Source organism: Shinella sp., from assembly GCF_049651085.1.
Lineage (GTDB): Bacteria > Pseudomonadota > Alphaproteobacteria > Rhizobiales > Rhizobiaceae > Shinella.
This window is the reverse complement of the sequence record NZ_JBASBL010000027.1, coordinates 287428-518113: the sequence shown is the minus strand read 5'-3', so window position 1 is coordinate 518113 and position 230686 is coordinate 287428. Positions and strand designations below refer to the sequence as shown.

The 230686-nt window shown below is 62.0% G+C and carries 212 protein-coding genes and 2 pseudogenes (2 of these 214 running past the window's edge); 109 read left to right on the top strand and 105 right to left on the bottom strand.

The genetic code is table 11. The features are described 5' to 3' along the window. From WA950_RS19750 to WA950_RS19705, 10 genes are all read left to right on the top strand, one after another. Positions 1-596: the 3' portion of a LysR substrate-binding domain-containing protein gene (locus WA950_RS19750; RefSeq protein ID WP_424553426.1), read on the top strand. Its footprint begins 316 nt before the window's first position; 596 of the gene's 912 nt are visible here — the last part of the coding sequence; its start codon lies off the left edge, out of view; the stop codon is at positions 594-596. A 132-nt stretch (positions 597-728) separates the two neighbouring features. Further along, complete coding sequence (locus tag WA950_RS19745; RefSeq protein WP_424553425.1) at positions 729-1673, top strand: LysR substrate-binding domain-containing protein; 945 nt, start codon at positions 729-731, stop codon at positions 1671-1673. Between the two features lie 97 nt (positions 1674-1770). Continuing rightward, positions 1771-2709, top strand: a complete 939-nt coding sequence (locus WA950_RS19740; RefSeq protein WP_424553424.1) for a dihydrodipicolinate synthase family protein — start codon at positions 1771-1773, stop codon at positions 2707-2709. A gap of 53 nt (positions 2710-2762) precedes the next feature. Beyond that, positions 2763-3542, top strand: a complete 780-nt coding sequence (locus WA950_RS19735) for an SDR family oxidoreductase (RefSeq protein ID WP_424553423.1) — start codon at positions 2763-2765, stop codon at positions 3540-3542. A gap of 156 nt (positions 3543-3698) precedes the next feature. Then, positions 3699-5189: an ABC transporter substrate-binding protein gene (locus WA950_RS19730; RefSeq protein WP_424553422.1), complete on the top strand. Its 1491-nt coding sequence runs from the start codon at positions 3699-3701 to the stop codon at positions 5187-5189. A gap of 68 nt (positions 5190-5257) precedes the next feature. Next, positions 5258-6178: an ABC transporter permease gene (locus WA950_RS19725; RefSeq protein ID WP_424553421.1), complete on the top strand. Its 921-nt coding sequence runs from the start codon at positions 5258-5260 to the stop codon at positions 6176-6178. Beyond that, positions 6178-7077 (top strand): ABC transporter permease, encoded by a 900-nt coding sequence (locus WA950_RS19720; protein WP_424553420.1) that lies wholly within the window; start codon positions 6178-6180, stop codon positions 7075-7077. The genes WA950_RS19725 and WA950_RS19720 overlap by 1 nt, the downstream gene beginning before the upstream one ends. Next, positions 7074-8063: an ABC transporter ATP-binding protein gene (locus WA950_RS19715; RefSeq protein WP_424553419.1), complete on the top strand. Its 990-nt coding sequence runs from the start codon at positions 7074-7076 to the stop codon at positions 8061-8063. Before WA950_RS19720 ends, WA950_RS19715 begins: the two co-directional genes overlap by 4 nt. After that, positions 8060-9040, top strand: coding sequence for an ABC transporter ATP-binding protein (locus tag WA950_RS19710; RefSeq protein ID WP_424553418.1), 981 nt, complete (start codon positions 8060-8062; stop codon positions 9038-9040). Before WA950_RS19715 ends, WA950_RS19710 begins: the two co-directional genes overlap by 4 nt. After that, positions 9037-9765, top strand: coding sequence for a TSUP family transporter (locus WA950_RS19705; RefSeq protein ID WP_424553417.1), 729 nt, complete (start codon positions 9037-9039; stop codon positions 9763-9765). The genes WA950_RS19710 and WA950_RS19705 overlap by 4 nt, the downstream gene beginning before the upstream one ends. 23 nt (positions 9766-9788) lie before the next feature. On the opposite strand, the gene WA950_RS19700 is transcribed toward WA950_RS19705, so the two are convergent. The 6 genes and pseudogenes from WA950_RS19700 to WA950_RS19675 form a co-directional block, all read right to left on the bottom strand. Continuing rightward, positions 9789-10745, bottom strand: a complete 957-nt coding sequence (locus tag WA950_RS19700; RefSeq protein ID WP_424553416.1) for a LysR family transcriptional regulator — start codon at positions 10743-10745, stop codon at positions 9789-9791. Positions 10746-10788: 43 nt separating this feature from the next. Next, positions 10789-11568, bottom strand: coding sequence for a sulfite exporter TauE/SafE family protein (locus tag WA950_RS19695; RefSeq protein WP_424553415.1), 780 nt, complete (start codon positions 11566-11568; stop codon positions 10789-10791). A 78-nt stretch (positions 11569-11646) separates the two neighbouring features. Next, positions 11647-12513 (bottom strand): annotated as a pseudogene (locus WA950_RS19690) (MBL fold metallo-hydrolase); the annotation flags it as partial. Between the two features lie 116 nt (positions 12514-12629). Continuing rightward, positions 12630-13844 (bottom strand): MalY/PatB family protein, encoded by a 1215-nt coding sequence (locus WA950_RS19685; RefSeq protein ID WP_424553414.1) that lies wholly within the window; start codon positions 13842-13844, stop codon positions 12630-12632. Positions 13845-13974: 130 nt separating this feature from the next. Beyond that, on the bottom strand, positions 13975-14973 hold the full coding sequence (locus WA950_RS19680; RefSeq protein WP_424553413.1) for an aldo/keto reductase: 999 nt from the start codon (positions 14971-14973) through the stop codon (positions 13975-13977). Positions 14974-15155: 182 nt separating this feature from the next. After that, positions 15156-16595 (bottom strand): PLP-dependent aminotransferase family protein, encoded by a 1440-nt coding sequence (locus tag WA950_RS19675; protein WP_424553412.1) that lies wholly within the window; start codon positions 16593-16595, stop codon positions 15156-15158. Between the two features lie 40 nt (positions 16596-16635). Between WA950_RS19675 and WA950_RS19670 the strand changes: the two genes are divergently transcribed. Together WA950_RS19670 and WA950_RS19665 are read left to right on the top strand one after the other, a co-directional pair. Further along, entirely contained in the window at positions 16636-17358 is a 723-nt protein-coding gene (locus tag WA950_RS19670; protein WP_424553411.1) for a pyridoxamine 5'-phosphate oxidase family protein, read from the top strand. A 314-nt stretch (positions 17359-17672) separates the two neighbouring features. Next, on the top strand, positions 17673-18419 hold the full coding sequence (locus tag WA950_RS19665; protein ID WP_424553410.1) for a F0F1 ATP synthase subunit A: 747 nt from the start codon (positions 17673-17675) through the stop codon (positions 18417-18419). 69 nt (positions 18420-18488) lie between these two features. Here the strand turns inward: WA950_RS19665 and WA950_RS19660 are convergent, their stop codons facing one another. Then, entirely contained in the window at positions 18489-19475 is a 987-nt protein-coding gene (locus tag WA950_RS19660) for a Gfo/Idh/MocA family protein (protein WP_424553409.1), read from the bottom strand. 155 nt (positions 19476-19630) lie between these two features. On the opposite strand from WA950_RS19660, the gene WA950_RS19655 reads away from it, so the two are divergent. The 3 genes from WA950_RS19655 (at position 19631) to WA950_RS19645 (ending at position 21707) form a co-directional block, all read left to right on the top strand. Then, positions 19631-20587, top strand: a complete 957-nt coding sequence (locus tag WA950_RS19655) for an aldo/keto reductase (protein WP_424553408.1) — start codon at positions 19631-19633, stop codon at positions 20585-20587. Continuing rightward, positions 20584-21027: an N-acetyltransferase family protein gene (locus WA950_RS19650; RefSeq protein ID WP_424553407.1), complete on the top strand. Its 444-nt coding sequence runs from the start codon at positions 20584-20586 to the stop codon at positions 21025-21027. Before WA950_RS19655 ends, WA950_RS19650 begins: the two co-directional genes overlap by 4 nt. 89 nt (positions 21028-21116) lie before the next feature. Beyond that, positions 21117-21707 (top strand): 3'-5' exonuclease, encoded by a 591-nt coding sequence (locus WA950_RS19645; protein WP_424553406.1) that lies wholly within the window; start codon positions 21117-21119, stop codon positions 21705-21707. 68 nt (positions 21708-21775) lie between these two features. Here the strand turns inward: WA950_RS19645 and WA950_RS19640 are convergent, their stop codons facing one another. The 4 genes from WA950_RS19640 to WA950_RS19625 form a co-directional block, all read right to left on the bottom strand. Further along, positions 21776-22426 carry a hypothetical protein gene (locus WA950_RS19640; protein WP_424553405.1) on the bottom strand — a complete coding sequence of 217 codons (651 nt, stop codon included), beginning with the start codon at positions 22424-22426 and terminating at the stop codon, positions 21776-21778. Next, entirely contained in the window at positions 22419-23477 is a 1059-nt protein-coding gene (locus WA950_RS19635; protein ID WP_424553404.1) for a hypothetical protein, read from the bottom strand. The genes WA950_RS19640 and WA950_RS19635 overlap by 8 nt, the downstream gene beginning before the upstream one ends. 110 nt (positions 23478-23587) lie before the next feature. Next, the gene (locus WA950_RS19630) at positions 23588-24364 is read right to left on the bottom strand and encodes a class I SAM-dependent methyltransferase (RefSeq protein ID WP_424553403.1); all 777 of its coding nucleotides are present in this window, start codon (positions 24362-24364) and stop codon (positions 23588-23590) included. Further along, positions 24361-27027 (bottom strand): glycosyltransferase, encoded by a 2667-nt coding sequence (locus tag WA950_RS19625; RefSeq protein ID WP_424553402.1) that lies wholly within the window; start codon positions 27025-27027, stop codon positions 24361-24363. Before WA950_RS19625 ends, WA950_RS19630 begins: the two co-directional genes overlap by 4 nt. 296 nt (positions 27028-27323) lie before the next feature. Here WA950_RS19625 and WA950_RS19620 point away from each other — a divergent pair, with 296 nt between their 5' ends. From WA950_RS19620 to WA950_RS19610, 3 genes are all read left to right on the top strand, one after another. Beyond that, the gene (locus WA950_RS19620) at positions 27324-28691 is read left to right on the top strand and encodes a hypothetical protein (RefSeq protein ID WP_424553401.1); all 1368 of its coding nucleotides are present in this window, start codon (positions 27324-27326) and stop codon (positions 28689-28691) included. Then, complete coding sequence (locus WA950_RS19615) at positions 28688-29446, top strand: glycosyltransferase family 2 protein (protein WP_424553400.1); 759 nt, start codon at positions 28688-28690, stop codon at positions 29444-29446. The genes WA950_RS19620 and WA950_RS19615 overlap by 4 nt, the downstream gene beginning before the upstream one ends. A 320-nt stretch (positions 29447-29766) precedes the next feature. Next, a complete protein-coding gene (locus WA950_RS19610; RefSeq protein ID WP_424553399.1) occupies positions 29767-30783 on the top strand; it encodes a substrate-binding domain-containing protein in 1017 nt (338 codons plus the stop codon). A 6-nt stretch (positions 30784-30789) separates the two neighbouring features. Here WA950_RS19610 and WA950_RS19605 read toward each other — a convergent pair whose 3' ends face one another. The 6 genes from WA950_RS19605 to WA950_RS19580 all read right to left on the bottom strand — a co-directional run bounded on the left by WA950_RS19605 (position 30790) and on the right by WA950_RS19580 (position 38280). Then, positions 30790-32379, bottom strand: coding sequence for a metallophosphoesterase family protein (locus tag WA950_RS19605; RefSeq protein ID WP_424553398.1), 1590 nt, complete (start codon positions 32377-32379; stop codon positions 30790-30792). Further along, on the bottom strand, positions 32376-33017 hold the full coding sequence (locus tag WA950_RS19600) for a dual specificity protein phosphatase family protein (RefSeq protein WP_424553397.1): 642 nt from the start codon (positions 33015-33017) through the stop codon (positions 32376-32378). Before WA950_RS19600 ends, WA950_RS19605 begins: the two co-directional genes overlap by 4 nt. Then, entirely contained in the window at positions 33014-33862 is an 849-nt protein-coding gene (locus WA950_RS19595) for an inositol monophosphatase family protein (protein ID WP_424553396.1), read from the bottom strand. The genes WA950_RS19600 and WA950_RS19595 overlap by 4 nt, the downstream gene beginning before the upstream one ends. Before the next feature lie 149 nt (positions 33863-34011). Further along, the gene (locus WA950_RS19590) at positions 34012-35139 is read right to left on the bottom strand and encodes an ABC transporter substrate-binding protein (protein ID WP_424553395.1); all 1128 of its coding nucleotides are present in this window, start codon (positions 35137-35139) and stop codon (positions 34012-34014) included. 193 nt (positions 35140-35332) lie between these two features. After that, entirely contained in the window at positions 35333-36454 is a 1122-nt protein-coding gene (locus tag WA950_RS19585) for an ABC transporter ATP-binding protein (RefSeq protein WP_424553394.1), read from the bottom strand. Further along, positions 36454-38280: an ABC transporter permease gene (locus WA950_RS19580; RefSeq protein WP_424553393.1), complete on the bottom strand. Its 1827-nt coding sequence runs from the start codon at positions 38278-38280 to the stop codon at positions 36454-36456. The genes WA950_RS19585 and WA950_RS19580 overlap by 1 nt, the downstream gene beginning before the upstream one ends. Positions 38281-38779: 499 nt before the next feature. Between WA950_RS19580 and WA950_RS19575 the strand changes: the two genes are divergently transcribed. From WA950_RS19575 to WA950_RS19555, 5 genes and pseudogenes are all read left to right on the top strand, one after another. Next, a complete protein-coding gene (locus WA950_RS19575; protein ID WP_424553392.1) occupies positions 38780-39526 on the top strand; it encodes a GntR family transcriptional regulator in 747 nt (248 codons plus the stop codon). 139 nt (positions 39527-39665) lie between these two features. Further along, positions 39666-41143: pseudogene (locus WA950_RS19570) on the top strand (putative N-acetylmannosamine-6-phosphate 2-epimerase). Positions 41144-41159: 16 nt separating this feature from the next. Beyond that, positions 41160-42488, top strand: coding sequence for an extracellular solute-binding protein (locus tag WA950_RS19565; RefSeq protein ID WP_424553391.1), 1329 nt, complete (start codon positions 41160-41162; stop codon positions 42486-42488). 66 nt (positions 42489-42554) lie between these two features. Further along, on the top strand, positions 42555-43442 hold the full coding sequence (locus WA950_RS19560) for a carbohydrate ABC transporter permease (RefSeq protein ID WP_424553390.1): 888 nt from the start codon (positions 42555-42557) through the stop codon (positions 43440-43442). Then, positions 43439-44260 (top strand): carbohydrate ABC transporter permease, encoded by an 822-nt coding sequence (locus WA950_RS19555; RefSeq protein WP_424553389.1) that lies wholly within the window; start codon positions 43439-43441, stop codon positions 44258-44260. Before WA950_RS19560 ends, WA950_RS19555 begins: the two co-directional genes overlap by 4 nt. Positions 44261-44595: 335 nt before the next feature. On the opposite strand, the gene WA950_RS19550 is transcribed toward WA950_RS19555, so the two are convergent. Beyond that, entirely contained in the window at positions 44596-45981 is a 1386-nt protein-coding gene (locus tag WA950_RS19550) for a S8 family serine peptidase (protein WP_424553388.1), read from the bottom strand. 108 nt (positions 45982-46089) lie between these two features. Here WA950_RS19550 and WA950_RS19545 point away from each other — a divergent pair, with 108 nt between their 5' ends. From WA950_RS19545 to WA950_RS19535, 3 genes are all read left to right on the top strand, one after another. Then, positions 46090-46632: an RNA polymerase sigma factor gene (locus tag WA950_RS19545; protein WP_424553387.1), complete on the top strand. Its 543-nt coding sequence runs from the start codon at positions 46090-46092 to the stop codon at positions 46630-46632. Beyond that, entirely contained in the window at positions 46629-47372 is a 744-nt protein-coding gene (locus tag WA950_RS19540; protein WP_424553386.1) for an anti-sigma factor family protein, read from the top strand. Before WA950_RS19545 ends, WA950_RS19540 begins: the two co-directional genes overlap by 4 nt. A gap of 177 nt (positions 47373-47549) precedes the next feature. Further along, complete coding sequence (locus WA950_RS19535) at positions 47550-48266, top strand: DUF6065 family protein (RefSeq protein WP_424553385.1); 717 nt, start codon at positions 47550-47552, stop codon at positions 48264-48266. Between the two features lie 311 nt (positions 48267-48577). Here WA950_RS19535 and WA950_RS19530 read toward each other — a convergent pair whose 3' ends face one another. Continuing rightward, a complete protein-coding gene (locus tag WA950_RS19530) occupies positions 48578-48757 on the bottom strand; it encodes a hypothetical protein (RefSeq protein WP_424553384.1) in 180 nt (59 codons plus the stop codon). A 78-nt stretch (positions 48758-48835) separates the two neighbouring features. On the opposite strand from WA950_RS19530, the gene WA950_RS19525 reads away from it, so the two are divergent. Together WA950_RS19525 and WA950_RS19520 are read left to right on the top strand one after the other, a co-directional pair. Further along, on the top strand, positions 48836-50314 hold the full coding sequence (locus tag WA950_RS19525; RefSeq protein WP_424553383.1) for an SLC13 family permease: 1479 nt from the start codon (positions 48836-48838) through the stop codon (positions 50312-50314). A 147-nt stretch (positions 50315-50461) separates the two neighbouring features. Continuing rightward, positions 50462-51637 (top strand): glycerate kinase, encoded by a 1176-nt coding sequence (locus WA950_RS19520; protein ID WP_424553382.1) that lies wholly within the window; start codon positions 50462-50464, stop codon positions 51635-51637. Positions 51638-51741: 104 nt separating this feature from the next. Here WA950_RS19520 and WA950_RS19515 read toward each other — a convergent pair whose 3' ends face one another. Next, positions 51742-53703 (bottom strand): BTAD domain-containing putative transcriptional regulator, encoded by a 1962-nt coding sequence (locus WA950_RS19515; protein WP_424553606.1) that lies wholly within the window; start codon positions 53701-53703, stop codon positions 51742-51744. A gap of 137 nt (positions 53704-53840) precedes the next feature. On the opposite strand from WA950_RS19515, the gene WA950_RS19510 reads away from it, so the two are divergent. Both WA950_RS19510 and WA950_RS19505 read left to right on the top strand, forming a co-directional pair. Further along, on the top strand, positions 53841-54932 hold the full coding sequence (locus WA950_RS19510) for a PLP-dependent cysteine synthase family protein (protein WP_424553381.1): 1092 nt from the start codon (positions 53841-53843) through the stop codon (positions 54930-54932). Between the two features lie 10 nt (positions 54933-54942). Next, positions 54943-56415 carry a pyridoxal phosphate-dependent decarboxylase family protein gene (locus tag WA950_RS19505; protein WP_424553380.1) on the top strand — a complete coding sequence of 491 codons (1473 nt, stop codon included), beginning with the start codon at positions 54943-54945 and terminating at the stop codon, positions 56413-56415. Between the two features lie 18 nt (positions 56416-56433). On the opposite strand, the gene WA950_RS19500 is transcribed toward WA950_RS19505, so the two are convergent. The 7 genes from WA950_RS19500 to WA950_RS19470 form a co-directional block, all read right to left on the bottom strand. Continuing rightward, positions 56434-56763 (bottom strand): cupin domain-containing protein, encoded by a 330-nt coding sequence (locus WA950_RS19500; RefSeq protein ID WP_424553379.1) that lies wholly within the window; start codon positions 56761-56763, stop codon positions 56434-56436. An 8-nt stretch (positions 56764-56771) separates the two neighbouring features. After that, positions 56772-57527, bottom strand: coding sequence for a 2-dehydro-3-deoxy-D-gluconate 5-dehydrogenase KduD (gene kduD / locus WA950_RS19495; RefSeq protein ID WP_424553378.1), 756 nt, complete (start codon positions 57525-57527; stop codon positions 56772-56774). Continuing rightward, positions 57524-58366: a 5-dehydro-4-deoxy-D-glucuronate isomerase gene (gene kduI / locus WA950_RS19490; protein WP_424553377.1), complete on the bottom strand. Its 843-nt coding sequence runs from the start codon at positions 58364-58366 to the stop codon at positions 57524-57526. Before kduI ends, kduD begins: the two co-directional genes overlap by 4 nt. A gap of 31 nt (positions 58367-58397) precedes the next feature. Further along, the gene (locus WA950_RS19485) at positions 58398-59135 is read right to left on the bottom strand and encodes an ATP-binding cassette domain-containing protein (protein ID WP_424553376.1); all 738 of its coding nucleotides are present in this window, start codon (positions 59133-59135) and stop codon (positions 58398-58400) included. After that, positions 59135-60154, bottom strand: a complete 1020-nt coding sequence (locus WA950_RS19480) for an ABC transporter permease (RefSeq protein ID WP_424553605.1) — start codon at positions 60152-60154, stop codon at positions 59135-59137. The genes WA950_RS19485 and WA950_RS19480 overlap by 1 nt, the downstream gene beginning before the upstream one ends. Before the next feature lie 70 nt (positions 60155-60224). Beyond that, a complete protein-coding gene (locus WA950_RS19475) occupies positions 60225-61175 on the bottom strand; it encodes a substrate-binding domain-containing protein (RefSeq protein ID WP_424553375.1) in 951 nt (316 codons plus the stop codon). A gap of 121 nt (positions 61176-61296) precedes the next feature. Continuing rightward, positions 61297-62811 (bottom strand): aldehyde dehydrogenase family protein, encoded by a 1515-nt coding sequence (locus tag WA950_RS19470; RefSeq protein WP_424553374.1) that lies wholly within the window; start codon positions 62809-62811, stop codon positions 61297-61299. A gap of 124 nt (positions 62812-62935) precedes the next feature. On the opposite strand from WA950_RS19470, the gene WA950_RS19465 reads away from it, so the two are divergent. Further along, positions 62936-63637, top strand: a complete 702-nt coding sequence (locus WA950_RS19465) for a GntR family transcriptional regulator (protein WP_424553373.1) — start codon at positions 62936-62938, stop codon at positions 63635-63637. A 32-nt stretch (positions 63638-63669) separates the two neighbouring features. Here WA950_RS19465 and WA950_RS19460 read toward each other — a convergent pair whose 3' ends face one another. Then, positions 63670-64593 (bottom strand): LysR family transcriptional regulator, encoded by a 924-nt coding sequence (locus WA950_RS19460; protein ID WP_424553604.1) that lies wholly within the window; start codon positions 64591-64593, stop codon positions 63670-63672. Positions 64594-64725: 132 nt separating this feature from the next. Here WA950_RS19460 and WA950_RS19455 point away from each other — a divergent pair, with 132 nt between their 5' ends. Beyond that, positions 64726-65592 (top strand): pirin family protein, encoded by an 867-nt coding sequence (locus WA950_RS19455; protein ID WP_424553372.1) that lies wholly within the window; start codon positions 64726-64728, stop codon positions 65590-65592. A 101-nt stretch (positions 65593-65693) separates the two neighbouring features. Continuing rightward, positions 65694-66374: a hydrolase gene (locus WA950_RS19450; protein ID WP_424553371.1), complete on the top strand. Its 681-nt coding sequence runs from the start codon at positions 65694-65696 to the stop codon at positions 66372-66374. 140 nt (positions 66375-66514) lie between these two features. Here the strand turns inward: WA950_RS19450 and WA950_RS19445 are convergent, their stop codons facing one another. After that, positions 66515-67840 (bottom strand): class-II fumarase/aspartase family protein, encoded by a 1326-nt coding sequence (locus tag WA950_RS19445; protein ID WP_424553370.1) that lies wholly within the window; start codon positions 67838-67840, stop codon positions 66515-66517. A gap of 68 nt (positions 67841-67908) precedes the next feature. Beyond that, a complete protein-coding gene (locus WA950_RS19440) occupies positions 67909-68880 on the bottom strand; it encodes a Bug family tripartite tricarboxylate transporter substrate binding protein (protein ID WP_424553369.1) in 972 nt (323 codons plus the stop codon). Positions 68881-69025: 145 nt separating this feature from the next. On the opposite strand from WA950_RS19440, the gene WA950_RS19435 reads away from it, so the two are divergent. Genes WA950_RS19435 through WA950_RS19425 form a run of 3 tightly spaced genes read left to right on the top strand, consistent with a single transcriptional unit; the run spans position 69026 to position 72138 of the window. Further along, positions 69026-70141, top strand: a complete 1116-nt coding sequence (locus WA950_RS19435; protein ID WP_424553368.1) for a GntR family transcriptional regulator — start codon at positions 69026-69028, stop codon at positions 70139-70141. 24 nt (positions 70142-70165) lie between these two features. Further along, the gene (locus tag WA950_RS19430; protein WP_424553367.1) at positions 70166-70624 is read left to right on the top strand and encodes a tripartite tricarboxylate transporter TctB family protein; all 459 of its coding nucleotides are present in this window, start codon (positions 70166-70168) and stop codon (positions 70622-70624) included. 11 nt (positions 70625-70635) lie between these two features. Further along, positions 70636-72138: a tripartite tricarboxylate transporter permease gene (locus WA950_RS19425; protein ID WP_424553366.1), complete on the top strand. Its 1503-nt coding sequence runs from the start codon at positions 70636-70638 to the stop codon at positions 72136-72138. A 254-nt stretch (positions 72139-72392) separates the two neighbouring features. On the opposite strand, the gene WA950_RS19420 is transcribed toward WA950_RS19425, so the two are convergent. Continuing rightward, positions 72393-74477: a TonB-dependent receptor gene (locus tag WA950_RS19420; RefSeq protein WP_424553365.1), complete on the bottom strand. Its 2085-nt coding sequence runs from the start codon at positions 74475-74477 to the stop codon at positions 72393-72395. Positions 74478-74667: 190 nt separating this feature from the next. Here WA950_RS19420 and WA950_RS19415 point away from each other — a divergent pair, with 190 nt between their 5' ends. Next, positions 74668-75459 (top strand): IclR family transcriptional regulator, encoded by a 792-nt coding sequence (locus WA950_RS19415; RefSeq protein WP_424553364.1) that lies wholly within the window; start codon positions 74668-74670, stop codon positions 75457-75459. Positions 75460-75471: 12 nt separating this feature from the next. Here WA950_RS19415 and WA950_RS19410 read toward each other — a convergent pair whose 3' ends face one another. Both WA950_RS19410 and WA950_RS19405 read right to left on the bottom strand, forming a co-directional pair. After that, the gene (locus WA950_RS19410) at positions 75472-76755 is read right to left on the bottom strand and encodes an NtaA/DmoA family FMN-dependent monooxygenase (protein ID WP_424553363.1); all 1284 of its coding nucleotides are present in this window, start codon (positions 76753-76755) and stop codon (positions 75472-75474) included. Then, the gene (locus tag WA950_RS19405; RefSeq protein WP_424553362.1) at positions 76752-77579 is read right to left on the bottom strand and encodes an ABC transporter ATP-binding protein; all 828 of its coding nucleotides are present in this window, start codon (positions 77577-77579) and stop codon (positions 76752-76754) included. The genes WA950_RS19410 and WA950_RS19405 overlap by 4 nt, the downstream gene beginning before the upstream one ends. Positions 77580-77756: 177 nt before the next feature. Here WA950_RS19405 and WA950_RS19400 point away from each other — a divergent pair, with 177 nt between their 5' ends. From WA950_RS19400 to WA950_RS19380, 5 genes are all read left to right on the top strand, one after another. Continuing rightward, positions 77757-78623 carry a siderophore-interacting protein gene (locus WA950_RS19400; RefSeq protein ID WP_424553361.1) on the top strand — a complete coding sequence of 289 codons (867 nt, stop codon included), beginning with the start codon at positions 77757-77759 and terminating at the stop codon, positions 78621-78623. Positions 78624-78650: 27 nt separating this feature from the next. Continuing rightward, complete coding sequence (gene fepB, locus WA950_RS19395; RefSeq protein ID WP_424553360.1) at positions 78651-79616, top strand: Fe2+-enterobactin ABC transporter substrate-binding protein; 966 nt, start codon at positions 78651-78653, stop codon at positions 79614-79616. Continuing rightward, entirely contained in the window at positions 79613-80653 is a 1041-nt protein-coding gene (locus WA950_RS19390) for a FecCD family ABC transporter permease (protein ID WP_424553359.1), read from the top strand. Before fepB ends, WA950_RS19390 begins: the two co-directional genes overlap by 4 nt. Beyond that, the gene (locus WA950_RS19385; RefSeq protein WP_424553358.1) at positions 80650-81687 is read left to right on the top strand and encodes a FecCD family ABC transporter permease; all 1038 of its coding nucleotides are present in this window, start codon (positions 80650-80652) and stop codon (positions 81685-81687) included. The genes WA950_RS19390 and WA950_RS19385 overlap by 4 nt, the downstream gene beginning before the upstream one ends. A gap of 168 nt (positions 81688-81855) precedes the next feature. After that, the gene (locus WA950_RS19380; RefSeq protein WP_424553603.1) at positions 81856-83361 is read left to right on the top strand and encodes an acetyl-CoA hydrolase/transferase family protein; all 1506 of its coding nucleotides are present in this window, start codon (positions 81856-81858) and stop codon (positions 83359-83361) included. A gap of 72 nt (positions 83362-83433) precedes the next feature. On the opposite strand, the gene WA950_RS19375 is transcribed toward WA950_RS19380, so the two are convergent. Continuing rightward, positions 83434-84459, bottom strand: coding sequence for a LacI family DNA-binding transcriptional regulator (locus WA950_RS19375; RefSeq protein ID WP_424553357.1), 1026 nt, complete (start codon positions 84457-84459; stop codon positions 83434-83436). A gap of 195 nt (positions 84460-84654) precedes the next feature. On the opposite strand from WA950_RS19375, the gene WA950_RS19370 reads away from it, so the two are divergent. From WA950_RS19370 to WA950_RS19350, 5 genes are read left to right on the top strand one after another with little or no spacing between them, the layout of a single operon-like run. Beyond that, on the top strand, positions 84655-85677 hold the full coding sequence (locus tag WA950_RS19370) for an ABC transporter ATP-binding protein (protein ID WP_424553356.1): 1023 nt from the start codon (positions 84655-84657) through the stop codon (positions 85675-85677). Between the two features lie 50 nt (positions 85678-85727). Then, the gene (locus WA950_RS19365; protein ID WP_424553355.1) at positions 85728-86690 is read left to right on the top strand and encodes an ABC transporter substrate-binding protein; all 963 of its coding nucleotides are present in this window, start codon (positions 85728-85730) and stop codon (positions 86688-86690) included. Between the two features lie 3 nt (positions 86691-86693). Beyond that, on the top strand, positions 86694-88427 hold the full coding sequence (locus WA950_RS19360; protein WP_424553354.1) for an ABC transporter permease: 1734 nt from the start codon (positions 86694-86696) through the stop codon (positions 88425-88427). Further along, positions 88415-89533: an MBL fold metallo-hydrolase gene (locus WA950_RS19355; protein WP_424553353.1), complete on the top strand. Its 1119-nt coding sequence runs from the start codon at positions 88415-88417 to the stop codon at positions 89531-89533. Before WA950_RS19360 ends, WA950_RS19355 begins: the two co-directional genes overlap by 13 nt. Then, positions 89530-90099, top strand: a complete 570-nt coding sequence (locus WA950_RS19350) for a dual specificity protein phosphatase family protein (RefSeq protein WP_424553352.1) — start codon at positions 89530-89532, stop codon at positions 90097-90099. Before WA950_RS19355 ends, WA950_RS19350 begins: the two co-directional genes overlap by 4 nt. 20 nt (positions 90100-90119) lie before the next feature. On the opposite strand, the gene WA950_RS19345 is transcribed toward WA950_RS19350, so the two are convergent. The 7 genes from WA950_RS19345 to WA950_RS19315 form a co-directional block, all read right to left on the bottom strand. Beyond that, positions 90120-90464 (bottom strand): cytochrome C oxidase subunit IV family protein, encoded by a 345-nt coding sequence (locus WA950_RS19345; RefSeq protein ID WP_424553351.1) that lies wholly within the window; start codon positions 90462-90464, stop codon positions 90120-90122. 11 nt (positions 90465-90475) lie between these two features. After that, entirely contained in the window at positions 90476-91195 is a 720-nt protein-coding gene (locus tag WA950_RS19340; RefSeq protein ID WP_424553350.1) for a heme-copper oxidase subunit III family protein, read from the bottom strand. A gap of 11 nt (positions 91196-91206) precedes the next feature. Further along, a complete protein-coding gene (locus WA950_RS19335; protein ID WP_424553349.1) occupies positions 91207-91914 on the bottom strand; it encodes a cytochrome c oxidase subunit 3 in 708 nt (235 codons plus the stop codon). Beyond that, entirely contained in the window at positions 91911-93689 is a 1779-nt protein-coding gene (locus WA950_RS19330) for a cbb3-type cytochrome c oxidase subunit I (protein ID WP_424553348.1), read from the bottom strand. The genes WA950_RS19335 and WA950_RS19330 overlap by 4 nt, the downstream gene beginning before the upstream one ends. Positions 93690-93729: 40 nt before the next feature. Beyond that, complete coding sequence (locus WA950_RS19325; protein WP_424553347.1) at positions 93730-94545, bottom strand: cytochrome c oxidase subunit II; 816 nt, start codon at positions 94543-94545, stop codon at positions 93730-93732. 135 nt (positions 94546-94680) lie between these two features. After that, positions 94681-95070: a c-type cytochrome gene (locus WA950_RS19320; protein WP_424553346.1), complete on the bottom strand. Its 390-nt coding sequence runs from the start codon at positions 95068-95070 to the stop codon at positions 94681-94683. A 265-nt stretch (positions 95071-95335) separates the two neighbouring features. Beyond that, entirely contained in the window at positions 95336-96223 is an 888-nt protein-coding gene (locus WA950_RS19315; RefSeq protein ID WP_424553345.1) for a LysR family transcriptional regulator, read from the bottom strand. Positions 96224-96320: 97 nt separating this feature from the next. Between WA950_RS19315 and WA950_RS19310 the strand changes: the two genes are divergently transcribed. Further along, the gene (locus tag WA950_RS19310) at positions 96321-97070 is read left to right on the top strand and encodes a sulfite exporter TauE/SafE family protein (protein ID WP_424553344.1); all 750 of its coding nucleotides are present in this window, start codon (positions 96321-96323) and stop codon (positions 97068-97070) included. Positions 97071-97136: 66 nt separating this feature from the next. On the opposite strand, the gene WA950_RS19305 is transcribed toward WA950_RS19310, so the two are convergent. The 6 genes from WA950_RS19305 to WA950_RS19280 form a co-directional block, all read right to left on the bottom strand. Then, on the bottom strand, positions 97137-97793 hold the full coding sequence (locus WA950_RS19305; protein WP_424553343.1) for an invasion associated locus B family protein: 657 nt from the start codon (positions 97791-97793) through the stop codon (positions 97137-97139). After that, the gene (locus WA950_RS19300; RefSeq protein WP_424553342.1) at positions 97790-98578 is read right to left on the bottom strand and encodes a SapC family protein; all 789 of its coding nucleotides are present in this window, start codon (positions 98576-98578) and stop codon (positions 97790-97792) included. Before WA950_RS19300 ends, WA950_RS19305 begins: the two co-directional genes overlap by 4 nt. Before the next feature lie 106 nt (positions 98579-98684). Further along, complete coding sequence (locus WA950_RS19295; RefSeq protein ID WP_424553341.1) at positions 98685-99086, bottom strand: hypothetical protein; 402 nt, start codon at positions 99084-99086, stop codon at positions 98685-98687. Positions 99087-99093: 7 nt separating this feature from the next. Beyond that, a complete protein-coding gene (locus WA950_RS19290; protein WP_424553340.1) occupies positions 99094-103482 on the bottom strand; it encodes an autotransporter domain-containing protein in 4389 nt (1462 codons plus the stop codon). Positions 103483-103949: 467 nt separating this feature from the next. Next, positions 103950-104462, bottom strand: a complete 513-nt coding sequence (locus tag WA950_RS19285) for a hypothetical protein (protein WP_424553339.1) — start codon at positions 104460-104462, stop codon at positions 103950-103952. 17 nt (positions 104463-104479) lie between these two features. Beyond that, complete coding sequence (locus tag WA950_RS19280) at positions 104480-104824, bottom strand: hypothetical protein (protein WP_424553338.1); 345 nt, start codon at positions 104822-104824, stop codon at positions 104480-104482. A 200-nt stretch (positions 104825-105024) separates the two neighbouring features. Here WA950_RS19280 and WA950_RS19275 point away from each other — a divergent pair, with 200 nt between their 5' ends. From WA950_RS19275 to WA950_RS19260, 4 genes are all read left to right on the top strand, one after another. Next, positions 105025-105558, top strand: a complete 534-nt coding sequence (locus WA950_RS19275) for a molybdopterin-dependent oxidoreductase (RefSeq protein WP_424553337.1) — start codon at positions 105025-105027, stop codon at positions 105556-105558. A gap of 68 nt (positions 105559-105626) precedes the next feature. Then, a complete protein-coding gene (locus tag WA950_RS19270; RefSeq protein ID WP_424553336.1) occupies positions 105627-106751 on the top strand; it encodes a PAS domain-containing protein in 1125 nt (374 codons plus the stop codon). Next, positions 106752-107342, top strand: coding sequence for a sensor histidine kinase (locus tag WA950_RS19265; RefSeq protein ID WP_424553335.1), 591 nt, complete (start codon positions 106752-106754; stop codon positions 107340-107342). After that, the gene (locus tag WA950_RS19260; protein ID WP_424553334.1) at positions 107332-108411 is read left to right on the top strand and encodes a response regulator; all 1080 of its coding nucleotides are present in this window, start codon (positions 107332-107334) and stop codon (positions 108409-108411) included. Before WA950_RS19265 ends, WA950_RS19260 begins: the two co-directional genes overlap by 11 nt. 111 nt (positions 108412-108522) lie before the next feature. Here the strand turns inward: WA950_RS19260 and WA950_RS19255 are convergent, their stop codons facing one another. The 6 genes from WA950_RS19255 to WA950_RS19230 form a co-directional block, all read right to left on the bottom strand. Next, on the bottom strand, positions 108523-109557 hold the full coding sequence (locus tag WA950_RS19255) for an ABC transporter ATP-binding protein (protein ID WP_424553333.1): 1035 nt from the start codon (positions 109555-109557) through the stop codon (positions 108523-108525). Positions 109558-109568: 11 nt separating this feature from the next. Continuing rightward, positions 109569-110399 carry a carbohydrate ABC transporter permease gene (locus tag WA950_RS19250; protein ID WP_424553332.1) on the bottom strand — a complete coding sequence of 277 codons (831 nt, stop codon included), beginning with the start codon at positions 110397-110399 and terminating at the stop codon, positions 109569-109571. 10 nt (positions 110400-110409) lie between these two features. Then, positions 110410-111267, bottom strand: coding sequence for a carbohydrate ABC transporter permease (locus WA950_RS19245; RefSeq protein WP_424553331.1), 858 nt, complete (start codon positions 111265-111267; stop codon positions 110410-110412). A gap of 188 nt (positions 111268-111455) precedes the next feature. Beyond that, positions 111456-112778 carry an ABC transporter substrate-binding protein gene (locus WA950_RS19240; RefSeq protein ID WP_424553330.1) on the bottom strand — a complete coding sequence of 441 codons (1323 nt, stop codon included), beginning with the start codon at positions 112776-112778 and terminating at the stop codon, positions 111456-111458. Positions 112779-112895: 117 nt separating this feature from the next. Continuing rightward, entirely contained in the window at positions 112896-114326 is a 1431-nt protein-coding gene (locus tag WA950_RS19235) for an amidase (RefSeq protein ID WP_424553329.1), read from the bottom strand. Positions 114327-114360: 34 nt separating this feature from the next. Next, positions 114361-114906: a gluconokinase gene (locus WA950_RS19230; protein ID WP_424553328.1), complete on the bottom strand. Its 546-nt coding sequence runs from the start codon at positions 114904-114906 to the stop codon at positions 114361-114363. A 121-nt stretch (positions 114907-115027) separates the two neighbouring features. On the opposite strand from WA950_RS19230, the gene WA950_RS19225 reads away from it, so the two are divergent. Next, positions 115028-116050 carry a LacI family DNA-binding transcriptional regulator gene (locus tag WA950_RS19225; RefSeq protein WP_424553327.1) on the top strand — a complete coding sequence of 341 codons (1023 nt, stop codon included), beginning with the start codon at positions 115028-115030 and terminating at the stop codon, positions 116048-116050. A gap of 71 nt (positions 116051-116121) precedes the next feature. Here the strand turns inward: WA950_RS19225 and WA950_RS19220 are convergent, their stop codons facing one another. Together WA950_RS19220 and WA950_RS19215 are read right to left on the bottom strand one after the other, a co-directional pair. Then, complete coding sequence (locus WA950_RS19220; protein WP_424553326.1) at positions 116122-117435, bottom strand: glutamine synthetase; 1314 nt, start codon at positions 117433-117435, stop codon at positions 116122-116124. Continuing rightward, a complete protein-coding gene (locus WA950_RS19215) occupies positions 117425-118327 on the bottom strand; it encodes a MurR/RpiR family transcriptional regulator (protein WP_424553325.1) in 903 nt (300 codons plus the stop codon). Before WA950_RS19215 ends, WA950_RS19220 begins: the two co-directional genes overlap by 11 nt. A gap of 147 nt (positions 118328-118474) precedes the next feature. Between WA950_RS19215 and WA950_RS19210 the strand changes: the two genes are divergently transcribed. From WA950_RS19210 to WA950_RS19170, 9 genes are all read left to right on the top strand, one after another. After that, positions 118475-119281: an N-formylglutamate amidohydrolase gene (locus WA950_RS19210; protein ID WP_424553324.1), complete on the top strand. Its 807-nt coding sequence runs from the start codon at positions 118475-118477 to the stop codon at positions 119279-119281. Next, positions 119281-119931, top strand: a complete 651-nt coding sequence (locus WA950_RS19205; protein ID WP_424553323.1) for an isochorismatase family cysteine hydrolase — start codon at positions 119281-119283, stop codon at positions 119929-119931. The genes WA950_RS19210 and WA950_RS19205 overlap by 1 nt, the downstream gene beginning before the upstream one ends. 117 nt (positions 119932-120048) lie before the next feature. After that, the gene (locus tag WA950_RS19200) at positions 120049-121221 is read left to right on the top strand and encodes an ABC transporter substrate-binding protein (RefSeq protein ID WP_424553322.1); all 1173 of its coding nucleotides are present in this window, start codon (positions 120049-120051) and stop codon (positions 121219-121221) included. Between the two features lie 131 nt (positions 121222-121352). Next, entirely contained in the window at positions 121353-122087 is a 735-nt protein-coding gene (locus WA950_RS19195) for an ABC transporter ATP-binding protein (protein WP_424553321.1), read from the top strand. After that, a complete protein-coding gene (locus tag WA950_RS19190) occupies positions 122080-122787 on the top strand; it encodes an ABC transporter ATP-binding protein (protein ID WP_424553320.1) in 708 nt (235 codons plus the stop codon). Before WA950_RS19195 ends, WA950_RS19190 begins: the two co-directional genes overlap by 8 nt. Before the next feature lie 2 nt (positions 122788-122789). Further along, on the top strand, positions 122790-123680 hold the full coding sequence (locus WA950_RS19185; protein ID WP_424553319.1) for a branched-chain amino acid ABC transporter permease: 891 nt from the start codon (positions 122790-122792) through the stop codon (positions 123678-123680). A gap of 13 nt (positions 123681-123693) precedes the next feature. Next, the gene (locus WA950_RS19180; protein ID WP_424553318.1) at positions 123694-124722 is read left to right on the top strand and encodes a branched-chain amino acid ABC transporter permease; all 1029 of its coding nucleotides are present in this window, start codon (positions 123694-123696) and stop codon (positions 124720-124722) included. Further along, on the top strand, positions 124719-125387 hold the full coding sequence (locus WA950_RS19175) for a cysteine hydrolase family protein (RefSeq protein ID WP_424553317.1): 669 nt from the start codon (positions 124719-124721) through the stop codon (positions 125385-125387). Before WA950_RS19180 ends, WA950_RS19175 begins: the two co-directional genes overlap by 4 nt. A 16-nt stretch (positions 125388-125403) precedes the next feature. After that, the gene (locus WA950_RS19170; protein WP_424553316.1) at positions 125404-126717 is read left to right on the top strand and encodes an aspartate aminotransferase family protein; all 1314 of its coding nucleotides are present in this window, start codon (positions 125404-125406) and stop codon (positions 126715-126717) included. A 199-nt stretch (positions 126718-126916) separates the two neighbouring features. On the opposite strand, the gene WA950_RS19165 is transcribed toward WA950_RS19170, so the two are convergent. The 5 genes from WA950_RS19165 to WA950_RS19145 all read right to left on the bottom strand — a co-directional run bounded on the left by WA950_RS19165 (position 126917) and on the right by WA950_RS19145 (position 133123). Then, positions 126917-127981: an ABC transporter ATP-binding protein gene (locus tag WA950_RS19165; RefSeq protein ID WP_424553602.1), complete on the bottom strand. Its 1065-nt coding sequence runs from the start codon at positions 127979-127981 to the stop codon at positions 126917-126919. 31 nt (positions 127982-128012) lie between these two features. After that, positions 128013-130049 (bottom strand): aldo/keto reductase, encoded by a 2037-nt coding sequence (locus WA950_RS19160; RefSeq protein ID WP_424553315.1) that lies wholly within the window; start codon positions 130047-130049, stop codon positions 128013-128015. Between the two features lie 21 nt (positions 130050-130070). Beyond that, positions 130071-130919, bottom strand: coding sequence for a carbohydrate ABC transporter permease (locus tag WA950_RS19155; protein WP_424553601.1), 849 nt, complete (start codon positions 130917-130919; stop codon positions 130071-130073). A 1-nt stretch (position 130920) separates the two neighbouring features. Beyond that, on the bottom strand, positions 130921-131727 hold the full coding sequence (locus tag WA950_RS19150; RefSeq protein ID WP_424553314.1) for a carbohydrate ABC transporter permease: 807 nt from the start codon (positions 131725-131727) through the stop codon (positions 130921-130923). 166 nt (positions 131728-131893) lie between these two features. Continuing rightward, positions 131894-133123 carry an ABC transporter substrate-binding protein gene (locus WA950_RS19145; RefSeq protein WP_424553313.1) on the bottom strand — a complete coding sequence of 410 codons (1230 nt, stop codon included), beginning with the start codon at positions 133121-133123 and terminating at the stop codon, positions 131894-131896. A 134-nt stretch (positions 133124-133257) separates the two neighbouring features. Between WA950_RS19145 and WA950_RS19140 the strand changes: the two genes are divergently transcribed. Then, the gene (locus WA950_RS19140; protein ID WP_424553600.1) at positions 133258-134178 is read left to right on the top strand and encodes a helix-turn-helix domain-containing protein; all 921 of its coding nucleotides are present in this window, start codon (positions 133258-133260) and stop codon (positions 134176-134178) included. A 140-nt stretch (positions 134179-134318) separates the two neighbouring features. After that, complete coding sequence (locus tag WA950_RS19135; protein ID WP_424553312.1) at positions 134319-134567, top strand: hypothetical protein; 249 nt, start codon at positions 134319-134321, stop codon at positions 134565-134567. 46 nt (positions 134568-134613) lie between these two features. Here the strand turns inward: WA950_RS19135 and WA950_RS19130 are convergent, their stop codons facing one another. The 4 genes from WA950_RS19130 to WA950_RS19115 are packed head-to-tail and all read right to left on the bottom strand — an operon-like array spanning position 134614 to position 138203. Further along, complete coding sequence (locus tag WA950_RS19130; RefSeq protein ID WP_424553311.1) at positions 134614-135726, bottom strand: ABC transporter permease; 1113 nt, start codon at positions 135724-135726, stop codon at positions 134614-134616. Further along, a complete protein-coding gene (locus tag WA950_RS19125) occupies positions 135723-136637 on the bottom strand; it encodes an ATP-binding cassette domain-containing protein (RefSeq protein WP_424553310.1) in 915 nt (304 codons plus the stop codon). Before WA950_RS19125 ends, WA950_RS19130 begins: the two co-directional genes overlap by 4 nt. Then, complete coding sequence (locus tag WA950_RS19120) at positions 136634-137575, bottom strand: HlyD family secretion protein (RefSeq protein ID WP_424553309.1); 942 nt, start codon at positions 137573-137575, stop codon at positions 136634-136636. Before WA950_RS19120 ends, WA950_RS19125 begins: the two co-directional genes overlap by 4 nt. Next, complete coding sequence (locus WA950_RS19115) at positions 137568-138203, bottom strand: CerR family C-terminal domain-containing protein (RefSeq protein WP_424553308.1); 636 nt, start codon at positions 138201-138203, stop codon at positions 137568-137570. Before WA950_RS19115 ends, WA950_RS19120 begins: the two co-directional genes overlap by 8 nt. 303 nt (positions 138204-138506) lie before the next feature. Here WA950_RS19115 and WA950_RS19110 point away from each other — a divergent pair, with 303 nt between their 5' ends. The 11 genes from WA950_RS19110 to arsH all read left to right on the top strand — a co-directional run bounded on the left by WA950_RS19110 (position 138507) and on the right by arsH (position 148053). Next, on the top strand, positions 138507-139571 hold the full coding sequence (locus WA950_RS19110) for a LacI family DNA-binding transcriptional regulator (protein ID WP_424553307.1): 1065 nt from the start codon (positions 138507-138509) through the stop codon (positions 139569-139571). Then, the gene (locus WA950_RS19105) at positions 139568-140380 is read left to right on the top strand and encodes an inositol monophosphatase family protein (protein WP_424553306.1); all 813 of its coding nucleotides are present in this window, start codon (positions 139568-139570) and stop codon (positions 140378-140380) included. The genes WA950_RS19110 and WA950_RS19105 overlap by 4 nt, the downstream gene beginning before the upstream one ends. Before the next feature lie 64 nt (positions 140381-140444). Further along, positions 140445-141689, top strand: coding sequence for an extracellular solute-binding protein (locus tag WA950_RS19100; protein WP_424553305.1), 1245 nt, complete (start codon positions 140445-140447; stop codon positions 141687-141689). A 64-nt stretch (positions 141690-141753) separates the two neighbouring features. Then, positions 141754-142812 (top strand): ABC transporter ATP-binding protein, encoded by a 1059-nt coding sequence (locus WA950_RS19095; protein WP_424553304.1) that lies wholly within the window; start codon positions 141754-141756, stop codon positions 142810-142812. Continuing rightward, the gene (locus WA950_RS19090; RefSeq protein ID WP_424553303.1) at positions 142809-143675 is read left to right on the top strand and encodes an ABC transporter permease; all 867 of its coding nucleotides are present in this window, start codon (positions 142809-142811) and stop codon (positions 143673-143675) included. Before WA950_RS19095 ends, WA950_RS19090 begins: the two co-directional genes overlap by 4 nt. Before the next feature lie 7 nt (positions 143676-143682). Beyond that, positions 143683-144522, top strand: a complete 840-nt coding sequence (locus WA950_RS19085) for an ABC transporter permease (protein WP_424553302.1) — start codon at positions 143683-143685, stop codon at positions 144520-144522. Positions 144523-144548: 26 nt separating this feature from the next. Next, positions 144549-145349, top strand: a complete 801-nt coding sequence (locus tag WA950_RS19080; RefSeq protein WP_424553301.1) for a glycerophosphodiester phosphodiesterase — start codon at positions 144549-144551, stop codon at positions 145347-145349. A gap of 128 nt (positions 145350-145477) precedes the next feature. After that, the gene (locus WA950_RS19075) at positions 145478-145867 is read left to right on the top strand and encodes an ArsR/SmtB family transcription factor (RefSeq protein ID WP_424553300.1); all 390 of its coding nucleotides are present in this window, start codon (positions 145478-145480) and stop codon (positions 145865-145867) included. Continuing rightward, complete coding sequence (gene arsB, locus WA950_RS19070) at positions 145867-146925, top strand: ACR3 family arsenite efflux transporter (RefSeq protein WP_424553299.1); 1059 nt, start codon at positions 145867-145869, stop codon at positions 146923-146925. Before WA950_RS19075 ends, arsB begins: the two co-directional genes overlap by 1 nt. Before the next feature lie 2 nt (positions 146926-146927). Then, entirely contained in the window at positions 146928-147350 is a 423-nt protein-coding gene (gene arsC / locus WA950_RS19065; RefSeq protein ID WP_424553298.1) for an arsenate reductase (glutaredoxin), read from the top strand. Next, complete coding sequence (arsH, locus tag WA950_RS19060) at positions 147307-148053, top strand: arsenical resistance protein ArsH (RefSeq protein WP_424553297.1); 747 nt, start codon at positions 147307-147309, stop codon at positions 148051-148053. The genes arsC and arsH overlap by 44 nt, the downstream gene beginning before the upstream one ends. Here arsH and arsK read toward each other — a convergent pair. After that, positions 148045-149286: an arsenite efflux MFS transporter ArsK gene (arsK, locus tag WA950_RS19055; RefSeq protein WP_424553296.1), complete on the bottom strand. Its 1242-nt coding sequence runs from the start codon at positions 149284-149286 to the stop codon at positions 148045-148047. The two genes, arsH and arsK, sit on opposite strands and share 9 nt — an antisense overlap. Continuing rightward, on the bottom strand, positions 149255-149623 hold the full coding sequence (locus WA950_RS19050; protein WP_424553295.1) for an ArsR/SmtB family transcription factor: 369 nt from the start codon (positions 149621-149623) through the stop codon (positions 149255-149257). Before WA950_RS19050 ends, arsK begins: the two co-directional genes overlap by 32 nt. Positions 149624-149979: 356 nt before the next feature. Here WA950_RS19050 and napE point away from each other — a divergent pair, with 356 nt between their 5' ends. The 6 genes from napE to WA950_RS19020 are packed head-to-tail and all read left to right on the top strand — an operon-like array spanning position 149980 to position 154600. After that, on the top strand, positions 149980-150165 hold the full coding sequence (gene napE / locus WA950_RS19045; protein WP_424553294.1) for a periplasmic nitrate reductase, NapE protein: 186 nt from the start codon (positions 149980-149982) through the stop codon (positions 150163-150165). Between the two features lie 10 nt (positions 150166-150175). Then, the gene (napF, locus tag WA950_RS19040; RefSeq protein ID WP_424553293.1) at positions 150176-150676 is read left to right on the top strand and encodes a ferredoxin-type protein NapF; all 501 of its coding nucleotides are present in this window, start codon (positions 150176-150178) and stop codon (positions 150674-150676) included. Beyond that, positions 150669-150953, top strand: coding sequence for a chaperone NapD (locus WA950_RS19035; RefSeq protein ID WP_424553292.1), 285 nt, complete (start codon positions 150669-150671; stop codon positions 150951-150953). The genes napF and WA950_RS19035 overlap by 8 nt, the downstream gene beginning before the upstream one ends. Beyond that, positions 150928-153432: a periplasmic nitrate reductase subunit alpha gene (napA, locus tag WA950_RS19030; RefSeq protein ID WP_424553291.1), complete on the top strand. Its 2505-nt coding sequence runs from the start codon at positions 150928-150930 to the stop codon at positions 153430-153432. The genes WA950_RS19035 and napA overlap by 26 nt, the downstream gene beginning before the upstream one ends. Beyond that, positions 153402-153893 carry a nitrate reductase cytochrome c-type subunit gene (locus tag WA950_RS19025; protein WP_424553290.1) on the top strand — a complete coding sequence of 164 codons (492 nt, stop codon included), beginning with the start codon at positions 153402-153404 and terminating at the stop codon, positions 153891-153893. The genes napA and WA950_RS19025 overlap by 31 nt, the downstream gene beginning before the upstream one ends. Before the next feature lie 2 nt (positions 153894-153895). Beyond that, a complete protein-coding gene (locus WA950_RS19020) occupies positions 153896-154600 on the top strand; it encodes a cytochrome c3 family protein (RefSeq protein WP_424553599.1) in 705 nt (234 codons plus the stop codon). A 30-nt stretch (positions 154601-154630) separates the two neighbouring features. Here WA950_RS19020 and WA950_RS19015 read toward each other — a convergent pair whose 3' ends face one another. The 7 genes from WA950_RS19015 to WA950_RS18985 all read right to left on the bottom strand — a co-directional run bounded on the left by WA950_RS19015 (position 154631) and on the right by WA950_RS18985 (position 160071). Then, entirely contained in the window at positions 154631-155512 is an 882-nt protein-coding gene (locus WA950_RS19015) for a LysR substrate-binding domain-containing protein (RefSeq protein WP_424553289.1), read from the bottom strand. A 9-nt stretch (positions 155513-155521) separates the two neighbouring features. Beyond that, positions 155522-156391 (bottom strand): alpha/beta fold hydrolase, encoded by an 870-nt coding sequence (locus WA950_RS19010; protein WP_424553288.1) that lies wholly within the window; start codon positions 156389-156391, stop codon positions 155522-155524. Next, positions 156388-156741: a hypothetical protein gene (locus WA950_RS19005; protein WP_424553287.1), complete on the bottom strand. Its 354-nt coding sequence runs from the start codon at positions 156739-156741 to the stop codon at positions 156388-156390. The genes WA950_RS19010 and WA950_RS19005 overlap by 4 nt, the downstream gene beginning before the upstream one ends. A 51-nt stretch (positions 156742-156792) precedes the next feature. Continuing rightward, positions 156793-157971, bottom strand: coding sequence for a muconate/chloromuconate family cycloisomerase (locus WA950_RS19000; protein ID WP_424553286.1), 1179 nt, complete (start codon positions 157969-157971; stop codon positions 156793-156795). A 71-nt stretch (positions 157972-158042) separates the two neighbouring features. Then, complete coding sequence (locus tag WA950_RS18995) at positions 158043-158912, bottom strand: dioxygenase (RefSeq protein ID WP_424553285.1); 870 nt, start codon at positions 158910-158912, stop codon at positions 158043-158045. A 42-nt stretch (positions 158913-158954) separates the two neighbouring features. Further along, complete coding sequence (locus tag WA950_RS18990) at positions 158955-159479, bottom strand: flavin reductase family protein (protein ID WP_424553284.1); 525 nt, start codon at positions 159477-159479, stop codon at positions 158955-158957. Further along, entirely contained in the window at positions 159466-160071 is a 606-nt protein-coding gene (locus tag WA950_RS18985) for an FAD synthetase (protein WP_424553283.1), read from the bottom strand. The genes WA950_RS18990 and WA950_RS18985 overlap by 14 nt, the downstream gene beginning before the upstream one ends. Before the next feature lie 230 nt (positions 160072-160301). Between WA950_RS18985 and WA950_RS18980 the strand changes: the two genes are divergently transcribed. From WA950_RS18980 to WA950_RS18965, 4 genes are all read left to right on the top strand, one after another. Further along, the gene (locus WA950_RS18980) at positions 160302-161888 is read left to right on the top strand and encodes a 4-hydroxyphenylacetate 3-hydroxylase N-terminal domain-containing protein (RefSeq protein ID WP_424553282.1); all 1587 of its coding nucleotides are present in this window, start codon (positions 160302-160304) and stop codon (positions 161886-161888) included. Between the two features lie 221 nt (positions 161889-162109). Further along, positions 162110-162757 (top strand): MarR family winged helix-turn-helix transcriptional regulator, encoded by a 648-nt coding sequence (locus tag WA950_RS18975; RefSeq protein ID WP_424553281.1) that lies wholly within the window; start codon positions 162110-162112, stop codon positions 162755-162757. A 108-nt stretch (positions 162758-162865) separates the two neighbouring features. Further along, a complete protein-coding gene (locus WA950_RS18970; protein WP_424553280.1) occupies positions 162866-163423 on the top strand; it encodes a redoxin family protein in 558 nt (185 codons plus the stop codon). Next, positions 163420-164109, top strand: a complete 690-nt coding sequence (locus WA950_RS18965) for an MOSC domain-containing protein (protein ID WP_424553279.1) — start codon at positions 163420-163422, stop codon at positions 164107-164109. Before WA950_RS18970 ends, WA950_RS18965 begins: the two co-directional genes overlap by 4 nt. A 105-nt stretch (positions 164110-164214) precedes the next feature. Here the strand turns inward: WA950_RS18965 and WA950_RS18960 are convergent, their stop codons facing one another. The 12 genes from WA950_RS18960 to WA950_RS18905 form a co-directional block, all read right to left on the bottom strand. Beyond that, entirely contained in the window at positions 164215-165231 is a 1017-nt protein-coding gene (locus WA950_RS18960) for a LacI family DNA-binding transcriptional regulator (RefSeq protein WP_424553278.1), read from the bottom strand. 61 nt (positions 165232-165292) lie between these two features. Then, the gene (locus tag WA950_RS18955) at positions 165293-166909 is read right to left on the bottom strand and encodes a GMC family oxidoreductase (RefSeq protein WP_424553277.1); all 1617 of its coding nucleotides are present in this window, start codon (positions 166907-166909) and stop codon (positions 165293-165295) included. Between the two features lie 12 nt (positions 166910-166921). Beyond that, positions 166922-168343 carry an aldehyde dehydrogenase family protein gene (locus tag WA950_RS18950; protein WP_424553276.1) on the bottom strand — a complete coding sequence of 474 codons (1422 nt, stop codon included), beginning with the start codon at positions 168341-168343 and terminating at the stop codon, positions 166922-166924. After that, complete coding sequence (locus WA950_RS18945; RefSeq protein WP_424553275.1) at positions 168340-169572, bottom strand: mandelate racemase/muconate lactonizing enzyme family protein; 1233 nt, start codon at positions 169570-169572, stop codon at positions 168340-168342. Before WA950_RS18945 ends, WA950_RS18950 begins: the two co-directional genes overlap by 4 nt. A gap of 4 nt (positions 169573-169576) precedes the next feature. Further along, complete coding sequence (locus tag WA950_RS18940; protein ID WP_424553274.1) at positions 169577-170689, bottom strand: glycerol dehydrogenase; 1113 nt, start codon at positions 170687-170689, stop codon at positions 169577-169579. A gap of 2 nt (positions 170690-170691) precedes the next feature. Beyond that, on the bottom strand, positions 170692-171396 hold the full coding sequence (locus WA950_RS18935; protein ID WP_424553273.1) for an ABC transporter ATP-binding protein: 705 nt from the start codon (positions 171394-171396) through the stop codon (positions 170692-170694). Next, complete coding sequence (locus tag WA950_RS18930; protein ID WP_424553272.1) at positions 171371-172135, bottom strand: ABC transporter ATP-binding protein; 765 nt, start codon at positions 172133-172135, stop codon at positions 171371-171373. The genes WA950_RS18935 and WA950_RS18930 overlap by 26 nt, the downstream gene beginning before the upstream one ends. Further along, positions 172128-173108 (bottom strand): branched-chain amino acid ABC transporter permease, encoded by a 981-nt coding sequence (locus WA950_RS18925; protein ID WP_424553271.1) that lies wholly within the window; start codon positions 173106-173108, stop codon positions 172128-172130. Before WA950_RS18925 ends, WA950_RS18930 begins: the two co-directional genes overlap by 8 nt. A gap of 10 nt (positions 173109-173118) precedes the next feature. Further along, entirely contained in the window at positions 173119-174000 is an 882-nt protein-coding gene (locus WA950_RS18920) for a branched-chain amino acid ABC transporter permease (protein WP_424553270.1), read from the bottom strand. A 47-nt stretch (positions 174001-174047) separates the two neighbouring features. Then, the gene (locus tag WA950_RS18915; RefSeq protein ID WP_424553269.1) at positions 174048-175256 is read right to left on the bottom strand and encodes an ABC transporter substrate-binding protein; all 1209 of its coding nucleotides are present in this window, start codon (positions 175254-175256) and stop codon (positions 174048-174050) included. A gap of 48 nt (positions 175257-175304) precedes the next feature. Next, positions 175305-176786: a xylulokinase gene (locus WA950_RS18910; protein ID WP_424553268.1), complete on the bottom strand. Its 1482-nt coding sequence runs from the start codon at positions 176784-176786 to the stop codon at positions 175305-175307. 475 nt (positions 176787-177261) lie between these two features. Further along, positions 177262-178158, bottom strand: coding sequence for a LysR family transcriptional regulator (locus WA950_RS18905; protein WP_424553267.1), 897 nt, complete (start codon positions 178156-178158; stop codon positions 177262-177264). Between the two features lie 208 nt (positions 178159-178366). Here WA950_RS18905 and WA950_RS18900 point away from each other — a divergent pair, with 208 nt between their 5' ends. From WA950_RS18900 to WA950_RS18880, 5 genes are all read left to right on the top strand, one after another. Continuing rightward, a complete protein-coding gene (locus tag WA950_RS18900; protein WP_424553266.1) occupies positions 178367-179233 on the top strand; it encodes a transporter substrate-binding domain-containing protein in 867 nt (288 codons plus the stop codon). Between the two features lie 98 nt (positions 179234-179331). Further along, positions 179332-179991: an amino acid ABC transporter permease gene (locus tag WA950_RS18895; RefSeq protein WP_424553265.1), complete on the top strand. Its 660-nt coding sequence runs from the start codon at positions 179332-179334 to the stop codon at positions 179989-179991. Continuing rightward, positions 179988-180641 carry an amino acid ABC transporter permease gene (locus tag WA950_RS18890; RefSeq protein WP_424553264.1) on the top strand — a complete coding sequence of 218 codons (654 nt, stop codon included), beginning with the start codon at positions 179988-179990 and terminating at the stop codon, positions 180639-180641. Before WA950_RS18895 ends, WA950_RS18890 begins: the two co-directional genes overlap by 4 nt. Then, positions 180631-181452: an amino acid ABC transporter ATP-binding protein gene (locus WA950_RS18885; protein ID WP_424553263.1), complete on the top strand. Its 822-nt coding sequence runs from the start codon at positions 180631-180633 to the stop codon at positions 181450-181452. The genes WA950_RS18890 and WA950_RS18885 overlap by 11 nt, the downstream gene beginning before the upstream one ends. 140 nt (positions 181453-181592) lie before the next feature. Next, positions 181593-182594, top strand: a complete 1002-nt coding sequence (locus tag WA950_RS18880; protein WP_424553262.1) for an agmatinase family protein — start codon at positions 181593-181595, stop codon at positions 182592-182594. 221 nt (positions 182595-182815) lie between these two features. Here WA950_RS18880 and WA950_RS18875 read toward each other — a convergent pair whose 3' ends face one another. The 6 genes from WA950_RS18875 to WA950_RS18850 form a co-directional block, all read right to left on the bottom strand. After that, positions 182816-183628, bottom strand: coding sequence for an NAD-dependent epimerase/dehydratase family protein (locus WA950_RS18875; RefSeq protein ID WP_424553261.1), 813 nt, complete (start codon positions 183626-183628; stop codon positions 182816-182818). A 97-nt stretch (positions 183629-183725) separates the two neighbouring features. Further along, positions 183726-184661 carry a branched-chain amino acid transaminase gene (locus tag WA950_RS18870; RefSeq protein ID WP_424553260.1) on the bottom strand — a complete coding sequence of 312 codons (936 nt, stop codon included), beginning with the start codon at positions 184659-184661 and terminating at the stop codon, positions 183726-183728. A 45-nt stretch (positions 184662-184706) separates the two neighbouring features. Next, complete coding sequence (locus WA950_RS18865) at positions 184707-185510, bottom strand: ABC transporter permease (RefSeq protein WP_424553259.1); 804 nt, start codon at positions 185508-185510, stop codon at positions 184707-184709. A gap of 16 nt (positions 185511-185526) precedes the next feature. Continuing rightward, positions 185527-186393, bottom strand: coding sequence for an ABC transporter permease (locus WA950_RS18860; protein WP_424553258.1), 867 nt, complete (start codon positions 186391-186393; stop codon positions 185527-185529). After that, positions 186390-187589: an ABC transporter ATP-binding protein gene (locus tag WA950_RS18855; RefSeq protein ID WP_424553257.1), complete on the bottom strand. Its 1200-nt coding sequence runs from the start codon at positions 187587-187589 to the stop codon at positions 186390-186392. The genes WA950_RS18860 and WA950_RS18855 overlap by 4 nt, the downstream gene beginning before the upstream one ends. Beyond that, positions 187534-188628 (bottom strand): ABC transporter substrate-binding protein, encoded by a 1095-nt coding sequence (locus WA950_RS18850; protein ID WP_424553256.1) that lies wholly within the window; start codon positions 188626-188628, stop codon positions 187534-187536. Before WA950_RS18850 ends, WA950_RS18855 begins: the two co-directional genes overlap by 56 nt. Before the next feature lie 369 nt (positions 188629-188997). On the opposite strand from WA950_RS18850, the gene WA950_RS18845 reads away from it, so the two are divergent. Beyond that, complete coding sequence (locus WA950_RS18845; protein WP_424553255.1) at positions 188998-189894, top strand: LysR substrate-binding domain-containing protein; 897 nt, start codon at positions 188998-189000, stop codon at positions 189892-189894. A 92-nt stretch (positions 189895-189986) separates the two neighbouring features. On the opposite strand, the gene WA950_RS18840 is transcribed toward WA950_RS18845, so the two are convergent. Genes WA950_RS18840 through WA950_RS18830 form a run of 3 tightly spaced genes read right to left on the bottom strand, consistent with a single transcriptional unit; the run spans position 189987 to position 193394 of the window. After that, a complete protein-coding gene (locus tag WA950_RS18840; protein WP_424553254.1) occupies positions 189987-190592 on the bottom strand; it encodes a glutathione S-transferase family protein in 606 nt (201 codons plus the stop codon). Between the two features lie 14 nt (positions 190593-190606). Continuing rightward, positions 190607-191905 carry an NAD(P)/FAD-dependent oxidoreductase gene (locus WA950_RS18835; protein ID WP_424553253.1) on the bottom strand — a complete coding sequence of 433 codons (1299 nt, stop codon included), beginning with the start codon at positions 191903-191905 and terminating at the stop codon, positions 190607-190609. Positions 191906-191957: 52 nt separating this feature from the next. Then, positions 191958-193394, bottom strand: a complete 1437-nt coding sequence (locus WA950_RS18830) for an NAD-dependent succinate-semialdehyde dehydrogenase (protein WP_424553252.1) — start codon at positions 193392-193394, stop codon at positions 191958-191960. A gap of 283 nt (positions 193395-193677) precedes the next feature. On the opposite strand from WA950_RS18830, the gene WA950_RS18825 reads away from it, so the two are divergent. From WA950_RS18825 to WA950_RS18770, 12 genes are all read left to right on the top strand, one after another. Next, complete coding sequence (locus WA950_RS18825; RefSeq protein ID WP_424553251.1) at positions 193678-195792, top strand: hydantoinase/oxoprolinase family protein; 2115 nt, start codon at positions 193678-193680, stop codon at positions 195790-195792. After that, the gene (locus WA950_RS18820) at positions 195789-197354 is read left to right on the top strand and encodes a hydantoinase B/oxoprolinase family protein (RefSeq protein ID WP_424553250.1); all 1566 of its coding nucleotides are present in this window, start codon (positions 195789-195791) and stop codon (positions 197352-197354) included. The genes WA950_RS18825 and WA950_RS18820 overlap by 4 nt, the downstream gene beginning before the upstream one ends. 128 nt (positions 197355-197482) lie before the next feature. Continuing rightward, positions 197483-198430: an ornithine cyclodeaminase family protein gene (locus WA950_RS18815; RefSeq protein ID WP_424553249.1), complete on the top strand. Its 948-nt coding sequence runs from the start codon at positions 197483-197485 to the stop codon at positions 198428-198430. A 306-nt stretch (positions 198431-198736) separates the two neighbouring features. Further along, positions 198737-199891: an acyl-CoA dehydrogenase family protein gene (locus WA950_RS18810; protein ID WP_424553248.1), complete on the top strand. Its 1155-nt coding sequence runs from the start codon at positions 198737-198739 to the stop codon at positions 199889-199891. Further along, a complete protein-coding gene (locus WA950_RS18805; protein WP_424553247.1) occupies positions 199891-202014 on the top strand; it encodes an acetate--CoA ligase family protein in 2124 nt (707 codons plus the stop codon). Before WA950_RS18810 ends, WA950_RS18805 begins: the two co-directional genes overlap by 1 nt. A 90-nt stretch (positions 202015-202104) precedes the next feature. Beyond that, positions 202105-203745, top strand: a complete 1641-nt coding sequence (locus WA950_RS18800; RefSeq protein ID WP_424553598.1) for a thiamine pyrophosphate-binding protein — start codon at positions 202105-202107, stop codon at positions 203743-203745. 38 nt (positions 203746-203783) lie between these two features. After that, entirely contained in the window at positions 203784-205046 is a 1263-nt protein-coding gene (locus tag WA950_RS18795) for an NAD(P)/FAD-dependent oxidoreductase (RefSeq protein ID WP_424553246.1), read from the top strand. Further along, positions 205043-206092, top strand: a complete 1050-nt coding sequence (locus WA950_RS18790) for an Ldh family oxidoreductase (protein WP_424553245.1) — start codon at positions 205043-205045, stop codon at positions 206090-206092. The genes WA950_RS18795 and WA950_RS18790 overlap by 4 nt, the downstream gene beginning before the upstream one ends. Before the next feature lie 28 nt (positions 206093-206120). Then, positions 206121-206903 carry an enoyl-CoA hydratase/isomerase family protein gene (locus tag WA950_RS18785; RefSeq protein ID WP_424553244.1) on the top strand — a complete coding sequence of 261 codons (783 nt, stop codon included), beginning with the start codon at positions 206121-206123 and terminating at the stop codon, positions 206901-206903. 110 nt (positions 206904-207013) lie between these two features. Continuing rightward, positions 207014-208219 (top strand): 3-oxoadipyl-CoA thiolase, encoded by a 1206-nt coding sequence (pcaF, locus tag WA950_RS18780; protein WP_424553243.1) that lies wholly within the window; start codon positions 207014-207016, stop codon positions 208217-208219. Positions 208220-208271: 52 nt separating this feature from the next. Next, complete coding sequence (locus WA950_RS18775; protein WP_424553242.1) at positions 208272-210305, top strand: 3-hydroxyacyl-CoA dehydrogenase NAD-binding domain-containing protein; 2034 nt, start codon at positions 208272-208274, stop codon at positions 210303-210305. Between the two features lie 358 nt (positions 210306-210663). Then, entirely contained in the window at positions 210664-211347 is a 684-nt protein-coding gene (locus WA950_RS18770) for an alpha/beta hydrolase (protein ID WP_424553241.1), read from the top strand. A gap of 169 nt (positions 211348-211516) precedes the next feature. Here the strand turns inward: WA950_RS18770 and ccoG are convergent, their stop codons facing one another. The 7 genes from ccoG to WA950_RS18735 form a co-directional block, all read right to left on the bottom strand. Then, positions 211517-213115, bottom strand: a complete 1599-nt coding sequence (ccoG, locus tag WA950_RS18765) for a cytochrome c oxidase accessory protein CcoG (protein WP_424553240.1) — start codon at positions 213113-213115, stop codon at positions 211517-211519. 86 nt (positions 213116-213201) lie between these two features. Beyond that, a complete protein-coding gene (ccoP, locus tag WA950_RS18760) occupies positions 213202-214071 on the bottom strand; it encodes a cytochrome-c oxidase, cbb3-type subunit III (protein WP_424553239.1) in 870 nt (289 codons plus the stop codon). Between the two features lies 1 nt (position 214072). After that, positions 214073-214225 (bottom strand): cbb3-type cytochrome c oxidase subunit 3, encoded by a 153-nt coding sequence (locus WA950_RS18755; protein ID WP_424553238.1) that lies wholly within the window; start codon positions 214223-214225, stop codon positions 214073-214075. Between the two features lie 12 nt (positions 214226-214237). Next, on the bottom strand, positions 214238-214969 hold the full coding sequence (ccoO, locus tag WA950_RS18750; RefSeq protein ID WP_424553237.1) for a cytochrome-c oxidase, cbb3-type subunit II: 732 nt from the start codon (positions 214967-214969) through the stop codon (positions 214238-214240). 12 nt (positions 214970-214981) lie between these two features. Further along, the gene (ccoN, locus tag WA950_RS18745; protein ID WP_424553236.1) at positions 214982-216601 is read right to left on the bottom strand and encodes a cytochrome-c oxidase, cbb3-type subunit I; all 1620 of its coding nucleotides are present in this window, start codon (positions 216599-216601) and stop codon (positions 214982-214984) included. Between the two features lie 521 nt (positions 216602-217122). After that, positions 217123-218484 (bottom strand): PLP-dependent aminotransferase family protein, encoded by a 1362-nt coding sequence (locus WA950_RS18740; RefSeq protein ID WP_424553235.1) that lies wholly within the window; start codon positions 218482-218484, stop codon positions 217123-217125. A gap of 102 nt (positions 218485-218586) precedes the next feature. Then, entirely contained in the window at positions 218587-219585 is a 999-nt protein-coding gene (locus WA950_RS18735) for a methylenetetrahydrofolate reductase (RefSeq protein ID WP_424553234.1), read from the bottom strand. 103 nt (positions 219586-219688) lie between these two features. Here WA950_RS18735 and WA950_RS18730 point away from each other — a divergent pair, with 103 nt between their 5' ends. From WA950_RS18730 to hemA, 4 genes are all read left to right on the top strand, one after another. Further along, positions 219689-220456: a 2-dehydro-3-deoxy-6-phosphogalactonate aldolase gene (locus tag WA950_RS18730; RefSeq protein WP_424553233.1), complete on the top strand. Its 768-nt coding sequence runs from the start codon at positions 219689-219691 to the stop codon at positions 220454-220456. Next, positions 220453-221286, top strand: coding sequence for a serine O-acetyltransferase (gene cysE / locus WA950_RS18725; RefSeq protein ID WP_424553232.1), 834 nt, complete (start codon positions 220453-220455; stop codon positions 221284-221286). The genes WA950_RS18730 and cysE overlap by 4 nt, the downstream gene beginning before the upstream one ends. Before the next feature lie 78 nt (positions 221287-221364). After that, the gene (locus WA950_RS18720; protein ID WP_424553231.1) at positions 221365-222801 is read left to right on the top strand and encodes an MFS transporter; all 1437 of its coding nucleotides are present in this window, start codon (positions 221365-221367) and stop codon (positions 222799-222801) included. Positions 222802-222934: 133 nt separating this feature from the next. Next, on the top strand, positions 222935-224179 hold the full coding sequence (gene hemA, locus WA950_RS18715; protein ID WP_424553597.1) for a 5-aminolevulinate synthase: 1245 nt from the start codon (positions 222935-222937) through the stop codon (positions 224177-224179). 252 nt (positions 224180-224431) lie between these two features. Here the strand turns inward: hemA and WA950_RS18710 are convergent, their stop codons facing one another. Continuing rightward, positions 224432-227605: an efflux RND transporter permease subunit gene (locus WA950_RS18710; RefSeq protein WP_424553230.1), complete on the bottom strand. Its 3174-nt coding sequence runs from the start codon at positions 227603-227605 to the stop codon at positions 224432-224434. Continuing rightward, positions 227602-228846: an efflux RND transporter periplasmic adaptor subunit gene (locus tag WA950_RS18705; protein WP_424553229.1), complete on the bottom strand. Its 1245-nt coding sequence runs from the start codon at positions 228844-228846 to the stop codon at positions 227602-227604. Before WA950_RS18705 ends, WA950_RS18710 begins: the two co-directional genes overlap by 4 nt. Before the next feature lie 358 nt (positions 228847-229204). On the opposite strand from WA950_RS18705, the gene WA950_RS18700 reads away from it, so the two are divergent. Then, on the top strand, positions 229205-229471 hold the full coding sequence (locus WA950_RS18700; RefSeq protein WP_424553228.1) for a glutaredoxin family protein: 267 nt from the start codon (positions 229205-229207) through the stop codon (positions 229469-229471). Positions 229472-229768: 297 nt separating this feature from the next. Here WA950_RS18700 and WA950_RS18695 read toward each other — a convergent pair whose 3' ends face one another. Beyond that, on the bottom strand, positions 229769-229960 hold the full coding sequence (locus WA950_RS18695; protein ID WP_424553227.1) for a hypothetical protein: 192 nt from the start codon (positions 229958-229960) through the stop codon (positions 229769-229771). 14 nt (positions 229961-229974) lie between these two features. Then, the gene (locus tag WA950_RS18690) at positions 229975-230169 is read right to left on the bottom strand and encodes a heavy-metal-associated domain-containing protein (RefSeq protein WP_424553226.1); all 195 of its coding nucleotides are present in this window, start codon (positions 230167-230169) and stop codon (positions 229975-229977) included. 161 nt (positions 230170-230330) lie between these two features. On the opposite strand from WA950_RS18690, the gene WA950_RS18685 reads away from it, so the two are divergent. Beyond that, positions 230331-230686 carry the 5' portion of a heavy metal translocating P-type ATPase gene (locus WA950_RS18685; RefSeq protein WP_424553225.1) on the top strand. 2149 nt of this gene lie beyond the right edge of the window, so only the first 356 of its 2505 coding nucleotides appear in the window; it begins with the start codon at positions 230331-230333; its stop codon lies beyond the right edge, outside the window.

Below are 230686 nucleotides of genomic sequence, written 5' to 3'. Positions count from 1 at the left end.
CCTCGCGCTGGTTGCCGGGGCAACTGGGCTCCTTCATAGGCCGGCACCCCTCCATTCCCCTTGAGATACAGGATGTCGTCGGCGACATCGACTTCGAAACGACGCGCCTCGACGTGGCCATCCTCCGGGGTGCCGGTTCATGGCTCCATGCGCGCTCCTTCGAACTGTTCAAGGAGGAACTGGTCGTTGTCGCCTCGCCGCAGCTGATCGCGCCCGGAAGTCGGGTGGAGCCGATCCGGTTTGCCGATTATCCCCTGCTTCAGAATGCGAGCCAGCCGAGCCTGTGGCTGAACTGGCTGCGCCTTTGCGGCATCCCGTATAGCGGTCGTATCCAAGGGACGCGCCTTGCTTATTACGACATGACGATCAATGCCGCCGTCAATGGCCTCGGCATCGCCGTGACGCCGTCCTTCTACGTTGAGCGGGAGATCGCAAGCGGGGTGCTACACACGCCCTTTGGCGATCCGATTGCGTCCGGCGACGCATATTTCCTTGTATATCCGGAGCGGAAGTCCCAAAAAGCCGGGGTCGCCGTCTTCCGGGACTGGCTTGTGAAGCAGGCCCGGCAAGCAGTCAGAAAGCCACAAGGAACGTGACGCCACGACCAAGCGGACCGTGGCGGGAATCGACCCGGCGCCCTGCCTCTTCGGTCGCTGGCAATATGTCGGGATAGTGCGCTAGATAGCCCCACCTGTCGGTCAAACTCGCATCGGAGAGGTCAATCGTCCATGAATGAAAGCATCAAGGCCGGCAGCGTGAAGCCACGCCAATTGATGGCGTTTCGCGCCGCCATGCTGCAGGGCTCGATCACCGCCGCCGCCAAGCAACTCAACGTTTCCCAGCCTGCTGTCAGCCGGCTTATTGCCGATCTCGAATTCAGTCTCGGATTTACCCTTTTTGCGCGTCAGGCCAACGGCATCGTGCCGACGCGCGAAGCGCAGGAGTTTTTCCGCGAAGTCGACATGATGTTCTACGGCCTCGACCGCCTGACGATGGTGGGTGAGGAAATCCGCACCCTGTCGCGCGCCACCGTGCGCTTCGCATCCCTTCCCATGCTGAGTTTCCGCGTGGTGCCGGAAGCCATGTTCCGTTTTCACGAGATCTATCCGCAGGCCCGCGTCCTGCAGGATGTTCACCCTTCCGCCCGCGTGTTGGAACTCGTGGCCTCCCGGCAAGTGGACTTCGGAGCAGCGCAGACGCATAGCCGCCGGGACGACATCGAGATCCTGCACACCTACCACACGCGATGCGTCTGCGTGATGGCGAAAGACCATCCGCTTGCCGGCGCTCGTGTCCTGACCCCGGAAGCGCTGCGTGATCAGCCGCTCATTGCACTTGCCCGTCATACGGTCACGGCCAGCTATATCGCCAATGCCTTTCACGATGCGGGCATTTCGCCAAACATCATCGCGGAGAGCCAGCCTTCCTACGCGGCCGGTTCACTTGCGGCTGTCGGGCGCGGCATTGCCTTCATCGACCAGCTGACGGCTCTGGCCCTCGATGACAGGGTGGCGGTGATCCCCTTTGAACCGATGATCCCTTTCGACATCAGCATCCTCAAGCCGCGGGAAACACCCCTTTCTCGTGCCGCAGAAGGGTTGCTCAAGGAGATCAAGACCGCAATGGAGGCCTCTCTCGAGCGGGCCGCACGACATCATAACATTTTCACATAGCCAACCCCGTTAATTGTATTTGCGTGGCATCCCAAAGGTTCCGATAGTCTGCGTAACATCGCCGAAGCCCGGCACAACAAAGGATGTACGGCCAGATATGACCCATAAGAAACCCGAAGGCTCTTTCGTTGCCCTTGTTACGCCTATGAACCTGGACGGCAGCATCGACTACGAAGGCTTCCGTACTTTGCTGAACTGGCACCACGCACAGGGAACCAGCGCAGTCCTCATAATGGGATCTACTGGCGAGGTTTCGATGCTTTCGCCGCAAGAGCGCCGCGAGATCGTCGAGAAGACGGCTGCGATGCGCCCCGGCAACATGCTGATGTACTACGGCTGCACCGGCAACAACACCGACACGACGATTGACTATGTACGCCACGCCAAGGGCGCAGGCGCAGATGGCGCCATCATTGCCGCCCCCTCCTATATCGGCGCGGACAACGAAGCGATCACAGACTTCATGTTCGAGGTGCTGGACAGCACCGATCTCGCCATGGGCTTTTACAACAACCCGCCGCGCGTGAAGACGGACCTCCACTGGAACGACCTGCTCAAGCTGGCCAAGCACGACAACATGGTCGTGCTCAAGGAATCGACGACCCGCGTCGGCCAGGTTGCGCAGATCTGCGCAGCAAAGCCTGATCTGTCGATCATGTGCTGCTGCTCGCCCAATCTGGGCCTGGTCGTGCCCACCATGGCGCTCGGCGGCCACGGCACGGCAAACATGACCGGCAACATCATCCCCGCGGAAATGGTGACCATCTCCACGCCGTGGCGCAATGACGGCGATGCATTTGCCTTCCGTGAAGCCTATTCGCGCAACCTGCCGATCCTGCATTTCGTCTATTCCGCCATCAATCCCGTGGCGACGAAGACCCTCATGCGCGCCCTCGGCCTGCCTTCCGGACCGCTGCGCAAGCCGCTGAAGCCGTTGGCGCCGGCTGCCCTCGAAGCAGGACTGAATGCCTGCCGCGCACTGGAACTGGACAAGAAATACGGGTTCACCATCCGTCCTCTCATGGCCGCAGAATAAGGGAGCCTTGCTCCCGGCCATTTTCTCGAATTTCGACTAGCAGGAACAAAAGCATGGAACTTGGGATACGCGGTCGCAAAGCGCTCCTGACCGGAGCAAGTAAGGGCATGGGGAAAGCCTGTGCACTCGCGGTGGCACGCGAGGGTGCCGAGATCACCCTCGTCGCGCGCAACGAGGCCACGCTCCATGCTGCTGCCGAGGAAATCCGCGCCGAGTGCGGGGCCAGGGTGACGACGGTCGTTGCGGACATCACCACTGAAGAGGGGCGTGCAGCAGCGCTTACGGCATGTCCGGAACCTGACATTCTCCTCAACAACGCCGGCGGCATGCCGCCGGGCGACTTCCGTGACTGGACCAGGGAAGACTGGATCAGGGCAATCGACCTGATGATGCTCCCGCCGATATTCATGATGAAAGCCACCGTCGACGGCATGATGGCGAGAGGCTTCGGCCGCATCGTCAACATCGCCTCGCGGAGCGTGAAGAGCCCCCATGCGGAACTCGGCCTGTCAAACGGCGCCCGCACGGGTCTGGTCGGATTTGCCTCTGGCCTCGCCCGCCAGACGGTCGGGAAAAACGTGACGATCAACACGCTGCTTCCGGGCATTTTCGACAGCGACGGGCAGCGTGAGCATGTCGCGAAGCTCGCCGAAACGAGCGGTCGCGCCTATGCCGACATCTGGAACAAGCGCGCAGCCAACAATCCGGCCGGTCGCTATGGCCAGCCGAGCGAGATCGGCGCGTATTTTGCTTTCCTCGTCAGTGAACATGCCGGTTTCATTACCGGCCAAAGTCTGCTTATTGACGGTGGAGAGACACTGGGGACCTTCTAAGACACGGAGCCAAGGTCCGGGACAAGGGAAGTTCCGGGCCGTTCGTTGCCGCGCGATCACGTTCGGCCGGACGTTTCGAAAGGCAGCAGATCTTCACGGGGAAACTCCTGAAGAGAAAAACGAAGCGACAAAAGTTGCACCAAGAGGGAACGAAAAATGAGCACTAAGATTTTCAGAAATGCAGCTGTAATTCTGGCAACCTTGCTGGCCACCAGCAGCCTCGGCGGCGCAGCACTTGCGCAATCCATTACGATTGCGATCGGCTCCGAACCATCGACCCTTGACCCCCAGTTGCGTGACGACGGCGGTGAACGGCAGGTCAACGACAATATCTATGAAGCGCTGATGACGCGCGAAGCCGCGGGCAAGCTTGTTCCCGGCCTTGCCGCCGCCGAACCGACGCAGATCAATGACACGACCTGGCAGTTCAAGCTGCGGGAAGGCGTGAAATTCCACAACGGCGCGGCTTTCAACGCTGATTCCGTGGTCGCGACGGTCACGCGGATCATCGATCCGGCAAACAACTCCGAGCAGATGGCCTATTTCAACACCATCGTCGGGGCCGAGAAAGTCGATGAGCTGACGGTCAACATCCTCACCAGCGGCACCGATCCGATCCTTCCCTCGCGCATGTACTGGATGCGGATCATCGACCCGGAATACAGCCGCACCGGCGACCTAGCGAGCGCGCCCGTCGGCACCGGGCCTTACAAGTTCGACTCGTGGAACCGGGGTAGCGACCTCAAGCTCGTGGCCAACTCCGACTACTGGGGCGGCGCGCCGAAAATCAAGGAAGCCACGTACCGTTTCGTCGCCGAGCCGGGCACGCGCCTTTCCGGTTTGATGGCGGGAGAATTCGATCTCATCACCAACCTGCTGCCCGAATTCACGACATCGGTGCCGAAATTTGCGGCCGTACCGGGTCTGGAGACTTCGGTCTTCGCGCTTGGAACCGACAATGAAGTCGTCAAGGACCCGAAGGTCCGCGAAGCCCTCAATCTGGCAATCGATCGTCAGTCGATGATCGACGGCCTCTTCATGGGCTATGCGACCATCGCCAACGGAACGAGCATCAACCACGCTGCCTTCGGCCACAACAAGGAGCTCAAGAGCTATCCGTTCGACCTGGCCCGGGCGCAGCAGCTGATCAAGGATGCCGGCGCGGTCGGCAAGCCCCTTCACGTCATCGGTGAATCCGGCCGTTGGCTGAAGGACCGCGAACAGATTGAAGCCGTTGCCGCTTTCTGGTCGCAGACCGGTTTGACGGTTACCGTCGAGATCCAGGAATTCTCGCAATATCTGGACAGCCTGATGGGGGATGGCCCGCGCCCGGACGCCATCTTCCTTCACAATTCCAATGAACTGCTGGATGCCGATCGCGAGTCTTCCTACCTGTATCACAAGGACGGGCAGGCCTCCTCGAACTCCGATGAAGAGATGGCGACGAAGATCGACGCCGCACGCGTCGAGCCGGACCAGGCGAAGCGCAAGGCGCTCTACGACGAGATCCAGCAGCGGATTCACGACCAGAACTACGCCATTCCGCTCTTCAACCTGCAGGACATCTACGGCCTGTCCGAGCGCATGGTCTGGCAGCCGCGCGTCGATGCGAAGCTCAAGATTATCGAGATGGATCTGACTGAATAGGTCAGGCACAGGGGCGCTTAAGGCGCCCCTGCCGCTTCTCACGTAACGAGATAGCAGGACGCTATGCCATGACCAGCTTCATCCTCCGCCGCCTCATGCAGGGGCTTCTCGTCATCTTCAGCGTGACGACCATCGTCTTTCTGGTCACGCGCCTGGCGGGAGATCCCGTTGCGCTGATGCTGCCCTTGAGCGCGACGGCGGAACAGCGCGCGAGCTTCTCTGCACAGATCGGGCTCGATCAGCCGCTTTGGGTACAATTCGCCCGCTTCGTTTCCGATGTCGGGACGCTCGATTTCGGTCAGAGCCTGTGGCAGAGGCGCCCTGCGATCGAAGTCGTCTTCGAACGGCTGCCCAACACAGCGCTTCTCGTTCTCGTCGGTATCGGCGGAGCGGCGTTGCTTGCCGTTCCCCTCGGCATGATCGCGGCCTTGCGCCCCGGCGGCCTTGTCGATCGCCTGACCATTTCAACGGGGCTGCTCGCAATGGCGATGCCGCAGTTCTGGCTTGGCCTGATGGCGATCGTGATCTTCGGCGTGACCCTGAGATGGCTGCCGACGTCGGGTTTTGGAACGGTGGCGCACATCGTCCTGCCGGCGTTGACCCTCGGCCTGATGCCGCTGACCCGCTTCATGATGATGGTCCGTGCCGTCATGATCGACGAGTTGAACAAACCCTATGTGCGCACGGCGCGGGCAAAGGGCCTCGGCCTTCACCGGATCCTGCGCAAGCACACGCTGCGCAACGTACTCGTGCCCTTCTTCTCGATCTCCGGCTGGGAGATCATCACCGCGCTCTCCGGCTATACGGTCGTGGTGGAGACCGTGTTCGGATGGCCTGGACTGGGCATGACGGCCGTGCAGGCAATCCAGCGCGGCGACCTGTTCCTCATGCAGGCCATCGTTTTCGTGATCGCTTTCCTCATCGTGCTGATCTCGATGATGATCGACATTCTCAGCCGTTTCGTAGACCCCCGGATAGAATTGAACTGATGCGCAGTTTCTTTGTTGAACTTTGGCATGACAAAGCGGCGGCGATCGGCCTGATCGTCATCGCGCTGATCGTCCTGGCGGCAATTTTCGCTCCCTGGCTCGCGCCCCACGACCCGGCGGCGCAAGCGCTGACCGCCCGCATGCGGCCGCCGGTCTGGCTGCCACGGGGCACATGGGACCACATCCTCGGCACCGACAATCTCGGCCGCGATGTCTTGTCCCGGGTGATCTGGGGCGGTCGCGTCACCCTGATCATCGGCGTGCTGACCTGTCTGATCGCCGCCACCATCGGAACGGTCGTCGGTCTGTGGGCAGGCTATGCCGGCGGACGGACGGATTCGATCCTCATGCGGCTGGTCGACATCCAGGTATCGTTTCCCGGTATTCTGCTGATCCTGCTGGTCGTCGGCATGATCGGATCGGGCGTCGGGACATTGGTGCTGGTGTTGTCGGTGACCAACTGGATGGTCTATGCGCGACTGGTGCGCGGGATTGTCTCCACGACGCGCCAATCGCAATATGTCGATGCCGCCGAGATCGTGGGCTGTCGGCCGGCGCGCGTCATCTTCCGGCACATATTGCCCAATCTCGTATCGCCGCTTCTGACGATCCTGATCCTGGAATTCACCAATATCGTGCTCGCCGAGGCTGCCGTGTCCTTCCTTGGCTTCGGCGTGCAGCCGCCAGCGACATCCTGGGGCCTCGATGTCGCGTCGGGGCGTGACTATCTCATCATCGCATGGTGGCTCGTGACCTTTCCGGGTCTGGCCATCGCGGCGACGGTCCTGTCCATCAATCTCTTTGCAAACTGGGTAAGGGTCACCACCGATCCCGAGGAGCGTGAGAAACGGTTTGCCCGCGCCGTGGCGGCAAAGCGATCCAGAAGGAGCCCGGCATGAGCGCTCCCATTCTGGAAGTGAAGGACCTGCATGTCGCCTTCGATACGAGGCGCGGCACCGTGCAGGCGCTCCGCGGCGTTTCCCTCTCGCTCGCACCGGGCGAGGCGCTGGCCATCGTCGGCGAATCCGGATCGGGAAAAAGCGTCACCGCGCAAAGCGTGATGGGGCTGATCGACGTGCCCGGCCGGATTTCCGGCGGATCGGTGCACTGGTGTGGCGAACCGCTCATCGGAGAAAAGCCCGTCCGCCGGGCGCGAGGCATATGGGGCAAGGAGATCGCGATGATCTTCCAGGACCCGATGACATCGCTCAATCCTCTGATGACCATCGGCGCCCAATTGTCCGAAGTCATGGAACTTCACCTGGGGCTCTCCCATTCGGCCGCACTCGCCCGGGCAGCCGAACTGCTCGACGCCGTGGGCATTTCCGGAGCAAGGCGCAGGCTCGAGCAATATCCGCACGAATTGTCCGGCGGCATGCGCCAGCGAGTGATGATCGCCATGGGCATCGCCTGCAACCCCCGCCTCCTCATTGCCGACGAGCCGACGACCGCGCTCGACGTCACGGTACAGGCGCAGATCCTGGAATTGCTCGCGCAGTTGCAGAAGGATCTCGGCCTTGCCATCATTCTCATAACGCACGATCTCGGGATCGTGGCGGGGCTGTGCCAGCGGGTCGCAGTCATGTATGCGGGCCAGATCATCGAGACTGGCGCCGTCGACGACATCTTCGAGCGACCCGCCCATCCTTACACGCAAGGGCTTTTGCGTTCGACCCCGGATCTCGACGGCGGTTCGAAGCGGCTGGTCTCGATCGAAGGTACGCCGCCCGGCCTCGTGCAGCCGCCGCCCGGCTGCGGTTTCTTCGACCGGTGCATCGTGAGGGAGGAAGCCTGTCGGGTTCCGCAAACCCTGCGTGAATACCAAGGAGGCTCCGTCGCCTGTCGCAAGGCCGGGATCGACGCATGGAAAGACGTTGTTGCATGACCCACACACTTTCAGTCCGAGATCTGGCCGTCGACTACAAGCTCTCCTCAGGCGGATTGTTCCGCAAGGCGCGCTCGCTCAACATCGTGAGCGACGTCGGCTTTGACATCAAGCCCGGCGAAACCCTCGGCCTCGTCGGTGAATCCGGATCGGGAAAGACGACGGTCGGGCGCGCCATACTGCGCCGACTGCATGCGGCCAACGGCAAGATCGTCTTCGAAGGCAAGGACATCACCAACCTGTCGGGCGAATCGTTGCGTAAGCTGCGCGCGCGCATGCAGATCGTTCTTCAGGATCCATATACGTCCCTCAACGCCCGTATGCGGGTGGTCGACATCGTGGCCGAACCGTTGGTCGTGCACGGTCTTGCCGCCTCCACCGAAGCGGCCCGGGCCGAAGTGATCTCCCTGCTCGAACGCGTCGGCCTGCCCGCGGATGCCGCGGATCGCTATCCGCACAGCTTTTCGGGCGGCCAGCGCCAGCGAATCGGCATCGCGAGGGCACTGGCGCTGAAGCCGGCGCTGATCATCGCGGATGAACCCGTATCCGCGCTCGACGTTTCAGTGCGCGCGCAGGTGGTCAATCTGCTGCAGGATCTCCAGCGCGACCTCGGGATAGCCATGCTCTTCATCGCGCATGACCTTGCGATCGTCCGGCATATCTCGCATCGCGTCGCCATCATGTATTCAGGTCGCATCGTTGAAATCGGCGATCGCGACGAGATCTACGAAAACCCGATCCATCCCTATACGGAAGCGCTTCTGTCTGCGGTTCCGGTCGCCAATCCCAAGCTGCAGCGCGCGCGCCGGCGCATCGTCTATCCGGGAGAGATGGTCGATCCGCTTCACCCGCCTGCGGGATGCCGTTTCAGTCCTCGCTGCCCGCTCGCGACCGACCAGTGCCGCACCGAGGCCCCGTCTCTGGAGAAGAAATCCGGCAATCATTTCGCCGCCTGCTGGAATCGGCCATCCGCATGAGCGAGATGATCTTCAGCCTGCCTGGCCTGGCAGTGGCCATCGCCCTGATCGCAGCGGGCGCCATCCAGGGATCCACGGGCTTCGGCTTCAACATGCTCGCAGCTCCGTTGCTGGCGATTATCGATCCGTCTTTCGTGCCGGGACCAATGCTGGCTCTGGCCACGATCGTGTGCATCGGCGGCGCGCTGCGCGAATATGCCGACGTGCATCGCCGCGATCTTGCCTTCTCGCTCTTCGGGCGGGTGATTGCGGCGAGCCTTGCCGCCCTGTGCCTCGGGCTCCTGAGCCCGCAAATCTTCTCGGCGCTGTTCGGCCTGTCGGTGCTGGCAGCGGTGGTGCTGAGCCTTGTGGGTCTCCAGATCCAGGCCACGCCGAAGACGCTCTTCGCTGCCGGTGCAATTTCCGGGTTCATGGGAACACTGACGTCGATCGGGTCGGCGCCGATGGCACTAGTCTATCAGAATACGACCGGCGCGAGGATGCGCGCCACCCTGAACGCATTCTTCGTTCTGGGTGGCCTGCTTTCCATTATCGCGCTCGCGCTCGTTGGCCAGTTCGGACGCAGCGACATCGTCCTTGCCGCATTCATGACACCGCCGGCCTTCATCGGTTTTCTTCTTTCCGGCTATACGCGCAACCTTGTCGATCGGGGGCATGTGAAGACCGTCGTGCTGGTCGTTTCGACCCTCTCAGGCCTGACACTATTGTGGAAGGCGTTCGGATAACCTGATCACCTTCCTGACCGGGGTCAGGCGCTACCCGTGCGCAAGTTTTCCAGATCGGCATCCCAGGAGGGCTCCGGGCCAATTTCATCGGCGAGGAAATCGATGAAGGTGCGGATGCAGGGATTGGAATGCCGGCCGTGAAAATACATCGCGTAGAGCGTATGGCTCATGCCTGACCTGTATCCGGGCAATACGGGCTGCAATTGTCCCGAGAGGATGCTGTCGGCCACCAGATAGGTCGGCAGGCAGGCAATGCCCTGCCCCTGCTTGGCCGCTTCGAATATGAGGGAGCTGCTGTTGCTCAAGATCGCCCCCTTTACCTGTACATCGCGAATTTCGTTCGTCTTGCGGAAGCTCCACGCACCGTTCATCGTCATGGCGCGGTAGACGAGGCAACGGTGATCGGCAAGCTCTCCCGGATCGCCCGGGGTTCCGAACCGCTGCAAATATTGCGGCGATGCGCAGTAGATCCAGTGAATGGACGCCAATTTCCTGGCCGGGTAGGACCAATCGGTCAAAGCCGTGATCCGCAAGGCGATGTCCGCCGTGTCCTCCGCCAGCTTCACATGGCGGTCTTCCAGCGAGATCATCGGCACGACTTCCGGGTATAGCTCGCAATACCGGGTGACGAGCGGTGCGAGCCTCGTGACGCCGAACGCGATCGAACAGGAAATCGTCAATTGCCCGGCGGGCTTGGCGTGAAGTTTCCTTGCACCTTCCACCACGTCGCCGATGTCGTTGAGCAGCTTCGCCGTCCCCTCGAAGAAGGACTTGCCATGTTCCGTGAGCGCCACGCTTCGCGTCGTGCGCCGGACCAGCATCGTCCCGACGCGCTCTTCCAGCTGGGCCAGGCTTTTGCTGACCGCCGATGGCGTTATGCCCAGCTTGCTGGCAGCCTTCGTCAGGCTCTGGGTCTCAACGATCTTGGAGAAGATCATCAGTTGAGAAATTGAAGCCAGGTCCTTCACGATACGTTCCATCTCTCTCGGTCTGAATGCCGATATCAGATTTCCTGCTTGGCCATCATGGCAGGAACGCACCGGCGCTGCGGTATAGCACATAAGCAGCGACGACGAAGATCACACTCGCAAAGATGCGACTGAGCGTGTTGCGCCCCGCAGAAAGGCGATTGGCCACCATCGTACCGGAAATGCCGCCGGCGACGCCTCCTGCGATGAACTGGGCGGCGACCTGCCAGTCGACCAGACCGGATGCGGCATAATTCATTGCCGTAGCGAGGCCGAAGCTGCCGACCGCCAGGAGAGAAGAGCCGATCGCATTGATCATCGGCATTCCCGTGGCCAGGACGAGCGCAGGAACGATGAGGAAGCCGCCGCCAATCCCGAAGAAGCCCGAGGCCATCCCGGTTGCGAAGGCGATCGCCCCCGTCGCCAGCGACGTGCGAAGGTCGACGGGGCGCTCGGGACACGAAACCTTCGCGCGAGGCCGAAGCATCAGGACGCCCACCGCTATCATCACCAGTCCGAAAAGGAAGAGCAGCCGGTCGCCGTCGACGAGCTTGCCGAGGCTCGAGCCGACGAGTGCACCCAGCGTCCCGAAGCCAACGAATATCAGCGCGAACCGCCAGCGCACATTGCCGCAACGGGCATGGCCGATCAGATTCGCGAAGGCATTCACCGATACGGCAAGCGCACTCGTTCCGATGGCGATATGCGGCTGGGAAACGCCAACGACATAGAGCAGCAGCGGCGTTGCGAGTATCGAGCCGCCACCGCCGATCAGGCCGAGAAAGAACCCGACCAGCGCCCCGGAAAGCAGCGTCGCAGCAAGGGTGGGCAGCATGCCGTCAGCCCTGCTTCCGGATCGAGGCGTTCTGCGCGCCTGTCGCGCCGATGCGGCCGCTCAAGGACGTGGGGCCGATCACCACGGATTGTCTCCGAGCGCGTCGAGCGGAATCTTCAGGTATCGCCTGCCGTTGTTTTCCGGTTCGGGAATCCGGCCGCCGGCAATGTTGACCTGTAGCGCATGCAGGATGAGCTTCGGCATCGGCAGCGTCGCATCGCGCGCCTGACGCAAGGCGACGAAGCTTTCCTCCGTCTGGCCTGCAATATGCGGATTGCCCTGCCTCTGCTCGGCCACCGTGCTCTCCCAGCGCGGTTCACGGCCGCCCGGCTGGTAGTCGTGTCCGGTGAAGATGCGGGTGTCGTCTGCAAGCGCAAGGATGGCCTGGATGGAGTTCCACAGCGCCCGCGCGCTGCCGCCGGGGAAATCCGCGCGCGCGGTCCCGGAATCCGGCATGAACAGGGTGTCGTGGACAAAGGCTGCGTCGCCGATCACATAGGTAATCGAGGCGAGCGTGTGGCCCGGCGAGAACATGACCCTCGCGTCGAGTGCGCCAATCTTGAAACGATCGCCATCGGCAAACAGACGATCCCACTGACGCCCGTCGGCCGGAAATTCCGGCCAATTGTACAGGCCCTTCCAGAGGTTCTGCACATCAATGATATGGGCGCCGATGGCCGTCTGGGCGCCGGTCTTTTCCTTGAGGTAAGCGCCCGCCGAAAAATGATCGGCGTGGGGATGCGTGTCGAGAATCCATTCGACCGTCAGCCCCTGCTCGCTCACATAGGCAAGAATCTCGTCGGCATGGTCCGTCCGGGTGGCTCCCGACTTTTCGTCATAGTCGAGGACGGGATCGATGATCGCGCATTTTCCGGTGGCCGGATCGCTGACGACGTACTGGATGCTCCAGGTGCGCGGATCGAAGAATCCCTTCACATCGGGCCTGGCGCTGCCGTCTCCGAAAGGCCGGAGCCGTTCCGGATCGGCCGGCTGAGCCACGAAGGAGGCGTTCTCAGGAATGGGGTCTGGATTCATCTGGCCGTGCTCCTCTCCGAGGTGGATTACGAGAAGGCGGCTTCAAGCCGGTTGACGGCTTCGCGAACAGTCGCACGCGGACATCCAAGATTGACCCGCATGAAAGCCCCGCCTTCGACGCCGAACTTCGTACCACGATCCAGCCACAGCCGGGCCTTCGTGAGCATGAAGTCGTTCAGCTCGGCAGGCGCAAGTCCGAGCCCGCTGCAATCCACCCATGCAAGGTAGAGCGATTCCGCCGGAAGAACCCGGACCTTGTTGGTGATTCTGGCCATTTCCCCAGAAAAATAGGCATGATTCCCGCGGATGTAGGTCAGAAGTTCCTCAAGCCAGGGTTCACCATGGGTATAAGCTGCCTCAGCCGCGATGAGCCCCATCGTCGAATTGGTCCCGGCACTGTTGCGCACCAGATGACGCTTCAGTTCTTCCCGCAGGCGCTTGTTGGCAATGATCGCATTGGCGTTGCGCAGGCCGGCCAGATTGAAGGTCTTGCTCGGCGCCGTGCAGGTGATGCTGTTTTGCGCAAAGTCTTCGCCGAGGCTTGCAAACGGTATGTGCTTCCTGGCGGGATCCATGATGAAATCCTGGTGGACTTCGTCCGAGATCACAAGCACTCCACGCCGCGCGCAGATCTCTCCCATCGTCCGCAACTCGTCCTCGGACCAGACGTTGCCCGTCGGATTGTGCGGATTGCACAGGATGAAGATCTTCGTGTTGTCTTTGATGGCACCTTCGAAGACCGCCTTGTCGAAGGTGTAGCGGCCGTTCTCATAGGTGAGAGGTGCCTGTGCAAGGAACCGGCCATTGACGAGGGGATCGCTGTGGAAATGGCCATAGACGGGCGGCTGAATGAGGACGCTGTCGCCGGGCGAGGAAAACGCCTGGATGATGTTCTTGATCGCTATGATCGTGCCCGGCAGCGGAACGATCCAGTCATGCGCGACCTCCCAGCCGAAGCGTCTGGCCTGCCACGCGCTCACGGCCTCGCGATAGGAGCTGGTGGCGCCGGCCGAATAGCCGAAAACGCCGAAGTCGATGAAATCGCGCAGCGCATCGACAACCGCCGGCGGCGCGCGGAAGTCCATGTCGGCGACCCACATGGGCAGGGGATCGCCAGCACATTGCTCCAGCGTCAGATAGGCTTCAGGAATGGACCACTTTTCGCAGTTCGAGGTGCGTCGATCCAGATGCTCGTCAAAGATCGAAACGCATTCCTGAGAATTGTCTACCTGCTTTAGCATTTCGCACCCACCCATCATTGCTATCCTGCCATGGTTTAAGGCCATGACAGCCGCAAGTGAAACGTCTTCCGCTCAACTCACTCATGAGCAAAATTCACAAATCGGGACATGCGGGCCACCGGATCGTGGGTTACCGGTTCGCCATGGAGGCCATGCGCTGCGAGTAGCGCCCGCCCGCCACCTTGGCCGGCGAAAGGAGATCGCCGAGACGGGCGGCCTCCTCGGCCGTCAGCGCCACGTCGGCAGCGGCGACGTTCTGTTCCAGATGCGGCACCTTGCTGGCACCGGGGATCGGCACGATGAAATCGCCCTGCGCCAGCACCCAGGCGAGCGCAAGCTGGGCGGCGGCCACGCCCTTTTCCTTCGCCATCTCCTCCAGCAGCGCAACCAGCGCCAGATTGGCATCGAAATTTTCCGCATCGAAGCGCGGCAGCGAGCGGCGGAAATCGTCGGCGGACAGACCGTCGAGCTTCTTCAGCGCACCGGTAAGCACGCCGCGGCCGAGCGGACTGAACGGCACGAAGCCGATGCCGAGCGAACGGCAGGTTTCGAGCACGCCGTTCTCTTCCACGTCGCGGGTCCACAGCGAATATTCGCTTTGGACGGCGGCGATCGGGTGCACGGCATGCGCCTTGCGGATCGTGTCCGCGCCTGCTTCTGAAAGGCCGAGAGCCTTCACCTTGCCTTCGCGCACCAGCTCCGCCATGGCGCCCACCGTCTCCTCGATCGGCACTGCGGGATCGACGCGGTGCTGGTAAAATAGATCGATGACGTCGACACCGAGCCGCTTCAGCGAGGCCTCGGCGACGGCTTTCACATTTTCCGGCCGGCTGTCCGTGCCGGTGATCATTTCCGCAGACGGCCGGGTCGGGTCGATGCGGAAGCCGAACTTGGTGGCGATCACCACATCGTCGCGCACCGGCTTCAGCGCCTTGCCGACGAGGATTTCGTTTCTGTAGGGCCCGTAGACCTCGGCCGTATCGAACAGGGTGACGCCGAGATCGACCGCGCGGTGCAGGGTGGCGATGGCCGCTGTCTCGTCGCTCGAGGGGCCATAGGCATGGCTCATCCCCATGCAGCCAAGACCGAGGGCCGAAACGTCGAGGGTGCCGAGTTTTCTCTGTTTCATGGCAAAATCCTTCCATTGGGCCAGCAAGGGCCGCAAACAGCGGCGGGCATCCGCCGTCATCCGTTCAAGATCATTCTGGAGCGCAGCGCTTGATCTGAAAATCGCTGCAAGCCAATGGCTTGTTCTACCCGATAGAGCGATCAACCGCACCCGGCTTTCGCAGCCTGCCGCGCCTTCGTCGACTACGTGCGCGACAAGAGCTGGATCGCCGCAGCAAAGCGCCTCGCCGCTTCGTGCAGCACCTCGGGCGCAAAGCCTGAAAAGCCGATGACGAGGCCTTGCCGGGGCGGGTTGGTGACCGCCATGGCCGATAGCGCCCGCACGCCGAGCCCCGCTTGGCGGGCGATTTCCACCACCGCCGTATCGGACGGCGTCTCCGGCAGGCCGGCGACGAGGTGCAGCCCCTGGTCCGGCACATCGACCGAAAGGCACCTCGCCAGCGAAAGGCCCGCCACGAGGGCATCGCGCGCCGCCTGCGCCTGCCGACGGGCGCGGCGCAGATGTGCGGCGAAATGGCCTTCGCGCAGGAGATCGCCCAGCGCGCCTTCCGCCAGCGTCGGCGGACTGCGGTCGCTGCGGCTGCGCAGCGCCACAAGCGTCTCCAGCAGCGGATCGGGAATGACCGCATAGCCAAGACGCAGCCCCGGAAAGAGCACCTTGGAGAAAGTGCCGAGGTAGATCACCCGGCCGCTGTCGTCCATGCCCTGCATGGCGGCGAGCGGCGGACCGGCAAAACGGAACTCGCTGTCGTAGTCGTCCTCGATGATCCAGCCGCCGGTGTCCCGCGCCCAGTCGATCAACGCGAGCCGGCGGCGCATGCTCATCGTCACGCCGAGCGGAAACTGGTGCGACGGTGTCACATAGACCGCACGGGCGCCCGCCACGGCAAAGCCGATGTCCGCGCCCTCCGCATCCACCGCAAGCCCGGACAGGACAAGGCCGTTGCCGGCAAAGGCGGCGCGGGCGCTGGGATAGCACGGGTCCTCGATCATCACGCGGTCGCCCGGCGCAAGCGCGCTGCGGATGATGAGATCGATACCCTGCTGCGTGCCGGTGGTGATGACGATGGAGCGCGTATCGCAGCGCACGCCGCGCGCCTGCCGCAGATAGGCAGCGACCGCCTCGCGCAGCGCCTCGCCACCGCGCGGATCGCCATAGTGGAAATGCTCGGGGCCCGGCCGGGCAAGGTGGCGCGAAAGCAGCGTGCGGAAGATACCCATGGTGCGCGCATCGGCCATGGCGACGCCGAGCGTTCCGGGCAGCGGCATTTTCAGCGCGGCGTCCGCCGTTTTCACCGGCGCTGCCGGTTTCATGGTCGGCACCCGGTCCGCAACGAAGGTGCCGGCGCCGGCGCGCGCCACGGCGTAGCCTTCGGCGATCAACATTTCAAAGGCCGCGACCACGCTGCCGCGCGACGTCTTCAGCCGCTGGGCGAGATCGCGCGAGGGAGGCAGCTTGCTTCCTGGCGGAATCGCGCCTGCCTCGATCAAGCGGCGCAGTTCCCGGTAAAGTGCCGGTGTGCGTTTTCCGGCGGCAGGCAGCACGGGAACGAGCAGGGACCAATCCGGCTGATTGGTCCGTATTTTTTCGTCTGAATTGGTGCTTTTTCGATCCAATGGCATGGCGCACCATGGCGGCTCATTCTTCGAAAGGCAAGACAGCATGACCGCCGAAACCAGTACCCACGCCTATCCCGTCACTGCGCGCAACCGCGTCAAGCGCCTGCACGAGCGGGGCAGCTATGACCGCGACAGCGTGTACGCCATTCTCGATGCGGCCATGCTCTGTCACGTCGCCTATGTCATCGATGGCCAGCCCTATGCGACGCCGACGCTGTTCTGGCGCAAGGGCGACACCCTCTACTGGCACGGCTCGTCCGCCAGCCGCATGCTGCGGCACCTGAAGGCCGGCACGCCCGCCTGCCTCACCGTCGCCCATCTCGACGGGCTGGTGCTCGCCCGCTCCGGCTTCAACCACTCGGCCAACTACCGCTCCGCCATGTGCTTCGGCACCGCGCGGCTCGTCGAGGACCCGGAGGAAAAGATCGAGGCTATGCGCGACGTCATCGACCGATTCTATCCCGGCCGCAGCGCGCTGCTGCGCCCGATCACGACGCAGGAGGCCAAGGCCACCACGATCATTGCCATGCAGATCGAGGAGGCTGCCGCAAAAGTGCGCGCCAAGGGCGTCGGCGACGACGAGGAGGATTTCGCCCTGCCCATCTGGGCTGGGGTGATTCCCGTCACCACGATGCTCGGCACCGCCGAGACCTGCCACCGGCTGGTGGAGGGCGTCGAAAAGCCCGAAACCCTGTCGATCTTCCCCGTGGGCGGCAAGCTGGATACGGCGCTCCTGACGGGGCAGCGGATCTACGAAGGCGGCTGACGCGAGGATTGTGGACGCAAGGTCAGAGGGCGGAGAATTGCAGGGGCGTTTTCCGGCAAAACGTCCCCGCATACTAGGTGACAGGCCCCTTGCCATCGGCCGGTACAGCGGCTAAACAGCCTTCGCGCAGGACGACCTGCGCCTTGTACGTTCCGGGGACGGCCCCTCTTCTCGCAGACGAGATCAGGATAGCCCCGTTGAACCCTTCACGCCCTTCCCTTCCGAATTCAGCAGCACCTTTTGCCGCGCTGCGCATCGCCGTCTGGCGATCACAGCCGAATTTCCGCAAGCTGATGCCCTTCCAAGGATAGACCATGGCCGGACCCATTGAACAATTCGAGATCAAGCCGCTGATCCCCTTTGAAATCGGCGGGCTCGACCTGAGCTTCACCAATTCCTCCGCCTATATGGCCCTGACAGCGATCGTCGCCACCGGCTTCCTTCTCCTGGCCACGCGCCGCGGGGCGATGGTGCCGGGCCGCTGGCAGTCGAGCGCGGAACTGGTCTACGAGTTCATTGCCAAGACGCTGCGCGCCAATGCGGGCGAGCAGGGCATGCGCTTCTTCCCGCTGGTCTTCTCGCTGTTCATGTTCATCCTCGTGGCGAACCTTGTCGGCATGTTCCCCTATGCCTTCACGGTGACGAGCCACCTCATCGTTACCTTCGCGCTGGCCATGTTGGTCTTTTCGACCGTTACGCTCTACGGCCTGTTCAAGCACGGCGCTGGCTTCCTGCGGCTTTTCGTGCCGGCGGGCGTACCGATGATCCTGACGCCGATCATCGTGCCGATCGAAGTGATTTCCTATCTCTCGCGCCCGGTCAGCCACTCGGTACGTCTCTTCGCCGTCATGCTGGCCGGCCACATCACACTGAAGGTCTTCGCCGGCTTCGTCGTGTCGATGGGCGGGCTCGGCACGCTCGGCATACTGGGCGCCGTGCTGCCTTTCGCCATGACCGTGGCGCTGACGGCGCTGGAACTGCTGATGGCGGTCATCCAGGCCTATGTCTTCACCATGCTGACCTGCATGTACCTCAACGACGCGCTGCATCCCGGCCACTAGGGGCACGATGTCAGGATACTGCGGAAGGGCGGCGCCAGGATCGCCCTTCCTGCGTGACGGCGGGGCGCGTCAAACCGCCTCCCAGCCGTCCTTTTCGCTGGCCCGGTAGATCGCATCGATGAGCTTCTGATTGTTGACCGAGCTTTCGAGCGACACCACTTCCTCGTTTTCGCCAAGCGCCGCGCGGGAAAACGCTTCGGCCTGGCGTTTGTACTGGCGGGCATCCTGGAAGCGGAAAACCTGGCTTTCGGCGTGGTTCTGGTTGGTCAACTCGACTTCCTCCGCGCCGTAGCGGTCGGCGTTGAACGGCGACTTCACCTCGATGAAACCCTTGTCGCCATGGAATACCATGACCTGACGCTGGGCGAGCTGGGTGGAGATGTAGAAGGACAATTCGAAATCGCCGAAATCGGCGCGCACGCTCGAATAGATGTCGGTGCCGAATTCCGGGTCGCGGTCGGTGCTCGCCTGCACGCGCACCGGCTCCTTGCCGGTGGCAAAGCGCGTGGTGATCGTCGGATAGACGCCGATATCCGGCAGGCCGCCGCCGCCGAGCGCCGGCACGTTGCGCATGTTGCCGGGGTCGCGATTGTAGTAGGTGAAGGCGCCCTGCACATGGCGCAGCCGGCCGATCGCGCCATCGGCCAGCAGCGAGCGGACCTTGCGCCAGACGGGGCTGTAGGTGACCATATAGGCTTCGCAGATCAGCACCCTGTTGCGCTCGCGCGCATCGATCAGCGAGGCGATCTCACCGGCATGGAGCGCGATCGGCTTTTCGCAGAGCACATGCTTTCCCGCATCCGCCGCCTTGATCGACCATTCCACATGCTGGGCGGTCGGCAGCGGGATATAGACGGCGTCGATCGTGTCGGAGGCCAGCATCTCCTCATAGGAGCCGAAGGCATGCGGCACGGAGAAGCGGTCCGCCATGGCGCGGGCCTTGGCAAGATCGCGGCTGGCGACAGCGGTGACGACGCAGTTTTCCGCGTCCTGGATGGCCGGCACGACGAGGTCACGGCCGATCTTGGCCGTCGACAGGATTCCGAAACGCAGCATGATGATGTCTCCCTGATTGCGGCGGCAGAGTAGTCGGCGGACACCACCCTCGCAAGCGAACATGGCAGCAATAAATCCGGGCAAAGGCGTGCAAAGGGCCGCTCCACACCCTATGTTGCCGGGAGATTTCAGCACGAACCCCATTGGAGGCCTCCATGCAGTTTCGTTCCCTCGGCAAGACCGGCCTGTCGATTGCGCCCCTCGTCTTCGGCGGCAATGTCTTCGGCTGGACGGCCGACGAGAAGATCTCCTTCGACCTTCTGGACGCCTTCACCGGAGCCGGCTTCAACGCGATCGACACGGCGGATGTCTATTCCCGCTGGGCGCCGGGCAATCAGGGAGGAGAATCCGAGGCGATCATCGGCAAATGGTTCAAGCGCTCCGGCATTGCGCGCGACAAGGTGGTGATCATCACCAAGGTCGGCGCAGACATGGGACAGGGCCGGCGGGACCTGCGCAAATCCTGGATCGTCGAAGAGGTCGAGGCCTCGCTGAAGCGCCTCCAGAGCGACCATATCGACCTCTACCTCTCACACTGGCCGGACGCCGAAACGCCCTATGAGGAAACGCTGGAAGCCCATGCGCGCCTCGTCAAGGACGGCAAGGTGCGCGCCTTCGGCGCCTCCAACCTCGATGCCAGCCAGTTGCAGGCCTCCTTCGCCGCCGCCGACGGAGCCGGCCTGCCGCGTTACGCCGTGCTCCAGCCGGAATACAATCTCTACGACCGCGACGGTTTCGAGGGCGCGCTGGCCGACCTCTGCCAGAAGGAAGGCATCGGCGTCATCACCTACTACAGCCTCGCCTCCGGCTTCCTGACGGGCAAATACCGCACGAAGGCGGATACCGAGGGCAAGGCGCGCGGCGATGGCGTCGTGCACTATCTCGACGACAAGGGGCAGCGCATTCTTGCGACGCTCGACCGGGTCGCGGCCGAGACCGGCGCAAAGCCGGCGGAAATCGCGCTCGCCTGGCTGATGGCCAAACCCGCCGTCACCGCGCCGATTGCAAGCGCCACCAGCCTTGAACAGCTCGCCAGCCTGACGAAGGCGGCCGCGCTATCGCTTTCCGCCGGGCAGATGGCCGCGCTCGATCAGGCGGGAGCGGGGTCATGACCCTCATCATCCGCGACGCGGTCGAAAGCGACGAGACGGCCTGGAGAAAGCTCTGGGCCGGCTATCTTGCCTTCTACAAGACCGACGTGCCGGAGGAGGCGACCGCCTTCACCTGGGCCCGTATCCTCGACGCCGGTTCGCGTGTCTCGATGCGCGTCGCCGAGGAGGACGGCAAAGTGCTCGGCTTTGCCATCCACCACTACCACGATTCCACCTGGGACATCGCGCCGGAAGGCTATCTCGAAGACCTCTTCGTCGACGAGACGGCGCGCGGCAAGGGTGTCGGCCGGGCGCTGGTCGACGATCTCATCGCCATTTCGAAGCGCCACGGCTGGCGCGGCATCTACTGGCACACCAGCCACGACAATGCGCCGGCCAGAAAACTCTACGACAGTTATGTCGAGACGGACGGACACATCCGCTACCGTTTGCAAACATAGAACGGGCCCGCAGAGCTTCCGCAGCCATCCGCTTTTGCCAAATGGCGCGCGCGCCGGTAGAAGCGTGAAAAAAATTGCCGGAGCATTGCTTGAAAACCATCGCGATAGATTTCGAAACAGCCAATGAGCAGCGGGGGAGTGCCTGTTCCGTCGGACTGGCATGGATCGAGGATGGCCGTGTCGTGCGCGTCGAGGAGCGGCTGATCCGGCCGAAATCCATGCGCTTCTCCTCCTTCAACATCGCGATTCACGGCATCCGGCCAGAGCATGTGGAGGATGCCGGAGAGTTCCCGGAAGTGATGGACGAGTTCGCCGACGACTTTCGCGACGCGACCATGATTGCCCATAATGCAGCGTTCGATTTCAGCGTCTGGCGAGCATGTCTCGACCAGTACCGGCAAAGTTATCCCGAGCTACGCTATCTCTGCTCGGTGAAAATGGCGCAGAAGGTCTGGCCGGATCTCGGCTCCCACAAGCTGAACGTCCTGGCCTCGTATCTCGGCCTCTCCTTCGTGCATCACAATGCGGCCGAAGACGCCGCGATCTGCGCCGAAGCCGCAATCTCGATCGCCCGCTCCCTGCGGGTCTCGAGCGTTCACGACGTTCCCGCAAAGATTGGCATGAAAGCCGGCCGATTGTTCGCCGGAGGCTACGAAGCCTGCACCTGCCGCAAGAGCTGAATGCTCTAGCTTTTTGTTTTTTATGCATTACCCGGCGCCGAAGCGATGCCGTTCCGGCTGAAAATGCGTTAGCCGTCGCCTGGGCCGTCGGGCTGGTCGATAGCCTCGTCTGTGCGGCGCCGGATACGTGCGGGATTTCCCCCAGCGAAGTGGTGCGCCGGGACAGGGCGACGAACCAGGCTACCCGGGCCGACCCACACTCCCTCGCCTAGCGTTGCATCCGCCAGAACGTGGGCAGCCGTGGCAAGGACGACATCCTCTCCGGTATTGGCACCCCGTACGGACGCGAAATTCATCAGCGTCGAGTAGTTCCCGACACTGGCATTGTTTCCTACGGCAGCATAGGCGGATAGGGTCGTGAATTCTCCCAACGCACCGTCGATCAAGAGGGATGCGAACGGAAATATGATCGATCCCCTACCGATCTTGCAGCTCTTCCCGACCGCGGCGAAACGATCGACATAGGAAGCAAAGGTGAGGCCGATCGCCTCGCCGCGGGCCTGATACAACCGTTTGTCGGCCGGTTTGCTCAGGGCGAGGAAGGCAAGGCGGCATGGCAGGTCATATGTTTCAAAGGTTCGAACAGGAATCCCGTGGAGGTGTTCCTGCTGCAAACCGTCGTCGATGATGCAAACGATATTCCAGGCCGGATCGCCATCGATACGGTCGATAAGCATCTGCCCGACGGCACGCCCTCCCACCAGAACAACGTCAGCCAAGGTCCACTCCCGATTTGCCGGCCGCGTGTACGTCCATGAACCCCACGGGCAGAAAATGGCGAACCCAGATCTCACGGGCTTCGAGCCAGTCGCGTCGCCCCTGCTCGCTGCGCAGCATCTGGCGCAGACGAGCAAAGAACGTCGTGTTCGCCATCGAGTAAGCGCGACAACCGGCACAATCGATATTCGGGCTGCAACATTTTCCGTCGGTCGAATGATCTATGCTGTGATGGACCTGGCCGGTTTGCAGGACGCCGCAATTCGTGGCGACGCCTGTCTCGGGATTGATCTCGTAGAGTTCGTCCTGTGTCACCCAGGCATCGTATGCGAGCGAGTACTCGATGGTTCCGGGGAAAAGCTGCATGGCTTCGAGGATCTTTTCCCGCGCCATGGCATAGTCTTCCCGCGTCAGCACCGGCGTCTGATCGCTGTTGCCCATGCGGAAATATTCAGAAGTGACCGTCGCGCCGGAAGCGCTCTTCGCATTGTACAATGTCGTGGGACTAAAATAGCTGAAGGTCAACGGGACGCCGTGATCGCGTGCCAGCCGGGTCATCGGCACGATGTCGTCCATGTTCAGCGCGGTTATCGTAAACACGAAGACGGCACGGGGATCCTCGCTGTAGTTTTTCAGCGCCTTGCGCAAGACGTCGGCAACACGCAGCGCCTTGGTCGTCTTGCCGATCCCCCAGGTCGAGATGTGAATGCGGTACTGAATGTCATCAGGAATGCGATGCGTTCCGTTCGTAAACACGATGCCACGCGGGATATGGCGCTGGGACATGCGAATGCGGTCCGGCACCAACGACGGCTCGGCACCCGACATGTAAGCCAGATTGATACCGCGCACGGCTTCACTGGCAAAAAGGCGGTTCCACTGGTCGGCGGACCGATCGTCGGAATGCTGCGCGAAGGTTTCGCCCTCGAAAAAAAGACAGCCCTCGCATTTCAGATTGCATATGCCGGCCACATCATAACTTCCGGCTCGGACGAGGCCCACCGCGTGCTGGATTTCGCGAATGCGGCTCAAAGAATCTGCAGTCTGCGACATGAAAATCCCTGCTATAAAATCAAAACTATGAAACGGTTCCGGTACATGCGAGCGCCGAAATAGACCCAATCACCTGCAAAGCCGCGCAGCATCTCAGACGGCTCGTGCTTTTATGAAATCAGCACGGCGTGGCCGCAAAAAAATTGCTCGATATGGTGGCGGCCATGCTTGATCTGTTCGCGAAAATTCACGCTCTCGGGATCGTCGGCCTTCATGATCATCTCCTCGATCGCACGGCGATACTCATCAGCCCTTGAGCGGTGGGCGAGAAACAGCTTGTTGGCAATGTAGGCAACAGGAACAACTACCCTTGGCGTGTACAGGAATTGGTTTATGGCCTGGTTTACGCCGAGCGTGAGGGGGTTCAGAAAGTCATCTGCAGCAATGATCCCGTCCGCAGAGAGAACCGTTTCTGCAAGCTGCATGTCGTGATAGACGCTCGCGAAATCATGTGCGCCATCGATGCTGATGAATCGCGGCCGGCCTATCCGGGCCAGTATTTCGCCCGCGCTTATCCTTGACGAATCGCCCTGCCACAACTCGTACGAACTGGCTGCGTCCTCGCCCAGCGCCTTGCGCATCTCCTCTGCAACGCGCTCCACAGGGGCGAACTGGAACGTGTCCACTCCCAATACGGTATTGCCCCTGGCTTGAGCGCTATCGAGCAGAATGGAAAAGTAGCGCCCGCAATAGACGCCGATCTCCATCAAATTCCCCTCGATGCCGACATCACCCTGCCAAGCGAGAATATCGATCGTGCGGCGGGCCGTGACGGTATGGAGCCAGCCGGGGATTGTCTCGACTTTTGTGCAAATTTCGTAGTCCGTAGTTCTTTTTATCATTTTTATCATATACTTAATTTGGTTTTTTAGGCGATACCGCATCATGCGGTCCGGTTCTGCCAAAACTCCTGGACATTCAAATTCAATATCTCGTTCGACAAGTCGATCGCATTGGACATCAAGCCAACCGGCATCCGGGCACCCCAGTTAATCTTGGATACTCTTTCCGCCTGCGCGCCCAGATCGAAAACGATCGGGGGGATTTTCATTTTCAGGGCGAGGGAAAGCGCATAGCAGTAGGTTTCCGGCCAGATGCTCGGGATCAGGACGAAATCGGGCTGGTGCTTCACCAATTGCCGGACGGCTTCCTGTTCCGAGCGATATAGCCCGCTGATCCTCACACCCGCCTTGAGAAGAGCGTCGTCCTTGTTGCTGTAGCCGACCAATAAATATTCGATATCCAGGTTTCGATTTTTCGAATCCGCAGCGAGCGCCGCGACGATGTCGCTCCCCTTGTGCGGCCCTATCGCGCCGACAATGGCGATCCTGAGTTTTCCATCACGCTTTCTTCGCTGTGCCACCGGCACGTCGGGCAGGTGATCGGCGTGGGGAGAAACCCGGAAATCCACGCCGGGAAACTCATCCGCCAGGATCGTCCGGGCAGCCTCGCTAGGCACCTCGACACACGAGGCCTGCTCAAGGAAGTCCTTGTAGGCCAGAATGCGCTCACCGGGATCACACACATCAGCGCTGCCCGATCGATCGCTCATATTGGCCCATTGACAGCGCTGCTCGAACGTCGGAACACCTGCATAGGCATTGTCCGGCCGCAGCAACTGATAGTGGTGGCTGATTGCAGAATAGTCGTGACAGATATAGCTGTAAGGGGCATCTGCCGCGCGAAAAAGTTCCAGTAATTTCCGGTGCCAGTGCCAATCGAGACCGGCAAAGCTGTTGACGTGAAAGAGCGACGGCTCCAGCTGTTCCAGCAAGCTGGTGACGAAAACCCACTCTGTTCTCAAGTCGAGGCTAGAAAGATTGGGAAGGTAGAGCTCATCCTCGTCCGAAACCTCGATGCTCAGCCGATGAAGATCATGAACCCTGACCGTCAGGCATCGTGCGCCCTCGCGTCTCAGCTCCGCTCTCTTCTGGTCCAGATAGGTTTCGATCCCGCCCGCCCAGCTGTGGGTCACCATCACCACGCATCCCTTGAGCTTTTGTACAAGCCTTGCGCCATCCAGCCTTCGGCGCGCAAAAAGGGTCGAATCTGCCGCCATATGACCACGGACGAGATCGAGATAGTTTGGGTGCTTTATGGTGAGCGCTGCCTGTCCTTTTTTGTAGTTTTCATCCTTTATGCCGGAGAACGACACCGAACCGACGTGAAAAACAAACACGTCGCAGGCAAGCAGGTTCTTGTATCCATTATTCAATGCGCGCATGCAGAAATCGTTTTCCTCCCCGTAGCCGACCTTGAAGGCACGTGCATCCAGAAGACCGATCTGCGAAATGATCGAACGCCTCATAAAAAAGCAGAAGCCGACGCCGGTCGGTGCTTCCACAGCAATGCCACGATTGATCGAAGCAGCAATCCTGTCCAGCTCAGACGGGCTGCATTCAAGAGAAAGAAAGTTGTTCCGATCGAGTAACGGGTAGCTGCAAAGCGTGGCGTTGTTCGACAACGGCGTTATCGTTGCGACGGCCGGATCGTTGTCGGCATGTGCAATCAGCCGGCCGAACCAGCCAGGGAAAACGTAGGCATCGGAATTCAGCAAGACGACGTCAAGATCGGCAGAGAGTTCGCGGATCGCGTGATTTACGGTCTGGACAAAGCCCCTGTTGCTCCGGCTGTGGTGGTAGTCGAAAAGACCCATTTTTGACAGGTCCGCAAGAGCCGCGCTCAGTTTTCCATCCGGACTGCCATCGTTCACGACGAGAAGACTGTAGTCCTCACCTTGTCGGGCGCGGAGGGCATGATAGATCGAAGAGAGCGTTTCCTCGTAGCCTTTGAAGACGGGAAGTATGACGACGGCGCGTGTGGACGCGTCCCGCATCGCTGGGGAAACGTCACCCCACGCCTCGGTTTCCGGCGCCGTCGGGATAAACCAGTATTTTCCACTGACAGGATTGGCGCGCGCCGCTCCGCCCTGGCGGTTGCAGAAGTGATGCGCAAGCGGAAATTCGGCGTTGGTTAGATCCCTATGTCTATTTTGATAGAATGGGGCATCGAAAAAGGGGGACGGATTCCGGTTTTCCTTCCAGCCGTAGAGAAGATAGTGGACATCCGGACGTACGCCCGCCTGGCGTACGTCCGGATTTTGCGCAAGATAGAATTCGCCGTCGAACTCCGCATCCATTGAAACCAACACGTCCTGGAAAGACGAAGTGGTTCCGATCAGTGCCGCCAAGATTTCTGCTGTTTCCTCCAAATGATGAAAATCATATGACGCTTTTGTCGCAATAAAAATACTCCACGGATCTCCCTGCACCCGGATCAACCGACCGAGTTCAAGGCCATCAACATCGCCAGACGTATGACCGAGTATATCCTTGTAGACCAATCTTGATTCAGCGATATTTCCCGACCGGGCCAAGCACGATGCGAGATTCAATTTTGCAGGGATCAGGGAGGGGTTAATTCGAAGCGCCTGCCGATACTTTTCCGCAGCAGAATTCCATCGGCCCTGCTCTCTCAAGCGGTCGCCTGCGCAGAGAATCCGATGGAGATTATTTTGAGCGTTTCGCCTGAACCAATGTGAAATGAACACTCTAAATTTCCTGAACACGCACCGTTTCGTCAACAGCGAAGCGCGCTATTACAGACGGCCGCACATCGAACAACTAATTGTTAAAAAATACTTTTATCGTAAATTCACCTGCCTAACCCTCGCGAAACAAACGCAAACGGGCGCCTGACAGGCGTGCTCTTCTTGGCATGGGTTAGGCTTACAGGGCAATCGATTGCAAGTGGATTTCATACGAAAATGCGCGTCGGCAACAGGAGCCGAGACGCAGTTCCCTCAGTTGAAAGCTTCGCCAAAAAAGTCCGACACGGCGTTGTCCATTGCATCACGCCAAGGTGTCGAATATCACCGCCCACAGCCTATCAACGGGCTGCACCATTCCACGGTTTTTGCCGGCGAAAACCAGTAAACGAGAAGCTGAACCCGCTTTGCCAGTAATTCCCGAACCTCTCGAAGCCACATTCGAAATAGCCGCGCGGCGCGCCCGAAATTGTACCTTATTCTCTCCGGAAAAATATTTGCTATCCAACCCGGACGTCGCTGCCGCAGGGATGGATCCTCATGAACATCTGGTAAAATACGGGTGCTTCGAAGGCCGCGAAATCTTTACTCAGCTCCAAGCCACCAGGTTTGTAGGACAGGTCGCCTGCGAGGCGCACGACTATCAGCCACCGCAGCCGATCGCTAGTTCGTCGAAGGGGCAACTGAAGATCATTGTGCTTCATTCCACACTCGGCAATTTCTTCATGCACAACGGCGCCGCACAACTGGCTGCCGGCCTCCGGCGCGCTGGCGCCGACGCCGTTCTGCGTGACGAGACAAGTGATCCTGGCGAGGTTTGCGATCACCGGATCATTTTCGCACCGCATGAATTCTTCCACGCTGGTCGTGGAGCAAAATGGCGCGTGGACGAAATACTGACCACCTCCTTTTTCCTGTCCACCGAGCAGATCCAGACGCCGTGGTATGCAGTCTCATTCCCGTACCTGCTGGCAGGCAAGGGCGTGATCGACGGGCATTTTCATTCGATGCGCCTTCTGGAGCGCAGCGGCGTACCGTGCGTGCACTACACTCCGACACCGGCACTGGAGGTGGTGAACTTCGACGGATCTTTCGTCAACCATCCGCTCTTCGCCGGACTGCCGGCCGCTGCGAAGAGGAAACCCGACGTGGCGGACGCGCTCGAAGACAGGCCATTGGATGTATGTTTTGTCGGCACGGACAGCCCCCACCGAGAGAAGACACTGGCTCGCTGTGCCCCGACGCTCGCAAACTATCGCTGCTATCTCTACTATCGGCGGCTGCAACGGGGGCCTATTGCCGGCTCCGACCAATCACTGGTCTCACTGGCAGCCCATGTTTCGGGGCATTCGAAGATCACGCTGAATCTGCATCGCGACTATTTTGGCGCTTTCGAGTGGTTCCGCATCGTCCAGCTCGGAATGTGCTCGGGAAGCCTGGTGCTAAGCGAGCGAGGCCTTCCTGCACCCGGGTTCAAATCGGGCGTCCATTACCTGGAATGCGACGCGCGCCATATGGCGGAAGTCATCGACTGGTTGCTCAAAGACCCTGACGGCATGCGGGAAGCCGAAAAGGTCCGCCGCCAGGCTTCGGCTGCCATCGAGGAGCAGCATCTAGCAAACCGACAGGCGGAAGGCTTGATCGCATTTCTTGAGGCCAACCGATGATCGCTCTTCCGGTAAACAAGATTGACGTTCTGTTCAGCCATGACTCGAACAAAAAGCCGGACGACGCGATTGCGGTTGCGATCAGTCTATACAATTACGGGTTGTTCATCCGGGAGTGCCTGGATTCTGTGGCCGCCCAGAGCCACGAGAATATCGAGCTTGTCGTCGTTGACGATTGTTCGTCCGATGGCGGGGCAGCAACGGTTGCCGACTGGATGAAGTCCAACACGGATCGCTTCGTCCGGTCTTCACTTCTGAGACATTCCCGAAACCGAGGCCCGGCCTTCAGCAGAAACACGGCCTGCGCACACGCCAATTCAGATTGTATTTTCATTCTCGATGCCGACAACGCCCTGTATCCGCGCGCGCTTGCCCGACTGAAGGAAGCCCTCGACGAAACGGGAGCCGGCGCCACCTATTGCCAGCTGGAATTTTTCGGCGACATCAATCGGATTGGCGACAGCGACATCTGGCGGAAGGAAACGTTCCTCAAGGGCAACTATGTCGACACGATGGCCCTGATCCGCAAAGATACCCTCCAGCAGGTGGGTGGATACTCGCACATCGAAGGCGGCCTGGAAGATTATGATTTCTGGTGCAAATTGATCGATCAGGATATCGACGCTGTTTTCGTTCCGGAGATACTTTGCAGATATCGGGTTCACGCCAACTCGATGTCGCAAACCGTGGCGAACAGGAACGAGAATTCGGTATTGCAGCAACTTCTGATACGCCATCCGTGGCTGGATTTTTAACCGGCGAAAGGGAGCCCTCGGCTGAGGCAAAGGCTGCCAATTCCCCGCGTATCGCGAACACCGACATGCTCGGCTCCCTATTTGACGGCGAAGAAGGTACGCATCAGGGCGCGGAGCGTTTTGCGGCGGAGCGCCCTGCTTTGCACAGGGGTGCAACAATCTGTGCAGAACCGGTACGAGATTGAGCCTCAATGCAGTCTCCTTCCATGGGCACCCTTGCGGAACCCGCTCTTTCGGCGGAAGAAATGGTCGAGCTGTGCTTTGCACATACCGGCAAGGGTCAGTGAGGCATGCAACCAATTCCATCAGGGTGAGCCAACGTGTCGACCTTCCGGAGCAACCCGAAAAAACCCTCGGTCAGCGCGATCCGCGTGGCAGAGCTTGCCGGCGTATCGCGTTCGGCCGTCTCTCGCACCTTCACCGATGGCGCCAGCGTTTCGCCGGCAACCCGAGCCAAGGTTCTCGCGGCGGCAGAGAAACTCGGCTACCACGTCAACCATCTGGCGCGGGGGCTTATCCATCACCGGTCGGGCATCGTCTGCCTCATCGTCGCGGAATTGCAGGCGCCCTTCCAGGCCAATGTCGTGGAGATCACGACGCGCAAGCTGCAAGCGACCGGCAAGGTCGTGATGGTGCTGAATACGGCCGGACAACCGGAAAATGTCGAAGCGGCGCTGCGCCAGACGCTGAACTATCGCGCCGATGCCACCGTCGTCGTCTCAGGCGCACCGCCTGTTTCGCTGATCGAGACATGCATCGAGAACGGACAGCGCGTCATCCTCATCAACCGCAACGATCCGATTGACGGGCCGGAATTCGTGCTCGTCGAGAACGAAGAAGCCGCGCGCGAAGCCTGCCTTATGCTGCACCGGGCCGGATGCCGGCGTCTTGCGGTGATCAGCTCTACCGCCGGAACGCCCAGCATCATGGCCCGCGAACAGTCCTTTGTCGCGGCGGCGGCCAAACTCGGCCTCGAAACGCTGGTCAGCCGCGCCGGCCCGACAGGGTATGCGACGGGGGCCGAGGGGGCGCGACAACTGCTCGGCGCAACGGACCGCCCGGATGGCGTGTTCTGCGTGACGGACCTGCTTGCGCTGGGCTTCATGGATGTGGCGCGACTGGAATTCCGCCTCAGCGTCCCGGACGACCTTTGCGTCATCGGTTTCGACGACATTCCCGAGGCCGGCTGGCTCGGCTACAACCTCACCACCTTCCGCCAGCCGATCGGCGAGATCGCAGACCATATCGTCGACATCATAGCGAAGGACGAGCCGTCCTCCACGCAGACCAAGCGCCTTCCTGCTCGGGTCGCCTGGCGCAAGAGCGTCAGGCCATGACACGCATCACAGCGGTGTGACGACAAGGCCGGGCAGGCTAAGCGCGAAATCGCGGTTCGCCGGACGGTCGAGATAGGCCTGCATCATGCCGAGCAGGATGGCAAAGCGCGCCGCAAGGCTGCTCCCCTCGATCCTCGGTGCTGCGGCGCAAAGACGCCGGTAGAAGGCAAGCCGTTCTGGTGCGATGTCCTCGTGGCTGAGTTCACCGGCCTTGCGCAGGCGATACCAGTCCTCGACGAATTCGCTCAGCGGAAAGACCGGTGCGCCCGCAGACGGCAACCCGAGACTTTCAAGCAAGTCCACGACCGTGCGCGACCGGACGAACGCCACCATGTCCTCGGGCCATTCACGCAGCAGATACCGCCCATGCACCAGATTGACCAGATGGTGACTGAGAAACGCGCCGTGATCGGGCGCCCTGCTTTCCGGTAGCTCGGATCTTCCCTGCTGCTTCGCTTCCGCCCGATAGGCAGCGAAGGCGGCATCGTGACCCGGCACGTGCCGCAGGGGCTGCGTGCGAATTTCCACCCGGTCGTCGCACAGGTCGACGATCTTCAGGCTCGTCCCGTAACCGACAGGCGAGGAAACCGCGACATTGGCGAAGCGCCCGGCCCGACCGTCATAGCGGGCGGTGTCGTTCACATGGAGGTGCCCGGAAAAATGCAGCGGGACACCGGTGGCGGCAAAGGCCTCGGCTACAGCTGCCGTCGGCGCCCGGCGGGCAAGGCCCGTAGCACCGAAGAGCGCGACCTCATCGGCCGAAACGCCGCCGAGCGGATCGAGCGCCGGATAGTGCGAGAAGGCAACGAGGTGCTTGCCCTTGGCTGCGGCCCGCGCGGCCACGTCCTTCATCCACGGCAGCAGGTGCGCGCGATGCTGCAGGACCGCCTGCCAACCGCCATCGGTCGGATCGCGGAACTGCGCGGGATCGCCAAGATCATCCGCCCCGTCGCGCGGCACGCAGACATTGGCGTCGATGGCGAGCACCCAGAGCCCCTCGATCGGCTCCACGAGGTAGGAAGCATCGATCATCCGGCAGGCCGTACCGCCATCCGGGCTCAGGACCGTATAGGTCCGGGCCGACCAGTCGGGATCGCTGCCGAAGGGGCTCTCCCATAGAAGGTCGCCCGGTTCCGGCTCAAAACCGAGGCTCGCAAGCATGGCCAGCGCCTCGCCTGTGCCAAGCGTCGCGGCTTCGGGGCAGTCGGCGCTTTTCACCAGGACGGGCGTGCCATCGGCGGCCAGGAAACTCTTGTCTTGCGGACGACCGACGAGGGCATAGAAATCGTGGTTGCCGGGGGTCATCAGCACGCGGATGCCGTGATGCTCCCGGTATTCGTCGATGATCGCCAGGGCCGCCAGAATGTTCGGCCGTTGGCCGTCATCGGTGAGGTCACCGACAAGGAGCACGACCTGCGCTCCCGCCTCCACCGTCCGGTCGAGCGCGGCGCGGAAGGCCGGGATACTTTCGTTGAAGATGCGGGTCGAGGCGGCCGTTTCGGCAAAACTGCGCACCGCCCCCGTAAGGCCCGTGCCCTCGGGAATCCAGCTGCAATCGTGGACATGCGGATCGGCAATGACAGCGATGCGGATCATGCCGGAAGCTTGGCCCGCGCTGCGGCCCGCGCCCGTTCGGCTTCGACCACCCGAACCCAGCCGGCGGTGTTTTCCGCCGCGGCGATCAGCATCGGCTTCGGCGTCTCGTGCCATTCGTCCGGCCGCAACTCGCGCTTGACCCGGATATGGCCGATGGCGGCGTCGAGCGTCGGGAACTCCTCGGGAATCTGCAGGTGCAGCAACAGCGCCGCAAGTACGACCGAACGCGAGCGTCCGGCGCGGCAGTTGACCAGCACATTGCCGCGCTCACGCATGGGGTAGCTCGGCTTTTCCGGCAGCACCTGCTGCAATGCACCAAGCAACTGGTAGTAGCCGGCGAGAAGCATGGTGTCGGGATTGCCAGGGCCATCGACGATGCCGAGCTTGTAGTAGCGGATGGGCGCCGGACCGTAGCCGACACGGCTGTCATACGAAATCTCGTCAGGCGCCGCGACATAGTTGAAGTCGAGATTTACGGCGCAGTTCAGCACCGTGGAAATACCGTTCTCGCGCAGCAGCGGAACATCCGACGCGCCTTCGCGCCCGCCGACATAGAGGTCCACGCCAAACCCGGGCAGGTTTTCATAGACGAGGCTGATCGGCGGGCGGTCGTAGCGGGGCGTGTTCCTGTCGCTCATGCGATTCTCCTTTGGTCGTCTTCTTTTGCATCTGCCACGAGATCCGGCCCGGCGAGTAGCGGAATAGCCGTCGCCTTGGAAAGGACCGCAGCAACCCCGGGCGCGGCCGCCAGAACCGGCGCGCCGGCAAGCAGCCCACCGAGCGACAGGAACGGCCCTGTCACGCCACCCGCCTCGCGTACGAGCAGGAGCCCGGCAAGGCAATCCCAGGAATTCATGTGCAGCTCGGCGTAACCATCGCTGCGTCCGTCGGCAACATAGGCGAGCCCGAGCGCGCCGCAGGCACCGCGGCGTACATTGCTCCCCGCCTCGAAGAGCTCGTTGAGAGCACCGATATAGCGGGCGAGCGGCCGGCGGTTCGACCAGCCCATCTCGAAGGACGTTGCGGCGATATCCGTGGTTCCCGACACGCGGATCGGCTGGCCGTTGAGGCTGGCCCCGCGGCCGAGGCGTGCGAGATAGACTTCGTCCAGAACCGGATTGACGATGGCGCCGAGCTGTACTTCACCGCCCGCGATGAAGGCGATGGAGATGCAGAAATGCGGGATGGAGCGGGCAAAATTCGCGGTGCCATCGATGGGATCGACGACCCAGGCCTGGGCGCCGGGCTCCCCGCCCCCCTCTTCCCCCAGAAAGCCATCTTCGGGGAAAACTGCCGCGATCCGGGCCTTCAGATGGCTTTCCACCTGACCGTCGGTCTCGGTCAGATAATCCTGTGGCCCCTTCATGCTGACCGTTTCACCCGCCTGGCGGGCAAAACCGGCGCGGGCAATATCCCCCGCCTCGCCTAGCAGCTCCCGCAGGAAGGCTTCCCGGAGATCGATCGCCCGATCGTCAATGCTCATGCGACAAGTCCTTCTTTATGCGTGCTCGTATTCATGTCTGTGTTGCGCCCTGCAAAGACTTCAGCGGCGATGGCGATGCCCCGGATAGTACAATCACGCCTGAGAGCGGCGTGGAGAGGCGGGCCGAAAACCGGCCCGCCCGTTTTCGCTCAGCGCTTGTAGTGGACGCGCCAGAAATCCTGCCAATCCTGGCGGCTGTCCCAGTCGTCCAGGCCCGTGGCGGGGCTGTAGGTCAGCACCGAGTCGAGATGAGCGCCGATGCCGGATGGCTCGTCCGCGGGCAGGCCGACCTTGCCGTTGCTCGAAAGCTTGCCGTCTTCCGCCTGCGGCGCAATGCCTTCGGCCGTCATGGCATAGCGGATGAAAAGCCGCGCCGCGTTCGGGCTGTCGGAGCCTTTCACGATCACGCCAACCGTCGGGTTGGAGAAACCGATGATGGGATCTGCGCCAGTGCAAAGGCCAAGCGTAAAGCCCTTGCCCTCATTGTCACGGAACTTGGCGGAGGCCACGAGACCGATGAAGGGTTCACTCTGGCCCGGTGCAGCGACCGCTTCGGCGGCGGACGAATCGGAATCCGTCAGCAGGGGACCGTTGGCCGCGAGTGCCGCGACAAAGGCCTGCGTCGCACTGCCGAGATCGGTTTCCAGCTTCTTGCCGTATTGCTTTTCGTAGGCTGCGGCGACCTTGTCATCGATGCGGCTACGCATCTGGTTGAACCAGTCGGTGTAGGACGGCTTGCCGAGCGGGTCCTGCATCGCGAACCTGCCCTTCCACTCCGCCTCGGTCAGCTGCCAGATGTTGGTGATCGGGCACTTGTCGTAGAGCTTGGTGTTGTAGGCGAGGATGTTGGGGCTGGAGACGATCAGCAGCGGATTCTGTGCCTCGGACGCAATGTCGGCGGCAAGGTCCGGCGGCACCCAGGTCTCCACGAAGCCCGCCGGTATCAACTGGCCGATGACCGCAGACGGATCGGAGATGAAGGACACGTCGGTCTGGATATTGCCGGACTGGGATTCGCGGATGATCGTTTCGAGCTGCGCTGTCGCCTTGGACTTGGCACCCTCCGCCTTCAGGCCGTATTTGGCGTTGAAGCCCTCCACCATGTCGACGATCTTGCCGGTGCTGTCATAGACGGACAGTGGCGGCTCTTTCCTGGCTGCTTCGATCAGGGCGTCGAGGTCGAAATCCTCGGCCAGCGCCGGCGCCGCAAAAACCACCGTCGCGGCGAAGGCGACGCCTGTCATCAAGCCTTTCATGCTTCTTCCCATTCGCTGCATTTCTGTTCTCCTCCTTTTGATTGGCAGACCGCGAAGACTCCCCTTCCCGGCCCGCTGCCTGTTATTTCCTGTAGGTGATCCGCGAGAGGCCCAGCCAATTCTGGCGCTTCTCGAAATCTTCGCCACTTCCGCATGTCCGTATTCCGGCCCGTCTCCCCCATCAGATGGGCGGGGCAGGTTTGTTCATTTCCGTTCAGGCGGCGCGCGCCAGCGCGTCGTCCGCGTCGGAGAGGCGGTTTCCGGCCTTGTCGAAGACATGGAGAGCGGTCGGTCGGACATGTACGAACACGCGCTCGCCGACCTTCAGCACGGGGCATTCCGTGGTGGTGGCAAAGAGCGTGCGGCCATCGACATCCAGTTCGATGATCCAGCTGCCGCCGGTCGGCAGGATGCCATTGACCTCGGCCGCATGGCGGAAGCTGCCACCGGGAACGGCAGCCTCCGAGCGCGCGATCTGCAGGGCTTCCGGACGGATGCCCAAGGAGCCGATCCCGACGCTCTCGCCGAGCCGACCGGCGAGCCAATGCGATGCGGTGCGGTCCAGCGCATGGCTGGTCGCGGTTTCAAGAATATTGATCGGCGGGCTGCCGACGAATTCTGCGACGAAGCGGTTTGCCGGCCGGTCGTAGATGTCGTTCGGCGTGCCGAGCTGCTGGAGACGGCCCTCGCTCATGACGGCAATCGAGGTAGCGAGCGTCATCGCTTCCCATTGGTCATGCGTGACGAAGACGATGGTCGTGCGGAAGTCCGCGTGCAGGCGCTTCAATTCCGCGCGCATTTCAAGGCGCAGGCGCGCATCGAGGTTGGAAAGCGGCTCGTCGAGCAGCAGCACGCCCGGATTGATCGCAAGCATGCGGGCAAGCGCAACGCGCTGCTGCTGGCCACCCGAAAGCTGCGAGGGATAGCGGTCGCGGTACTTCTCGATGTCCAGCGCCTTCATGATTTTCGTCACGCGCTCCTCGCGCTCGGCCTTCGCCACCTTGCGCAGCCGGAGGCCGAAGTCCGTATTGCGCTCGATGGTGAGGTGCGGCCACAGCGCATAGGATTGGAAGACGAGGCCCATGCCGCGCTTTTCCGGGCCGATGAAGGCGCCGCGCGCGGGGCTATCGACAATCTTGTCACCGACACGGATTTCGCCGTCGGTAAGGTTTTCAAGGCCCGCGATCATGCGCAAGGTCGTTGTCTTGCCGCAGCCGGAAGGGCCAAGCAGGCACATGAATTCGCCGTCGCCAATTTCGAGGTCGAGATCGCTCACCGCATTCGGCGAACCGGCGCCATAGGATTTCTGTACATTGCTGAGAATGATATCGGGCATCAGTTTCCGAGTCCTTCGGCGAGGTTCGTGCGGGTGAGCTTCTGAGCGAGTACCGTGCCGCCATAGGCAATGCCGGCGATGATCAGCACCACCGCATTGGCAGCCTGGGTATAGTTGTAGTCGACAAGGCGCAGCGAGAAGGTCGTCAGCACATCGGTTGCCGGTACGGCGAGGATCACGAAGAGGCTGAGCCCCTTGATGCCGGATATGAACGGCAGCAGCACGCCCGTCACGAGGGATCCCTTCTGGATCGGGATGACGATGGTCATCATGCGGCGGAACCATCCAGCGCCGACGATCTGCGCAGCTTCTTCCGGATCCTTGCCGAGCTGCGTCATGGCCGAGATGCCGGCGCGGGACGCATAGGGCATCTGGTCGGCCATGAGCGCAAGAATGAGGATCAGCGTCGTGCCGTAGAGGCCGGGGATCGGCCCGCGCTGCACGGCGAAGAGCGAGAGATAGGCGGCGGCGAAGGCAATGCCGGGCACCAGATAGGGCATGAACGTGACCTGCCGGAGGAAGAACGCCAGCGGCCGGTTGTTGGTGCGCACCACGACATAGCCAGTAAGGAGGCCGAGGATACCGGAACAGACCGAAGCAATGCCGACGATCCAGATCGTGTTGAGCGCCGCCTGCCAGAGATCGGGGCTCAGGAGGATACCTGTGCGCATCGCGACCGTCGGCAGGTCCTCGCCGATCCAGTAGTCGAGCGTGAAGTTCGACAAGGCGAAGCTGCCGGGCTGGTGCATGATGGTCGAGAGCAGCAGCGTGAGCAGCGGCATGCCGACAGAGAACACGAAGACGGCCGCAGCAAAGCCCGTTGCGGGCCAGCGCCAGCTTTTCAGCCGCGACAGCCGGTTCATCGAGCCTTTGGAGCCGACGGTGACGAAGCGGCGCGCCTCCCGGGCCAGATAGGCGTCTATCATGATGGCAAGCACGCCGATCAGCATGATCGCGCCGGCAAGCACACCCGCCACGCCGCTCTGGCGCGAACCGATCGAGCGATAGAGCGAGGTCGCCAGCACATCGAATTTCACGGGCAGGCCGAGGACATAGGGGACGCCGAACTCGCCGAGGCACTTGGCGAAGATGAGCAGCACGGCCGAGAGCAGCGCCGGGCGCATCAGGGGCATGATGACCTGCGTGGCGACCACCCAGCCTCCCGCGCCGAGAATGCGCGCGGAATCCTCCAGCTGGCTATCGAACCGGCGCAAGGCGGAGCCGAAGAGCAGGATGACGAAGGGCGTATAGTGCAGCGCGAGGATGATGGTGATCGGAAACTGGCCATAGGCAAGCCAGTCCGGCGGCGACAGCCCTATCGCCTCGAACCAGCCCGGCTGGCCGCCGACGGTGCGGTTCTTGAACAGGGTCGTCCAGGCAAGGGCAAAGGTCCAGGCCGGCAGCATATAGGGTACGATCAGCGCGGTTGCGAACCAGCGTCGACCGAAGACATCCGTGCGCGCGATCAGCCAGGCCAGCACACCGCCGACCGATAGCGAGATCGCAATGGCGCCGAAGGCGACCTTCAGCGTGTTGTACAGCGGTTCCCAGAACAGATCGTAGGCAACCGGCGAGCCGAAGGCGCGATAGAGATAGTAGGATGTGAGGCTGCCCGTCGCGCCCGCGGTGCGCCGTTCATCGCCGAACTGCACCGTCGCCGCATCGGCAAGGATGGACAGGATCGGAACCACGATGAGATAGGCGAACAAGGCGGCCATCACGATCGCGATCATCGTCGTGGGCTCGCGCATCGCCAGCCGCAGCTTGTAGCGCCAGCGCGCACCGCCGGCGGGCGCGCCCGCCAGAACAATATCAGGCAAAGCCATGGGGCCTGCCTCGGCGCATGTTTTCATTAGAATTCGCAAAGCCGTGCAATTGTTCCTCCCCGTCGGCTGTCACCAGCCAAACCAACAAGCACGACCAAACCGGGAGAAATCCCCCCATCCCGGCTGGTCACTGCCTGCAATCAACCATCGAAGGTCATTGGCTGTCAATAAAAATTTGCACAGCTGTGCAAAAGGCGTTTTATCCACAAAAGCAACAGGGGAGCAAAGCCGCATGGCTGCTCTTTTTCTGGTTTGGGGGCAAGCTTCGGAGACGGCATCGGCAACCGGCCTTGAAGGACTGGAACGCCCACTGGCGCGCCAGCAAGCAGGCTTGCCCGTGTCGCTGCCTGAGGCATCGGTGGGCGCGTCGCGCAGGCCCCTGCCCTTCCAATCCGCTCAGAAAAGCGCGCCCTTCGCTGAAACCCTTTGCGCGGAATCAATACCAGTTTAACATCAGAAAAGTTTTTTCCGGGATTTCGCCGCAGGGAGCGCGCTGTCCATGACCGATCGACCGATCCTCGACTTCCTCGCCGAAGAGCTTTCCGCCCGCAGTGACGAACCCCTCTACAGGCAACTGGAAAATGCCCTGAAGCAGGCGGTCGCCGCTGCCCACATCAAGCGCGGCGCCGTCATCCCGAGCGAGCGCGTGCTGAGCCAGGTGCTCGGCCTGTCGCGCGTCACCGTGCGCAAAGCCATCGACGGCCTCGTCTCGGACGGCTTCCTTGACCGCCGCCAGGGCGCCAAGACCGTGATTTCCTCGCGGCTGGAAAAGTCGCTGGCCACGATGACCAGCTTTTCCGAGGACATGCGCTCGCGCGGGCTCGTTCCCGGCTGCGTCTGGATTTCCCGCGAGATTTCAAGGCCTTCTCCGGCCGAAATGATGGCTCTCGGCACTTCGGCCAGCGAAAAGGTCGTGCGCCTGCGCCGCCTGCGCACCGCCGACGGCGTGCCGATCGCCATCGAGATGGCCACGTTGCCCGCCCGCTTCGTGCCCGAACCGCAGGCCATCGCAGACTCGCTCTACGAGTATCTCGAAGCCTCCAACGCGCTGCCGGTGCGTGCCCTGCAACGCATGCAGGCCAAGCCCGGCACCGAGGAGGAACGCCGGCTCCTCGCCGCGCCCGACGACGCCTCGCTGCTCATCATGGAACGGCGCTGCTTCCTGGCCGACGGGCAGATCGTCGAGTTCACCCAGACCAAGTATCGCGGCGACGTCTACGATTTCGTCATCGAGCTGATGCGATAATACCAGTTCAAAGCCTGTTGCCATCTGGTCTTGTTTTGCTACCATCCTGCCATTGACAGGAGATCGCCGCGTGCCGCTTGAATTCAAAACCCTCGACAAGGGCCTGATCGTATCCTGCCAGCCCGTAAAGGGCGGCGCCATGGACAGGGCCGACATGGTCGTCGGCTTCGCGATGGCGGCGCTCGACGGCGGCGCTGCGGCGCTACGCATCGAATCGGCCGACTATGTCGCCGCCGTGCGTGCGGCAACCGACCGGCCGATCATCGGCCTCGTCAAGCGCGACCTCGACGACAGTCCCGTGCGCATCACGCCGTGGATCGAGGATGTCGACGCGCTCGCCGAAGCCGGCGCAGACATCATCGCCTACGACGCCACGCAGCGCCTGCGCCCTGTAGCAACCCGCACGCTCATTGAGCGCATCCATGCCCACGGCCGCATCGCCATGGCCGACTGCTCCATCCTTGCGGATGCCGAGCAGGCGCTTTTGGAAGGTGCCGATGTCGTCGGCTCCACCCTTGCCGGCTATACCGGCCCCGTCGAGCCGACCGAACCCGACCTCGACCTCGTCGCCGCCATGCGCCGCCTGACGCCCCATGTAGTAGCGGAAGGCAATGTCCGCACCCCCGCACAGGCCCGGCAGGCGCTGGTCGCCGGCGCATCCATGGTCGTGGTCGGTTCCGCCATCACGCGGCCGGAATATGTCACCGCATGGTTCCGTTCGGCGCTCGACGAGGCCATCGCCGGCATGGGAGCCTGACCGGCATGGCGCGCGACGGCACCGTCCTTGCCCTCGACATTGGCGGCACCAAGATGCTGGCGGCCCTGGTGCGTGGGGATACCGTCATCGAGGCGCATACCATGCCTACCCCGCGCAGCGGCGATCCCGAAGAATGGCTCGCCGCCCTCTTTGCCGCGATTGCCGGCTGGAAGGGGCGCTACGACACGGCCGGCGTCGCCGTCACCGGCATCATCGATGAAGGCTGCTGGTCGCCGCTCAACCGCCGGACGCTCGATATCCCGGATCGCTTCCCGCTCGTAGCGACGGTCGCAAGGCTTTCCGGCATCGACCGGGTGCTGGCCGCCAACGACGCGCAGGCCGCTGCCTGGGGCGAATATGCCCATGGCGCCGGCCAGGGGCACGATCTGGTCTTCCTCACCGTCTCGACGGGTATCGGCGGCGGCATCGTCGTGAATGGCCGCCTGCTCGGCGGCCTTGCCGGCCATTTCGGCCAGTTCCGCAGCCTTGGCGAGGAGGGCCGCACGCTCGAGGACAAGGTTTCCGGTCATTGGATCGCCGCGCAAGCCGAAGCGCACCGGCCGGACGCCACCGCGCGCGATGTCTTTGCGGCGGCGGCGGACGGTCACGGCTGGGCATGCGCCATCCTCGCGGCTTCCGCGCGCCAGATCGCGCTTCTTTGCGGCAATATCCAGCTCGCGCTCGATCCGGCCCGCATCGTCATCGGTGGAGGCATCGGCCTTGCACCGGGTTATCTCGAATCCGTCCGGCAGGCCCTGGGAGTTCTGCCGCCACGGCTCACCCCGCAGCTCCACGCCGCCGCGCTCGCCGAAAGAGCCGGCGTGGTGGGGATCGCGGATCTCGCACGACGCCAGAACTAAACCGAGGGAGAACAACATGACTTTTGCCAGAATGAAGAAGGGCGGCCTCATCGCCGCAGCGATCGCCAGCCTGCTGGCCGGCCCCGCCTTTGCCAAGGTTACCGTGCTCGGCTGGCCGGGCGGTCCCGAAGAGGCCGCGCTACGCGCCGCCGCCGATGCCTACAACGCAAAGGCGGACGTGGCCGACGACAACAAGGTCGAGCTGCTGTTCTTCAACCGCGACGGTTTCTGGGACAAGCTGCAGGCCGACCTCGCCGCCGGCTCGACAGCCTTCGACGCCAACCTGCTGGCCACCTATTCCATCGGCCGCTATGCGCCCTTCATGGAGCCGGTCGAGCTGTCCGACGAGGCCAAGTCCGTCTATGGCGAGCAGGTACTCACCACCATGCAGTACGAAGGCAAGCAGTACGGCGTGCCGACCGACCTCTCGCTGCACTTCATGTACTATCGCACGGACCTGATCGAGGCCCTGCTGAAGGACGACGCGGCCAAGGCCAGGTTCGCAGAAATCTCGGAAAAGCACCTCGGCAAGAAGCTGGAGCCGAAGACCCCCGACGAGTGGACGTGGGACGACTACGCCGCAACCGCGCTCTACTTCACGCAAGCCGTGAACCCTGACAGCCCGACCCGCTACGGCACCGTGCTGCAGCTGAAGAACCTGCTGTTCAACATGATGGTGTTCCAATCGCTGCCGCGCGCCTATGGCGGCAACTGGATGGACGACGCCGGCAAGGTCACGGTGGATTCGGAGGCCTATCGCAAGGGTCTGGAAACCTACAAGCTGCTCTATGACGCCGGCGCGACGCCGCGCGACTCGCTGTCCTACGAGTTCGCGGAGGCCAATGCCGCCTACGCTTCGGGCCAGATCGCCGCGATGGTGCAGTGGAATGGCGCCGCATCCGAACTGATGTCCAAGGAGAAGTCGCCTTCCGTCGGTGACATTACGGAAGCCGTAGCCCCGCCGACAGGTCCCGAGGGGCGCTTTACCCATATCCACGGCCTCGGCTTCGGCCTCAACAAGAACGCCGAGAACAAGGATGGCGCGATAGCCTTCATCAAATGGCTGTCCTCGAAGGAAGCCGCGCTCGTCTACGCCAGAAACAGCGGTGCGCCGGCGCTGACACCAGACGTCGTCAAGGACGTCGCCGCGGAACGCCCCGACCTCGTCAAGCTCGGCGAATTTGCCGGCAAGTACGGCTATGTCATGAACGGCGGCACCACGGCCAAGGCGCTTTCGGTCTACGAACTGCAGGCCAAGGAGTTCACCGGCTACTGGTCCGGCCAGCAGTCGCTGGATGAAGCGCTGAAGAACACCGAAGCGGGCATGACCGAACTGCTCAAGTAAAGCGTTGCCGGTGGCGGCCTTCCCGCCACCGGCCTCTCTCCAGGAATGCCGAACCAGGATCGATCGATGACAACGAAGACGCATCGCAGCCCCGTGTCAGAGTTCCGCCTGCTAACGGTGCCGCTGGTGGCGTTCCTCCTCATCTTCCTTGGCTTTCCGGCCCTCGTCAATCTCGTCTATTCGGTCTCGCAGGTCAGTTTCGAGACCCTGCGCACCCCCGAAATTACCGGCTTTGGAAATTTCGTCGCGGTGTGGAACGACGCCGCATTCTGGCAGGCGAGCTGGTTTTCCCTGCGTTTTGGCCTGTTGACGGCTGTGCTGGAATGCGCGCTCGGCCTGTTCCTCGCCATTTTTCTCGCACCGCTCATCGAACGGCGAAGCTGGCTGATGGCGATCATGATGCTGCCGCTGATGGTGGCGCCGGCGCTGGTCGGCCTGATGTACCGCCTCGTTCTGCACGAATTCGCCGGCCCCGTACCCTATTACCTCTGGGCCTGGTTCGGCGCGAGCCTCTCCTTCCTCGGGCCCGATTCCGCCTTCTGGACGCTGATCGTCGTCGAGACCTTGCAATGGACGCCCTTCGCCTTCCTGCTCTTCTACATGGCCTATCAGGCAATCCCCCGCGAGGTCATCGAGGCTTGCGCCATGGACGGCGCGCGCTATCACCACCGGCTCTGGTATATCGAGCTGCCGCTGATGGCGCCGACGATCGTGGTCGCCCTGCTCATCCGCTTCATCGACGGCTTCCGCGTCTTCGACAATGTCTATGTGCTGACCGGTAGCGGCCCCGGCGGGTCCACCGCCTCGCTGTCCATCTATATATACGAGGCCTTCTTCAAGCAGGGCGCCATCGGCAAGGCGGTCGCCGCCTCCGTCATCCTGTTCCTCGCCTCGTTCGCCGTTCTCTACGGCCTCAACGCCATCGCCGCCCGGCGCAAGGGAGCCGCCCGATGATCAATATCCTGCGCTGGATCGTCTTTTGCCTCGCTGCCTTCGCGATGAATTTCCCCATCCTCGTGACACTCTCGACATCCTTGAAAAGCCCGCGCGAGCTGACCGCCAATCCCGGTCTCTGGGTCGAGGCGCCGACCCTTGAAAACTACGCGACGGTCTTCACCGTCTCCGACAGGCTGAACATCTTCCTCTATCTCGCCAACAGCTTCGCGGTGGCCGCGCTCGGCACGCTGCTGGCGGTCGCGCTCGCATTGCCCGCCGCCTATGCCATCGCGCGCGGCAAGGTCGGTGAGCGCACGCTGCTGCCGCTCATCGTCAATCTGCGCGCCGTGCCGCTCATCATCTTCGCCATCCCGCTCTACATGATGTTCCAATGGTTCTCGCTGCTCGACACGCGGCTCGGCCTCGGCCTCATCCTGACCATCGTCAACCTGCCGCTGGCCCTCGTCATCCTCGTCAACGCCATCCGCGACCTGCCGCCCGAACTCGACGAGGCCGCGCTGATCGACGGGGCGACGCGCCGGCAGATCCTCGTGCGGGTGATCGCCCCGCTCTGCCGCCCGGCGATCGTAACCAGTGTGATCTTCGGCTTCATCACCGCCTGGAACGAGTTCCTCTTCGGCCTGATGCTGACGACGTCCAAGGCGGTGCCGATCACCGTCGGGGCCTCGTTCTTCTTCGCCGCCAGCGGCGGCGGCGTGCAATGGGGCGTCGCCTCGGCCGTGATGATCGTGGGAGCGTTGCCGCCCATGCTGCTCGGTCTTCTGATGTATCGCCAGATCAGCGGTTCGATGACGGCCGGCGCGGTGAAGGGCTGATACGGGTTTTCCCGCAGTTCAATCGCGCGCCGAAGCAGCGCCGGACGAAAACGTCAGCAGAGCGATGACAGCCACCAGAACACGCAATGTGGCGCGAATGACCCCTCGTCGGGATGTGTCCTCAGGGCCGTTGTCCTCAGACGGCTCCATGGCCTCAAACTCGCCCGGCACGCGTGCGCCTTGGCCGGACGGCCGGCAGGATAGAGGCGATGGGGCAGGTTCCATGATGGGTCTCCGGAGAATCCTTCCGAAAACCTAGCCATTTGCTCCTCGCCACACCCCCGCCGTTTACAGGGGGCGCATCGACTTTCTCAGACTTGAACGGGCGAACTGCTTCAACCGCCCGATCTGCCCCCACAAAGTGCCCGCGCATTGAGAAGACCCCAGCCATATGTGGCATCCTTGCCGGGTTTTCCGATGTCTTCGGCGGATTTCATCAGCTCCGCTTCGGCCTCGCGCGGCGTAAGGTCGGGATTGGCGGCAAGCAGGGCGGATATCGCCGCCGTCACGAAGGGGGCGGCAAACGAGGTACCGCTCTTCTGCCGCGCCCCCGAGATCGAGGCCGCTGTCCAGACACCGACGCCGGGTGCGGCGATATCGATATAGGCGCCGCGCACCGCCCTGCGATACGGATTGCGCGCCGCATCGACGGCTGTCACAGCGATCACGTTTTCATAGGCCGCCGGATAGACCGGCTTGGCGTTCGGGCCGTCATTGCCGGCTGCCGCGACCAGGATCGTTCCGCCTTCGACCGTCGCTTCCACAGCATGTTTCAGCACAAGGTTGGACGGTCCCGTGAGGCTGAGATTGACAACCCTGACATCCCGCTGGACCAGCAGGTCGAGTGCGCGGACAAGATCGTAGACATTGGCGATATCGGCCGTTTTCCGGAAGCGCTGGAAGGCATCCACGGCGACGAGTTCGGAGCCTGGCAGCAGACCCGGTACCCGACTTCCTGGTGCACCGACCAAAAGCGCCGCCACGGCCGTGCCATGCTGTTCGCCCGATTTCACTCCCTCCCCATTGCCGAGGTCGATAACCTCCAGCCGGGTATTCGCCAGAACGGCGTGTTCTTCGTTGATCGCCGTATCGATGAGCCCGATACGCTGGGGCTTCAGGCAGCTGGTGTCCGTGCCGTCCGGTTCGCTCGGCCAGCCGACCATATGACGCATCAGCGCGCATCCCTCCCGCGCACAGGCAGCACTTTTCTCTGCCTGAGGCTGATAGAAATGATTGTAGTCGACCGTGGCCGATGCGCTTCTGGCCCGAACAGCCTGTCGCGCCGCATCGAGCGTCATGCCTTGCGGAACAATCAGCCGGACCATTTCGCGACCGATCAGCGCGATATGAATACGATCGTCGATCACGAAACCGTCCTGCACCAGCCCGGCGATCGCGCTGTCGTCGAGGCCGGCGGCGACGATCTCGCGTGCCGCCTGTTCGGGAACCGCCACAGCGCGGCGGACCGGCGCCCGCCGCGTCTCGCGGAAGGGCCATCGAAACAGCGGACGAAGGCTGCGTTGCGTGCCGCGATCGTATGCGCCGCCGCCACCGCCGCTGCCGCCGCCACTACCCCCGTCATCGTCATCATCTGCGTAGGCGATGGCAATGCCCGTTCCAAAGCGAACGTCCTGCGCAGCGGGCAACCCGACAACCCCGGCGACCACCCCGGCGGCAAGAAGCGACAGGCGTCGGAATTTTCGGGTTGAGACACTCAACATGGCATTTCTCCGATCGGGTCTGCTTCTTCGGCAGCCCCCTTCCTGACATCGTATCCTCGACATACGTCAGACTCGACAGGTTATTCCATCTCATGCCAAAGAAATCGCATGACGAATGACATGCCGACCGTTCCGGAAAGGCTGGTAGCTTTCCTGCCGAACCTAAGACGCTTCGCGATCTCGCTCTGCCGGTCGCGGGAGTTGGCCGACGATCTGGTGCAGGCGGCGTGCGAGCGCGCCATTCTCGCGGCCGACAGTTTTGCGCCGGACAGCCGGTTTGACGCCTGGATGTTCCGCATCCTGCGCAATCTGTGGATCGACCACCTGCGCCGGCTGAAGACGGCGGGCCCGCATGACGATATCGACGAGGCGCAAGATGTGTCCGTTCCCTCCGGCGAAGCGGCCAGCCATGCCCGGATGGAGCTTGCCAAGGTGACAGCCGCCCTCCAGAAGCTGCCGGTCGAGCAGCGCGAAGTGCTGGTACTGGTCTGCGTCGAGGAATTCAGCTATCGCGACGCGGCTGAAGTGCTCGGCATCCCGATCGGAACCGTGATGAGCCGTCTTGCCCGGGCGCGAAAAAATCTCATGGAGCTGACGGGAATAAGTTTCGGCGAGACGCGTTCGTCCGATACGAAAGGCGGCGTTCTATGAGCAAAGACGATTTCGACGACGAAACTTTGATGGCCTTTGCCGATGGCGAACTGGACGAGGCCCGCAGCCTTGCGCTGGAACAGGCGCTTGAAACCGATGATATGCTGGCCGAACGGCTCGCCATCTTCCTGGACAGCCGGCAGCTGGTAGGGGATGCGCTGAAACCGCTGATCCACGAGCCGGTTCCGGCAGCGTTGCTTGCCTCTGTCGAGAAAATGGTGGACGAAGCGAAGCATCAGGGGGAGCGCGAGGACAATATCGTGTCCTTCCGCGCAAAACAGCCGCCGCCCGCAGCGCCTGCGGCAACGCGGCGCTGGTTCATGCCGCTGGCGGCGAGCCTCCTGGTCGTTGCCACGGGCGTTGCCGGCTTCACGCTGGGTCGCCTGGGCCCGTCCGCAATGGGTTCCGATGCGGATATCGCTGCCGCCCTCGACCGTGAGGCTTCCGGCCAGGATGTGCAGCTTGCCGCCTCAGGTACCGTGCTGCATGTCGTCGCGTCGTTCCGGGATGAACGTGGCGACCTCTGCCGCGAATACGAACTGAAGCACCCGGAAAGCAGCACCTTGACAGTTGCCTGCCGCCAGAACGGCGCCTGGGCAACGCGGCTGGCGCTGACGACGCCGCGAGCCGAAGGCTATGTGCCCGCCTCTTCGCAAGACACGATCGACACCTATCTCGCGTCGATCCAGGCGAGCACACCGCTTTCGCCCGAGGAAGAACGCAAGGCACTCGCACCCTGACGCTTCAGGGCCTGCGTCCGGCGGCCCCATCGCACTACCTTTCGAGAGCTGGAGGCTGCTGGACGTCCTGCGTTCAAGGATAGCTGGCGGCACACGCACTGCATTTTTCTTTTCAAACGCCGGGAATAGATCCTCTCAATCCCCGTTCTTCTCGCATCGAACATGAGGAGAACTGCGATGGCACTCGCCCTTCTGAAAAAACCGCAGCCGCGTCTGACCTTTCTCTGCCGCAAGGAAGACGAGGGCGTGATCCCCGCCCCCGTGCGCGCCAAAACAGCCTTGCCCGACTGGTTTCGCCAACTGCCGGCCGTAAGCGAGGCCCACGTCTCGCCCACCAACAGCGGACTGACGGTGAAAAGGTGCATGCCCTTTCTCGACGCGATGGCAACAGGCTGGGTCATCGGGCTTGCGGCGAGCGTGCGCATGGAAATCTCCGACGGCGGCCGGACGGTCGATTGCGGCTGGGATTTCGACCGCACGCTCGTCAGCACCCATGCCAGCCACCAGGTCGCCGGCAATCCGCGCGAGCCGCTGCCGCCCTGCAAGTTTCACAACTACTGGACCATCCGCACGCCACCCGGCTGGAGCTGCCTCTTCGTGCCGCCGCTCAACCGACCGAACGGCGTCTTCGAGGTCGTTGCCGGCGTCGTCGATACCGACACCTACCAGTCGGAAATCCACTTTCCCTTTTTCGCCATCGGCCAAGATGGCCTGCATATGCTGGAGCGCGGCACGCCGATCGTTCAGGTCATACCTTTCCGCCGTGAGTCATCCGACCTCGACGCCGACATTCGCAGTGAGACCCAGCCAGAGGGCGACATTCGCAAGACGATCCTGCGCAAGACGCTTGCATCGGACGGCTGGTACCGCCGGTTCGCTCGCGCCCAGCGATAGGGCTCAAGCCGGATCAACTGCCTTGACCGTCGCTGCGCACCGCAGCGGCGGCGATACCGCTTGAACCAAAAATCCAGCATATACCATTGAAAATATTCAAATTTATTTGGAATAAACTTCGTGCGTCACCGTTCCTCCCTCGCAGCCAATGAGGCTGACACTCAAAGGAGAAACGTCATGAAGAAGGTCATCGCAATCCTGAGCGCGCTCCTGGTGGCAGGCGCCGCGGCACCCGCCCCCGCCGTCGCGGACGACCCGGTTCACCGCTTCCTTCAGAAGATTACGCGCAGCAACAAGGCGACCCACACGCGCTACAGCCGCGACAGGGATGACGACCGGCGGAGCGGTTGGAGCTCGAACCGCAATTCCAACAGTTCGTCGAATTCCTCACGGAACTCCAACTCGAATTCCAGTTCCAACAGCAGTTCCAATTCTTCGAGCAATTCCAGCTCGAACAGCTCGTCGAATTCCTCGAGCAATTCGAGCTCCAACTCCTCCTCCAATTCCTCGTCGAACTCGTCTTCCGACGACGATTGAGACCAGCCTGAAAGACAGAAAGGAGGGCGATCGTGGCCCTTTATGCAATTGCCCCTCCCGATCCCCACGCCGACCGGCGTGGGGAGCCGTCTCAGATCTCGGTTCCCGCCATGCCGCTTGCTCGCGTCAAGCAGCTGGTTGCGGCAATCGTGCTCGCCTTCAGCGCCATGCTGATCTTTCTGGCGATTGACGGCCTCACCATGGACATGCGGTTGACGCTCGCCGTCTTCGTCGCAGCGATTACTGCCTGGACCATTCTCGACCTGCCGGATACGCCCGTGGCACTCGCCGGGGCAGCCCTCCTGCCAGTCCTCGGCGTGATAGACGAGGACGTGCTTTACCGTTCGCTCGGCAATGACATTGTCTGGCTGATGCTGGCGGCCTTCATCGTTGCCGGCGTGTTGCGCCAGGTCGGTGTGATCGAACAGATCATCGGTCGGCTGCTCGCCCGGGTCGCCACCGTTCAGGGGCTGTTCTGGGTGCTGACGCTGCTGATTTTCGCCACGGCCTTCATCATTCCCTCGACCTCGGCGCGCGCCGCCATGCTGGCGCCCGTCTATCTCGGCCTCGCGGCGGCGATCGGCAATGCACGGGTCAATCGCGCGCTCGCGCTGCTCTTCCCCTCGGTCATCCTGCTTTCCGCCGGCGCATCGCTGATCGGCGCCGGCGCCCATCTCGTCGCGGCCGGCATGCTGGAGCGCCTGCAGGGCCAAAGCCCGGGCTTTCTGGACTGGATGGCGCTTGCCGCCCCCTTCTCTCTCATCCTGTCGCTGCTGGCATGCGCTGTGCTGCTCCGCTTCTTCCTCACTTCGGAGGAACGCGCGACGGCAATAGCGCAGCGCAGCACCGATAGAGCCCCAACCCGGCTGAGCCGCCAGCAATGGACTGCACTCGCCATAACCACCCTGATGATCCTGTTTTTCGCGGCGCAACCCGTGCACGGCATCGGCATGCCAATCATCGGTATCGCAGCCGCCCTGCTGCTTACGAACGAACGGATCTCCGGCCTCTCGTTAAAAACGGCCCTCAAGGGCGTGGAATGGAACCTCCTGCTCTTCCTCGCCGGCACGCTTGTCATTGGCGAAGCGCTGCTTCTGACTGGCACGGCGCAAGTGATGGCCAAGCGGATCGTCGACCTTGCAGGCGGCAGTATCGCCGGCTGGCCGGTCCTCATCATCGGCTTTGCCGCCATCGTGGCGACACTCTCCCATCTTGTCATCACGTCGCGCACGGCGCGCGCGACCGTCCTCATTCCGGCTCTCGCCTTGCCTCTTGCCGGCCTCGGCGTCGCCCCCCTCAATCTCGTGATGGTCGTCACGCTGGCGAGCGGCTTCTGCCAGACGCTGATGGTCTCCGCCAAGCCGGTGGCGCTGTTCGGTGCGATGGACCCGCCGCCCTTCGGGCAGGCCGACCTGTTTCGCCTCGCCGGCGCGCTGGTCGTCCCCTTCATTGTGCTGCTCGTCATCTTCGCCACGCTCGTGTGGCCGTTGCAGGGTGTTCCCCTGCGCTGACCGGTGGTCTGCAGATACGGAAAAGGCCGCCCTGTGGCGGCCTTTTTTATTAGCCGGCTAAATTTATTTTCGTTCTGCCGGAATAGAAGCCGGGCCACCTCGTTCCTCCCCTGTCACATCGTTGTCATGATTGAAAAGGAACGTCCCATGTCCTTCACGGTTCTCATCGCCCCCTCCGGTTTCAAGGAAAGCCTGTCGGCCGACCAGGCTGCCGACTGCATCAAAAACGGTGTCAAACGCGCTTTTCCGGGCGCAACGCTCATCAAGGCCCCGATGGTCGATGGCGGAGAGGGTTTCACCATGGCCCTTGTCAACGCAACCGGAGGCACGCTGCACCGCTTGTCGGTGACCGGTCCCGTCAACGACAGGATCGAAGCGCATTTCGGCTTTCTCGGCGGTTGCAGCGAGCCGACCGCCATCATCGAGATGGCCGCCGCGGCAGGCCTCAGCCTCGTGCCGCGCGACCGGCGCAATCCGTGCCTGACGACGAGTTACGGCGTCGGGGAACTGGTGCGAGCCGCACTTGACAAGGGAGCCCGGCGTATCCTGCTGGGCTGCGGCGACAGTGGTATCAACGACGGCGGCGCCGGCATGGCCGAAGCGCTGGGTATCAGGCTTCTCGATGAGAATGGCCGGCTTCTGCCCAGGGGCGGCGCGGCGCTCGCCAGGCTTGCGACTATCGACATGTCCGGCCGCGATCCCCGTCTTGACGAAGTGCGTATCGATGCCGCCGTCAACTGGCACAATGTGCTCATCGGCGAGCGCGGCGTGGCGCGCATCTTCGGGCCACAGAAAGGAGCCAGCCCGGCACAGGTCGAATTGCTTGCAACAGCGATGGACACCTATGCCGAGGTGATCCAGCGCACGACGGGGCTTGATGTCGGCATGGCGCCCGGCTCCGGCGCATCGGGCGGGCTCGGCGCGGCAGTGCTCGGGCTCCTGAGCGGTCGGCTCCATCCGCGCTATGATATCGTCATGCAATATCTCGAGCTCGACCGGTTCATCGCGCAGGCCGACCTAGTCATTACCGCCGAAGGCAGTCTCGACGGCCAGACCCCCTTTGGCAAGGTGCCCGCGGAAGTGGCCCAGCGGGCAAAGCGCGCCGGTGTGCCCGTCATTGCGCTCGCCGGCACCATCGGCAAGGGGGTAAGGCTCAATTTCGAGCATGGCATCGACGCCTTCGCGTCGATCCTGACCCGGCCCTGCTCGCTGGAGGACGCCATTTCCTGCGCACCGAAGCTGCTTTCCCGTGCGGCGGAGGATGCGACACGGATGGTCATGGTGGGCATGAGCCTGCGGCACCGGCTGGACGACGCAGCATGACAGTTACACGATCGTCGCGATGGTGGAGAACCTCTATGAAAGCGAGGGGGCCGGCCTCCTTCGCTTTTGCGACGATCCGGCGGAAATGCGTCGGCCCGTCGGCGTCACCCCAGGCCGACCCGTCGCGCGCCCTCGCGGAAAAGCAATGCTGCCTCCGGGTGGAAGTGGAAGGATGCAAGGAATGTGTCGATATCGTAGTCCGGCCGGCTCTGGCGGATGCGGGCGGCGAACGCACGGCCCTCCTCGATGCGCCCCGCGAGCCCCAGGCAATTGGCGGCGATCGCCAGGATGATGATGTGGGCGTTTGGCCGGGCGGCGGCTTTCAAGGCCCAATCGGCCGCCTCCTCGAATTCACCAAGGCGCACATGGCCCATGGCACGGGCGCCCAGCATGGCGAAGAGCAGCGGATCGAAGGGGCTGAGCTGGCGGGACTGGTCGGCCGAGCCGATCGCCGCCGTCGGATCGCCCGATTGGGAATGGACGAAAGCCAGCGCATAGTGGCCGAGCGCGAAATTGGGGCTGAGATCGACGGCACGCGCCAGTTCGCTGAGGGATTCGTCATTGCTGCCGCGCAGCCACTGCGCCCGCCCCATGGCCCAATGGGACGCGGGATTGTGATCGTCGATCAGCACGCTCCGGCCGGCCGTTTCATAGGCAAGCCCGGCTTCCCTGTCATGATCGCCCCAGCCCTGGAAGGCATTCTGCCAATGGGTGAAGGAGAGGCCGGCATGCGCGCGGGCGAAGGTCGGATCGAGGCCGATCGCCATGCGGAAGAAGTGCCCCGCCTGCTCGTTCTCCTCGCGTGTGAAGCGATACATGTGCCAGAGGCCGCGATGATAGGCCTCCCAGGCGCTCAAGGCCGCCGGGGCCTTCAGGATCGCGCGGTCACGCTCGGCCGTTTCGATTTCGCTTGCGATCGACGCGACTATGGCATTGCCGATTTCGTCGAGCAGCGGAAACAGATCGTCCTCGCGCGGCTCGAAGCGCTCGGACCAGACGATCCGCGCCGTTGCCACCTCGACAAGTTCAACGCTGACGCTGAGGCGGCCGCTGTTCCGATTGACCGTGCCGCTTGCGGCATATTCCACATTCAACCGCCGACCGGCCTCTTCCGGACCGATACCACGCCCTGCGAGCGCATAGACCGAGCCCCGGGCGATAACGAAGAACGCCTTCAGTTTTGCAAGGCGCGTGATGATGTCATGCGTCAGCCCATCGGCCAAACCGCCGCAAAAGGCGGCATCGACACCGTCCTCCACGAAGGGCATCACGGCCAGCGAGACCCGTTTGCCGAGCGGATGGCCGGCCGGGTCGATCAGCGGCGGCGGATCGGGCGTGAAGGTCGTGATCTGCGCACTGACGCGCGGCGCGGCGTGCAGGGTCTGCCAGAACGCGCGTAGCGGCGCGGCCTCCAGTCCCTCGGACTGGAAAAGGCTGGAAACCGCATCGAGATGGTCTTCTCCGGCCTTGATGCGTCCCCGCGCCATCAGTGCAGCGAGCAGGGACCGGTGAGCGCGGTTGTCGAAGGGCGACAGGTCCAACCACTTTTCCAGCCAGGGCAAGGCGCGTTCGTCCTCCGGCGGCAGCCGGGCGACGAGTTGCTCCAGCACCGCGATCTGCTGCGCCTGGAACCGCCGCCGCTGCGCCATAAGCCAGGTCTCGAACGGATGACGCCGGTCGACCTCGACGTCCTCCAGGAACGTCCCGGCGAACAGCGAGGCAAGGTGCTCGAGCCGCGTGACGTCGAGGCGATGGAGCCCCTCCGCGGTGGCGGCCGCCAGTTCCAGGGCATCGATTGCGCAACCCGCACACCGGATATGCACGGTGTCGTGGGGCGTTTCGAGCCGGGCCTCCTCCGGATCGTCGAGCAGGCCGCGCAGCTTGCTGAGACACCAGCGCAGCTCGCCGCGCGGATCGTTCGGCCCATCCCAGAGAAGATCGCAGAGCCTGCTGCGGCTGACCGGTTCCGGCGCGAGAGCGAGATAGGCAAGGAGCGCGCGGACCTTGCGCGATTGCGGCAAATCTATCGGCGCCCCGTCCCGCATCACTGCGAGCGGACCGAGCATCCTGATCGTGAGGGGCGGCGTTCGTGTCGTTTCCACGGTCGTTCCCACGATGGTTTCCACGCCGAGGGTACGGGCCGCACCATAGCATGGAAATGACCAGGCCACATCTCGGCCGGCAATGAAACGGGAGACCATCCATGACAGCGCAACAGACGATCAGGACCACCAATGGCCGCGGCCGGCTTTTCGCCAGCGTGCTCGACACGGTCGGCGATACGCCGTGTATCCGCATCAACAACCTTGGCCCCTCGCATGCCACGATCTACGTCAAGGCGGAATTCTTCAACCCCGCCGCCTCGGTCAAGGATCGCCTTGCCCTCAACATCATCGAGGAAGGTGAGCGCAGCGGCGCCCTGAAACCCGGACAAACCGTGGTGGAAGCGACCAGCGGCAATACCGGGATCGGTCTTGCCATGGTCTGTGCGCAAAAGGGCTATCCGCTCGTCGTGACCATGGCCGACAGCTTTTCCATCGAGCGGCGCAAACTGATGCGCATGCTTGGGGCAAAAGTCGTGCTGACGCCGCGCGCCGAGAAGGGTTTCGGCATGTATCGCAAGGCCGCCGAGCTTGCCGAGGCCAATGGCTGGTTCCTCGCCAGCCAGTTCGAGACCAAGGCGAATGCCGCCGTCCACGAGGCGACGACGGGGCGGGAGATCCTCAACGACTTTGCCGGCACCCGGCTCGATGCTTTCGTCACCGGTTACGGCACCGGCGGCACGCTTGTCGGCGTCGCCCGGGTCCTGCGTCGCGAGCGACCGCAAACGCGCATCGTCCTTACGGAGCCAGCCAATGCCCAGCTCATCGCCAGCGGCCACGGGCAGAGCCGCGCTGGTAGCGGCGCGCCCGCAGCCAGCCACCCTGCCTTCGAGCCGCACCCGATCCAGGGCTGGACACCCGATTTCATCCCGCACGTCCTGCAGGAAGGCATCGACCGCAAGCTTTACGACGACCTCCTGCCGATCGCCGGCGCCGAAGGCGTCACCTGGGCGAAGGCGCTCGCCAGCAAGGAGGGCATTTTCACCGGCATTTCCGGCGGTGCCACCTTCGCCGCGGCGCTCCGCATCGCCGAGGCGTCGCCGGAGGGTTCGGTCATCCTCTGCATGCTGCCGGATACCGGCGAGCGGTACATGACGACGCCGCTCTTCGACGGCATCGAGGCCGAGATGAACGAGGAGGAGCTGGCGCTGTCGCGCTCGACGCCCGGCGCCCAGTTCCAGGCAGTTGCGTAGGAGATCAGCCATGGACGCAATGTCGAAGGAAGAAACGCTCGATCCTTCCGACTGGTCGGAGGTCGAGGCCCTGTCGCATCGCATCGTCAAGGATGCGGTGGACTACCTGCGCGACGTGCGCGAGCGACCACCCTGGCGGGCCATGTCGGCCGATGTGCGGCGCATCTTCGGCGCGCCCATGCCGGTCGCCGGCCTACCGCTCGGCGACGTCTATCGCACGGTCGTCGACGCCGTGATGGCCTATCCGATGGGCAACATCCATCCGCGGTTCTGGGCCTGGTACATGGGTTCCAGCAACATCACCGGCGCACTCGGCGATTTCCTCGCGGCGATCCAAGGCTCCAATCTGGGCGGCGGCGACCATGCCGCGGCCCTCCTCGACGGGCAGGTCGTCAACTGGTTCAAGGAGATGCTGGGCTTTCCGGCTGAGGCCAGCGGCACGCTGGTCAGCGGCGGCTCGATGGCGAACCTTATCGGGCTGACGGTCGCGCGCAATGTCAAGGCTGGGGTGGATGTGCGCGAGGAAGGCGTCGCGGCAATACCGCAGCCGCTGCGCTTCTACGGCTCGGACCAGCTCCACTCCTGCCACCGCAAGGCGATGGAAGCCCTCGGCCTCGGCAACAAAGCGCTGCGGCGGATCGGCACCGACACGGACCTGCGCATCGACATGGCGGCACTGGAAGCGGCGATCGCGCGGGACCGCGCGCAGGGCCTGCGCCCGGCCTGCCTCATCGCCAACGCCGGCACGGTCAATACCGGCGCCATCGACGACCTTCAGGCGCTTGCCGATCTTGCCGCGCGCGAGGGGCTGTGGCTGCATGTGGATGGCTGCATCGGCGCGCTCATCGCGATCGCCCCGGAAAACCGTCATCTCGTTTCGGGCATCGAGCGGGCCGATTCCATCGCGCTCGACCCGCACAAGCTGCTGCACGCGCCATTCGAGGCGGGCTGCGCACTGGTGCGCGACGCCTCCGCCCATCGCGGTGCCTTCGCGGTCACACCCGAATATCTCAGAACCGCGCCGCGCGGACTGGCGGCGGGCGACTGGCTGTACGAATACGGCCTCCAGACCTCCCGTGGCTTTCGCGCCCTCAAGATCTGGATGGCGCTGAAAGAGCACGGTGTCGTCAAGTTCGGACGGCTCATAGACCAGACCATCGCACAGGCCCGCTACCTGACGCGGCGGATGGAAACCGAGCCCCTGCTGGAGCTGATCGCCCCCACCACGATCAACATCGTCTGCTTCCGCTACCGTCCGCCGGGTGTCGATGCTTCGGGGCTGAAGGAGATCAATGTGGAGATCATGCTGCAATTGCAGGAGAAAGGCATCGCCGTCCTCTCCGACACGACTGTCGACGGCGAACATTGCCTGCGCGTCGCCATCGCCAATCACCGCACGCGCCGCGCCGACTTGGACCGTCTGGTGCGAGAGGTGGTCCGCATCGGGCAGGAGTTGCAAAGGGGAGCCTCGAGCACATGGTGAGAACGTGTGAGACGCCCCTCACAGGAAGTCATCGCGCCGCGGTGTAAAGGTGTCGATCAGCAGGCCTTTCGTCAGCGAAACCACGCCATGGAGGAGGTTCGGGGCGACGATGAAGCTGCTTCCGGGGCCGAGACGCATGGTGGTGCCATCCACCGTGACATCGAACGTGCCTTCGGCAACGTAGCTTACCTGCGTATGCGGGTGGGAGTGCAGCGCGCCGACGGCGCCCTCGTCGAAACTGAAGGCGACCAGCATCAGTTCCGGCCGTTCGCTCAATACTGCACGGCGACTGCCGGGGGCGGCTTCAGTCCAGACGGTATTTTCGGGCAGGGAATAGGTTGTGTGCATGGGATTTCTCATCGCGCAAGCCAGCCGCCGTCCACCGGCAAGATGGCTCCGTGTACATAATCGGATGCGGAGGCCGCCAGGAAGATGGCCGCCCCCGCCATGTCGTCCGGTCGCGCCCAGCGGCCGGCAGGAATACGCTTCAGGATATCGGCGCTGCGCTCGGCGTCGGCCCTCAGGGCCGTGGTGTTGTTGGTCTCGACATAGCCCGGAGCGATGGCGTTGACGTTGATGCCGCGCGAAGCCCATTCGTTGGCCATCAGTTTCGTCAGGCCCGCAAGGCCGCTCTTGGCTGCCGTATAGGAGGGTACGCGGATCCCCCCCTGGAAAGAGAGCAGCGAGGCGATATTGATGATCTTCGCGCGCCGCTCCGCCGCGATCGCTGCCCTCGCAAACGACTGGCAAAGGAAGAAGACGGATTTCAGGTTGGTGTCCAGCACCGCGTCCCAGTCTTCCTCCGTGAAATCAAGCGCATCCGCGCGGCGGATCACGCCGGCATTGTTGACGAGAATATCCGGCGTAGCACCGGCCGCCAGCGCCCCTGCAATGACGTCTCCTGCCCTGTCCGGTTTGGACAGGTCCGCGGCAAGAGCAACAAACCTCCGGCCCGCGGCCCTCACATCCGCTTCCGTATCGTTCATAGCGGAGCGCCCGACCCCGACAATATCGGCGCCTGCTTCGGCAAGCCCCACGGCGATGGCCTTGCCGATGCCGGTATTGGCGCCGGTAACGATGGCCCAGCGGCCGGAAAGGTCAAACAACGTCATCGCAGCATTTCCATCGGAACCTTGTCCATATCGGTGAAGCTCATATTATCGCCTGCCATCGCCCAGATGAAGGCGTAGCGGCCCGTGCCCGCGCCGGAATGGATGGACCAGCCCGGCGACAGCACTGCCTCATGGTTTTTCAGAACGACGTGCCGGGTCTCGCCCGGCTCTCCCAGAAAGTGGAAGATGCGCGTCGTCTCCTGCATGCCGAAATAGAGGTAGACCTCCATGCGCCGGTCATGCACATGCGCCGGCATTGTATTCCACACGGAGCCCGGCTCGAACATGGTGAGGCCGACGAGCAGCTGGCAGCTCTCGCAGACATCCGGATGAACATACTGGTTGATGGTGCGTGCGTTGGATTCCTCCGCCGAACCGAGAACGACTTTCCTCACCATCTCGCGCGTGATGTGGATGGTCGGGCACATGCGATGGGCCGGAGCGCTCAGAAGATAGAATAGCGCCGGTTCGGAAGGATTGTCGCTGGCAAATACAAGCGACCCTTCCCCCATACCGACATAGAGCGCCTCCTGAAAGCCCAGCGCATGGACCTTGCCGCCGACACGGACCGTGCCGCCACCGCCGATGTTGATGATCGCCGCTTCGCGACGCTCGAGAAATTGCTCTGTCCCGGTCTCCGGAACACGGTCGATCACGAGGTCGCGTGAAGCCGGCACGACGCCGCCGACGATCATCCTGTCCAGGTGGCTGTAGGTGAGGTTGATCTCACCCGGCTGGAACAGCGTCTCGATGACGAAGCCATCGCGCAGGCCCTGCGTGTCGCGCCTTGCGGCGTCTTCCGGTCCAACGACCTGACGAACTGATACGGAAATAGTCACGGCATCTGCCTCTTGCTTTCAGAAACGGGGATCAGGTGAGCACGACATATTCGGTCAACTGGTTGATCGACGTATCGGCCTTGGCGACATCGAAAACCTTGGTGCCGTGGCTCATGATGACGAACCGGTCACAGACCTGATAGGCGTGGTAGATGTTGTGCGTCACAAGCACGCTGGAGACGTTCTCCGCCTTCAGTTTCAGCACCTGGTTCAACAGGGCCTCGGTCTCACGGACGGATAGTGCCGAGGTCGGCTCGTCGAGCAGCAGAACGCGCTTCTTGAAATGGACCGCGCGGGCGATGGCGACGGCTTGCTTCTGGCCGCCAGAGAGATTGCCGACCAGTGTATCCGGGGAATCGATGCCGGAAATGTGCACGGCGTTCTGCAGAACGTCCATGGCGATGTCCCGCATCTCACGCTGGCGAAGGAAGCCGAAGCGATCCGTCAGTTCGCGTCCCATGAAGATGTTGCGGGTGATCGAAAGGCTGTCGACCAGCGCAGTGTGCTGGTAGATCGTCTCGATGCCGGCCTCGGCTGAATCCGACCGGCAGGTAAACGCCGTCTTCCTGCCATCGACACTGAGATAACCGTCGGTCGGTTTGTGAATACCGGAGATCAGGTTGACAGTCGTGGACTTGCCGGCTCCGTTGTCGCCGAGAAGGCCAACCACTTCCCCCTCGCCGATATGGAAGCTGAGGTTTTTAAGCGCGGTGAGCGCGCCAAAACTTTTCGAGATGTTGTGCAGTTCGAGAAGATGGGAATTCGGCATCACGCAAGCCCTCGCCGCTCGATCAGGTGGTTGAAGATGGCGGCCAGCACGATCAACGTCGCGATGAACATGTCGAGATAGAAGCCGGGCGCGCGCAGCAGCAGCAGCACGTCGGTGATCGTGTGTATGAGCAGCACGCCGAGGAAGATGCCGATGATCGAGCCGCGACCGCCACGCAGCGACAGACCGCCGATGACGCATGCGGCAATCGCTTGAAGCTCAAGGCCTGCCCCTTGTCCCGGCTGCACGCTGCCGACGCGCGCGGTTGCCAGAATGCCCGCCACCGCCGCCATGCCGCCAGCAATCGCGAAGGCAATGAGCTTCACGCGGCCGGTATTGATGCCGATCGCCTCGGCCGCACCGCGATTGCCGCCCGTAGCGAAGACGTGGTTGCCGAAACGGTGTCGGTGGACGAGGAAATGGAAGCCGACGACGAGGAGGATAATCCAGATAAAGGCAGCATTGATGCCGAGCAGCGTGCCGGAAAAGAGGCTGGTGAAGATCGGCTCCGGGTCGAAGCGGACCTGGACGGCGCCGTTGTAAAGCAGCACGGCGCCGCGCCAGAACAGCAGGCCACCGAGCGTGACGATGAAGGACGGCAGGCCGAAACGAAGGGTGATGTGGCCATTGAGCAGCCCGATCATCACGCCGGCCAGAATACCCACAGGCGCGGCGATGAAGGCGCTGAGCCCGGCTTCGACAAGGGTGGCCATCAGGATGGCCGTGAATGTGTAGACGGAGCCGATGGAAAGATCGAATTCACCGGCGATCATCAGTACGCCGGCGCCAAGCGCCAGGCACCCGAGTACCGGGATTGCCTTCATCAGGATTGTCAGGTTCTGCGGCGAGAGATAGCGGAATTCGTTCGGATAGAGCAATGCTCCGGCGATGCAGACGATTTGCAGCGTCACGAAGACGAGGAAGATCGCGCCCGCAGGCATGCCCATGATCTGCTTCAGGATGGATTGTCTCCGGGTCCGCGACCGGGGCGCGGCATTGTCGGCTAGGATAGGTGTCACGGTCTGGTACTCGAGCGTTGGGGAACCGGGAAACTGCCGGCGCATGCCGGCAGCTTCCGACGGCGTCCAGTTAGCGGTAGCTGCCGATCAGCGGCTTGACCGCACCGATGCGCGACTTGTCGAGGAAGGCGCCCTGCCCCGTGTCGATATCGGTCGGGGTGAGCCCGTACTTCTTGGAGAGCGCGATCTGGGCGATCGGATAGTAGCCTTGCAGATAGGGCTGCTGATCCATCGTCGCGAACATCGCGCCGGATTCCACCGCATTGACGATCTCGACGGCAAGGTCGAAGCCCCCGAACGGAATGTTCACGCCGGCATCCTTGATGGCGCCCGCACCAACCGTAGAGGTCACCGAGCCCGTTCCGAACAGCGCCTTCACCGTCGGATTGGCGATGAGGAACTGCGCCATGATGTTCTGGGCCTCGGCCGGATCGAGGCCGGCGCGCACCGTCTCGACCTTGATGCCGTTCTCGGTCATCGACTTCTCGATGCCGCCGCCACGAGCGACCGCGAAGCTGGCCTCCGGAATTTCGCGCGGATTGAACACGACATCGCCGGACTTCAGGCCGAATTGCTTGATCATGCGGTTGCCGAGTTCATAGCCCGAAGCAAACTCGTTCATACCGACATAGGCCTGACGGCAATTGCCCTTGGCGCCGTCGAGGTCGTCGTTGTTGAAGCCGATGACGACAATGCCGGCCTTCACCGCTGCGCAGATGCTTTCGTCGAAGGCGTCCGACGAGGAGATTGCAACGGCGATGCCGTCGACGCCGCTTGCCGTCGCGCTTTCGATGAGGTCGTTCTGGCGTACCGGATCGTTGTTGGCGTATTGCACGTCCAGATCGACCCCGAACTGCGTGGCCGCGTCTTGCGCGCCCTTCACCACGGGATTAAAGAACTGGACACTTGGATCAAGGTAGATGATCATCGTGGCCTTGACGTCATTGGCCAGCGCCGTCGACGCCAGCATGGTGACAAGGCCTGTGGCGAGTGCTGCGGTTCTGAGCTTGGTCAATTTCATTTGCGTATCCTCCCTTTGGATGTGCAATGCGGGTCCAAAAGACCCACGTCTCGGCTGGCGGGCTCCGACCAAAGATCACGCCAGCCGAGATTTTCCTCCTCCTGCCACAGATTGTGACCGGCTATCCGAACCAGGGCGCCGGGCGCCCGAGCGTGACATGCACGCCCTTGAACTGGGAATATTCGTCGAAGCCGTAGCGGCCGAGCTCACGACCGAGGCCGCTCTTCTTGTAGCCGCCGATCGGCAGTTCCGGCGTGCCGTCGATCACGCTATTGATCCAGCAGCGGCCGGCACGAATGCGGCGGATGCTTTGCAGCGCGTTTTCCAGATTGGTCGACCATACGGAAGCCGACAGACCGAACTCGCTGGCATTTGCCAAGTCCACTGCCTCATCCGCCGTCTTGAAGGTCAGCGTCGACAGCACCGGCCCGAAGATCTCCTCCCGGGCAATCGACATGTCGGGCGTCACGCCGTCAAAGACGGTCGGCGCGTAGTAGAGACCGGCCTCCCTGCCGACCCTTTCGCCGCCAAGCAGCAGCTTGGCACCGGAGGCAATGCCTGCCTCCACGTAGGAATGCACCTTTTGCGCATGGGCCTCCGAGATCATCGCGCCGATCTTCGTGCGCTCGTTCAGCGGGTCGCCGAAGGTGACTTTGCGCGAAATGTCGAGCAGGCGTTCCATCAGCGCATCGCGAATGCCCTCCTGCACCAGAAGACGGCTACCGGAAATGCAGCACTGGCCGGCATTGTGATAGACGCCATAGGCAATGCCGTCGGCCGCCGCATCGAGATCGGCATCGGCAAAAACGATCTGCGGCCCCTTGCCGCCAAGCTCCAGCCCGACGCGCTTGACGCTGCGCGCCGCGATCTCGCCAAGCTTCGTGCCGACGCGGACCGAGCCGGTAAAGGCGACCATGTCGACGCCCGGATCTTCCGCCAGCACCTGCCCCGCCGGATCGCCGTAGCCGGTAACGACGTTGAAGACACCATCGGGAATGCCCGCCTCGCGCGCCAGCTCCGCCATGCGGATCGACGTGCCGGAGGTGAATTCGGAGGGTTTCAACACGACGGTGCAGCCGGCCCCGATCGCCCACGGCACGCGCTCAGACGCGATGATGAAGGGGAAGTTCCAGGGCGTGATAATGCCGACGACGCCGACCGGTTCACGCAGCACGAGGCCGAGGCGGTCGTCGCCGATATTGTTATGGCTCTGACCTTCCAGCGCACGGGCCTGGCCGGCCGCATAGGACCAGAGGTCGGCGCAAAATCCAATCTCGCCACGGGCCTGGGCGATCGGTTTGCCGACCTCCAGGCTCTCGGCGAGCGCCAGCTCTTCCTGATGGGCAAGGATGAGGTCCGCCACCTTGAACATCAGGCGCGAGCGCTCGGCACCCGACATGCGCGGCCATGAGCCCGTATCGAAGGCACGGCGGGCGGCAGCAACGGCGCTGCGCACGTCATCGGCCGAAGCCTCCGGCCACGTGCCGACCACGACGCCCGCGTGGCCGGGGCTCACCCGGTCGATCGTCCGGCCCGATGCAGCCTCGACGGACTTGCCATCGACAAGCATCCGGTAGCGGGATCTAATGCCAAGGCGGGAATCGCTGGGATCAGGCTTGATGAAATTGGACAGCACTATCGTTCTCAGGCCGGCCAAACGGCGCCAGCCCCTCCCTGTTTGTCCGGTCATCAGACAACCGGATTTCTGTTGCGCTCGATATGTATGGTACTGTATGGTGGTTTAAATTGGATGTCAACGCATGATGGCGGCGAATGAGATGACCCTTGAAACCCTGAAGATCGACACCGGTGAAACCGCGGCGGCCCAGGTCGAGCGCGACCTGCGCGAATCGATCATTCGGCTCGAACTCGCCCCCGGCATGCGGCTATCCGAACAGGAAATTGCAACCCGGATGGGCGTATCGCGCCAGCCTGTGCGCGAGGCGCTGATCGCGCTCGGCAAGTCGAAGCTGGTCGAGATCCGCCCCAACCGGGGCACCGTCGTCGTGCGCATCTCGGCGCGGCAGATGATGGAGGCGCGCTTCGTGCGCGAGGCGATAGAGACCGCTGTCGCCCGCCGGGCGAGCGAGACCTTCGATAGCTGGACCCGCCGCAGGATCGACACGATCCTCTCCCGCCAGAAAGCGGCGATGGAGGCGCATGACCACAATGCCTTCCGCCGTGAGGATGAGCAGTTTCACATCGCAATTGCCGAGGGCGCCGGCTGCGGCCTCGCCTGGAATGCCATTTCCGACATCAAGGCCCATATGGATCGGGTCTGCAATCTCCAGCTCCGCCATCCCGATTCCATGACGAGGCTGATTGCCGAACACGAAGCGATCATCGCCGCCATCGACACGCGAGATGCCGAGGCCGCCGAGACCGCCATGCGCACCCACCTCAACGGCATTCTCGCCGACCTGCCGCTCATCGAAGCCGCGAACCCAGACCTTTTCGAGTGAACCGAAGGCGCTGATATCCGCTGCCCGAGGCGTTATGGTTTTTCCGGCGTCGAAGCTTCGAGGGCCGCGTATTCGGTGGCGAGGAAATCGAGGAGCATGCGCACCGAAGGCAGCAATCCGCGCCGAGACGGAAACGCGGCGTGGACGATGCCGGCGCGCGGGGCCCATTGCGGCAGAATGTCGACCAGCCTCCCGGCTTCGAGATCGTCCCGGATAACGATCGTCGGCAACTGGCAGACGCCAATGCCGGCCAGAGCAGAAAATCTCAGGGCGGCCATGTCCTCGGTCACCAGCCGCGGCTTGTGGGGAATGGTGGCGATGGCGCCATCAGGACCGTCGATGCACCATTCACAGTTGCTACGCGACGCCCCCCAGGCAAGACTGGGCATCCCGGCGAGATCGGCAGGCAGCATGGGCCGCGTGAAGCAGCGATCGAGCAAGCCCGGACTGGCGACCAGCCTTTGCGTGCTCCGGCCGAATTTGCGGATGACCAGATCGCTGTCCTCCAGCGGCGGAAAGCGAACCCTTATCGCAAGGTCATAGCCCTCTCGGATGACGTCGACGGGTCGGTTCGTGCCGTCGAGATGAATCCTTACCTTGGGATATCGAGCCATGAAGCGGGCGGCCATCTCGCCGATCTGGAAATAGATCAATGACGACGGACAACTGATCCGCACCACCCCCTGCGGTTCCGCGCGCATGCGCTCGATAACCTCCTGCGCCGCCTCCGCCTCCACTACCATGGCAAGGCAGTGGCGATAGAACTCCTGGCCGATCTCGGTAACCGTGAATTGCCTCGTCGAGCGCTGGACGAGGCGAACGCCCAGGCTCTCCTCCAGCATGCCGATGCGACGACTGAGCCGCGAGCGCGGCATGCCGAGCTTGCGGGCGGCGGCGGCAAAGCCCTTCTGTTCCACCACATCGACGAAGAAACGGAAATCGTTGAGGTCCTGCATCGCGTCCCAGCCATTCACTGTCCTGTTCTTGGGACAGATTAGCCTGATTTAATCGTCTATCGCCAGCTTTGGCTCGAACATATCTTGCTTTCAACAGATTGCCTCCAAAGGCAGACAGCCAGGAGAAAGTTCATGAGAAAGGTTCTCGGTATTTACAGCAGCCCTGCCCAGCACTGGGTTGGCGACGGTTTTCCGGTTCGCTCGATGCTGTCCTATGCCACACACGGCGAGCATGTCAGCCCGTTCCTGCATCTCGACCATGCCGGGCCGATGGCCTTCCCGCCGGCCGACCGGCCGCGTGGCGTCGGCGCCCATCCGCATCGCGGTTTCGAGACGGTAACCATCGTCTATGACGGTGAGGTCGAGCATCGCGACTCCACCGGCGCAGGTGGCATTATCGGCCCCGGCGACGTCCAGTGGATGACGGCTGCCGCAGGCATCATGCACGAGGAGTTTCATTCGCAGGCCTTCACCCGCCAGGGCGGAACGCTCGACATGGTTCAGCTCTGGGTCAATCTGCCGGCGAAGGACAAGGATGCCAAGCCCGGCTACCAAAGCCTGCTCGATGCCGACATTCCGATGGCCGAACTGCCGGGCAACGCCGGTAGCCTGCGCGTCATCGCCGGGCAGTATGAGGGCAGCAAGGGCCCTGCGAACACCTTCTCGCCGATTGACCTGTGGGACGTGAAGCTCAACCAGGGCAAGTCGGCATCGTTCGAACTGCCGGAAGGTCATACGGCCGGCCTTGTCGTCTTGCGCGGCTCCATACTGGTGAATGGCACTTCGCCCGCCCGCGATGGCCAGTTCGTTCTGCTCGATCGCGAGGGCAGCGCTTTCACCCTCGATGCCGAGAGCGATGCCACGGTGCTGGTCCTCGGCGGCAAGCCGCTTGGCGAGCCGGTCGCCATGCATGGTCCGTTCGTCATGAACACACAGGACGAACTGCACCAGGCATTCGCGGATTTCCGCTCCGGGAAGTTCGGCGCGATCAACGCCTGATCGCACCAATTCACCCTCAACCTTTCGCTACCTGGCGAAAACGGGACGGACGTTGTCCGGCCCGCCACCTCAAGCTGTGACTTCAACCAAGGAGAAATGACATGAGCATTCCTGCAAACTTCAATGGCCAGCGTCCCGTCATCGACCCCAATGATGCCGTCATGCTGCTGATCGACCATCAGAGCGGCCTGTTCCAGACGGTCGGCGACATGCCGATGCCGGTCCTGCGCCGTCACGCTGCAGCCCTTGCCAAGATGGCATCGCTTGCCAAGATCCCGGTCATCACCACCGCCTCGGTTCCGCAGGGGCCGAACGGCCCACTGATCCCGGAAATCCATGCCAACGCACCGCTTGCGCGATATGTAGCGCGCAAGGGCGAGATCAACGCCTGGGACAATCCCGAGTTCGTCGAGGCAGTGAAGGCCACCGGCCGCAAGACGCTGATCATCGCGGGCACGTTGACCAGCGTGTGCATGGCCTTCCCCGCCATCAGCGCGGTCCAGGACGGCTACAAGGTATTCGCCGTAGTCGACGCTTCCGGTACCTACTCGAAGATGGCACAGGAGATCACGCTCGCCCGCGTCGTCCAGGCCGGCGTTGTGCCGATCGACACCGGCGCGGTGGCTTCCGAGCTGCAGCAGACCTGGAACCGTGCGGATGCCCAGGAATGGGCCGACGCCTACACCCAGGTGTTCCCGAACTATCAGCTGCTCATCGAGAGCTACATGAAGGCTCAGGAAGTGCAGCGGAACCAGGAACAGCTGGACTCCACGCGTAGCTAAAGCCAGGGCAGGAAAAGGGACAGACTTTTCCGCTCAGACCTCACGACCAGACATGGCCTGGAGCGGAATGCCGTTCCAGGTCATGCGACGCGATGGACGTCGTTCTCCTGGTGATTGCGTAGCAGGGCACCAGAGCGGCGCTAGGATCCGCCCGCCAGTTTATCAACGAGCGCCCCAGATTCACCGGTGTAGCCGGCCACGTCCAGCGTGACCATGTCTTGACCCGACATTTCAGGATGTTCGGCGATTGCCGTGGTGAAGGGAACATCTTCCATAACGGAACGCTGAGCCGCCTCGTACAGGAGATGATGCGCCTTGTGGCGGCCGATGCGGTCAGAAAGCTGCATCATGGCGGCTTCTGAAGCGATCAAGCCGTTGGTGATCTCCGCGTTCCGCTGCATCGCTTCGACGTGCACGTCCAGACCGCTTACGAGCCGGTCCAGGGCTGCAGCAATCGAGGCGCCAAGGATGCCCACCTCCGGAATCGCGATATCACTCACATTCGAAGCGGACGAGTCCCCTTCGTCGATCCGCACCATCGACCCGACAACGAGCGGAAGCCGCGCTGACATCATCCGGCAAAGGCTGATGAGCATAAGGGCAGTCGAGGGGTTCCGCTTCTGGGCCATCGTCGAGCTGCCGACTTTCCCCATATGGAACGCTTCTTCGATCTCTCCGATTTCGGTCCGCTGCATGAACACAATGTCTTGCGCGATTTTTTCAGCTGTTCCTGCAAGCAATGCGAGCGCGCAAACGTAGTCACTAACCCGGTCGTAGGAGGAGCGCATCGGAAGGACGGCCGGCTTCAATCCGAGGATGTCGGCCACTTCCTGTTCCACGGCCGGGCCTTTCTCGCCCATTGCAGCGAAGGTTCCGATCGCACCGCCAAGACAGGCCACGAATGACGAAGCCAGGCGATCCTGCAGGCGCTGCCTGCCGCGACGAAGCTCTTCCAGCCATCCCGTAGCCTTGAACCCGAATGTCATGGGCAAGGCGTGCTGACCATGCGTACGCCCGGCCTGGAGCGTGTCGCGATGCTTGACCGCGAGGCGGGAAAGAGCCCGCTCGGCGCTCTCCAGGCTGGCATCGACAAGCGCCTGCGTTTTGGCCATTTGCAATGCTGCGCCGGTATCGAAAATGTTCTGGGTCGTTGCGCCCCAGTGAATATAGCCAGCGGCGGGTTCACCGGTGAACTCCTCCAGCTGGCGCAGAACAGGTACAAATGGATGCTGAGCGTGGGCAATTTCGCGGCTCAAGCGATCGATATCGAACCGCTCGTGCCGGCAGGCATCGGCAATAACCGGCGCCACCTCGGCGGGTATGACCCCGAGCCGCGCTTGAGCCTGCGCAAGCGCGGCCTCGACGTCGAGCCAAGCCTGAAGTGTCTGAGTATCGCTCCAAATTTCCTTCGCTTCAGGGCTGAACCAATAGCGAGTGATGAAGGAGTCGAACATTCCCACGGTCATGACAAATCCGATGTAGCTTGCGTTTCTTGGGGAGGAGATGCGCTCCGGATTGACCGGAGCGCGTTGCATTATTCGATGGCGATCGCGGAATCCTTGATGATCTGGCTATAGATGTCCGCCTGCTTGGAGATGAAATCCGTGAATTCACCAATCGGCAGCGGGGCCGCGACAAAGCCTCCATCTGCAAGCCGCTTCTTGACGTCCTCGCTTTCGAGCGAGGCGGCAATCGCATCGCTCAGCTGCTTGGCGACGGCTTCGTCAGTCCCCGCCTTCACGAACAGACCCTGCCAAAGAGGCAGCGCCAGACCATTGAAGCCCTCGATTTCCGTCAGGGCCGGCACATCGGGCAAAGCGGAAGAACGCTCGGCGCCGGTCACGGCCAGAACGCGCACTTTGCCTTCCTTGACGAAAGGAAGGGCCGTCGACGTCGTGAAAACGGCGGAATCGAGAAGACCGGCCAGAATGTCGTTGGAAACCTGCGCACCACCGCGGTACGGCGCGTGAATGAACTTCACACCTGCGCGATGGCTGATCATTTCGCCGACCATATGCTGAGCCGTACCGATGCCGGGCGTACCATACGTGATGGACTCGGGTGCCTCCTTCGCCGCAGCAACCAGATCGGCAAGGGACTTGTGGGGTGATTCAGCCGGAACGGCGATGGCCATTGAAGTCAATGCCGTGCGGCCTACCGGCAAGGTGGCTTCCTTCCAATCGATGCCCACCGATTTGTTGAGCATCGGAACAGCGACCGTGTCGTGCCCGCCATAGTAAAGCGCGTCGCCGTCAGCCTTGCCGTTGACCAGCTTCTGCAAGGCAATCATCCCACTGCCTCCGGTCGCGTTCTCGACAATGACAGAGCGGCCGAGTTTCGTCGTCAGCTCGGCAGCGATGACGCGCGCGGCATAGTCCGCGCTGCCGCCAGCCGAGTAACCCACCAGCAGGGTTATCGGGCCACTGCTTTGAGCCGATGCGGACATGGGCACGATTGCCATTGCGGCCGCAGCGACCGCCGCGATCAGAAAATTGCGTCTGGACATGAGGCGCCTCCCGTTTTGATGCAATGCAATTTGCATTGCCTTGAATTCCTCGCCATGGTATATATCGCGCACATTGCATCAACACAAGCATTGTACGCAGTTTTTTGTATTGCAATATTGCATTGAATTGCATTAGGAGGGGCCCATGAGGGAAATGAGCAAGCTTCAATCGTATCTGCGCTCGGTCGCGCTGGCGGCCGAGGAAGGCGACCGACTGCCGACGCTGCGGCAGTTGATGCGCGACTTTTCTCTGAGCCAGCAGAGCGTTCAGCGGGCGCTCAAGGAGCTCAAGACGGAAGGGCTTGTGGATGCACAGGTCGGCCGTGGAACCTTCTTCACCGGCATAAAGAGCAAGGCCACCTCGCCAAACGAGGCCCCTGACCCGACCAAAGGCCCGGAAAACACGCAGCGCAGCGTGATAATGCTTCGGCGATCTTCCAAAAATCTCCGCGGAAGCGTCGTCCTGGAGGCATTGCAACAACGGCTTGCTGATGATGGGCACGTCACCCTTGAAGTTGGCTATTCCGATCCGGAACATGCAAAGCAGGTGCTCCAGACGCTGCCCCGCTTTGACGCATGCATCGTGCAGAATTCATTCGATATCATGCCGATCGACATGATTGCGGCTATCCGGCGAAAAACCGATACCGTCATTGTAGACGGAGCCTGGCTTGTCGGAACGGACATCGATGCCGTCGGCTTTGAATGGGGGCAGTCCGTTGAGGCCGCGGTCATGCGCCTCGCCGGAACCGGGCATGACTGCATTCACTACATCACCACGACCAGCTTCTTTTTAGCCAACGAAATGGGGCTCCACCGCTGGAGGATCTTGCGCGCAAGACCGGACTTGGCGCCCCTGCTGCAACCCGAAACCAGAATCGAGAAGCTTCCCCCGCAAGATTATGAGGAAGCGGCCGTTGCAGCGCTCCGTGGAGCGATTGCCTCCAGCCCCGCCTCGCAGAACCGGGCACTGGTCATTTGGGGCATCGACGATGGCGCCCGCTTCAAGAAGCTTCTTGAACTCGAGGGCATTGCGATCCCGTCCGACATGTCGGTTATTTTGCTGGGACGCACCGATCTTGACCAGGAAACCGCCGGGTTCTTCGACGTCATCGGATACAGCGCCGCCGATCAGTCGGATGGCGTCTACAACCGCCTGATGGAGCGCTGGCAAAACCGAAAAGAGCCCTTCGGCCTTCGACTTCTCCCCATGACTGAGCGCGCCGGCTCGTCAGTCATGGAGCGCAAGGCGCGAACCTAGCACACAATACAAGGAGGATTACGGATGGTCCGGATACGGGGAGAAAAGGATTTCGGGATCGGGTTGATATACCTGGCCCTGGGGCTGATCGGCTTCGTCGTCGCGCGGGACTACAGCTTTGGAACCGCAGGACGAATGGGGCCCGGCTATTTCCCGACGATGATCTCCTCGCTGCTGGTGATCTTCGGTCTCGTCGCCCTCGCCAAAGGTCTTCTGCGTGATGGTGCACCGCTCGGAAAGATCAATTGGAAAGGCCTCCTTCTTGTAACGCTTTCCGTTGCCCTGTTCGGCGCACTGCTCGAACGCGCCGGGCTGGCTGTTGCGCTGGTCGTCCTGATCCTGGTTTCCGCCGCCGCGAGTGAGCGCTTCCGGTTCGAATACAGGGCAGCCCTTGGCGTTGTCGCCCTGGTTGTCTTCTGCCTCACCGTTTTCATCAAGGGCCTTGGCCTTCCGATACCGATCCTCGGCGAGTGGTTCAAGTAGAGGCCGACCCCATGGACATTTTCGCAAATCTCTGGCTCGGCCTTTCCGTCGCCGGCACGCTTTACAACCTGTTTTACTGTCTGGTCGGCGTCTTCCTCGGCACGGCAATCGGCGTTCTTCCGGGGCTAGGTCCGGTTGCCACGATCGCAATGCTGTTGCCGATAACGTTTGGCCTCCCGCCGGAATCCGCCCTCATCATGCTGGCCGGCATCTACTATGGAGCGCAGTACGGTGGTTCGACGACCGCAATTCTGGTCAATCTCCCCGGTGAACCCTCGTCGGTGGTGACTGCGCTCGACGGCTACCAGATGGCCCGGCAAGGTCATGCAGGAAGGGCGCTTTCCACCGCCGCGATCGGCTCGTTCATCGCCGGCACCATTGCGACCATCCTCATCGCGGTTTTCGCTCCCGCCCTTGCAGCAGTCGCGCTCCAATTCGGGCCCGCCGAGTATTTCTCGCTCATGGTGCTTGGCCTCATCGCTTCGATCGTAATGGCATCTGGCCAGCTATTGCACGCACTTGGCATGATCCTGGTGGGGCTGCTCCTGGGCATGGTGGGAACGGATGTGAATTCCGCTGTGCCGCGCTACACATTCGGCATGACCAACCTTGCCGATGGCCTCAATTTTGTTGTCATCGCCATGGGCGTGTTCGGCCTCGGCGAGATCATTGCCAATCTAGAGGATGAAGCTGATCGCTCCGCGATGACAACGCGCGTCACCGGTCTCATGCCGACGAAGGAGGACTGGAAGCGCATCCTCGCACCCATCCTGCGCGGAACAACCCTCGGCTCGCTTCTCGGAATTCTCCCCGGCGGGGGAGCGGCCCTGGCATCATTCGGATCCTACGCGCTTGAAAAGCGGCTTTCCAAGAACCCTGGGCAGTTCGGCAAAGGCGCCATCGAAGGCGTCGCCGGACCGGAAGCCGCAAACAATGCAGGCGCTCAAACTTCCTTCATTCCGATGTTGACACTGGGACTGCCATCAAACGCCGTCATGGCACTGATGGTCGGGGCAATGATCATCCAGGGTATCCAGCCCGGACCGTCTGTCATCACGGACCAGCCTCAGCTGTTTTGGGGCCTGATTGCTTCCATGTGGATCGGGAACCTCATGCTGCTCATCCTGAACCTGCCGCTGATCGGACTTTGGGTGAAGATGATCGCGATCCCTTACCACTTCCTGTTCCCGATCATCATCGTCTTCTGTGCGATAGGCGTCTTCAGTGTGAACAACAGCATATTCGACGTCTACGGAATGGCTGTCTTCGGCGTCGCTGGCTACATCTTTCGGCGTCTTGACGCCGAACCTGCTCCAATGCTGCTGGCCTTCATCCTCGGGCCGATGATGGAGGAATTCCTGCGCCGCGCCCTGCTGTTCTCCAAGGGAGATCCCACGGTACTGGTTACCCGCCCGGTGAGTGCAGTCTTGCTCATCCTCGCAGGCATTCTGCTGGCGCTGGTGCTGCTTCCATCCATTCGCAGGGGTCGCAAAGTAGCCTTCCAGGAGGACTGACGTGCTCCCCGATTTCTGATCGGAGCAATTTCATCCATCGAATGCATGGAAGCTGCGTCACCTGGACAATGAGCGCCTGCTTTTCGGTTAGCGACAGCTGTTCATTCTGCTTCGGCAGGGTGGATAGCAGCCGGCGTCGATCGCATTCGCCGGGAAGAAGGTCTTTCCGTGCGAAAGCGGATGGCGGGACATCAATCCCGCCATCCGCTTGTCCATTCACGGGCATCGCAACAGGCGACGCCCCGTGTCTTCCGTCAGAACGTGCCCTTGACGCCGATGCCGAACATGCGCGGAGCGGTCATGCTTGCCTCGATGCCGCCGATGCCGCGGTTCTGCTGCATGTAGGTCGGCGTGCGTTCATCGAAGATGTTCTTTACGTAGCCGTAGACCTCCATATGGTCATGCACCTTGTAGCTCGCCCGGATGTCGGCGATCGTGTAGGACTCGATCACGTAGGCTGGCGTATTGGCGGTGTCGGAGTAGTAGCCGTCGAGATGGCGAACCTGGCCCGAGAGAGTGAACTTCTCCGTGACGTCCCAGCTCGCGCCGAGGGTGACCATGTATCCCGGAGACTTGGCGAATTCATTACCTTGATACGCGAGATTGCTCGCAATCTCGTCGATCTTGGTACGCAGCACGCCGGCGCTGGCCTTGAGTGTCAGGTTGTCGAGCAACTGGTAGTCCGCGCCGATTTCGAGGCCATAGGAATGGGCCTGCTCGGCATTGATCGTATAGGACTGGGTCACGCCAGGTGAGATCACCACGGGAATGGTATACTGGGCATTCTTCATGTCCATGTAGAACAGGTTGCCGTTCAATGTCAGCCGGTCGTCGAGAAGAGTGGCGCGGGTGAAGAGCTCGTAGTTCCAGATTTTCTCCTCCTCGAACGGCTGCCACTTGCGCGCCGTCAGGTTGAGCGACACACCGCCGGGATTGTAGCCGCGGCTGACCAGCGCCCCCACGGTCCAGTCGTCATTCACCGCATAGGCAAGAGAAGCCTTCGGCAGAAGGGCGGAGAAGGTAGCATCGAAGTCGACCGGGGTCGGCGCGAAGACCGACGTACCGACGCGCTCGATGCGGTCGTTTTGGTAACGCAGACCCGTCGTCAGCGTCCATTGCTCGGCGAAACGGTAGCTGACTTCCCCGAAGAGGCCGAGATTGCGCTTGGTGTCGTCGAAGAGGGACACGCCGGACAGGTAGAGAGCCTCGTCGGTCTGCGTATGCGCATAGTACAGGCCGGCGACGCCGCTGACCTCGTCGTTTTCGTCGCCGAAGGTTACGCGCATCTCGTTCGAGGCATTGGTCTGGTCGACATCGGCGTCGCCACCGTTGATCAGTCCGGTAATGCGCTTCACGTCCGACGTGGAATAATGCGTCTGGTTGAAGAGCTTGATGCCGTTCTCGAAGTCATAGGAAATGTCGAGAATGCCGGTATTCGTGTGCTGATCCCAGGTCGGCATCGTCGTGGTGACATGATTGAGATCCTCGAAGGGCCGAGAGGCGGCTTCCTGCGACGGGCGGTTGCTGCTGTTGTGGGTGTAGGTCAGCTTCGCCGTCAGGCCGGGCACTTCCGGCGGCTCCCACAGAAGCTTGAAGCGGGCATTGAGGGAACTGAAGTCCTGGTCCGTGTCGCCGTGCTGGAAGCCCTTGCTGATATAGTCGATGAAGGTGTCGCGGCCGGAATAGTCGATGGCCAGCCGGGCGGCCAACTGATCCTCGATGATCGGCCCGGACAGGGCGATGGCCGCCCGCTTGTTGTTGTAGTTGCCGATTTCCGCCAGATAGGCGCCTTCGGGTGTGAAGGTCGGGTCCTTGGTGTTGACGATGATGGCGCCAGCAATGGCGTTGGCGCCCTGCGAGGTGGTCTGCGGGCCGCGGAAGACCTCGATGCTGTCGAGGTCCCAGACGGACGTCGCGCCGAAATAGAACTCGTTGTAGTTCAGGTAGTGGCCATCGAGATTGATGGTGGCGCGCGGCACCGTACCGCCCCAGAAAGAGCCCTGGCCGGTCAGCGGGCCCTGGCTGTCCTGGCCTCGAATGATCGGCGCACTGACGCTGTCCGAATAGACGATGTTCGGCACGTCGGCGATGGCTTCCGAGACGGTTGCATTGCCGGTCTTCTCCCTGTCGATCTCGCGGCTCGTCTTGACCGACACGGACGAGGCCGTGTTCTTCATGTCGCGCGATACATTCTCGCCCGTGACGGTGATGGCTTCAAGGGTGGTGGTTCCCGCGCCTCCAGCGGCGGCGTCCTGCGCGACCGCGGCCACGGCAGGAAGCAATGACAGTGCGACGACGCTGACGCTGGCCGCCAGTGCGCGATTGATGTGAATTCCCATAACAGCCCCCAAACATGAGTATTTCAGTCATATTCACGTAACGAGGGCGAGAATGTTCCGCAATAGGGAATGCTTTCCACATTTTGAACAGATTGCCGTCTGGCGCAAGCCGTGGCATATCCGCAACAGTGCAAGCACTTGCCAATCGACACGGTGTCGGGGCAGATGCGCATATCGGGTTGCAGGGAGGATGGCGTTGACCGAATTCGAAGAACGTGCGGACGACCTGTCGGATGCCACAGGCGAGAAGCGGGCCGGCATCATCCAGTCCGTTTCCATCGCCTCCCGGTTTCTCAACATCCTCGCCGCATCCGATGGAGAACTTCCGCTGGTCGAGCTTGCGCGCCGTGCCGGAACCGGCCGATCCACCGCGCATCGCTACATGCAAAGCCTGGTACGCGAGGGGCTGGTGGCACAGGATCAGGTCACCGGCTGTTACGATCTCGGGCCAACGGCACTCAATATCGGCATCAGCGCCCTGAAACGCATCGATCCCGTGACGGTCGCCGGACGGCACATGAAGTCCATGGCCTCGCGCCTTGCGGCAAGCTGCGGCGTCGCGATCTGGACCGATCGGGGGCCGACCATCGTGCGATGGTATCGCAGCGCACGTTTCGCGATCAGCACCGTGACGCTGGGCGATGTGCTGCCGCTCGACAACACCGCGTGCGGGCTGGTGTTCCAGGCCTATCTGCCACCAGAGCGCATAGAGGCAGTGCGGCGGTTGCAGCCGGATGCCTTTCGCGGCCGCCCCCCGGCGGCGGGCGTGCTGGAAAACATCCGCAGTGCCGGCGGGGGTGAACTGAATGAACGGCTGTTTTCCGCGCTGACGGGCAAGGCGGCTCCCGTCTTCGACGTCTATGGGGAGCTCTGTTGCGTGGTCACGACCGTCTCTTTCGTCGAGACCGCCGAAAGCGAAGGACACGGCGCGGCACTCGTCGAAGCAGCCCGGCAGGTGACGGCAGAATCCGGAGGGGCGTAAAACGCCCCGCCCCTACGTTTGCGAGCGGATGCGCAGATGCGCGCGTAGCGTCTCGCCATCGTAGTCGCTGCGGAAAATGCCCCGCCGCACGAGAAGCGGCACGAGGGCTTCGAGAAACAGCTGCAGCGATTCCAGCGAACCGCCCGGCAGCGCGATGAAACCATCGATCGCGCCGGCCTCGAACCATTCGGCGATCTCGTCGGCGACGTCCTCGACGGTGCCGACGGACACCCAGTGCGCCGAGCCGACCACTTCCGGCCGCGCCAGCAGATCCTCCACGGACGGCTGGTTGTTCTCGATATAACGACGCAGCAGATCGGCATGGGTGCGGCTGCGCACCGGCCGGTCGTCCGGCGGTAGGAGGTCGGCGGTGACGCGTGCTTGCGGCGGCAGGTGGGAAATGTCGAGGCCGAGGATGGTTTTCACCGCATCGAGGCGCTTCTCATGCGTCAGGTGCGCATGGGCGCGCCGGTGCATCGCCCACGCCTCCTCCCGCGTTTCAGCCAGGAAGAAATAGAGGCCCGGCAGAACTCGGGGCGCATCCGCCCTTCCGTGTTTCTGCGCCCGCGCGCCCAAATCGTTGCGCAGATCGAGAGCGGCAGCCATGTCCGGGGTGGAGGCAAAGGTCGCGTCCGCCACGCAAGCCGCGAAGTCCCGCCCGATCTCCGACGCACCGGCCTGAAACAGCGGTGGCGGGCCGCTCGCATGGCCGGGCACGTTCAACGGCCCCTTGACGCTGAAGAACGCGCCTTGATGGTCAATCGGCTCCGCATCGGCCTTGCCGTCCAGCGCAGCATGCGGATAGCTTTGCCAGAGATCGCGCACGAGATCGGTAAACTCGGCGGCCTTGCGGTAACGCTCCTGCGGCGGCGGCATCGGCGCATCGCCGAAATTCTCAGCGCCGTCGATCGAGGTGACGATATTCCAGGCCGCCCGTCCGTTGCTGACCCAGTGCAGCGACTGAATCTGGCGGGCGACGACATAGGGTGGGTTGAAGGTGGTCGAAGCGGTCGTGACGAGACCGATGCGGCGGGTGGCTGTGGAAATGGCCGCAAGCAGCACCGTCAGATCCAGCCCGACAAAGGACGGCGACGTCGCCGATTTGCCGCGCCGCATGGCCAGGACATCCGGCTTGAAGACGAAATCGAGCTTTGCCCGCTCGGCGGCCTGCGCCAGCTTGATGTAGAAGCCGGCCGGATCCTGCCGCTGCTCGGCAAGCTCGGCGTCATCCGGCTCACGGCCCTGCAGCCAGGTTTCGGTGAGGCAAAGTCCGATGTGAAGCTGCCTGTCCGTCATGATGCTGCAATCCTTTCCTGTTCCTGCCGGTGGTGCGCGGGACGATGACGTCCGAGCGGCACGATGAGCGGCGTGTGCGATACCGGATCGTCGATGACCGTGCAGGGCAGGCCGAACACCGCCTCCACCAGTTGTTCCGTCACCACGTCTGAGGGGCGCCCTTCGGCAAGGATCGCGCCGGAGCGCATTGCGACGAGGTGGGAGGCATAGCGGCAGGCATGGTTGAGATCGTGCAGCACTGCCACGACGGTCCGCCCCTCGGCGTTGAGGTCAGCCAGGAGCTCCAGCAATTCGATCTGGTGGGCGATGTCGAGGAAGGTCGTCGGCTCGTCGAGCAGCAGTATCGGCGTTTCCTGCGCCAGCACCATGGCAACCCAGACGCGCTGGCGCTGGCCGCCGGAAAGTTCATCGACCAGCCGGTCGGCAAGATCGGTGATGCGGGTTGCCTGCATGGCTGCCGCCACGGCGGCCTCGTCAGCCTTGGACCATTGCCGGAAGAAGGATTGATGCGGATAGCGCCCTCGCCCGACCAGATCGGCGACCGTGATGCCGGAAGGCGCTGTCGCGCTCTGCGGCAGCAGGCCGAGCTGGCGCGCGATCTCGCGTGTCGGAAATTCGCCGATGCTCCTGCCGTCGAGGATCACCTGACCGGATGTCGGCGCGAGCAGGCGCGCCAGCGCCCGCAACAGGGTGGATTTTCCGCAGGCATTCGGCCCGACCACAACGGTGAAGGAGCCGTCCGGTATGGCGATCGTCAGGTCGCTCGATACGGTTCGCTCGTCGTAACGCAGCGTCACGGAGCGGGCATGAAGGCGATGGGTCATGGCTGTTCTTCTAACAAGCGGCGGCGGCAATCCGTATTGCATTGCAGAATGCATTCTGCAATATGGACAAACAATATAGACTTTAATACTCATGTTTTAGCGTCGCGTTGCTGCCTTATGCAACCGTTTTGACCCGGATAGCGCGCGACATGAGGGATGACAGGAGACAAAGGCACCATGGCTGCACCGCGCAACGAGAGCGTTGAAGACCGCAACAATCTGCTTTCGCAGGAAGACCACATGGGCAGCATGGAGCGATTGGCGATGGAAGTCGTCGCCCTGGCGCGGCCGGTTCCCTCGGTCGTCCGCGTAACCGGCCGCATCGCCCCGACCGATCCTACCGCGTGGCGCAGGCCCAATCTTGCCGTGCGCCTCGAGGTCGAAACCCCGGAAGGCCAGCGGCCGGTATCGCGCGTCTATACGATCCGCTCCTTCGATGAAGGCCGGAGCCTTGTCGACATCGACTTCGTGGTCCATGCCGATGACAGCCCGGCCATGCGCTGGCTGGAGCGGGCCACGGTCGGCAGCGCCATCCATCTGGTCGGCCCCCGCCCGCATTATCTGCCCGACCACACCGCCGAGGGCGGCATTGCCCTTTTCGCCGACGAAACAGCCATTCCGGCCATCCACGCGATCCTCGGCACCTGGCAGGAGGGAAGCCATGGCGTCCTTTACGTCGAAACCGCCGACCGCGCCGCCTTCGACGAACTGCCGGAGGTCGAGGGCGTCGAGCGGCATCTTCTGCTGCGTGACCCAAGCGAGGGGGCCGGCACGACCGGCAAGCTGGTCGCGGCCGCCCGCGCGCTGCCGAACCCGGAGGGCTGCATGATCTGGGCGGCGGGAGAGCGGCAGGATATCCGCGCCATCCGCGCCTATTTCACCGAGGAGCGCGGCCTGCCGAAGGATCGTGTGCGCGTCTTCGGCTATTGGCGGAAGGGCATGAGCAGTTCCGAGATCGACCGGATGCGCCTCCAGCAATATGAGGCCGTGCGGGCCGGAGGTGGCGGGCTTGCCCAGACGGAAGATCTCGACATTCTCGCCTGACCTCCTCGCAAATACGGCAATACGACCATGACCCTCCGCCGCACATTCCTCACCTCTGCCCTCGGGCTTGCAGCGACCACGCTCCTGCCGCTGCGCACCACAAGCGCCGAGGATGCGTGGCCGCGCACCGTGCGCCATGACGCCGGCGAATTGACCCTGCCGGCACAGCCGAAGAGGATCGTCTCGACTGCGCCGAGCCTGACCGGAATCCTTCTCGCCATTGGCGCGCCGGTCATCGCGACTGCCGCGACAACGCCAAGCGCCCTGACGGATGACAAAGGGTTCTTCTCGCAATGGGCGGCGGTTGCCGACGAGCGCAGCGTCGAGATGCTCTATGGCAAGCTCGAGTTCGACATCGAAGCCGTAATCGGCGCGGAACCGGACCTGCTGATCATCTCGGCGACGGGAGCCGACAGCGTGGTACCGCACTATGCCGAGCTCGAGGCGCAGGGCATCCCGGCCATCGTGGTCAACTATTCCAACCAGAGCTGGCAGGACATTGCGCTGCAATTCGGCAAGGCCACCGGTCTTGAGGCGCAGGCGGCCGAGGCGATCAGCCGTTTCGATGCCCATGCGGCAGAGGTCGCCGCAACGCTGCCGGCCTCAACGGGCACTGCCAGCATCGTCGGCTACAATGTCGGCGGCAGCTATTCCGTCAGCAAGCCCACGAGCCCGCAGGCCCAGCTTCTCGCTGCGCTCGGCATGACGGTGGTCGGCTTGCCCGAAAGCCTTCGCAGCCAGGTTACGCGCGCCTCGGACTTCGAGTTCATCTCGCAGGAGAACCTACCGGCGGCAATCACCGGCGACAGCGTCTTCCTGCTGCGAGCGACGCAGGAGGACGTCGCGACCTTCCTTGCCGATCCTGTCCTCGCCAACCTTCCCGCCGTCGCCGGCAAGCGGGTCTATCCACTCGGCCCAACGTCCTTCCGCATCGACTATTATTCCGGCCTGCAGATGATCGATACGGTGGCCCGGTCCCTGAAAACGCAATGACCACGACGATTTCGCGCGGGACCGCCGGCGACTTGCGCAGCAGGCGGCGGCTTGCCGGTCTCCTCGCCGGTCTTGCGGTGCTCGTGCTGCTCTGTCTTGCCAGCCTTGCTTTCGGCTCGCGGCCCATTCCCCTTCATACCGTTCTCGATGCGGTCTTCGCCCATGACGCGCGCGACGACCGGCACCTGATCGTCTGGAGCCTGCGTCTTCCGAGAACTGCCGTCGCGCTTCTTGCAGGTCTCGCACTCGGCATAGCCGGTGCGGTGATGCAGGCCGTCACCCGCAATCCGCTGGCCGAGCCCGGCCTGCTCGGCGTCAATGCCGGCGCCGCGGTTGCCGTCGTGCTGGGTGCCGCCGTCTTCGGAACGACGACGATGGCAGGCTATGTCTGGTTCGGCATCGCCGGCGCGGGCATGGCGGGCGTCGCCGTCTTCGTGCTCGGACGGGCGCATGAGACCGGGACCAATCCGGTGCGGCTGGTGCTCGCCGGTGCCGGGCTGTCCGTCATGCTGGGCGCTGTCACCGGCATCGTGCTGATCAATGCGCCGCTCGCTGTGCTCGACAATTTCCGCAACTGGGCGGCGGGGTCCGTTGCCGGTCGCGGGTTCGACATTGCCGGCATCCTCGCCCTCGCAACGCTCCTCGGGCTCGCGACCGCCTTCTCCATTGCCGGAAACCTCAATGCGATCGCCCTCGGGGACGATCTCGGCAAGGCGCTCGGCCTCAACACACGCCTTACACTGGTTCTGGCCTGCCTGGCGGTAATGCTGCTGGCAGGCGCGGCGACGGCCGCGGCCGGCCCCATCGGCTTCGTCGGGCTGGTGACCCCGCACCTCGCCCGCACGATAACAGGGCCGGACTACCGCTGGATCCTTCCCTATTCGGCTCTCTTCGCCGCCATCCTTCTGCTTGGCGCAGACAGTCTCGGCCGGGTGATCGCCGCACCGGAGGAAATCGCTGCCGGCATCGTCACCGCACTGGTCGGCGGTCCATTCTTCATCCTCATCGTGCGAAAATTCCGGCTGAAGCAGCTATGAGAAACGCGTCCGTCTCCGTCCACCGCTTCGGCCCGCTGTCGTTTCGCTGGCGGCCAAGGGTCGCCTTGCTTTGCGGTGGGCTGGCGCTGATCGTCACCGCTTTCGCGATCCTGCTCCTCAGCAGCGGCACCCTCTCCTTCAGCCCCGCCGAAGTGCTGGCGGCGCTCACCGGACAGGGCGACAATGCGAAAGCCGAGCGTGTCATCCTGCGCATCCGGCTTCCGCGACTGCTGACGGCCATTCTGGTCGGTGGCGCACTCGGCATGGCGGGGTCGATCTTCCAGTCCATTTCGCGCAATGCGCTCGGCTCCCCGGATGTGATCGGTTTCACGACGGGGGCAGCGACCGGTGCGATCGTGCAGATCATGCTGTTGAATGCCGGACCACTTGAAACGTCGTTGGCGGCCGTACTTTCCGGCGTGCTGACGGCGGTCGCCGTTTTCCTGCTTGCCCGCAAGGGCCGTTCCACCGGCGGATACCGGCTCGTTCTGGTCGGCATCGGCGTCGGCGCAACGTTGTCCGGCGTCAACACGATCCTGCTGGTGAGCGGTGATCTCGATCAGGCAGCATCCGCCCAGCTGTGGCTTGCCGGTTCGCTAAACACGCGCACCTGGTCGCATGTCTTGCCCGCCGCCATCGGCTTTGCGGTCGTCCTGCCGGTCGCCATCGCCCATACCCGCCGTCTGAATCTGCTTGAAATGGGCGACGATGCCGCCCGCCAGCTCGGCGTCGATGCCGAACGCACGCGGCTCGTGATGATCATGGCAGCCGTCGGGCTGACATCGATCGCCACTGCCGCCGCCGGCCCCATCGCCTTCGTCGCGCTCGCTGCTCCGCAGCTTGCCCGGCGACTGAGTGCATCACCGGACGTCCCCGTTGTGTCCGGTGCGATGATGGGCATGGCGCTGCTTCTTGCGGCCGACCTCACCAGCCAGCACCTGCCCATTAACGTCCACATGCCCATCGGGCTGACCACCGGCCTTCTCGGCGGGTTCTACCTGTTGTGGCTGCTGGTACGCAGCAAGTCGGTCTGACACCATCGGCGGGTGAGGAGCAAGCCCGGTTCCACATGACATCCACCATCCATGTGCATTGGCTCCCCGAGCCTGTTTGGATATAGTTGCGCCTGTTCCATGAATGGGGTGCTCGTCGTTGGCTGTTGTGACATCACGCGACGCCCGAAAGAAGCAAGAGTGAACGGAATGAGAATTGGCTGTGAGCGACTGCGCTCGAAGGTAATGAGTGCCGCGGACGCGGCATCGCTAATCGATAGCGGCACCACCGTTGGAATGAGTGGTTTTACCGGATCGGGCTATCCCAAGAGCGTACCGCTCGCGCTGGCTGCCCGCATAGAGGCCGCACATGCAGCAGGTGATCCCTTCCGCCTGCGCGTCTGGACTGGAGCCTCGACCGGACCGGAGCTGGACGGCGCGCTCGCCAAGGCGGATGGAATCGAATTCCGGCTACCCTACAATTCCGACCCCATCGCTCGCGAGAAGATCAATCGTGGCGAGATGGAGTATTTCGACATGCATCTGAGCCAGGTCGCGCCGATGGCCTGGCAAGGGTTCCTTGGCCCCCTCGACACCGCAGTCGTAGAAATATCCGGTATCCGCCCCGACGGGTCGCTGATACCGTCTTCCTCGATCGGCAACAACAAGACCTGGCTTGATCGTGCCGACAAGGTGATCCTCGAACTCAACCATTGGCAAAGCGCCGATCTGGAGGGGATGCACGACATATATTACGGCACGGCCTTGCCGCCGCACCGGGTTCCGATCCCGCTCGAACGGGCGGATGACCGCATCGGCGAAACGGCGTTCCGCTGTGATCCGGACAAGATCGTCGCCATCGTGGAAACCGACGCACCGGATCGTAACCTGCCCTTCACGCCGCCCGACGACAACGCCCGCGCGATTGCAGGCCATCTTCTCGAATTTTTCACCCATGAAGTTGCTAGGGGGCGCCTGCCAGCCTCCCTGCTGCCCATTCAGTCAGGCGTAGGAAATATCGCGAATGCGGTGCTGACCGGGCTGGTCGACAGCCCCTTCAACGACATGACGGCCTTCACCGAAGTCATCCAGGACGGCATGCTGGACCTGCTCGACGCCGGCAAGCTGCGCATGGCTTCGGCCACCGCCTTCTCGCTGAGCCCTGAAGCCGCCGCTCGCCTGAACGCAGACATGAAACGCTATCGAGACCGGATGATCCTTCGCCCTCAGGAGATCAGCAATCACCCCGAATTGATACGCCGGCTCGGCTGCCTAGCCATGAACGGGCTGATCGAGGCTGACATCTATGGCAACGTCAACTCGACCCACATCATGGGCTCGCGCATCCAGAACGGCATCGGCGGTTCGGGCGACTTCGCCCGCAACGCCTATGTCTCGATTTTCATGACCCCATCCACGGCCAAGGGCGGCAAGATCTCCGCAATCGTTCCGCAAGCGAGCCATGTCGACCACATCACTCAGGACGTCCAGGTCCTGGTCACCGAGCAGGGCCTGGCGGATCTGCGCGGGCTTTCCCCCAAACAGCGCGCCCGCCTGATCATCGAGAACTGCGCACATCCGGCCTATCGGCCGGCGCTTCAGGACTATTATGCGCGCGCGCTCAAGGGTTCATACGGATTGCAAACGCCGGTCCTACCAAGCGAAGCCCTGTCCTGGCATCAGCGCTATATCGAGACAGGCTCGATGCTGGCCTGAAATGCATCCCTCGCCGCCACTGCTTGAAAACAACGGGCCAGCCGGATTCAATATATGCGCGAAGTAACGCTTTTAGGCCTTTGAAGGAGATTGGGAAACCACCACTCTAGGCCGTGTTGTCTGCCGTACAACCAGCTCGACGGGGACGATATGGGTTTGCCCCGATATCCCGAAAGCATCCGATGAGAGTATTGTCGCAACGGCATCGACCATTGCGACAATCGGCTGGCGAACGGTCGTCAGTCCGTGCGAGGGCCATCCGGCCTCTTCAATGTCGTCGAAACCGACGATGCTGATGTCCTTCGGCACGTCCAGGCCCAGGTCGAAGCTGCACGTATTGAGAAAGCCGAGGCCGATGCGGTCCGTCGTGCAGAACACGCCGTCCAACGCGCTGCTCGCCAGGAGTTCGCGTGCGGCGGTGCGCCCGCTTTCATAACCGCCCTCCCCGCCCAGCCAATGCCGCACCGGCAAGCCCTCCTGTGCCGCGGCCTCCATAAAACCTTCGGCACGGCGGCGCTGGCTTGGCGTGTCCGATGCCCCCCGCACGACAGCAAGGCGGCGACAGCCTCCCTCGATCATGTGACGGGCTGCAAGCCTGCCCCCGGCACGGTCGTCCGTAAGGATGACGTCGACGATCCCGCTTGCCTGCTCCCGGTTGATGAGGATGGTACACTGCTGGCTCTGCAGACATTGCTCGACAAGCTTTTCGGGCGGCGCACCCGACAAGATGATGACGGCCTTCACGCGATATTCGAGAACGAGGTTCATCATCGCGGTCATGTCGCGCCTTGCGCCGATGTTCAGCAGAAGCGTCTGCAACTCCCGATCAGCCAGCATCGCGCTGAGGGCGTCGATCTGCGCCGCAATGAAGGGCTCCGACAGGTTGGACGCGACGATCGCGACCAGGCTCGACTGCGAGGTCAAAAGGGACTTCGCCAACCGGTTGATCCTGTAACCCATCTCTTCTGCTGCCAGCAGGACCTTTTCACGCACTTCAGGCGATACATAGGCGCCCGGCGTGAACGTGCGCGACACGGCCGAACGTGACACGCCCGCCCGTTCCGCCACTTGCGCCGATGTCACGAATTTCTTCTTCATCGCCCCCATCCGGTCCGAACACCGCGCCCGCGCCGTCATAAAAATGAAGCATGGCACCCCTATTGTGCACACGAGTGCAGATAGCGCAACCGGTGAAAATCTCAGGTGGTTGCCGCGAATAGAGGTGGGGTTCTGATCGCAATGGTTTCGATTGCCCTGAAAGGAATTACCAAGGATTTCGCGAAGAAGCGCGTCTTGGACGACGTTTCCCTGCAGGTCGAAAACGGCGAATTCGTCGCCATCCTCGGACCGTCCGGCTGCGGTAAGACCACCATGCTGCGGCTGATCGCCGGTTTCGAGCAGATGAAATACGGCACGATCCATTTTGATGACGAAATCATTGCCTCGCCGGAGAGAAACCTGCCGCCCGAGAAGCGCAATGTCGGCATCGTGTTCCAGAACTATGCGCTGTGGCCGCATATGAATGTCGAGCAGAATGTCGGCTATGCCCTGAGAATTGCCGGCGTGTCCGGCGACGAACGTCGCAAGCGCAGCCGCGATGCCCTTGCGACCGTCGGCATGGAAACCCTCGCCGAGCGTGCGCCGGCCGATCTTTCCGGCGGCCAGCGCCAGCGCGTGGCGCTCGCCCGCTGCCTTGCCGCAAATCCATCCGTCATGCTGCTCGACGAGCCTCTCGCCAATCTCGACGTGCATCTGCGCGCTTCGATGGAGCGCGAGTTTTCCGATTTCCACCGCCGCACCCGTGCGACGATGATCTACATCACCCATGACCAGTCGGAAGCGATGGCGCTGGCGGACCGGATCGCGGTGATGGATGCCGGTCGCATCGCGCAGTTCGCGCGCCCGCATGAGCTCTACCGCGAACCGCAAAACGAGATGGTTGCGCGCTTCATCGGCAATGGGCTTGTCCTGCCGATTGCCGATCTTCAGCGCGGCGGCACCGACGGAATGGTCAATGTCGATATTTTTGGCCACCGCAGTGAAGTGCGTGCCCGCAAGGATCAGGCAAAGGTCACCGGTGCCAGCCTCAGTGTCCATCCGGACGATCTGAAGCTGGCCGGCAGCCCCGATGGCGGCTTCGCAGCACAGGTCGAGCGAACCACCTATCGCGGCAGCCATATGCAGGTGCATTTCCGCCCCCGCCACGCACCGGACCTGTCTCTCAGCCTGCATGCCTCGCATGACCGGCCGGTTTCAGTGGGCGATACGATTTCAGTTTGCGTCGGCGATGGCTGGGTCATTCCCGAGGCGGCCTGATTTTTTCCTTCCTTCCCTCCCTTCCCAACATCCAATCCAAGGAACATTCCATGCGTCTTCTCTCCACCCTTGCACTCGTCCTCATGGCGGGTACGGCAAGCGCTGAAACGCTCACGCTCTACACCTCGCAGTCTCCGGAAATCGCCCAGCAGACCGTCGATGCCTTCCAGGCCAAATACCCGGACGTCAAGGTCGAGTGGACCCGCAACGGCACCAGCCAGCTGCTCAACATCCTGCGCGCCGAGATCACGGCCGGCGACGTAAAGCCGGACGTGCTGCTGGTCGCCGACACCATCAATCTCGGCCAACTCAAGGCGGAAGGCCGCCTGATGGCCTATCCGCAAGCCAAGGTCGACGGCTACGATGCCGGCACCTATGACAAGGACAAGACCTTCTTCGGCACCAAGATCATCTCCACCGGCATCGCCTACAACACGCAGATCGCAAAGCCGGTCGAGACCTGGAACGATCTTCTCGTCGAAGACAACAAGGGCCAGATCGCCGTTCCGAGCCCGCTCTATTCGGGTGCGGCCCTCAACCACCTGCACAGCGTCATCGACGTCGACAGCATCGGCTGGGACTTCTACAAGAAGCTCGCCGGACTGGACATCGCACCGGAAGGCGGCAACGGCCCGGCTCTCAAGGCTGTTGCAAGCGGCCTTGCCAAATACGGCATCATCGCCGATGCCGACGTGATCCGCGCCAAGGCCAGCGGCTCGCCCGTCGACCTGATCTTCCCGAAGGATGGCGTCTCCTTCATCACCGAGCCGGTCGCGATCATGTCCACCGCCAAGGAACCGGAAGCCGCCAAGCGTTTCGTCGATTTCCTTCTCTCCAGGGAGGGACAGGAGCTCGTCGCCAGGCAGGGTAACCTGCCGATCGATTCGTCGGTAACGCCGCCTGCCGGTTTCCCGCAGCTTTCCGAGATCAAGCTGCTGCCGATGGATGCCGACAAGGCTGTCACGAACGACCAGGACGTGCGCGAGCAGTTCACGGCCGTCTTCGGCGGCTGATCCATGGCAGACATCGCGGCAATCATGCCAGGGGAGCGCCGGCCTGTGCCGGCGTTCCGCCTTGGCCCCGAAACCCTCGTGCTCGGCATTCTCGCCATCTTCGTGGCGATGATCTCGCTTGCCCCGCTCGGTCGTCTGGCGCTCACCGCCATTGCACCGGAAGGCTCGCTCGATCTCGCCAGTGCATGGCGCGTCCTTACCAGGCCGCGCGTCTTCACGGCGGCGGTAAATTCGCTTTACGTGGCTTTGGCTTCGACGCTGCTTGCCGTCATGCTCGGCGGTATCGCCGCCCTTCTGACGGTGCATAGCAATATGCGCTTCAAGGCCGCATGGGTTTTCGGTTTTGTACTGCCGCTGATGATCCCGCCACAGGTGACGGCGCTGGCATGGGTGCAGGCCTTTTCGCCGACCAGCCCGGTTCTCAGCCTTTTCGGCCTGGCCCTGACGCCCGGCGCACGGCATCCGCTGTTTTCGGCCGGGGGCATCATTTTCCTGCTCGGCATCTACAATGCGCCGCTGGTGTTTCTCACGGTACGCGCTGCGCTTCGCCGCCTGCCGGCGAACCTTTCCGAAGCCGCCCGTGCATCGGGCGCCGGAAACGTCCAGCTCATCTTCACCGTTCTGCTGCCGCTTGCCCGATCCGGCATTTTCGCCGGCGCGGCGATCGCCTTCGTCTCAGCGATCGGCAATTTCGGCATTCAGGCAATGCTTGGCATTCCTGCCCGCTTTCCCACCCTCATCACCCTGATCTACCAACAGCTGAACAGCTACGGCCCGTCGGGCCTGTCCGACATGGCATCGCTGTCGCTGCTCCTGTCGCTGATCACCGTGCTTGCGCTCGGCCTCAGCAGCTGGCTTGGCGGACGCAGCGACGTGCGCGTCGAGGAGGGTGGCAGACCGGCCCGAATGAGCCTCGGGCGCTGGAAGACCCCGGTCGAGGCCATCGCCTGGCTCTATCTCGCGGCGACCCTGCTTCTGCCGCTATCCGCGCTTGTCGCAACCTCGCTGGTGAAGGGTTTCGGGCAGAAACTCGGCTGGGACACGCTGACGCTCGCCAACTACGCCAATGCACTGTTCCATCACGCCTCGATCCGGAACGCCTTCGCGACGAGCTTCCTTCTGACAGTCCTCGCCGTCGTGCTGCTCAGCGTCATTTCGCTGGTGCTGGCCTATTTCATCAGCTGGAAGAAAAGCCCGGTCGTGCGGCTGATCCAGATGGCGGCCGAGCTTTCCTATGTCCTGCCCGGCATTATTCTCGGCGTCGCCATGATCCTGTTCTTCCTGCGGCCGCTGCCGCTTCTGGGGTTCAGCATCTACGGTACGGTCTGGATCATTCTGGCCGCCTATCTCTCCAACTTCCTCGCACTGGCCCTGCGCCCGATGCTGGGCGGCTTCGCCCAGATCGACCGGTCGCTCGAGGATGCGGCGCGCGTGGCCGGTGCCGGCTTCTTCCAGCGAATGCGCGACATCATCCTGCCGATGCTGGCGCCTGCCGTGATCGCCGGGGGCATCATCGTCTTCATGTCGGCGCTCAACGAAATCCAGGTGTCGATCCTGCTGGTTTCCTCCAGCGCGCGTACCATCGGACCGATGATCGTCTTCCTTGAAGAAGGCGGTTCCTCGACGCTCGCCGCCGCCGTTGGCTGCCTGATGATCCTGATCGTACTGGCGCTGATGGGCATCGCATCGCTCTTCGCCACCCGCTTGCCGAAAGGAGCCCTGCCATGGCGCGACTGACGGCGATCAGCGGGCTGGGCGGCAAGCTTCCCGCCGCCTTCCTGCTGGAAGTGGGTGGCAAGCGCCTGCTGCTCGACCTCGGCGAAGGTCCGGAACCGGGCATCTTCCCCGATGTGAGCGACCTCGGCACGATCGATGCGATCTGCCTCTCGCATGCCCATATCGACCACGCGGGCGCGCTGCATCTGGCCGCGAAGATCGGCAATCCGCCGCTTTACGCGACAAGGACCACCTTCCTGCAGATCGGCATCGACCCCTATGCCGATCCGCGTTGCCGCCTCCTGCCGGAGCAGGGCAAGGCGAGCATCGAGACGGTGCCCGTGACCGTCGGTCGCTGCGGCCATTCCCCGGGCGGCATCTGGTTTCATTTTGCGGCCGATGGCGGTGTTCTCTATACTGGCGACTGGAGCCTTGAGTCGCTCCTCCTGCCGTTCGACATGCCTCCCCGGGCGGAACTCATCGTGACCGATGCTTCCTATGGCGACCGCCAGACAAGCCTTCACGACCAGATCGATTCCATCGCCGAACTGGCGCGAAACGGGGCGGTCCTGCCGGTTCCCTCCTGCGGGCGGGGCCCCGAAATGGCGCTTGCCCTTGCCGGGCGGGGCCTGTCCTTGAAGGTCAGCTCACAGATCCGCGATGAAATCACCAGCCTTGCGGAAAATGGCGAAGGGATCGGAACGCAAATGCAGGACAAGCTGAGGATCCTGCTTGCGGACCTGCCGGAAACGGACGAAACGGACTGGCGGCCGTCGGACATTCTGATCGTCACCGAGGCCAATGGAGAGGCGGGCAGTTCCGCGGCGCTCGTGGCAAGGATCGATGAAGGGTTCCGTTTCATCTTTTCAAGCCATGTCCCCCATGGCACACCAGCCGAGCAATTGATCACCGGCAAACGGGCAACCTGGCTCGGCTGGAATGTGCATCCGCGTCTTGAAGACGTACTTCATCTGGCGGACATGACCGGCGCACGCCGTGTCATGCCGGTTTTCGTCAAGCCGGAAGCCATGCCGCTGCTCGCCGAGAAGCTCGCAAACCGCCTTGTGCTCGACCCATCCGTCGAGACATACGCTCACCAGCCCCTCACCCATGGAAATGCCGCATGAACATCCAGCCGTCCACCGCGCACCTCACTGAAGCCCAGGAAGACGAGCTTGCCGTCCTCTTTCCCGTTCTGGAAGAGACCGGCTCGCACGGGCTGAAGCTGTTCATCGGCAACAAGGTCGCGGCGCAAAGCCCCGTCCTGCTTCAGGAAAACAATATCACCTCGACGATGAACCTTGCGGTCAATATCGAGATCGCGCCATTGTCGCTGCCGGACGGCACCCATGTTCGCCGCACGCATATCGGACTGATCGACGGTCCCGGCAACACGCCCGAGCATCTGCTGGCGGCGGTCTTTGCGATCTGCGGCATCGTCGAGCAGGAAAGCCCCGGAAAGCCGCACTATCCGGCGCATCGGCGCGGCAATCTGCTGGTTCATTGCCGGGGAGGACGCAGCCGCTCGGCAACCGCCATCGCGCTCTACATGCACCTGCGCCATCCCGATCGCTTCCAAACCATCGAGGCCGCCGTCGATCATGTCAGGCAGGTGCGCGGGCTAGACCTGACCCAGCCGCAACCAGCAATGCTCGACATGGCGCAGGCTGCAATCAAGATGGTGCGCGCATAGCGCTCTCCATGGACTTGCGGTTACGGAACCGCGCCGAAAAAAGCGTGGCGGGTGAAGATCGTATAATTCGATTCCGAAACCATCAGCACGACGAAAACCAGAACGAGCAGTGGTGGCAGCAGGATGGCATAGACGAGTGCCAGCCGTTCCCATGCCATATGCATGAAGACGGCAACAATCAGCCCGGCCTTCAACATCATGAACAGAAGGATCAGCGACCATCGTGGATAGCCCTGTATCTGAAAATAGTCGACCAGGTAGGAAAAGGCGCTGAGGACGAAGAGCAGGCCCCAGACGATGAGATAGAGCCGGACCGGGTGATGCTGTCCGCTCTGTGCTTGTACATGCGTCCTTGTCTCGCTCATGGCGCTACTCCTCACCACAGATAGAAGAATGCAAAGATGAAGACCCAGACCAGATCGACGAAGTGCCAGTAGAGCCCCATGATCTCCACTGCCTCGTAGCGTCCCCTTCTGCTGGTGAAAAAGCCGCGCCGTTCCTCATCGAAATCGCCCCGCCATACCTTGCGTGCGACAATGAGGAGGAAAATGACGCCGATCGTGACATGGGTGCCATGAAAGCCGGTGATCATGAAGAATGAGGAGCCGAACTGCGTGGCACCCCACGGGTTTCCCCAGGGGCGCACGCCCTCCGATATCAGCTTCGTCCATTCGAAGGCCTGCATGCCGACAAAGGCCGCGCCGAGAAGAGCGGTTGCGAGCATCAGGGCCGCCGTCTTGCCGCGTTCCCGGCGATAGCCGAAATTGACCGCCATCGCCATGGTGCCGCTGCTGGAGATCAGCACGAAGGTCATGATCGCGATGAGGATCAGCGGGACATGTTGCCCGCCGATCTCGAGCGCGAAAACCTCGCTCGGGTTCGGCCAGGCAACGGGTGTCGACATGCGGGCGGTCATGTAGGCAATGAGGAAACAGCCGAAGACGAAGGTGTCGCTGAGGAGAAATATCCACATCATCGCCTTGCCCCAGGAGGCAGTTTTAAAGGAGCGTTGATCGGAGCTGAAATCCGCTGCCACGCCTTGCAGCCCCGGGAGGCGGGAAGAGGCGTCACTGTCGGTCTGGATAGACTGTGCCATCTGGAGGCCTCCTAGCTGAGCAATTGAAGGCAGAGATCAGCGAACCTGTTCGCCCACCCGGCAAAGACCGCAAGGAGTATGAGCCATACGGCCAGCATGAAGTGGGAATAGACGGTGCAGAGACGGACGCTGGAACGCAGCCGCTCCGGCGAAACGTTCTTCGCAAGGGCCCGGGCGGTTGTGCGGCCAAGCACGACGAGCCCGCCCAGAATGTGCAGGCCGTGCAGGCCGGTCAGTATATAAAAGAAACTATTGGCAGGGTTATCGGCAAGCACGTAGCCGGCCGCGTTCAGGTCCCGCCAGGCCTGGATTTGTCCAGCAAGAAAGAGGGCAGCGAGAAGGAAGCCGGCGGCAAGTGCCGGCCGCAGGTTTTCCATCCGGCCATCCCGCGCTTCCTTCGTTGCCAATTGCAGCGCAACGCTGCTGGTTGCGAGCACTGCGGTGTTCCACCAGAGCAGGCGAGGAACCGGTATCCCCCACCAGTCCGAGGATGCCATCCGCATGAAATAGGCGCTGATGAAAAGGCTGAAGAGGGCGGCGACGACGCCGAGGAAAACATAAAGACCAAGGTTTATCGCGGGTTCAGGTGGACGGTCCCGGCCGGTTGCCGTTTGCGCCGGGCTTGCTTCAAGCCAGGGTTTCGAGGCCAGGCGCTGTCCCGCCATCCACCAGGTGACGATGGCAAGGATGGCCGCAAGGAAGACGAGCGTGACCGTCATGTCATGACCTCCCGGGTTACGCCGCCGATTGCCGGTTGCGTCTGCGGAATGAAATCCTCCGCCGCTCCCGGCACGCTGTAGTCGTAGGCCCAGCGGTAGACGACCGGCAGATCCTTGCCCCAATTGCCGTGGGCCGGCGGTGTCTCCGGCGTTTGCCACTCAAGGGTCGTCGCCCGCCACGGATTGCCACCCGCCGGTTTTCCTCTGAAGAGGCTCCAAACCAGATTGAACAGAAAAACAACCTGCGCGGCGCCGACGATGAGCGCCATCACGGTGATGAAGATGTTCAGCGTGTGGGCCGACGGAGGAACGAAGCTTGTCTCGCCGATCTCGTAGTAGCGGCGCGGCACCCCGAGCAGGCCGAGGTAGTGCATCGGGAAGAAGATCGCATAGGCGCCGAGGAAAGTGATCCAGAAGTGGATATGGCCCAGCATGGTGTTCAGCATGCGTCCGGTCACTTTCGGATACCAGTGATAGATCGCCCCGAAGACGACGAGGATCGGCGCCACACCCATGACCATGTGAAAATGGGCGACGACAAACATGGTGTCCGACAAGGGAACGTCGACGACGACATTGCCGAGAAACAGGCCGGTCAGGCCGCCATTGACGAAGGTGACGATGAAGGCCAGCGCAAAGAGCATGGGCAGCGTCAGGTGGATGTCTCCCCGCCACAACGTCAGCACCCAGTTGTAGACCTTGATCGCGGTTGGAACGGCGATGATCAGCGTCGTCGTTGCGAAGAAGAATCCGAAGGCGGGGTTCATGCCGCTGACATACATGTGGTGCGCCCAGACGACGAAACTCAAGGCAGCGATGATGAGGATCGCCCAGACCATCATCCGGTAGCCGAATATATTCTTGCGCGCATGCGTGCTGATGAGGTCCGACACGATGCCGAAGGCAGGCAGCGCGACGATATAGACCTCCGGGTGCCCGAAGAACCAGAACAGGTGCTGGAACAGGATCGGGCTGCCGCCGCCGTGCTGCAACTGCGTGCCCATCTCGATAATCGCTGGCATGAAGAAGCTCGTGCCGAGAAGGCGATCGAAGAGCATCATGACGGACGCGACAAAGAGGGCGGGAAAGGCAAGCAGCGCCATCACCGTCGCGGTAAATATACCCCACACGGTCAAGGGCATGCGCATCAGCGTCATGCCGCGAGCACGGCCCTGCAGTACCGTCACCACATAGTTCAGTCCGCCCATGGTGAAGCCGATGATGAAGACGATCAGCGATGAGAGCATGAGGATGATGCCCCAGTCCTGACCACCCGGCGTACCGGACAGAACAGCCTGCGGCGGGTAGAGCGTCCAGCCGGCGCCGGTCGGGCCGCCGGGGGCAAAAAAGCCGGCGACCAGGATCAGTACCGCGAGCAGATAGATCCAGTAGCTCAGCATGTTCGCATAAGGGAATACCATATCGCGGGCACCGACCATCAGGGGGATGAGGTAGTTACCAAAGCCGCCGAGAAACAAGGCCGTCAGCAGGTAGACCACCATGATCATGCCGTGCATGGTGATGAACTGATAATAGTGTTCCGCGTCGATGAAGGCGAAATAACCGGGAAATGCGAGCTGCAGGCGCATCAGCCAGGAGAGGACGAGCGCTACAAGACCGATCGATATCGCCGTGACGGAATACTGCACGGCAATAATCTTGGCGTCCTGGCTGAAGACATATTTGGTCCACCAGCTTTTCGGATGGTAGAGTTCCATGTCCTCGACTTCGGCGGGTGGGACGGTGTCTGCACTGCCGGCCGGGCTGTCCACCATGACATTTCCTCCCTTTCGCTCCAAAACCTTCCCGTGAGGCTCAGTTCGCCGGTTGCGGCTCTCCAGCTGCCAGCAGCTGGGTGAAGGTCTGCTGCTGTTCCAGCCATGCCTGGTAATCCGCCGCCTCCTCGACGATGACGGTCCCCCGCATCTGCGAATGGCCGACGCCACAGAGCTCGGCGCAGAGAATGTCGAACGTGCCCGTCCGCGTCGGCGTGAACCAGAAAAAGGTGACCATGCCGGGGATCATGTCCATTTTGGACCGGAACTCGGGGACGTAAAAATCATGGAGAACATCGACGGAACGCAAAAGCATATGTACCGGCCTGCCGACCGGCAGATGCAACTCGCCGCCCTCGATGATGACATCGTCGAGCCCAGCTGCATCGTTCCTGCTCACGCCAAGCGGATTTTCCGGGGTGATGTCGCTAGTCTCCGCGCGGCCAAGTTTTCCGTCTGCTCCCGGCAGGCGAAAGCTCCATAGCCACTGCTGGCTGACAACCTCGACGGGTGTCGCCTCGTCAGGCACGGTGATGAACTGGTTCCAAACGAAAAGCCCGGGCGTGAGCATGGCTGCAACACCGATGGCGGTGCCGGATGCCAGCAACCATTCCAGCTTCCGGTTTTCCGGTTCGTAGGCCGCCTGGTTTCCCGGCCTGTGCCGGAAGCGCCAGACGCAATAGGCCATGAAGCAAACGACGGCGACGAAAACGACACCGGTGATCCAGAAGGTAATGACGAGCGTGCTATCGATATAGGTCCAGTTGGACGCGATCGGCGTCCACCACCACGGGCTTAGCGCGTGAAACAACACGGAGGCTACGACAAGCAAGACGAGGATCAACGCGACAGCCATCCGCCCCTCCTTGGGCCGACCCGACCGTAGACATGAAACCGCATCTACAAAATAACGTCATGAATATCTCATAAATCGAAAATACAAGCAATTCTAACAGTTTGCGGCTGCACCATCGGGCTGGCGCTCAGCCTGTCATTTCGAGTATTGCTTCAGATAGGCAATGAGATCGGTTATTTCCTGATCGTCTTTCAGGCCGGGAAAGGCCATTTTTGTACCTTTCACTTTCGTTCTGGGATTGTGCAGATAGTCACGCAGCGTGGTTTCGTCCCAGATGAGCCCGCCATCGCCGGCGGCCTTCATCGCAGGTGAATAGGCGAAATCCGGATGCGTTCCGGCTTTTCTTCCGAACAGCCCGTTTAGCGACGGACCAGCCTTGTTTTTATCTGAATCGACGATGTGGCAGATTGCACATTTCTTGAATGTGGCGGCGCCGGCCGTCGCATCGCCATCCTCTGCCCGCACGACAAGCGGGAAGAAAGCAACAATGCACGCAGAGACTAGCGGAATGATACGGTAGTCCATGGCAAACCTCAACCTTTCCAAGGTTGCCCAGCACTGGTCATCCGGCTCCGCATTTGAGCGGACAGTAATATTAAAAGCTTAATCGCTCACGGTGGCAAGAGTTTCGCCTATATTTGATTTGCCCCGATGATGATTTCGCCAGGTCCTGGCCGCGCAGGACAATGGATGCAAGCCGTCGAGAAGGCTACGGAGCGGGGCTGGACAACATCGCGGGCGCGGCGTTTTCAGGCGACCCTCGAACAGTCGGGATTGGCATGGCCCCGGCCTATCGCGCCCTTGCCGTCAGATGCTCGAACAGGCTTCGCGCGGGCGATGTCAGGGCTGCCTCGTCGCGAACACAGACTGAAAGCCGGCGCGTGGCCCATTTATCCTGGAGGCGAACGACGGCAATATGCGCGGATCGTTTCAAACGGCGCGCCGCCGATTCCGGGACGATACCGATGCCGGCACCTTCACCCGCCATGCGACAGATGCCGGCGAAACTGCGCAGGGCCACCCGGACCTTGAGCTTCGCGCCGAGCCTTGCCGCCTGAACATCGAGGTGATCCTGCAAGGCGCCGCCTGCGAGTCCGATAAAATGCTGGTCGAGAAGGTCAGCGAAACGAACTTCGGCCACCGCCGCCAGCGGGTGTTCACGCGACGTCACCACAACGAGCCGATCGATGGCGAAGGGCCTCAGTATCAAGCCATCGGTCTCAACGGCGCTGGAAAGTATGCCGATCTCGGCAAAGCCAGCCGCGATACTTCTGGAGATTTCGATACTCTGCCTTTCCTTCAGTTCCACATCGGCCTGCGGATGCGCCGCCATCCATGGCGCAAGCCGCGCGGGCAAAAGCTCGGTGATCGCCGCGGTATTGGCAAAGACGCGGATACTTGCGCGCAGCCCGCTTGCGTAGTGGCCCAATTCATCGCGCATTCTAGCCATTTGATGCAGGATCGCGCGCGCATGGTGCGCGAGCGTCGCACCGGCTTCGGTGGGTGTCACGCCGCGCCGACCGCGCTGGAGCAGCAGGACTTCTCCAACGGCCTCCATGTCACGCAATCGCTCGCTCGCCGATGGCAGGGACAGCCCTGCCTCCGCGGCTCCACGGGTGATGCTGCCCGCGTCGATGACGGCAAGGAATAAACGGAGATCTGTCAGGTCAAAGCGCATGGCGCAATTGTACCCGGTAACCAGCCTTCGGGCCAGCCGAAGCCAAACATCGGAACATCCGCATTGCCGGCGCATCACGCTGGGATATGCCTGAAGCATGTTTGACGTTTCAATTCCTTCGCTTGCGGCTGTCACCGCAACCTTTTTCGCCGCGGGCCTCGTCAAGGGCGTCACCGGAATGGGGCTGCCCACCGTGGCGATGGGCGTGCTCGGCGCGCTCATGTCACCACTGGCCGCTGCCGGTCTGCTTGTCGTTCCGTCCTTCGTCACCAATGTCTGGCAGCTTTTGGCCGGGCCGAATATCGGATCGCTTCTGCGAAGGCTCTGGCCAATGATGCTGGCGATCGTGGCGGGAACGGTGCTCGGATCGGCATGGATTGCCAGCGGCGACACGGGTTTGACGACAACAATGCTCGGCATCGCACTCGTCATCTATTCCGGTTACACGCTTTTCGCCCGTCAGTTCAGCATAACGCAGCATGTCGAATCGTGGCTGTCGCCCGTCATCGGGGCGATCACTGGGGTCGTGACGGGCGGAACCGGCGTCTTCGTCGTTCCGGCCGTGCCCTATCTTCAGGCGCTTGGGCTCTCAAGGGACGACCTGGTTCAGGCGCTTGGCTTGTCGTTTACGGTGTCGACTATCGCGCTGGCTGTCGGGCTAGGACTGCACGGCTCCTTCCAGTCCGAACGTCTGGTTCTCTCCGCCCTGGCCGTCGTGCCGGCGCTCGGCGGCATGTGGGCGGGTCAACTCGTTCGCAACCGGATCAGCCCGTCAGCCTTCCGCCGGGGATTTCTGATCGGTCTTCTGCTGCTTGGATGCGAGATGGCGATCCGGCCTATCCTGTGATCGCTTCCATCCTTTCGAGGTGAGCAACGTTCACGCATGACCATGCGGCAGCCCGACCGACCGGCTTCAACGCGAAAGCGCCGCCACGCGATCGAGAGCCGTGCCCCAGCCCTGCAACGAAATCGAGAAAACTGCGGCAGCCCCGCCATCGGCGACTGCCGCCACCTTCAGTGCCGTTCCGGCACGCAGGGCAGCGATGGTCGCCGCGTCGAATGCAACCGAGACGAGGCAACCTGCCGGAATGCAGGTGCGAAAACGCATCGATTGTATCGTGGGGTTCTCGTCGATCTGGAAAGTCACGCCGGAATCAAGCGCAAGCCCGAAAGGCAGGACCAGCGTGCCGGAGACTGCATCGCGGCTCGGCAACGTGAGTTCGATCGCCAGAATGCGCTGGCCGTCCTGCTGTGCCTGCGCATGCGTCAGAGCGCAGCGCTTGGCATTGTCGACGACCCGGCAGGCGACCCGCCAATCCGTATAGGTTTCGTCCAGCGATGATGCGCCACCGGGAAGCAGGGTTGCCGTGCCGTCCTTCTTCTTGCCGGCCTGCCCCTGCGCGATCTCGAAGTGCTGCGGCGCAGGATCATTGTTGCCTTCGGCGATCGAGCCTGCCTGCCTCGGCGTGGAGATGGCGACGCCCGGCGCCATATACACTGCCCCGCCAACGACGACCGCTGCGGCGGCAACCGCCGAGACACCGAAAATTCGTACCTGCCTGCGCGTCATGCCAGTGCCTTTCGTTCGTCAGCGCGTTGCGCATTGAGTTCGAGCAGCCCCTGGAAGCTCTGCAGGGATGCCAGATGCAGGGCAACGAGGCTGAGCCAGCCTTTCATGTGCCAGTCGGCAACGGTGTTCGCCGGCATCGTGCGGAACGCCTTCTCGTCCACGGCGTAAAAGCCGTTCACCTGATGTTGCGAGCCGTCAGGAAACCGGAAGTCCACATGATATGGCGTCAGCACTTTCGCGGCGATGAGCGCCTGGCCGAAGGCGGCAGTCTTCTCATAAAGCGCATGATAGGCATGACAGAAGGTCATGGCCGCCTGGGCGGCCCGGGTCGGCTTGCCGCTGTCCTCGAACAGCCGCTCGGCATCGGCGCGCCCTTCGATCGCCCCGACAAACCTGTCCGATCCGCGATCGATGGCGAGCATCTTCTGCGCGCCGTCGGCCGTTTGCGTCACGATGAACGGATAGCGCCGTACATAGGCGGGCACATAGGACCCCGGCTTCCACGTGCCATCACGCTCGATGAGGAGATTGTGGCCGCGTTTGATCGCGACGATCCCGACCGGTGAAACATTATCGTCCATCGTGAATACGATGGGGTAGTGACGAGTGGCCACGGTGAACTCGCCGATGCAAAGCGGGATGGCGACCGCCTCTCGGGCAAAGCCAAAACTTGCGGCCGGGGAAAGGCCCGCATCGCGATGCTCCTCGAATCGGAGAAGCACCGGATCCTTGTAAAAGAGAGGAAGTGACGCCTCATCAGCCTTGGCGTGTTGGTTCTTGTGCATGATATCCTCTAAATTTCGGCTTTCGGCGCATCGCGCCGGAATGTTGAATTCGTCTCCGCACCGTCGCGGACGCAGTGCCCGCACGCTCTTGGATAGAGCCCGCTTTTCATCCGTTGACGGCGACACGATCGGGCTGGAGAACAAGCGCTTTCTGCCATGCACGCTCGACTTCGACTGTAAACCCGGCACCAAGGCAGCGCCTGAGCGTCCATATGAGCGTCAAGCCGACCGCCACATAATTGTCGTGCACGACTCGATAGACCTTGCGCTCTCGCAGCAGAACACTTGCGGCCGGCATGATCGCACCATGTAGCCGCAGCCGTTCGACAGCGATGACCAGCAACCCCACGAAACTCCGGTCACGCTCGTCGATATCCATCGCGAAGATCCGGTACAGTTCGGGATAGGTGTCGAGCAGACGGATGTTGAACATCGCATCCGCCTGCCCGGCGATCGGAATGAGCTGCGCCAGACTGTCGTGAATGAGGAAGATGGCGCGCTCGTCCATTCCCACCTCAGAACTTCACGTTGAGATTGGCGGTGAAGGATTGGTCGGCAAGGCCGGAGCCGAACTGGCCACTATAGGAGACACCGAGCGTCGCCGCCGGCGTAAGCGCGTAATCCAGACCGGCCTCGAAAAGCGCCGCATTCTTCGCCAGCGGCACGCCGGCGATCGAGAAGGCGTTGCCGCCCCCCGCGAACCGCATGATCGCATCCGGCGTCATGTCGCCAAAGGCATGACGCCAGCCGACCATCCCCCTGACCGTGAGGTTGGCGTCATTGAGACCGAGCGTGGTCGAAGCGCGCAGACCCAAGGTGATGAACGTGGCGTCGGTGTTGGCCGAAGCGCCTGTCAGTGCGGCAGCTGCGCCCTTCTCGGTGAAGCCGCCCGTGTGCAAGTTGACATAGGCCAGGTTGGCGAAGGGCTCGAACCGGGCAGCGCCCACCGAGAACCCGTAGGCCAGTTCAACGAATATCTGCGTGGTCGCAGCGTAGTAGTCTCCCTTCAGACTGTCATTGAAACCGGGGAACATGACGTCTCGCGAGATCGAGATGTCATGCCAGGCAAAGGCGGCGCCGGTTCGCAACGCGAGGTCACCCAACTGCGCCCCGCCATAGAGGCCGACGTGATAGTTGTCGCTCGACCCCGATGAACCACGGTCGTTCACATTGAAGCTGGTCTGGCTGTAGCCGGCGACCGCACCGAAGCGCCAGTTGTCGAACACCGGGACATCGGCACCGATGAAGAGGCCGCCCGTCGCGCGGCTGACCCGCGCGGCGTTGCCGTCGCTGTTCGTATGGCCCCAGGAGCCGAAGCCCTGGCTCCAGATCGCGAAGTGATCGGCATTGCCGACAGCTGGCTGCGGCACACCGTTTTCATCGTTGACGACATTACCGGAAGCACCGTCGCCATCGAAGGCGGCACGAAGACGATCGTTGACGGCGTTGCGCACGAAGCGACTGTCTTCGATCAGGACCGTGCGGGCCGTAGCATGTATTTCACCCGAAAGCTGATCGAAGGCATGCTGCGCCTGCGCCGCCGAAAGGTTCAGGACTGCATCATGGACCGTATTGCCGCCGGGCAGACTCTCGACGCCGCCACCTGTGGCGATCTGGTTGCGGGTGGCGCCGACATGATCGAACGTAACGCTGTTGCGGGTCATCGTCAGATAGACGTTGTTGGCATCGTAGCTGAGCGAGGGATCGAGGAAGGCGAGATCGGAGGTGACACCGATATAGGTGCCGGTGAGGCCGCCGTCCGCCGTCAGGATCGTATACTGGGTCGAGGCGGCGTAGTTGCCTGTTCCGGCCATCACGCGAACGGCACCACCATCGATGGTGGCAGTACCCGAAACGTCGATCAGGTCTGTCTGGCCACCCTCATCGACCTCGACTTCATAGGTCGCCCCCTCCCGGAAATGAATGTCGCCGGCGATAGTGAGCGTGCCGATCGAATTTCCCGGCGCAATCGTCGCACCAGAGTTGATGTTGACCAGGCCACTAATCGTCCCGATACCCGCAAGTATCGTTCCGTTGTACATATCCACTCCGCCGCCGAGCCTGCCGTCGACCATCAGGCCGCCGCTCGCAACGGCAGTCCCGCCATCGAATGCTGAACTGTCGCCGGTAAGGCGAAGCCAATTCCGCTCGCCGACAGCCACATGAAGGTTCCCCTGCCCTGAGATTTCACCCTGGTAGGTACCGCTGCCGGCCTGCTCGAACCGAAGAAAAGCGCCGTCATCGACACGCGCATCACCGCCAAACAGACCGGCTCTGACGGCCAGCGCGCCTTGCGTGATCTCCCAGTCGAGATCACTGCGTCCGGTAAGCGTCAGTGTACCTGCCTCGGACTTTTCCATGGTGCCGCGTCCATAGATACTGCCCTCGAAGACGCCGTCATCAGCCTGGTTGAACACGACATGGCCGTTGTTTCCGATATTGTTTCGAATGCTGTCCGTATCGCCCACAAGCGTCCCGGCCCGCACGATCGTATCGCCGCGATAGCTGTTGTTACCGGTCAGAACCAGGGTGCCCAGATCGTCCTTGATCAGGGCGCCGTTGCCGCGCAGGTCTGAGTCGATCGTGGCGACATAGTTGGCGCCGGCCTGCGAGCCGTCGCCGACACGGATGACAGTTTCCGCCTCCGCGAGCGTGATGGCATCGCCCTCGACACGGTAGCCGTCGACGGCGAACTGCATTCCAGCGACGGAAACCGCGCCGTCGTCGTCGTTGACGGTGATCGTTCCCGGAGCCCCCTGGAAGATCGCGAAGCGGCCGCCCCAGTCATGGTTGGCCTGGCCGTTCGTGGTCGTCCAGTTGGTGGATCCATTCCGCCAGACGCCGTTTCCTCCGGCAATCGAACCGTCCGCCGTGGTGTTGGTGCCGTCCCAGAACTGCATGTCGGGACGCGGATCGGGACCCGGGCCGGGATCGCCGCCGACGACGATATTCACCTGTTTGTCGATGGCGGTTTGAATCTCGATGTCGTCGATATCGTACCGGCTGTCATCCGGCACACCGACGACCTCCAGTCCATTGTCGGTCAACGTGCCACCGTAGTTGAACAGGCGATAGACGCCCTGGCCGAAACTTATGCCGGTGCCGTCGTCAATGGTCAGGCGACCGTCGAGCACGAGATCGCCCTCGACTTCGAAAAAGGCCGAACTGCCCGGCTCGTCGACCAGGATTTCGATGTCCGAATTACCGCTGAGCGTCAGGCTCGCCATGGTGAGCGTGCGGTCAAACTGACCATAGAGCCGACCGCCGTCGGCAATGACGACATCGCCGTCGATACGGCCCGAGCCTGTCACCGTACCGCCAAAGGCGGTTTCCACATTGCCGCTAAATCGGCCATCAAAGGAGAGCGCTCCTGCGCGTACGATCGCCCCGGGCGCATCAAGGCTCTCGCCGGTAAGGCTCACCGTTCCCTGGCCCAGCTTGTGAATGAGATGATTGTGACCGGAAATGACGCCGGACAGGGTGCTGAAATCATTGTTGTCGAGATTGATGCTGTCTTCGAGCAGCATGTTCTGGGCGATGCGGACAGCGTTCGACAGTTCGAGGGTGCTTCGGCCTTCCGATGCCCGCCTGAAGATCACTTGTCCACCCGTACCGAAGGCGTGGTTCCGACCGGCCAAAACCCGGCCGCCTTCGATCTGCGTGTCGCCAACATAAGAGTTGTTGGCGAGTAGTTCGAGCCTCCCACTGCCCTGCTTGCGCAGCCCTCCAGCGCCACTGATCACGCTCGCGACACTCGAATTGCCATTGAAAGCGCCGATGGAGAGGATCGTTCCCTCGCCGAGAACAACTGCGCCATCGGTGGCCTGTAGGCGGTCGATCGTCTCGCTCTGAGCTAGACGAAGCGTGCCATTGCGGCCGATCCGCACCAAATTTGTGTCGGCGATGGCATCTCCGCTATCAAGTACCAGCGTGCCGTACTGGATCTCGGTGTCACCCGTGAAGCTATTCCTCCCGGTCAGAGCAAGGGTGCCGTTCCCGTACTTTACGAACCGGCCAGAGCCGGCAATCGTACCTCCAAGCGCGACGGTGTATCCGGTGTTGACGGTAAGCATCGCACCCGCCGTGCCCGAGACAAGAATATCGTTGGCCAAGCTCAACCCGTCAGCCCCGAACCGTAGTTCGGAAGCTGCACTTCCGCTGGAGCTGAATTCGATTGAGCCGGACCCTATGCCTGTATCGGTATTGAGATAGACAGTGCCAAAAGCAATCTCCGTGCCGCCGGAATAGTCGCTAACCCCACCAAGGTTAAGCAATTCGTTTCCCGTCTTGCGAAGCCGCAACGCACCAGCTCCGTCGCGAAGCCCCCCGTGCACCGTGCCCGTTGCCAGGCTGAGGGTAGCTGTGGTGCCCGCCGTGTCGTTTTGAACCCCAGCGGCAACTCCTTGGACACTGATTTTGTTAAGGAGCAGATTCCTGCCCGCCAAGTCCAGAATACCCTGTCCGCTCACCCCGATTTGCGTCCCATGGCGCGTGAAATATTCACGAGCAGCCGAGTTTTCACCAATCTGCACCCTGCCGCTCCAAATATTCAGCGTCCCGCTATAGGATCCCGGGGAGGTCTGGATTCCCGTGATGCTTGCCGGTGAGAAAATGATCGTGCCATGGCTGGGCCCGCTTCGCCCCAGATCTAGTCTCGACGTGGCGGCAGCAAAATTCAGGTCGCCGGCATAGGTCGCGACAACTCCCGCCGCACTGGACATAAAAACTTGTGAATTGATCACAATGTCATCAGTATAGGTGCCGGTTTGTTCATAGCGATAGTTTGCCACCTGACCGTGGACGGCCACAATCGGCAACAGAACGCCGATCAGCGCGGTTGCACAGAGAAGGCGGCTTTTACGGGCGAAAGCGACGGAACGCGTCGCGGGTCGGCTGGAAACCATTGTGCTACTCTCAGGCTGCTTGAAGGCGATAGGCGAGGATCGAATGTCGTGCGCGTTGGCAAGCCGTGCGCGACGCCGCCTGTCCGAACTGAAGATCGAACGTGTCGACGGCCCTTCTGGCCGGCGGCCGTATTCTTGATTGCGCCCCTGTGATCGTCATCGCCTGCAAATCTCCGTTCAATTTTCGAACGGCGTAACAGGCACGGACTCCGGCCGCCCCCTATGCTCGGAGGGGGCCTGCTGAAATTCTTTTGCTCCGATCATCCGACCTGCAACAGAAAAGGGCGGAAGAAACATCTCCCGCCCCAGCTGCATTTCATTTTGTACTCGTAGCTTTGTTCCCACTTGCGTGGGGTCGCCATGGATTTTCGGAATGTTCCTGGATGCGATCTGCGTGCCGCATCAGTTTGAATTCCGGGTCCGCCAGGCCATGGTGCTTCCCTCGCAAATTGGCCGCGCCCGCCCGGTCAACGAAGGGCGATCTTCTTCAGGCGCGGTGCATAGGGGCTGACGACGTACTGGTATTCGGCTCCGCGCGCACGGATTGCTTCCAGCTGCCCCATCTCGGAACGCATCAGGCTCATCGCCTCTTCCTTCTGCTCCGGTGTCATCTTTGCCACCTCGCCGATCCTGTCCATGAATTCCTCCATCATCTGCTCCATCTCGGCCTGCGGGATGGAAGCGATGAAGCCGGTCATCGTCTGGTCGAACGCGGCTTTCCAGGTTTTACGCGTAAAGCCCGCAGCGGGGATCAAACCCGACGTTTCGTCATCGATCTGGAACCATTCCTCTGCAGCAGCCTCGTCGTAGAACACATTGTCGCCGGTCTCCGTGACAAGCTTTTCCAATATGGTCACGACCCGGCCCGCCACCTCGCTATCGAGCGCAGCGGCAGGCGCGGCCTGCAGAGCCACGCCCGCCATCAAAAGCAGCGCCACCCCGGTTGCGAAGCGACGCACGCCCGAGCCGGAGGCTGCCAAGTGCCCTGTCTTGAGCCTTAGTAGCATTCTTGCATGCCCCCCGAATGCGCCTTGGCAGACTGGCTGTTTGCAACCATGTTGCCAGCCGTCGACGCCACCTGACTGGCGACCATGCCGCCACGTCCGCCGAAGCCGCCGAAGCTGCCGACCATGCCGAGCGCACCGCCCAGCATCGCCGCATTCGATTGGGCCCGTATGGCCTCCTCGCAGCCGCCTCTCTTCGTCACAGGTTTCTGCTTCTGGGTTCCGGCCGAAGCCGTCGCGGATTTCCCACGCACCGAAGCTGTGGTTGCCGGTCCTGATGTGGATTGACTGCATCCCCCGATGACGAGGCAAAGCAGCCCGATAATTGCGAGCTTCATGATTTTCCCTGATGCTTTGTTGTTACTTGAACAGTTTCCCCAAGAGATTCACTTCTATCTGGGGGAGTGATTTTGATTTACCCTACTTGAAGTAGAGGCAAAAAATGGCGGGCGCCCCCTATGTTCAAAGGGGGCGAACAAAAAAATGGGCAGTCACTCTAACGGCGCGCAAATGCATAGAAATCTCAGGGATCCGCAAAATGCACCGCTCAGATGGCCATACATCCCGGTTAAAACCCTTCCTTTCGTTGATCATGGCGTTTGTTCTGTTCCTTTCGCAGCAGGCAACCGCGGAAGATCTGGCGCCTGCGAACGGGACCGTGCTGCTTACGGTGACGGGACTGATCAATAAGACGAACGACGACGGAGCCGCGCTGCTCGACGAGGAAATGCTTTCGACGCTTCCCGAGCACCGAATTGACACGCGCACGCCCTGGACCGTCGGCGTCATCCGTTTCGAGGGCGTTCTCCTGAAAGACGTGCTGGCGGCAACTGGTGCAAGCGGCGACACCCTCTTTGCCGAAGCCATCAACGGCTACAGGATCGAGTTTCCCCTTTCGGATGCCGAGGAATTCGGCGTCCTGCTCGCCATGCGGATGGACGGTGAGCCCCTTTCACGTCGCGACAAAGGACCGCTCTGGATCGTTTACCCGCGCGATACGATCCCTGCCGTGCGAGATGAACGATATGATTCCAGATGGGTATGGCAGCTCAGGAAAATAGAGGTTCGATGAGCATCCTCGTCAGAAAGCGCACGGTAGCGTTCCTTACCACGGCCGTCATCGCTGCCTGCGCCGTTCTGTTGAGCCTTGCCCTGCACCGGCTGATGGCGGCAGAAAAAGACCTCTCCAACTCCGTCGGCGAAAACATCCTGTGGCTAATTTCCCAGGTTCACTACGAGAACCATCGCCTCGCCCTCACCGCCGAGGTATGGAACCGCGGTGATCGGACAGACAGTGAGGTCGAACAGCTCAAGCTTCGTCTCGACGTGGCGTTCAGCCGCCTCGCCCTTCTTTCCGAGGGGGCTTTCGGAGAGGTAATCACCCGAAATATCGGAAGCAGACCGATCGAGACGGCAACAGCTCACCTGAAGGCTTTCGAGCAGGCCCTGGAGACCGCCGCCCTCGCGAAAACACCCATGCCGCAACAGGCTATCGACAACCTGGTGAGCGATGCCATCATGTTCAGCAACGCTGCCAATGACATCATGATCGCCGAGCGCAACAGCATCGCCGCGCAGCGCGACAAATACCGGGGCGTCCTGTTCGAGGCGTCTGTCGCCGTGCTTTTGATTTTCGGCTTCGGGCTCTTCATCGTCATGCGTCTGGTGACAAGCCTGCGCTCGGTGGCTCTTGCCGAAAATGCGCTCCGGCGCGACCGCGATTTCTCGCGCCTCCTGCTTGAATCAAGCGGCGACGGTGTCGCGGCTTTCGATCAGGACCTGCGCTGCACGCACTGGAACTCGGCCATGAGCGCGATGTTTCCCGTCCCTGACGGCAAGGCAACCGTCGGCGAGCTCATTCAGAACATCTACGCATTTCCCGACGATCACGCCATCATGAAGCTGATACGCCAGACCTTAGCGGGCATGAGCCTGCACGTACCGCCGCATGCCATTCCCGACAGCAATCGCTATATCGAGAAGTACACCTATCCGATCAAATCGGGGGATGCGGTCGTCGGTGGAATCCTCTTCTTCCGCGACGTTACGGACGCGCATGGCGCCAAGCTCGAGCTTGTCAAACATCGCGACCAGCTCGAATCCCTTGTTGCGGAACGCACGCGCGATCTTGAGGAATCCCTGGCGCGAGAGACCGGCCTGCGTGAACTCTACAAGGGCTTCGTATCGATGGTGTCGCATCAGTTCCGAACCCCTCTATCAATCATCGATGCCAGCGCCCAGCGCATAACCCGCCGGGGCAAGTAGATGACGGAAAAGGAAATCCACGAGCGTGCAGGCAAGATCCGCGGGGCAGTGCTGCGACTTACCCGTCTCGTATCGAGCACGCTAAATGCCGCCAAGGTGGATGCCGGGCAGATCGATTTCGATATTCGCCGTTGCGACCTGGGGCAACTCATCGCGGAGGCCTGCGAGCGTCAGAAGGACACGTCCCCGAACCGGATATTCCGCATCGACCTGGAACAACTGCCCGTATGGATACCGTGCGATCCGCTGTTGATCGACCAGGTGATCGCAAATCTGCTTTCCAACGCCGTCAAATATTCATCTCCGCCGCATCCGATCGATATCGCCGCGCAGGTAGACCAGCAGCGGGTTCAGATCCGGATCAGCGACCGCGGCGTCGGCATTCCCGACGAGGAGCGCGGCAGGCTTTTCGAGCGCTTCTTTCGCGCCAGAACCGCCGTCGGCATCGAAGGGACCGGCATCGGCTTGCATTTTGCGCGCACCATCGCCCGCATGCATGGGGGCGATGTAGACGCCCTGGCGCGCGAAGGTGGCGGCTCGACCTTCGTTCTGTCCATACCCAAAGAGGAAGTCTGGCAGCATGAACGTTGATCAACTCCCCATGCCGGATCTCGAATCCGGTCGCCGGAGAACCATCCTTTGCGTTGAAGACGAAGTCGAGCTTCGTTCCGATATCGTCGAGGAACTCGTGTCGGCGGGTTATCGCGTGATCGAAGCGGGCAATGGACGCGAGGCGCTCGCCGAACTCGAAGCGGTGCGCCCCGATCTGATCCTGTGCGATATCACCATGCCGGAGCTTGGCGGCTACGAACTGATGGCCAAGCTCAGGGCCGATCGCCCGGACCTTGCCGAGGTGCCTTTCGTCTTCCTGACGGCTTTGGCAGACCGGGTCGAGGTGCTGAACGGCAAGAATGCAGGCGCGGACGACTATCTGGTAAAGCCCGTCGATTTCGATGACCTTCTCGCGACGATCAAATCGCGGCTCCGCCTCGTGGACAGGGTCCGCCAGTCGCTTCTGGCAGATCTGCAACTCGAACAGCAACGGCTGATCGAGCAAGCCGTCCGGGACGGTGACATCACACTGGCGGCGCTGGCGGCCGCTCTCGATCGCCTTTCGATCGGCATCTTCCTCCTCGATGAATCCGGTGAAGTCCGCATGACCAATGAAGCGGGCCGCCATCTGATCGGAAAGAGCGACGGCCTGTCGCTGTCGGCCACCGGCCTGTTTGCCCGCGTCGCGAAATCCTCGCAGCCGATGAAATCGGCGCTTGCCGCCGTTCTGCGGGATGTCGGAAGCAGCTACACGATCGCCGTCGAGAGGGATGAAGGGCATTCTCTTGTCCTGCAGCTTTCCTCGCTCGGCCTGCCAGGCAGCAATTCGCGTCATGCGATTGCGCTTGTCGTGGATCCGGACAAGCAGGCCGATATTTCAGCGGAGGTACTGGCCTCGCTGTTCGGCTGCACTTCAGCGGAGGCAAGGCTCGCAGCGGCGCTGGTCGCGGGCAAGCGTCTCGAGGAGATCGGGGAGGAATTCGGCGTCAAGCAGACAACCATCACCTATCACTTGCAGAACCTGTTCCAGAAGACCCACACGCACCGTCAGGCCGACCTCGTCGCCCTGCTGATCCGGGCAACGCTTCCGCTCTCGCTGCACGGCTAGACAAACTGTCCACGGCCATCCGCGCATGGATCAGGTGGTCACCTTCGGCCCGCCACCATACATGCCTCAAGCGAGGCAGGGTTGCGATAGCGGCAACCCTGCGAATACGGCTCACATGAGGGCGGAGCGTGGGATATTTTCCGGAAAACCGAGCGTCAAGCCGTTTGCGTCGAACCGGTAGACCTGCGATTCGTCTGGACTTGCGAATATGGTTTGGCCGGATGCCACCGTATCTTCTATGCCGGTGCGCACCGTGATCTTGTGACCCTGATCAAGCGCGATATGAACGATGGTTTCCGCGCCCAGATGTTCCACCCGCTCCACATGACCACCCCACGTTCCTGCCTTATGGGAAAGGGAAATGGCTTCCGGCCGCAGGCCGATGGCGTGGGCACCGTATTGTGCAGCCTTTTCACCCTCGATGAAATTCATCTTCGGCGAACCTATGAAGCCAGCGACGAAACGGTTTGCGGGCCGGCGGTACAATTCCAGCGGGGTAGCGAATTGCTCGATACGCCCGGCATTCATCACGGCGATACGATCGGCCATTGTCATGGCCTCCACCTGGTCGTGCGTCACGTAGATCATTGTGCTGCCGAGCCTCTGGTGCAACTCCGATATCTCCAGCCGCATGCTGACACGTAGTGCCGCGTCAAGGTTGGAGAGAGGTTCATCAAAAAGAAATCCGGCGGGCTGGCGAATAATCGCCCGGCCGATTGCGACGCGCTGCCGCTGACCGCCCGAGAGATTGCGGGGACGACGCTCCAGATAGGGAAGGAGGTCGAGGCTCCGGGCAACCTCCTGCACGCGCGCGCGGATCGTCTCCGCCTTTTCTCCTGACATTTTCAGCGGGAACCCGATGTTCTGCGCCACCGTCATATGCGGATAGAGAGCGTAGGACTGGAACACCATCGAAAGCTTGCGCTTGCCGGGCGAAGCCTGCGTCACGTCCTTGCCATCGATATGAACCTCGCCGGAGGTCGGGTCTTCCAACCCGGCGATCAACCGCAGCAGAGTGGATTTGCCACAGCCGGAAGGTCCGACGAAGACGACGAATTCGCCATCGACAATCTCGAGATTGGCGTCGGGAATGACCACCTGGTCGCCAAACGCCTTGTGCATGTTCTTGAGGGTGATGGAACCCATTGGAAATTCTCCTACTTAACGGCGCCGAACGTCAGGCCGCGGACGAGCTGCTTCTGACTCATCCAGCCGAGGACGAGGATGGGAGCGATTGCCAGCGTCGATGCCGCCGACAGTTTGGCCCAGAACAGACCCTGCGGGCTGGAATAGGACGCGATGAATGCCGACAGGGGCGCTGCCTTGATGGCGGTGAGACTCAGCGTCCAGAACGCCTCGTTCCACGCCAGGATAATGTTGAGAAGCATGGTCGAGGCGACGCCTGGCAGGCTCATCGGAAGCAGAACGTAGAACAGTTCCTTCAGCGTGGTGGCCCCGTCCATGCGGGCCGCCTCAAGGATATCCGCAGGGATTTCCTTGAAGTAGGTGTAGAGCATCCACACCATGATCGGCAGGTTGGCGATGACGAGAATGAGCGTGACGCCGAAAAGCGTATCGAGAAGCCCGGCCGTCTTGAAGATCAGGAAGATCGGCACCAGCGCACCGACGGCCGGCATCATCTTGGTGGAGAGCATCCACATCAGGACGTGCCGGGTGGCGCGGTTGGGCTGGAACGCCATCGACCAGGCCGCCGGGATCGCCAGCAGCATGCCGAGAACCGTCGAGCCCACGGAAATAGCCACCGAGTTCAGGAAGTGGGTGAAATATTCCGACCGCTCCTGCACCTCGAAGTAGTTTTCCAGCGTCCACTGGGTCGGCAGGAAGCTTGGGGGAAATGCAATGGCATCGACTTCCGTCTTGAAGCTGGTAAGCACGGTCCAGAGGATCGGGAAGAACAGCAGCAGCGCCACTGTCCAGCCCAGCACGGTGATGCCGGTCTTCAGAAGGATGGTGTGAGGCTTTTTCATTTTCGTTTCCTCAGGCTGTCAGGTTCTTGCCGGCCAGTCGAATGGCGAAAATGGCGACGGCATTGGCAAGGACCACGGCGATGATCGCGCCGGCGGAGGCGGCCCCCACATCGAACTGGAGCAAGGCCTGCACATAAATCAGGAACGGCAGATTGGTGGACGCATGGCCAGGCCCGCCACTGGTGGTGACGAAGATTTCGGCAAAGATCGCCAGGATGAAGATCGTCTCCATCAGCAGGACGACTGTGACGGCCCGGCCAAGATGCGGCAGCACGATATGGATCAGCCGGTCGAACGGACCTGCACCGTCCATGCGCGCGGCCTCCTGCTGCTCCGTGTCGAGCGATTGAAGCGCGGTCAGGAAAATCAGGGTCGCGAAGGGCAGCCACTGCCACGCGACGATCATCACGATAGACAGGAGCGGATAGTTGCTGAGCCATTCCACGGGGGGCAGGCCCAGCTTGTGCGCGATCCAGGCGAATATGCCGTAGCCCGGATGCATGAGCATGTTCTTCCACACCAGCGCGGATACCGTGGGCATGACGAAAAATGGCGCGATGACGAGGAGCCGGACGACGCCACGGCCCCACATCGGCTGATCGAACAGCAAAGCCAGCAGGATACCGCCGATCACCGTGATCGCCAACACACCGCCGACGAGCAGCAAGGTATTGATGATCGCCTGCGAGAATGCTGGATCCGTCAGAAAATAGGTGTAGTTGCTGAACCCTGCAAAGCCCGCCTCTGCCGGATTCATCAGATTGTAGTACTGGAACGACAACCACAACGTCATCGCCAATGGAACAATCATGCCGATAAAAAGCAGCACCACGGAAGGTGCCAGCGCGAACCGCGCCGCTCGCTTCATCTGATAGCCAGACATATCTATCTCGTCCTGTTTCGAATTCGAGGTTCCGGCAGATCCGGGCGCCTGCCGTCACGTCCCGCCGATGACATTCAGGTCGGTCCCCTCAAAGGTGCGGACCAACGCAACGAGCGGCATGGACGACCGGCGCGCGGCATTAAGGATGCAGGCGCGCCGGTCCATATCAGCCGTTACTTCTTGTAGTAACCGGCGCGCTCCATCGTGCGCTCGACATAGGCCTGCGACTCCTCGAGAACCTGGTCAGCCGTCTTGCTGCCGCTGACAGCTGCGGCAATCGTCTGGCCGATGGTCGTGCCGAGGGCCTGGAATTCCGCGATGTCGATGAAGCCGGCGCCCGTATACGGGGTTTCCATGACGGAAGGCTTGGTCGGCTTCACGGCGGAGATGGCGGCAAGCACCTTGTCCGCGAAGGGCTTTGCGACATCCTGGTATTCAGGATAGGCGTAGGTCGACTTGCGGGTGCCGGACGGCGCAAGCAGCCAGCCTTCGCGCTCACCGACGAGACGCGCATATTCCTTCGACGTCGCCCATTCGATGAACTTCTTGGCGGCAGCGGCATTGTCCGTCACGCTGACCGGCACGGCCAGAGCCCATGCACCGCTCCAGCCTGCGGCTTCCGGATTCTTGTCGGTAACGGGGAACGGCGCAAAGCCGGTGGTTTCGGAAACCTGCGATTCCTTCGGGTCGAGCAGGTAGCCCGCCGTTACCGTGGCGTCGATCCACATGCCGCACTTGCCGCTGCTGAAGAGAACGCGGTTTTCGTTATAACCGTTCGTCGTCGCACCGGCCGGGCCGGCTGTCTTCATGACATCCAGGTACCAGTTGAGCGCCTGGTTCCAGGGTTCGCTCGTCAACAGCGGCTTCCACTCCATGTCGAACCATGCGCCGCCAAAGGCTGCGACGAAGGTCGAGATCAGCGGAGAATTCTCGCCCCAGCCCGGCTTGCCGCGCAGGCAGATACCGTTGATTCCGTTGTCCCGGTCCGTGAGCTTTTCCGCAAAGTTCGCGATATCATCGAAAGTGGGCTTTTCCGGCATCGTGAGGCCGGCCTTCTCGAAGAGGTCCTTGCGGTAGAAGGTGATGAGGCTTTCGCCATAGAAAGGCGCACCGTACATCGTGCCGTCAACACTGAGGCTTTCGCGCGTCGCGGTGATGAAGTCGTCATAGTCGTAGTCGGCGCTGAAATCGTCCAGCTTCGTCAGCCAGCCCATCTTGGCCCAGAGCTGCGTCTGGTAGGAATTGACCGAAATCACGTCGTACTGGCCCGCCTTGGTGGCAATGTCGGTCGCCAGACGCTCGCGCAGCGTGTTCTCTTCGAGCACCACCCAGCGCAGCTTGATGCCGGTCTTGTCTTCAAACTCCTTCGACAGCTTCTGCATGATGATCATGTCACCGTTGTTGACGGTGGCGATCACGATTTCTTCGGCCGAAGCGGACGCAACGGCGCCGCCAAGAGCAAGGGCAGCGCCCAGCGCGGTTATCAGTTTACGCATTTCCCATTCCCTCCAAATGCCGGTCACGGTGACCGGTCCTCTCTTCAAAAAATGCCGCCGACATCAGGTTCGGACGGCGTAACTACGGGCCACAAGCCCGTAACTGCGGCCGCGCCCTCAGTCGCTGCGCGGATGAGAACCGAAAGCCGGATCGATGGGCGTCAGCCCCGCGACCTTGGCCTCGATAACTTTTCCAGCTGCCAGAAGCTGCTCTTCCTCGAATTGCGACGCCATGAGCTGAACGCCCATCGGAACACCGTTCACCAGCCCGGTGGGGACAGCCATGGACGGCAGCCCCAGCAACGGCGGCACATGCAACGGGGACAGCTCCAGAACCATCTCTTCCGTCAGCGCGACGGGCTTTTCGTAGAAATCGGCCGGCTGCGGCTTGCGCCAAGCGGTCGGCGTCAAGACGAGAGGGTAGTCCCGCATGAACAGGAGCCACTCACGGATGATCGACGTCCGGCGGGCGAGACCCTCGCGAAACTCATCGAAATTCATGCGCGGCGTCGCATCGAGCAGGGCGTGCGCTTCGTTGATCTCTTCCGGCGGCGCGTGCGCCTCGATCATCTCGAGCATGCCCGCGCGAATTTCGTGGATCAGCAGCCTGTCCCGCAAGGCGGAGGCTTCCACATAGCGCGGCGGCATGACGTATTCGACCGTGTAGCCGGCCTCAGCGAGCCACTGCGCAGTTTGCCGAACGGCCTCGACGGTTTCCTCATCCCTTTCGACACCCGGAAGATCGGCAAGCACGGCCACCTTGCACGGACCAGATCCGCGTGGCCCCGGAACAGGCGCGTGAACCGACCAGGGGTCGAGAGGGTCATGGCCCGACATTGCCCACAGAGCAATGCGCAGATCATCGATGGAACGCGCGAACGGTCCGTTGACGACGGCGAGTTGGGACATGATCGGCAGATCGACAGCCGACGTGCCGCTATAGTGCGGCACGCGGCCGAAAGTGGGCCGCATTCCGAAAAGGCCGCAGCAATAAGCCGGATAGCGGATAGAACCGCCACTATCATTGCCGTGCGCAAGCGGCACCATGCCGGTCGCCACCGAAACCGCTGCGCCACCGCTCGATCCGCCCGGAGTAACCTCGGACGCCCAGGGATTCAGCGTGCGGCCATACAATCTGTTGTTGGTGAAAAGACCGAAGGACAAAGCCGGCGTATTCGTTCGTCCGAGAACGATGGCGCCGGCCTCCCGCCACTTGCGAACCAACGGGGAATCTTGCTCGGCAATGCGACCGGCGAAAGCTGGAACACCATTCGTCGTCGACCTGTTCGCGACATCGATATTGACCTTGATCGTAACGGGAACGCCATGCAGGGGACCGAGCGCCTCACCTCGCGCCACGGCAGCATCTGCTGCCCGTGCCGCAGCCCGCGCTTCCTCTTCCATCAGATCGACGATCGCATTCACGGACGGATTGACCGAAGCAATCCGCGCCAGACAGCTCTCGAGCACATCCACGCTGGACGTTCGCTTATCCCGGATCGCCTCGGCGATATCGGCGGCGCCCCACCGCCAAAATTCTTCACTCATAACACCCCCCAAATTGCGTTGATCGCCTCACGATCTAGTTTGACGCACTACCGATAGACCGCAGAGCACGCGACACGATCGCGTCCTCGGCTTCCCCGATCGAGAGGGCGACCCCGCCCTCCTCCGGCGCAAGCGCCTCAAGCGTAGCAAGCTGACTGGCGAGCAGCTCCGCAGGCATGAAATGTGCCTGCCGCGCCTGCAAGCGCGCGTGGATCAACTCCTGCGGCCCAGAAAGATGGACGATGGCGATCGATCCAAGCCGGGCGCGCAGGAAATCCCTGTAGCTTTTCTTGAGTGCCGAGCAGGCGATCACGACAGGCCCGCCACGCTTTTCCATCTCGCTCTTGGCGACGTCTGAAACCGCTTTCATCCATGGCCAACGATCATCGTCGCTGAGCGACTGCCCGGCAGCCATCTTCTCGATATTCCCGGCAGAGTGATAGTCATCAGCCTCAACAAAGCCTGCGCCAAGACTGTCGGCCAAGGCCCTGCCAATCGTTGATTTACCAGCACCGCTGACACCCATAACGAGGATAAACCCCGTCTTGTCTGCCTCGCGCCGCTCTATTGGAGCCGCCATTACCCACCCTAACCTTCAGAGCTATCGTCTTGCGCCATTGATGAATGTAAGCGCTTTCATTGTCAACCTGATCTTTCGCATTTATGATCCGTCTCCAATGGGGTGGAGAAGAGGGATTCGCATGAACGGCAAGCGCGCAAAGCTTTCCGATGTCGCCAGGGCTGCCGGCGTGAGCGCGGCCACCGTTTCAAGGGCGCTGCGAAAACCGGAGGTGGTTTCCTCGGCCGTTCGCGAACGGATTCAGCAGGTCATCGAAGAGTTCGGATATGTCGCCAATCCGGCAGCAAGGGCGCTTGCATCGGCGAGAACGGATGTCATCGGCATTCTCGTTCCATCCTTGACAAACAACGTCTTCGCCGACGTGCTCCGAGGCATCTACACCGTTGCCGAGACACGGCGCTACGAAGTCCAGCTCGCGAACACCCGCTACTCGACCCTGGAAGAGGAAAACCTGTTGCGCGTTTTCCTCAGCCAGAAACCGGCCGGACTGATCGTTACAGGTATCGATCAGTCCCCAGCCTCACGGGCGCTTTTAAAAAATGCGGACTGTCCGATTGTTCAGATCATGGAAACGGGTGACGAACCGATCGAGATGATCGTTGGCTTCTCCCATCGGCAGGGAGCCTATCAGGCGACGCAACACCTGATCTGCCAGGGATATAGCCGCGTCGCCTTTCTGGGCGCCCGAATGGACCAGCGCACGCAGCGACGTCTGGACGGATATAGCGATGCCCTGCGAACAGCAGGCCTTTTCGATGAGCGCCTGATCGTAACGACGCCGCGCGCCTCAACCGTGACACTCGGCTGCGAACTCCTGGCAAAGCTTCTGGACAAGGATCTCGGCGCCGACGCCGTCTTCTGCAACAACGACGACCTCGCCTTGGGTGTGCTCTTCGAATGCCAGAGACGCCGGATAGATGTGCCGCATGAATTCGGCATTTGCGGCTTCAACGACCTTGAGATGATGGCAGTCGCCAATCCTCCCATAACCAGCATCAGAACCTACAGACAGGAGATGGGTGAACGCGCCGTCCGGATGCTGATCGACCGGATTGAAGGAAATCCGGTAGTGCAAGCGCAGGTGGACCTGGGGTTCGAACTCATCGCCCGTGAATCCACGCGGAAGCGATCGCAAGCGTCCTGACGGTTGCGATCGCTGAGCGTGCGCGCGGCGCCAGGCCGAAGGACACGCCGCCTTTCGCTCGCTGGATCGCGTCAGTAGGCGGCCTCGTAGGCTGCGCAGATCTCGGCTGGCGTCTTGCCGGCAAGGAGGGCGATCTCGCCTTCCTTGTGTTTGACGTAGACGTCGGCGAAGCCTTCCGGAAACCAGCCGCAGACCGTCGCATTGCCCTTGAAGCGCTGGAGTGCCGCTTCAAGCGTCTGCGGCAGGCGGACATAGCCGCGCGCGGCGAGCGCTTCCACGTTGAGGAGCGATAGGTCCTCCTGGGTTGCTTCCGGCACCGCCAGCCCCTCCTCGATGCCCTGCACGCCTGCATGAACGATGGCGGCGAGAGCAAGGTGCGGATTGGCGGCACCATCGGCGGCGCGGAATTCGAAGTTGAACTGGGCGGCGCGTGCAATGTCGCTGATGTCAGAGACCGGGCAGATGCGCACGGAAGCCTCACGGTCGCGGAAGCCGAGATTGTTGAAGGCAGCGCTCCAGCGATGCGGGGTCAGCCGCAGGTAGGAGACGACGCTTGGCGCGGTAATCGCGATGATCGAGTCGAGATATTTCAGGATGCCCGCTACGAATTTTCCGGCGACGTCGGAAAGCTCATGCTTGCCGTCCGGATCGTAGGTGACCGGATTGCCGGCCGCATCCAGCATGCTGATATGCACATGCACGCCGTTGCCGACCCCGGCCGGATCGCGGATAGGCGTGAAGGTCGGATCATAGCCAAGCTCGCGCGCGACGAGGCCGACAAGCTCACGGGTGATCAGCGAATGGTCGGCAACGGTGACGCCCTTCTGCGGCCCCATCGTGACCTCGAACTGGCCGGCACCGAACTCCTTGAGAATGGTATCCGGCGTCACGCCCGCTGCCCGCATGGCGGCGATGATCGCCTCGCAGAAGTGCCGCTCCTCCTGGAAGCCGCCGAGCGTGAACGCCTTTCCGACATCGGAGACGAGGTGCTTGATCTGGAATTCGTGCTCGAAGGCGCCGTAGAGCGTCACGCCGGCCACCCTTTGCAGGCGCTCAAGCGCCGCTTCGAGGATCGAGCGCGTGCAGAATTCCCACGGCCGGCCGTCGGTATAGCGAATGTTGCCGAGGACGAAGTTCTCGTTCGGAGCCCCCTCCTCGCTCTCGATGCTGACGCTGGTTACCGGATCGGGGATGAGCACGAGGTCGCCGAGCGAGCCGAATGGGCTTTCGGCGATCACGTCGAAGCAGGTGATCTGCACATTGGTTGGCGTCCAGCCCACGCCGCGCTTCAGGCGCTTTTCCATCTGCACCAGCGGAAATGCCTTGCCGCGCACCTTGCCCGAAAGGTCGCCGCAGCAGGCGACCATCATTTCTTCACGTTTCATCGACGTCCCCGTTAAGCTTGTCCTGGTCATATCCCGGCATCTCGAAGCGGATGCCGTCCCAATCCTTGATGCGTTTCTGTGTTGCGTCCCAATCGGCCTCGGAGACGCGCACAATCAGCGCCTCGACGAGCGCCATCGCGGCCGCCACCGTGTCCCAGGCCGTGCCTGCATCGATCGGCAGCGCGACGATATGGTCGGCGCTGCGGGCGGCCGGCGACATCCACTTGTCGGTAACAACGACGATCGTCGCCCCACGTTTTTCGGCAATCGTCTCGGCAAGGCGCGCGAGGCTGAGCTGGTAGCGCCGGAAGTCGAAGAGCAGCACGACATCCTTCTTGCGCATGCGCAGCACATGCTCCGGCCAGAATTCCGGATTGTCAGCCACATGGTAGATGCCGCTGCGAATCTGCCGCAGGTGGATCGACAGGAAGGACGCGACATTGTTGCTGATCCGGCCGCCGAGCAGGAAGATGTTGCGCGAGGGATCGGCAAGCAGGTCGGCGAGAATATCGAACTGTGCCTGCGACACCGTCGCCGTCATTTCCTGCATGACCGCCGACACGCGGGCGACATATTCCGACAGGAATTCCGAATGGCCGACCGGCTTCTGGCTGGTTTTTAGATCGAGCGGCGAGCGCTGCCCCTCCTTCAGCTCCGCGATCAGCTGGCGTTGCAGGTCCTGAAAGCCGCTGCAGCCGATCTTGCTGACAAAGCGGGTGATGGATGGCGCACTGACACCGGTCTTCGCCGCCAGTTCCTGGATACTCTCCAGTCCGGTGAAGGGGTAATCAGCAAGAATAGCGTTCGCGATCTTACGCTCGCTGGCAGTCAGCTGCGTTGCGGCGTCACGGATCCGCGTGCGGATCGTCGTCGACGATTTCCCTTCGCTCATTGGCGTTTGTTCCCTTGGTTGGCACGAATACTTGCTCCATGAAAAAAATTAGTCAAATGGAAAAACACGATTGACTATGATCGAAAAATTTCTTTGACTGCCTTCCATGGAAACCCGCATCATCGGGCACATAACGGATCCCACCTCATGCTCAGGTTCGCAGACCGCGACACGACTAGATTGCTGCAGACGGGCGACCCGGAGCCGGTGGAATGGATCAACGCCGCCAGCGGTTCGACGATCTTCCTGACCTGCGAACATGCCGGCCGCGCCATTCCGGCTGCCCTCGGCGATCTCGGCATTGCCGCCGGGGAAATGGACCGCCACATCGCCTATGACGTCGGCGCCGAGGGCGTGGCGCGCGGCCTTGCCGAACGCCTCGACGCCGCTCTCATCCTTCAACGCTACAGCCGCCTGGTCATTGACTGCAACCGCCCCCTGGAAGCGAAGGACTGCATCGTCACGCAAAGCGACGGCACGGTCGTGCCGGCCAATGCCGACATCGCCGACCGCGATCGCTCCCGTCGCTATGTGGAAATCCACCAGCCGCTGCATGAGGCGATTGCCACGGCACTCGACCAGCGCCAGGCGCGCGGAAAACCGCTCTTCCTCGTCTCCGTGCACAGCTTTACGCCGGTCATGCGGGCAACCGGCGCCGTGCGCGATTTCGAACTCGGCCTACTCTACAATCGCGACGCCCGCCTCGCCGAACAACTGGCGAAGGCTTTCCGCGCCGCCAATCCGGACGTCACCGTCAAGCTCAACGCGCCGTATCACGTCGACGACGTCTCCGATTTCACCATCCCGGTGCACGGCGAGCGGCGCGGGATCGCGCATGTGCTCATCGAAGTGCGCAACGACCTCATCACCAATGCTCGCGGACAGGAGGAATGGGCCGACCGTCTTGCCCCCGCCCTCCGCCTTGCGGCCGACAACCTCGAAGGAAACGCCTGATGGCTGCTGATCATCTCACCACCCGCGAAATACTGCTCGATCCGGCCGCTTCCGCGATCCTCTTCATCGACGTGCAGAATTTTTCCGTGCGCCGGGAGGGCGGCGAGTTCAAGGACGTTTCCGACGCGGAGATCGAGGGCAAATACGGCTATTATTTCAAGCGCATCCACGAGGTTGCTATTCCGAACATGCAGCGCCTGCTTGCCGGCTTCCGAAAGGCCGGCATTGAAGTGCTGCACACGACGATCGAGAGCCTGACCAAGGACGGCCGCGACCGGAGCCTCGACTACAAGATCACCGGCTTCAACGTGCCGAAAGGTTCGTGGGACGGCAAGGTGATCGACGAGCTGGAACCGCTGGAAGACGAAATCGTCTTCCCGAAAAGCTCATCCAGCGTCTTCGTGTCCACCCATATCGACTACACGCTGCGCAATCTCGGTGTGAAGCAACTTGTGCTTTGTGGACTGCTCACCGACCAGTGCGTGGAATCGGCGATCCGTGATGCCTGCGACCTCAACTACCTGGTGACGCTTGTGCCGGACGCCTGCGGCACCTATTCCGAGGAACGCCACAAGACCTCGCTGAGCGCGATCAAGGGCTATTGCCGGCAGATTTCGACCGACGATCTCTTGAAGGAAATCGGCCAGTAAAAAGCCCCGACCGGGCAACGGAAACGAGGAGCATTCGAAAGCGGTCCGCACAACAAAACAAGATAGCCGGACCGCTGATCAATTCACTGCCGAAAAGGCAAAAAAAGGGGAACGACCATGATGAAGACTTCCAAACTGCTTCTGGCGGCAGCGAGTTTCGCGCTCGCCTCCACCGCTGCCGTGGCCGCCGACGACAAGATCGTGATCGGCGGCGCACTGTCGATGACGGGCATCCAGGCCCCGCTCGACACGCCCGGCTACAACGGCGCGCAGGTCGCCGTGAAATATCTCAACGACAATGGTGGGGTGCTCGGCAAACAGATCGAGTTCATCAACATCGACGGCAAGTCCGATCCCGTGACGGTCGGCAACGTCGCGGTCGAACTGATCGACAAGGGTGCCCAGGTCATCGTCGCGCCGTGCGACTTCGACTTCGGTTCGCCGGCAAGCCGCGAGGCGCAATCGGCCGGCATCGTCGGCATCTCGACCTGCGCTTCCGATCCGCTCTACTCCTCCTGGTCGCTCGGCGACAAGCAGTTCACGCTTTCCATGTGGAACACCACGATGGGCGCGACCGCTGCCGACTACGCCTTCAAGGAGCGCGGCTGGAAGACGGCCTATGTCGTCACCGACCAGTTCATCGCCTACACCAAGTCGCTTTCCAAGTACTTCGTTGAACAGTTCAAGGCGGATGGCGGCGAGATCCTTCTCGAAGACACCTACACGAACGGTGACAACAACTTCTCGGCCCAGCTCGCGCGCCTGCAGGCGCTCGGCAAGAAGCCGGACGTGATCTTCCTGTCGTCCTACGGCACGGATATCGGCGTGATCATCCGCGCCCTGCGCGAGGTGGGTTACGATGCCCCGATCCTCGGCGGCGACGCCTATGACGATCCGGCGATGCATGAGGCACTCGGCGAAAAGTTCGGCAATAACGTCTATTTCGTCACCCATACCTGGATGGGCCCGGAATCGCACCCGGACATGCCGAAGTTCATCGAGCTTTACACCCAGATGCACGGCTCGGCACCGGACACGTCCTTCGTCTCGACGGGCTGGGATACGATCATGATGCTCGCCGAAGCGATCAAGGCAGCAGGCTCGACCGATGGCGCCGCCCTTGCCAAGGCGCTGGAAGACGGCCAGTTCAAGCTTCTGACGGGTGACCTCGACTACGGCACGGCCGAAGAAGGCCACGTGCCGAACAAGGCCGCGGCACTCATCGAGCTCAAGGGCGGCAAGCCGACCTTCGTCGGTTGGCGCAAGCCGGAATCCCTGCCGAAGCCCTGAGATCGTCCATAGGGACGGTCTTGCGCCTGTCTCGCAGCGGATATGCGCAACCTGGATATACTGCAGCGCTCTTGTGCGTCGTCAATGACGCGGGGCGCTGCAGTCGCCGATCTATCATTTTCGGAAAAGCCATGCCTGAAGCGATTCTCGCGGTAAACGACGTGTCGGTGGAATTCACCGGCCTCCGCGCCCTCGACCATGTGTCTCTGTCCGTCGCCACCGGGGAGGTCGTCGGCCTCATCGGGCCGAACGGTTCCGGCAAGACGACTCTCATCAACGCCATCACCGGACAGGTGAAGCTAGCCACCGGCACGATCACGGCCGGCGGCACGACCATTTCAGGCCTTTCGCCACGCCAGATCGCGCTTGAGGGCATTAGCCGATCCTTCCAGATCGTCCGCCTGTTCAACACGATGACGGTGCTCGAGAATGTCGAAGCCGCGGCCCTTGCCAAGGGTGTATCGCGCGCTGTCGCCACCGAACGCGCCAGGACCCTGCTCGCGGAACTCGGCCTTGCCGCCAAGGCGGACGAGCTCGGCGACAGCCTCAGCTACGGCGACAAGCGCCGTGTGGAAATCGCCCGGGCGCTGGCCGCCGAACCGCGCTTCCTGCTGCTTGACGAGCCGGCGGCAGGCATGAACGACGCCGAGACCGAGACATTGCTGCATACGCTCTCCGACCTGCCGAAAAAGCGCGGGCTCGGTCTCATCATCATCGACCACGACATGGGCCTGATCATGCGCCTGTGCCACCGGCTGCATGTGCTCGCCTCGGGCCGCACCATCGCGGAGGGAGACGCCAGCCACGTGCGCAGTCATCCGGCCGTGATCGAGGCTTATCTCGGAAAGGCGGCGACCCATGCTTGAGATACGCGACCTCTCCGTCAGCTACGGCACGATCCGCGCGGTGCGCGGCATCAGCTTCTCGCTCGGCAAGGGCGAACTGGTCAGCCTTCTCGGCGCCAATGGCGCCGGCAAGTCCTCGACCATCAAATGCATCGCCGGCGCGCTGAAGGCCTCCGGCGGCGAGATTCTGCTTGAAGGCAAAGACATCACGGCGGCCAGCCCTGAACAGGTGGTGCGCGCGGGCCTTGCGACCGTGCCCGAAACCCGCGACGTTTTCCCGGACCTCACCGTCACCGAAAACCTCATGCTCGGCGCCTACATCCATCGCCGCGACCATGCCGGCAACCGCGAAAATCTTGAGCGCCTCCATACGCTGTTTCCGCGTCTTGCCGAACGCTCCAGGCAAGCCGCAGGAACCCTTTCCGGCGGCGAGCAGCAGATGCTTGTCATTGCCCGTGCGCTGATGTCCCGCCCGACCGTTCTCCTGCTCGACGAGCCGTCGCTCGGCCTTGCGCCTGCCATCGTCGAGCGCATCTTCGAAATGATCGAAACGCTAAAGAAATCAGGCCTCACCATCCTGCTCGTCGAGCAGAACGTGAACCAGGCGCTCGCCGTCGCCGACCGCGCCTATGTCATGCGGCTCGGCGCCATCGTCACGTCCGGCACTGCCGACGAGATCCGCGCGACCAGCGATCTCAGCGCACACTATCTGGGAGGCTGATCATGGCTTTCGCGATCCAGTTCGTCATCGACGTACTCAGCCTTGGCGGCGCCTATGCCCTCATGGCACTTGGCCTCGTCATCATCTACGGCATTCTGCGGCTGGTGAACTTCGCCTATGGCGAGCTCATCATGGTCGTCGGCTACACGATGTTCCTTTCCAGCGGCTCCGGCCTGCCATGGATCATCATGGCTGTGCTGGCCGTTGGCATGGCGATCCTTTTCGGCATCCTCACCGACTATGTCGCCTTCCGCCCCGTGCGGGCCAAGTCGGTGACGGCGGTGCTGATCACCTCCTTCGCCTTCTCGAACCTGTTGCAGAATGCGGCGCTGCTGCTGATCTCGCCGCGCCCGCGCAACGTGCCGCTGCCGGAGATATTCTCCCAGACCGTCTCCATCGGCGGCGCCATCACGCCGGTCCGCAACCTGATCACCATCGCGGCGTCGATCGTACTGCTCGCAGCCGTCGCCTTCCTGATGCGCAAGACGACGCTCGGCATCGCCATGCGCGCGGCCGCAACGAACTTCACCATGGCGCGCATGCTCGGCGTTCCGGCAAACCTGATCATTTCCTCGGCATTCGCGCTTTCCGGCTTCCTGGCCGGGGTCGTCGGCATCCTGTGGATCGGCCGCAGCGGCACCGTCGTTCCGGGTATCGGCCTGGAGCCGCTGCTCATTGCCTTCATCGCCACCGTCATAGGCGGCATGCGCAGCCTGCCGGGCGCCGTTGTCGGCGGCTTCCTGCTGGCATTGATCGACACGACCCTCAACTACACCCTGTCGCAGGACCTTCTGAAGTTCCGCGACGCCTTCACCTTCAGCCTCGTCATCCTGATCCTGCTCTGGCGGCCGGACGGCCTCATCAAGGGCCCGGCAAGCGGTCAACGGACCTGAGGAGAGAGCGACCATGAAACATTCCTATCTCACCGCGCTCATCCTTATCGGCGTCATCCTCGTCATCGGCGTCGGTAGCCAGATGCTGGGCATCCGGCTCTACGACCGCATTGCCACCAACCTGCTCATCTCGCTTGTGCTCGTCGTCGGATTGCAGATCTTCATGGGCAATTCGGGACTGTTGTCCTTTGCCCATATCGGCTTCATGGGGCTGGGCGCCTATACCTCCGCCGTGCTGACAATTCCGGCGCAGATGAAGGGCATGGCGCTGCCGGACCTCTACGAATTCATGACGGCGGTCGAAGTCTCGCCGCTGCTGGCCATGCTGGCGGCAGGCTTCGTCGCCGCAGCCGTTGCCGCCGTCGTGGCCTACCCGCTGATGCGGCTTTCTGATGCGGCCGCCGTCATCACCTCCTTCGCGCTGCTCGTCGTGCTCTACACGGTCATGAACAACTGGAGCGCCCTCACCAACGGGCCGCGCACACTGTTCGGCCTGCCGAAAACGACCGGGATGCCGATTGCAGCCATTGTCGCGGCCATCGTCGTGGTCGTTGCGCTGCTCTTCAAGGAATCGCGAACCGGCAAACTGCTGCGCGCCTCGCGCGAGGACGAGGTCGCGGCGGCGGCGCTCGGGGCCAACATCCCCCGCCTGCGCTGGAAGGCCTTCATCCTTGCCGCCTTCATCGCCGGAATCGGCGGTGCGCTGTGGGGTCATTTCATCACCTCCTTCGCACCCAAGGCCTTCTACCTCAAGGAAACTTTCCTCATCATCACCATGCTGGTGATCGGCGGCGCCAACACCGTCACCGGGGCCGTCGCCGGCACGGTTCTGATCACCGTCGCCTACGAGGGCCTGCGCAGCACCGAGGCTGCCATCAATGCGTCGTCCTTCGGCGCCGGCCAGGTCATCGGCCTTACCGAGATCGTGCTCGCGCTCGCCATGATCGCCGTGATGATCCTGAAGCCCGGCGGCATCTTCCCGACCCGGGAGATCGGCCACATCCTTACCCGTACACGTCGTAAAAAGGAGACGTCCGCATGACCTGGAAAACCAACTATCGCTCCTTTTACTATGCGAATGCCGACGAACCGGACGATATCCGCCTCGATCCGGAAACGACGGCGCTGCTCGTCATCGACATCCAGACCACCTATCTGGAGCCGAAGGACACGCCCGAGGAAACCGCACGCTGGCAACCGTTCTATGAGCGCATGCGCAAGACCGTGATCCCCAATACGGCACGCCTGATCGAAGAGTGCCGCAAGCGCAAGGTCGAGGTGATCTACGCCCGCATCGCCTGCCAGAAGCCGGACGGCCGCGACCGTTCGCTGAGCCAGAAGAAGCCGGGCTTCAACTACCTGCTGCTGCCCAAGGACCTGCCCGAGGGCCAGGTCGTGCCCGAGCTGGAGCCGCGGGCCGACGAAATCGTCATCACCAAGACGACCGACAGCGCGCTCACCGGTACGAACCTGCGCCTGGTGCTGCACAATATGGGCATCAAGGACGTCATCTGCTGCGGCATTTTTACGGACCAGTGCGTGTCGTCGACCGTGCGTAGCCTTGCCGATGAAAGCTTCGGCGTCGTGGTCGTCGACGACTGCGGCGCGGCGGCGACGGACGAACTGCACAAGCGTGAGCTCGAGATCATAAACATGATCTATTGCCACGTCGTCACGCTCGACGAAGTGGTGAGCTTCTTCAAATAGCAACGGGAGAAGCCGCATGTCCGGTCTGTATGCCCGCGAAGGACGATCCGTCTCCACCATGGCGCATCTGCGGTTCTTTCCGCTGGCGGCCGTCGGCGGCAGCGGATCCTATCTCACCGGCGACGACGGACGGCGGCTTCTCGACTTTGCCGCCTCCTGGGGAGCGGCAAGCCTCGGCCATTCCCACCCGGCGGTCCGCGGGGCGGTCAACCGCGCCCTGTCGGACCAGGCGGGGGCGAGCTACCTTTCGAGTGCGAACGAACCCTGCGTGCAGCTGGCGGAAAAGCTCCTGTCTCTCGTGCCGGAGCGCGCCCGGGGCCGCGTCTGGTTCGGCCATTCCGGTTCGGATGCCAACGAGACTGTCGCCCGCATGGTCGTCGCCGCCACCGGCCGGCCCCGCATCCTCGCCTTCAGCGGCGCCTATCACGGCGGCACCGTCGGATCGATGGCGGTGTCCGGCCACCCCGCTCAGCAGGGCATCCGCGCCGCAGGCCTGACACTCGTTCCCTATCCGGACAGCTTCGCCGCCGGCAGCCCCGAGGCTGCGAAGGAAGCCGCCCTCTCCCATCTCGAAAACCTCTTCGCAACCGAGGTCCCGCCGCAAGAGGTCGCCGCCTTCTTCATCGAGCCCATCCAGTCGGACGGCGGCATGCTGGTGCCGCCGGACGGCTACTTCCAGGCTGTGGAAACGCTCTGCCGCAAACACGGCATCCTGCTCGTCTCGGACGAGGTGAAGGTCGGACTTGGCCGTAGCGGACGCTTCCACGCCTTCGAGCATTCCGGCATCGAACCGGACATCGTCGTCTTCGGCAAAGGTCTCGGCGGCGGCCTGCCGATTTCGGCGGTGGTGGGGCCGGAAGCGATCCTCAACCATGCCGTCGCCTTCTCGCTACAGACCGTGCACGGCAATCCCGTCTGCGCCGCAGCGGCGCTTGCCGTTTTGCAGACGATCGAACGCGATCATCTCGTCCAGAATGCGGAGAAAAGCGGCAAGGTATTGCGGGACGGGCTCGGCCGGCTTGCTGCCCGCCATGCCCTGATTGGCGATGTGCGGGGCCGAGGTCTCGCGCTCGGCGTCGAGCTTGTCACCGATCGCTCGAGCCGCGAGCCGGCCACGCGTCAGACAGCGCTCACCGTCTATCGCGCCTTCCAGCTCGGCCTCGTCCTCTACTATGTCGGCGTCCGGTCCAACGTGCTGGAGTTCACCCCGCCGCTGACACTGACGGAAGCCGAAGCAAGAGAGGGCGTGGCCATCCTCGACGAAGCGCTCGCCGACGTTGCCGAAGGCCGGGTGGACGAGACCATCCTTGCCGATTTCGCAGGCTGGTAGCACGTCCAACCCGATTGCTCGGGTCTGAACAGATACGGACGCCGGCGCGGTTTTTGTCACCCGCGGCCGCGGCAGCCTTTCGTACACCAGGGCGGGGCATCGGCCCGACCAGACCGATGCCCTTTAACGCTACACCGGCTCAGGTACCGGCTTTTCCAACGTCCCTAGAGCAATAGAAGAGCTTCTTAGACAACGAGCCCTACCGGAGCCGCCGGCCGTTGCTGTCGAACAGCAATGCGTCGCCGGGAGTGAAAGCGAGCCGCACCGTATCGCCAGGCTGCATTTCCTGGACGCCCTTTCGCTCGACCAGCAGTCTTTCCCCGGTCGACAGGCAGCCATGCCAGACCGATGCCCCACCGAGATTTTCCACGACATCGATGATCATGGTAAGGTTCGCCTTGCCCGCGCCGTCTATCTCGAGGTGCTCCGACCGCAAACCCACCGTCACCTTGGCTCCCTCGGGAAGCTTGTCATCCAGCGCCGGCCTGAAGGTGCAGTCGCCGACCGTCAACAGGCCCTGCGCATCGGCCCTTGTCTCCAATAGGTTGATCCTTGGCGAGCCGATGAAACCTGCCACGAAGACGTTGTCCGGATTATTGTAGAGTTCCAGCGGCGAACCGGTCTGCTCGATTCGACCTGCTCTCAGCACCACGATCTTGTCAGCGAGGGTCATTGCCTCGACCTGATCGTGGGTCACATAGACCATCGTCGTCTTGAGTGTCCGATAAAGCTTCGCGATCTCGATGCGCATCTGGACGCGAAGCTCGGCATCAAGATTGGACAGCGGCTCATCGAACAGGAACGCCTTCGGATTTCGGACTATCGCCCGACCGATTGCGACGCGTTGGCGCTGACCGCCCGACAATTGCGCGGGCTTGCGCCCGAGAAACGGCTGAAGCTGCAGGATGGCGGCAGCCTCGTCGACACGCCTTGCGACCTCTTCCTTCGCCGTACCGGCCATGCGAAGCCCGAAGCTCATGTTTTGCGCGACAGTCATGTGCGGATAGAGCGCATAGGACTGGAAGACCATCGCGATCTCGCGATCGCCGGGATCGACATTGTTCACGATCCTGCCGTCGATGTGGATTTCGCCGCCGCTGATCTCCTCGAGCCCCGCAATCATGCGAAGCAACGTCGATTTCCCGCAGCCCGAAGGTCCTACGAACACGCAAAACTGCCCGGGTTCGATCGAAAGATCGATACCGTGGATGATATCGAGCTTCCCAAACGACTTGCGCACCGATTTAAGTTCAATTCCGCTCAAGAAATCCTCCTCCCGTCCAACGCGCGATCCGTCATCCGGCCTTGTGTTCCGGCGCCGCCGCACCAAAGGCAAGCCAATCCAGATCATCAGGCGAAAGCGCAATATCGAGGGCTTCCAGGCTGTCGTCGAGTTCCCCCAGAGTGCGCGGGCCGATCAGCGGGAATGAAGGGAAAGGCTGCGCCAGGACATAGGCAAGCGCAACATGGATCGGACGCTTGCCAAGACGCCGGGCAAGTTCGATGGCGCGATCGCGCCGCTCGAAATTGCCTTTCGAATACCAGGCGCGCACAAGCTCCTGATTGTCGCGCTTGTCGCGGCCGGCGCGATCGGTAAAGAAACCGCGCCCCTGGCTCGACCACGCAAAATTCGGCATCTGGCGCGCAGTGAGCCAAGCCCTGGACGCCGCGTCGGAGGAAGCAACGCAGCCCTCCCAGAGCGGCACCAGCATTTCTGCCAGTGAAAAATTGTTGGACAGGACACCCGGCAATTGCCTGCCGTTCCTTTGCGCATAGGCAATCGCCTCCTCCATGCGTCCACGGGTCCAGTTCGACCCGCCGAACGGTCCCCGGATGCGCCCCGCCCGCACTTCTGCATCCATGGCGTCGACGAACTCTCCGACGGGCACGGCCGGATTGTCGCGGTGCATGAAGTAGACATCGACATGGTCGGTTTGCAGGCGCTCAAGCGATACGGTCAACTGTTTGCCGATGGCTTCGGGGATACAGAACGGCGTATGAGCCCCCTTACCGATCAAGACGATATCCTCGCGCACCCCGCGATTGCGCTGCCACTGGCCGAATAGCGTCTCGGGTATGCCCTGAGCATAATGGAACGCGGTATCGAACAGGTTGCCGCCCTGCTCGAAGAAGGCATCGAGCAGGATGCTTGCGGAGGAAAAGGTCCGGAAATCCTCAAAACCGAGCGCGACCACGGATGCCGGACGTTCCAGACCAGGCAGGGTTCTCTTCCCGATGCGCTCCGAACGCACTTCGAGTTTCTGCCCGGAAAGGGTCGTGGTGCGTTTTTCAGGCTTTTCGACACTGAACTCGAGCCCGGCGGCAGCGCGCCACTTGTCCATTACACGAAGGTTACCGAGACTGTCCGCCCAGCTCATTCCCGGCCAGGAAAACTCCTGCCGACCCTCAAATATGGCCGCACCGGCTGCATCGACCTCGAACGCATAGAGCCAGCCCCTCTCCTCCACGGCAACCGTTTCGCTGCTGCCATCGCGACGCAGGATCCTGATCTCGCCGATGCCGCCTTCCTTGCCGCTCGCGAACCAGAAGTCGTCCACCTCGATGCGTCCCTCGGTGCCGAATATGCGCAGGACGTTATCCTGGGCGACGGAGACCGAGCACGACACTTCGGCAAGGATGCCATTATCGAAATGCAGAATGGCGGATGCCCACTCGTCGACCCCGGTCTGTCCCAGATGGGCATTGCCGGCGATCGACTGGGGGTCGAGAAACGGCTTGCCAGCGGCCGCTCCGGCGATGAGCCTGGCCATGGAGACCGGATAGCCGCCGACATCCATGATACCGCCGCCGGCGAGGTCACTGGAATAGAGGCGATGTTCCGGCAGGACCGAGGGCATGGCGAAGCCGAAGCTGGCCTTTATCATCCGCACGTCGCCGATCGCCCCGCCCGCGACGAGCTCCACCAGCCGCCGCATCTGCGGATGCAGCCGGTACATATAGGCTTCACCAAGGAATTTGCCGGTCCGACGTGCGACATGCATGATCGCGTCGGCTTCGAAAGCCGTCAGTCCCATCGGTTTTTCGACCAGAACATGCTTGCCCGCCTCAAGCGCCTTGATCGCCCATTCGGCATGGGACGGGTGCGGGGTCGAAATATAGACAGCGTCGACCGTATCGTCGCTCAGCAGCGCGGCATAACCGTCGTGGATGCGGGCCCCGGCGAAAGCTTCGGCAAGACCGGGCTTGGCCGGGTTGCGAGCGCCGATCGAAACCAGCTGTCCGGTTTGGGAATGCGCGATACCGGCAGCGAAGGCCTTGGCGATGTTGCCGGGGCCGATGATCCCCCAGCGGATTTTCTGCAAGCTTGTCATGTTGGTTCCAGAGATCCCGTTTCAGCCTTTCGTCGCGCCGAAGGTGAGGCCGGCGATGAAATGGCGCTGCATGAAGAAGAACATAATGACCGGCGGCAGTGCTGCGATCAGCGAGGCTGCCGAGATCAGATTCCAGACGGCCACCCACTGGCCGTTGAGCGAATAGAGACCGACCGTCACCGGCAATGCGTGGCTGCCCTGTGCCAGCACGAGCCCCCAGAAGTAATCGTTCCAGACGAAGGTGAAGACGAGCACGGCGAGTGCCGCGATGGCGGGACGCATCAGCGGCAGCACGATGTGCCAGAAGATGCGGAACTCCGAGACCCCCTCGACACGCGCCGATTCGATCAGCTCGAAAGGCAGCGCCTTGATGAAGTTGCGCATGAAGAGCGTGCAGAAGCCGGTCTGGAAGGCGACATGAAAAGCGATCAAACCGCCGACCGTGTCATACATTCCGAGCTTCAGCGTCAGGTCGCGGACCGGCACCATCAGGATCTGGAACGGCACGAAATTGCCGGCAACGAACAGGAAGAAGATCAAGAGACGCGATCTGAATTCGTATACCGCGAGCGAGAAACCGGCCAGCAAGGATAGCGCCAGCGCGCCGATCACGGTGGGGATCGTGACCTTGAAGGAGTTCAGAATGTACTGGCCGATCGGCGAGTTCTGGAAGACCGTCGCATAGTTCCCGAAGGCGAGATCCGACGGCCAGCCGAAATAGTTTCCGGCAGCCAGGTCGCTGGCCGGCTTGAGAGACGTGACGGCGACGCCGATCAGCGGCAGCAGCCAGATGACGAGAACGATGGGAACCGCGATGACGTAGCGCCATTGGGCGAAGGTGGAGCGGTGCTGGATCGGTGTCGGGAACATATCAGCCACCCGCCTTTCCGTCGCGCATCATCCGCCAGACGAAGCCCGAAATGAACGCCATCATGATGAGGAACAGGATGACGGCAATCGCCGCGCCGTAGCCCATGCGGAAGCCGTATTCGGACAGCGCCTGCTCGTACATGAAGTATGACAGAACCGTGCTCGCGCCGTAGGGACCGCCCTTGGTCATGATGGAAACCAGGTCGAAGGAACGCAATGCACCGATGATGGTGACGACGACCGCGATGAAGGTCGCCGGTCCCAGTTGCGGCAACACGATGTGCCAGAGCATGCGCCAGCCCCTGGCGCCATCAAGGCGGCCCGCCTCGATCTGTTCCTTCGACACGTTGTTGAGCGCTGCGAGGTAGAGGATCATGCAATACGCAATCTGAGGCCACAGCCCGGCAGCAATGATGCCGTAGGTGACATAGCGTTCGTCGGCCAGGATCGCCACCTCCGCCCCCGTCACCGTAAGGATGAGACGGTAGAGCAAACCGAAATCAGGGGCGTAAAACCACGAGAACATCAGCCCTACCACGACCTGGCTGATAACGAACGGAAAGAAGAAGAACGATTTGTAGAGACGGATTCCGAGGATCGTCTGATTGAGAAACAGCGCGAGGAACAGGCCAGCCGGCAACGCGAGGAAGTACAGCGCCAGCCAAAGAAAATTGTTCCCGATCGCCGTATAGAAGACGTCGTCGTCGAACAGCTCGACATAATTGCCGAGGCCGATCCACGTCTTGGTTCCGATACCGTCCCACTCATGGAAGGAAATCCAGATGGACTGGAAGATCGGCGCGATCACATAGACGACGAACAGGAGGCAGCCGGGGGCCAGAAAGACCCACGGGGCCAGCTTGCGCTGATTTCTCTTCCACCAGGCCGAAGCCGGCGATGTAGCCGATCTGGCGCCGCGAACCGCCCTATGTGAAGACGGGAGCGGCTTCCTTGCCGCTCCCGGGGATGCGTTGCTATTCATAGGCGCGCCCGCGCACCTTTTCGAGACGCTCCAGGATCGCATCGAGCCGGTCGGGCTTGACCATGAATTCCTGGAAACCTTCCATGCCTGCCTTGGCCATGTCCGCCGGTGCATCGCGGTCGTAGAACTGCGCCAACCCATGGGCGGTGGACAGGAGTTCGAACCCGGCATTCAGGTATACGTCGTCAGGACGCGCTGCCTTGCTGTTCACCGGAAGCTGACCGAGGATGACATTGGCTTCGGCCTGAACCTCCGGCTGCGCCAGATAGGCCAGGAACTTCCTGGCGTCTTCCTTGTTCTTGGCGCCCGAGGGGATGTGGATCGTGTTTGTCGGCGCATCTTCCGAACGCGGGACACCGGGCGTTATCTCGGGAAACGCGGCGAAGCCGAGCTGCTCTTCTTTCAGGCCGCCTTCCTTCAGATTGGCGACGGCGAAATTGCCCATGAGATACATGCCCGCCTTGCCCTGGACGACCAGGGGAATGGCATCCTGCCAATCAAGTGCGGCATGGTTGTCGACGAAGTATCCGGACTTCACCAATTCCCCCCACTTCTCGAACACCGCCCTCACCTTCGGATCGGTGTAGGCAACACGACCGTCGGTCAGGTCCATGTGGAACTCGTAGCCGTTGATCCGCAGGTTCAGGTAGTCGAACCAGCCAGCCGTCGGCCACAGCGCCTTCGTACCGATCGCGAAGGGCTTGATGCCGGCGGCATTCAGCTTCTCACCTACGGCCTTCAGCTCGTCCCATGTCTGCGGCGGCGTCAGATCGTGCTGGGCAAAGATATCCTTCCGATAGTAGATGCCCCACTGATAGTAGGTGAAGGGAATGCCCCACTTCTTGCCGTCGATGGTCATCGAGGAGGCTGCGGATTTCAACGATTCGTCGAGCCCGTTGGCGGCCCAGACATCATCGACCGGCTCGAACAGGCCAGCCTTGACAAAGGGGGCCATCCGATTGCCCGCAAACCAGTTGACGAGATCCGGCGGGTCCGCGGTGAGGAAGTTGCGGATCGCGGACTTGTACCCCTCGTTGTCAAAGTAGTTGACCTTCACCGTCACACCGGGATTGGCCTTCTGGAAACCGTCGACAATGTGCTCCAACGCCTTCTTGGATTGGGGCCAGGACATGTCGGAATTGAATACGATCTCCCCTGCCGACGCGCTTGTTGCAAGCATGATCGCAGCGGTGCCTAATGTTGCTGTGTATGAGAGCCTCATCTCGAAGTCGTCCTCCTGCGACGTGTCACTTTCAAGGGGTCTATTCTCAAAGTCCGATGCGCATCTCCCGTTGCGCGCCGTTCTTACGCTGATAACCTATGCCCATCGAAAGCAAAGTCTCATGGGATGGGAAGATCGAGTTGTCCGAAAGTAAGAATCTCGAACAAATTTCCTGGCGACCCGGCGCAAGCACGATAGAGGCCACGCCCACCAGGCTTCAGATGTTCTATCGCCATCCGCTCGTAATGACGTCTCCGCACTGGCATGCGCAGGTTGAGGTCAATTTCGTCATGCGCGGGTCGGTCCGCTACAAGATGGCCAACCACGAGGTGCTCTTGTCAGAGGGGGAACTCGCCCTGTTCTGGGGTGGGCTGCCACACCAGATGGACTGGAGCAGCGAGGATTCGCTGTATGCCGGCGCACATCTACCCCTCGTCTATTTCTTTCGGCTTCAGCTGCCGACCGATGTGTCTGCACGGCTGATGGGCGGGGCCACGCTGGTAACGCGCGCAACCGGCATGGCGGATTTCGAGAATTTTCCACGCTGGTTCGAATATGTATCTTCTACAAACCAGTTTAAATCGGAACACGCGGTGGACGAGTTGCTGCTCCGCCTGGAACGCGTGAAATTCGACCCTTTCAGCATAGTTCCAATGGAATTGAGCGACAAAAGGGAAGCCAATCCGTTCGACTATCAGTCATGCCGATCCGTATCGCCGATGTGCGACTACATTGCCCAGAATTTTCGCGAGGAGATCAGCTCTGCCGATATAGCAGCCGTTGCTGGCCTGCATCCTAAATATGCCATGAACCTCTTCCGGCGCACGACGGGAATGACCCTGAACGGCTACGTGAACCTGCTTCGCCTCAGCTACGCCCAGGCGCTCCTTAGCGAAGACAATTCGAACGTCTTGCGCGTGGCAATGGATAGCGGCTTCGGATCGCTAAGCGCATTCAGCAAGTCTTTCCGAAAACTGGCCGGCATCTCGCCGTCCGACTTCAAGCGCAAACGCAGCAGCCGAAATCCCTCACAGCGGCATTCGGACTGGGCTTAGACTCCGCGTCAAAGGGTACAGCTTGGAAAGAACGCCCCCGAAAGGGGAGCGTCCCGCATCTCGTCATCGTGGCCACCACCGCCGTTTTGACGATGCCGCCGGACAGGTGTAGTCTGGCGGCATATCGTTGGAGCATCACCATGCGTCTTGGAGTGCTCATACTTGGCCTGGCGATGGCCCTGATTCCCATCTCGGCGGATGCCCACAATTGCAAATGCCGAAATCGCGGCGTCATGTTCGAGCTCGGCGAGACATCCTGCCTGAAGGTCGATGGCGGCTCCTATCTCGCGCGCTGCGAGATGAAGCTCAACGTCTCGTCCTGGACCAGGATCCAGGACGGCTGCCCGGTGGCGGAACGTACACTGCCGCAGCCCACCCTCGTCAATTGATTGCTTCGTCAGCTGGCGTCGCGCCCGTATCTGCCGCGTTATCCTGTCAGTCGAGGGTGCGGCGAAAACGCATCAGCGCCAGAACGCTCAAAACGCCCACCATCACCAGCAGGGCCAGGAAATCGGCGGCGATGTCGGCCGGCGCGGCTCCCTTCAACATGACGGCCCGCACCATACGCAGGAGATGCGTGATCGGCAGGACTTCCCCGATCCACTGCGCCCAGACGGGCATGCCGCGGAAGGGAAACATGAAGCCGGAGAGAAGCACCGAAGGCAGGAAGATGAAAATGGAAAGCTGCATGGCCTGCATCTGCGTGCGCGCGACCGTCGAGATGAGGTAACCGAGCAGCACGAGCGCCAGCACGAACAGCAGCACGCAGGCAAAAAGCAGCAGCGGCGAGCCGACGAAGGGAACGCCGAAGATAAGCTTTGCCGCACCGAGCACGACCAGCCCCTGGACCGCGCCGATACCCATAAAGGGCGTGATCTTGCCCACCATGATTTCAACGGGCGTGGCGGGCATGGCGAGCAGATTTTCCATGGTGCCGCGCTCGATCTCACGTGTCAGTGCCATGGCCGCCATCATCACCAGCGTCATCTGCAGGATAACGCCCAGAAGGCCGGGCACGATGTTGTACTGCATGATGCCTTCGGGATTATAGCGGCTGTGTGCGACGATCTCGAGTTGCCGCGGCGTGGCCTCGCCCATTTCCTTTGCGAGGAAGGCGTTCGCCACCCGGCCGAGCGCGCCGACCGCGCCGGACGCGGCGGCGGGATCCGCCGCATCGGCCTCGACCAGCAACTGCGGCCGGTCGTTGCGCAGAATTCTCCGGCCGAAATCGGGCGGGATGAGGATGACGAAGGAGACGTCGCCGCGGGCGAGCAGCCGATCGGCCTCCTGCGCGGTTACATTGGGATGGGTGATGTCGAAATAGTCCGTCACCTCCAGCGCGGCGGACATGGCCTGGGTGAATCTCTCCTGCACGGGCGCAACGAGTGCCGTCGGCAGGTGGCGCGGATCATTGTTGATGGCGAAGCCGAACAGCAGAAGCTGCATCAGCGGCACGACGAGCATCATCGCGAAGGTGACCCGGTCGCGCCGCATCTGGATGAATTCCTTGCGCAAGATCGCGACCAGCCGATGGAGCGAAAACGTCATCGCATATTGTCCTTCGACTGGTCCATCATGCGGATGAACACGTCCTCAAGGCTCGTCTCCGCCGGCCTGGCCACGACATTCTCGGCTGCCAGCGCCGCTGTCAGGGCATCGCGATCAGTTCCCGTAACATGCAGTGCCGCGCCGAAGGGTTCCACCTGCTCGACGCCCGGCGCCTTGCGCAGCCGCGCCGCCAGCGCCCCTGGCCGGTCCGTTTCGACGACCAGCGTGACGAGCCCGGCATTCGCGATCACCTCGCGGGTCGTACCGGAAGCGACCAGCCGGCCATAGGCGATGTAGTTGATGCGGTGGCAGCGCTCGGCCTCGTCCATGTAGTGCGTCGAGACCAGCACGGTCATGCCCTCGGCCGCGCGGATGTGGATTTCGTCCCAGAATTGCCGCCGCGCCTTGGGATCGACCCCGGCGGTCGGTTCATCGAGCAGCAGCAGGCGCGGCTTGTGCATGATGCAGGCGGCGAGCGCCAGGCGCTGCTTCCAGCCACCGGAAAGGGTCGCAGCGAGCTGGCGCTTGCGTGACGTCAGCCCGAGATCGGCAAGCGTATCGGCGACGGCGTTGCGCGGCAGCCCGTAGAGCCCGGCAACGAAGACAAGGTTTTCCTCGATCGTCAGGTCCTCGTAGAAGGAAAAGCGCTGCGTCATGTAGCCGACCTGGCGGCGGATCGCGCGCTGGTCGCGGCGCACGTCGAGGCCCAGCACCTCGCCCTCCCCAGCGTCCGGCGTCAGGAGGCCGCAGATCATACGGATACAGGTTGTCTTGCCGGACCCGTTTGGCCCGAGGAAGCCGGCAATCTCGCCCTGCGCCATGGTCAGCGCCACATCGTCCACGACCTTGCGGCCGCCGAAGGATTTTGTCAGGCCGCGTACGGCGACGACAGGGGGCGCTAGTTCCGTCATGGCTCCCGTCGCACCTCGACGATCTGGCCCGGCTTCAGCCGGGCTCCCGCCTCCGGCCGCGCCTCGACCCGGTAGACGAGTTTCTGCCGAGCGTCGCGCGAATAGATCACCGGCGGCGTGAACTCCGCCTCGTCGGCGACATAGGTGACAACGGCGGAAAGCGGCGGGCAACCGTCGCAACTGACGGCAAGCTTCGTGTCCGCGTCGATGGACGACAGATCGCCCTCCGCCACGTAGAGTCGCAGCTTGATCGCCCCGTCCGGCAGGAAGGTAAGGACAGGCATGGCGGGTCCCGCGATCTCGCCGGCATGGCGCACGATATCCGTGACGGTTCCACCCGAAGGAGCCAGAAGCCGGCGCTGCTCCAGCATCCAGCGCGCGGTATCCCGGTTGGCAGCGGCCTCGCGGACGGCGGCACGGGCCGCCTCGATCTGATGAGCGCGAGCCGGCAGGCGGGCGACGGCCAGTCGGGCCTCCGCCTCCGCAACCGCAGCGGCAGCCATGGCGGCCGCCGCCTCGGCGGCATCGTATTGTGCTTGCGAGCTGGCGCGCTCGCGCAAGAGCCTTTTCTGCCGCGCGGCCTCTCTCTCGGTGCGCCCCGCATTGGCACGAGCGGAAACGGCAGTCGCCTCCACGACGGCGAGTTCCGCCGCGCGGCTGCCCTCCTCCAGGTTGGCCAGATCGCTCTCGGCCCTGCCCAGCGCGGCCTCGGCGGCAGTAAGCGCAATCCTGGCGTCTGCGTCATCGACGCTGGCCAGCACTGCACCCTTGGCAACGCGGTCCCCGGAGTGGACGGCAATATCGACGATGCGTGCGGTGGCGAGCGGCGTGACCGCGACATACTCGCCCTCGACATAGCCGGTGGCGAGCGGAGGCGGTGCGGCGCAGGCCGCAAACAGGCTGGCGACGAAAGGGATCGTGCAGAGAAAGTCAGCCATTTTCCGCATCCATGATGGCATCGAGGTTGAACAGCAGCCGGCGCGCAATCGCCCGTATCGCCGCGGACGGGTACCCGTTCCAGCCCATCCGGCGCTGGACGACGGGAGCCGCCAGCCGGAAATAGGCAGCCTGGCCGACAATGGAGAAGACCGCGAGCTTCACGTCGTCGGATTCTGCCGGCCGTCCCGTGGCCGTCGACCAGATATGACAAAGGGCGCGATGCCGGCTTTCAATGAGTGCGTGGTACAGCCTTTCCGGAACTGGGCTGTTCGGCTGCGCCATCTCCCGCAGCAGGAAGGCCACGACGGGCTCGGCCGCCGGAGCGGTTAGGAACAGCACGATACGCCGGACGAGGCGGCGCAGGATATGTCGCGCGCCATCGGGGGTCAGAAGCGCCGGATCGCCGGGCAGCACCCGAGCCACCCGCCCCACACGTGCGGCGACGAAATCCGCACAGGCCAGCCGCAGCCCATCCTTGCCGCCGAAATGATAGGCGATGGAGGAAATGTTCGTTCCCGCCTCCGCGGCGATGGAACGGGTCGAGGCCGCGGCAAAACCATCACGGCCGAACTGCCGCAGCGCCGCTTGAATGAGGCTGGCCCGGGTCGGGTGTTCACTTTCCTGCACGGCACCACCATTTCAATCAATCGATTGATTGATTGATTGATACACCATGCGAGTTCGCCTGTCGAGCCGGCTCGAAGGTCGACCACATGCCTAAGTGCCGGGAAGCGTCGTCCCGATCACGCGTCGGAAGGCCAGCTCCATCGCCAGGTATCATTGAACTGTCATCCTGGTGAAATGCGAGCGTCATGAAGGCCTCCTAGAAGAAGCCATTCTCAACGCTACGGACACCGACGTGACTGGCCCCTGCATCATCGCCCTCCTGGTAATACGTACTACCGCCACCGACGCTCGCGTGCATCGGTGATGGCTCGTAAAAAGGAAAACTCCATCAATACAGTGACCTCGCGCGATGTGGCCAAAGCCGCCAATGTCTCGCAGGCGCTGGTCAGCCGCGCCTTCTCCGGCAAGGGTCGCATAGCCGCCGATACACGCGAACACATCCTAGCGGTTGCCGCTGAAATCGGCTGGCAGCCCAACGCCCTGGCGGCGGGCATGGTGACCGGAGACGCTCCCCTTGTCGCTGTCATCACCACGCGGCTGCACTACGATTGGCGCGCACAGGTATTGTCGCATCTGCTGAAGGGTTTCGAGGAAAGGCATCTCAAGCCGCTCCTGTTCTATGCCGAGAGCGACGATCAGGTGGATCGGCTGCTTGGCGAAACCATCAGTTGGCGCACACGCGGTGTTATCGTCACCGCCGGCACGATCGGTCGCGATCGGGCCGAGGCGATACTGTCCCGTGGCCAGTTTCTGGCCGCCCTCAATCGCCCGGCCAATCATCCCGGCGCCTTCTCCGTCGCCACCGACAATCCGCAGGGCGGTGCACTGGCAGCTTCGCTGCTTGCCGCCGACGGTCGCCGACGATTCCTTGTTCTGGGCGGACCACAGGACGGCTGGGCGAGTTCTCTGCGAACCAGAGGCTTTCTCGATGCCATGCGCGAGCGCGGCATCGCGCCTCTGGTATTGGACAATCCGGTCATGTCGATCGAGGCCGGCAAGACCTGTGCGGCGCGCTTCCTGGACATGCCCCCAGGCCAGCGACCAGACGGGGTGTTCTCGACCAACGACGCCATGGCGCTCGGCTTCATGGACGGGCTGCGCTCCACGGGCCTGCTCATACCCGACGATGTCGCCGTGGTCGGATTTGACAATCTCCCCGCCTCCTCATGGACACCCTACCAGCTGACGACCTTCGAGCAGCCGCTTGACGACATGGTCGGCCGTGTCCTCGACCATGTCGAAACCCATCAGCAGGGCAGGACCGCCCGGCCGTCCGGGCAGGCTGCTTTGTCTGACACCAGCCCGGACGGGGTTTTCTACTGTCCGCCGCGGCTCGTTATGCGCTCAACAACCGGAATATCGAAATGAACAAATCCATCTCGGCGCGCGCTGCGCTGGGCAGCCGTCTCGCACGCGAAGCCGGCAGTCTCGCGCTCGCAGCCTTTCGAAACCCTCATCTCGTCGTCGAAGGCAAAGGCCCTGGCGATGTTGTCAGCGAAGCGGACTTTGCCGTCGAAACCATGATCCGGTCGGCCGTGCTCGACGCCTTTCCGCAAGACGGCGTCGTGGGTGAAGAGTTCGGCGGCGCATTCGCTACGGACGGCTTCACCTGGCTAATCGACCCGATCGACGGCACGGTGAATTTCACCCGAAAACTCAGCTATTTCTGCGTCTCCATCGCGCTTTTGCAGGACGGCAACCCGATTGCGGCCTGGATTTTCGATCCCGTGCTGGACGAACTGTTCCGGGCAGACGCCGAAGGGAACGCATTTCTCAACGACGAGCCGATGCGCTGCGCGTCGACACCCGCTTTTGCGGACGCAGTCGTTGGCCTGGGCTTCTCGCCGCGCCACGAAAGTGAACTCGGTGGCATCATCGTCGGACGGTTGTTCGAGGCAGGGGCAGAAAACCGGCGGCTCGGTGCAGGCGCTCTATCGCTGGCGCATGTCGCGGCCGGCCGCCTCGATGCCTATGCCGAGCCGCACATGAACGCCTGGGACGCCGTCGGCGGGCTCTACATCGCGTCCTGCGCCGGAGCTGTCGTGATCGACTACGTATCGGCCGGCGGGCTCCTTCACGGCGCGCCGGCCTACGCCGCTGCCCCGACCATTTCAGCCCGGTTGTTCGACCTGCTGCCGGCGCCGTTTTCCGGTGCGCGGCTCAACCAACGGAACTGATCCGGGCCCGGTCCAGAAGTTCGCAACCAATCGTACCCCTCACCACCAACATGGAGACGATCCAATGAAAGCCTTCCTTGCGGCATCCGTCGCTATCTTTCTCGGCACCGCCGCATTCGCGGCAGAACCCGTCGGTTCCGAAAAATTCAATACCGATCCGGGCTTCGACCTGTTCGCGCTGACGGCGGACAATTTCTACGATGTGATCGTCCCGTTGGCCAAAGAGGAAGGAACGCTTACTTTCTACGACTTCAGCGACTCTTTCGGACCGTTGTTCAACGAACATCTCCTCCCCGAATTCGAGGCCAAATACGGGCTCAAGGTCGAATATGTCCGCGGGGAAGGCGACGCCTCGGCCCAACAGCTGGTGGCGGCACGCAACGCTGGCGCCAAATCACCGGCCGATGCCTATTTCGTAAGCTCAGCCAAGCTGGGGCTGCTGCGCGACTCCCGCACCATCGCGAATGTGCCCCTCCATACGCTCCTGCCGAACGGTCAGGCGCTTGACCGGACGATCGCGACGATCACCGGCGGTATAGAGCATGGCGGCACCTATCTACCGTTCCACCGCAACCAGACCAGCATCATCTACGACACCCGCACCATCGACCCAGAGACGGTGCCGGCCGATCTGGACACCCTGCTTGCCTGGGCCAAAGCGAACCCGCGCAAGTTCATCGTCACGTCGCCCGCCGGCGGCGGCTCGGGCAGTGGCTTCATGCAGGCGATCGCCCTTGCCAAGGTCGAAGACCAGGAATGCCGCGCCGCGTTCACCAACTACAAACTCACCAAGAACGAGGCCGCTGCGTTTGCCGCAAGCGACTGCATGGCCCCGGCCTGGGAATATTACAGGGAGCTACTGCCGTTCGTCGAAATCACCAACGGCAATTCCGATACGCTCAACCTCATTGCCAACGGCGGCGGCGTTGTCGGCACGGCCTGGGAGGACATGACCTATGACTTTTCCGGTCGTGGCCTTCTGCCTCCTACCGTGCGCCAGCAACTGCTCGAAGAGGGGCAGGTCGGCGGAGGCGACGGCATGTTCCTGCCGGTCAACGGCAAGGCCCCCGCAAGCGGCCTGCTGCTGCTCGACTTCCTGGCGAGCAAGGACGTCCACCTCAAGAAGCTGCAGCTCAATGGCTCGCGCTCGGCCAGAGCCGACCTTGACCCTGCGGCGAGCTTTACGCCGGAACAGGTGGCTCGCCTGATTCCGAGCGATCAATTCGCCACCCGCGCCCGGGCAAGCATGCCGGCCACGCTGGTCGACGCGCTGAGCACCTTCTTCGTCGCAAACCTGCTGCGCAAGTAAATCGACCGCGGCCAGCAGCGGCGGTGCGGACGTGCACCGCCGCCCATCAGAAAAGGGATCAGACATGGACTGCTCCATATCCATTCGCAATCTTATCAAGGACTTCGGCACGACGCGGGTGCTCAAGGGGCTTGATCTCGAAATTCCGGCAGGACGCTTCATCACGTTGCTCGGGCCGTCGGGTTGCGGAAAGACCACTCTTTTGCGGTCCATTGCCGGCATCTCGGATCCGACATCCGGCGAGATCTGGCTCGGTGGCCGTCGTCTCGACGGGGTCGCGCCGGAGAAGCGCAATTTCGGCATGGTGTTCCAGACCTATGCGCTGTTTCCGCATATGAGCATCGAAAAGAATGTGGCGTTTGGCCTCGAAATGCGCCGCACCCCCAAGGCGGACATTGTGCGCCGCGTCGCGGCCGCCCTCGATCTCGTTGGGTTGGGAGCGCATGCAAGGCGGCTGCCCCGGCAGTTGTCGGGCGGCCAGCAACAGCGGGTCGCGCTGGCACGGGCCATCGTCATCGAACCGGATGTGCTGCTGTTTGACGAGCCGCTCTCCAACCTCGACGCGAAACTGCGCGACAGCCTGCGCGACGACCTGCGCACGCTGCAACAGAAGCTTGGCATCACCTCCATCTATGTGACGCACGACCAGACGGAGGCGATGGCGCTTGCCGACGAGATCGTGGTGATGAAGGACGGCGAGATCGTCGAGCGTGGTACGCCGGTCGACCTCTATCGCCGCCCGAGCTTCCGCTTCACCGCCGAGTTTCTGGGCATGACCAATGTCGTCGAGACCGAAGTCCGGCAAGGTGAATGCCGGCTGCCCTGGGGGGCAGTGAGACCGGTTGAAAACCCCGGCGAGCCTGATGCCGAAGGCGTCGCCATCCGCCCGGAGGATCTTGCAATCGAGCCTACCGACGGCGAACACGACGGGGTCGTTGAACAATCGATGTTCATGGGCGCGGCCACCCACTACTGGATCGCGGCCGGCGGCAAGACCCTGCGCTCGATTGCGACCGGCGGGCGCACCGCCGTGTTGGGCAACGGCCAGAAGGTGAAGCTGACCGCTCCCTCCAGCCTGCATCTTCTCAGAACCTTCAAGCCATCTGCGGGAGCGGCTTCATGAGCGGCAAGGTCGACCGCACGGTCCTGCTGCTCTGCCTGCTGCCGGGCGTGGGATATCTGGCCGTTTTCTTTGGCTTGCCCCTGATGCGGGTGCTGGCGGGAAGCTTCTCCAGCAACAAGCCCGGCGAGCAGTTTCCGACGCTCGACACCTGGGCAACACTGTTCGCCAATCCGGTCTATCTCGATGGCCTGTGGTTTTCCATCTGGCTCGGGGTCGCGCCAACCGTCCTCAGCCTGCTCGTCAGCCTGCCTCTGGCGGCCCTGATGCTGGCCAACGAGAAGAGCCGCAAGCTTTTCGGCGCACTTTATCGGGTGCCGCTGGTCGTTCCGGGCATTGTCGCGGGCTTTCTGGTTCTCGTCATCCTTGACCGGGGCGGAATGGCCTCTCGCCTCGCCACGCCTCTCGGGCTGACCATCCCGCGCCTCGTGCGCGACGACTGGGGCCTTGGCGCCATCATCGCCTCGTCGTGGAAAGCAATTCCTTTCATGACCTTGATCATCTCCGGGGCCATGGCCGCCATCAACAAGGACATACTGTCGGCGGCGCGAACGTTGGGCGCCGGCCGTGTAACGATCTTCCGGCGCGTTCAGGTGCCGCTCGCGCAGCCCGGGATTACCGCCGCAGTGCTGCTGAGCTTTATCGGCTCGCTCGGGTCCTTCGTCATCCCCAGCCTGCTGGGGCCCGCCTATCCCCTGCCGATCAGCGTGAGCATGTACACCGAGGGCTTCCAGTACGGGAACTGGCCGATGGTCTATGCCATGGGCACGCTGCTTAGCGCCGTCGCGATCGGCATTCTCCTTGTCTACTACGCGATCGTCGGCTCGACCGGTCGACCCCGGCCCCTTTCCAGAAGCGATAGCTGAGGACCCCATGAGCATATCGACACACAACAAGCGCACCCAGCTCTGGGTTGGCGGCGGGCTCTACCTCTATCTGGCGACCACCCTTTTCCTGCCGCTGACCGTCATTGCCATCTGGGCATTCTACGACCCGAAAGTCGGCTGGTTCCCCCCGGACATCCTCCCGCGGTCGCTTTCCATTTCGGCCTGGCGCGAGGTCCTGTCGGATCGCCAGATCCTTCCCTCGGCAATGCTGAGCCTGTTCGTATCAACAGTCGTCACCCTCCTGACGAGCCTGCTCGCCTTTCCCACAGCCTGGGCGCTGGCGCAATTTCCATTCCGGTTCAAGCGGGCAGTGGAAGTGTTTGTTCTCGCACCGCTTATCGTGCCGGGCATTGTCGTCGCCGTCAGCCTGGGCGAGTTGTTCTTCACCTTCGGTCTTTCGGGCACGGTTCTCGGCGTGATCTTCGTCCAGACCATCGGCACATTGCCGCTGATGATCCGCATTCTGACCGCGACCCTGGAAGGCATCCCGAAAGAACTGATCCTGGCGGCGCGAACGCTCGGGGCGACCCAGCGGACCGCCGTGATGCGGATAGCGCTTCCGCTTGCCTGGCCCGGCTTCCTCGCCGCCGGACTGCTCAATTTCATCGCTTCGTTCGAAGAATTCGAGAAGAGCTTCATGGTGGGCGCCCCGAAAGTCCAGACACTCGCTGTCCGGCTGTGGAGCTATCTTGGCGGCGATGTTCTGGTGCTGCCCACCGCTGCGGTCGTCACCCTCATCCTGCTTCTTCCCATGCTGGTCATCTTTTTCATCGCCGAACGCATGCTGAAGGAGGACGTGATGGCTTCCGGCCTCGGCAAACTTTAACCCTCCCAACACAAAAGGAATATTCCATGCAAAAGAGCTTTCTTGCCAGTGAAAACGGCTTCATCCATCTCTGCGGCCATCGCGGCCACAGCGACGGTGCGCCGGAAAACACCATCGCAGCCTTCAAGGCGACACGCGATTGCGGTGGCACCAGCATCGAGATCGACACGGTTCTCACCAAGGACAATGAAATTGTCGTCATTCACGATTTGCTCGTCGACCGCACGACCAACGGCACTGGCGCCGTCAAGGACATGACGGCGGCCGAAATCGCCGGACTGGACGCCGGTTCGTGGTTCGGCGCGGACTTTACGGGTGAACGCATTCCGACCCTGCGCGAAGTCATTGCTGCGGCCCATGAGCTCGATCTCGTCATCGAGGCCGAGATCAAGGAGAAGGTCAATCTCGCCGCCTATGTCGAAGCATTGAAACAGGTGCTTGCAGACCCGCGCGACTGCGGCCGTGTCATGATGATCTCGTTCGACCACGCGCATTTGAAGGCCGTGAAGGCTGCAATTCCCAATGTCCGCACCGGTGGCATCGTTCACGAGCGCTTTGCCGATCCGGTGGCGGTGGCGCTGGCTGCCGACCTCGATGAGCTTTGCATCGACCTATCGGTGTTTGATCCGCAAGATGCCAGGCGTCTGCACGAGGCCGGGATCGCGATACGCTGCCATGCCTACAATCCGGCCTCGATCGAAGAAGCGACCCGCGCAGGTCTCGCCTGGACAGACGAACTTGCAGGCTGGCTTCGCGCCGGTCTCATCGACACGCTTTCTGGCGACGATGTGACCTGGCTTCACCGTTTCCGCAGCAACGCCATCTGATGTCATCGGGCATTCGCTAGCGAACAGCCAGGCTTCGGCCCCGCCCAGTCCGGGCGGCCCGAAGCCTGGTTTCCCCTGATTGGGCGAGCCAATTGACAACGCATCAATGTATCCTTTATTCTGGATATATGGATAATATTGCAGCAATATCGGCGCTCGGCGCCCTGGCCCAGACGACGCGGCTGGAGACCTTCCGGCTTCTGGTACGACACGAGCCCAATGGCGTTCCGGCCGGCGAACTCGCCCGCCTTGTCGATGTGCCCCAGAACACGATGTCGGCCCATCTCGCCACATTGTCGCGGGCCGGACTGGTCACGAGCGAGCGGCAGAGCCGGTCCATCATCTATCGCGCCGATATCAACGGCCTGCGCGACCTGACCCTGTTTCTCCTGAAAGACTGCTGTGGCGGCTCGAGCGAACTTTGTGCACCGCTCATCGCCGAGCTTGCACCCTGCTGCAGCCCGGAGCAGATCTGTGCGACGGAGGGGGCGACAGCGCCGCCAGGAAGGTCCGCCTGATGTCCACCTTCGAACGCTATCTCACCGTCTGGGTCTTCCTGTGCATCATCGTCGGCGTGGCCCTCGGTCATCTCATGCCCGGTGTCTTCCAGATCATCGGTGCAGCCGAGATCGCCAACGTGAACATCCCCGTCGCGATCCTGATCTGGCTGATGATCATCCCGATGCTGCTGAAGATCGATTTCCGCTCGCTCGCCCAGGTTGGCACCTATTGGCGCGGCATCGGCGTGACCCTGTTCATCAACTGGGCCGTCAAGCCGTTCTCCATGGCGCTGCTCGGCTGGCTCTTCATCGGCTGGCTGTTTCGGCCCTACCTGCCCACCGACCAGATCGAATCCTACATCGCCGGGCTGATCATCCTTGCAGCCGCCCCCTGCACGGCCATGGTCTTCGTCTGGAGCAACCTGACACGCGGCGAGCCGCTGTTTGCGCTCTCGCAGGTCGCGCTGAACGACGCGATCATGGTCGTCGCCTTCGCGCCGATCGTCGGCTTGTTGCTCGGCCTGTCGGCGATCACTGTGCCCTGGGACACGCTTGTTCTATCGGTTGGCCTCTACATCGTCGCTCCCGTCATCATCGCGCAGGTCATCCGCCGCCGGCTCACGGCTGATGGAACGACGCGGGCGCTGGACGCCATGCTAGCGAAGCTGCAGCCGGTCTCGCTGGTCGCGCTTCTTGCGACTCTGGTTCTTCTCTTCGCTTTCCAGGGCGAGCAGATCATTGCCCAGCCCGCCGTCATCGGCCTGCTCGCGGTGCCGATCCTGATCCAGGTCTACCTGAACTCCGGGCTCGCCTATGTCTTGAACCGGATGACCGGCGAGCGGCATTGCGTCGCCGGCCCCTCGGCGCTGATCGGCGCCAGCAATTTCTTCGAACTCGCGGTCGCGGCCGCCATCAGCCTGTTCGGCTTCCAGTCCGGCGCGGCGCTCGCCACCGTTGTCGGTGTGCTTGTCGAGGTCCCGGTGATGCTCTCGGTCGTGTGGATCGTGAACCGCTCGAAGGATTGGTATGAGGCCGCCCCCGCTGTCTCCCGAACCACCGCTACCGAAAGGCACTGACCATGGATGTCACGATTTACCACAATCCGGCTTGCGGAACGTCCCGCAATACGCTGGCGCTGATCCGCGCGGCCGGCATCGAACCGGTTGTCATCGAGTATCTTCAGGACCCACCGACGCGCGAGCAGCTTGCGACGATGATCGCGGATGCCGGCCTGTCGGTTCGGGAGGCTATTCGCGAGAAAGGCACTCCCTATACCGAACTCAGCCTCGACAACCCGGACCTGACCGACGACGAGTTGCTCGACGCAATGATCGAAACGCCGATCCTCATCAACCGTCCTTTCGTCGTGACGCCACTCGGCACCAGGCTCGCCCGCCCTTCCGAGGCCGTGCTCGACATCCTGCCCGACACCTTCACGGGACCGTTCTTCAAGGAGGATGGCGAGCAGGTCCTCGACCAGGAAGGAAAACGCATTGCCTGACACGTTCCCCGCATTGCATGCCCAGCACCTGCACGCGACCGATCCAGATGCCCTGCGCCCGGCATTCTCGACGCACAAGCCGCGCATCCTGATCCTCTACGGCTCGCTTCGCGAAGCTTCCTATAGCCGCCTGCTCTCCTTCGAGGTCCGGCGGCTCCTCGAACGGCTCGGATGCGAGGTCCGCATCTTCGATCCGAAAGGCCTGCCGCTTCCCGACGAAGCGCCAGCGAGCCATCCGAAGGTGCATGAGCTACGCGAGCTTTCCCAATGGTCGGAGGGGCAAGTCTGGGTGAGTCCGGAACGCCATGGCGCGATGACCGGCATCATGAAGTCGCAGATCGATTGGATTCCGCTCTCGGTCGGATCGGTCCGCCCGACGCAGGGCAAGACGCTCGCCGTCATGGAAGTCTCGGGCGGCAGCCAATCCTTCAATGCCGTGAACCAGATGCGAATCCTCGGTCGCTGGATGCGCATGATCACCATCCCGAACCAATCCTCAGTCGCTAAAGCCTATCAGGAGTTCGATGGCGACGGCCGGATGAAGCCTTCGCCCTATTACGACCGGGTGGTGGACGTCTGCGAGGAGCTGGTTAAGTTCACCCTGCTGACGCGCGACGCCTCGGCCCACCTCACCGACCGCTACAGCGAGCGCAAGGAACAGGCGGGCGAACTTGAAAAGCGCGTGTCGTTGCGGTCAATTTGACGGGCGCGGCGTGGCGACGAGGGTTCGCTTCGTCGCCATGGCGACCGCGACAAACGCGGCGATGCCCATACTGCCCAGGGCAGCGCTCAAGACGAGCGAGGCGCCGATACCGAATTGCTCCATCGTCGCTGCGAAAGCGAATGGGGCGGCAGCGCCGGCAGCCAATCTTGCCGCAGCCATCTTGCCGGTGAGCGCGCCATACCCGTCGGAGCCAAACAGGTAGAGGGGCAAGCTGCCCTGCGCGATGCTGTTGATGCCCGATCCGAGGCCGAGGCAAATCGAGAAGGCGACCGCGCCGGGGAGCCAGTTGCCGGATAAAGCCAGAATGACGACACTGAGGACCAGGAAGGTCGCGGAGACAACCGCAAGGCCCGGTGGTGCAAGGCGCGTGCCGCAGAGCATATTGATCAGGCGGCTGAGAACCTGAGCTGGGCCGAACAGCGAGCCGATGGCGACGGCCGCGCTTCCAAACCCGAGCGCACCGAGCATCGGCACCATATGGGCGAGCATGGCTCCAAGGGTGAAGCCGAGCAGCGCGAAGGCAGCCGACACGGCGAGCACCGCGCGGCGACGATGTTCGCGAGGAATGGCCCCGACGACGGGTTCGCGCACCGGCCTTTGTCCGTCCGCAGCACCAACCTTTGTCTTCCGCATGATCCAGACGTGCAGCGGCATGCAGACGACAAGATTGAGCCCGGCATAGACGAGATAGATCTCGCGCCAGGAGAGATAGCCGAGCAGCGCCGTGGCAACCGGCCAGAAGATCGTGGAGGCAAAGCCGGCGATCAGCGTGAGGTAGGTGATGCTCCTCGATGCAGAGCGGGGATCGGCCTCCACCAGCGCGGCGAAGGCAGCCTGATACTGGACCATTCCCGACGATATTTCCAGGAGGACGATGGCAAGGGCGAAGACCGCTATCGACGGCGACCAGGCGCAGAGGATCAAGGTCAGCGCGGAAAGCGCCGAGCCGATCGCCATCACGGTCGCCGCGCCGATACGATCCATCTGCCGGCCAATATACGGCGCCGACAGGCCGCCAACGAGGAGCGACGCCGAGAAGACCGCGAAGACCTGCGCGACGGTCGTCCCGAGATCCGCCGCCATTCCGGGCGCGAGGATACTGAAACTGTAGTAGAGGCTGCCATAGCCGATGATCTGCGTCACGCCGAGCGCGGAGACGATGCCGACGGGTACGTTCCGATCACGCAAGGGTGCCACCTTCGTTCTTCGCATTTCCGCGCACGTAGCAGGTATCCGACCGCTCCAAGCCTTCGCGGATAGCAGGATGCCCCGCGCAGCAGTCCTCCATCAGGAACCTCACGAGATCAGCCAAGGCATCAAAGCTGGCGCTATAGACGATCGACCGGGATTCGCGCCGCTGCGCGATGAGGCCCGAGCGCGCCAACTCCTTCAGGTGGAAGGATACGTTCGAGGGCGAGACGCCCATGCGCTCAGCGATCAGGCCCGCGGCAAGCCCTTCCGGGCCTGCGACGACCAGGGTGCGGACGATGGCAAGGCGGGTTTCCTGGGATAGGGCCGCGAATGAGGTGAGGGCTTGACGCTCGTCCATAATTCAATAATTCCTGAACTATTGAATTATAGGAATAGCGCACATGAACGTAGCCGGCAAGGCGGCTTCGTCCGATTTCACGCCCGGTCAACTTCCCCGCGCTGGTTGGCGCAGACTGCATGAACTCCACCGGAGCGCCCTGCTAAAAACAGGGTTTCCAGTCACACTCCATCCAGGCGGCGTTCAGCCCAACCCGATAAACTTGAAAATTGCCAGATTTAATAAATAACACTTTGGGAACTACGGCTTTTCCTTCACCACAAATACATGAGTAAAATAGTATAATTTTAATTCCATTTTTCTTTCTGCCTTGAGATGCTAGCCTGCGGTCACGTAGCGTTTGTTGGAGACGTTAAGTGGCAGAACAAGTTACACAGCCACCCGTTGTGCGTTCCGGTCGCCGTCGTAAGGAGCTCCTCACCTTTCTCGTGCTCGCCTTCGGTATCTGGCCGATCGTCGCCGTAGCCGTGGTCGGTGGTTATGGCTTCCTTGTCTGGATGCTCCAGATCCTCTACGGGCCGCCCGGCCCGCCCGGTCATTGAGGGCGGGGCGATGCGGCAGGAGGCATTGTCCAGGCGGGATTTTCTGAGAGGCAGCCGACCGAGCGACGCCGCCCGCATCCGGCCGCCCGGCATTGCGGATGAAGCGTTGGCATCCTGCACCGGCTGCGGAATGTGCGTCGAGCACTGTCCGACCGATATCATCAGCCTTGTTGATCGCCTGCCCACGCTCGACTTTGCCGCCGGCGAATGCACTTTCTGCGGCGCCTGTGCGGAACACTGTCCCGAACCGGTCTTCACCAGAGACGTGGCAACCCGCTTCGACCATATCGTCACCATTGCGTCCTCCTGCCTGCCGTTCCAGCGCGTCGATTGTCAGGCCTGCCGGGACGCCTGTCCCGTCAGCGCGATCCGCTTTCGGCCGGTGCGCGGAGGCCCATTCGTGCCGGAGCTGGTGCCGGAGGCCTGCACGGGCTGCGGCGCCTGTATTTCCGTCTGCCCCGTCGGCGCGGTCGCGACCGCGCCGCTCATCGCGGAGGCCACCTATGTCTGAGGCGCGGCGGCATCACATTTCAAGCGCGGTGATCGCCACCAGACCCGGCGGCATCGACGGCGTGATCGCGGCGCTTGCCACTTTCGACAATGTCGAGGTGCACGGCGCCGACAAGGGCAAGATCGTCATCGTCATCGAGGGGCCGTCCACCGGCGTGCTGGGGGATACGCTGATGCGCATCTCCGTCCTTGACGGGGTGATCGCCGCAAACATGGTTTTCGAACATGTCGAAATGGAAGAGGACGAGGTTGATGGGCAGCGAACTGACGCGGCGTGACATCCTGAAGGCCCAGGCGGCGGGCGTTGCGGCGGCAGCGGCGGGTATTGCATTGCCTGCTGCCGCCCAGCCGGTGCCGGGCGGGGTGAGCGCGCTCGAGATCAAATGGGACAAGGCGCCCTGCCGCTTCTGCGGCACGGGCTGCGGCGTCATGGTGGGCGTCAAGGAAGGCAAGGTCGTCGCCACCCACGGCGACATGCAGGCGGAGGTCAATCGTGGCCTCAATTGCATCAAGGGCTACTTCCTTTCGAAGATCATGTATGGCGCCGACCGCCTGACAACGCCGCTCCTGCGCAAGCGCGGCGGCGCCTATGCCAAGGACGGCGAGTTCGAGCCGGTCACCTGGGAAGAGGCCTTCGACGTCATGGCCGAGCAGGCCAAGAAGGTGCTGAAGGAGAAGGGCCCGACGGCGCTCGGCATGTTCGGCTCCGGCCAGTGGACGATCTTCGAGGGCTATGCCGCGACCAAGCTGATGCGCGCCGGTTTCCGCTCGAACAATCTCGACCCGAACGCCCGCCACTGTATGGCGTCCGCCGCCTACGCCTTCATGCGCACCTTCGGCATGGACGAGCCGATGGGGTGCTACGACGACTTCGAGCATGCCGATGCCTTCGTGCTGTGGGGCTCGAACATGGCGGAGATGCACCCGATCCTCTGGACGCGCATCGCCGACCGGCGGCTCGGCCACGAGCATGTGCGCGTGGCGGTGCTCTCCACCTTCACACACCGCAGCATGGACCTCGCGGATATCCCGATGGTCTTCAAGCCGGGCACGGACCTCGTCATCCTCAACTATATCGCCAACCACATCATCCAGACCGGCCGGGTGAACGAGGATTTCGTGCGCAACCACACGAAGTTCGTGCGCGGCGTCACCGATATCGGCTACGGGCTGCGCCCCGACGATCCTTTGGAAATGAAGGCGGCGAACGCTGCCGACCCGGCCAAGACCGAGGCGATCGACTTCGAGGCATTCAAGGCCCTCGTTGCCGAATACACGCTGGAAAAGGCGGTCGAGATGACCGGCGTCGAGGCCGGCTTCCTCAAACAGCTTGCAGAACTCTACGCCGACCCCAACCGCAAGGTCATGTCTCTGTGGACCATGGGCTTCAACCAGCATGTGCGCGGCGTCTGGGCGAACCAGATGGTCTATAACCTGCATCTGTTGACGGGAAAGATTTCCGAACCCGGCAACAGCCCTTTCTCGCTGACCGGCCAGCCGTCCGCCTGCGGCACGGCGCGCGAGGTCGGCACCTTCGCCCATCGCCTGCCCGCCGATATGACGGTGACGAACCCGGAACACCGCAAGCATGCCGAGGAAATCTGGCGCGTGCCGCATGGCATCATCCCGGAAAAGCCGGGATATCACGCCGTACAGCAGGACCGCATGCTGAAGGACGGCAAGCTCAGCTTCTACTGGGTGCAGGTCAACAACAACGTCCAGGCCGGTCCGAACACCGCCAACGAGACCTATCAGGGGTATCGCAACCCGGAAAACTTCATCGTCGTCTCGGATGCCTATCCGACGATCACCGCTATGAGCGCCGACCTCATCCTGCCCGCCGCCATGTGGGTGGAGAAGGAAGGGGCCTATGGCAATGCCGAGCGGCGCACCCATGTCTGGCATCAGCTGGTGCAGGCGCCGGGTGAGGCGCGCTCCGACCTCTGGCAGCTTGTCGAGTTTTCCAAGCGCTTCACCACGGAAGAGGTCTGGCCGGCGGAGCTTCTGGCAGCCAATCCCCAATACAAGGGCAAGACGCTCTATCAGGTGCTGTTTGCGGAAAGCGACGTGGGCAAGTTCCCGATCAGCGAGGTCAATCCCGATCACGCCAACAACGAGGCCCAGCATTTCGGCTTCTACCTGCAGAAGGGCCTGTTCGAGGAATACGCCGCCTTCGGTCGTGGCCACGGCCACGACCTTGCGCCCTACGACACCTATCACGAGGTGCGGGGCCTGCGCTGGCCCGTCGTCGACGGGAAGGAAACGCTCTGGCGCTACCGCGAAGGCTACGATCCCTACGTAAAGCCCGGCGAGGGAGTGAAATTCTACGGCAACAAGGATGGCAGGGCGGCGATCATCGCGGTGCCCTACGAACCGCCGGCGGAATCGCCGGATGACGAATTCGATGTCTGGCTCGTCACCGGCCGCGTGCTGGAGCACTGGCATTCCGGCTCGATGACCATGCGCGTTCCCGAACTTTACAAGGCGTTTCCGGGCGCCCGCTGCTTCATGAACGCCGACGATGCGCGCAAGCGCGGCCTCAACCAGGGATCGGAAATCCGCATCGTCTCACGGCGCGGCGAAATCCGCTCGCGCGTCGAAACGCGCGGCCGCAACCGCATGCCGCCCGGCGTGATCTTCGTGCCCTGGTTCGATGCCAGCCAACTCATCAACAAGGTCACGCTGGACGCCACAGATCCCATCTCGAAACAGACGGATTTCAAAAAATGCGCAGTCAAGATCGAACCCGTCGCCTGACCCCTTCTCCAAGGTGGATTCTCGCTGCCATCGGTGCGGCTGTGATCGCCACCGGCGCGATGGCGCAGATGGTCCCTGAACTCTCCGGCCCGCAGGGCGACGCAATGCAGACCCTGCCGGCCGATCCGCTGCCGAAATGGATCATCGACGACATAAGGCGCATGCGTGCCTATCCCGAGCAGCCGCCGGTCATCCCGCACTCGATCGACGGCTACCAGCTTTCGGTCAATGCCAATCGCTGTCTTTCCTGTCACAAGCGTGAATTCTCCCAGGATGCGGGCGCGCCGATGATCAGCATCACCCACTACATGACCCGTGAGGGCCAGATGCTCGCCGACGTCTCGCCACGCCGCTATTTCTGCACCGCCTGCCACGTGCCGCAAGCCGACCACAAACCGCTCGTCGGCAACACCTTCAAGGATATGAGCGAACTGGGCGTCACCAAGGCGGGAAGCGAATGATGATGGCGCGCATCAAGGCACTCCTCGCCTGGGTCTGGACCATGCTGACCATGCCGGCGGCAACGCTCAGCCTCGCCTTCCTGACGCTCGGCGGCTTCGTTGGCGGCGTGATGTTCTGGGGCGCCTTCAACACGGCGCTGGAAGTCACCAACACCGAAAAGTTCTGCACCTCGTGTCATGAGATGAAGGACAACGTCTATCAGGAACTGACCAACACAGTGCATTTCACCAACCGCTCCGGCGTGCGTGCTTCCTGTCCGGATTGCCACGTCCCGCATGAATGGACGGACAAGATCGCCCGCAAGATGCAGGCCTCGAAGGAGGTCTGGGGCAAGATCTTCGGCACGATCAGCACGCGCGAGAAATTCCTCGAAAAGCGGCTGGAACTTGCCCAGCACGAATGGGCGCGCCTGAAGGCGAATGACAGCCTGGAATGCCGCAATTGCCACTCGTCCGTGGCGATGGACTTCACCAAGCAGACCCAGCGCGCCGCCGATATCCACTCGAAATACCTGCTGACCGGCAAAGCGACCTGCATCGACTGCCACAAGGGCATTGCGCACGAGCTACCGAACATGAAGGGCATCGATCCCGGCTGGAAGATGCCGAGGGAACTGGAAGGCGAGCCACTGCCCGCCGTCTCGAACGACGCCATCGGCGATCTTCGAAATGCCGTCGCCGGTGCACATGCCACGGTTAATTTCTAGAGGCTGCCCCCTTTTCAGGGGGCAGACCAACTACGCTCGATGCAGATTGCGCGCGAGTGACAGGAATCCGAAGAGATGGGGTGAGCGATTGTCGCGGCGATAGTTCAGGGAAAGCTCAGTTCCCGGATTGTGTCCGCGATAGTTGCGGTAGATCACACCCGGCCGCTCGTTCTGTGCGGCCGATGCCGGAACGACACAGATCCCGACCCCGACCGAAACCAGGCTGATCGCCGTCAGATAGTCCTGTGCCATGACCTGCGAGGCAGGGATGAAGCCATTCGTCCGGCAGACGTCGAGAACGTAGTCCGCATAGCTCGGGCGTGGCCGCCTTGGAAAGAGGACGAAGGTGGCGGACTTGAAGTCGCTCAGGGCGAAATCGCCCTCCTGATCGGCATAGGTGTCGGGAAGCGCCAGGATGAGCGGTTCCTTCAACAGCGTTTCGGATTTGAGCTCCGCATCGTCAATCGAAGGGCGGGCAACGGCGATGTCGATTTCCCGCTGGATCAGGGCACGCTTCAGTTCGGCGTTGTTCATGGCCGACAGCGCCAGCTCGATATCGGGATGGGCGGCGCGAAAAGCCCTGATGATGTTCGGCAGGACGCCAAACGTCGCCGTGCCGACAAAGGCGATCCGCAGGCGCCCGGCAACGCCCTGCCCTATCCGCATGACCTCGCGTTCTGTCTGGTCGACCCGCTCCAGAATTTCCCGCGCCCTCTCGAGCAGAAGCTCGCCTGCCTGGGTAAGCCTGATCTGGCTGCGGCTGCGATCGAACAGGACCGCGCCGATTTCCCTTTCGAACTGGGCGATCTGCCGACTGAGCGGCGGTTGGGCGATGCCGAGCCGCGCCGATGCCCGGCCGAAATGTAGCTCCTCCGCCACCGCCAGGAAATAACTCAGTCGCTTGAAATCCATCACTGTCCGTCAGACATGCACGAGCCTCGCCTGCGAGAGGTCCATAAGCTCCAGCGCCTCCTGGAAATAGGGGCGGAAGGCCACCGGATTCTCGCTCATGGGAAAATGCCCGAGTTCCTTCATGACGACAAGAGTCGCTCCGGCAATAGCATCCGCGGTCCGGCGGGCATCCTCCGGAGTGCAGGTCATGTCGTATTCACCACACATGATATGCACCGGAGTGCTCCGGGTATCGATAGTGCCCAGCCTGCCGACAAGGCTATCGTCGCGCGTGTAAAAGCTCAGATCGCCCCGGAACACACCGGGCCCGGACTGCATGAACATCCACTGGGTGTTCCAGCGCTCCGCCTGCGGCGCCTGGGGCGCGATATTGGCCGATACGAGGGCCGCCCCCATTTCACCGCCGTGAGCGTCCGGCCGATGGAACCAGTCGATATCGTACCATGCCGGCTGAAAATCGGAGGCTTCGATGGCGATGAAACCCGAGAAGCGATCCGGGTGCAGTGCCGCCAGCTGAAGAGCGATGCGCCCGCCCATGGAGCACCCCGCAAGCAACGGCTTTTCTAGGTCGAGCGCGCTGCAAAAAGCCAGAACGGTCTCGATATAGGCCTCGGTCGTCAGCAGATATTCAGCGGTCTCGAAGCCTTCTGGCGGGAGCGACTTGCCGTGCCAGGGCATATCGAAGGCGAAGAAGCGGTTTGAGCGGGTGAAAGCCTCGTCGTTGAGGATGAAGCGCCACTGACGCGTGTCGGCACCGGCCGTGTGCAGGCAGACGACCGGCCGGCCCTGCCCCGCTTCCTCGAAGTAGATTCTCTGTGGCGTCCCACCGATCGCAAGATTGACGTACCGGCCGGTGATGGATTCGATCGACGATGTCATGACAGGCCCTCCTGGCGGCCCAGCGCCATGAATTCCTTGAAGTAACGGAGGTTTTTGACGAGCGTCAGGATGTCGCCATCAATGCGGCCGTGGCCGTATTTGACGAGACCGAAGATGTCGTGAAAACCGGGTTGCGGAACAGGCTGCCAGAATTTTTCAAGCGCTTCGCCGTCCGCTCTCAATGCAAACCGCCAGGGAAGCTTCTTGCTCGGGCCCTCCTTGATGTCGACGACGCGCCCCTTCTCGAAGGTCAGGTAGAATTCGTCGCTGTCGATCTCGATGAGAACCGTCTCGTTAAACAGGCTTCCCATCCGCAAAAGGTGTGGCGTCTGCCCGAGTGCAGCCACCATGTGGTCGAGCCGCCGTCGCGTTTTGCTTTGCTCCTGGTGCATTTTTTAAACTCACATCTTCCGCGCCATGAAGCGCACCTTGTCCTCGTCCAGCGTGACGCCCAGCCCCGGCCCCGACGGCACCTGTATCTCGAACTCGTTGAAGATCAGCGGCGTTGCGACGAGGTCTTCAACGAGGATGCGCGGACCGAAGTGCTCACTGCCCCATTCGAGCCGGGGCAAGGTGGAGAAGACAGCCATGTGGGCGGCCGCGCCGATGCTGCTTTCCAGCAGGCAGCCGCCATAGAGTTCGATCCCGAACGCCTGGGCGATACCTGCGGCTCGCTTGAGCTCCAGCAGTCCGCCACTCTTGACCAGCTTCAGCGAATAGACGCTGCCACAGGCCAGCGCCGCCGTACTTGCCAGTTCCGTATTCGTGAAAGCTGCTTCGTCAATCAGGATCGGGATGCGCGTGCGCGCCGCGACCCGCGCCATCGCTTCGCGCTGGCTTGCCGGCACCGGCTGCTCGATGAGGTCGATGCCGAGTTCTTCGAGCGCCGGAAACAGCCGGATGCAGAGCGCTTCGCTCCAGGCCTGATTGACGTCGACAATCAGCTTGACCTCGTCGCCGAGGCCCGCGCGCAAGTGCTGCAGGCGCTTGATATCGACGTCCGGCGTATTGAAACCCAGTTTGATCTTGAAGTCGCGGTGCTGGCGCAGGCGCAACTTCTCGCGCGCTTCTTCCAGTTCCTGTGCCGCATCACCCGATGCGAGCGCCCAGATAACGCCAATCCGGTCACGGACCTGCCCGCCGAGCAGGGCGCTGACAGGAAGTCCCAATGTCTGGCCAACCGCATCGAAAAGTGCGGTTTCCACGGCTGCCTTGGCGGCAAAATTGCGCGTTGCGGCCTTGGACATGCGCACCGCGTTGGCTTCGAACAGCATGGCGTTCTGGCCGATCAGCGCAGGAGCCAGGTAGGCCTCTATTGCGGCATGGATGGATTCCACACTCTCTTCCGCCCAGCGGGGCCCTCCGAGTGTGGAGGCTTCGCCAATCCCCACGACGCCGTTCTCGAGCTGCACCTGAATGAGGACGAACCCCTGATAGGAAATCTCCGTGTTCGAAAGCTTGTGGCGACGAACGGTCGGCGCTTCGATGATGGTCGCCGCGATCGACCTTATTCGCGTGTCCCTTGCGGGCTCCGCAGGCCGGTCATGGCCAGGTACTGTTTCTGCGATAGCGAGCGACATGCTGCGTTGCCTTTCGAAGGGATCCGCCTTGGGCAAGCCCAGGCGGATCGATTGTTTGGATGCTTTGCGGATTATTCGGCCGCGACGGCCAGAACACCGGACTTCGACTTGAGCTTGAAGTTGAATTCCATGACGAGGTCGGTATCAGCCCCTTCGGCGGCCTTGTTCATCTTGCCGATAAGGCTTTCCTTGACGGCGAAGACCGCGTCATTGTCGAGGTATTCGGTATCAGCGTCGTAGATCTGCGAGACGAGGCCCTGATAGCCATCCTTCTGGATCATGAAGTGGATATGGCCCGGCCGCCACGGATGATGGCCCATGTAGTTCAGTAGCTCGCCGGCCGCGCCGTCATAGGGGATCGGATAGGGAGCGGGCCGGATGCCGACGAATTCATATTCGCCCTTCTCGTCGGTCAGGAAACGACCGCGAAGATTGTAGTCCGGCTGGTCCGGGTCCTGCTGTTCGTAAAGACCGTTCGGCGCATCCTCCCACACGTCGACTGTAACACCCGGAATGGGCTGACCCGCCGTATCCCGGATCGTTCCGCGAACGCGCACGCTCTCGCATCCATCGAAGCTCTTCTGGACGATCGAGGCGCCCTTCGGCAGCACCGGCGGGTTCTCGCGATAGAACGGCCCGAGCACGGTGGATTCGCTTTCACCATCGGTCACCGTGTGATCGAGCATGTCGACCAGAACCTCGACCCCGAGAATATCGGAAAGAAGAATGAACTCGTTGCGAGCATCGTCCGATATATGCCCGGCACGCACGAGGAACTGACAGGCCGACATCAGTTCGGCATGGGTCACCTTCGCCTCGATGCAGAAGGCATGGATATGGCGGATGAGGCTTTCCAGGATCTCGCGATTGCGCGCGGGAATATCCGATGAAAGCGCGGCGATCACTACATCCGAAATGTTCTGCTGGCTTACGTTTCGCATTATAACTCCTCCTTTAATGCGTCTGCGGTCGAGCCTTCGGCTTCACCACATGAGTTCGGTTTCGATCTGAAGCATGCTGGCCGGGGCCTTGCGGGTATTTTCGAGGGCGCCAAATTTGCCCTTGAAGAACATCAGGGGCTCAGCCGTCTCATCCGCGGCGAGCGCCTCGACGCGGCCGACGAAGATCGTGTGATCGCCGGCAATGATCTCTTCGTGGACGATTGCCGAAAAGGTTGCGACCGCGCCACGGATCACGGGCAGGCCGCCCAGTTCGTCGAACAGGTCGCGTAGCTCGCCATTCGGCTTGCCAGCGAAATGCCAGGCGATGGCATCCATGCCTGAAGCCAGAATGCTGACGGCGAAACGGCCGGATTTCTGTATCTTTTCCAGCATCCGCGCTTTCTCGGCAATCGAGATGGCTATCAGGGGCGGGTCGAGCGAGATCGACATGAATGCGTTCGCCGTCATGCCATGATCGTGACCGTCACAATGGGTCGTGATGACATTGACCCCGGTGGCGAACACACCGCAGGTGTTGCGGAACGTGCGAGGGTCAAGCGCCGACATGTCGTCCTCCATTGTCGCTGGTGCGCAGGAAAGTGTGACAGACAGGCCAACCTTCCAGCCGCTCGGCCTCTGTGAAACGGCCCGCCTCTCTCAGAGAGCGAATACGGGAACTGGAAACGACCTCGCCTGCCTCGCAGCAGACTGCAGGAAAGATTCTCGTGTCGAAATAGCGCGCCAGCATTTGCGGGTTTCCACCCTTGCAGGAGCCGAACCGGAAATCCGCACCGATCCAGATGATCCGAGGGGCAAGCCGGCTTATTTCACGGATGAAGTCATCGGCCGTGCGGGCCCGATAGGCCGCATCGAACCGGGCCACGACGATATGGTCCGGGCCGAGCGCGCCGATCTTCCCGACCTTGTCGCGGACGGAGGTGAGCGGCCGGGCCCCGCACAAAAGAGCCTTGGGAGGCGGATCAAAGGTATAGACAACGGACGGGATGCCAAGATTTCGCGCACTGCGCACGGCTGTGCCGATCAGAGCCTGATGACCGCTGTGAACACCATCGAAGGCGCCGACCGTCAGGACGGAACCGGATAGCGCCAGCGTGTCCTCATCATGAACGAGCGGTTGGGTATAGGTGCGATGCTCCATGGTCTCCTCCCATGTTCACAATCGGCGTCACGGTGTCTCCGTGCGTTCGATGATGCAAACCTAGCTCTGGAAACCTGCCCCGGCGATACCCGTGCCGGTATCGCATGATACCTATCATTCGCTCTTCATCGGCGCGTAACTTTGGTCCTCGGAAGAGGCAGAGGACCTTTTTTTCCGATCGAGACGCCGGCTTGCGGACGCCGCCCGGCAAACTGGAGGAGTAAACCGACATGGATAATCTGGGCAACAAACCCGTTCCCGACGCACAGGCCACAACCACCGACGCCTATACCGGTTCCGAATTCCTGGAGAGCATTCAGGATGGCCGTGAGATCTACATCTACGGCGAGCGCGTGAAGAATGTCACCGAGCATCCGGCGTTCCGCAACTCGGCGCGCATGGTAGCCCGGTGGTACGACCGCTTTCACGAAAAGAAGAACGAAATCGGCGTGCCGACCGATACCGGATCAGGCAAGCTGACACATCCCTTCTTCCTGGGGTCTAAGACATCCGAGGATCTGGTGCGTTCCCGCGACGCCATCGCCGAACTGCAGAAGGTCTCCTACGGCTGGATGGGCCGGTCTCCCGACTACAAGGCATCGTTTCTCGGAACGCTCGGCGCCAATTCCGCCTTCTACGGCGAATATGCGGGCAATGCGCAGCACTGGTACGCCCGCACTCAGCAACGTCTGGACTACTGGAACCATGCCATCGTCAATCCGCCGATCGATCGTGATCGATCCATCGAGGAGGTGCGCGATGTCTTCATGCATGTCGAGAAGGAGACGGACAAGGGATTGATCGTCTCCGGCGCCAAGGTTGTCGCGACGGGTTCGGCACTGACCCACTACAACTTCATCGCCCACTACGGAATTCCGATCAAGGACAAGTCCTTCGCGCTGATCTTCACCGCCCCGATGGATTCGCCCGGCGTGAAGCTCATCGCGCGCTCGTCCTATGAATTCAACGCCGCAGCAACCGGCTCGCCCTTCGACTATCCGCTCTCCAGCCGTCTCGACGAAAACGACTCCATCCTCGTCTTCGACAAGGTGCTGGTTCCGTGGGAAAATGTCTTCATCTACGGCGACGTCGACAAGATCAACCAGTTCTTCCCGGCCTCCGGCTTCGTTCCACGTTTCACCCTGCATGGACTGACCCGTCTTTCGGTCAAGCTCGACTTCCTTGCCGGCCTCTTCTCCATGGCCGTCGAAGCGACAGGCTCGAAGGATTTCCGCGGCGTCCAGACCGGTGTCGGCGAGGTCATCGCCTGGCGCAACACCTTCCACGCACTCGGCGATGCCATGGTGAAATCACCTGTTCCGTGGCAGGGCACGGACGGTTACACCTTGCCCAACCTCAATGCCGGTCTCGCCTACCGCGTGCTGGCGCCACTGGCCTACCCACGGATCAAGGAATTGATCGAACGGCATGTCGCCAGCGGGCTCATCTATCTGCCATCAAGCGCCGCCGATTTCGAGAACGAAGCTATCCGTCCCTATCTCGACCGGTTCGTCCGCGGTTCGAACGGCTATGCGGCGATTGATCGGGTCAAGCTGCTGAAACTCTTGTGGGATGCCATAGGAACGGAATTCGGCGGTCGCCATGAGCTCTACGAGCGCAACTATGCAGGCAACTATGAGAACCTGCGGATCGAGGCCCTGATGGCCGCAACGGCGAACGGCGACCTCGCATCCATGCAATCCATGGTAAAGGACTGCATGAGCGAATACGATCTCTCCGGCTGGACGGGCTCCGACCTGATCAATCCGGACGACATCAGCCTGGTCGGCCGGGGCACCGTACAGTCGGCTGCCTGATCATCCGGTCATCAGAACCAATCGAAATGCTCCAGAGGAATGCGGCGAACACCTTGTTCGCCGCATTCCGTTGGCGGAAGCCCGCCAAAGTCGTCGCCTCAGGGCATGTAAGGGAAATAGACGGACCTCAAGGTCGCCTGTCCCGCTCTGGGATAGAGCCTGTAGCGCATGGTGAATTCTCGCGGCCTTGAATATATATAGGAATCCTATATACATTACGCATGGTATTGCAAGAAACCCCCAATTCGATCACCGAGCGGCTTCGCGAAGGCTTGGCCCGCGTCGGCATGGTCATGCGTATCGACGAGTGGAACCGTTCGAAGGCGAGCGGGCTCAACCCAACACAACTTGCCATCCTGACACTGTTGGAAAAGCGCGGTGAAGCCGGTCTCAGCGTTCACGAGGTCGCCGCCCACCTCGGCGTCTCGCAGCCGACCGCGACGGATTCGATCAATGCGCTGGAGCGCAAGACCTATGTGGAGAAGCAGCAGGTAGCGAGCGACCGGCGCGCGACGCGCGTGGTTCCAACCGCGGCGGGCCTTGCAGTCCTCGCGGCCTCGGATACCGGCGACAGCCTTGTCGCCGAGGCGCTTGCCGCGCTCGATGAACGCGCACAGGAAGACCTGCTTCTCACCCTCGTCACGATGATCAGGCATCTGCAGGTGACAGAGAAAATCCCCGTCCAGCGCATGTGCGTGACCTGCCGCCACTTCTCTCCTTTTGCGCACGCCGATGCCGTTCGCCCCCATCACTGTCATTTCGTCGATGCTGCCTTCGGCCAAAGCGAATTGCGCATCGATTGCCGCGACCATGTTGAAGCCAATCCCGCGATCCGGGCTGCCGCTTGGGATGCATTTCAAGCGGGGTAGTTCAAACTCCCGAGGAGACGAAAGAAAGATCATGCCGAGATTTCCCCTCACAGATTCCTGCGACGCAGTGGCCCGGCCAGACAAAGGCCAGCATAGCGGGAGGCGCCAATGATCGCGTCTGAGGCGTCGCTTGCCCCGGAACTTGCCATCAGCGAATGGTTCAACACGCCGGTCCCGCTGACCCTTTCCGGCCTGCGCGGGCGGCCGGTCTTCCTGCACAGCTTCCAGCTGCTCTGCCCCGGTTGCATGGCGCAGGCCATTCCGCAGGTCCAGCGTATCGAGCGCGTCTTCGCCCATACGGACCTCCAGATCATCGGCATCCACACAGTCTTCGAGCACCATGCCGCCATGTCGCCGGTGACCCTGAAGGCGTTCCTTCACGAATACCGGCTGAAATCCCCCGTCGGCGTCGACAGGGCGGAAGAAGGCTCGGACGTGCCGGTAACGATGCAGCGGTTCAGGCTGCGTGGAACGCCGTCCTCCGTGCTGATCGGGCGGGACGGCACCATCCTGCATCAGGCCTTCGGGGTGGAGGACGATATCGCGGTCGGGGCGCGGATCGCCATGGCGCTATCCGCATCCCCGGCGCAATCGGCCGCTGCCGGGGACGACGCCTGTGCCGACAGCGTCTGTGCGTCGCCGATGCCTTCGGTCGTGACGCCATGAAGGAATTCGCATTGCTCAGCCTGCGCATCGGCAGCGTCGCACCACTTGGTGTCCGCGGCGCGCCGAGCGGTATTGCGAAATCGCCTGTCGACAGGGCGCTTACCCTCTCCGAAACCGGCTTTATCGGCGACATGCAGGGCGATACTGTGCGGCATGGCGGGCCGGAAAAAGCCGTGCACCACTATCCCTTCGAGCACTATGCCGACTGGACGGGCGATCTCGGGCCCCATCCGCTTCTTGCCGGGCCCGGCGCCTTCGGCGAGAACCTCTCGACGATTGGGCTGACGGAGAGCATGGTGGCGATCGGCGATGTGTTCGAGCTTGGCTCCGCGATCCTGCAGGTCAGCCAGGGGCGGCAGCCCTGCTGGAAACTGAACGAGCGCTTCGGCCGGACGGAGATGTCGCGCATGGTACAATCGACCGGGCGAACCGGGTGGTATTATCGGGTGCTCAAGCCCGGCACCGTTTCACCGGACGACCGCCTCGTCCTGCGCGAACGCAACGCCCCGCAATGGACGCTGACGCGCATCTGGCGCGCCTTCTACATCGACCCGCTCAATCGCTCGGAACTGACCGGCATCGCCGCGCTTGAGCACCTTGCCGATGGCTGGCGCGCCCACGCCGCCCGCCGGCTGGAAAGCAATCGGGTCGAGGACTGGACCAAGCGCCTCACCGGCTTGGCCTGACGTCCCCCCAGGACCGGCGCCAAATGCGCCGGAACCAGGAGGGTGGCACCACCATCAATCCGTTAGCAGCCTTGGGTTGACAGGGTGGCGCTTACCCACCCTCTGTTACGGACAGCGCGAAGTGCTTCCCCGCTGGATAAGACGCGGTCCACCGATGACCCGGCGAAAATCCGGCACGCTTTTCTCCACGAGAGCAATCATTCCCTCGGCCGCTGCACAGCCAAGATCCGCGAGCGGATAGGCGACTGTGCTGAGACTCGGGCTCATGATCTCTGCCAGCATGCCGTCATTGAAACCGATGACCGAAACATCCTCCGGCACCCGAATGCCGCGTCGATTGAGCGCCCTGATAGCGCCGGCGGCCGTCAACATGCTCACGGCAAAAACCGCGGTGAAGCCACCCGACTGGCGATCGAGCAGCGCATCCATCGCTCGCACGCCGTCCTCGTAGCCATAGCCAGCCGTCTGCGTCAGATCTTCCCTGAACGCCACGTCGCGCAGGACCAGCGCCTCCCGGTAGCCGGCGAAACGCTCGGCGGCGTTGAAACGGCTGAGATTGCCCGAGAGATGCGCAATGCGCGTATGCCCGAGATCGATGAGATGCTCGGTCGCAAGGCGCGCGCCGGGCCGCTCGTCCAGCGTCACCGCGCTGTCGAAACCGGGTGCCCACCAGTTCACCGCCATGACAGGCACGCCTGCGCCCGGTCCCTCCTTAAAGCGCCGCAACTCTTCGCGAAAGGTCAACGACATCAGGCCTTCCACCCGGTTGCGTGCAATCAGGTCGGCAACAATCTCCTGCTCATCCGCAGGGTCGGCGAGATGGGCGATGATCAGCGAATAGCCGCGGTCGCGACAGACGCGCGAGGCTCCCTCCACGATCTGCGCATGGATCTGGTTCTGCAGCGAGGGCAAAATCGCGCCGATGGAATAGCTGCGTGCCGAGCGTAGGCTGCGCGCAGCCGTATCGGGAACGTAGTTCAGTTCGCGCGCCGTGCGCTTGATGATCTCGATGTTCTCCGGGCGGATAGACAGCGTGGCGTCATCGCGCAACACCCGTGAAATGGTCGAGATGTCAAAGCCCGTCCGCTCTGCGAGGAACTTAAGGGTTACGCGCTTCGCCATGCGCCCTTCCGCGACCACACCATCATTTCCTTCCCCTTCGAGCCTATGAATCCGCCTGCCCCTATGCGAGCGAAGCGAGAATTTCGGCAGATGCTTTTTCACCAATCATAATGCAGGTCGCATTCGTATTGCCAGAGATCATGTCCGGGAACACCGATGCGTCCGCAACACGCAATCCGTCAACCCCGTGCACCTTCAACCTGCGGTCAACCACCGAATCCTTTTGCCCCTGCCCCATCCTGCAGGTACCGACAGGGTGGAAGGTCGTATTCGAGCGAGCACGGAAATCCGCCACCAGATCCGCCTCCTCCCGAACGGAAAGCCCAGGCTCGATTTCCTTCTCGATGATTGAGGATAGCGCCTTGCTGGCGGCAAGCTCCCGGATGAAGCGTACACCGGACAGCATGTCCTCCACATCCTCGTTCGTGGAAAGATAGTTTGGCGTTATGACCGGCGCAGTATCCGGTTCAGGGCTTTTCAGGACAAGGTGACCGGTACTCGTGGGCCGACAGGGGCTTGCTGAAATGGTGATGCCGGAGAAATCGTGAAAGCCGATCTTCGTGCCCCCCTTCTTCGGCTCCAGGCTCATCGGCATGAAATAGAATTGCATGTTGGGCCGGGTAAGGCCGGGGCGTGTCCTGAGGAATGCGCCGGCATGATTGACACTCGTTGCCAACGCGCCGCGTCGCGACAGCGCATAGCGCAGTGCCGCCCGCATCAGCCACGGCCAGGACGTCAGACTGTCGTTCAGCGTCTTCGGACGCACGCGGAACAGATAGGGGCAATAGAGATGATCCCGCAGGTTCCGGCCAACCTGCGGAAGATCGGCTGTTACGGCAATGCCGGCCGCCTGCAGGTCCGCCGCCGGGCCGAGGCCGGACAGCATGAGAAGCTGCGGCGTGTTGATCGCACCGGCAGCAAGGATCACCTCCCGCCGGGCCGAGACCTTGTGGATTGCGCCGTCCTTGCGGAACGATACGCCGGACACGCGGCCATCCGCCAGCGTGAGGGATGTCGCGTGCGCACCCGTCAGCACGGTAAGGTTCCTGCGCGCCATCGCTGGGCGCAGGAAGGCATTCGACGCACTTGAGCGCACACCCTCGCGAATGTTGAACTGGTAGCGTCCGACACCTTCCTGAACAGCGCCGTTAAAATCGTTGTTGAGGGGCAGGCCCATGTCGCGCGCCGCCTCGGAAAAATGCTCGATAATCGGATGGCAGTCGCCGCCAATGTCGGAAACCGCAAGGCCGCCGCCGGCCCCGTGGAAGGCGTCCGCCCCGCGACTGTTGTCCTCCGACTTGCGGAAATAAGGCAGTACGTCGTCATAGGACCAGCCTTCGAGCCCCGAAGCTGCCCAGGCGTCATAGTCCTCCCGCTGGCCGCGGATATAGACCATGGCATTGATCGAACTGGAGCCGCCGAGCACCTTGCCGCGCGGCCAGTAGAGTGCGCGGCCGGCAAGGCCGGGATCGGCCATCGCGGAATATTTCCAGTTTACCGACGCATCGAAGAAAGTCTTCGCATAACCGATGGGGATCTGGATCCATGGTCGGCGATCGCTACCGCCCGCCTCCAGCACCAGCACTGAATGGCGGCCGTTTTCGCTCAGCCGGTTGGCGAGCACGCAGCCCGCCGAGCCGGCGCCGACGATCACGAAATCATACACCTTTCCAATCACGAGCGTCTTCCCTTACGACTTGATGTAGACCGCATGTTCGGTCGTGTGGAAGTTGATGGCCGAGCGGCCGATGGAGGGGGCTCCCACCCCGGAATACTTGATGCCGACGAAGGGCATGTTGGCATCGATTGAGGATTGGTGATTGACATGCAGCATGCCGGCCCCTGCCTCGGTCACGAAGCGCTGAACGACGTCGTTGCGGTTTGAATAGAGCGCCGCCGACAGGCCGTAGTCGACGCTGTTGAGGATCGAAAGCGCCTCGTCGATGCTGTCATATGTGAGCATGGAGAGGACGGGGCCGAAAACCTCTTCACGCGCCAGCGACATGCCGGGTGTCACGTCGGCAAAGAGCGTCGGGCGAATGAAATAGCCCGGCCCGGCCTTGTTGCTGTGGCCCGTCACGCGCCGCGCGCCCTCCGTGCCGCCAGCGGCGATCGCAGCCTCAACGCGACGGAAATGCGCCTGGGAGGCCATCGGCCCCATTTCCACGCCCGCTTCCATGCCATTGCCGACACAGACGCGATTCATGCGGGCGGCAATCCCCTCCTCTACCGCACCAGCGAGCTTGCGCTGGACGAGCACGCGGCTGATACCTGTGCAACGCTGCCCACCGTTTTCCAGTGCACCGGCAACCACCTCATCGATACAAGCGTCGAGGTCGTCGGCATCGTGGACGATGATGCCGTTCTTGCCGCCGAGTTCGAGCTGCACTTCCGCAAGGTTCCTGGCTGCGGCGGCATAGACCGCCTTGCCTGTTGCGACCGAGCCGGTGAAGGTGACGCCATCGGCCCCCGGATGGCCGGTGATGGCCGCGCCGACCCGGCCGGCGCCGAAGACGATCTGGAACAGACCGTGCGGGAAGAAACCGACCGCCAGTTCCGCCATCAGGCAGGCTGCGGCCGGCGAGACTTCGGAGGGCTTCAGGATGACGGCATTGCCATGAGCGAAGGCCGGCGCGAGTTTGCGCAGCGGCGTGAGCACCGGGTAGTTCCAGGGGGTCGAGGCAACGATCACACCGCGCGGACGCCGCATCGTCATGTTGCGCAGGCCCGCGCGCGCCGACGGCATGACCTCGCCGATTGGTCGGCTCGCCTCGGCAACGGCAAAGCGGGCTTCCTTCAGGGAATGGAGGATTTCACCTCGCGCGTCGCCGAGCGTCTTGCCCATTTCAAGCGTGATCGCATGCGCGATGCCTTCAACCGCATCCTCGATCAGGTTCAGCCAGGCTTCGGTCAGCGCCTGCCGCTGCAGACCGGGCGTCGCCGCCCATTCGTTTGCCGCCTTGCGAGCCAAGGCGAAGACGGTATCAAGATCTTCGGTGCGTGTTTCACCATATCGGCCAGCAACCGTATCTGGTTGCGCAGGATTCACCGTTTCGAAGATATCGCCACCCATCCAGAAGAGGCCTTCGCGTTGGTCGAAAGAATAGGTCATTGCGCCGTCTCCCGGCTGATTTCGCGGCGCATGGCGGCGCCGTTGAGGGTTTCCGGCATCCAGTGCCGCTCCTTGCGCGTCGCACGGAAGAAGCAGACGCCCTGCCTGTCCAGCGCGTTGCGATCTATCTCGATACCGAGCCCGGGCTCCTGCGGCATGTGGAACCAGCCGTTCTCGTGCATAGACGGGCGGGCGAGGATCGCGTCGCGTGCCTCCAGCGTCCAGCCCGGCGGGCAATAGGGATATTCGAAGGGATATTCCTTCGCAAAGCCGCATGCCGCCATGATGTGGGCATTGATCAGGAAGCCGAGGCCATTGCCCCAGCTATGCGGGCTAAAGCCAAGGCCTTGGCTGCGGCAGAATTCGCCAACCTGGATGACCTGCTTGATGCCGCCGCTCCACATCGCATCCGGCTGGAAGATATTGTAGCAGCGCTTCTCCGCCATATAGCGCAGTTCCGGATAGCCGGACGTATGCAGTTCGCCGCCGGCAATCGGCACGCGGGAATAGGCCGCGAGCTCCGCCATGTCGTCGTACCACTCCATGTAGAGCGGCTCCTCCACCCAGAAGAGGCCCGCTTCCGCGGCCGCATCCGCAAAACGCTTGGCACGTGCGAGGTCCCAGACCGGAGCGTTGCCGTGTAGCGTCATGCGGAAAGCCTGGTTGCAGTCGACTGCAATGCGCATGCGGCCCTTCATATGGTCCGCCAGATCCTGGATCTGGGCGATATCGACCGCCTCATCCCAGTCATGCACGCGTATCTTCATCGTATCGAAGCCCTCGGCGAAACGGGCTTCCGCCTCCTCGCGGCGCGCCTCGATACTGCGCACCTCACCCGATGAGGCGTATAGCCAGATCCGGTCATCCGTGCCACCGAGCAACTTGTAGACGGGCAGGCCCGCGAGCTTCGCCTTGACATCCCAGAAGGCCGGCTCGATCCACCAGTGACGCAATCCTCCATTGGCGAGAATCTTGATCCGTTCGTGCACGAGGTCGATATCGGTGGGGTCCGTACCGAGGAAGGCGTCTGCGATGCCATCGCCTATGCCCGCACGCTCCTTGCCGGAGGCGGAGAAGCCGCTCCAGCCCTCGACCCCATCCTCGGTGGCGATACGAATAAGATAGAAACCGGTCTTCATGCGTCGGCTGCCAGGCACCCAGGCCGGCTCGAAAGGCGCGGGCAGATCGGCGCTCGCATAGTAGAGTTCGACAAGATCAATGACCGGCATGTGCTTAGCGCTCCGATTTCTCTGTAAGGGCTTCGAGCTTCAGGACCGCATCGACAATGTCGCGCGCCTCGAGCTTTCGGGGAAAGTTGGTGATGTAGGGAGCGGTCATCGTACCGGCAGCGATGTCTTCCGCCGCAATGGCCAAGGCATCGGAAGAAACGCCCAGTTCACGCAGGCTCACGGGAAGGCCGATGCTGCGGTTGAACGCCATGGCATCCTGCAAGTCGCCTGCATCGCCTTCGAGGACGATCTGGACCAGTGTGCTATAGGCGACATGTTCTCCGTGCAGATAGCCAGCAAGCTGCGGAACACGCGTGAGGCCGCGGATCATCGAATGCGCGACGGACAGACCGCCGCTCTCGAAGGTGAGGCCGCTGATAAGGATCAACGTCTCGACCAGTTCCTCAAAATCTGCATGTCGCTCGCCGCGCGACAGCGCTTCCAGCACAGGCGGGCCGGAACGCATGATAACCTCCTGGCATATCGCGCCAAGCTTGCGGCCGAGGAAGGGGGCGCGGGCGGAAAAACTATTCACTCCATCCGAGAGTGCGGTCGCCCGCGCTTCGTAGAGCTTGGTGAGCGCATCGCCAATACCTGCCCTCAGCAGGCGGGGCGGCGCGGCGGCGATGATGTCCGTATCGACCAGCACCAGATCCGGATTGTAGACGAGGAATTCCGTTCCGGCGACGGCATGATCCTCGGTGTAGAGCACGATGAGGCGGCTCGTCGGCGCGTCGTTGGAGGCGACCGTTGGCACGGAAAAGACCGGCTTCTTCCCATGCAGACCGGCAAATTTGCCGATGTCGATGCATTTTCCTCCACCAATACCGGCGACCACGTCAGCCTCGCCCATTGCCGCGACAATGCGCTCGCCCTCGCTCCGGGTCGCCTCACCCGCAAAACGCAGGCATGTCACCGCCTGGCCGCGCGCGGAAAACAGGGTTTCCAGTCGCTTCGACAGCGTGTCAAAAAGAAAGCCGTCGATGACCGCAAGCAGGTGGCCCTTGCCGTGACGGGCCGCCAAATGCGGCAGTTCATCGAGCGCACCCGGCCCCTGCACATATTCACGCGGTGCGCCGAGCACCCGGTGCGATGGATTTTCTACGGTCCTGTACATGGTCAAAGTCCCAGATAGGTGCGCTGGACTTCCGGATCGGCAAGCAGAGTTTGCGCGCTGCCGCGGATCGCGATCGATCCGTTGTCCAGCACATAGCCCTGATGCGCGATCTTCAGCGCCTGTTTCACATTCTGCTCCACGAGGTAGATGCTCATGCCCTGTTGATTGAGCAGGACGATCTTCTCGAGGATCTCGCTGATGATTTTCGGCGCGAGGCCGAGAGACAGTTCGTCGATAATGAGCAGTTTCGGATCACTCATCAGACCCCGGCCGATGGTGATCATCTGCTGCTGGCCACCGGAAAAGGTCTTGGCCTTGCGGTGGCGGTGCTCTTTCAGCACGGGAAAGAGGTCGAAGACCCGCTCCATGTTCGCCGCCAGAGCGCCGGGCCTGCCACGGCAGAGGTAGCCGCCCATTTCCAGGTTTTCCGTGACCGTCATCTCGCGGAAGAGATGGCGGCCCTCCGGCACCATGGAAACTCCAAGGGCCGCGATGCGATGGGCGGGCTGGCCCGCAATCTCCGTGCCCTTGAAAAGGATGGAGCCGCGCGTCGCCTTGTTCAGTCCCGCGACCGTGCGCAGGAGCGTCGACTTGCCCGCGCCGTTTGCGCCGACGATGACGGTGATCCGCCCCTCCTCCACATCCAGGCTGACATTGCGGATGACATCGAGGCGACCGAGCCTAACGTCCAAATTTCTGATGCTCATCAGCATCGTAATCCTCCCCGAGATAAGCCGTCAGAACGGCGGGCGACGTGGAAATGTCACGCGGGCTGCCCACTTCCAGGATGCGGCCGCTTTCCAGCACGATCACCTTGGCGCACAGGCTCATGATGACGTGCAGCACATGTTCAACGATGATGAAGGTTATGCCCTTGTCGCGGTTCAACCCGTCTATCATGCCGATCAGCTCGGCTATCTCCTGAAGCGAGCAGCCGGCGAACAGTTCGTCGAGCAACAGGAGTTCCGGTTTGGTCGCAAGCGCGGTTGCCAGCTCCGCCTTCTTGCGCAGGAAGGCATTCAGCTCCGAATAGCGCAGGTGCTCCCAATCAGACAGTCCCACGAGGGCGATCGCCTCGCGTGCCGCCGCGCGCGCCTCAGCCCGGCGTGACAGACGGGAATAGGCCCCGACCATCACCGCCTCCAGAATCGAGAGGTCGTGGAAGCTCTCGGCGATCTGGAAGGTGCAGCACAGGCCCTGCCGGCAGCGCTGCTGCTGGCTGTCGTCGGTAATATCGCGGCCATCGAGTATAATGCGGCCGCGGGTCGGCTTGTGCACGCCCAACAGCGTCTTGAACAGTGTGGATTTACCGGCACCGTTCGGGCCTATCAGCCCGCAGATCATGCCGCGCGGCACCGTGAACGTGATGTCCTCGTTGGCGGTGAGACCGGCGAAGACTTTGGTCAATCCTTCGACCTCAAGTAGGTTGGATACAGCTTCACCCATGACGCGCACTCCTGTCGAGAAGATGCTTGCGCACCGCTTCCATGATGCCCTTGGGCAGGAAGAGCGCTGAGAAGACGAGGATCGCACCATAGGCAATCAGCGAGACGCCGCCGAAGGTTGCGCCGAGCGAGGCGCGCACCAGCTCGTCGAAGAGCACGAGGAAGGCGCCAGCGAGCGGGCCCCAGAGCGTGCCCACCCCACCGATCATGGTGACAATGAGCATTTTGATGGAGATGGAGAAGGTGAAGACCATCGTCGGCGAAACGATGCCCTGGTACATGGCGAAGAATCCGCCGCCGATGGCGGTCATGATCGCGCTGATCACGACTGCCGCAATCTTCCACGGTGCGGGATTGACGCCAAGCGCTCGGGCGAAGGCCTCGTTCTCCTTGACCGCCACGCACATCGTACCGAGCTTGGAATGGCGCACCAGCGCCGCCAGAACGAAGATCACGATGCAGAGCACGAGGAAAAGGTAATAGGCCGTTCCGGCGCTGACGGTGAACTGCTTGCGCAGATAGGTTCCAGCGTCGCCGTTCGTCAGCCAGGTAAGTTGCGAGGCAAGGTTCAGCAGAATCTCATTGAGGCCAAGCGTCACCATGGCGAAGAACATGCCAGACAGACGCGTGCTGATGATCGCGGTGACGACACCGAGCCCAGCGGCCAGCAGGCCGCCGATCAGGAAACAAACCGTCGGGTCGAGCCCGTATTTTGCAACGCCGATGGCGTAGGAATAGGCGCCCAGACCGAAGAAGGCGCTGTGACCGAGGCTGAACAGCCCGGCAAAACCACCGGCGATGTTCCAGGCCTGCGCCAGATAAACGAAGAGCATGATCTGAAGGATCAGGCCCATCGCATAGGTGACGGAGGGCGAGGGAAAGAAGGGCAGGATCGCGATGGCCGCGACCAGTGCGGCCACAGCCGCATAACCCGTCATGCGCAGAGCGGCGGGCGAAAGGATGCGAAGAGACATGTCCGGCCCCTCAAATGTGCTTTATGCCGGCCGTGCGGTTCGAAAACAGAACCAGCACGACGACGAAGACCGTGAACAGGACCACCGTCGCATAGGACGATGCGAAGTAGAGCAGGAAGGCGTTGAGTACGCCGATAGCAATGCCGGCGAAGAAGGCGCCGCGCATGTTGCCGAGCCCTGCTATGGTGGCGATGAGGAAGCTCATGAGCTGGTAGACCGCACCGGCCGACGTGGTGACCGGGAAAAGATGGATCATCAGCATGGCCGCGATGGCGATCAGCACGAAACTGAGGCCGAAAGCGATGCCCAGCACACGGTCGGAGTTGATACCCATGAGCTGCGCAGTCTCGCGTTCCTCTACAACGGCGCGGATCATTTTGCCGAGATAGGAACGGCGCAGGAAGAGCTGGAAAGCGATCAGTGCAACAGCAGCAACAACGAACGCAAGGAAGCGCAATTGGCCGACATGGATTCCGGGCGTGATGTAGAACAGTGGCTCGACGATGCCGAGGGTGCGCGGTGCCGGGGAATAGACCATAATGATGATGCCGTCGACGATCATGGCGATGCCGAGGGTCGTGAGAATCTGCACCGCGAGCGTCTGCTGCCGCAGCAACACATTGCGGATCACGTAGCCGACGGCAAAATAGGCGAGTGGCAGCACGAATATGACCACGGCGAGTGGCACGCCCCAGACCTGCAGCGCGAAATACGTAGTGTACATGGCGAGGATAAGCCAGCTGCCATAACCGAAATTCGCAATGGACAAGGAGCCGAGCTGGAAGGTGAGCCCGCTCGCGAAGAGGCCGTAGAGTGCGCCTGTAAAGATGCCGCTAAGAAGCAGCGTCGCAAAGACGTCGAAGGACATGGTGGAACCCGTTTCAATGGACACGCCAGCGATGGCCAGGCCGGAAAACCCGGCCATCGCCCTGACAGGAATTAATTCTTGAAGTAGGGGATGAGCGGCTTTTCGACGGCCAGCTCTTCCGGGTAGACCACCTTGTAGACCGGCTTGCCGTTCTCGCCCGGGACCCACTGGCCGATGATGAGCGGATTGGCATTGAGGTTGTTGTGGTTCGCGTCGAACTTGACGCCCCAGTAGTTCGGCAGCTTGCCGCGCTCGATCTCCGTCTCTGCCATGGTCTTGCTGACCGTCTCGATGTCGAGGCTGCCGGCCTTTTCGACCATCTGGAAGAATGCCATGGCCGTCGCGAAGGTCTGAAGGCCGTGCGTGACAGGCTGCTCGCCGTATTTCGCCTGGTAGGTCTCCTTGAATTCCGTGAGACCTGGCGCGGATTCCTCACGCATTTCGGGAACCGTATAGGAGAGCGACATGGAGCCGAGGGCTGCATCACCCATATTGGCGAATTCCGGCTGGTCGTAGCCGACGCCCGCTGCAAGCAGGATCGGCGGCGTATGGCCGAGACCGGCGGCCTGGCGACGGTAGAGTTCGGCATCGGAACCGAGCTGGTAAGGGATGACCACGTCGATGCCGGCTTCCTTCATCTTGGTAATGATGGGAGTGAAGTCGGCGATATCGTTGCCGTAGGTCTCGTGGATCGCCGGCGGCAGACCCTTTTCCGTCAGGATACGGGCAGCTTCGTCGCCGACATAGCTCATGATCGGATTGCCGATCAGCGCGATCTTCAGCTCTTCCGGCTTCTTGCCCAGTGTTTCTTCGCCAAACTTCAGCGAATAATCGACAAGTGTCTGGGAGAAGACCTTCCAGGAGGGCATGAACATGAAGTAGTTGTCGTAGCCGCCTTCCTCGGTCAGATCCGGAAACCAGCTGGTGCCGTCGGCCATCAGACCGCCATTGTCGACGACATAGCGGGCAAGCGGGACCGGCACCAGATTGTAGCCTTGGATGAAATACTTGATGTCCTGCGCCATCAGGCGCTGCGCTTCCGGAATCTGGTTGTTCGGGTTCTGTGCATCGACGATCACCAGCTCGATCTTCTTGCCAAGCACCGTGCCGTAGGTTTCCGCGGCGATTTCGAGCGAGCGCTTCGTTGACGTACCCGGATAGCCCCAATCACCGGTGAGATAGGTCACCATGCCGACCTTGAACGTATCTTCCTCGGCAAACGCGCCGCCGGCCAGAGACAGAATGCCCGTCGCCAGCGCCACGGTTTTGAACAGTTTCATTGCTTCCTCCCAAAAATTGCGCTTTCGCGCGGCTAGATTCCGGCGGCGCTAGCGGCCGGAGATTTCGTGATTGATCTCCGTCAGCAGATCCTTCACCCGGCGGTAGCGATCGAACAGACCGTCATAGGCGGCAGCGCGCTCCGGATCGGGCGTGATATCCGGCCCGAACGTCACGCAGCGGTCGATCGCCGTCCGCTCGTCAGCAAAGGCACCCGCCCCCACCGCCGCGATCAGTGCGGCGCCATACGACGCATCGCCATGGACGGGACGCCGCAGGGAAATGCCGAGTACATCGGCAATCACCTGCGCCCACACGTCGCTCTTGGAACCGCCGCCGATCAACGCGGCAGGGCCGATCGTCAGGCCAGCCGCGCGCATGGGCCTCGCCGCATCGCGCAGCGCAAAGGCAATCCCTTCATAGAAGGCCCGCACCGCATGGCCACGGCCATGCATGATGCTCATACCGACAAAGCTCGCCCGCAGGCCCGGATCCCAATAGGGGGCCCGCTCGCCGAGCAAGTAGGGATGGAACATAAGCCCCTCGCTGCCGGCGGGTATGCTGCCGGCAAGTGTGTCGAGCTCGTTGAAGGCAGCACCGTCCGCCGCCTGACCAAGCAGCAGCTCTGCAACCCATTTGTGCGCCGTTGCGCAGGAATTGATTGCACCAAGCGCATAGAAGAGGCCCGGTATGACGAAGCCCTTCGACGGCACATCGGCCACCTTCGTCGGCCTGTCGCAAACGACGTTGACGACGCCCGCCGACGCAAGCTTGACCACCGTATCACCGGGTCGGACCGCTCCGGCACTCCAGACTTCAGCCGCCGTATCGCAGGTTCCGACATAAACAGGCGTACCGGCGCGCAATCCATAGCGTGCCGCTGCTTCCGGCAGAACATGGCCGGCAAGATCGGTCGGGTTGCAAATTTCGGGCAGCGTCTGCCGATCCCAGCCGATCGCGTTGCAAAGCTCTTCCGACCATTGCAGGCTATCGACGTCGAGCATGAGCGTGCCTTGCGCGTCGATCCGGTCCGTCATCCGGTCGCCCGTCAGCTGCGAGCGCAGCCAGTCCTTGGCAAAGAGGACCGTACGCACCTGATCGGTCACGTGCGGCTCATTGCGGCAAAGCCAGTAGAGCGGTGCAATCGACCAGGTCGGCGCCGCCCGGTTGTGAGCGATCTGCATCAGCCGGCCCTGCAGGCGATGATTCAACTCTTCAGCCTCCGCGCCCGCCCGCTGGTCCGACCACATGATCACGGGCCGCAAGACCTCTCCCCCCTCGCCCAAAAGGACGCTGGAATGGGTCCCGGCCGTAAAGCTGACAGCCTCCACCTTCGAAAGATCGGCCTGCCCACCGAGCGTCTTCAATGCGTCAGCCATCGCGCGCGCCCAATCAGCAGGATGCTGCTCAGCTCGCCCCGGCGCCGGGTTCACGGTCCGGACGCCGGACGACGCATCAGCCACGAGTACACCCGCTCCATCTATGAGCGACACCTTCAGGCTCCCAAGCCCGAGATCGATCCCCAAAAACACGAAACCACCCCCAAATCCGAATAGACAGGTCAAATTTACTTAGTCAAACGTTTGTCTAATTGGATACACAAGCAGAAGGGAGGCGTCAACAGAGATTCTGTGCCGCCTGAAGAGGCAGGACGGTTCACAGCCCTGATCAGAAGCGCGTGGGTGGGGCCGCTCGAATTCGCCGCCAATGAACAGGGGTGTGGAACCGGCAGCAATGCTGGTTTCCACTGAGAGCCGTCCCGACGGCTCTTACCGAGAATTGGCTCTGCCGCATATGTGGTGCGGCTCGCTCGTTCTTGCGGCGATGCGAGCGCAACGATGGCCGCCTAGCCGCGACGTCACAATCTTCAGCGACTGCGAAATGGGCTACGAAGCGTCATGCTCAGCGCTACTCACATCAAACGGGCCTGGGAAGAGATCGGACATGTCCTGAACGTCCACTTTCGAGACGTCTTGGATCATACGCTCGACCACGCTGCCAGGACACTCAGACGTCCATGACCGCGCACAGATCTTCGATAAAAACCTCCACCACCTGAGACCGCAGCATTCCTTTTCGCGTCACGAGCTGAAACGGAATAGACCTGTCGAGTCCGGGATGGGAAAGCGGCCGCAATTCACCTTTCTCCACCCACGGCGCGGCGTAGTGATCCGCCAGATAGCCGATATAGTTGCCACTGAGGATCAGAATGGCCTGTGCCTCCATGTTGGAGACCACGGCGCATGGCCGCATGCCCGGAAGATGCGATAGTTCGATCTGGTTCATGTAGGCACGGGTGACGAAATTGGCGTTCTGGATTTTTTGCGGTGAGATTTCTGCCTCGTCCACCGTGAATAACGGGCTGTAAGCGCTGCAATATACGGTATTCTTCTCATCGTAGAGTTTTCGATAGTGCAAGGCATCAAAACTGCTCGTGAAGTTTCCCACCGCGAGATGAAGCGATCCGTTCAGCAGTTCCTTTTCCAGCAGGTCCGGCGTTCCAATCAAAATATTGGGTGAGACATCGTGGTTTCGCCTGTTGAACCTCTCCATGGCCTCCCGGATGGAAAAATTGCGGTCGGTAATAGTATTGGCCGCGAGCCCGAGGCGAAGCACGCCGGTCAGGCGGTGGCGCAGTTCACCTATCGCGGTCTCGCAATGTTCGACCGCATGCAGAAGCGTTTTGATGTTTTCATAAACGCGCTCGCCCTTCTCCGTGAGCTGGAAGCCCGCCTTTCCTCTCTGACACAGGGTGAAGCCGAGTCGTTCTTCCAGCGCCTTGATGTGCGCACTGACGGAGGGCTGACTAACGTTGAGAGCAATCTGGGCGCCCGCAAAGCCATGGTTCTCCACTACGGAGCGGAAAACACGGATCGATTTCAAGTCCATATCGGAAAATCGCATTTTCCCTCCTCTGGCGCTTTGGCAAGCTGACTCTCTGCCGGCTTTGGCTGGCTCTCGCGAAAGTATTCTACTTCATACATTTTGAAATCAAATATGAGCATCACAATTTTTGGATGCATGTAATGTTAAAAGCCGTCTATCAGTCACCTCGCCCCGGTGCTTGGCCATGAGGCCGTGTTTGAAACGGGGACTGTCAGGGAGGTGACTTGTGGGTGGTGAATTCAAGGCGGCATTGTTGCCGCGTCTTTTGGCGTTGACGCTGGGTTGCTCCGTATCTGCGCTTGCGGTGGCTCCGGCGCTGGCCGAAGAGCAGGATCTGCTTGCGTCGATCAAGGCGCGGAGTGAATTCGTGGTCGGAACGGAGGCACGCTATGCACCGTTTGAGTTTGTCGAAAACGGTGAGATCGTCGGCTATTCGGCCGATGTCATCGCGCGCGTCATGGAAGTGTTCCCCGATATCAAGCTTAACCGGCTTGACTTGCCTTTCCAGGGAATTCTTCCCGGCCTTCAGGCAAAGAAGTTCGACTATGTCGTCACCTCGATTGTTGCCGACAAGGTGCGTTATGAAAAGTTCGCCCTGAGCGCGCCTATCGCCGATGCCACCGTCGCTCTCATCAAGCGCAAGTCCGACGCTTCGATCAATACATCAGAGGACGTTGCCGGCAAGATCATAGGCACGCAGGCCGGTTCCGTGCCGCTCGGCGACGTCAACGCTTTTGCCGAGAAGCTGAGAGCGCAAGGAACGCCGGTCAAGGAAGTCAAAACCTATGTAGGTTTCGAGGAAGCCTACGCCGACCTGATGGCTGGCCGCATCGACGCCGTGGCCAATACGCTGCCGGCCCTGTTCATGCTCAAACAGAAGCGCGCCGCCGATTTCGAGATCGTCCAGCCTCCCTTCGGCCCCAGCCGGTACATTACCTGGGCAGGGCGCAATGACGAGGACAGCGCGGGCCTGGTCCGCAAGATAAACGAGCGTCTGCAGGAACTGAACAAGAATGGCGTCCTGGCCGAACTCCAGAAAAAATGGATCGGCAACTCCGTCGATCTGCCGCTGACTCTCCCGGCTCCACAGTAAGATCCGGATCACCAAAAATCACGGCTTTCGCGCTCGGCGCTGCCCAAGGGCGGCAGTGCCGAGCGATCCGACGCGGGCTAGAGCAGGAGGAATAGCAGATGGAATTTCTGCAGATCGCATGGGGCTACAAGGAGATGCTGCTGCTGGGTGCCGTAACGACGGCGCTTATTTCCGGTATCTCCATTCTGCTCGGCATGCCGTTGGGTTTGGTCTTTGCTTTCGGACTTGTCTCGCAAAACGGCCTGGTACGCCGGTTCTGCGCCGTCTACCGGAGCTTCTGGCGTGGCACGCCTTTGCTGGTGCAGATACTACTCATCTTCTATCTGCTGCCGTCAGTCGGGCTTGACCTGTCACCAGTCGCCGCAGCGGTGCTGGCATTGACCCTAAACACCTCAGCCTTCCAGGCGGAGATTTTCCGAGGGGGCCTGACCGCCCTCCCCAAGGGTCAGATTGAGGCCGCACAGATGCTCGGCATATCCCCGACAGACATCCGCCGGCGCATTGTCATTCCGCAGTTGATGCGACTGGTAACGCCTGCCATCGTCAACGAATTCATCAGTATCCTGAAAAACTCGTCGATCATTTCGGTTATCTCGGTGACTGAACTCCTGCGCACCGGGCAACAGATCGTGTCCGCCACCTATCGGCCGCTCGAGGTCTATGGACTGATCGCCATGGTCTACATTCTCATGAACCTCGTCATAGCCCAGTTCGGGCACCGCGCCGAGAAGCGCCTTGCACGTGGAGCCCGGGTGTGACGTTTTTCGAGACAATCAGCCAATACCAGCCCCTGTTCCTGTCAGGGGCCTACGCCACACTCTATGTCACCTCGCTTGCGACAATCCTGGCCCTCGGCCTCGGCCTCGTGCTCTCGCTGCTCAATGGTGTGTCCCTGGCCCCGGTCAGGTGGCTGTGCAGGACATATATCGAGATCATGCGCGGTACACCGGTGCTGATCGTGCTGTTTATGCTCTACTATGGCGGCCCCTCCATCGGCCTCTTGTTGGACCCCACATTCGCTGGAGTCGTGGGGCTAGGATTCTACGGCGCAGCCTATTTCGCCGAGATATTCCGCGCCGGCTTCCAGTCGATACCGCGCGGTCAGATCGAGGCGGCGCAAATGCTCTGCCTTTCGCGCGCCACCATCGTCCTGCGCATCAAGCTTCCGCAGATGCTACGGCTCATCATCCCCGCACTGTTTGGGCAGATCGTGATGATGTTCAAGGAGTCAGCCCTGCTTTCCATCATCACCGTGAACGAGCTGACGAAAGTCGCCACCCAGATTGTCAACGAGACGTCATCGCTGGCCGAGCCCTACATCGCAGTCACGATCATCTATTGGGTCATCATTGAAGCGGTTGCCCTATGCGGCCGGTCGCTTGAGAGGAGATTTAGTCATGGAGCTTGATGGTCAACCCGAAATCGGCCTGGCCGCGTCTGATCGAGAAATTGTCATCGAAGTGGAGCAGCTGACCAAAACATTTGGCGCCTTGAGTGTCCTCAATGGGATCGACCTGAAGGTTCGAAGATCGGAGGTGGTCTGCATCATCGGCCCGTCGGGCTCGGGCAAGAGCACGTTTCTCAGATGCATGGCTTTCCTTGATCCCTACACCGGCGGCCGGGTCAGCATCGAAGGGCAGTTGCTCGGGTACAGGCAAACGGGCGGGCACCAAATTCCACAAAGCCATCGCGAGCTTGCAAAAGTGCGCCGCAACGTCGGCATGGTATTTCAGCATTTCAACCTCTGGCCCCACATGACGGCGCTGGAAAATGTCGCGTTAGCCCTGCGCGTCACCCGCAAGCTGAAGTCACAGCAGGCAGATAAGGAAGCCCGCGAAGCTCTTGCCAAGGTCGGATTGGGTGACAAGGCCGATAACTATCCGTCCCAACTGTCCGGCGGACAGCAGCAGCGGGTAGCAATTGCCCGGGCGCTCGCAATGAAACCGCACGTCATCCTGTTCGATGAACCGACCTCTGCGCTCGATCCCGAACTGGTGGGTGAGGTGCTTGGCGTCATGCGCCAGCTTGCCGAGGAAGGCATGACCATGGCCATCGTGACGCATGAGATGGGGTTCGCCGCGCAGATGGCTGACACCGTCGTGTTCATGGACAAGGGTGTCATTCTGGAGAAGGGCAGCCCGGACGAGATCTTCAAGACTCCCCGGAACGACCGGCTCAAGCAATTTCTCGACACATGGAGATCGCGCGCGCTCGACTAGAGGGCAGACAACAGACGCGGTTGGCCGCCAGTTTTTCTCCAATCAGCAGATTCGCAGCGGCATGGGATTCTATCGATCCATGCCGAATGGCCTGCGCGTGCCTGCGGGAACTTATATTAACTGCAAAAGTGGAAGCGATAATGACTGATAGTGCCTTCGAAAACCCCCGCCTGGTCAAGCTGATCTATGGCGACACACCCAGCTTTATGGCCACGCCCTATTGTCCTGATCTTTCGGACGTGAGGGCCGATGCGATTGTCGTCGGCATGCCCTATGATGGAATCGCCACACTGCGCGGCGGCGCGACACGTCTGGCGCCCTCATGGGTTCGCAAGTTGTCCCTCCTGTACGGTTCGTACAATTTCGATTGGGATCTCGAAGTATTCAAGCATATCAAGGTGCTTGATGCCGGCGACGTCGACATCGTGCCTGGCGACAATGCTCGAAGCTACGAGCGTCTCGAGGCGCGCATCGCCGCTGTCAAGAAGGCGTCAGCGGTCCCTTTCATGATCGGCGGCGATCATGGCGTCACCTATCCGGCGGTGAAAGAGGCCGTCCGTGACATCGACTACAAAGCCGGGATGGTGATCTTCGACACCCATCTCGATCTCGCTGAAAGCTACCGCGAGGATCGCCTGACCCGTGCCTCGCCACTCAAGCGAATCTGCGAGCTTCCCAATATTGATCCGCGCCGCGTCGCCATCATCGGCGCACGCGGTCCGCGAAACGTCCAGGAATGGACACCGATCGCCCGCGAACTCGGCATTCGTATCTACGGAATGTCGGAAATCGAGGCACGCGGAATTACGGCGGTCGCCATCGAGGCATTGCAGGTGGCCTCGCCCGATGGGCGCGCCCCCTATGTCAGCTTTGATATTGACGGAATCGATCCGGCTTTCGCGCCAGCCACGAACAGCATCGAGCCCGGTGGACTGACAGCGAGGGAAGCCATCGATGCCGTGCGACTGGTCTGCGAAAACGGACTGCTTGGGTTCGACGTCGTTGAAGTCGCGCCAGAACATGACAGCGCTTCGCAAATCACCTCGGCGTTGGCCGCGCGGTTGATGGCCGAGGCATTCGCTACCATGGCTGCGCGTAAGGCTGGTTGCGAGCGCAAATGGAAGTGGCAGCCGTCCGCATAACCGCCAGTGATGTGCGCCAGCCCCTGGGTCATGAAGCCTAGGGGTTGGCGCACACAGCGGAAAAATTGCCGCTCCCGCCTGACGGACCAGGATGCCGGTGACGCTGTCAGTCGGCACAGCGCCATCGTCGTCATTCCATCTCGGGCCAACGCGATCACCCTCTCGGATACAGGGGTCGCCAAAAGCAACCATCAGGCAATTCTACAGGACGCGGTAGCCTTTCATGAAATTTTGTCGAGTTCACCTGTGAAATCGACAGGCGTGTAGAGCGCCCCATGAAAGGCGCGTTCCATCTCAGGTTCGTCCTCTGGAGACATCCTGGCTAGAATTTCCGCAGCATAGTCCTCTGCATTGTCGAGTGGCGTGTAGCCGATCCGTGTGCGGTTGGGGTCATCGTACAGCTGACGCGAATTGTCGGAAACGCCGTACACGACCTCGAAGTGGATATCCGGCGCCTGCAGCGAGCGATGCACGAGTTCGATGCAATCACGCGGGCTAAGCCACGTACCGAGATGACGCACCGTCGTCGGCTTGGGCTGGAACGAGGCGATACGCAGGCTGACGACTTCCATGCCATGCTTGTCCGCGTAGAAGCGACCGAACGCTTCGCCGAACACCTTGGAGACACCGTACACGGAATCGGGCCTCGGCGGGCTATCCGGCCCAACCTTCTGCTCGCGGCGATAGAACCCATGCGCGTGAATCGAACTCGCATAGACAACGCGTCGCACACCCTGTCGCCGTGCCGCCTCGAAGATATTGTAGGTCCCGATGAAATTCGGCTCGAACATCGTCTCCCAGCCGCGTGGCGACACCGACGCCGCCATGTGGACGACGGCATCCACCCCTTTCATCATGTCTTCAACCGCCTGAAGGTCGGAGATGTCGGCCTGCACGGCTTCCTCGCCTGGGGCGAGATCCTCTATGGGCTGCAAGTCCACCAGCCTGATCGAATCGTAGCGGCCTTTGAGGCCAGCCCTCAGCGCGACGCCGATGCGTCCGGCCGCTCCGGTTATGAGTATCCTGTTTGCCATCTTGCTTTCCTTGTCTAGGCCGCTGCCTCTCAGCGCGACACAAACCGCGCCGGCTTGAGTCGGCACGGTTGCGTCACATGCGCAGGCTCGTACGATATCAACCGCGTCCGTAGACCGGCAGCAGCCAATCGCGGTACTTTTCAACCTTGCCTTCGGCTACGTCGAAATAGAGTTTCTGGATCTTCTTGGTGATCGGACCGACTTCACCCGTACCGAGCGGATATCGATCCAGCGAGATCATCGGCGTCACTTCAGCGCCGCTGCCGCAGAAGAAGCCTTCGTCCGCGATGTACAGCTCGGACCGGTCCACTTCCCGCTCCACGACCTCGATCCCAAGTTCCTCACGGAACAACTGGATGAGGGTGGCGCGCGTGATGCTTTCCAGAATGTCACCGGTAACCGGCGGTGTGATGACGACGCCGTCACGCACCATCATGAAGCACGAAGCGGGTCCCTCCGAAACCTTGCCGCGCTCGTTGAGCATGATCGGCGAGGAGAAACCGTTGATGCGCGCTTCGACATGCGCAAGGCGTGAATTGTGATAGTTGGCGCCGGCCTTGACGCGGGAAGGCATGGACAGGTCAGAATTGCGGCGCCAGGTGCTGGTGCAACTTTCCACGCCGTTGAAGACGGCCTTCGAATGCGGACGTGCGAAGGCGAGGATGAACATTCCCGTCCTGATTTCCTCAGGCTTGTAGTAATTCGGTTCGCCCTGGTCAAAATAGACGACGGGTCGGAAATGCACCCCTTCTTCGAACCCGTTCTTCCGGATCAGCTGGAGGAACGCATCCGTCAACTGCTCGTCGTCGTAGGGGATCGACATGCGCATGATCTTGGCCGACTGGCGCAAACGCTTCAGATGCTCGGCGTTGCGAAAGATGAACATCTCCTTCTTTTCACTGTTCCAGTAGCCGCGCATGCCTTCGAAAACATTGGCGCCGCGCAGCACGAGGTCTGTCGAGACATGCACCGTGGCATTCTTCCACTCGACGATCTCGCCGTCCATCCATGCGAAATTGGGGTTGGCTAACATTACGGCTGTCTCCTCTAGTATCTGCAAAAATCTGGCTGGAAACGCTTACTTCATTCCGGCTTTTTCAATTCCGATGAAGTAGTCGAGCGCGAACACGGCAATGACCGCGAAGTAGATCGTGACGGCGGAAACGGCGGCCATCGAAGGGTCGACCGTCGCCTGTACCTGGTTGAATATCCTCACCGGTAGGGTCACCATCGCGGAGGTGGAGTTGAAAATGCTGACCTCGACATTGATCCACGAAATGACGAAGCCGAGCAGCCCCCCCGCGATCACGCCGGGCTTTATCTGCGGCAAGGTGACGAGGAACAGTGTCTGCATCGTCGTAGCACCAAGGTCCTGCGCGGCCTCCTCGCTGGCCAGATCGAAGTCGGCCAACGAGACCAGCGTGGCGCGGATCACGTACGGAATGATGAGGACGACGTGCCCGACCAGCAATGCGGTGAAGCTTCTGGCAAAGCCAAGCGCGGAGGCATATTGCAGGATGGCAACGCCGAGTACCACGGTGGGCAGGATCAGTGGCGACAGGAAGATGGCGCTGATCACCCCCGCACCCAGGAAGCGCTTGCGCACCAGAACCAGGCTAGCTGGCACCCCCAGCACCATGGCGAGGATCGTGCCGAAGCCGGCGATCTGGATGCTGAGCCAGAACGCATCGACGTAAAGCGTGTTGTTGATGACCGCATCGTACCATTGCAGGGAAAACCCCTCCGGGGGGAACCTCAGAAAATTCGACGACGTGAACGAAACCCCGATCACGACGAGCAGCGGTGCGAGCAAGAAGAATAGTACGAAGCCGCTCGCAGCCATTAGGATGCGCGAGCCGATGCCGGGGCGTGACGTGTACACGGCGCCTCTCCCTATCTTAGCGCGAATAACGCTTGAGAATGAACATGTAGACGCTGATGATCGAAATCGAAGCCATCAGCAGCATCATCGCCAGGGTTGCCCCCATGCTGAAGTCGAGCTGGACCATGTAGTAGTCGTAGATGAGAATCGGCATGACCATCAGCCGGCCGCCACTCATCACGCTTGGCGTCACATAGGCGCTCACGCTCAACGTGAACACGATCAGCGAGCCCGCCACCACCCCCGGCAGGCTGAGCGGGAAAGTAACCTTCAGGAAGGTAACAACCGGCCCTGCGCCAAGATCACGCGCTGCCTCCATCAACGATGGATTGATGTTCTGGAAAACGCTGTTGAGCGTCAGGATCATGAAGGGCAGCATGACGTAGCTCAAGGTCACGATTACACTGCCGCTGGTGTAGAGCAGCTGGACCGGAGCGGAGAATATGCCCAGCCAGACGAACATCTCGTTGATCACGCCCTCGCGCCCAAGAAGCACGATCCAGCCGAAGGAGCGCACAATGTTGCTGACGAACAGCGGCAAGACCGCCGCGATATAGATCAGTCGGCGATAGACCGGACGCTTGACGTGGAAATTGAGGGAGTAGGAGAGGATGTACCCCATGACGAACGTTATCAGCGTCACCCAAAGGGAAATCCGGAACGTATTAAAGAGGACGCGCCAGAAATAGGCGTCGGTTGCGACCTCCTTGTAGTTGCTCAACGCGCCGCCTTGCAGCGGCTGGAAGCTGCTGAAGAAAACCATCAACAGCGGAGCAACGAAGAACAGCGTCATGAACAAGACCGCCGCCCCCAGGAACAAGGTCGCCTGGGAACTTGTAATCTTCATTCCGCCCATCGTGCTGGCACCCGAACCGGCACTCATTTGTCTAGCACCCGCGATGCGGAAGGCGACCAGTGGATGGTCACTTCGCTAGACACTTCAGGCAGGGTTTCTGATGGCTGCTCGGTCGTGCAGATGACGATCTCCTGCCCATCCGGCATTCTGGCGGAAACGCGCCACCAATGGCCGAGGAAAACCTTGTGGAGAATAGTCACCCGCGTGGCGATTTCATTCCCGCGCGGGGCACCGAAGCTTATCTCTTCCGGACGGATCATCAGCTTGGCGACATCGCTCTTGGTCGGCGGATAGGGCAGGACCGGAGCGCCCTTCGAAAGGCTAAGCCGTCCTTCCGCGTCGCGCGCGCAATCGATGAGGTTCGCCTCGCCGATGAAATCGGCGACATAGGCCGAGTTCGGCCGACGATAGATATCCTCGCCCGTGCCAAGCTGAATGACCTTGCCCTGATGCATGACCGCGATGCGGTCCGACATCGCCAACGCTTCTTCCTGGTCGTGCGTTACATAGATGAACGTGATACCGAGCTGATCGTGAAGACGTTTCAGCTCGAACTGCATGCGCTTGCGGAGTTTGAGGTCGAGCGCACCCAGGGGTTCGTCCAGAAGCAGCACGCGCGGACGGTTGATAATCGCACGTGCCAGCGCGATGCGCTGCTGCTGGCCGCCGGACAGCGAGCGCGGATAGCGGGCGGCAAAGTTTTCCATGCCGACCATGACCAGCGCATTGTGAACCTCATGGGCAATCTCGCCCCGCTCGCGTCCCTGGCGACGCGGACCGAAGGCGATGTTGTCCGCGATCGTCATGTGCGGAAACAGCGCATAGTTCTGAAACACGGTATTCACCGGCCGCTTGTTCGGCGGCACGTTGCGCATCGAGACCCCGTCGATCTTGATGTCACCGGTGCTCGGCTCCTGAAAGCCGGCAATAATGCGCAGCAAGGTGGTCTTGCCGCAGCCACTGGGGCCAAGCAGCGAGAGAAACTCCCCCTTGCGAATAGATAGGTTCACCTCATGCAGGGCGGTGAACTGGCCGAACGCCTTTGTGATCCCATTGATCTGGATGAGGTTTTCGCTCGCCGCGCCCGGGGTTTGCCCGGACGCGCGCTGAGTTTCGACAATGTTATGTCCAGTACTAGCTGTCACTATTTCATTCCGAACTGCAGGATTATTGGCTGACGACGCGGCGATTCCAGAGATCCCGGAGTTGCTGCCGCTTCGCATTGACGACGTGCCAATCCGGCATGATCAGGTCGGAGACCTTGCCGCCTGCACCCCACGGCATGCGCTGGCTGGCCTTTTCCGACAAAGTGGGATTGTCCAGCGGCGGCCCGAGGTAGATTTCTTCGCCGATGCATTCAAGCGGCTTCGGTTGGCTCACGAAGTTCATCAGACGCTCGGCAAGCGCCTTTTTCGTTGTGCCGGCCACCAGGTGCATGCGGATGTCGCTGGCGACGACACCTTCCTTGGGCGATCCTGTCGTGATCGATACGCCCTGATCGAACAGTTGCCAGGCAGTGTTCGGGTAATAGATGCCCATCACCACTTCGCCGCTCTGGATAGTAACGTTCATGACACCGGACGCCTCGTAATAGGAGGACGGCTTCAGCTGGCTGAATTTTTCGATGAAAGGCTCGAAATTGTCGTCGGTGCCGCCCAGCATCTTGTTCAGGTGCATCATGAGAGGCGTGAAAAGGGACTGCGCGGGCGCAGGCGAGTAGACACGCTGCTCGTATTTCGGATCCCACAGGTCGAAATAGGACGTCGGCGCAGGGTCGACCTTCTTGGGGTCGTAGACAAGTGTGTAGGCGAAGTAGCCGGTGCCCACACCGTAGACCTTGCCATCGGCGGTCGCATACACGGCCTGCTTGGACAAATTGCTCAGATTGGGAACTTCGGTGGCCGACACTTCCTGTGTCAGACCTTCGTCCCATGCCTGTTCTGAATACCCGGCGTCCAGCCATGCGACGTCGATCGTGGGGCTGTCTTTCTGCTGGCGCAGCTTGGCGAAAGTAACCGACGCAGTGCCAGTCTCGACCACCACCTGAATTCCGGTTTCCGCACTAAAGGGCTCGAAGAAGCACTTGCGCATCGCAAGTTCCCATGGCCCCGAATAAGCGTTTACGGTGATGCTGTCTTGGGCCTGGGCCCCACCGGCCATGGCAACCATCAGGATGCTTCCCGCAACCGCGGAAAGAAGAGCCGCGTGGCGGGCGCGGGCCGCATGCAGGCGTATTTCGTTCTGAACAAACATTTTTTTCATATGGATAAGTTCCCCTTAGCCAAATTGCTAGCGCTGAGAGACCTAGCTGCAGGCAGCTAGCTCGGTGATGTTTGCACCTTTATTGTTTGCGCTATGGAGGCACCATATCGAATCCTGCGCCCCCGTAAATTGCGATTTGCTTGTTATGTCATGTTGTTTGGTGCCGAACTTGTCACCCCTCCTCAGCCGGATTGCAGCCGGGCGATATCCAGCCCTTGCCATTTAGTCGTTTTCACATGAGTGTCTGCCTGCCGGTGCTGGAATTGCAAACCGCATCGTCACAGGTCGCAGCCATCCCTTCCTCCTAATTTCTGGCCGCCGCGTTGATTTTTTTTGCAGGAAGCAAGCCGAAGGAAACCAAGAAGAGAAATGATAAAAAAGCTACCTCCCCTGAACCCTTTGAAGGTTTTCGAAGCTGTGGCCCGCGTGAACAGCATCACCAATGCCAGCAAAGAGCTGTTTGTCACCCAGGCAGCGGTCAGCCGGCAGGTTTACGTCCTGGAAGACTATCTTCAGGTGCAGCTCTTCATCCACCGCAGAGGAAAAATAACGCTCACCGACGAAGGGCGCGCTTACTACGAAGCGATCAGTCCGTCGTTGAAGAAAATCGCCCAGGCCACCGACGATCTCCTGAAGAACAGGGATCACAACGTCGTGCGCGTCATCACCTATCAGACCTTTGCCCTGCATTGGCTTATCCCCCGCTTGCCCGAGTTTCGAAGCCTTCATCCGAAAGTGGAGCTGCATATCTCGACACAGGTGCAGCCGGCCGGCAACGAAGAAGCCAATACGGATGTTTTCATCCAGTTCGGCGACAAGAACTGGCCCGGCTACACGGCTACGAAACTCCTGCCGGACCAGATAGCGCCGGTGTGTTCGCCGGAATTCAAGGCACGGCACGGCATCGGGAGCGATCCGAAAGAGCTTGCGGATTTGCCGCTTCTCTTTTCCAACTACAGGCGCAGCGACTGGGTGGATTGGCTTGAAAGTGTTGGGCTCGACGAGATCGACACCCAGAACGCGATATATTTCCGAAGCACGGGCCTCGCCTTCAAGGCTGCCGAGGCTGGGCTCGGTGTCGCGATGGGGCAACTCCACCTTATCGCAGACGACTTGAAAGCCGGGAGGCTGGTTACGCTCTATGACGCGCCGTTGAAGCGCGCTTTTGCCTATTACCTGCTCCACGCAAAGAACGTGAAGCTGCATCCCGCAGCCAAGAGTTTCCTGACCTGGGCAGGCCAGATCGCCAAAACGTATAATACCTGACCGGAAAACGCTGTACCGCCGCCCGTCATTCGAGGCGGGCGGCGGTCACTGTAAAGTTAGTATCTTCAGCGCGCCGAAGGAGCTGGGCGGCGTCAGGAAAGAGCAGTCGCTCTGATGCTGGGCCTGTCTTGCAGACGGGCATACCAAGCCGCCAACGCGGGGTAGCGGTTCCTCCATGCCAGGTTCTCGAAGCGCAGATCGAGATAGGACAGCGCCGAGGCAAGCGACGCCAGGCCGATATCGAAGCGGTCCCCATAGGCGCCCGCATGCCGTTCGAACGCCTTGAGCGTCGTACCGATCTTGTCGAGATGCGCATCGAGCCAGGCCTGCCAGAAACAGGCCTCCGGACGCATGGCGACTTCGTAGCGGACGATGAGCGAGGCGGTCATCAGCCCGTCGCTCATGGCTTGATCGACAAGCGCCTGCCAGCGCATTTTCCCCACTTCCGGAAACATCGCGCCAGACCCGATATTGTCGAGATAGGCACAGATGACTCCGCTGTCCGCCAGCATGGTGCCGTCATCAAGGATCATGGTCGGAACCTGCCCCAGGGGGTTGTGGGCGATGATGGTGCGGTCCCGCTCCACCGAATGCGCGCTAGAGGAGAGAAGCTCTATCTTGTCCGCCAGACCGACTTCATGGGCCGTTATCAGAACCTTGCGAACGAAGGGCGAGCGGGAAGAATAGAAAAGTTTCATTTTTAAAACACCTGTCAGCGGAGGCGATCGGCCCACTCGTAATATTTCTTCACCAGCGGCATGAACCATGGATTGCCATTGTAGAAGGGGATGGCGTGAAAGCTGCGGGCCTCGAAGGCGATGTCCTGTGAACCCTGCCCGAGGATGCGCAAGGCGGCATGGTGCCCGAGATAAGGGGCAAGCGCATTGCCGGAAAAACAATAGGCGAGCGCAAAGTGCACGCCGTTCTTGACGCCCAGCTTCGGGATCAGGTCGATAGTACCGGCACAGCGTCCGGACCAGGAATGTGAAAGCCTGACGTCGGCCAGCTGCGGAAAAATGCCGATCATTTCGTCGCGCACTTTCAGGCCCGACTGCTCCGGCTGGTCTTCCAGCTCGGCCCCTGTCTGCCCGCCGAACACGATGCGGGTGCCGTCGGTCGACAGGCGCAAATAGTTCGAGGCTTTGCGGCGGTCCGTATAGGTACGGTTGTGCGGCAGCAAGTCGTCCAGCATCGCCTGCGGCAGAGGTTCTGTCGCCACGATATAGCTGCGAATGGGGATCAGCCGCCGCCTCACCCATTTCACGGCATCGCCGGAATAGCCGTTGGTGGCAATCAGCACGTCGTTGCAGACTATGTCGCCGCGCTCGGTCGAAACGATGAATTTCTCGCCGGAGCGACGCAGCCCGAGCATGGCCGTACCCGATATGATCCTTGCGCCAGCCACGACCGCCCGTTGCGCCATCGCGTTGGCGTAAAGGCCGGGATGGATTGCCGCCTGCTCCCGCAGCAGAACGCCGCCTATTACCTTGGGCGAACGATACTCCGTCGCACCGCCATCCTCCACGATGCTGAATTCCTCATTGAGGAGTTTGCCGCGCAGGGCATATTCGGCCTTGAGCGTGTCGAAATCGGGCTGGTTCATTGCGGCGATGAAACGGCCGTTTTCCTGGAGCCCGCAATCGAGACCTTCGCTCTTGATCATGTCGATGGCGAAATCGAAGATACGTTGAAGCTCATGAAAATAGGAGAGCGCGGTGGTCTGGTCGAACTTCTTCAGGAGATCGGTCAGGGAATGTTTGAAATGCCGTCCAACGAATCCGGCATTTCTGGTCGAGGCGCCGTAGCCCGGATATTCGCGCTCGACCACGACAACATCACGTCCGGCCCGCGCCAGTGTCGTTGCGGCTGACGTACCGGTCAGACCTGCCCCCACCACCACGACATCGGCGGTTGGCGGAACATCGATCTGTTCGAGCGTGCGAGGTGCCAAGGCGTCCCACCAATAGGGCGCCGCCTTGAAGTCATCCGTGAAGTGCTTTGTCGAAGCCATCAGAAACCCATGCGTTGAATGTGCAAATGCGTGCGGTAAGCGTCGTGTGCCACTACCGCGCCACCACCTTGGTCACGAGGAACGCCTTGAGGCCTTCCACACCGCCCTCGCGGCCATATCCGCTGTCCTTGACCCCGCCAAACGGCAGATCGGGACGAGACACCGAAAAGGAATTGATACCCACGATCCCGCTGTCCATGCCGGCAGCCGCTTTGTTGGCGTCTATGTCGGAGGCAGCGAACACATAGGCCGCCAGCCCCAACGACGATTGGTTGCAGAGCGCAAGCCCCTCGGCCACGGTCTCGAACGAAAACACGCCTGCTACCGGCCCGAACGGCTCGTCGCGCATGAAGGCGCTTTCGCCATCGACGCCTGTCAGGATCGTCGGGGCATAGAAGTATCCCGTCGATCCGAGTCTGGCCCCACCGGTAACGAGGGTCGCGCCCTTGCCGAGCGTGTCCGAAACGAGCGTCTCTATGGCGTGCAGGCGTCTTTCGCTGGCCACCGGCCCCACATGGTTTTCTGGATCGAATCCGTTGCCCACCTGCAATCGCGCCGTCTCAGCCGCAAAAGCCTCGACGAAATCATCGAACTTCGAGGTATGAACATAAAACCGTGTCGGCGAGGTGCAGATCTGCCCGGCGTTTCGGAATTTCCCCAGGGCAGAGGCTTTCGCCACCTTTTCGATATCCGCATCCTGAAGGACGAGGACGGGATTGTGTCCTCCAAGCTCCATCGTCACCGGCTTCATGACCGAACCGGCCAGCGCGGCCAAGTGCTTGCCTACAGGCACGGAGCCGGTGAACGTGACCTTGCGGATGACGGAAGAGCGGATCAGATGATCCGAGATGAAGGCCGGGTCACCCAGCGCCAGCCCGAGTACACCGGCCGGCAATCCGGCATCCGCAAATGCGCGAATGAGTTCGACGGCACTCCCCGGCGTCTCTTCGGCCGGCTTCAGGATACAGGTGCATCCGGCGGCCAGCGCCATGCTGATCTTGCGGGCTGGCGAAAGAACCGGAACGTTCCATGGCGTAAACGCTGCGACCGGCCCCACCGGAACCAGCGATATGGCGTTGCCGCCATCGATGCGCGTGCCCTCGCTTTCGAACAGTGCGACAGCAGCATCGGCGTTCCATTCGATGAGGTCGGCCGAGCGGAGCACCTCGCTGCGCGCCTCCGCCAGCGGCTTGCCTTGCTCCAGCGTGACTACGGCCGCGATTGCGTCGGAACGCGCACGTAGCAGATCTGCGGCCGCGCACAGAAAGGCGGCGCGCTCTTGAACCGGCATGCGGCCCCAAGCCGCGCTGGCGTTCGCCGCAGCGTCGAGCAACATGTCCAGGTGTCGCGCGGTCGCCTTGGGCAACAGGCCTATCCGGGTTTCGGTCGCAGGATCGAGAACCGGAATGACACCATTCCCGGTATCGTCGATCCAATCCCCGGCGATATAAAGACCAAGTGTGGGATAAGGGCAGGTTCGGTTATCCATCGGCTGAACGAAAACTCCACAACAGGCACGCCGCCAGAACTCGAATCCGGCGGATCGACGGCCGCACTATCGGTCGCGGCAGTGGATTTTACTATTGCGTATTTGTGCGTTCGATTAAGCCCTCGATATGGAACTGGCATCGTGCCAGACATCGTATTCGGCGGTAGCAAGCTGTCCTAGATCGTTACCATATGTAATCGCGGTATCGGTTTATTTCGCGTTGACCGATTCAGGTGCCCCGTTATGACTCCGACAAGAGGCTTACAGAATTGGGAGTGCATGAATGGATCGCCAGTTGCGAATCGCTGTCGATATCGGCGGAACGTTCACGGACGGGATCATCGAGGATACCAGGACCGGCGGGATATGGGTGGGCAAGTGCCTGACAACACCGCACGACCCCGGTGAAGGTGTATCTACGGTGATCGCGCAGATGCTTTCACATATCGACCGGAACGCCGAAGGGTCCTCCTCTGAGGACGTAGTCGGCGTGGTTCACGCCACGACGCTGGTCACCAACACGCTCATCGAGCGGCGTGGTGCGCACACCGCCCTGGTCTTGACCGATGGGACCAAGGACCTGCCGAACATTGCGCGCGAACTGCGCTATGATCTCTACGATCTCGACCTGGAGCTGCCGGAACCTCTCGTCCCGTTCGAGCAACGCTACGAGTTGGCCGAGCGGATTTCTCACGAAGGTGAGATTGTCCAGCCAGTCGAAGACAAGGGTATGGCCGACCTAGCGCAGGCCATTGCCAGCAAGGGCGATGTCGAGGCGGTCGCGATCTGCTTCCTGAACGCATACGCCAATCCCGCACACGAACTGGCCATGGAGCAGGCGCTCCAGAAGGCCATTCCCGGTATCAGCGTCAGCATCTCGTCACGCACGGCGGCCGAACCCGGTGAATACGAACGCATGTCGACCGTCACGGCAAATGCCTATGTGCAGCCGCTGATGACGCGTTATCTGGGCATGCTGGCCGAGCGCCTGGAGAAGGCCAATATCGACGCGACCTTGCGCATCATGCTTTCAAACGGTGGTTTCACCAGTGTCGAGGCAGCTGCGCGCAGCCCTATCCAGCTGCTGGAATCCGGGCCGGCGGCAGGCGTTCTCAGCGCCATCAACGCCGGTGAAGCGGCGGGCGAAAGCAGCATCCTCGCCTTCGACATGGGCGGCACCACAGCCAAGGCATGCGTGGTCCACAATGGCGAAGCGCTGATCAAGTATGGCTTCGAGACAGCCCGCGTCCGCCGGTTCCGGAAGGGAAGCGGCCTGCCGATCCTTATACCGAGCATCGATCTCATCGAGATCGGCGCAGGTGGCGGCAGCATCGCCTCGATCAACCGCGTCGGCACCATTTCCGTCGGCCCCGAAAGTGCGTCGTCGGTCCCTGGGCCTGTCTGCTACGGGCTCGGCGGCGACCAGCCTACCGTCACGGATGCAGACCTGCTGCTTGGCTACCTGAACCCGAACCGGTTCCTGGGCGGAGAAATGACGCTCAAGCCGGAACTTGCCGAGCAGGCCTTTGCGCGCCTCGGCGCAGATATGGGCAAGAGCGGCAAGGAAATGGCCTGGGGCGTTTGCAGCGTCGTCAACGAGGCGATGGCCGCCGCGGCCCGCGTGCATATCGCGGAACACGGCCATGATCCGCGCAGCTTCACCATGGTTGCAACCGGCGGTGCCGGGCCGGTTCATGTGGTCGACGTCGCGCGTCGCCTCGGCATCAGCCGTATTCTCTCCCCGATCGCGGCCGGTGCCGGCTCGTGCCTCGGCCTGCTGGCAGCCGCCGCCCGAACCGACCGGACCTGGGCTCACAAGTCGCTGCTCGACAGCACGGACTGGGACGTCGTCCGTCAATCGCTCGCGGCATTGCGCGAGGACGCGCTAGCCGAACTCACCTCCACCGGCGCCGCGCAAGACAAGGTCGAATGGACGGTCGGGATCAACACGCGTTACTTCGGCCAGGGGCATGAGATTGAGATCCATATTCCCTATGCACAACTCGGCGACGGCTGCGCGGCGCGCATCGAGGCCGAATTCGGCGAGCGCTACCGCCACGTCTACGGGATGGCCGTACCCAATGCCGTGATCGAAATCGTCACCTGGCGTCTGATCGGTCGCGTCCCCCGTGAAAAGCGCAGCTTCGTCTGGGGCGAAACACGGGGCCATCAGGGTGCCAACGTTGGTGAAGAGCGTGAAATCTACCTTCCGCTCACCGGCCGCTACGAAAAAGTGCCGGTCCTGGATCGCTATTCCCTTGCCGCCGGCGCGGTCGTGGAAGGCCCCCTCGTTCTTGAAGAGCGCGAATCGACCATCGTTGTGCCGTTCCCCGCGAAGGTCACCATCCTTTCCAATCTCACTGTTCAGATAGATCTTGCGCCGAGGGCCGAAAAATGAGCGAAAAAATCGACCAATTCCTGCTCGAAATCCTTTGGACCAGACTGATCAGCATCGTTGACGAGGCGGCCGCGACCTTCGTGCGGACAGCCTTCTCCAGCCTGGCCCGCGAGGCAAACGATTTCGCGGTGGTAATCACAGACGCCCGTGGCCAAGCCGTCGCACAGTCCTCCGTTAGCATTCCGTCCTTCACCGGGACGGTGCCGGCCACGATAAAATACTTTCTGAAGCGCTTCCCGGCAGAGACGCTTGCCGAGGGCGACATTCTGATCACCAATGATCCGTGGATGGGAACCGGCCATGTTCACGACGTGACCATCGCAGCGCCCGTCTTCTGGAAGGGACAACTGGTCGCCTTTGCCGGCATTACCAGCCATATGCCTGACATCGGCGGGCGGCTGCGCAGTTCCGGCATTCGCGAAATCTACGAGGAAGGTCTGCAGATCCCGATGCTGAAGCTGGTGGATCGCGGCAAGACCAACGACGTCATCGTCGATTTCATCCGCACCAACGTGCGGGTACCCGACGCGACCATGGGCGACATCTGGGGTGAAGTATCGGCCTGCCACCGGGTGACCGAACGCCTCCACGACTTGCTCGACGAAACGCAGGTCGATTTCATGGCCCTGAGCCAGGATATTCGTGACCGTTCGGAAGCAGCGATGCGTGAGGCTATCGCCGGCGTCCCCGACGGCAAATATGCCTATGACATCGAGCATGACGGGTTCGAGGACAAGATCCTGATCCGCTGCGGCATCACCGTCAACGCCGGCGCAATGAAGATCGACTTCACGGGCACGACGCCGCAATTACCGCGCTCGGTGAACGTGGTGCCGAACTACACTTCCGCCTACACCATCTACGGGGTGAAGGCGCTGCTGTGCCCGGACATTCCCAACAACGAAGGCAGCTCCGCTCCGGTTGATATCTTCGCGCCGGAAGGCTGCATCCTCAATCCGCGTTATCCGGCACCCGGCGGCGCGCGCGGAATGATCGGACACCTGTTGCCGGTCGCCGTCATGGGGGCGCTGGCGGAGGCCACACCTAACAGGGTATGGGCGCCCGGTTCCGGAAACTCGGCGCTCACGATTGCCGGCGAACATCGCGGACAGCGCTATGCAAGCGTCTATTTCTGGAATGCCGGACAGGGCGCGTCGGCCAGTCGCGACGGGCTGTCGCTCATCAGCTTCCCGTCCAACCTGTCCAATTCGCCGATCGAGCTCATGGAATCGTCGGTGCCGGTGCGCATCAGGCATCGCCGCATACGCCGTGGCAGCGGCGGGGCAGGCATGCACCGGGGGGGCGATGGGCTCGACCTTGCGTTCCAGTTCATCGGCGATTCTCCTGCAGTCGTCTCCTTCATCATGACGCGCCAGAGAATTGGTCCTCCCGGCATCCGTGGCGGCCAGTCGGGTCAGCCAGGCGAGGTTTCCATCAACGGCCAGAAGCGTGATCTCACCGAACACGTTATCGTCAATCCCGGCGACGAGGTGACGATCAAGACGGCGGGCGGTGGCGGTTACGGAAACCCGGCGGATCGCCGCGAAGCGATCGGCATCTGATCGCCTTCCCGATCCTGTCCTCCATCGAACGCTGGAAGACAGGATCGGGAGATACGACACGAAACGTACAGTAGGCAGCCTTGTTTGTCTGAAGAGACGCGCGGCGCATAAAGACCAGCGAGGATTGCTTGATCAGATTGTCCGAAGCCGACGTCGCGGAACTTATCGACATGAAGGGTGCGCTCGATGCGATCGAACGCGGCCTGACGGTGGAAGCGGCATGGCAGGCCGAAACCCTGCAGAAGAATGTCCTTCCCTATGACAACGGCGCTCGCGCGCTGCATGTGCTGAGTGCCGTCGCACCGGGTCTCGGCATCAGTGGGGTCAAGACGTGGGTTCAGGCCGGCGCGACCGCGCAACCCATGCTCATCATTTTCGATAGTACGACGGCCCGCCCGCTTGCGATGATTGAAGCAAATGTACTGAGCAATCTGAGGACCGGCGCGCTGGCCGGCGTCGCCACCAAACACCTTGGGGCGACGGATGCCGATGTTCTCGGTGTCATCGGATCGGGCAAACAGGCAACGACGATGATCCGCGCCATCTCGAAGATCCGCACACTGAAGCAGGTGCGCATCTGGAGCCCAAACCAGGCGAACCGGGAGGCTCTGGCCGAAAAGCTTCAACTGGAACTGGGTATCCAGACACTTGCAGCAGCCACCATCGAGGCAACGCTCGCAGAGGCCGCCATCGTCGGCCTCGCGGCCCGCGTTCCGGCGCCGGTCATCCGTTCCGACATGATAGCGCATGGCACCCATATCAACTCGATCGGCACGACGGTTTCCGGTAAATCGGAACTGCCGCAGGATATTTTTTCGCGGCTCTCAACAGTCTGTGTGGATTCGATCGCCACGGTTCGCTCCCTGTCCGACGAGTTCCGGCAGCGCTATACGAGCGAACGGGACTGGGATGCCGTGGACCGGCTGGCGGACATCGTCGGATCGAAGACGTTCCGGCGCGCGGACGACGACCTGACCCTCTACAAGGGCATGGGCACCGGCGTTGCCGATCTGGCATTGGGCGCTGCGCTGCTGGCCAAGGCCATGGCTGAAGGCGACCGGTTCCGGCAAAGCTGAACAATACCCGTCCGGCGCATTTTCGCGCGTCGCTCCCGAGGGCCGAACAACGTCCCTGTACCTTGAAACCGCTGCTTCGGCCGACGCGCGAAACCTTTCCGGTTTTGTGCGTCGGCCGATCGTCGTTTCCGCACCTACGAACCAGATTCAACAGATACGACGACGCATTCACCCTGGGCTATCGGCATGCCAACAGCTCATGTTCGGCACTTCATGCTATAGCTTTCAGCACCTAATGCCGTTTTACAAGTTGAACTGGAACGCCTTACATCAAGCCACCCTGACATCACGAGTGGCTTATTCTCCATGTATTTTGCACTATCGAACGAACAGTCGATTTTCAAAGACAGCGTGCTGAAATTCAGCAAGCAGCACCTTCGCGACGGCGCGCTTCAGCGTGCGCATTCGCATGGCTATCCCACCGAAATCGCACGACTGATGGCCGACAACGGCTTGATGGGTCTGACCATTCCCGCCGACCGTGGCGGTATGGGCGGCTCTCTGATGGATGCCATCATCGCCATCGAGACTGTTGCTTCGGTCTGCCCACGCAGCGCCGACGTAGTGCAATCCGGCAATTTCGGCGCGATCCGCGTCCTTGCTGAATATGGCACCGCCGAGCAGCGCGAGCGCTTTCTGGCCAAGTTGCTGAGCGGCGACGCCGTCATCTCCGTCGGTATGACCGAGCCCGACGCCGGCTCGGCCGTCACCGAACTGAGAACGACCGCCACCCCAGACGGCAGCGGCTACCGCATCAACGGCTCCAAGATATTCACCACCCATGGACCGTTCGCCGACATCATTCTCGCCTATGTTCGCTTCGGCCCCGGAACGCACGGTATCGGATCCGTTCTTATCGAGCGCGGCACGCCCGGTTTCAACATCGGCAATGGCAGCAAGTTCATGTCCGGAGAAGAGTGGGCAACGCTGCTCTTCGACAATGTCTACGTGCCCGAAGAAAACGTCGTGCTCAAGGAAGGTGGCTTCAAGAAGCAGATCGCCGGCTTCAACGTCGAGCGGCTGGGCAATAGCGCCCGCTCGCTGGCGCTTGGCCGCTACGCGTTCGAAGAAGCAAGGCAGTGGGCGATGTCCCGCCGCCAGTTCGGCCGGCTGCTTTGCGAATTCCAGGGCGTGCAGTGGAAGTTTGCCGATATGAGGATGAAGCTGGACGCCGCCCAGCTGCTGCTCTATCGCGCGGCAAGCAATGCCGGCGACGGCTTTCCGAACGCTGACGAAACGGCTATCGCCAAGGCCTATTGCAACACGATCGGACACGAGGTCGCCGGCGAAGCGATGCAGGTCATGGGCGGAATGGGCTACAGCAGCGAAAGTCTGGTGGAATATTGCTATCGCCGGACCAAGGGCTGGATGATCGCCGGTGGGTCGGTGGAAATCCTCAAGAACAGAATCTCCGAATCCGTATTCGAGCGTCATTTCTCGCAGCGTAAAGTGAATTCATAATGTCGAATGTGACTGTCGCGCGCGGCGTCCCGGGCGCATCCGATCTGGCTGACGCCCTGTTGCGTCCGCGCTCCATCGTGCTGGTCGGCGCCTCCGGCGACGAATCAAAGGCCAATTCGAGGCCGCAGCGCTATCTAAGGCAGCATGGCTTCGAGGGTGACATTCACCTCGTCAATCGCAGCCGCACCACCCTGTTCGGGGAGCGCGCCTACCCGGATGTGAAATCGGTCGGCCAGCCGATAGATCATGCGCTCCTGATGGTCCCGGCCAAGGATGTGATCGGTGCGGTAAAGGAATGCGGCGAGGCCGGTGTCACCTGCGTCACCATCTTGTCCGACGGCTTTGCCGAAGCAGGCGAGGCAGGCCGCAAACATCAGGACGACCTGATGAAATGCGCTTCCGAAGTCGGCGTCCGGGTGCTGGGCCCCAACAGCATCGGCCTCATTAACGTGCATCGGAACGTTGCCCTCAGCGCCAACGCGGCGCTCTCGGCATCCAAACTGCTGCCAGGCAGGCTCGGCCTGATTTCCCAGAGCGGCAGCGCCATCGGTGCGCTGCTGTCGCGTGCCCATGCCCGTGACATCGGATTTTCCACGCTGGTTTCGGTCGGCAACGAGGCGGATATCGGCATCGGCGAGATCGGCCGGATGCTTGTTGAGCAGGACGAGACGGACTGTGTTCTTCTGTTCCTGGAGACGATCCGTAACGGCACGGCACTGGCGGAGATGGCCCGCTACGCCTTCGAGCGCGGCAAGCCGGTGATCGCCTATCTGCTCGGTCGGTCGCGCATCGCCCAACAGATATCCAATTCGCACACCGGTGCATTGACGACCGACTTCGTCGCCATGGAAACCTTCCTTCGCGACAGCGGCATCATGCGCGTCGACTTCCTTGAGTCCCTGTTCGAATTGCCGCCTCTGGTCGCGGGTCGCAAACCTCCCAAAGGTCGGCGCGTCACCATCGTCACGACCACCGGCGGTGGTGGTGCCATGGTGGCCGACCGGCTGGGTCAGTCCGGCATAGATGTCGTTGCCCCCGACGACGCGACGGTCGACCGACTTGCCGCGCGCGGCGTCAACATCAAGAGCGGCCCGCTGATCGACCTGACGCTGGCGGGAACCCGCCCCGAAATATTCGGAGCGGTACTCGACGAGCTCACGGCCTCGGACGCATGCGACCTGATCATCCCCGTCGCTGGTTCGTCGGCGCAGTTCCATCCTGAAAACGCGGTGGCGCCTATTCTCAGCCCGCGCGCCAACGCCAAGCCGATGGCCACGTTCCTTGCGCCCGAAGCCGCAGAAAGCCTGCGCCTGCTGGCCAATGGCAATGTCGCCGCCTTCCGTACGCCCGAAGCCTGCGCCGACGCGGTTCGTGCCTATCTCGACTGGCGCCAGCCGCGCGCGCTTCCGGCGGACGATCTCCTGCCGGCGCAGACGCAAGCAGCCATCGCCAAAGCGCTCCAGGCCGGCGGCCTCAACGAGCTGCGCTCGATCGAGATCCTGCGCGATGTCGGCGTTCCCACGGTCGACTGCCGCGTCTTCGCCACTCTGGCCGACCTGAACGAGGGGGCGCATGACATCCGGTTTCCGGTCGTTGCCAAGGTCCTGTCGAAGGACATCCAGCACAAGACAGAAGCCGGCGGCGTGGTCCTGGGCATCACCGACGCGGACCATCTGAAGCAGGCCGCCGAGACAATGCTCGCGCGCTTCAAGTCGGCCAGCCCGAACGCCGCAATCGAGGGCATCCTCGTGCAGCCGATGGTCAAGGGTCTGACCGAGGTGCTGATCGGATTCCAGCGCGTTCCAAACATCGGTCCGGTTGTGACCGTGGCCGCTGGGGGAATCATGGTCGACATCCACCAGGACTTCGCCTGCCGCATGGCGCCCGTTGATACTGTGGCGGCGATGGAAATGATCGATGCGGTCAAGAGCCTGGCCGTGATACGCGGCTATCGCAATCTTCCGCTCGGCGATTGCGAGGCGCTTGCGCAGGCCATCTCCGCTCTCTCGCGCCTGGCCCTGTTTCCGTCCATCGAAAGCGCGGAAGTCAACCCGCTTATGGTGCTTCCCAAGGGACAGGGCGTCGTCGCCGTCGATGGTCTTGTCATCGTCGACACCCCGTAGAAGCAAATGTTTTGATACATGGCGATCCGGAAAACCGGCTGTCGCTGTCATACCAATGAACCGAGGAGTATCCCCGTGCAGAATTCATCGATGAGGACAGGAGGGCAGTTGCTGGTCGACAGCCTCGTCATCCATGGGGTCGACACCGTGTTTTGCGTTCCTGGCGAAAGCTATCTCGCCGCGCTCGACGCGCTGCGGGACGTTCAAGACAAGATACGCGTCGTGGTTTGCAGGCACGAAGCGTCCGCATGCCATATGGCCGAGGCCCATGGAAAGCTGACCGGCAAGCCGGGCATCTGCTTCGTGACACGGGGACCGGGCGCCACGCATGCGTCGGTCGGCGTTCACACCGCCCGTCAGGATTCAACGCCGCTGATCCTGTTCGTCGGACAGGTCGACCGCGAGATCGTGGACCGCGAAGGGTTCCAGGAAGTCGATTTTCGCGCCATGTTTGCGCCGCTGGCCAAATGGGCGGCACAGATCGACGATCCGGCCCGCATCCCCGAATATGTAAGCCGTGCCTTTCATACGGCGGTCAACGGCCGCCCCGGCCCGGTCGTGCTCGCCATTCCGGAAGATACGCTTTCCGATAGTTGCGAAGCCGCAACGCCTGCGGCCTATGTACAGGCGCAGGCCGGGCCGACATCGCAGAACCTGGAAACGCTGAAGGACCTGATCGGGCGCGCCGAGCGTCCGCTTCTGGTCATTGGCGGCAGCGGCTGGAACGCGCAGGCCTGCGCCGATATCTGCGCTTTTGCCGAGGCATTCGAATTGCCGACGGCGGTGACTTTCCGGCGCCAGGACATATTCGACAACCGGCACCGCCTCTATGCGGGCGTGCTGGGGCTTGGCACCTCGCCCGCGCTTACCGAGCGAGTCAAGGCCAGCGATCTGTTGTTGGTGGTCGGCGACCGCCTCTCCGAGGCCGCCACCAACGCCTACAGCCTCATCGAGCTTCTGGCACCGGCCCGCAAGCTCATCCACGTCCACCCCGACCCCAACGAACTCGGCCGAGTCTATCAGGCGTCGCTACCGATCAGTTCCGGGGTCGCCAGCTTCGCCGACGCGGCAGCGCGTCTGAGCGCGCCCGCCCCCACTTCCGGGCGGAGCGAATGGGCGGCGAGCCTGCGTGCCGACTACGAGAAACTGACGGCCCTGCCCGCCTATGACGGCAAGGTCGACGTCAGCGCCATCGTCGCCGGCCTCAACGACATCTTGCCGGACAACGCCATTCTCACCAACGGCGCCGGTGCCTATGCGGCCTTCGTGCACCGTTACTACCAGTACCGCGCCTACCCGACCCAACTCGCCCCGGCTTGCGGAACGATGGGCTACGGGCTTCCTGCCGCAATCGCCGCCCAGTTTGCCTATCCCGACAGGCCAGTGGTCTGCTTTGCCGGGGACGGCTGTTTCCTCATGAGCGGGCCGGAGCTCGCGACCGCAGTCCGCTATAAGCTGCCGATCGTGATCGTTGTCATCAACAATGAGAGCTACGGCTCCATTCGCATGCATCAGGACAGACGGTATCCCGGCCGGGATTTCGCCACGGATCTCGTCAATCCCGACTTCGTGGCGTTTGCCCGGTCGTTCGGCGCCCATGGCGAACTGGTCGAAACGACGGCTGGCTTCGCACCCGCTTTCCAGCGTGCCCTTGAGGCGGAGCTTCCGACCCTGATCGAAGTGCGGCTGGATATCGAGACCATGCTCGCGCAAAGCCCAAGGCGGAAATAAGACCGGTAGCGGCAAGCTGTAGACTGGAGAGTAGTAGGATGGCGGCCTCCCTGAAGAAGACCGGGTTGATCGGAGTAGTCGGCGGCGGCTATGTCGGTGTCTGCTGCGCGCTGCAGCTTGCCCGCGCCGGCCATAATGTCGTCTTGATCGACATTGGCGACCCAGAGAAGGCCGCGTCCTACGGCAATTCCGGGCAGTTCGCGGTGGGCGAAGTCGTTCCGCTCGCAGTGCCAGGTGTTCTCTTCTCTGTACCTGGATGGCTGCTCGACCCGCTCGGCCCCCTGACCATACGCTGGCGCGATCTGCCGGCATTGACGCCCTGGCTTGCTAGATTCGTGCTTGCTTCGCGCGCTCCGCGCGTGGCTGCCGCATCGCGCGCGATGGCATCGCTGTGCGACCGCATGCACGAAGACTACGCGCCGTTGCTGGAGGCCGCCGATGCACACTCGCTCATATCCGATACCGACTGCATAAAGCTCTACAAATCCCGGGCTGACTGGGAGGCGGAAAGCAAGACCTGGCGCATGCGCGAGCGCGCAGGGCTGCGCTTTGAATTGCTTGACCGCGCCGCGCTCGAGCGCCTCGAGCCCGAAATGACGGAGTACAGCCAGTTTGGCGTCGTTCTCAAGGGACGAACCTACATCCGCAACCCGCTGAGAATGTTGCAGAGGCTGACGAGGGCCTTCGAAGCCATCGGCGGGAAGGTTGTTTCGGGCGAGGTAACCGGCTTCGACAAGAGCGGGCGAAACGTCCACGCAGTCAAGCTCAAGGACGGCGGCAGCCTCGAACTGGAGACTGTAGTCGTAGCGGCCGGCATAGGTTCTCGCAGGCTCAGCCGACAACTCGGCGACGACGTTCCGCTGATCAGCGAGCGCGGCTATCACCTGATGCTGCCGAACCCCGGTGTGAAGGTGCAGCGCTCCTACACGCTGGGTTGGGCCGGTATGGGCATCGTTCCAATGGAAGAGGGCCTTCGCCTCGCCGGAACCGTGGAACTGGCGCGCTCTGACGCGCCGCCCAATTTTGCGCGCGCACGCAATCTGCTGGTCCATGCACGGAAACTGTTTCCTGAACTGGACAGCGGCGGGATCAAGCAATGGATGGGGAATCGCCCGTCATTTCCGGACTCCCTCCCCCTGGTCGACCGGGCGAGCGCGTTCGACAATGTCATCTATGCGTTCGGACACGGACATATGGGTGTTGGCTGGGCTGCAACGACTGGCAAGATGGTGACGGCATTGCATGAGCGCCGGCCGTCTGAGATCGACATGCAGCCATTCGGCCTTGGACGGTTCAGGTGAACGCGTCGAAAAGTCGTTTTATCGAGATGGAGCAAAACGTGAAGCGATTGACGCCCGACGAGTTGGTGCAACTGGTGAGCGCGATATTTGTCACCAACGGGATGTCGCCGAGCAATGCCGCAGCGGTTGCCAAGGTGGTGATGGAAGCGGAGCGCGACGGCAGCTTCAGCCACGGCCTGTTTCGTATTCCGGCCTATGTGACCACGCTTCAAAGCGGCCATGTCGATGGCGCGGCCGTTCCCATCGTGGTCGATGCGGCGCCTTCCGTAGTCAAGGTCGATGCGAGCAACGGATTTGCCCAGCCGGCCATCGAAGCCGGCCGACACTTGCTGCTGCAAAAGGCCAGGAAAACTGGCCTCGCCTCCATGGCGATCCACAACTCGCATCACTTCGCGGCACTGTGGCCGGATGTGGAGACTTTTGCCGAGGAGGGCATGATCGCGCTGGCCTTCGTCAACTCGCGCATGCGCATCGCACCGTGGGATGCGCCGCGCAAACTGATCGGAACCAATCCGATGGCATTCGCCTGCCCTCGCGCGGATGGACCGCCTCTGGTCTGGGACCAGGCATCGAGCGTGATGGCGCAGGGCGCCGTGCTGATTGCCGCCCGCGAAGGGCGCGAACTGGACGAGGGAGTACTGCTCGACGCGGAAGGCCAGCCGACCACCGACGCAAATGCCTTGCAGGCCGGAGGTGCGCTACGCTCTTTCGGGACGCACAAGGGCAGTTCCATTGCGCTGATGGTGGAAATTCTTGCCGCTGCCCTTACCGGCGCAAATTTTGGCTTCGAGGATACAGAGTCCGAATTGCACGGCTCTGCGACCCAGAATGCCGGCGAACTCATCCTGGTGATCGACCCTGTGACATTCGGCTCCTCGAACCTGGCTCAGCGCGTCTCAACGCTGCTTTCCCACCTCCAGTCCGGAGGGGTCACGCGATTTCCTTCGGAATCGAGACACAGGGCGCGCGCGGAAAACAGCGCCGGAATTCCGGTGTCCGCCACGTCCCATGCGCAATTAATCGCCCTCGCAGGCAAAGGCGCATGAAGCATCTCACCTGTGACCGGAGATCCGAATGAGCCGTCATCCCCTGATCGCCGAAAGACTCGGCCCCGTCGCTGTCTGGCGGCTCAACAATCCAGAGATCCGCAACCCGCTCTCGGCCGAACTCAAAGCAGCCCTTGCGGAACAGGCGCAAAGTTTCGTTGCCGACAGCAGTCTAAAGGCGCTGGTTGTCACCGGTTCCGATGAGTGCTTTTGCGCTGGCGGCGATCTGCGAAGTCTGGATCTGGACAGGCGAACGGTCGCTGTGCGGCAGCGCATGAGAATGACGCACAGCTGGATGAAGCTGCTCGCCCACAGCGACAAGCCTGTGATCATGGCCGTGAACGGCGCTGCGGTCGGCGCAGGCGTGTCTCTCGCGCTGACCGGAGACATCATAGTTGCCTCCGAGAGAGCCTATTTCATGGCCGGGTTTCCCAAGGTAGGCGTTCTGCCGGATCTTGCCATCCTCTACAATCTCCCCCGTGCCGTTGGCGTCCCGCAAGCAAAAGACTTCCTGATGACCAATCGCCGGGTCGATGCGCAGACGGCGTTGTCGATGGGCATGATAAGCCGCGTGTTCGCGCATGACGAACTTCTTGCCGGGGCGATCGCGATCGCGACGGACCTTGCGAACGGACCCGGCGTGGCAATCGGACTTACCAAGTCGCTGCTCGATCTGTCACACAACGACACTTTGGAGACGTTCCTGCTGCGTGAAGAGGCGGCCCAGGCCATCGTATTTGGAACAGATGATTTCGCCGAGGGCAGCAGCGCCTTCAGGGAAAAGCGCAAGCCCAGCTTCAAAGGAGAATAACACGCAGATGCCCAGGCGTTATTTCACCTGAAGCTGAATATTTCGGAAGCTGTATCCTGCATTTCCGATTTGTGAATAAGCAAAATCAATAACATTCAAGGTTTCACGACATGGCTGAAGCATTCATTTGCGACTATATCCGCACGCCGATCGGGCGCTTTGGTGGGGCGCTTGCCGGAGTGCGTGCCGACAATCTGGGCGCAATTCCACTGCGCGCGTTGATGGAACGCAACGCCGGCGTGGATTGGGAGGCCGTCGACGACCTGATCTATGGCTGCGCCAATCAGGCCGGAGAGGACAATCGCAACGTCGCCCGCATGGCGCTGCTTTTGGCCGGATTACCCGTCGCAGTGCCCGGCACGACGATGAACCGTCTCTGCGGTTCCGGCATGGATGCCGTCGTAACAGCCGCACGCGCCATCAAATCTGGCGAAGCCGAGCTGATGATCGCCGGTGGCGTCGAGAGCATGAGCCGCGCGCCCTTCGTGATGCCCAAGGCCGAGACTGCCTTTTCGCGCAATGCCGAGATTTTCGATACCACCATCGGCTGGCGCTTCGTCAATCCGCTGATGAAACAGCAGTATGGCGTCGATTCTATGCCTGAAACCGGCGAGAACGTGGCAGCGGACTTTGCCATCTCCCGCGCCGATCAGGATGCATTCGCGGTCCGCAGCCAGGAAAAAGCCGTGGCAGCGCAGGCCAATGGTCGACTGGCGAAAGAAATCACGCCGGTGACTATTCCACAGCGCAAGGGCGATGCCATCGTCGTGTCAAAAGACGAGCATCCGCGCGCTGGCACCACCGTCGAGGCATTGGGCAAACTGCCGACGCCCTTCCGTCAGGGCGGCACGGTGACTGCTGGCAACGCCTCCGGTGTCAATGACGGGGCGGCGGCCCTGATCATCGCCTCGGAGGGGGCGATCAAAAAATACGGCCTGACACCAATCGCACGCGTTCTGGGTGGCGCTGCCGCCGGCGTTGCGCCGCGCATCATGGGCATGGGGCCGTCACCGGCGACACAAAAATTGTGCGCCCGCCTTGGCATCCGGCCTTCCGATTTCGACGTCATCGAACTCAACGAGGCCTTCGCCGCCCAAGGCATCGCCGTGCTCCGCGATCTGGGCATTGCCGAGGATGCGCAGCATGTGAACCCGAATGGCGGGGCAATCGCGCTTGGCCATCCGCTTGGTATGTCGGGTGCACGGATTGCGGGTACGGCGGCGCTGGAGCTTGCCCTGCATGGCGGCAGGCTGGCGCTGGCTACCATGTGCATCGGTGTCGGCCAGGGAATCGCGATTGCGCTCGAAAGGGCGTGAGACACGCCGTGATTGAGATGAGCGACCGGGTGGTCGAAAAATGGAGATGAACATGGTTGCGCTGAAAGTCAGCAAGAGCGGTGGCCTCGTTGTGGTCATGCTCGACGACCCGCCGGTCAACGCACTCGGCCACGCCGTGCGCACCAGCTTGCGCGACATTTTCCAGGAGGCGGAGGCCGACAAGGAGACAATCGCGATCGTTCTCGGCGCCGAAGGCAAGGTATTTTGCGCCGGTGCCGACATAACGGAATTCAACAAGCCACCACTTGCGCCTGTCCTGTCGGAGTTGCTTGCGTCCATGGACGAGTTTACCAAGCCGGTCGTCGCCGCCATTGGCGGCGCGGCTCTCGGTGGCGGGCTGGAACTGGTGCTTGCCTGCGACGCGCGCATAGCCACGCCAAAGGCGAGCTTCGGGCTTCCCGAAGTCAAACTCGGCCTGCTTCCCGGGGCGGGGGGCACGCAAAGGCTTCCACGCCTTGCGGGTGCCGTGGCAGCGCTGGAGATGATCACCGATGGGGATTTACGCCCGGCACAGACCGCGCTGGAAATGGGTTTTATCGACCAGATCGTTCCTGATGAGGATCTGCTGGCCGCCGCGACAGCCATGGCGATCTCGCTGGTGAAAACAGGACGCAGGCGCGTCAGCACCGGACGCATGGATGCCGCGCAATGGCCAGCCTTCGAGGAGGCGGCAAAGGCGATATTGGGCAAACAGCCGGATGCGACCGAGATGACAGCGATCGTTGAGAGCATCCGAAACAGTTTCAACCTCGATTTTGCGGCCGGTTGCCGTGCCGAGCAGGCACTGTTCCAAGAACTGCGCCAGGGCGAGCGTTCCGAGGCGCTGCGCTATGCGTTTTTCGCCGAACGCCAGAGCGCTCGTGTCGAGGGCGTTCCCTCCAGACCGGAAAGCCCCGTTGAGAGGGTCACCGTGATCGGTGGCGGCACGATGGGCGCCGGCATCGCCATGGCCTTCGCGAATGCGGCAATACCGGCGACGATCATCGAGACGGATGAAGCCGCAGCCGCCCGCGCGATCGAGCGGATCGGCGGCATCTACGACATGTCCGTGCGCCGCGGTTCACTGAGCGTCGAGGGCAAGGCGACGCGGCTGTCGTGTATCGTCGCGCAAGTCGGCCTCGATCGGGCGAGCGAGGCGGATCTGATCGTCGAAGCCGCCTTCGAGGACATGGAGGTGAAGCGTGCGATTTTCTCCAAACTGGGCGAAACGACCAGGGATGGCGTTACGCTTGCCACCAACACCTCCTATCTCGACGTCGACCAGATCGCCGCTTTTTCCGGCCGGAGCAAGGACGTGCTGGGCATGCACTTCTTCAGTCCGGCGAATGTGATGAAACTGGTCGAGATCGTTCGCGCGCGAGACACCGATCCACAGGCTTTAGCGCGCATCGTCGATGTGGTGAAGAGACTGGGCAAGATACCCGTCGTCGTCGGCGTGTGCCACGGCTTCGTCGGCAACCGGATGATGGCCCGCCGTTCCGAGCAGGTCGATCGCATGCTGCTGGAAGGGGCGACACCGGTGCAGATCGATGCCGTACTCACCGCGTTCGGCTTCCGCATGGGGCCGTGCGCCATGAGCGATCTCGCCGGCCTCGACATCAGCTGGCGGATGCGCAAGGCGACAGGGCGCAAGGCCCCCATCGCCGACGCGCTCTGCGAGGCTGGCCGCTTTGGTCAGAAGACCGCCGGCGGCTACTACGCTTATCCGGAAGGTTCGCGCACGGGCGTCACAGACGCGGGTGTCATAGAACTGATGGAGCAGGTCTCGGCCCGCGAAGGTGTCACGCGCCGTGCGCTCGACGACCGCGAGGTGCTGGAACGCTTGATCTACCCGATGATCGACGAAGGCGCACGCATCCTGCACGAGGGTATAGCTGCCCGCAGTTCGGACATCGATGTCATCTGGCTGCACGGCTACAACTGGCCGCGGGGACGGGGTGGACCGATGTTTTACGCCAAACAGGTCGGCCCTAAAATCGTCGCGCAGCAGCTGGAAGCCTATTCGGCCGCCATCGGCAATGCATCGCTTCGCCCCTTCGAGGGACTCGTGGAGCTACTCCGGTAGAAACCTGACTGGCCCAGCTCCGCTGACGTTCTTTGGATGGCGCCTGCTTCCGCCGGCGCATTCCGGCATAGGTGGATATCTCGAACAGGCCATCCTTGGAGTGGGCCGCGCGAAGAACGTCTTCCGGATCCATCGCAACAAGCCTCGCCAAAAACCGCACACGGCACCGAAAGCTGGAAAGACCTGACAGCGTCATACGCTGCGATGGCATGACGACGTGGCTGTCCTCCGCCAACAGCATGCACCTCCGATCCGGCCCTTTTTTGAACTAAGATTGGCCCAATTATAGCAACGATTACCCATCGGGCCACTTCCTTCGACAAATAGCGGGCGTGGCATCAACAAGGGAGGTCTTCTAGTGGCAAATCCAGCAATAGTTCTCGTCCATGGCTTTTGGGGCGGCGCAGCACATTGGGCCAAGGTCATCTCGATGCTTCACGCGCAGGGGTATACAGACCTGCGCGCAGTCGAGAACCCTCTAACCTCGCTTGCTGACGACGCGGAGCGAACGCGCAAAATGGTGAAGCAGATCAGTGGGCCGGTGGTACTGGTCGGCCATTCCTATGGCGGCAAGGTCATCACGGAAATGGGCGACCTGCCGAACGTCAAGGCTCTGGTCTACATCGCCGCCTTCGCGCCGGACACAGGTGAAAGTGCGGGTAGCATATCCCAAGCCAAGCCCCCGGCAGCAATTGCCAATCTGGCCCCCGACAGCGATGGCTACCTTTGGGCCAGGCCCGACAAGTTTCATGAGAGTTTCTGTCAGGACCTGACAGCTGACGAAGCCCTCGTCATGGCGGTCACGCAAAAGGCTCCCCTGGCCACGACGTTCGGTGACAACGTCACCGAACCGGCTTGGAAAAGGAAATCCTGCTATTATCAGGTATCGCTGCAGGATCGGATGATCCACCCCGATAACCAGCAAATGATGGCCGCCCGCATGAAGCCGGTGAAGAAGATCGAGCTCGACGCGAGCCACGCCTCTCTGGCATCGCGACCCAAGGAAGTCACGGCCCTGATCATTGAAGCCGCGGTAGCCTAGCTCGTGATGGACCGAGTTGCGCCAGCGATATTTCCCCCATCACTGGCGCAGCGCGCTTTCTGACATTCCCGTAGCCGATCCGGCGAAGATCGCCGGATCGTTGCGCGGGCTTGCCCAGCAGACCGACGGTAAAGCGATGGTTATCGCTGCCACGCAGTGCCCGGCACGATCATCTTCGAACCTCCGGCGCCTCGAAGGTCGCTTCATAGCGGTCGCTCTCCCCGTTCGATTTGTCCTCGACCACGAAGCGGAACGGCTGGGTCTGGGCGGCAACGCTTCCGCGCGGCTGACGGACGAAGATCTTGAGTGTCGTCAGCTTGTCCGGCTCGGCCTCGATAGCAAAGGACCGGTCCGACTTCCTATCAAGGCCGGTGATGCTCATCTCCGCCCCCGGCAAACCGTCCAGCGAGACGACGATAGTGCGCGGTTCCGGGATCATGTTGAGTAGCTTGACCGTATATCCGTTGCGGATCGCCCCGTCCGACAGGACGACAAATTGCGGATTGCGATCCGCAAGAACGTTCACCTGCAGCCGGTCGCGCGTGAGGAGAGCATAGGCAAGCGCAAGCCCCACGATGATCCATGCCGCCAGATAAATCATCGTGCGCGGCCGCAGCAACCTCCTGACATGGAAGGTGGCGACCTTGTCCGACAGCTTTCCATCGGTAGCATATACCTTTGCCGGATCTATGGCGGTGGAGCCTCCGGCCGTCGCCAGCATCATGTTGGATTCGTATTCGGCCAGCGTCGCATAGGAGATCAGTCCGCGCGCCTTGCCAAGCCGGTCCATCACGCCATCGCAGGCATCGATGCACAAGGCGCAGGTGATGCATTCGAGCTGTTGACCGTCGCGGATGTCGATGCCCATGGGGCAGACCGCCACGCATGCGTTGCAATCGACACAGTCACCGACATTCTGGCCGGTCGCGGCTGTCTTCTTGGCATGGCGCGAACGGGGCTCGCCGCGCCAGTCGTTATACGTGACGGTCAGCGAGTTCTCATCGAGCATCGCGGCCTGGATGCGCGGCCAGGGACACATATAGGTGCAGACCTGCTCGCGCATCAGGCCGCCAAACACATAGGTCGTGGCCGTCAGGACGGCGACCGTGATATAGGCGACGGGAGCCGCCTCGCCGACAAGCAACTGGCCCAACAAGCTTGGCGCATCCGCGAAATAGAAGATCCACGCCCCGCCCGTTGCGACCGCGATGGCCAGCCAGATCGCGTGCTTGCTCACCCGCTTCCAGAGCTTGTCGATGGTCCAGGGCGCGGAGTCGAGCTTGATGCGGGCGTTCCGGTCACCCTCCACGGCCCGCTCGACAACGAGGAAGAGATCAACCCATACGGTCTGTGGGCAGGCATAGCCGCACCATGCCCGTCCGACAGCGGAGGTGACGAGGAAGAGGCCGAAACCTGCCATGACGAGCAGGCCCGCCACGAAGAAGAACTCTTGCGGCCATATCTCGATGAAGAAGAAGTAGAACCGGCGGCCGGCAAGATCGACCAGCACGGCCTGATCGGGCGCATAGGGACCACGATCCCACCGGATCCATGGCGTCAGGTAGTAGATGCCGAGCGTGATGAACATCACAATCCACTTGAAACGCCGGAAACTGCCGGAGGCTCTCTTGGGAAAAACCTTCTTGCGCGGAGCGTAGAGCGGCTGGCGCACCTTGGCGGAGTTTACCGCCGTTGCATCAAAGGCCTCGATTTCCGACGTTTCGAGCAAAGCATTCTCTCCTGCCGTGCTCCGATGGAGCTTCGACATTTCCAATGTTCCGGGTGGAGGCGGCCCTGAGCCGATCAGGCCGCCGCGCTGTTTCACGAAGGGCCGCCATTCAGGTGAAACGCGGCCTATTCACCACCGCCCAACGAGTGGACGTAGACCGCAAGTTCCTTGACGGTCGTGTCGCCGAGACGCGCGGACCAAGCCGGCATGACGCCGTGCTTCGGCGTATGTACCTGTGCGGCGATCTGGGCCGGCGTCGCCCCATAGAGCCAGATGGCGTCGGAGAGATCCGGTGCGCCGAATTCACGCGAGCCCTTTCCGGCGTCGCCGTGACAGGAAGCGCAATTCTGCGCATAGATTTCCCTGCCGGAGGCAGGATCGCCCGCCCCGACGCCGGTCGCCGCGCCTGAAAGCGACGCCACGAAGAGCGACACCTGCGTGATCTCATTCGGTTGCAGGATATCGCCAAAGGCGGGCATTTCCGAAATTCGCGTATCGTCGTTCTGGGCAAAGCGGATACCATGGGCAATCGTCTGCCGGATCTCCTCGCCGCTGCCGCCCCACAGCCATTCGTCATCATTGAGATTAGGGTAGCCTGGCGAGCCTTGCGCGCCTGAGCCATGACATTGCACGCAATTGACCTTGAAGGCCGCCGCGCCCGCCGAAACCGCAAAAGTGCGCAGCGCATCGTCGGCGAGAATTTCCTCCACCGAACGGGAGGCGACCGCTGCGGTATACTCGGCTCTTGCCATCTCGGCCGCCGCCATTTCCGACTTTATCTCGGCGCGGCTGGAATAGCCGAGAAGGCCCGTCGTCGCCGTACTCAGCAGCGGCCAGGCGGGATAGGCGACCATGTAGCCCACGGCCCAGACGATGGTCGCATAGAAGGAGATGACCCACCAGCGCGGCATCGGATTGTCGAGTTCGCGGATACCGTCCCATTCGTGACCGGTCGTTGAAACGCCGGTAACCTCGTCGATGTGCTTTTCGGTCATGTCATTCATCCTCAAGAGGAATGCGCGCGAGTTCTTCGGACACCGCCCGGCTACCGGGACGGAACGCGAAGAGGACGGCGCCAAGGAAGAAGATGACCATGCCCAGCAATCCCCAGCTGTCCGCGAAGTGCCGCATGGCGGTATAGGTTTCCATGTTCAATTCTCCTCAGCGATAGCCGGTAGCTTCGTCATAGGTAGAAAAATCGACCAGTGTTCCGAGCATCTGGAGATAGGCCACTAGCGCGTCCATTTCGGTGAGCCGGGCGGGATCGCCGTCGAAATCATCGATCCTCACCTTCGGATAACGCACTTCCAGCGCGCCGGAATCGGCATTCGGATCGGCCTGCGCCCGCATGTCCGCTCCGGCATTCCGGATCATCTCATCCGTGTAAGGGACGCCCGCCCGCTGGTTGGCCGCCAGGTGGATCGAGATACCCTTCACGTCGAGTGGCTTGTCCTTGAGGAACCCGTAGGGTGGCATTACCGATTCCGGCACGACCGAGCGCGGCTCGATCAGGTGCTGAACGTGCCATTCGTTCGAATAGCGCTGGCCGACGCGCGCAAGATCAGGGCCGGTTCGCTTCGAACCCCACTGGAAGGATCGATCGTACATCGATTCCGCGGCGAGGCTGTAGTGGCCATAGCGCTCCACCTCGTCGCGGAACGGCCTTATCATCTGCGAATGACAGGCATAGCAGCCTTCGCGAATGTAGATGTCGCGCCCCGCGAGTTCGAGCGGCGTATAGGGACGCATGCCCTCGACCTTCTCAACAGTGTTTTCGAGATAGAAGAGCGGCGCGATCTCGACGATGCCGCCGATGGTGACGACAAGTAGCGAGCCGACGAGCAGCAGCGTCGCATTCTTTTCGATCGCCGCATGTTTCTTCAGAATAGACATCGGTCGCACTCCTTATTCGCCGGCCTGAACAGCTGTGCCGGCCGGCAATGTGGTGCCCATAGGCCGTTCCTCGCGCAGCCTGCCACGGATGGTCTGATAGACGTTCCAGACCATCAGCAAGCCACCGGTGAGATAGAACAGACCGCCCGCGACGCGCATCACGTAGTAGGGATGCATGGCGGCGACGGTTTCGGCGAAGGAATAGACGAGGAAGCCCTGGTCGTCGTATTCGCGCCACATCAGGCCCTGCATGATGCCGGAGACCCACATGGCGGCCGCGTAGAGCACGATCCCGAGGGTTGCCAGCCAGAAGTGCCAGTTGACCATGCGGATCGAATAGAGTCGTTCCCGGCCCCAGAGCTTCGGCACCAGGAAGTAGACTGCGGCGAACGAGATCATGCCGTTCCAGCCAAGCGCCCCGGCATGGACATGGGCGATCGTCCAGTCCGTATAGTGCGAGAGCGAGTTGACCGCCTTGATCGACAGCATCGGGCCCTCGAAGGTCGCCATGCCGTAGAAGGCGATCGCCGTCACCATCAGGCGCACGATGGGGTCCGTTCGGATCTTGTCCCAGGCGCCCGAAAGCGTCATCAGGCCGTTGATCATGCCGCCCCAGGAGGGCATCCACAGAATGATCGAGAACACCATGCCGAGCGTCTGCGCCCAGTCCGGCACCGCAGTGTAGTGCAGGTGATGGGGCCCCGCCCAGATATAGAGAAAGATGATCGACCAGAAGTGCACGATGGACAGGCGGTAGGAATAAACCGGGCGGTTCACCTGCTTCGGCACGAAGTAATACATCATGGCAAGGAAGGGCACGGTGAGGAAGAACGCCACCGCGTTGTGCCCGTACCACCATTGCGTGACCGCATCCTGCACGCCGGCAAAGGCGGAGTAGCTTTTCGAACCGACGATCGAGACCGGGAATGCCAGGTTGTTGATCACGTGCAGCATCGCGATGGTGACGATGAAGGACATGTAGAACCAGTTGGCGACGTAGATATGCGGCTCCTTGCGCCGCAGCACCGTTCCCAGGAAGACGACGAGATAGGCCAGCCAGACGATCGTCAGCCAGACATCCACATACCATTCGGGCTCGGCATATTCACGGCTCTGGGTGATGCCGAGCAGATAGCCCGTGGCGGCCATGACGATGAAGAACTGGTAACCCCAGAAAACGAACCAGGCGAGATTGCCGCCAAAGAGCCGTGTGCGACAGGTCCGCTGCACGACATAGAGGGAGCTGGCGATAAGAATATTGCCGCCGAATGCGAAGATCACGGCGGATGTATGCAGCGGCCGGATCCGGCCGAAATTCAGCCATGGCGTGAGGTTGAGATCGGGAAAGGCGAGCTGGGCGGCGATGAACACGCCGGCGAGAAAGCCGACGACACTCCAGACCACCGTCGCGATGACCCCGTAGCGGATCGGGCCATCCATATAGGTCGCCCCGTCCGCCGGCACCTCTCTCTCGAAGCGCGTGTTGCGCAGGAGAAGGACCGTGAATGCGCCAAGCACCACGACCGCAACCAGCATATGGCGCCGGAACGGGTCGTCGACCGCGAATCCGGCCCCGAGAAGAGCGAGAAAAGTCAGCAATGCTGACAGGGCGATCCCCACACCATACTTCATGAAGCAGTCCCCAAAACAACTCGACATGCCCGCCTGTCGCAAAGAACGGACAACAACCATCGGCGATTTCCCGAATTCGCCCGGCATACCGGCGACGGCGAAAGGGACATTGTCCTGTCGTCGCACCACCGCGGCTTCACGCCGGGCGGGTGCCCTGGCGCGGTTGGGAGAACTCGCTACGCGTCCTCCCTACTATCGACATTAATGTCGGCATACAATGCGACAAATTGTATGGCTGTAAAATTACAATAGCCAGACACTAACCCCTTGAATGCATGGATGCCGGGCCTCGACAGGCTGCGCTCGATCAGGCCAGGGCGACCGATAGGTATTCTGGAACTTCAGGCTGGAGTTCGACACCTTGCGCAAACATGGCCGCGCGCAGGAGCGGCATGCAGTTCTCCCGGCAGATCACGCTGCCGGTACGCCCGTTCGGCGTGTCGACCACGCCGATGGTCGACTCGTCGCCAAAGCCTCAGTGAAGTCGCCTCAGCGCAGACGGCATCAGCTTGCGGTAGGGATTACACCACGCCCCTGGCGCCGAGCGACGGCTGTGAGATGAGATTTGCAAGCTGGGTCAGGCCGTCCTCGAGATCGCCGCGATCGGGCGCGACACCGAGCGAAATCCGTACCGCCTCGATGGGGTGAGCCACCGTCGCGAAGGCAGAGGCGGGAACAATCGAGACACCGGCGCGATCGGCATGTTCGGCAAAATCACCTGCACGCCAATGCTCGGGAAGGCGAAGCCACAGATGGTGGCCATGCGGGTCAGCGGCATAGCCGACATCGCCGAGGATTGAAGCAGCAAGCTTCTGCCGCTCCACATTCTCCGCACGAATTGATCGCGTGAGTTCATCGAGCGCGCCCTCCAGAAACCAGCGGCTGGCCAGAGCCGACATCAGGGGCGACGTCATCAGGATGGTGGCGCGCAGGACACCCGCCAGACGCAATGCCCTGGATGCGCTCGGTGCGACCACATAGGCGACACGCAGCGCCGGCGTCACGCATTTCGACAGGGTAGCGATGTGCCAGGTGATGTCAGGGGCAAGCTCCGCCATCGCGACCGTGCGATCCGGCAAAAGCGGCGCGTAGGGATCATCCTCGATGATGGAGACACCATGCGTGCGTGCAATCGACACCAGTTTCCACCGGCGACCCTCGGGTAGCGTCGCCGTCGTCGGATTGTCGATGCTGGGAACGACGTAGAGCGCCTTGGGCGCCTGTTCCCGGCAGAGCTTTTCGAAGGATTCGGGAAGAATGCCCTGCCCGTCCATGTCCAGGGGGTGCAGAACCAACCCCTTCTGGATTGCAACCGCTTTCAGCCCTGGATAGGTCATCGCCCCGGTAGCCACCGCATCGCCCCGGTCGAACAGGAGCTCGCTCACGGCGAACAGGGCACTTTGCGCCCCACCGGTCACCACGATGCGGTCCGGCGCGACCCCCTCGATCCGGGGAGCAAGCCAGCCAGCGGCGGCTCGCCGGTCCGACTCAGCGCCCGTACTTTCCTGGTAGTGGAGATGAAGAAGCCCGCGCGGACTGCCCAGAACACTGGCTATTCCGCTCGGAAGGACCTTGCGGAAGTCCACGCCAGAAGGTTGCGGGGGAATGTTCATGCTCAGATCGATCAGCGATTGCGTCGCTTCGCCGGACTCGCCGTCGATGCCTTCGCTGATGAAGGTGCCCCGGCCCGCCTGGGCGGAGACCAGGCCTCGCCGCCGGGCCTCGTTGAAGGCCCGCGTCACCGTTGTCAGATCGACGCCAAGCGCTTCAGCGATGGCGCGCTGGGCAGGCAATCTGTCGCCCCGCAGCACGCGACCGGACCGGATATCGGCCTCAAGCGCCTCGACGATCCCGAGATACTTCATCCGGGCGTTCTCGATCAATCGCGGCTTCCACATGTCACCCTCTCAGTATGTATGGCTTGACAGCATACACACAGCCACCATGCACGGCCATCCAGAAAAGAGGCGGGCAGGTCCGGTTCGCTATCGCGGGTTTCCGCAGTCCGGCCGCGCAGAACGCAAAGACACCACGCCGGGAACACCGTGCTTCGCCAGGTATTCGTCCATCCAGCCGGTCGCTTCGGCGATGCCGCCAAAGGGATAAAGATGAAAAAGCACATTGCCGGGATCGCGGCCGATCAGGCCGGCGGCAAGACGATCGAGAAATCGTTCCGGCCCCACATGCTGCACAGGATCGGCAAGGGCAATGCCGTATCGACGGACGATACGGGCAGACGACAACACGCCGAACTGGCGGGCGAACCCTAGAAGCCGGCCCGCACCGGCTGCCCCCGGAACACCCACCCTTACAGGGCAATCGATCCCTTCGTCCCGCAGCCGCACAATCCAGCGCGAGACAGCGTCGGCATCGAACCCGAATTGCGTCGTGATCTCGACCGCGCAGCCTTCTTCGCGAAGGAAGGCGACTTTCCATTTCAACGACCGCCAGAGCGCATCGGCATCAATCTTCGGATGCCCCTCGGGATAGGCGACGATCCCGACGCGGCGAATGGCATGCCGCTGCAGAATGCCGGCGGACAGCAAGCCAAGCGAATCGGCAAACGGCCCTGCGGGTTGCGCCGGATCGCCACCGACCAGAATGAAGCGAGACGGCGCCGCCACTTCGATCAGAGCATGAAGAAGCGTGTCGAGATCCTCCATAGACCTCAAGCGCCGGGCCGACAGGATCGGCACCGGCTCAAAGCCGCAGGTGCGGATCACCCGCGCGGCATTTATGCGCTGATCGTGGCTCTCATTGCCCAGAAACGCAATGTTGATCGGCGTACCCGACAAAATCCGGCTCCTGGCATCTTCGATCTCCGCGATGCCCTTGCCGGTGACTTCAAGCGTGTAGGCGCTGCACTCCAATGGTGGTGCAGACGCCGGTGCGCGGCACCGTTTCTCCTGCATCACCGGCGTTCTTTGCTCACCCGAATATTCACGCGCGAGGCCGGCACCACACCGCTCATCGTCTTCCGCCACATCAACCACTCCCCGTTCCAACTAGACAAAGACATTTGTATGGTTCATAGCCATACATTGAGCGGTAAATTGAATCCAGCGAAATCACTTCACCAGCTCGATGATGCGGCAAGACGCAACCTGCGGCGCGAAGCCGGAAGAGTCGCATGCCCAAGCAGAAAGGAAGCATACAATGTCGAAATCCCCGGAGCACAAGGCCACCTGCCCGCCCCTTAGCCTGGACGCAGCACTCGGCGCATGTCCGCTGGTTGCCATCCTGCGTTGGATCACCCCGCAGGAGGTCGAGGACGTTACCGGCCTGCTCATCGACGCCGGCTTCCGGATGATCGAGGTTCCCCTCAATTCGCCGGATGCGTTCAACAGCATCGAGCGCATCACCGCACGGTTCGGCTCGCAGGCCATCATCGGCGCTGGAACCGTCATGTCCCCCCATGACGTCGTCCGCGTTCGAGACGCCGGCGGGCGGCTGATCGTGATGCCTCACGCCGATACCGCCGTCATCAGCGCGGCGCATGCCCATGAGATGAGCTGCATTCCGGGCGTCGCCACGCCAACCGAAGGTTTTGCAGCGCTGCAGGCTGGCGCCGACGGATTGAAGATTTTCCCCGCCGAATCCATATCGCCCGCAGTGCTCAAGGCCTGGCGCGCGGTTTACGCCTCCCATATTCCGCTCATGCCGACCGGTGGCATTACCCCCGAGACAATGGCCGCCTGGATCGAAGCAGGCGCCAGCGGGTTCGGGATCGGAGGCAACCTCTACCGGCCCGGACGCTCGCTCGAAGACATCAAGGCAAGCGCCACGGCTTTCATAGGCGCATGGCGCAACGCCCGGTTCGAGGATGAGGGCAATGCAGCAAAGATAGCGCAATGAACGCAATCGCGCTGGTCAACTGCGAGTTCACGGATCGAGCGCTGTGGTCACGCATCCTGGCGGAGGCAGACGAAGCCAGCACACAGGACGTCTTTTTCAAGCCCGTCGTCGTCGATACCATTGCCGAGTGCCGCGACCTGGCCGGCGCGATCATCAGCCGCATTGCCGGTCTTTTGTCGCCGCCCGCGTCCTCCATGTCGCTGCATATGGCCCTGCGATCTCTTCTCGATCAGGATTCGCGAATCCTCGCCGCCGCCGCCTTCGACATGGCGGCGGTGCTGGATCGCGATCCGGCGACAACCAAGGCACTGCATGTCCTGCTTCATGCCAAGGGCTTTCTGGCGCTGCAAACCCATCGGTTTGCCCACGCACTCTGGAACGCCGGACAGCAGGATTTCGCCCTCCATCTCCAGAGCTGCGCATCCCGATCCCTGCAGGTCGATATCCATCCTGCCGCTCAACTCGGCATCGGAATTTTCTTCGATCATGCGACCGGGATCGTCATCGGGGAAACCAGCATCGTCGAGGACAACGTCTCCATTCTGCAGAACGTCACCCTCGGCGGCACTGGCAAAGAGGCCGGCGAGCGCCATCCCAAGATCAGGAGCGGCGTCCTGGTCGGCGCGGGCGCAGCCATTCTCGGCAACATTGAAATCGGCGCCAATGCTCGTATCGGCGCCGGCTCCGTTGTGCTGAGGCCGGTTGCTCCCGAAACAACTGTTGCCGGTGTTCCAGCCCGTTCGCTTCACCAGAATCGCTCGATGGCACCCGCCCGAACGATGGATCAACTCTTCGATGACGGCCAGCCCCTCTATGACGTCGGCCTCTGATCGCACCGGGCCACAGGGGCCGACACTCCCCAGTCCACAAACTCCAACAGGCACAACGCCGCTTCTGACAGGATCACCATGGCACATCACGATGCGCAAGGATCGCCACTGCCGCTCTTGTTGACCGCTTCGGTCGGTTGCGCGATGACGCTGGTCGACACCAACGTCATCGCCGTAGCGGTGCCGGCCATGACCCGCCAGCTCGAGGCTGACGCGATCGCCGGTCAGTGGATCATCAGCGCATTCTTCCTCAGCTTCGCCGCAACGCTCCTGCCTGCCGGGGCGATTGCCGACCGGGCGGGCCGCCGCCTGATTTTTCTCCTCGGCCTTGCCGGGCTGGCGCTCGCTTCCTTGCTATGCGGCCTCGCCACCACGACTCTTTGGCTGCATCTGTCCCGTGGCCTTCAAGGCGTGATGACGGCCTTCGTGCTGGCGCCGGCGCTCGCCATCATCGGGCACAGGTTCCACCAGCCCGAAGAGCGGAACCGGGCCTGGGCGATCTGGGGCGGCGTCATGGGGGTCACGATGGTGGTCGCGCCAGTCGCGGGCGGCCTGATCGTCGAAGTCCTTGGCTGGCGCTGGGCCTTTTTCGTCAACATCCCGATCTGCGCGGCGCTTGCGCTGGCCGCACGGGCTTTTGCCGAGGAGTCTCGCGACGACAGCAGAGGCCGCCTCGATCCAGCCGGCATCCTCCTTTTCGCCGCCGCGATGTTCGGCCTGACCTGGTGGCTGATCAGCGGTCAGACGCAGGGCTGGATCAGCCCGACAGCCCTTGCGGGCCTTGCAATGGGCGTCCTTTGCATGACTGCTTTCGTCATCGTCGAGCGCGTTCAGACACAGCCCATGCTCAATCTTGCACTCTTCAAGAGCGCCCCCTTCGTCGGGGCGGTCTGGGCGATGTTCGCCTATGCCGCCACCGCACAGGTCATGGCCTCCCTGTTCCCGATCTTCCTGCAACAAGGCGGCGGATTGTCCGCTATTTCGACGGGGCTTGCGATGCTGCCCTTTGCCGCCGCCATGCTGATCTTCCCCTATCTTGGCGCAAGGCTCGGTCGCAGCCTGACGTCGCCAGCAATCCTGCCCCTCGGCCTTTCGATCGTCGCCCTGGGCAACGCCATCGCAGCCACAGGCGTGATGACCGGAAGCTGGTTCATCCTCCTGCCCGGCCTGTTCATCATCGGCAGCGGCGCTGGCCTGCTCAACGGCGAAACCCAGAAGGCCATGATGATCACCCTGCCGCGCGACCAGAGCGGCATTGCATCCGGCATCAGCACGACATCGCGCTTCTCCGGCATCCTGATCGGCTTCGCCGCGCTCAATGCGGCTGTTGCGGTAGCCCAGTCAATCGTCGCAGCGGCGGGCGGTTCAGGTGACGCGGCCAACATGCCCATTTCAGTGTCCGGGATCCACGCCATCGGATTTGCTGCGGCGCTGCTTGTCGCCGCCGTGGTCGCAGCGCTTTCCGCCCTCCTCGTGCGCGTATTGATGCAACCACGCCCCGCTCATGGGCCATAACAGCGCAGCCAGGCACTCGGGAGCACATGAAACTTGAATTGTATGGCTAATAAGCATACATTTTCTGAAAATCCGCATGGCTGTCGCCAAGATCAAGGCGCAGTGCCCAGCTGACATCGAGAAGGCTGCCGATATGGACTACACCGCATGGTTTCAAAAGCTGCTCACGGAGATGAAGCTGGACGGCCGCTACCGGACGTTTGCCGAGCTTGAGCGCATAGCAGGTGCGTTTCCGACCGCCCGCTGGCACAGACCTGATGGCGAGACGCAACAGGTCACTGTCTGGTGCAGCAATGACTATCTCGGCATGGGGCAACATCCCGACGTTCTCGCGGCCATGCACAGGTCCATCGACCTTTCCGGCGCTGGCACCGGCGGCACGCGCAACATTTCCGGAACCAACCGTCAGCATGTGGCGTTGGAAACCGAACTCGCCGACCTGCACGGCAAGGAAGGTGCGCTGATCTTCACTTCCGGCTGGATTTCCAATCTGGCGGCGCTCGGAACACTCGGCCGCGTCCTGCCCGACTGCGTCATCTTCTCCGATGCACAAAACCACAACTCGATGATCGAAGGCATCCGCCGGTCAGGCGCGGAAAAACACATCTTCCGTCACAATGATCCCGCCCACCTCGATGAACTGATGAGCGCTGTCGATCCAGACCGCCCCAAGATCGTCGCTTTCGAGAGCGTCTATTCAATGGATGGCGATATCGCACCGATCGCCGCAATCTGCGACGTCGCCGACAAGCACGGCGCCATAACCTATCTCGACGAGGTGCATGCGGTCGGCCTCTATGGTCCGCGGGGCGGCGGCATTGCCGAGCGTGACGGCCTTGCAGACCGCATAACCATCATCGAAGGCACGCTGGCCAAGGCATTTGGCGTCATGGGCGGATATATCAGCGGCCCCGCCGTCCTGATCGACGTCATCCGGAGCATGGCCGACAGTTTCATCTTCACCACTTCGCTTTGCCCTCATCTGGCGGCCGGCGCGCTCACCGCCATCCAGCACGTTAAGATGCATCCGGATGAGCGCAAGCGTCTGGCGCACAACGTGGCGTGCCTCAAGTCGATGCTGATCAATGCCGGGCTGCCTGTCCTCGACACGCCGAGCCATATCCTCCCGATCATCGTCGGCGATGCGCATCTGTGCCGTCATATCAGCGAGCGCCTGCTGGCCGACCACGCCATCTACGTCCAACCGATCAACTACCCAACCGTGGCGCGAGGACAGGAGCGGCTGCGCATCACGCCGTCCCCGTTCCATACGGAAGCGCATATGCGTTCGCTCGTCAGTGCGATCAGCGCCGTCGGCGACGATCTGGGCTGGTCCGCCATTGAACAGTCGAGGGCGAAAGCGCGTCACGCCTGTTGAGCCGAGGCGGGGGGAGCCCACCGACAGGTTATAAATCTGCGTCACACAGCGATGACGCAGCGCGCTCCTGCTATTGCCTCATCGGCTCGCGGCACAGCCGCTCCCAGTCACGCCATGTGAAAGCGAAGATGGGAGCGGACCGTGCCTCCATTGCCTCCCCCTTTGCCATAAGCGTGATGACCTCCTCAAGCGCCTCCAGTTGAGCGATCCTCGCGCCAGCAGCCGAAAGGGTCAGGGCTTGATGCTCCCAGTTCAATGGTGAACCTCTTCTGTTTCGTGAGGTGACGGGCTTTGTCGCCTGATTGCCAGCCGGCGCACGACCACATAGAACACCGGCGTCAGCACGAGGCCGAACAGCGTGACGCCAAGCATGCCGGCGAACACGGCAATGCCCATTACCTGCCGCATTTCGGCACCGGCCCCCGTTGCAAACACAAGCGGAACGACACCGGCGATGAAGGCGAGCGAGGTCATCAGGATTGGCCGCAAGCGCAGACGCGCCGCCTCCAGCACTGCATTCAACGGATCGGCGCCTTCCTGCTCCTTTGCACGCGCGAATTCCACGATCAGGATCGCATTCTTGGCGGCAAGGCCAACTAGAACGACGAAACCGATCTGCGTGAAAATGTTGTTGTCCCCTCCGGTAAACCAGACACCTGCTATCGCGGACAGCAGCGCCATCGGAGCGATCAGCAACACGGCGAACGGCAACGACCAGCTGTTGTACTGTGCCGCGAGTATCAGGAACGCGAGCAGGACAGACAACGGAAAGACATAGACGGCCGCGTTCCCAGCCTGCTTCTCCTGATAGGCGAGCTCCGTCCACTCGAAGGCCATGCTGGCTGGCAACGCTTCCGATGCGATGCGCTCCATGGCCGCGGTGGCCTGCCCGAACGAATATCCGGCGCCCGGGCTGCCGCTGATATCTGCCGAGGGGAAGCCGTTGTAATGCATGACGCGATCTGGCCCCGCACTGTTCCTGATGGTCAGCACGGCGGACAATGGAATCATTTCACCGGCCGCGGTGCGCACTTTCAGGCGACCGATGTCCTCAGGCTGCATTCGGAAAGATGCGTCCGCCTGGACCATAACCCGATAGGTGCGGCCGAACCGATTGAAGTCGTTCGCGTAGAGCGAACCAAGGTTGACCTGCAACGTCTCGAAGATCGTGTTGAGCGGCACCCCATGCGATTTGGCCTTCACCCTATCGAGATCCACCTGGATCTGAGGGGCATTCACCTGGAAGCTCGCGAGCATGCCAGCCAGTTCGGGCGTTTGCATCGCCTTGCCCATGATCGCGCCCTGCGCCTGAGCAAGCGCCTCGAAGCCAAGACCCGCCCGATCCTCGATCTGGATCTTGAACCCACCGGTGGAACCGAGACCCGGAACGGGAGGGGGCGGGAAAATACCAGCGAATCCATCTTGTATCTGGCTGAACTTGCCCATCAGGCGATCCGCGATGGCAAAAGCGGACAAGGACGGTTCCCTGCGTTCATCAAAGGGCTTGAGCATCGTGAACATCACGGCGGCGTTGGGAATATTGACCATGCCGTTGACCGAAAGTCCCGGAAAGGCGACGACACTTTCCACGCCCGGTTCGGCAAGCGCGATCTCCGACATTTTCTTGACCATCGCCTCGGTGCGATCGAGCGAGGCGCCGGGCGGGAGCTGGGCGATACCCACGAGGTAATACTTGTCCTGAGCCGGGACAAACCCGTTGGGCACGGTCTGGAAACCCATCCATGTCATGCCGACCAGCCCGGCATAGAGGAGCAAGACCAGCCCGCTGAACCTCACCGCACGGCGCACCGACCAGACATAGGCATTCGAGGCGCTGTCGAAGAAGCGGTTGAACCGCCGGAAGAACCAGCCGAACAGGCCGTCGATCGCGCGGGTCAGCAGATCGCGCTTCACTTTGCCATGATGTGGCTTCAGGAGCACGGCTGCAAGGGCAGGAGAAAGCGTGAGAGAGTTGACCGCCGACAGGATAGTCGAGATCGCGATCGTGAGAGCGAACTGCCTGTAGAACTCCCCTTGCAGGCCGGACAGGAACGCCGAGGGAATGAACACTGCCGACAGGACCGAAGTAATGGCAAGGATGGGCCCGGTCACTTCATCCATGGCCTTGCGGGCAGCCTCCTTCGGCGTTTCGCCAAGCGCGATGTGGCGCTCCACATTCTCCACGACAACAATGGCGTCATCGACCACGATACCAATTGAAAGCACGAGGCCGAACAGCGACAGCGTGTTCAGCGAGAAGCCGAACAGGTACATGAGGGCGAATGTGCCGACCAATGATATCGGCACCGCAACCAGCGGGATGATCGAAGCACGCCAGGTCTGAAGAAAGATCACGACCACGATCACGACCAGCGCGATGGCTTCGAGCAATGTGATCACCACGGCTTCCAGAGAAGCCTTGACGAAGACCGTCGGATCGTAGGCGATGCGATACTCGATGCCCTCTGGAAAACCTCTCTGAAGCTCCTCCATGGTGCCACGAATAGCGCTTGATACGTCGAGCGCATTGGCGCCGGGGCTCTGGATGATCTGCAACGCCGGAGCCGGCTTGCCATCAAGAAGACTGCGCAGCGCATAGGAGTCCGCACCGAGTTCGATACGGGCAATGTCCCGCAGGCGGGTGATCTGGCCGTTGGCGCCCGTCTTGACGACGATGTCACCGAACTGCTCCTCGTTCGAAAGCCTGCCAAGGGTGTTCACCGTGACCTGGAACGCAGCCGAGGCGTCCGGTTGCTGGCCAACCGAGCCGGCGGCCACCTGGACGTTCTGTTCCTGAATTGCCGCCACCACGTCGGAGGCCGTCAGACCGCGCGCGGCTACCTTGGCCGGATCCAGCCAGATCCGCATCGAGTATTCGCCAGCGCCCCAGACCAGCACATCTCCCACGCCTGGCAGGCGTGCAAGCTGGTCACGCACCTGCAGGAGGGCATAGTTGGACAGGTAAAGAGGATCGTAGCGATCATCGGGCGAGACGAGATGCACGACCATCAGGATGTCGGGCGAAGTCTTCTGCGTGACGACGCCAATGCGCTGAACTTCCTGCGGCAGGCGCGGAAGCACCCTCGAGACGCGGTTCTGCACCTGGATCTGCGCCATGTCGGGATCGGTGCCCTGCTGAAAGGTCACCGTCAGCGTCATACGCCCGTCGGTCGCGGCTTGCGAACTCATGTAGAGCATGTTTTCGACGCCGTTGATCGCCTGTTCCAGCGGCGCGGCCACCGTTTCGGCGATCACCTCGGGATTGGCGCCCGGATAGCTTGCGGTGACCTGCACCGTCGGCGGCGTTACCTGCGGATACTCGCTCAACGGCAGCTTCAGTAGCGTCAGGCCACCGGCGATCAGCATCAGGACCGAGATAACGACCGCAAAAATCGGGCGGTCGACGAAAAAGCGCGGAATGTTCACTGGCGCGCCTCCTGCGTTTCCACCGCGGCCTGCTCGCCATCGGCAGGTTGATCCGGCAGCATCGAGATCATCTGCGGATCCACTTGCATGCCTGGGCGAACGAGCCCTTTGACAATGATCTTGTCGCCCGGCTCGAGGCCGCTCGAGACAACGCGCAATCCATCGATCATCGGCCCGAGTTCAACCGGGCGGTACTCGGCCTTGTTCTCGTCCCCGAGCGCCAGCACATAGCGGCGTCCTTGATCGATACCGATCGCCTGGTCATCGATGAGCACGGTCCGGGCCGGTTCGGCCGCAACGAGATTCACCCGCGCGAAGAGGCCGGGCGACAGCCGACCATCGGTATTCGGGACGATGGCACGGGCTCGGATCGTGCCAGTGCCGCGATCGACCCGGTTTCCAAGAAAGTCCAGGACACCCCGATGCGAGAAGCCGGCATCGGTCATAAGTCCGACCTGCACGGGTAGCTTCTCGGTTGCATTTTCGCCCTTGTCGGATCGTGCTCGGGCAGCGAAGCCTAGAAAGGTCGCCTCGTCGATATCAAAATAGACGTGGATGGGATCCGTCGAGACAATCGTGGTGAGAAGCGTCGCGGCTCCCACCTGACCCCCGGCGACGAGATTACCCTCCGTGACGAGAACCTGGTCGACGCGCCCTGCAATCGGAGCGGTGACGTGTGTGAACGACAGGTCGAGTTCCGCGGCGGCGACAGCTGCCTTGGCGATTTCAAGCTGGGCGTGGCGCTGATGACGCGCGGCCTGTGCGTCGTCCAGGGTCTTGCGCGGCACGGTTCCATTCGGAGCCAGCGTTTCGGCGCGCCTGAAATCGACCTCGGCCTGATCGAGCAGGACCTTGGCCTGCTGCAACTGAGCTCTGGCGGCATCCAGAGCGACCTGGAACGGCCTCGGGTCTATCTCGAACAAGAGCTGGCCCGGGCGCACGATACCGCCTTCGGGAACATTCACGACGTCGATGGCACCGCCGACACGCGGGCGCAGGTCAACGGCCTCTACCGCTTCGAGGTGGCCGGTGAACTCCACCGAAGGCGCAACCTCGCGCGTAATGACTTCGGCGACAGGAACCCGGGGGGCGGGCATTTCCGTCGATTGCGCAGCGGCTTCCGACATGACTGTCGAGGCGGCAAGCGCCAGAAGGCTACCGACGCCGGATCCTCCTATGGCAAGCGTACCTCCGGCGATGACGGCACCCGCAAGGAACAGGGCGGCGGCTTTGTTACTCATTCTCATATACCTTTGTCAGGGCGCGCACTCCAAGCGCTGGAAGATGGCGATGGTCAATTTTGAGGAAGGTGCGGTTTCCAACGCTGGAAAGGTCAAGGCCCTGAGATTTTTATTCGTGCGGGCCTGCTGCGCCGCCGCATCCTCAAGCGGTATTGCCGTCAGAACGCGCTGAAAACGTTGACGCCGACCGCGGAAGTGGTTGCTGCGGGGCATCGCAACGCGAACTGCCCATACCGCCTAAACAGCCTTGACCTTACAACCGCAGGAAGCTGCACCCTGATGACAGTCTTGCTCATCTGAAAACCGTTCGACGGCCATTCGGGAGCAAAATCACGTCCAGTTCAGGAAAGGCAAGGACATGGCGGAAACCGGCACACGCCCCATACTCATCTACACGACCCCGACCTGCCCGGACTGTCACGCGCTCAAGCGCTGGCTCTCCCGGCATGGGCTCACTTATGAGGAGCGTGACCTCACCTCGCCCGAAATCGCCGAGGAGGCAAAGGCACGCACCGGCGTGCGGGTGGCTCCCATCACCATCGTCGGGAGCGAAGTCTTCTACGGAACATTTCCGAGCCAGAAGCCCGGCCTGATCCAGGCACTCGGATTGACGGATGGCATGTGATGAAGCGGACATGATCCGGTAGGCGCGGACCAGTTTGCAGGTCAAGGAAGGGCATCGCATCCTTGAAGCGGCTCTTGCCACCGGCGCGCCTTGTCCCCACGGCTGCCGATCCGGCCGCAGTGCATTAGGCGCGACGACAATGATGTCGTCGCGCTGCCTTACTTCTTCGGCGAGTTTGCGGACTTCCGGGTCCCTACCGTATTCACGCACCACGTTCGCCACGTCGCCCGCGCCCTGGTGGCCGGGGGATCGTGTCGCGCATAAAAACGATGCCGGCCTCGGCCGGGACTTCGACCATCAAGCCCTCTGCATGCCATCGCTGGTGGCAAGCAAGGCCTTGGTAGAGGAGGTGCCGGAAACCGGCGTGGAATGGTCCGACATGTCGTGACCCTGCATCGAATCGTCCTTTTCCATTTGGCTTTGTGCAAACGCGAGGGCCACGCTGGTGGCGAGTGCGGCCGCGATGAAGACCGGTGTGAGCTTGTTCATGGTTTCGCTCCGGTTCAGGCCGCGGTTGCGGGATAGCCCGCGTCCTCAAGAACGCGCTGAAGGATCTCCGCGTCGGCGGTTGTCTCGACCTTCACTGTGCGGTCGGCGGTATCCGTCTCTATCCTGGCGTTGGGATCGACGGACTGGATTGCCCGGGTCACGGATTTGGCGCAGCCACCGCACGTCATGTTTTCGATTCTGAGTTCCATGAGAATTCTCCTTGGTTTGGGTCTCATGACGCTCAAGGTCGGGTTTCCAACCATGGCAAGGTCAAGGGCGAAAAATCAAAAAAATGGCATTGACCTTACCATGGTTGGAAGCCGCATCCTCCATCTGGATTTGAATTTCGGAACGATAGAAGGAGGTGGCCATGAATGCCCCCGTTCGAGCAACAGACTTAAATGGTACGATATCGCTACCCATCGAGGGCATGACTTGCGCATCCTGCGTGGGGCGCGTCGAAAGAGCCCTCAAGTCCGTCCCGGGCGTCGTCGATGCGGTCGTCAATCTGGCGACCGAAAAGGCAAGCATCACCACGAGCGCCCCGGTAGACCCTGCCAGACTGGTCGGCGTGGTCGAGAATGCGGGCTATACGGTTGCGGCAGGCTTCCTTGCGCCGACGGCCGCCTCGCTTGAGGTGATGATCGAGGGCATGACCTGCGCGTCCTGCGTCGGACGGGTCGAGAAGGCTCTCAAGGCCGTTCCCGGCGTCACCAATGCCGTCGT

Bases quoted from the DNA above. Each gene is read 5' to 3' on its own strand.
- WA950_RS19745 (WP_424553425.1), top strand. From the start codon at position 729: ATGAATGAAAGCATCAAGGCCGGCAGCGTGAAGCCACGCCAATTGATG.
- WA950_RS19740 (WP_424553424.1), top strand. From the start codon at position 1,771: ATGACCCATAAGAAACCCGAAGGCTCTTTCGTTGCCCTTGTTACGCCT.
- WA950_RS19735 (WP_424553423.1), top strand. From the start codon at position 2,763: ATGGAACTTGGGATACGCGGTCGCAAAGCGCTCCTGACCGGAGCAAGT.
- WA950_RS19730 (WP_424553422.1), top strand. From the start codon at position 3,699: ATGAGCACTAAGATTTTCAGAAATGCAGCTGTAATTCTGGCAACCTTG.
- WA950_RS19725 (WP_424553421.1), top strand. From the start codon at position 5,258: ATGACCAGCTTCATCCTCCGCCGCCTCATGCAGGGGCTTCTCGTCATC.
- WA950_RS19720 (WP_424553420.1), top strand. From the start codon at position 6,178: ATGCGCAGTTTCTTTGTTGAACTTTGGCATGACAAAGCGGCGGCGATC.
- WA950_RS19715 (WP_424553419.1), top strand. From the start codon at position 7,074: ATGAGCGCTCCCATTCTGGAAGTGAAGGACCTGCATGTCGCCTTCGAT.
- WA950_RS19710 (WP_424553418.1), top strand. From the start codon at position 8,060: ATGACCCACACACTTTCAGTCCGAGATCTGGCCGTCGACTACAAGCTC.
- WA950_RS19705 (WP_424553417.1), top strand. From the start codon at position 9,037: ATGAGCGAGATGATCTTCAGCCTGCCTGGCCTGGCAGTGGCCATCGCC.
- WA950_RS19700 (WP_424553416.1), bottom strand. From the start codon at position 10,745: ATGGAACGTATCGTGAAGGACCTGGCTTCAATTTCTCAACTGATGATC.
- WA950_RS19695 (WP_424553415.1), bottom strand. From the start codon at position 11,568: ATGCTGCCCACCCTTGCTGCGACGCTGCTTTCCGGGGCGCTGGTCGGG.
- WA950_RS19685 (WP_424553414.1), bottom strand. From the start codon at position 13,844: ATGCTAAAGCAGGTAGACAATTCTCAGGAATGCGTTTCGATCTTTGAC.
- WA950_RS19680 (WP_424553413.1), bottom strand. From the start codon at position 14,973: ATGAAACAGAGAAAACTCGGCACCCTCGACGTTTCGGCCCTCGGTCTT.
- WA950_RS19675 (WP_424553412.1), bottom strand. From the start codon at position 16,595: ATGCCATTGGATCGAAAAAGCACCAATTCAGACGAAAAAATACGGACC.
- WA950_RS19670 (WP_424553411.1), top strand. From the start codon at position 16,636: ATGACCGCCGAAACCAGTACCCACGCCTATCCCGTCACTGCGCGCAAC.
- WA950_RS19665 (WP_424553410.1), top strand. From the start codon at position 17,673: ATGGCCGGACCCATTGAACAATTCGAGATCAAGCCGCTGATCCCCTTT.
- WA950_RS19660 (WP_424553409.1), bottom strand. From the start codon at position 19,475: ATGCTGCGTTTCGGAATCCTGTCGACGGCCAAGATCGGCCGTGACCTC.
- WA950_RS19655 (WP_424553408.1), top strand. From the start codon at position 19,631: ATGCAGTTTCGTTCCCTCGGCAAGACCGGCCTGTCGATTGCGCCCCTC.
- WA950_RS19650 (WP_424553407.1), top strand. From the start codon at position 20,584: ATGACCCTCATCATCCGCGACGCGGTCGAAAGCGACGAGACGGCCTGG.
- WA950_RS19635 (WP_424553404.1), bottom strand. From the start codon at position 23,477: ATGTCGCAGACTGCAGATTCTTTGAGCCGCATTCGCGAAATCCAGCAC.
- WA950_RS19630 (WP_424553403.1), bottom strand. From the start codon at position 24,364: ATGATGCGGTATCGCCTAAAAAACCAAATTAAGTATATGATAAAAATG.
- WA950_RS19615 (WP_424553400.1), top strand. From the start codon at position 28,688: ATGATCGCTCTTCCGGTAAACAAGATTGACGTTCTGTTCAGCCATGAC.
- WA950_RS19605 (WP_424553398.1), bottom strand. From the start codon at position 32,379: ATGATCCGCATCGCTGTCATTGCCGATCCGCATGTCCACGATTGCAGC.
- WA950_RS19600 (WP_424553397.1), bottom strand. From the start codon at position 33,017: ATGAGCGACAGGAACACGCCCCGCTACGACCGCCCGCCGATCAGCCTC.
- WA950_RS19595 (WP_424553396.1), bottom strand. From the start codon at position 33,862: ATGAGCATTGACGATCGGGCGATCGATCTCCGGGAAGCCTTCCTGCGG.
- WA950_RS19590 (WP_424553395.1), bottom strand. From the start codon at position 35,139: ATGCAGCGAATGGGAAGAAGCATGAAAGGCTTGATGACAGGCGTCGCC.
- WA950_RS19585 (WP_424553394.1), bottom strand. From the start codon at position 36,454: ATGCCCGATATCATTCTCAGCAATGTACAGAAATCCTATGGCGCCGGT.
- WA950_RS19580 (WP_424553393.1), bottom strand. From the start codon at position 38,280: ATGGCTTTGCCTGATATTGTTCTGGCGGGCGCGCCCGCCGGCGGTGCG.
- WA950_RS19575 (WP_424553392.1), top strand. From the start codon at position 38,780: ATGACCGATCGACCGATCCTCGACTTCCTCGCCGAAGAGCTTTCCGCC.
- WA950_RS19565 (WP_424553391.1), top strand. From the start codon at position 41,160: ATGACTTTTGCCAGAATGAAGAAGGGCGGCCTCATCGCCGCAGCGATC.
- WA950_RS19560 (WP_424553390.1), top strand. From the start codon at position 42,555: ATGACAACGAAGACGCATCGCAGCCCCGTGTCAGAGTTCCGCCTGCTA.
- WA950_RS19555 (WP_424553389.1), top strand. From the start codon at position 43,439: ATGATCAATATCCTGCGCTGGATCGTCTTTTGCCTCGCTGCCTTCGCG.
- WA950_RS19550 (WP_424553388.1), bottom strand. From the start codon at position 45,981: ATGTTGAGTGTCTCAACCCGAAAATTCCGACGCCTGTCGCTTCTTGCC.
- WA950_RS19545 (WP_424553387.1), top strand. From the start codon at position 46,090: ATGACGAATGACATGCCGACCGTTCCGGAAAGGCTGGTAGCTTTCCTG.
- WA950_RS19540 (WP_424553386.1), top strand. From the start codon at position 46,629: ATGAGCAAAGACGATTTCGACGACGAAACTTTGATGGCCTTTGCCGAT.
- WA950_RS19535 (WP_424553385.1), top strand. From the start codon at position 47,550: ATGGCACTCGCCCTTCTGAAAAAACCGCAGCCGCGTCTGACCTTTCTC.
- WA950_RS19520 (WP_424553382.1), top strand. From the start codon at position 50,462: ATGTCCTTCACGGTTCTCATCGCCCCCTCCGGTTTCAAGGAAAGCCTG.
- WA950_RS19515 (WP_424553606.1), bottom strand. From the start codon at position 53,703: ATGCTCGGTCCGCTCGCAGTGATGCGGGACGGGGCGCCGATAGATTTG.
- WA950_RS19510 (WP_424553381.1), top strand. From the start codon at position 53,841: ATGACAGCGCAACAGACGATCAGGACCACCAATGGCCGCGGCCGGCTT.
- WA950_RS19505 (WP_424553380.1), top strand. From the start codon at position 54,943: ATGGACGCAATGTCGAAGGAAGAAACGCTCGATCCTTCCGACTGGTCG.
- WA950_RS19500 (WP_424553379.1), bottom strand. From the start codon at position 56,763: ATGCACACAACCTATTCCCTGCCCGAAAATACCGTCTGGACTGAAGCC.
- kduD (WP_424553378.1), bottom strand. From the start codon at position 57,527: ATGACGTTGTTTGACCTTTCCGGCCGCTGGGCCATCGTTACCGGCGCC.
- WA950_RS19485 (WP_424553376.1), bottom strand. From the start codon at position 59,135: ATGCCGAATTCCCATCTTCTCGAACTGCACAACATCTCGAAAAGTTTT.
- WA950_RS19475 (WP_424553375.1), bottom strand. From the start codon at position 61,175: ATGAAATTGACCAAGCTCAGAACCGCAGCACTCGCCACAGGCCTTGTC.
- WA950_RS19465 (WP_424553373.1), top strand. From the start codon at position 62,936: ATGATGGCGGCGAATGAGATGACCCTTGAAACCCTGAAGATCGACACC.
- WA950_RS19460 (WP_424553604.1), bottom strand. From the start codon at position 64,593: ATGCAGGACCTCAACGATTTCCGTTTCTTCGTCGATGTGGTGGAACAG.
- WA950_RS19455 (WP_424553372.1), top strand. From the start codon at position 64,726: ATGAGAAAGGTTCTCGGTATTTACAGCAGCCCTGCCCAGCACTGGGTT.
- WA950_RS19450 (WP_424553371.1), top strand. From the start codon at position 65,694: ATGAGCATTCCTGCAAACTTCAATGGCCAGCGTCCCGTCATCGACCCC.
- WA950_RS19445 (WP_424553370.1), bottom strand. From the start codon at position 67,840: ATGACCGTGGGAATGTTCGACTCCTTCATCACTCGCTATTGGTTCAGC.
- WA950_RS19440 (WP_424553369.1), bottom strand. From the start codon at position 68,880: ATGTCCAGACGCAATTTTCTGATCGCGGCGGTCGCTGCGGCCGCAATG.
- WA950_RS19435 (WP_424553368.1), top strand. From the start codon at position 69,026: ATGAGGGAAATGAGCAAGCTTCAATCGTATCTGCGCTCGGTCGCGCTG.
- WA950_RS19430 (WP_424553367.1), top strand. From the start codon at position 70,166: ATGGTCCGGATACGGGGAGAAAAGGATTTCGGGATCGGGTTGATATAC.
- WA950_RS19425 (WP_424553366.1), top strand. From the start codon at position 70,636: ATGGACATTTTCGCAAATCTCTGGCTCGGCCTTTCCGTCGCCGGCACG.
- WA950_RS19420 (WP_424553365.1), bottom strand. From the start codon at position 74,477: ATGGGAATTCACATCAATCGCGCACTGGCGGCCAGCGTCAGCGTCGTC.
- WA950_RS19415 (WP_424553364.1), top strand. From the start codon at position 74,668: ATGGCGTTGACCGAATTCGAAGAACGTGCGGACGACCTGTCGGATGCC.
- WA950_RS19410 (WP_424553363.1), bottom strand. From the start codon at position 76,755: ATGACGGACAGGCAGCTTCACATCGGACTTTGCCTCACCGAAACCTGG.
- WA950_RS19405 (WP_424553362.1), bottom strand. From the start codon at position 77,579: ATGACCCATCGCCTTCATGCCCGCTCCGTGACGCTGCGTTACGACGAG.
- WA950_RS19400 (WP_424553361.1), top strand. From the start codon at position 77,757: ATGGCTGCACCGCGCAACGAGAGCGTTGAAGACCGCAACAATCTGCTT.
- fepB (WP_424553360.1), top strand. From the start codon at position 78,651: ATGACCCTCCGCCGCACATTCCTCACCTCTGCCCTCGGGCTTGCAGCG.
- WA950_RS19390 (WP_424553359.1), top strand. From the start codon at position 79,613: ATGACCACGACGATTTCGCGCGGGACCGCCGGCGACTTGCGCAGCAGG.
- WA950_RS19385 (WP_424553358.1), top strand. From the start codon at position 80,650: ATGAGAAACGCGTCCGTCTCCGTCCACCGCTTCGGCCCGCTGTCGTTT.
- WA950_RS19380 (WP_424553603.1), top strand. From the start codon at position 81,856: ATGAGAATTGGCTGTGAGCGACTGCGCTCGAAGGTAATGAGTGCCGCG.
- WA950_RS19375 (WP_424553357.1), bottom strand. From the start codon at position 84,459: ATGAAGAAGAAATTCGTGACATCGGCGCAAGTGGCGGAACGGGCGGGC.
- WA950_RS19365 (WP_424553355.1), top strand. From the start codon at position 85,728: ATGCGTCTTCTCTCCACCCTTGCACTCGTCCTCATGGCGGGTACGGCA.
- WA950_RS19360 (WP_424553354.1), top strand. From the start codon at position 86,694: ATGGCAGACATCGCGGCAATCATGCCAGGGGAGCGCCGGCCTGTGCCG.
- WA950_RS19355 (WP_424553353.1), top strand. From the start codon at position 88,415: ATGGCGCGACTGACGGCGATCAGCGGGCTGGGCGGCAAGCTTCCCGCC.
- WA950_RS19350 (WP_424553352.1), top strand. From the start codon at position 89,530: ATGAACATCCAGCCGTCCACCGCGCACCTCACTGAAGCCCAGGAAGAC.
- WA950_RS19345 (WP_424553351.1), bottom strand. From the start codon at position 90,464: ATGAGCGAGACAAGGACGCATGTACAAGCACAGAGCGGACAGCATCAC.
- WA950_RS19340 (WP_424553350.1), bottom strand. From the start codon at position 91,195: ATGGCACAGTCTATCCAGACCGACAGTGACGCCTCTTCCCGCCTCCCG.
- WA950_RS19335 (WP_424553349.1), bottom strand. From the start codon at position 91,914: ATGACGGTCACGCTCGTCTTCCTTGCGGCCATCCTTGCCATCGTCACC.
- WA950_RS19330 (WP_424553348.1), bottom strand. From the start codon at position 93,689: ATGGTGGACAGCCCGGCCGGCAGTGCAGACACCGTCCCACCCGCCGAA.
- WA950_RS19325 (WP_424553347.1), bottom strand. From the start codon at position 94,545: ATGGCTGTCGCGTTGATCCTCGTCTTGCTTGTCGTAGCCTCCGTGTTG.
- WA950_RS19320 (WP_424553346.1), bottom strand. From the start codon at position 95,070: ATGGACTACCGTATCATTCCGCTAGTCTCTGCGTGCATTGTTGCTTTC.
- WA950_RS19315 (WP_424553345.1), bottom strand. From the start codon at position 96,223: ATGCGCTTTGACCTGACAGATCTCCGTTTATTCCTTGCCGTCATCGAC.
- WA950_RS19310 (WP_424553344.1), top strand. From the start codon at position 96,321: ATGTTTGACGTTTCAATTCCTTCGCTTGCGGCTGTCACCGCAACCTTT.
- WA950_RS19305 (WP_424553343.1), bottom strand. From the start codon at position 97,793: ATGACGCGCAGGCAGGTACGAATTTTCGGTGTCTCGGCGGTTGCCGCC.
- WA950_RS19300 (WP_424553342.1), bottom strand. From the start codon at position 98,578: ATGCACAAGAACCAACACGCCAAGGCTGATGAGGCGTCACTTCCTCTC.
- WA950_RS19295 (WP_424553341.1), bottom strand. From the start codon at position 99,086: ATGGACGAGCGCGCCATCTTCCTCATTCACGACAGTCTGGCGCAGCTC.
- WA950_RS19290 (WP_424553340.1), bottom strand. From the start codon at position 103,482: ATGGTTTCCAGCCGACCCGCGACGCGTTCCGTCGCTTTCGCCCGTAAA.
- WA950_RS19280 (WP_424553338.1), bottom strand. From the start codon at position 104,824: ATGAAGCTCGCAATTATCGGGCTGCTTTGCCTCGTCATCGGGGGATGC.
- WA950_RS19275 (WP_424553337.1), top strand. From the start codon at position 105,025: ATGCACCGCTCAGATGGCCATACATCCCGGTTAAAACCCTTCCTTTCG.
- WA950_RS19265 (WP_424553335.1), top strand. From the start codon at position 106,752: ATGACGGAAAAGGAAATCCACGAGCGTGCAGGCAAGATCCGCGGGGCA.
- WA950_RS19260 (WP_424553334.1), top strand. From the start codon at position 107,332: ATGAACGTTGATCAACTCCCCATGCCGGATCTCGAATCCGGTCGCCGG.
- WA950_RS19255 (WP_424553333.1), bottom strand. From the start codon at position 109,557: ATGGGTTCCATCACCCTCAAGAACATGCACAAGGCGTTTGGCGACCAG.
- WA950_RS19250 (WP_424553332.1), bottom strand. From the start codon at position 110,399: ATGAAAAAGCCTCACACCATCCTTCTGAAGACCGGCATCACCGTGCTG.
- WA950_RS19245 (WP_424553331.1), bottom strand. From the start codon at position 111,267: ATGAAGCGAGCGGCGCGGTTCGCGCTGGCACCTTCCGTGGTGCTGCTT.
- WA950_RS19240 (WP_424553330.1), bottom strand. From the start codon at position 112,778: ATGCGTAAACTGATAACCGCGCTGGGCGCTGCCCTTGCTCTTGGCGGC.
- WA950_RS19235 (WP_424553329.1), bottom strand. From the start codon at position 114,326: ATGAGTGAAGAATTTTGGCGGTGGGGCGCCGCCGATATCGCCGAGGCG.
- WA950_RS19230 (WP_424553328.1), bottom strand. From the start codon at position 114,906: ATGGCGGCTCCAATAGAGCGGCGCGAGGCAGACAAGACGGGGTTTATC.
- WA950_RS19225 (WP_424553327.1), top strand. From the start codon at position 115,028: ATGAACGGCAAGCGCGCAAAGCTTTCCGATGTCGCCAGGGCTGCCGGC.
- WA950_RS19220 (WP_424553326.1), bottom strand. From the start codon at position 117,435: ATGAAACGTGAAGAAATGATGGTCGCCTGCTGCGGCGACCTTTCGGGC.
- WA950_RS19215 (WP_424553325.1), bottom strand. From the start codon at position 118,327: ATGAGCGAAGGGAAATCGTCGACGACGATCCGCACGCGGATCCGTGAC.
- WA950_RS19210 (WP_424553324.1), top strand. From the start codon at position 118,475: ATGCTCAGGTTCGCAGACCGCGACACGACTAGATTGCTGCAGACGGGC.
- WA950_RS19205 (WP_424553323.1), top strand. From the start codon at position 119,281: ATGGCTGCTGATCATCTCACCACCCGCGAAATACTGCTCGATCCGGCC.
- WA950_RS19200 (WP_424553322.1), top strand. From the start codon at position 120,049: ATGATGAAGACTTCCAAACTGCTTCTGGCGGCAGCGAGTTTCGCGCTC.
- WA950_RS19195 (WP_424553321.1), top strand. From the start codon at position 121,353: ATGCCTGAAGCGATTCTCGCGGTAAACGACGTGTCGGTGGAATTCACC.
- WA950_RS19190 (WP_424553320.1), top strand. From the start codon at position 122,080: ATGCTTGAGATACGCGACCTCTCCGTCAGCTACGGCACGATCCGCGCG.
- WA950_RS19185 (WP_424553319.1), top strand. From the start codon at position 122,790: ATGGCTTTCGCGATCCAGTTCGTCATCGACGTACTCAGCCTTGGCGGC.
- WA950_RS19180 (WP_424553318.1), top strand. From the start codon at position 123,694: ATGAAACATTCCTATCTCACCGCGCTCATCCTTATCGGCGTCATCCTC.
- WA950_RS19175 (WP_424553317.1), top strand. From the start codon at position 124,719: ATGACCTGGAAAACCAACTATCGCTCCTTTTACTATGCGAATGCCGAC.
- WA950_RS19170 (WP_424553316.1), top strand. From the start codon at position 125,404: ATGTCCGGTCTGTATGCCCGCGAAGGACGATCCGTCTCCACCATGGCG.
- WA950_RS19160 (WP_424553315.1), bottom strand. From the start codon at position 130,049: ATGACAAGCTTGCAGAAAATCCGCTGGGGGATCATCGGCCCCGGCAAC.
- WA950_RS19155 (WP_424553601.1), bottom strand. From the start codon at position 130,919: ATGTTCCCGACACCGATCCAGCACCGCTCCACCTTCGCCCAATGGCGC.
- WA950_RS19145 (WP_424553313.1), bottom strand. From the start codon at position 133,123: ATGAGGCTCTCATACACAGCAACATTAGGCACCGCTGCGATCATGCTT.
- WA950_RS19135 (WP_424553312.1), top strand. From the start codon at position 134,319: ATGCGTCTTGGAGTGCTCATACTTGGCCTGGCGATGGCCCTGATTCCC.
- WA950_RS19130 (WP_424553311.1), bottom strand. From the start codon at position 135,726: ATGACGTTTTCGCTCCATCGGCTGGTCGCGATCTTGCGCAAGGAATTC.
- WA950_RS19125 (WP_424553310.1), bottom strand. From the start codon at position 136,637: ATGACGGAACTAGCGCCCCCTGTCGTCGCCGTACGCGGCCTGACAAAA.
- WA950_RS19120 (WP_424553309.1), bottom strand. From the start codon at position 137,575: ATGGCTGACTTTCTCTGCACGATCCCTTTCGTCGCCAGCCTGTTTGCG.
- WA950_RS19110 (WP_424553307.1), top strand. From the start codon at position 138,507: ATGGCTCGTAAAAAGGAAAACTCCATCAATACAGTGACCTCGCGCGAT.
- WA950_RS19105 (WP_424553306.1), top strand. From the start codon at position 139,568: ATGAACAAATCCATCTCGGCGCGCGCTGCGCTGGGCAGCCGTCTCGCA.
- WA950_RS19100 (WP_424553305.1), top strand. From the start codon at position 140,445: ATGAAAGCCTTCCTTGCGGCATCCGTCGCTATCTTTCTCGGCACCGCC.
- WA950_RS19095 (WP_424553304.1), top strand. From the start codon at position 141,754: ATGGACTGCTCCATATCCATTCGCAATCTTATCAAGGACTTCGGCACG.
- WA950_RS19090 (WP_424553303.1), top strand. From the start codon at position 142,809: ATGAGCGGCAAGGTCGACCGCACGGTCCTGCTGCTCTGCCTGCTGCCG.
- WA950_RS19085 (WP_424553302.1), top strand. From the start codon at position 143,683: ATGAGCATATCGACACACAACAAGCGCACCCAGCTCTGGGTTGGCGGC.
- WA950_RS19080 (WP_424553301.1), top strand. From the start codon at position 144,549: ATGCAAAAGAGCTTTCTTGCCAGTGAAAACGGCTTCATCCATCTCTGC.
- WA950_RS19075 (WP_424553300.1), top strand. From the start codon at position 145,478: ATGGATAATATTGCAGCAATATCGGCGCTCGGCGCCCTGGCCCAGACG.
- arsB (WP_424553299.1), top strand. From the start codon at position 145,867: ATGTCCACCTTCGAACGCTATCTCACCGTCTGGGTCTTCCTGTGCATC.
- arsC (WP_424553298.1), top strand. From the start codon at position 146,928: ATGGATGTCACGATTTACCACAATCCGGCTTGCGGAACGTCCCGCAAT.
- arsH (WP_424553297.1), top strand. From the start codon at position 147,307: ATGGCGAGCAGGTCCTCGACCAGGAAGGAAAACGCATTGCCTGACACG.
- arsK (WP_424553296.1), bottom strand. From the start codon at position 149,286: ATGCGAAGAACGAAGGTGGCACCCTTGCGTGATCGGAACGTACCCGTC.
- WA950_RS19050 (WP_424553295.1), bottom strand. From the start codon at position 149,623: ATGGACGAGCGTCAAGCCCTCACCTCATTCGCGGCCCTATCCCAGGAA.
- napF (WP_424553293.1), top strand. From the start codon at position 150,176: ATGCGGCAGGAGGCATTGTCCAGGCGGGATTTTCTGAGAGGCAGCCGA.
- WA950_RS19035 (WP_424553292.1), top strand. From the start codon at position 150,669: ATGTCTGAGGCGCGGCGGCATCACATTTCAAGCGCGGTGATCGCCACC.
- napA (WP_424553291.1), top strand. From the start codon at position 150,928: ATGGGCAGCGAACTGACGCGGCGTGACATCCTGAAGGCCCAGGCGGCG.
- WA950_RS19025 (WP_424553290.1), top strand. From the start codon at position 153,402: ATGCGCAGTCAAGATCGAACCCGTCGCCTGACCCCTTCTCCAAGGTGG.
- WA950_RS19020 (WP_424553599.1), top strand. From the start codon at position 153,896: ATGGCGCGCATCAAGGCACTCCTCGCCTGGGTCTGGACCATGCTGACC.
- WA950_RS19015 (WP_424553289.1), bottom strand. From the start codon at position 155,512: ATGGATTTCAAGCGACTGAGTTATTTCCTGGCGGTGGCGGAGGAGCTA.
- WA950_RS19010 (WP_424553288.1), bottom strand. From the start codon at position 156,391: ATGACATCGTCGATCGAATCCATCACCGGCCGGTACGTCAATCTTGCG.
- WA950_RS19005 (WP_424553287.1), bottom strand. From the start codon at position 156,741: ATGGTGGCTGCACTCGGGCAGACGCCACACCTTTTGCGGATGGGAAGC.
- WA950_RS19000 (WP_424553286.1), bottom strand. From the start codon at position 157,971: ATGTCGCTCGCTATCGCAGAAACAGTACCTGGCCATGACCGGCCTGCG.
- WA950_RS18995 (WP_424553285.1), bottom strand. From the start codon at position 158,912: ATGCGAAACGTAAGCCAGCAGAACATTTCGGATGTAGTGATCGCCGCG.
- WA950_RS18990 (WP_424553284.1), bottom strand. From the start codon at position 159,479: ATGTCGGCGCTTGACCCTCGCACGTTCCGCAACACCTGCGGTGTGTTC.
- WA950_RS18985 (WP_424553283.1), bottom strand. From the start codon at position 160,071: ATGGAGCATCGCACCTATACCCAACCGCTCGTTCATGATGAGGACACG.
- WA950_RS18980 (WP_424553282.1), top strand. From the start codon at position 160,302: ATGGATAATCTGGGCAACAAACCCGTTCCCGACGCACAGGCCACAACC.
- WA950_RS18975 (WP_424553281.1), top strand. From the start codon at position 162,110: ATGGTATTGCAAGAAACCCCCAATTCGATCACCGAGCGGCTTCGCGAA.
- WA950_RS18970 (WP_424553280.1), top strand. From the start codon at position 162,866: ATGATCGCGTCTGAGGCGTCGCTTGCCCCGGAACTTGCCATCAGCGAA.
- WA950_RS18965 (WP_424553279.1), top strand. From the start codon at position 163,420: ATGAAGGAATTCGCATTGCTCAGCCTGCGCATCGGCAGCGTCGCACCA.
- WA950_RS18960 (WP_424553278.1), bottom strand. From the start codon at position 165,231: ATGGCGAAGCGCGTAACCCTTAAGTTCCTCGCAGAGCGGACGGGCTTT.
- WA950_RS18950 (WP_424553276.1), bottom strand. From the start codon at position 168,343: ATGACCTATTCTTTCGACCAACGCGAAGGCCTCTTCTGGATGGGTGGC.
- WA950_RS18945 (WP_424553275.1), bottom strand. From the start codon at position 169,572: ATGCCGGTCATTGATCTTGTCGAACTCTACTATGCGAGCGCCGATCTG.
- WA950_RS18940 (WP_424553274.1), bottom strand. From the start codon at position 170,689: ATGTACAGGACCGTAGAAAATCCATCGCACCGGGTGCTCGGCGCACCG.
- WA950_RS18935 (WP_424553273.1), bottom strand. From the start codon at position 171,396: ATGAGCATCAGAAATTTGGACGTTAGGCTCGGTCGCCTCGATGTCATC.
- WA950_RS18930 (WP_424553272.1), bottom strand. From the start codon at position 172,135: ATGGGTGAAGCTGTATCCAACCTACTTGAGGTCGAAGGATTGACCAAA.
- WA950_RS18925 (WP_424553271.1), bottom strand. From the start codon at position 173,108: ATGTCTCTTCGCATCCTTTCGCCCGCCGCTCTGCGCATGACGGGTTAT.
- WA950_RS18915 (WP_424553269.1), bottom strand. From the start codon at position 175,256: ATGAAACTGTTCAAAACCGTGGCGCTGGCGACGGGCATTCTGTCTCTG.
- WA950_RS18905 (WP_424553267.1), bottom strand. From the start codon at position 178,158: ATGCGATTTTCCGATATGGACTTGAAATCGATCCGTGTTTTCCGCTCC.
- WA950_RS18895 (WP_424553265.1), top strand. From the start codon at position 179,332: ATGGAATTTCTGCAGATCGCATGGGGCTACAAGGAGATGCTGCTGCTG.
- WA950_RS18885 (WP_424553263.1), top strand. From the start codon at position 180,631: ATGGAGCTTGATGGTCAACCCGAAATCGGCCTGGCCGCGTCTGATCGA.
- WA950_RS18880 (WP_424553262.1), top strand. From the start codon at position 181,593: ATGACTGATAGTGCCTTCGAAAACCCCCGCCTGGTCAAGCTGATCTAT.
- WA950_RS18875 (WP_424553261.1), bottom strand. From the start codon at position 183,628: ATGGCAAACAGGATACTCATAACCGGAGCGGCCGGACGCATCGGCGTC.
- WA950_RS18870 (WP_424553260.1), bottom strand. From the start codon at position 184,661: ATGTTAGCCAACCCCAATTTCGCATGGATGGACGGCGAGATCGTCGAG.
- WA950_RS18860 (WP_424553258.1), bottom strand. From the start codon at position 186,393: ATGAGTGCCGGTTCGGGTGCCAGCACGATGGGCGGAATGAAGATTACA.
- WA950_RS18855 (WP_424553257.1), bottom strand. From the start codon at position 187,589: ATGCGAAGCGGCAGCAACTCCGGGATCTCTGGAATCGCCGCGTCGTCA.
- WA950_RS18850 (WP_424553256.1), bottom strand. From the start codon at position 188,628: ATGAAAAAAATGTTTGTTCAGAACGAAATACGCCTGCATGCGGCCCGC.
- WA950_RS18845 (WP_424553255.1), top strand. From the start codon at position 188,998: ATGATAAAAAAGCTACCTCCCCTGAACCCTTTGAAGGTTTTCGAAGCT.
- WA950_RS18840 (WP_424553254.1), bottom strand. From the start codon at position 190,592: ATGAAACTTTTCTATTCTTCCCGCTCGCCCTTCGTTCGCAAGGTTCTG.
- WA950_RS18835 (WP_424553253.1), bottom strand. From the start codon at position 191,905: ATGGCTTCGACAAAGCACTTCACGGATGACTTCAAGGCGGCGCCCTAT.
- WA950_RS18830 (WP_424553252.1), bottom strand. From the start codon at position 193,394: ATGGATAACCGAACCTGCCCTTATCCCACACTTGGTCTTTATATCGCC.
- WA950_RS18825 (WP_424553251.1), top strand. From the start codon at position 193,678: ATGGATCGCCAGTTGCGAATCGCTGTCGATATCGGCGGAACGTTCACG.
- WA950_RS18820 (WP_424553250.1), top strand. From the start codon at position 195,789: ATGAGCGAAAAAATCGACCAATTCCTGCTCGAAATCCTTTGGACCAGA.
- WA950_RS18810 (WP_424553248.1), top strand. From the start codon at position 198,737: ATGTATTTTGCACTATCGAACGAACAGTCGATTTTCAAAGACAGCGTG.
- WA950_RS18805 (WP_424553247.1), top strand. From the start codon at position 199,891: ATGTCGAATGTGACTGTCGCGCGCGGCGTCCCGGGCGCATCCGATCTG.
- WA950_RS18800 (WP_424553598.1), top strand. From the start codon at position 202,105: ATGAGGACAGGAGGGCAGTTGCTGGTCGACAGCCTCGTCATCCATGGG.
- WA950_RS18795 (WP_424553246.1), top strand. From the start codon at position 203,784: ATGGCGGCCTCCCTGAAGAAGACCGGGTTGATCGGAGTAGTCGGCGGC.
- WA950_RS18785 (WP_424553244.1), top strand. From the start codon at position 206,121: ATGAGCCGTCATCCCCTGATCGCCGAAAGACTCGGCCCCGTCGCTGTC.
- pcaF (WP_424553243.1), top strand. From the start codon at position 207,014: ATGGCTGAAGCATTCATTTGCGACTATATCCGCACGCCGATCGGGCGC.
- WA950_RS18775 (WP_424553242.1), top strand. From the start codon at position 208,272: ATGGTTGCGCTGAAAGTCAGCAAGAGCGGTGGCCTCGTTGTGGTCATG.
- ccoG (WP_424553240.1), bottom strand. From the start codon at position 213,115: ATGTCGAAGCTCCATCGGAGCACGGCAGGAGAGAATGCTTTGCTCGAA.
- ccoP (WP_424553239.1), bottom strand. From the start codon at position 214,071: ATGACCGAAAAGCACATCGACGAGGTTACCGGCGTTTCAACGACCGGT.
- WA950_RS18755 (WP_424553238.1), bottom strand. From the start codon at position 214,225: ATGGAAACCTATACCGCCATGCGGCACTTCGCGGACAGCTGGGGATTG.
- ccoO (WP_424553237.1), bottom strand. From the start codon at position 214,969: ATGTCTATTCTGAAGAAACATGCGGCGATCGAAAAGAATGCGACGCTG.
- ccoN (WP_424553236.1), bottom strand. From the start codon at position 216,601: ATGAAGTATGGTGTGGGGATCGCCCTGTCAGCATTGCTGACTTTTCTC.
- WA950_RS18730 (WP_424553233.1), top strand. From the start codon at position 219,689: ATGCGGCAAGACGCAACCTGCGGCGCGAAGCCGGAAGAGTCGCATGCC.
- cysE (WP_424553232.1), top strand. From the start codon at position 220,453: ATGAACGCAATCGCGCTGGTCAACTGCGAGTTCACGGATCGAGCGCTG.
- WA950_RS18720 (WP_424553231.1), top strand. From the start codon at position 221,365: ATGGCACATCACGATGCGCAAGGATCGCCACTGCCGCTCTTGTTGACC.
- hemA (WP_424553597.1), top strand. From the start codon at position 222,935: ATGGACTACACCGCATGGTTTCAAAAGCTGCTCACGGAGATGAAGCTG.
- WA950_RS18705 (WP_424553229.1), bottom strand. From the start codon at position 228,846: ATGAGTAACAAAGCCGCCGCCCTGTTCCTTGCGGGTGCCGTCATCGCC.
- WA950_RS18700 (WP_424553228.1), top strand. From the start codon at position 229,205: ATGGCGGAAACCGGCACACGCCCCATACTCATCTACACGACCCCGACC.
- WA950_RS18695 (WP_424553227.1), bottom strand. From the start codon at position 229,960: ATGAACAAGCTCACACCGGTCTTCATCGCGGCCGCACTCGCCACCAGC.
- WA950_RS18690 (WP_424553226.1), bottom strand. From the start codon at position 230,169: ATGGAACTCAGAATCGAAAACATGACGTGCGGTGGCTGCGCCAAATCC.